Origin of the sequence: Micromonospora sp. CMU55-4 (assembly GCF_011602315.1) — a bacterium.
Lineage (GTDB): Bacteria > Actinomycetota > Actinomycetes > Mycobacteriales > Micromonosporaceae > Micromonospora > Micromonospora chalcea.
Map to the genome: position 1 here is coordinate 342,161 of NZ_JAAOLH010000001.1, position 227,772 is coordinate 569,932.

Here is a 227,772-nt window from a genome sequence, read left to right on the forward strand (position 1 = left end):
CGGACAGGCGGTCACTCAAGGTGTCAAACACGCGAACATCCCGTTTGTCGTTTTCGGCGGGCACATGCTGGCGGGCCGATGGTCCAGCCCACCGTTAGGGTAGCCCGCCGCCCGCACCCTCGCTCCGGCCCGGCCGTCCACGGGCCCACGCCGCTCGTCGGCCGGGTGTTAACAGGGGTCCCTTCCTCTACCGGAGGCGTTAACAAGGGGCCCTTCCTTACACGGCGGCGAGCACGGCGGCCTCGATGCGCGCTCGTTCCTCGTCCGAGGGCCAGCCGCCGACCAGGTAGAAGGCGTCCACCACGTCGCCGCCGAGCGTGGAGATCCGGGCCGCCCGCACCTGGGCGCCGGCCTCGTCGAGCGCGCAGGTGACCCGGTAGAGCAGCCCGGCCGCGTCCGCGGCGCGCAGTTCCAGCAGCACCGCGTCGGTGGCCGCCTCCCGGTGCCAGACCACCCGGGGCGCAGCGCCCTGGCTGCGGGCGGCGAGCGCCCGGCCACGCAGCCGCTGGATCACCGAGACGTCGCCGCCGACCGCGCGGCGCAGGTCGGCGCTGAGCGCGATCGGGTTCGGCGCCAGCCCGTAGCGCGGCTGCACCCGGCACTGCACCAGGGCGCGGCCGTCCACGGTGGCGGCGTCCGCGGAGATCACCTCGAGGCGGTGCAGGGCCAGGCAACCGGCGACCGTGGCGAGCAGTCCGCGCCGGTCCGCCGCGGCCACCGACACCCGGTCCTCCCCCAGGTGTACGACAGGCAGCGGCCCGGCCACGAGCGCCGGGTCGGGGGCCGGCGGAGCGGGCACCACGCCGGTGTCCAGGGTGGTGCGCACCCGGGCCACCAGCTCGGCGATCAGCCGGCCCTTCCAGGCGGACCAGGCGGCCGGGCCGGTGGCGGCGGCGTCGGCGCGTACCAGGGCGTGCAGCAGTTCCAGCGTGGCGGTGTCGCCGACCCGCTCGGCCACACCGGCGACTGTCTTCGGGTCGGACAGGTCCCGGCGGGTGGCTACGTCGGGCAACAGCAGATGCAGCCGGACCAGCGTGCCGATCAGCTCCGCCTCGGCTGGTGGCAGCCCGACCCGGGTGGCCACCGCCTCGGCCAGCGGCGCGCCGACCGTCGAGTGGTCTCCTTCCAGCCCTTTGCCGATGTCGTGCAGGAACGCGCCGAGCAGCAGCAGGTCGGGGCGTTCCACGTCGCGGGTGTGCCGGCTCGCCTCGTACGCGGTCTGCACCAGGTGCCGGTCGAGCGTGAACCGGTGCACCGGGTTGTGCTGGGGCAGGCTGCGCATCCGGGTCCACTCGGGCAGCCAGCGGTCGATCAGCCCGTACCGGTCGCAGGTCTCCCAGGCGGGCACCAGGCCGGGACCGGCGCCGAGCAGCGTGATCAGCGCGGCCCGTGCCGCCGGCGGCCAGGGCGCGGGCAGCGGCGGGCAGTACGCGGCCAGCCACTCGCAGGTGGCGCGCGCGATCGGCAGCCGGGTGGTGGCGGCCGCGGCGGCCACCCGCAGCGACAGGCTCGGGTCGGGGCGGGCCCCGATGGCGGTACGGGCGAGCACCAGTTCCCCGTCCTGCTCGACCACGTCCCGCGCGACCGGGCGGCGCAGCGGCCGGCCGGGGGCGGCCCGGTGGCGGCCGGAGCGGAGCCGGTCGGCGGCCCGCCAGGCGTCGTCCAGGGCGTGGCTGACGGTGCGGGCGTCGCCGGCCACGAGCCGCAGCAGCGCGTCGCCGTCCTCGGCGCCGAGCAGCCGCGCCACGCCGTCGCGTTCCTGGGCGACCAGGCGGTCGACCCGGCGGCCCACCTGCTGGTGCAGCGCGTCGCGGGTGTCCAGCAGCCGCCGGTGCGCCGCGTACACGGCCGGGCGGAGCGCGTCGGTGACCCCGGCGGTGGCGATGGCGCGCAGGATGCCCACGTCGCGCAGCCCGCCGGCCGCCTCCTTGAGGTCGCCTTCGAGCAGGAACGCCAGTTCGCCGTGCGCCTCCCAGCGCGCGGCGGTGATCTCGCGCAGGCCGGGGAGCTGGCGGATCGCGGTCCGCCGCCAGTGGTCGGTGGCGGTACGCGCGAGCTGGTCGGTCAGGGCCGGGTCGCCCGCGACGTGCCGGGCGTCGAGCAGGCCGAGGGCGACCTTGACGTCGTCCTGGGCCACCGACAGCGCCTCGGCGACGGTGCGTACCGAGTGGTCGAGCCGCAGTCCGGCGTCCCAGATCGGGTACCAGAGCGACGCGGCCAGCTCGTCGATGCCGGGCACCCCGGCGTGCAGCAGCACCAGGTCGAGGTCGCCGTAGGGGGCGCACTGGCGGCGGCCCAGCCCGCCCACCGCGACGAGCGCCACCCCGTCCCGGTCCGGGAAGGCCCGGCGCAGCCAGGCGTCGAGCGCCTCGGCCCGCGCGTTCCGGGCCGGCTCACCGATGCCCCCGGGTACGCCGACGACCTCGTTGACCACGGGCACGCCGTCCCCGGTGGGGGTGGCAGCCGTGGTCAACGAGGTCACGTCGGCAGGTCCGGCCGTCAGAGGGCGTCGAGCCCGCGCTCGCCGGTACGCACCCGGACGACCTCTTCGACGCCGGTCACCCAGACCTTGCCGTCGCCGATCTTGCCGGTCCGGGCGGCGCCGACGATCGCGTCCACGATCTTGTCGACGTCGATCTCGTCGGTGAGTACCTCGACCCGGATCTTGGGCAGGAACTCGACCGTGTACTCGGCACCCCGGTAGACCTCGGTGTGCCCCTTCTGCCGGCCGTAGCCCTGGACCTCGCTGACCGTCAGCCCCGCCACGCCGAGGGCGTGCAGAGCCTCCTTCACCGCGTCCAGCTGGTACGGCTTGATGACCGCGGTCACCAGCTTCATGTCCAACCCCTCCATCCCAGGAACGTTAACCGGCGACCTTCTCGCTGACCGGCGCGGACTCGTCCGACTCGGCGGCGGGCTCCGCGCCGGGCTTGCCGGCTCCGATCCCGGCCATCGCGAACGCGCCACCGCCGCTGCCCGTGGTGGGCGACAGGTCGTAGCCGCTCTCCGCGTGCTCGGCGATGTCGATGCCGTCGACCTCGGCCTCGGCGGAGACCCGGAGGCCGATCGTCTTGTCGATCACGAAGCCGAGAGCGTAGGCGACGACGAAGGAGTAGACGCTGACGATCAGCGCGCTGATCGCCTGCTTGCCGAGCAGGCTGGCGTCGCCGCCGACGAACAGGCCGTCGGTCTCCACCAGCGAGCTCACCGAGGCGGTGCCGAACAGGCCGATCCAGAGGCAGCCGATCCAGCCGCCGACGAAGTGCACGCCGACCACGTCGAGGGAGTCGTCGTAGCCGAGCCGGTACTTCAGACCGACCGCGAGGGCGCAGACCGCACCGGCCACCACGCCCAGCAGCACCGCTGCGGCCGGGGTGATGAACGCACAGGCCGGGGTGATGGCGACCAGACCGGCGATGGCGCCGGACGAGGCACCGACCAGGGTCGGCTTGCCGTCACGCACCCACTCCACCACGATCCAGCCGAGCAGCGCCGCGGCGGTGGCGACCTGGGTGTTGATGAACGCCAGCGCGGTGACCCCGTCGGCGGTCAGCTCGGAGCCGGCGTTGAAGCCGAACCAGCCGAACCACAGCAGCGCGGCGCCGAGGGCGACCATCGGGACGTTGTGCGGCTTCATGCTCTCGCGCGGCCAGCCCACCCGCTTGCCGAGCACGAGCACCAGCGCGAGCGCCGCGGCGCCGGCGTTGATGTGCACGGCGGTACCACCGGCGAAGTCCAGCGCGCCGATGTCGCCGCCGATCAGCCCGCCGCCCCAGACCATGTGGGCGACCGGGAAGTAGACCAGGGTCGCCCAGCCGAACGCGAACAGCAGCCAGCCGGCGAACTTCACCCGGTCGGAGAGCGCGCCGCTGATCAGCGCCACGGTGATGACCGCGAACATCATCTGGAAGGCGATGAAGACGTAGATCGGGATTCCGGTCTCGCCCCACAGGTCGTTCTCGCCGACGAACGTCTTGGTGCCCAGGTACTGACCGAGGTCACCCCAGAACTTGCCGCCCTCGCCGAAGGCGACGGTGAAGCCGTAGAAAAGCCACAGGATGCTGACGAGCCCGATGGACGAGAAGCTCATCATCATCATGTTCAGAACGCCCTTGGACCGGTTCAGGCCGCCGTAGAACAGCGCGAGACCGGGGGTCATGAGCAGCACGAGGGCAGTCGAGACAAGCAACCAGGCAGTGTTCCCGGTGTCGATCTCCACGCTGCCTCCTCTCGTTGTCGTATTCCTCCCTCCGACTGAAGACCTGGCAGCATCGCCCGTCAGCCGGTTGCGCGGAAGCTTTGTCGCCGGCTGTTTCCTTCAGCGACACCCCGCGATTTCCGACACGTGACGGGTTGTTTCCGGCGTGTGAAGAACGCCGATCTTGCTCAGCGGAGCGCGTACTCCAACTGGTGCCGCTCGTAGTCGAGCAGCCGCAGGTCGCGCATGGGGCGACGCAAATGGCCCTTGTGGACGATCCGGACGAAGGCCGGCTCACCGGCGGCGGCCATCCGCCGGATGCCCTCGACGTGGTCGACGATGCGCTTGCGGATGGTGCGGATGAGCCGGTGCCGGTCGCGCGGGATCAGCCCGTACGCGTCGGCGAACAGGCGCAGCCGGCGCGGCCGGTCGGGGCGCTTCCAGCCCAGCGTCACCGAGTCGCGGTCGGAGAAGATCGGCACCCAGGTCCAGGCCGCGTACGCCACGTCGTAGATGCGGGCGCCGGGCGAGGCGAGGTCGAAGTCGATCAGCCCGAGCGTGCCGTCCGGGCGCCAGATCACGTTGTGCGGCGCGGCGTCGTGGTGACAGATCACCTCGGTGTCCGGCGGGGGCGGCCCGAACGAGCGCCAGACCGCGCCGGGCGGCGGGGTGAAGCCGTACTGCGCGTCGTGGAACATCCGCAGCATGGTGGCCACCGTGACCAGGGCCTCGTCGGTGACCCAGTGCGGGGCCAGCGGGTACTCCCCGCACTCCCCCTCCAGGTACGACAGGACCTCGCGGTTGCGCTCGTCCATGCCGAGCGCGCGGGGCGCGCCGGTGAAGCCGACGTACTCCAGGTGGCGCAACAGCGCGTGCACGGAGGGCGTCCACGGGCCGGCGTTGCGCCGGACCGTGTCTCCGACACGGACCACTGTGCTCACGTTCCCGCCGTGCAGCGGGATCTCCTGCGAAGTCACGTACGGTCTCCCGAGGCGTGGCGACGGGTGGCTGGGGTCGCGCCACCCCGCGTAGGCGCGATCGTCAGTCGTCACGGGAGAGGTTACGCGTCCCGGGCGAGCGGCTCGGTGCCGAGCAGCGCGTCGACGAACTGGGCCGGGTCGAACGGGGCCAGGTCGTCCTTGCCCTCGCCGAGGCCGACCAGCTTGACCGGGATGCCGAGCTTGCGCTGCACGGAGATCACGATGCCCCCCTTGGCCGTCCCGTCGAGCTTGGTCAGCACCACGCCCGTCACGTTGACCACCTCGGTGAAGACCCGCGCCTGCTCCAGCCCGTTCTGGCCGGTGGTGGCGTCGAGGATCAGCAGCGTCTCGTCGATCGGGCCGTGCTTCTCCACGACGCGCTTGACCTTGCCCAGCTCGTCCATCAGGCCGATCTTGTTCTGCAGCCGGCCGGCGGTGTCGATGAGCACGGTGTCCACGCCGGTGTCGATGCCGCGCTTGACGGCGTCGAACGCGACGCTGGCCGGGTCGGCGGCCTCGGGCCCGCGGACCGTCTCGGCGCCCACCCGGCCGCCCCAGGTCTCCAGCTGGTCGGCGGCGGCGGCCCGGAACGTGTCGGCCGCGCCGAGCAGCACGCTGCGGCCGTCCGCGACCAGCACCCGGGCGATCTTGCCGCAGGTGGTGGTCTTGCCGGCGCCGTTCACGCCGACCACCAGCACGACCGCCGGGACGCCCTCCTTCGGGGCGGTCCGCAGCGAGCGGTCCAGGCTCGGGTCGAGCGCGTTCACCAGCTCGGCGGCGAGCAGCGCGCGCAGTTCCTCCCCGGTGCGGGTGCCGAGCACCCGGGTCCGCTCGCGCAGCCGGTCGACGATCTCCCGGGTGGAGTCGATGCCGACGTCCGCGGTGATCAGGCTGTCCTCGATCTCCTCCCAGGTGTCCTCGTCCAGCCGGTCGCGGCTGAGCAGGCCGAGCAGGCCCTTGCCGAAGACGTTCTGGGAACGGGACAGCCGGGAGCGCAGCCGGACCAGCCGGCCGGCGGTCGGCTCCGGCACCTCGACCGGGGGCGCCTCCACCGGGGGCGCCTCGACCACCACGCCGGTGGTGAGGTCCGCCTCCGGAGCCTCGACCGGCGGGCCGGCCAGATCCTCCTCGGCCCGGGTGTCGACCTCCGTGCGCGGCAGCGGAGGCTCCGGCCGCCGGCGCAGCCGGGGCACCACGAGGCTCAGGCCGCCGATGATCAGCACGCCGAGCAGGGCGAGAGCGACGAGGAGGTATTCCGTCATGCCCGAAATCCTGTCAGATGCCGGCGACGGCGTCCCACTCACCGCCTCGGCACGCGAACAACCTGCGGGTACGCTCACACCGGAAGGCGTACCGCAACCGCCGGCCGGGTAGGGAACAGCCGAAACGATCTTGTCGGAGGTGTATGTCGTGCCCGGTTCCCGCCTGCTCATCGGCCCGTTGCTGCGCCGGGTCGTCGACACGCGGGCGACCGTCTGGGTGGAGACCAGCTCGCCCGCCGTGGTCAACGTCCGCACGGCCGACGGCGCCACCGGCAGCGCGCCCACCTTCTCCGCGTACGACCACCACTACGCGATCGTGGTGGTGACCGGGCTCACCCCGGACAGCGCCACGACGTACGAGGTGCTGATCGACGACGAGGTGGCGTGGCCGCTGCCGGACTCGTCGTTCCCGCCCAGCGTGATCCGGACCCGCGCGCTCGACGACGCCGACCAGCCGGTGCGGCTGCTGTTCGGCTCCTGCCGGGAGACCACCCAGCACTCCACCGCGCGCAAGCTGCCGCCGGACGCGCTCGACGCGTACGCCCGGCGGGTGATGGCCGCGCCCGAGCAGGCCGTGCTGCCCGACCTGCTGGTGCTGCTCGGCGACCAGGTGTACGCGGACGAGACCTCGCCGACCGTGCGGCGGCTGCTCAAGCGCCGCCGCAAGCGGCCGAAGGACGCCCCGGCGACGCAGGTGGTGAGCTTCGACGAGTACACGAAGCTCTACCTGGAGTCGTGGCGTGACCCGGAGATCCGCTGGCTGCTCTCCACCGTGCCGAGCGTGATGATCTTCGACGACCACGAGGTGATCGACGACTGGAACACCTCGCAGTCGTGGCGCGCGGACATGCGCGAGCAGCCGTGGTGGGCCGAGCGGATCCGCAGCGGCCTCGCCTCCTACTGGGTCTACCAGCACCTGGGCAACCTGAGCCCGGACGAGATCGCCGCCGACCCGGTGTACGCGAAGGTCATCGCCGCCGAGGACGCCACCGGCGTGCTGCACGAGTTCGGCGAGCGGGTCGACAAGGAGGCCGACCTGGCGCACGACACCGAGCGCTGGCGGGCCGTGCAGTACCAGTGGAGCTACGCGCTGGACCTGGGCCGCACCCGCCTGGTGATGCTGGACAACCGGTCCAGCCGGGTGCTCCTGCCGGGCAGCCGGGCGATGCTGCCGCCGGGCGAGTGGTCGTGGTTCCTCGACCAGGCGCACGGCGAGTACGACCACCTGGTGGTGGGCAGCTCGCTGCCGTGGCTGCTGCCACCGGGTATCCACCACGTCGAGGCGTGGAACGAGCGCCTGGCCGACTCCGGCCGGCCCTGGGTGGCCCGGATCTCCGAGCAGATCCGCCGGGCCCTGGACCTGGAGCACTGGGCGGCGTTCCGGCGCTCGTTCGAGGCGCTGGGCGAGCTGTTCGCGCGGCTGGGCAGCGGCACCGCGCCGCGCACCGGGGCGCGGGTGGGCGCCGGGCCGGCGTACGCGCGACCGGCGTCGATCAGCGTGCTCTCCGGGGACGTGCACCACTCGTACGTGGCGCGGGCCCGGTTCGCCGACCGTGACGTCCGCACGCCGGTGCACCAGCTCACCTGTTCACCGATCCACAACCAGGTGCCCGCCGGCATGCGCCCGCTGATGACGCTGGGCTGGAATCCCGGCCCGGCCGGGGCGACCCGGGCGCTGGCCCGTTCGGCCGGGGTACGCCGCCCGCCGGTGCGCTGGCGGAAGCTGGCCGGGCCCTACTTCGGCAACGCGGTGGCCACGCTCACCCACCGGGGCCGTGAGGCCGCCGTGGTGATCGAGGGCACGACCAGCGACGGCGAGCTGCGCCCGGTGGCGCAACAGCAACTCAGCGACGGGGACTGAGTACCCTCTGAGCGTGGACGAGACGCTGCGCGCCGTGGAGCACGAGTTGACCGCGTTGCTGCGGCGCGGCCGGGCGCTGTCCTGGGAGATCGCCCGCGAGGTCCACCCGAACCTGGAGCCCAACGCGTACGGCCTGCTGCTCTGGCTGCGGCGGTCGGGGTCGATCCGGCTCACCGACCTGGCCGTCAAGCTGGGCATCGGCAAGGGCACGCTGAGCCGGCAGATCGGCGGGCTGGAGGCGCTGGGCCTGGTACGCCGCGACCCGGACCCCACCGACCGCCGGGCGGCCCAGCTGAGCCTGACCGAGGAGGGCACCCGGCGGTTCGACGCGGCCCGGGCCGCGCGACTCGGACAGATCAGGCGTTCGCTGGAGAGCTGGCCGAAAGAGGACGTGGCGGACCTCGCCCGGCTGATGCACCGCTTCAACGAGTCGTTCTGATCTTCCGGCGAGGGGGAACAAACCCGACCCGGCAAGAGTTGTTGCTCAAGGCAACGGCTTCTACGGTTGCCCAAGGCAACCTTTCTCCCCCGCTCCGGAGGCAATCCACGATGACCCAGGTGACTGCGCCCGCGCGGGCGACCGCCGTCGACATGTCCCACCGCCAGATCCTGGAGGCGCTCTCCGGCCTGCTGCTGGGCATGTTCGTCGCGATCCTCTCCTCCACGGTCGTCTCCAACGCGCTGCCGCGGATCATCACGGACCTGCGCGGCGGCCAGTCCGCGTACACCTGGGTGGTCACCTCGACGCTGCTGGCGACCACCGCGACCACGCCCATCTGGGGCAAGCTGTCCGACCTGTTCAGCAAGAAGCTGCTGGTCCAGATCTCCCTGGTGGTCTTCGTGCTGGGCTCGGTGCTCGCCGGGCAGGCCCAGACCACCGGCGAGCTGATCGCCTGCCGGGTGGTGCAGGGCGTCGGCGCGGGCGGCCTCACCGCCCTCGCCCAGGTGATCATGGCGACGATGATCGCCCCGCGCGAGCGCGGCCGGTACAGCGGTTACCTCGGCGCAGTGATGGCAGTCGGCACCATCGGCGGCCCGCTGATCGGCGGCGTGATCGTGGACACCTCCTGGCTCGGCTGGCGCTGGTGCTTCTACGTCGGCGTGCCGTTCGCCGTACTCGCCCTGATCGTGCTCCAGCGGACGCTGCGCCTGCCGGTGGTCAAGCGCGACGTGAAGATCGACTGGTGGGGCGCCACCCTCATCACCGCCGCCGTCTCGCTGCTGCTGGTCTGGATCACCCTGGCCGGCGACAAGTACGACTGGATCTCCTGGACCAGCGGCGCCATGGTGGCCGGCGCCGCGCTGCTCGGCGCGCTCGCCGCCCGGGTCGAGAAGCGCGCCGCAGACCCGATGATCCCGCCGCGGCTGTTCCGCAACCGCACCATCACGCTCGCCGTGATCGCCAGCATCGCCGTCGGCGTCGGCATGTTCGGCGCCTCGGTGTTCCTCGGGCAGTACTTCCAGATCAGCCGCGGCGCCAGCCCCACCATGTCCGGCCTGATGACGCTGCCCATGATCGGCGGCCTGCTGGTCTCCTCGACGGTGGTCGGCCGGATCATCACCAGCACCGGCCGCTGGAAGAGCTGGCTGGTCATCGGCTCGGTGCTGCTCACCGCCGGCTTCGCGCTGATGGGCACCATGCGGGCCGATACGCCCTACTGGCGCCTGGCCGTGTTCATGGCGCTGATCGGTCTCGGCGTCGGCATGAGCATGCAGAACCTGGTGCTCGCCGTGCAGAACACGGTCCGCCCGGACGAACTCGGCGCGGCCAGCTCGGTGGTGTCCTTCTTCCGCAGCCTCGGCGGCGCGATCGGCGTGAGCGCGCTCGGCGCGATCCTCGGGCACCGGGTCACCGGCTACCTGGCCGACGGCCTGAGCCGCCTCGGCGTCCCGGCCTCCGGCTCGGGTGGCGGCGGCCTGCCCGACGTGCACACGCTGCCCGGGCCGATCCGGGACGTGGTCGAGGCCGCGTACGGGCACGCCGCCGGTGACATCTTCCTGGCCGCCGCCCCGTTCGGGCTGCTCGCCCTGATCGCGGTGGTCCTCATCCGGGAGGTCCCGCTGCGCCGCTCCAACGCCGAGCCGGTCCCCGCCGGGCCCGAGAAGGCCGAGGCGATCCCGGCCGGAACGCGGGACTGACCATGGACGCCGCGGAACGTGAACGGTACGGCCCGCGGACCCGGCCGTCGCCCTACGAGCGGGGTACGGACGGGCCGCGGGTGGTGCTCGTCGGCGTGGACGGCAGCCGCACCTCGATGCGTGCCGCCGCGTACGCCGCCGGACTGGCCCGGCGACAGGGCGCCACGCTGGTGGCGGTGTTCGTCAGCTCGCCGGCCTCGTACAGCGCGATGCTCTCCGGCGTGGTGGCCGGCGCGGTCCAGCAGACCCACGACGAGCTGGCCGCCGAGCTGCGCGCGGAGTGCCGGCGCGGGGCCGAGGAACTGGACCTGCCGGTGACGTTCCTGTGCCGGCGCGGCGACGCCTACACCGAGCTGTGCCGGGCCGCCGACGAGCACCGCGCCGACATGGTGGTGGTCGGCTCGTCCGAGCAGGCCGGGCACAAGCTGGTCGGCTCGGTCGCCACCCGGCTGGTCCGTACCGGCCGGTGGCCCGTCGTCGTGGTGCCCTGAAAGGAAGGGCCCCCTGTTAACGCCTCGCGTTGTGCAGGGGGCCCCTCTTAACATCTGCGCCCATGACCTGGACCGTGCCTGAGATCGACCGCCGCCACGAGCCCTACGTCGCCGACGAGCGCACCATGCTCGAAGGCTGGCTCGACCACCATCGCGACACGCTGGTGCACAAGTGCGCCGGACTCACCGCCGAGCAACTGCGTACCCGCAGTGTCGAGCCCTCCGGGCTGACGCTGCTCGGCCTGGTCCGGCACATGGCCGACGTGGAGCGGTGGTGGTTCCGCATCCGCGCCGCCGGCCAGGACGTGCCGACGCTCTACGACTACAGCGCCGACCCGGACGCCGACCACAACGACGTCGCCGACGCCGACCCTGCCGAAGCGTTCGCCACGCTGCGCGCGGAGATCGAGGCGGCCCGGGAGGCGGTCGCCGGCCTGCCGCTGGAGCACACCTTCCGCCATCGCCGGGGCGACACCGTCAACGACGTCAGCCTCCGCTGGGTCTACGTCCACATGATCGAGGAGTACGCCCGGCACAACGGCCACGCCGACCTGATCCGGGAACGCATCGACGGCGTCACCGGCGCCTGAGCCGGATCAGTACGCCAGCGCCGCCCGCAGGTAGCGCAGGTCGGCCGGGCCGCTCCAGCGGTGGGCGGACAGCCCGGCCACCCGGGCACCGGCCACCGAACGGTCCTCGTCGTCGACGAACAGCACCCGCCCCGGTGGCGTCTCCAGCGCCTCGCAGGCGGCCTGGAAGTACTCCTTCGCCGGCTTGTGCACGCCGACGACAGAGGAGTTGACGATCACGTCCAGCTCGTCGGTCAGGTCGAGCGCGGCCAGGTCGGCGTCGAGCAGGTCGGTGGCGTTCGTGCCCAGACCCACCCGGATGCCCGCGGCCCGCACCTCGCGGACGAACGCCAGCACCTCCGGGTCCACCTCGCCGCGGTAGCTCTGCCACTCCTGGACCGCCGCGCGGGCCCGGTCCGCGCCGACCGCGGGGGTCAGCGCGTCGGCCACGCTCACCATCCACTGGGCGTGGCTGACCTGGCCGGTCAGCACCGGCTGGAGTAGACCCCAGGACATCGCGATCTCACCGAGGACGCCCTCGGTCAGCCCGTACTCCCGCTCGACGCCGGCGGCCACCGCCGGATCCCAGCGGCGCAGTACGCCGTCGAAGTCCACCAGGAGCGCCGTGGCGCGTTCCCGACTCACTCGCTCGTCACCTGTTCCTCGTCGTCGGCCCGGTTGAGCCGCTGGCTGATCACCTGGGTCACACCGGCGCGCATGGTCACGCCGTACAGCGCGTCGGCGATCTCCATGGTCCGCTTCTGGTGCGTGATCACGATCAGCTGGCTCTTCTCCCGCAACTGTGCCAGCAGCGTGATCAGGCGGCCCAGGTTCACGTCGTCGAGCGCCGCCTCCACCTCGTCCATGATGTAGAACGGGCTGGGCCGGGCGCGGAAGATCGCCACGAGCATCGCCACGGCGGTCAGCGACCGCTCCCCGCCGGAGAGCAGCGAGAGTCGCTTGATCTTCTTGCCCGGCGGCCGGGCCTCGACCTCGACACCTGTGGTGAGCAGGTCCTCCGGGTCGGTGAGAATCAGCCGGCCCTCGCCGCCGGGGAACAGCACCGTGAAGACCTGCTCGAACTCCCGCGCGGTGTCTTCGAACGCGCTGGCGAAGACCTCCAGGATCCGGTCGTCCACGTCCTTGACCACGGTGAGCAGGTCACGCCGGGTGGCCTTGAGGTCCTCCAGCTGCTCGGAGAGGAACTTGAAGCGCTCCTCCAGCGCGGCGAACTCCTCCAGCGCGAGCGGGTTCACCTTGCCCAGCAGGGCCAGTTCCCGTTCCGCCTTGGCGGCCCGCTTCTCCTGCACCGGCCGCTCGTAGCGGACCGGCTCCGGCACTGGCCGCCCGTCCTTCTCGGCCAGCGCCACGTCCGCGTCGGTGGGCGGCACCAGCCGGTCCGGACCGTACTCGGCGACGAGCGTGGCCACGTCCAGGCCGAAGTCCTCGGCCGCCTTGGCCTCCAGCTGCTCGATGCGCATCCGCTGCTCGGCGCGGGCCACCTCGTCGCGGTGAACCTGGCTGGTGAGCCGTTCCAGCTCGGCGGCGAGCCGCTTGGCCGCGCCGCGTACCTCGGACAGCTCGGCCTCGCGGGCGGCGCGTTCGCGGGCGACGGCGTCGCGGTGCTCCTCGGCCCGGGCGACCGAGACGGTGAGCCGGGTGAGCGCCTCGCGGGCGCCGCCGACCACGGCCCGGGCGATCTGGGCGCCGCGGGCGCGGGCCGCGCGCCGGGCGGCGGCGCGCTCCCGCGCCGCGCGTTCGGCGGTGGCCTGCCGGGCCAGCGAGTCGGCCCGCCCGGCGATCGAGGCCACCCGCTCCTCGGCGGTACGCACCGCGAGCCGGACCTCCATCTCGTTCTGCCGTGCCTGCGGCACCATGGCGGCGAGCTGGTCGCGTTCCTCGGTGGACGGTTCGGCGTCGATCGGGGTGGCCTCGGCCAGCCGCAGCCGTTCCTCCAGCTCGGCCAGCGCCGCGAGGTCCCGTTCCCGGGCCGCCTCGGCGCGTGCCCGGGACTCGCCGAGCCGGTCGGTCTCCGCCTTCGCCGATCGGGCGGCCGCGCCCAGTTCGGCGAGGCGGCGCGCGGCGGCGTTGCGGTGGCTCTCCGCCTCCCGCTTGGCGGCGGCGGCGTGCTGCACGGCCTCCTTGGCGGCGGCCACCTCGGCGCGCGCCTCGGCGAGCTGTTCGCGCAGCTCGGCGGCGGTCCGTTCGGCGGTGGCGCGGTTGGCCCGCGCCTCCTCGACGGCGGCCTGCACCTCGATGAAACTGGGCGCCTTTGCCGACCCGCCCGCCGCCGCGTACGCCCCGACCACGTCGCCGTCGGGGGTGACCGCGCGCAGCTCCGGGTTCGCAGCGACGAGCGCGGACGCGGCGGCCAGGTCGTCGACGAGCGCGACGTCGCGCAGCGCCCGGTGCACGGCCGGCCGGATCTCGGCCGAGCACTCCACCAGGTCGGGCGCCCAGCGGGCGCCCTCGGGCAGCTTCGGGCGCAGCGCGTCCGCGGAGCCGTCCATGCCCGGCCCGGCGGGGCTGCCGACCAGCAGCCCGGCCCGGCCGGCGTCGGAGATCTTGAGCAGCCGCATCGCCTCGACCGCTTCGTCCACGCCGCTGACCGCCACCGCGTCGGCGAGCCCGCCCAGCGCGGCGGCGAGCGCCGCCTCGTCACCGGGCGCGACGGTGAGCAGCCCGGCGAGGCTGCCGAGCAGGCCGGGCACCTGGTCGGCGCGGGCCAGCAGCTCACCGGCGCCGTCCTTGCGGCGCAGGCCCATCGCGAGCGCTTCCTCGCGGGCCTTCCAGGTGGCGGCGTCCTTCTCCGCGGCGCGCTCCCCGTCGGTCAGGCTGCGCACCGCCGCCTGGGCCCGCTCGTGTACGGCCACCGCCTCGTCGTGCCGGGCGTCCAGGTCGGCGTTGTCCCGGTCGGCCTCGGTCGACTGCTCGGCGACCGCGTCCAGGTCGGCCTGCGCCTTCTCGGCCCGGCCCATCGCGTCGGTGTGCGCGGCGGCGAGCCGTTCGATCTCCTCGCCGGCGCTCGTGGTCCGGGCCCGGGCGGAGTTCACCTGGCCGGTGAGGCGGGCCAGTCCCTCGCGCCGGTCGGCGATCGCCTTGGCGGCGGCGACCAGTTCCCGCTCGGCGGCGGCGAGCTGGCGTTCCAGCTCCTGGCGGTGCTCGACCGCCTCGGCCAGCCGGATCTGGTCCTCGGTGAGCGCGGCGCGCAGCTCCTCCTCCTGCTCGCGCACCCGCCGCGACTCCGCCTCCAGCTGTTCCGGGTCGCGGCCGGGGCGCTCGTCGTCACCGGCGGCGCTGAGGTGACGCAGCCGTTCCCGGGCCAGTTGCTCGATCGAGCGGAACCGTTCCTGGAGCGCGGAAAGGCGGTACCAGGTGTCCTGCGCCGCCGCGAGCAGCGGGGCGTCCTCGGCCAGCGCCGCCTCCAGCTCGCCGAGGCGGCCCTGCACCTCGCCGTGCTCGGCCTCGATCAGCTCGCGCCGCTCGCGCAGCGCGGTCTCGTCGGCGATCTCCTTGTCCAGTGTGGTCCGCAGCGTGTGCAGGTCGTCGGCGAGCAGCCGCAGCCGGGCGTCGCGCAGGTTGGCCTGGATCGCGGCGGCGCGGCGGGCCACCTCGGCCTGCCGGCCCAGCGGCTTGAGCTGGCGGCGCAGCTCGGCGGTGAGGTCGGTCAGGCGGTTGAGGTTGGTCTGCATCGCGTCGAGCTTCCGCAGCGCCTTCTCCTTGCGCTTGCGGTGCTTGAGGACGCCGGCCGCCTCCTCGATGAACGCCCGCCGGTCCTCCGGCTTGGCGTGCAGCATGCCGTCGAGCCGGCCCTGCCCGACGATGATGTGCATCTCGCGGCCGATGCCCGAGTCGGAGAGCAGCTCCTGGATGTCGAGCAGGCGGCAGGAGTCGCCGTTGATCTCGTACTCGCTCTCGCCGGAGCGGAACATCCGGCGGGTGATGGAGACCTCGGTGTACTCGATCGGCAGCGCGCCGTCGGTGTTGTCGATGGTGAGGGTGACCTCGGCCCGGCCCAGCGGCGCGCGTCCGGCGGTGCCGGCGAAGATGACGTCCTCCATCTTGCCGCCGCGCAGCGCCTTGGCGCCCTGCTCGCCGAGCACCCAGGCGATGGCGTCGACGACGTTGGACTTGCCGGAGCCGTTCGGGCCCACCACGCAGGTGATCCCGGGCTCCAGCTTCAACGTCGTGGCGGAGGCGAAGGACTTGAACCCCTTCACCGTCAGGCTCTTGAGATGCACCTTCTCGATCCTCGTCCGGTGGCCGCCGTACCGTCGCCGGCTGCGCGGACCTGGTGAACCCGCAGACTAACCCGGGACCGCGACGTCGCCGCCACGCGACCCACCCGGCACCTGCGGTGTCCGTTTTCCGCCCGGCCGTCGCGGTGGGAACGGAAATGCATGATCACAATTACCGGACGCAATTCCGGGCGGTTTCGCAAGATCGAGAATCACGGCGGGAACGGCGAAAAGGGGTACGCACATGGCTGCGCGCCGGCACTTGAGTGTCGGCGCGCTTTTCGGTGTGGTGCGATTCAGTTTTCCGGCGACTGGAGATCAGGTCAGCGCGGGCTCGGCCAGACGGAGGAGGTCGTCGGCCTCCGCCGCTGCCGCCGCGAGCCGATCGTTGTCGGCACGCAGACGCGTGATCTCGAACTCCAGTGCCTGAACCCTGGCACGCAGACGGGTGACCTCGTCGAGCAGACGCCGGTCGGGCGCTGCGCTTACGTGGCCGTAGAGGGCCTTCGCCATGCTGAACTCCTTGATGTGCGCTGCCGGAAAGGCCGGCCAACGCGCGCCCATGATGTTCGCGGCTACCATTCCCGCTGTATCGGGGCATGGCTGGGCGCGACTGGCGACACCACTATATTGAGCCGAAACCCCCTCCTTCGTCAAGTTGACCAAGGCCGTAGATCATCTCCACGTCGGCCGGGCCACTCGCCGGGGGGCTGCCACAAGGCGCGGACACGCTCTGTCCGGACGCCTTTACTGTACGCCGGAAATGTGTGAACGCCTCACCCTCGGCGGCTGCTTCGCCTTAACTCTTTCTTAGCCACGTTGCTGCAGCTCCGAGCGCGCCCGTAGCGTCACCCCGGCCCGTAACCAACCCGTGGAGGGGACAGGCGTGTACCGCTGGAACGACCCGATCGAACCGGAGGGCGCCCGCCGGCGTCCCGAGCCGCCGACCGACGAGGGTCCGGCGTGGCTCAGCGACCGGCCCGAGCCGCGGTCGTCGTACCTCTTCGGCGACGGAGGGCAGCAGCAGCCGCCCGCCGGCTACGGCCCCGCCGGTTACGGCGCCGAGCCGGCCGGCTCCTACCCGCCGCCCCGCGACCGGTGGAACGGCGAGGAACAGCCCACCGCCGCCTGGCACGGCCATGAGCAGCCCGCCAATGCCTGGCACGCCCAGGGGCCGGCCAGGACCGGCCACGAGCAGCCCACGGCCGCCTGGCACGGCCAGGAGCCCGCGTGGCACGGCCACGAGCAGCCGGCCGGCGGCTGGGAGCAGCCGGCCGCGACGTGGCAGCCGGCGGACGACATCCCGGCCGACGAGCCGCGACGCCGCAAGCGGCGCCTTTCCCGGCCCCTCGTGATCGGCGGGGCCGCCGCCGCGGCGACACTCGTGGTGAGCCTCGGCGTGGGCGCCGTCCTGCTACCCGGCGACGACCAGGGCACCAAGCGCACCTCCGCCGACGCTCCGGTGGCCGCCGCGCCGCAGGCGCCCGAGGACGACGGGGACACCCCGGCGGACACACTCGCTGCCGAGTCGGCCAGCCCGTCGGCCGTACCGACCACCGCCGCGCCGAGCCCGTCCAAGAAGGCCACCCCGAAGCCGAGCCGCAGCACCGCGCCGTCGCGGCAGCAGGAGCGCAGCAGCGCCCCGAGCGGCGGCGGCACCGCGGCCACCAAGGCCACCGCCACGACCGCGCTGAGCGCGGAACTCCAGAAGGTCGTCACGCTGGTGAACCAGGAGCGGGCGAAGGCCGGCTGCAAGGCGCTGACCGTGAACGCCAAGCTGAACCTGGCCGCCCAGCGGCACAGCCAGGACCAGGCGGACCACAAGAAGATGGACCACAACGGCAGCGACGGCAGCGAGCCCAAGGACCGGGTGGAGCGCGCCGGCTACAGCTGGAGCATGGTGGGCGAGAACGTCGCCTGGGGCTACCAGAGCGCGGCCGAGGTGATGGACGGATGGATGAAATCCGAGGGGCACCGGAAGAACATCCTCAACTGCGGGTACACCCAGATCGGAATGGGTCTGGCGCGCAGCAACGGGCCGTACTGGACGCAGGTCTTCGGCACGCCGCGCTGACCGCGCGTCGTGACGGGCCCGGCGCTCGTTGACCGGTCGGGGGCGGCGTCGGGCCGCCCGCGTCCGGGGAGTCGTCGATGCGGATCCGGCCGGGGTGGGCCGTGCCGCGCGCCCGGCCGGCCCGCGTCCGCCGACGTGGCCCGCGCCGGGGCGTGGCGCTCGCGCTGACCGCGGCGCTGCTCGTCCCGGCGCCGGCCTGCCGGCGGCCGATCACGCCGCCCGGCGCGCCCACGCCCTGGCCGGGCGCGCAGGCCGACAGGTGGCGGTGGCAGTGGCAGCTCACCACCCCGGTGGACGTCACCGTCGACGCCGACGTCTTCCTCCTCGACCCGGTGGCGACCACCTCGACCGAGACCGCCGCGCTGCGCGAGCGGGGCCGCCGGCTGGTCTGCCACGTCCGGGTCGGCACGTACGCCGCCGACGATCCGGACGCCACCCGCTTCCCCGCCGCCGTACGCGGCGCCGCCGTGCCCGGACGGCCGGGGAGCCGCTTCCTGGACGTACGGCGCTGGGACGCGCTGTCACCGGTGCTGGCCGACCGGTTCCGGCTGTGCCGGGGCAAGGGCTTCGGCGCGGTGGCGCTGGCCGACGCGGACGGCTACCGGTACCGCTCCGGTTTCCCGCTGGACTTCGACGACCAGTTGCTGTTCAACCGGCGGCTGGCCGGGCTGGCCCGCAAGCTCAACCTCTCCCCCGGCCTGGTCGACGACGTGGCGCAGGTGGCCGCGCTGGCGCCCGACTTCGACTTCGCGGTCAACCAGGAGTGCGTACGCCGCCGCGAGTGCGCGAAGCTGCTGCCGTTCGTCGACGCCGGCAAGCCGGTCTTCCACGTCGAGTACACGGGTGAGCCGGCGGATTTCTGCGTCACCTCGGTCGGCTACGGCTTCGCCTCGATCCGCAAGGACCGGCAACTCGACGCCTGGCGGGAGCCCTGCGTACTGCCGTGACGCCCCCGTCCCCGGCCACCTGGGCCGATACGGCCACGGAGGTGCCGACACTCTGCGTGACGCCATGGCTCAAGGGGTGTACGCAAAAGTGATATACCTGAGAGTCATAATTATGACTCTCAGGTATATCGCTCACTAGGGAATGCCGTCTCAGCCGCCAGCACGGTCCGGACCGGATGTCAAGCCGCGACGGACATGCCGCGCGGACCGGCGCCCGGACCCGGAATCAGCGGGCGCCGACCAGCTCCGGGGCCGGGGCGGGCGGCGGCTCCACCGCCGGGGCGACGACCGTACGGCGGCGCATGAAGCGTGGCGCCCACCAGTTCGCGTCACCCAGCAGCGTCATCACCGAGGGCAGCACGACCGCCCGGATGATCGTGGCGTCCAGCAGGATCGCCGCCGCCAGGCCGATGCCGAGCTGCTTGAAGTCGATCATGCTGAGCGTGGCGAAGATGGAGAACACCGCCACCATCACCACCGCCGCGCTGGTCACCACCCCGGCCGAGGAGGTGATGCCGTGCGCCACCGCCTCCCGGTTGGGCATGCCCCGGTCGATCGCCTCACGGATCCGGCTGACCACGAAGACGTGGTAGTCCATCGACAAGCCGAAGAGGACCACGAACAGGAACAGCGGCAGCCAGGTGACGATCGCGTCCATCGAGGTGAAGCCGAGGAGCCCTTCCGCCCAGGTGCTCTGGAAGACCAGCACCAGCAGCCCGTACGCGGCCCCGGCGGAGAGCAGGTTCAGCAGGATCGAGGTCAGCGCCACCACCACCGACCGGAACGTCCACGCCATCACCAGGAACGTCAGCGCCAGCACGAACGCGGCGACGATCGGCAGCTTCGCCCAGATGTGGGCGGCGTAGTCCTCGCTGGCGGCCACGCCGCCGCCGACCGCGTACTCCACGCCCGGGATGCCGCCGAGCGTGGCCGGCACCAGGTCCTCGCGCAGCTCGTGCAGCGACCGGGACGCCTCGTCGGAGCGGCTGGCGTGCGGCGTGGCCAACTCCAGCACCGACACCCGCCGGTCCGCCGACACCTGGATCTCCGGGCCGTCCCCCTCGGCCGGCGCGAAGAGCGGGTCCGTGGCGGTCCGGCCGGCCAGGTCGGTGAGCGCGGCCCGTACCCGGTCGGCCTGCTCGGCGGGCGCCCGCACGGCGACCGTGTGGCTGGTGCCGTTGCTCGGGAACGCCGCGGTGAGCCGGTCGTACGCCTGCATGGCGGCGGTGGTGCGCGGCACGTCCTCCGGGCCGGGGAACTTCAGCTTCATGCCGAGCGCGGGCGCGGCCAGCGCGAGCAGCAGCGCCACCGAGATCAGCAGCGTCGCCACCGGCGCGCGCAGCGCCGGCTTGAGCACCGCCGGCCAGAACCGGGGCCGGGCCGACTGACCGGTGCGCGGCGCGGTGAGGCGCCACAGCAGCGGCACCCGCGGCCGGTCCACCCAGCGGCCCAGCTTCGCCAGCAGCGCCGGCAGCACTGTGAGCGAGCCGATCACCGCGACCGCCACCACCAGGATCGAGCCGACGGCCAGCGAGGAGAAGATCGCGTCCTGGGCGAGCAGCAGACCGCCCATCGAGATGATCACGGCGGTGCCGGAGACCACCACGGCGTGCCCGGAGGTCTCCGCCGCGATCTCCACCGCGTCCAGACCGGAGCGGCCCTTCGCTCGTTCCTCCCGCTCCCGCCGCACGTAGAACAGCGAGTAGTCGACGCCGACCGCCATACCGATCAGCAGGATGACGCTGGCGGTGGTGTCGGTGGCCGGCACCAGGTGCGAGGCGAGCGTGGAGAGGCCCATCGCGGCGGCCACCGAGGAGAGTGCCAGCAGCACCGGCACACCGGCGGCGATCAGCGCGCCGAACGCGATGATCAGGATGGCCAGCGTCACCGGCAGGCTGAGCAGCTCGGCGCGCTTGAAGTCCTTGCCGAGCGTGTCGTCGAGCGCCTTGTCGATCGACGGGCCGCCGACCTGCTCCACCCGCAGCTGCGGGTGCGCGTCCTGCACCTTCGCGGTGGTGTCCCGCAGCGGCTGCACCCGGTCCCCGGCGGTGCCCGGGTCGCCCGACATGGTGATCGGCACCAGCAGCGCGCTGCCGTCGCGCGACGGCATCGGCGTACCGATCGACGCCACGCCGTCGACCTGCCGCAGCCGGTCGGCCGCGTCCTGCGCGGCGGCCTTCGCAGCGGCCTGGTCGAGCGAACCCGAGCGGGCGGTGATCAGCACGTTCTCGGTCGCCGGCCGGTCGAACCCGCCACTGTCGACGATCAGCTGTGCCCGTCCGAACTCGCCGATCGCCTGATCCTCGTCGGTCGCCTCGTTCAGCCCGGCGGCGCTGCCGCCCACGAAACACACCGCCACGAAGACCACCCACAACGCGATCGCGCGCCACGGATGCTCCGCACTCCACCGTGCCAGCCGCACGGTCACCGGTCGCCTGCCCATGTTCCGGGTTCCACCCTCCTGATGCCGGCCCTGCGCCGACCCCAGATGACGCTAGGCAGCAGGCGGGGCCCCGGCATCGGGGAACGGCCCCCGCTCGTCCCCGATCCGGCGGGCGCGGTCCGCGCGGCCGGAACCGGCCGCACGGACCGGGCGGAAAAGGGCATCTCCGGGTACGCTCCGGCGCGTCTCCGGGGACCGTCGGGCGATGCACACCGGCGCAACCCCGAATCGGCTCGGGGTCAACCCCGGAGGGTGCCCCGGGGCCGCGGCTGACATCGCGGGCAGCTGTAGGAGGACCGGTTCATGAACGCCTCCCGCCGGATCGGCGCGCCGCAGCGCGGGCAGGGTTCGCCCTCCCGGCCGTAGGCGTTCAGCGACCTGTCGAAGTAGCCGCTCTCACCGTTGACGTTCACGTACAGCTCGTCGAAGCTGGTGCCGCCCTGCTTGATCGCCTCGGCGAGCACGTCCCGGATGTGCCCGAGCAGCCGCAGCGCGGCCGGGCGGGTGAGCGCGTCGGCCGGGCGGGCGCCGTGCAGCTTCGCCCGCCACAGTGCCTCGTCGGCGTAGATGTTGCCCACCCCGGAGATCAGCGTCTGGTCGAGCAGCGCGCGTTTGATCTCCGTACGCTTGCGGCGCAGCGCCGCCACGAACGCCTCGTCGGAGAACTCCGGGTCCATCGGATCGCGGGCGATGTGCGCGATCTCGGCCGGCAGCTCCGCCCCGCCTTCGGAGACGGACAGCCCGCCGAACGTGCGCTGGTCGACGAAGCGCAGCTCCGGCCCGTCGTCGGCGAACCGGAACCGGACCCGCAGGTGCAGCTCGTCGGCCGCGCCGACCGGCTGCAACAGCAACTGGCCGGACATGCCGAGGTGGCCGATCACCGCGTCACCGCTGTCCAGCGGCAGCCAGAGGTACTTGCCGCGGCGGCGTACGCCGGTGATCGTCCGCCCGGCGAGCACGTCGGCGAAGTGCGCGCCGCCCGGCGCGTGCCGGCGTACCGCCCGGGGGTGGCGCACCTCGACGGCGGCGATCCGCCGGCCGATCACCCACTGGGCCAGCCCCACCCGGACGGTCTCGACCTCGGGCAGCTCAGGCACGGCCGGCGCCCGCCTCGACGTCCGCCGTCTCGTCCTGCCCCGCCGTCTCGTCCCCCGCCGCCTCGGCCTCGGCCCGCTCGGTGATCATCCGCCAGGCCGACTCGGCGGCGCGCTGCTCGGCTTCCTTCTTGCTGCGCCCCTCCGCGCCGCCATAGCGGTTGCCGGCGACCACCACCCAGGCGGTGAACGTCTTCAGGTGGTCCGGTCCGGTGCCCTCGATCCGGTACTCCGGCACGCCGAGCCCCAGCGCCGCGGTCAGCTCCTGGAGGCTGGTCTTCCAGTCCAGCGCCGCGCCCCGGCCCGCCGACTCGGCCATCAGCGGGTCGAAGAGCCGGTGGATCACGATGGCCGCGGTGTCCAGGCCGTACTGGAGGTAGATCGCGCCCAGCAGCGCCTCCAGCGTGTCGGCCAGGATGCTCGCCTTGTCCCGCCCGCCGGTGGCCTCCTCGCCCTTGCCCAGCAGCAGGTACGCGCCCAGCCCGTCCGGGCCCAGGCCACGCGCCACGTCGGCGAGCGCCCGCATGTTGACGACGCTGGCGCGCAGCTTCGCCAGCTGGCCCTCGGGCAGGTCTGGGTGGTTGTGGAACAGCGCAGTGGTGATCACCACGCCGAGGACCGAGTCGCCCAGGAACTCCAGCCGCTCGTTCGTGGGCAGGCCGCCGTTCTCGTACGCGAACGAGCGGTGGGTCAGCGCGCGTTCCAGCAGTTCCGGGTCGAGCGACACTCCGAAGGCCGCCTCCAGGTGGCCGACGGGAGCACGCCGCCGCTTGTCGTTGGTCATGGTGCTACCTCGGTGTCGTGTCGGTCAGGTGCGGGTTCGTGCGCAACGTCGGCGAGCAGGGCGCGGACCGTTCCGGCGGCGTCGCGGCGCCACAGGTGAGCGGCCAGGGCGATGCCCGAGGCGACGTCCTCGGAGCCGGCCGCGCCGTGGCACACGACCACGGTGCCGCCCACCCCCAGCAGGGCGGCGGCGCGGGGCGCGCCGCCGCCGGGCGGAGGGCCACCGGCCATCGCGTACGCGCCCTCGATGGCCTTCAGCAGGACGTTGCCGGTGAAGCCGTCGGTCACCACCACGTCGGCGCGGGCGCCGAGGGAGATGTCGTACCCCTCGACCAGGCCGACGTAACGCGCGTCACAGGGCAGCGCCAGGGCGGCGATCGCGGGATCGGTGTGGCGGCGCAGCCGGTCGCCCTTGCCGGTCTCGTGCCCGACGGAGAGCAACCCGACGCGGGGCGCGGTGACGGAGTGCGCCACTGCCGCGTAGGCGGCGCCCAGGACGGCGTGCCGGGTCAGCGTGGCGGGGCCGGGTTCGAGCGTGCCGCCCACGTCCAGCAGCACCACGGGCCCCTCGACGGCGGGCAGCGTGGCGACGAGCGCGGGGCGGCGTATCCCGGTCCAGCGGCCGAGGCCGAGCGCGGCGGCGGTGACTGTGGCGCCGGTCGAGCCGGCGGAGACCACGGCGTCGGCGAGGCCGTCGCGGACGGCCTGCACGGCCGTGCGTACCGTGCTCTCGCCGCGGGCGGCGGTGGGATGGTCGGCCATGCCGACGGCGGTCCGCACCGGGCGGACCGTGACCCGGGCTCGCTGCGCCGGGTCGAGCGCACCGATCAGCTCGCCGGCCACCTCGATCGGGCCGACGAGCATCAGGTGCAGGGCGGGATCAGTGCGTACCGCTCGCAGAGCGCCGTCAACCACGACGGCGGGAGCATCGTCCCCGCCGAGGAGGTCGACGGCGATCCGCGCGGTGCCCGGCTCCGCCGGCCCGCCGGCCGGAGGCCGGTCGGCGGTGGAGGGAGCCGGGGCACCGGGCGTGAGCCTTGGTGCGCGCGTCACCCGACCGGTGGTCGGGGACGTCACTCGGCGTCCGCGTCAGACCTCGAGGACCTGACGGCCGTTGTAGGTGCCGCAGACGGAGCAGGCGGCGTGCGGCAGCTTGGCCGACTTGCACTGCGGGCAGGCCACGGTCGCCACCGCCGAGGCCTTCCAGTTCGCCCGGCGGGCGCGGGTGTTGCTGCGCGACATCTTGCGCTTGGGGACGGCCACGGTTCTTACTCCTCTGTACGGGTCAGTTGCGTCAGGCTCGCCCAACGCGGGTCGACCTGCTGATGGCTGTGATCGGCCGGCAGATCGTCCCAGTGCACCCCGCAGTCGGGGCACAGGCCTGGGCAGTCCTCCCGGCAGAGCGGGTTCGTCGGCAGCGCCAGCACCACCGCGTCCCGCAACGCCGGCTCCAGGTCGATCAGATCGCCCTGCATCCGGCCCACCTCGTCCTCATCGGTCGTGTCGTCCGTGGTGCTGTTCTCGTACGCGTACAGCTCCTGGATCGTCACGGCCAACGATTCGTCGATCTCGCGCAGGCAGCGGCCGCACTCGCCCTTGACGGGACCGGTGACGGTCCCGGAGACGAGCACGCCCTCGGACACCGACTCCAACCTCAGGTCGAGGTCGAGGTCCGCGCCCTCCGGCACACTGATCAACTCCACGCCGAGGTCCGCCGGTGCCGGCACGACCCGCTTGTGCGTACGCAACGCGCCAGGTCGGCGCGGCAGTTCCCTCGTGTCGAGGACCAGCGGCGACCTGGGGTCGAGTGTGCTTGGCGAGTGTTTGGGCATAGTCAGACTCCGGCCGATGAGAGGCCGACAAAGAAGGTTACCTGCCTGGCGGCGGACCGTCGAACCGGGGGCGGACCTCCGGCTCGGCGGCAGCCGGCTGTCGGCGACCGGCCCGCGCGCCGCTCAGAAGGGTAGCGGGCGGTCCGGCTCGTCCCCGGCGAAGGTGCCGATCTCGCGCAGCGCGTGCATCTTGTCCCGGCCGCGCTCTATCGAGGCGAGCGCCCGGGTGAGGAACTGCTCGAAGTTCGCCAGCGCGGTGTCGACGTAGTCGTCCACCTCCTCGCGGAGGCGCTGTGCCTCGGCCCGCGCCTCGGCGATGATCCGCGCGCCCTCGTGCTCGGCCGAGACGGTGATCTCGTTGACCGAGACCAGCCGGGCGTGTTCCGCCTCACCCTCGCTGATGATCCGGTCGGCCTCGCGCTTGCCGGCCTCCATGATCTTGTCCCGCTCCTCCAGCAGCGCGGCGGCCCGGCGCAGGTCGGCGGGAAGCTCCGCGCGCAACTCGTCGAGCGCGGCGATCATCTCGCCCCGGTCGACCATGCAGTTGTTGCGCGACATCGGGACGGAGCGGGCCTGCTCCACCATGGCGATCAGTTCGTCGATGCGATCGAGCGGGTCCACCGGTACCTCACTCCTGTCTTCGTCGGCCGCCCTCCATGATGCGGCCTGCGCCCGGCTTCGGCGCTGCACACATCATGTCGCGCCCGAGCCACCCACGCCCCACCCGCCCCACCCGGCGCGTCGCCCACCCCCGGCGGAGGGTCAGGGGCGGAGGCGGGTGGCCAACTGCTCCCGGACCAGGTCGGGGACGTGGGCGGAGACGTCGCCGCCCCACTTCGCCACGTCCTTGATCAGGCTGGACGAGATGAACGAGTAGAGCGGGTTGGTCGGCATGAACAACGTCTCCACGCCGGCCAGGCCGATGTTCATCTGGGCCATCTGCAGCTCGTAGTCGAAGTCGCTCACCGCCCGCAGGCCCTTGATCAGCACACTCGCCTGCTGCGCCCGGCAGAAGTCGACGAGCAGACCGCGGAACGACTCGACCCGGACGTTGTCGTACGAGGCGGTGACCTCGTGGAGCATGTCGATCCGCTCCTCGACCGTGAACAGGCCCTGCTTCGACTGGTTGACCAGCACCCCGACGATCACCTCGTCGAACAGCCGGCTCGCCCGGCCGATGATGTCGAGGTGACCGTTGGTGACCGGGTCGAACGAGCCCGGGCAGACCGCACGTCTCATGATCGGCGACCGTACCAAAGAGTGGTCTCGCCGTAACGTCTGCTGCGCTCCGGAGTGACACCTTCCACCCACGTGACCGATCCGGAACGACTGGACCGCTCGACGATCACCAGGGCGTCCGGGGCGAGCCAGCCGCCGTCGACCAGCGCCGTCAGCATCGCGGTGATCTCGGCGTCCGGCACCGCGTACGGCGGATCGGCGAAGACCACGTCGTATGGGCCGTCGGCCGGACCAGCGGCCAGCACGGTGGCGACCTTGCCGGTGACCAGACGCGCGGCGGGAGCGGCCCGGAGCGCGGCGATGTTCTCCCGGATCACCCGGGCGGCACGCGCGTCGGACTCGACGAGCAGCACGTGCGCGGCGCCCCGGGACAGCGCCTCCAGGCCGACCGCGCCGGAACCGGCGTACAGGTCGGCGAAACGTGCCCCGTCCAGGTCGACGTGCGAGTGCACGGCGCTGAACAGCGCCTCCCGGACCCGGTCGGAGGTGGGCCGGGTGCCGGCGCCGGGCGGCGCGGCGATCCGCCGCCCGCCGAGCGTGCCGGCCACGATCCGGGTCACCGTCGCTCCCTGCGCATGCCCCGACGCTACGCGACCCGCGCGCCGGGGTGGATCGAGCACCCGAGGTGACGCCGGGTGACTCGACGTACATCAATGATCTCGGATTCATAACGGACCCTTTACGACCCGTCGATCTCGGTAACGCCCGCACTGTCGATCTCGCTAGGGTCTGGCCCGATTGCCGGACGGACGCGCGGCTCCGGCCCCTCCGCCCGGTCTCTCCCATCCTCCCCCTCGTCAGGAGCAGGCGTGAATCGTCTCCACCTCCGGCGTGCCGCCGCCCTCACCGCCGGCACGCTGCTCGGCCTCGCGGGCGTCGCCACCGTCGCCGGCCCGGCCGCCGCCCACCACCCCGAGCCGTCCGGCAGCTACTGCGCCACCCCGAACGGCGCGGTCACCGTCACCTGGTCCGTGACCAGCAGCGAGACCGACATCTCCGGCCGCATCACCAAGCTCGTGTCCACAGTGCCCGGCCCGGTCAGCGGGGACCTGGCGGTCGGCGCCGAGCTGAAGCCGGCCGGCAAGGGCACGCTCACCGGCACCCAGACCCACACGTTCGCCGGCGCGATTCCGGAGCTGAAGCTGACCGTCGGGGCGCACTGGGACCGGGGCCGCAAGTCGCACGAGGGCGAGCGGACCGTGATCGCCCGCCCGGCCCGCGACTGCGTCACGCCGAGCCCGTCGCCGTCGCCCAGCACGCCGCCGAGTCCCACGCCCACGCCGAGCACGCCGGCCTCGCCAACCCCGACGCCGTCGGCGTCCCTCCCGCCGAGCCCGTCCACCCCGCCGTCGCCGTCCGCCCCGCCGGCGGAGCCGATCTTCAAGCTGGACCAGGACTGCGACTCGATGACGTTCGTCGTGGAGAACCCGGCCCAGGGCGCGCCGTTCACCGCCACGCTGACCACCGAGAAGGGCGTCACCAGGACGCTCGCGTCCGAGCCGGGCAAGACCAGCTCGGTCGAGTTCGACGCCTACCCGGGTCTCAAGGTCACGGTGAAGTACGACGTGGTCGAGGACGCCGAGACCATCCCGTACACCCAGCCGGACGACTGCTCTGGCCAGGGCGGCGGCCTGCCCGTCACCGGCCCGGCCGCCGGCGCCATCGTCGGCGGCGCCGCGCTGCTGCTCACCGCCGGCGCGGTGCTGTTCGTGGTGGCCCGTCGCCGCCGGATCCGCTTCACCGCCTGATCCGCACCCGAGGGCGCGTCGACCACCCGGTCGGCGCGCCCTCGCCGTGCCTGCCGCGGGTCCGGTACAGGGCGCGCGGGCGGTCAGACCGCGTCGAGCACCGACGTGACCGCGACCGGGTCGACCTCGGCCTGGTTGGTCAGCAGGACGAGCCGCTCGTCGGAGTCGGGCAGCCAGGCGGCGAACGCCTTGTAGCCACCGTTGTCCCCGGAGTGGTGCAGCGCCCGCCGGCCGGCCAGCGGGCCGACGAAGAACCCGTAGCCGTACGCCTCGTCGGGCCGTCCGGTGGGCGCGTGCGGCGCGGTCATCGCCGCCACCGAGGCCCTGGCGAGCAGCCGCCCCCGGCGCGGTACGTCGAGCCAGGTGAGCAGGTCCGCCCCGGTGCACCAGACGTCACCCGCGCCCATGCTCACCGTCGCGAGGTCCCAGGACGGCACCGCCCGGCCGCCCTCGTGGCCGGTCGCCACGTCCGGCCGCCCCTCGCCGGAACCGGCGAAGCTGCCGGCCATGCCCAGCGGCGCGAAGACCTCCCCGGCGAGGAACTCGGCGTACGGCCGGTCGGCCACCTGCTCGACGGTCCGGGCCAGCAGCACGTAGCCGGGACTGCTGTAGTGCCACCCGGCGCCGGGCGGGAACAGTGGCGGCAGCGCGGCGAACCGGTCGAGCAGCTCGTCCGGCTCGGCCGGCCCGTGCAGGTCGATCGCCGGGTAGTCCTCCCAGTGCCCGAGCCCCGAGGTATGGGTGAGCAGGTGGTGCAGCGTGATGCCGGACCACTGCGGCGGCGGCGTGCCGGGCAGCCGGCGCACGACCGGGTCGGACAGGCTCAACGCGCCCCGCTCGGCGAGCAGCAGCACCGCCACTGCTGCCATCTGCTTGCTGATCGAGGCGATCTGGAATCGCGTCGCCGGAGTGCAGCGCCGGCTGGACGTCTCGTCGGCGACCCCGGCGACCCGGTCCACCAGGAGCTCGTCACCTCGGGCCAGAAGCAGCACGCCGCGTTCGGGTGATGGTGTCGACATCTGCGCGAGCCTAGGCACGCCACGGGCGTGCCGCTGCCCCGCGACCGCACCGGCCCGCCGTCAGCCCTTCTCCAGGTATTCGGCGCGTTCCTCGTCGACGAGCGCGGCCACCGAGGCCGCGAGCGCCGGGTGCCGGGTCAGGTCCGGGTCCTCCTCGACCAGTTCGATCGCCTCGGCCCGCGCGTCGCGGATCAGCTCGGCGTCGCGTCTGAGCGACAGCAGCCGCAGGTGCGAGCGCCGGCCGGACTGGGTCGCGCCGAGCACGTCGCCCTCGCGGCGCTGTTCCAGGTCGAGTTCGGCCAGCTTGAACCCGTCGGTGGTGGAGGCGACCGCGTCCAGCCGTTCCCGCGCCGACGAGCCCTCGACCGCCTCGGTGACCAGCAGGCACAGACCGGCGGCCGAGCCCCGGCCGACCCGGCCCCGCAACTGGTGCAGCTGGGAGACGCCGAAGCGGTCGGCGTCCAGCACGATCATCACCGTCGCATTCGGCACGTTCACGCCGACCTCGACCACTGTGGTCGCGACCAGCACATCCAGCTCGCCGTCGGCGAACGCGCGCATCACCGCGTCCTTCTCGTCGGCGGGCAGCCGCCCGTGCAGCACCCCGATCCGCAGCCCGTGCAGGGGCCCCTCGGCCAGCAGCGGGGCCACCTCGGTCACCGCCAGCGGCGGGCGCCGGCCGTTGTCGTCCTCCCGCGGCGCCTCCTCGTCCGACACCGGTCCCTCACCGATGCGCGGGCACACCACGTACGCCTGGTGGCCCTTCGCGACCTCCTCGCGCAGCCGGCGCCAGGCCCGGTCGAGGAACGCGGGCTTCTCGGCGGCCGGTACGACGTGCGAGGCGATCGGCGAGCGGCCCTGCGGAAGCTGGGACAGCGTGGAGGTCTCCAGATCGCCGTAGACGGTCATGGCCACCGTGCGCGGAATCGGGGTGGCCGTCATCACCAGCACGTGCGGCGGCTGGTCGGCCTTGGCGCGCAGCGCGTCGCGCTGCTCCACGCCGAAGCGGTGCTGCTCGTCCACCACCACCAGGCCCAGGTCGTGGAAGTCGACGCCCTCGTAGAGCAGCGCGTGCGTGCCGAGCACGATGCCGGCCCGCCCCTCGGCCACCTCGGCCAGCGCCCGGCGCCGGGCCGCCGCGCCAAGCGAGCCGGTGACCAGCTCCACCCGGGTGGCGTCCTCGGCGGCGCCCAGCTCACCGGCCCGGCCGAGCGGGCCGAGCAGGTCGAGGATGCCCCGGTGGTGCTGGGCGGCGAGCACCTCGGTCGGCGCGAGCAGCGCGGCCTGCCCACCGGCGTCGACGACCTGGAGCATGGCGCGCAGCGCCACCACGGTCTTGCCGGAGCCCACCTCGCCCTGCAGCAGCCGGTGCATCGGGTGCGCGGCGGCCAGGTCGGCGGCGATCTCCCGCCCGACGACCTGCTGGCCGGAGGTCAGCTCGTACGGCAGCCGGGCGTCGAACGCGTCGAGCAGGCCGCCCGCCTTCGCCGGCCGGGCCCGCGCCGGCCACGCCGCGGCCCGGTGCTTGCGCTGCACCAGGGTGAGCTGCACGGCGAACGCCTCGTCCCACTTGAGCCGCCGACGCGCCCGGTAGAGCGCCTCCTTGCTGGTCGGACGGTGGATCTCGCGCAGCGCGGTGCCGATGTCGGCCAGGTTGCGGGTGGCCCGCACGGTGGCCGGCAGCGGGTCGTCCGGCGGGGTGAACGTGTCCAGCACGACGCGCACGCAGCGGGCGATCACCCAGGTCGGCACCGCCGCCGCGGCCGGGTAGACCGGGATCAGGGCGCCGGCGAACTCCTCGACCTCCTCGTTCGCCGCCGCCTCGCCCTCGCCACCCTCGCCGAGCAGGACGTACTCCGGGCCGTTGAGCTGCCGCTTGCCCCGGAACTCGGTCACCTTGCCGGCGAACAACCCCCACCGGCCCGGCCGCAGCTCCCGCTCCCGCCACGCCTGGTTGCCGAAGAACGTGCAGGTGAGCACGCCGCCGGAGCCGTCGCCGACGGTGACCTCCAGCAGGTTGCCGCGCCGCTGGCGCATCGGGCGCACGGCGGTGCGCTGCACCTGGGCGAGCACTGTGACCTGCTCCCCCACGTCGAGCGAGCGGATGTCGGTGTGCTCGCCGCGCTCGTCGTACCGGCGCGGGAAGTGGTAGATCAGGTCGCCCGCGGTGTGCAGGTCGAGATGCCCGGCCAACGCCTTCGCGGTGCGCTCGCCGACCAGCTTCTTCAGCGGCGTGTCCACAGTGGCCGCCTCGCTCGTCATTCGACCCCCACCAGGAGCGGATAGTGCGGCTGCCCGCCCTCGTACGCCTGCACCTCGACGAACGGCCAGGCCCGCTCGACATGCTCACGGACCCGGTCGGCCAGCCCGGCCGGCGCATCCGCGCCGCACAGCAGCGTGACCAGCTCACCGCCACCGCCGAGCATCCGGTCCACCACCGCGATGCAGGTGTCGGTCAGATCCTGCCCGATCAGGTGCACCTCGCCCTCGACCAGCGCCAGCACGTCACCCGCGCGGGCCGGGCCGGCGACGGTGAGCGCCTCCCGGGCGGCGTGGCACACCTCGGCGTACCGGCAGGCGCCGGCCGCCTCGGCCATCGCGATCACGTCGTCCTCGAAGCGCCGCTTCGGATCGCGTACTGCGAGCGCCGCGAGCGCCTGCACCGGGGAACGGGTGGGCACCACGCTCACCTTGACGCCGAGGCCGTACGCCTCCTTCGCGGCCGCGCTCGCCACCGACTGCGTGTTCGGGTCGTTCGGCAGCACCACCACCCGGGCGGCGCCGGTGGCCCGGATCGCGTTCAGCAGCTCACCGGTGGACGGGTTGGCCGGCACCACCACGGCGCCCTCGGCGGCGAACAGCTCGGCGATGCCCGCGCCGGTGGCCACCACCACGGCGGCCCGGCCGTCCGGGCGCGCCACCTGCAGCGCGGGCGCCGGGGCGGTCTGGTCGGCGAAGCGGGTCACGCCGATGCGGTGCGGCCGGCCGGCGACCACGCCCGCCTCGATCGCCGCCCCGACGTCGTTGACGTGCACGTGCACGTTCCAGGTACCGGCGCCGTCGCCGACGATCGCCAGCGAGTCGCCGAGCACTGCCAGCTCGGCGCGCAGCCGGGCCACCGCCTCGTCGTCCGCGTCGAGCAGGTACTGCACCTCGTAGGCGTACACGTCGGAGCCGCTCTCCCGCACGGCCGTGGCCGGCGGACGGCGGGTGGGCGGCGCGGGCGCCGCCTGCGCCGGGCTCTCCCCCGTGACCACCTCGACCAGCGCGTCAAGCAGCAGACACAGGCCGCGCCCACCGGCGTCGACCACGCCCGCGCGGGCCAGCTCCGGCAACTGCTCGGGGGTACGCGCCAGCGCGTGCGCCGCCGCCTCGGCCGCGGCCCGGGCCACTGTGCGCAGGTCGTCGCTGTCCGCGAGACGGGCCGCGTGGGCCGCCGCGGCGACCACGCTGAGCAGGGTGCCCTCGACCGGCCGGGCGACCGCGGCGTAGGCGGCTGTGGTGGCGTCGGCCAGCGCGTCGGCGAGCTGCCGCCCGCCCACTGCGGGAGCGGCGGCGAGCGTGTCGGCGAGGCCGCGCAGGATCTGCGAGACGATCACCCCGGAGTTGCCGCGCGCCCCGAGCAGCGCGCCCCGGGCCATCAGCCGCAGCGCGTGCCCGTGCGGGGTGTGCCCGTCGTCGGGGAGGGTGCCGAGGTCCATGGCCAGGGCCTGCTGGGCCGAGGTCAGCGTGAGGACCAGGTTGGTGCCGGTGTCGCCGTCGGGCACCGGGTAGACGTTCAGCTCGTCGATCTCGCCCTGGTGCCGCCGGAGGGCGGCCAGCCCGCTCGCGCACCAGCGGCGCACCGCTGCGGCGTCGAGGGTCTCCAGCACGTCGGGAAGCCTACTGGCGCGCACCGACACGCGCCGGGGTCGTCCGCCGCGTGTCCGCCCCGCCCGCCGGCCCGGCCGGGTCGCCGGTACGCTGGGTGGGCTCGCGAAAGGGCCGGTTGGGCGTACCGACTGTCATCGGGTAACCTGACCAGGTTGCCCGGGCAGCGCCTGGCGGCGACCTCATGAACGTTTCAATCCCAGGAGTATCCCGTGGCTAGCGTGTGCGACGTCTGTGGCAAGGGGCCGGGCTTCGGCCACAACGTGTCCCACTCGCACCGGCGGACCAACCGCCGCTGGAACCCGAACATCCAGTCGGTGCGCACCCCGGCCGGTGGCGGCAACACCAAGAAGTTGAAGGTCTGCACCTCGTGCATCAAGGCCGGCAAGGTCACCCGCGCCTGACGCGGTAGCGCCACCGAACATCGTCGGTCGCCGGCGGATCCCTCGGGATCCGCCGGCTTCTGTCGTATCCACCGACCCGCGCCGCACACCTGACCGACCGTACGGCGACCGGCTGGTACGGGCCGGTTAGGGTGCTGCTGCGCCGGCCGTCCGGTTCCGGCGCGAGCCGTGGGGAGGGTGACCGGTGGATCTCGATCTGGGTCGCGAGCAACTGGTGGTGGTGGGCGCGTCGTTCGGCTCACTGAGCTGGTTCGACCAGCAACTGCCGGCCGGCACCGTGGTACTGGTCGAGGAGCCGGACGTGATCGCCCGCCGCGACCTGGCCCGGTTCGCCGAGCGGCTGCCGATGATCGGGCGACTGGTCGAGGCCGAGTACCAGACCGGCTTCGACGCCGACGCCCTGCTCGCCCGCGAGCCCGCCCTGGCCGACGCCCGGCTGGTCCTGCCCGGCCTGGAGTACGCGGTCGGCGCCGCCGCCCGGCTCGCCGAACGGCTCGGGTTGCCCGGCGCCGGGGCGGAGGCCGCTGACATCTTCTCCGACAAGCACCGGATGCGGCTGCTCGCCGACCGGATCGGGCTGGCCAACCCCGTCTACGAGCTGGTCGACGACCCGGCGCGGGCGGTGGAGTTCGCGCGGGCGCACGGCGGCCGGTGCGTGCTCAAGCCCACCCGCCGTTCCGGCAGCCTGGGCGTGCAGCTGATCACCGACCCGGCCGAGGTGCCCGCCCGCTGGGCGGCGAGCGCCGCGCCGCCGGACCCGGCCGAGGCCACCGAGCGCGGCCTGCCCACCGGCGTGCTGGTGGAGGAACTGCTGGTCGGCTCCGAGCACAGCGTCGAGCTGCTGGTCGCCGACGGCGAGGTGATCTTCGCTAACGTCACCGACAAGCGGATCGCCGGTGGCCGGTACCCGGTCGAGACCGGCCACACCGTGCCGTCCGCGCTGCCCGCCACCGAGCACGACGCGCTGCGCGCCGCCGCGGTACGCCTCGCCGAGGCGGCCGGCTTCCGCAGCGGCATGCTGCACAGCGAGTGGATCCTCGTCGACGGCGTGCCGACGCTGGTGGAGTGCGCGGCCCGGATGCCCGGCGACATGATCACCGCGCTGATCTCGATCGCCTACGAGCGCGACGTCATCGAGGCGTACCTGCGGGTGCTGCGCGGCGAACGGCCGGCGTTGCCGGCGCGGCCGACCGGCGCGGCGGCCATCGAGTTCCTGATCGCGCCGCCCGGACAGGTCACCGCCGTCGACGGCAAGCGCGACGCGCTGCGCGTGCCGGGCGTGCTCGACGTGCAGGTCGAGACGAAGGTCGGTCAGACCGTGCCGGAACTGCTCTCCTCGGCGCACCGCAGCGGGCACCTGATGGCCTGGGGCGCGACCCCGGACGAGGCGGCCAGTGCCGCGCGCCGCGCCGCGAACGAGATCCGTATCACCGTCGGCTAGAGCGTGCGGCCGTAGGACAGGCAGCCCGGGGCGTCCTTGTAGTAGCCGAAGTTCGGGATCCGCTCGTAGCCGGACGAGGTGTACATGGCGATCGCCTCGGGCTGCTTGTCGCCGCACTCCAGCACGATCCGTTTGCGGCCGTGGTCACGGGCGGAGCGCTCGACCGCGCCGAGCACCGCACGGGCCACGCCCCGGCCCCGGGCCGCCGGGTCGGTGTACATCCGCTTCAACTCGGCCGTGTCGCCGTCCGCGCCGTGGCTGCGCCAGCCGCCGCAGCCCACCGGACGCCCGTCGAGGTAGGCGACAAGGAACGCGCCGTCCGGCGGGGTGAACTCGGCCGCGTCGACAGGGGTGTCGTCGCCGCTGCCGCCGTAACGGGCGCCGAGGTCGGCCAGCGCCGCCCGGATCAGCGCCTGCGACTCGGGCGCGTCGAAGCGCCGCTCCCGGATCTCGATCTCGCTCACCGTGCCAGGTTACGACCGCCTCCGACCCCCGCCCGGCCCGGCGGCCGGGGGTCGGACGCAGATCACTCCGCCGTTCGGCGGAAGTGGTCCCAGCCGCGCGGGCCGTCGTACCCGGCGCCGTCGACGGTGACGCCGGCGCCGGCCGCCACCCGCCCGACCGGCCGCCAGCCGTCGGGCAGCGCGGCGTCGGGCGGGAACGTCGCCGCCAGGGCGTGGTCGTCGCCGCCGGCCAGGATCCAGGTGTACGGGTCGACGCCGAGCGCCGCCGCCGCGTCGCGCATCTGCCGGGGCACCTCGAATGCCTCCCGGCTCAGGTCGACGGCCACGCCGCTGGCGGCGGCCACGTGCCCGAGGTCGGCCAGCAGCCCGTCCGACACGTCGATCATGGCGGTGGCGCCGGCCGCGGCGGCGGCCGGTCCGGCCGCGTACGGCACCTCCGGGCGGCGGAACGCCTCGACCAGCAGCCGGGGCGTGCGGAAGCCCCGGGACAGCACGGTGTAGCCCGCCGCCGCCCAGCCGGTGCGCCCGGCCAGCGCCACCACGTCGCCGGGCCCGGCGCCGGAGCGGACCACCGGTGGTCGCCCGGCCAGGTCGCCGAGCGCGGTCACCGCGATGGTGAGCGTCGGGCTGGCCGACATGTCCCCGCCGACCACGCTCGCGCCGACGAGCGCCGCCTCCGCGCCCAGCCCGTCGGCCAGCTCCTCGGCCCAGGCCGGGTCCAGCTCGGCCGGCATGCAGAGCGCGACGAGCAGCGCGGTCGGGGTGGCGCCCATGGCCGCGATGTCGGCGAGGTTGGCCGCCGCCGCGCGGTGTCCCACGTCCCGCGCCGCCGACCAGTCGCGCCGGAAGTGCCGTCCCTCCACCAGCACGTCGGTCGATGCGACCACCCGCCGGTCCGGCGCCGCCACCACCGCGCCGTCGTCGCCCGGGCCGAGCAGGCAGCTCTGTCCCTGTGCCAGCCGGGCGGTCACCCGGTCGATCAGCCCGAACTCGCCGACATCCGTGACCGTCATGCCGTCCCCTCGATCCGCTGCGTCGTTGCGCACGTTCCACCCCTGTCCGCGCCGGCGTGTGCTCGCTCACCGCGTACGACCGGCAACCGATAGGGATCACTGCCGCTCAGTACGGTAGTTTCACCCTTCGGGTCGCCCGGAGGCGACGGACGGAGGTCGAGTCGTGGTACAGGCGTACATCCTCATCCAGACCGAGGTCGGCCGGGCGCGTGACGTGGCCGGTCTGATCGCGGACCTGGCCGGCGTGGTACGGGTCGACGCCGTCACCGGGCCGTACGACGTGGTGGTGCTCACCGAGGCGAACACCGTCGACGAGCTCGGCAAACTCATTGTCAGCAAGGTGCAGATGGTGCCCGGCATCACCCGCACCCTCACGTGTTCGGTGGTGCGGCTGTAAGTGGACGAGAAGACTTCCCCGCGCCCGGACCGCTCCACCCGCCGCGCCGCGCTCTGGGCGACTCTGGTCGCCGTGCCGGTGACGGTGGCGGTGGCCGGGTTCACGTTCGCCAAGCTGGCCCCGGAGTCGCCGGACGCCGGGCCGAGCGCGTCGGCGAGCCCCCGGGCACAGTCGAGCGCGCCGGTCGAGATGGCCGCCCCGGCGCTGGCCGAGCGCCCGACCGTACTCTGCCGTGCCCTGATGTCGCAGCTTCCGGACAGCGTGCGTGACCTGCCGCAGCGTCCGGTCACCGCGGGCCCGGAGCAGAACGCCGCGTACGGCGACCCGGCGCTGACGGTGGCCTGCGGCGGCAGCCCGGCGCAGTTCCCGCCCACCGACGAGGTGTGGACGGTGAACAAGGTCTGCTGGCACGCGGCCGAGGAGGCCGACGCCACGGTGCTGACCACCGTCGACCGGGAGACGCCGATCCGGGTGCGGGTGCCGAAGTCGTACGAGCCGCCGCTGCAGTGGGTGACGACGATCTCCGACACCATCGTCAGCTCCGTGCCCTCGGCGAAGCAGGCCCCCTCGGGCTGCTCCGCCTGACGCCCGGCCGGCCGGTTCAGCGGCCGGCGCGGCGGTGCAGGGCGGTACGGATCAGCCGGTTGACCAGCTTCGGGTACTCCAGCCCGCTGGCCGACCACATCCGCGGGAACATCGACGTCGGGGTGAAGCCCGGCATCGTGTTGATCTCGTTGAGGTAGACGTCCATCTGCGGGGTCACGAAGAAGTCGACCCGGGCCAGGCCGGAGCAGTCGAGCGCGGTGAAGGCCCGGGTGGCGTAGTCGCGCACCTGCCGCGCGACCGGCTCGGGCAGGTCGGCCGGTACGTCGTACTCGCAGACCTCGTCGGCGAAGATGTACTTGGCCTCGAAGTCGTACCAGTCGCGGTCGCCGATCATCCGCACCTCGGCGAGCACCGAGGCCTCCGGCGCGCCGCCGGCCTCGCCCTCCAGCACACCGCACTCGATCTCGCGGCCGACCACGGCGCCCTCGACGAGCACCTTGCTGTCGATCTCCCGGGCGGTGACGAGCGCGGCGTCCAGGTCCGCCCAGTCGTCGACCTTGGTGATGCCGAACGAGGAGCCGGCCCGGGACGGCTTGACGAAGACGGGCAGCCCGAGGCGCTCCTTGTCCTCCTCGCTCAGCGACATCCCGGCGCGCAGCACCGCGTACGGGCCGACCGGGATGCCCTCGGCGGCGCAGAGCTTCTTGGTGAACTCCTTGTCCATGGCCGCGGCGGAGGCGAACACGTTCGCGCCGACGTAGGGGATGTCGGCCATCTCCAGCATTCCCTGGATCGTGCCGTCCTCGCCGTACGCGCCGTGCAGCACCGGGAAGACCACGTCCACGTCGGCGAGCGCGACCGGCCCCTGGGCCGGGTCGAGCACCATCAGGCCGCCCGCGGCCGGGTCGGCGCGCAGCACCAGCTCGGCGCCGGACCCGGCGGTGATCTCCGGGAGTTTCCGGTCGGTGATGGCGAGCCGGCTCGGTTCGCCGTCGGCGAGTACCCACTGGCCCTGCCGGGTGATGCCGACCGGCACCACCTCGAACTCGTCCGGGTCGAGCGCGGCCAGCACGCTGCCGGCGCTGACGCAGGAGATGCCGTGCTCGGGGCTGCGGCCACCGAAGACGATCGCCACACGGGTCTTGCCTGGGGTGGTCATGGTCACCTCATCGTCGCGACTGCGGCTGGCCGTGCTCGCCGGTGGCGCTCACCCGATTGACCTTACTGTGCGTTGTCGGCGGGGGTGGTCGATACCCGGGGAGACGCGGAGCCGCGTGGCAAACGGTCAAGGTGACATATACAGGGAGTAACCATACGAGGGTGGCTCCGACTCAGAAGGCCGGGTGCCGGGGCCGGCGGCCGACCGCGATCACCTTGACGCGCTGCCGGCCGGCCCGCACCATGCCCAGCGCCATGAACGCGCCGGCGATCCGGTCGGCCGCCTCCCGGCTGCTCGCGCCGACGACCTGCCGTCGGCGTTCGGGGCTGGTCCGCTCGTCGCGCCCGGCGCCGTCCGGGGGTCGCACGTCGGTGAGGACCACGAGGAACCGGGTCATTCCCGGCCACCTCCGCTCCGCAGGCGGCAGGCCGTCACCGTCATCGCGGAACCCCTCCCCATCTCGTGGACCGGCAGGGGCACGCGGCGGCCGGATCGTGGGGGAGTAGAAATCCGACCACCGCGCGCCCCATCCCCTCCGGTCGCTCACCGCCACCGTCGCCACGACAACCGGCGGTGAGGACGCCGTCACAGGTTGACAGGTTCACGGGCGTGAATGCAACTCTCATCGACTTTCTCTCACGCACATTTTCCCACCAGATGTGCGACCATCGATGCATGGCGCCGAAGACCGCCCGGGCCCGACGGCTCGGCATCGCACTGCGGACCCACCGGGAGGCCGCCGGCCTCACCCTGGAGTCCGCGGCCGACGAGATCAACAGCACCCGGAGCACGCTGTCCCGCTACGAGAACGCGCAGACGCTGATCAGTCCCGCCACCGTGCGCGCGTTGCTGACCAGCTACGGCGTGGGCCCGGACGAGATCGCCGCGGCCGTGGAGCTCGCGAAGGACGCCCGCAAGCCCGGCTGGTGGGTGTCCTACTCGTACCTGCTGGACCGCCGCACCATCGACTTCATCGCGCTGGAGGCCGAGGCCACCGGCATCGCGAACTTCGAGCCGTCGGTGGTGCCCGGTCTGCTGCAGACCGCCGACTACATCCGCGGCGTGATGCGCGGCGGCCCGCACACCCTCAGCGACGAGCAGGTCGAGCAGCGGGTGCAGCTACGGCTGGACCGCCAGCAGCGGCTCTCCGGGGACGAGCCGCCGATCCTCGACGCCATCATCGACGAGGGCGCGCTGCTGCGCCCGGTCGGTGGGCCCTCGGTCATGTCCGCCCAGCTCCAGCACCTGGTGAAGATGGCCGAGCTGCCGAACATCACGGTGCAGGTGATCCCCCTGGCCGCCGGTTACCACCGCGGTACCCGGGGCTCGCTGCACATGCTGGAGTTCGCCGACCCGGAGGACCCGATCATCGCCTCGGTGGAGACCGTCGCCGGGCAGATGATCCTCGACCGGCCGGGCGACCTGCGTACCTGCACCAAGATCATGGAGCACCTGCGGACCGTGGCGCTGAGCCCGGCGGCCAGTCGGGACCAGTTGCTCCGCCTGCTGAACGAGAGGTGACCCAGATGAACGGCACGAACCGTCCGCACCCGACACCGGCCGGCTGGCGCAAGAGCAGTCACAGCGGCGACGAGGGCGCATGCGTGGAGATGGCGCCGCTGCCCGGCTCGGTGGCGGTCCGCGACTCCAAGGACCCGGCCGGCCCGGTGCTGGTGTTCCGGCCGCACGCCTGGGCCGCGTTCACCGCGGCGCCGCCGCGCCCCTGACCGCGGCTCCTCAGGCGGACGCGCCGCCCGGCCGCAACGGCGCGGCCACGGCGGCGGCGCGCACCGCCTCCAGCGCGGCGATGGCCACCCCGCGCGCCCCGGCCATGTCCCGGTCCGGCACCAGGGCGAAGGTGGCCACCGCCCGCTGCTCCGCACGGAGCACCGTGTGCTCGGCGACAGCGGCGAGGAACCAGTCCCGGAACTCCGGCGCCGCCTCCACCACGCCCCCGCCGACGAAGTACGCGTGCGGGTCGGTGAAGTTGGCCGCGATGGTGAACAGCCGCCCCAGCGCCCGCGCCTGCTGGCCGAACACCTGGCGGGCCAGCGGGTCGCCCCGCTCGCCGTAGCCGCGCAGCAGCTTCGCGGCCCGGTCCGGCTCCTCCGCGGCCAGCGGATGCTCCGGATGCCGGGCCAGCCAGTACGGCAGCAGGTTGCGCCGGATCGCGGTCAGCGAGGCGACGCTCTCCGCGTCACCGGTGAAGCCGCACGCGCAGACCGGCGCCGCCTGGTCCGGCTCGACCAGGCCGTCCAGCGGGATGTGCACGTGCCCGAACTCGCCGGCCATGCCGGCCGCGCCGCCGACCACCCGCCCGGACTCCACCACACCCCCGCCGAGCCCGGTGCCGACGATCGCGGCCACCGAGGACCGGGCCATCGCGTCCGCGCCGAAGTGCACATGGTGGGCGTAGAGCGCGGCGGCGTTGCCGTCGTTGGCGTACACCACCGGCAGGCCGAGCCGCCGCTCCAGCGCGGTACGCACGTCGAAGCCGCGCCAGGCCGGCTGGGAGAAGTTGGTGGAGCCCCGCGAGGAGATGACCCCGGTGGCGCTGGCCGGGCCGGGCGTGTCCAGCCCGACCGCGCGTACCAGGTCACGGGGCACGCCGGTGTGGGCGAGCACGCCGTCGAACGCCCGCGCCAGCGCCTCCACCGCCGCCTCCGGCCCGGCGCCCACGTCACTCGGGATCTCCAGCAGCCCGTCCACCAGGAACCGGCCGTCGACGGTCAGCACAGTGGCGTTGTCGCTCGTGCCCCCGTTGTCCAGCCCCACCACCACCGGCACACCTGCGCTGCCCACCGCCACCGCCTCCCGCCGCGCTTGACCCGAGGCTAGTTCCCGTCCGGCCCACCCGCCACGCCCCCGGCGGGACTCCCCCACCGCGGTCAGCCGGGACGGCGGGCGGTCACCGCTGTCGCCTCGCGTTCCTCGTCGCGGACCACCGCCGGCTCCAGCCCGGCGGCGGTGAACACGGCGCACAACTCTGGGGCCTGCGCGACGCTCACCTCGACCACCACATGCCCGCCCGGGGCGAGCCACTCGGCCGCGCCGGAGGCGACCCGGCGCAGCACGGCCAGGCCGTCCGTGCCGCCGTCCAGCGCCACCGGCGCCTCGTACAGGCGCGCCTCGGCCGGCAGCGAGGTCACCGCGGCGGTCGGCACGTACGGCGCGTTCGCCACCACCAGGTCCAGCGTCCCGCGCCGGCCGGCCGGCAGCGCGTCGAACAGGTCGCCCTCGTAGACCGGGACGCCCAGTGGTTCGAGGTTGCGCCGGGCGCAGGCCACCGCCACCGGGTCGATGTCGGCGGCGGCCAGCCAGCGCGGCGTCAGCCGCTCATGCAGCACCACGGCGGCGGCGCCGGAGCCGCAGCACAGGTCGAGCACCGCGGGGGCCGGCCCGGCCAGCGCCGTCGCGGCGTCGACGAGCAGGGCGGTCCGGCCGCGCGGCACGAACACACCCGGGTGGACGGCGATCCGCCGGCCGCAGAACTCGGCCCAGCCGAGCAGATGTTCCAGCGGCAGGCCGGCGACGCGACGGTCGACCAGCCGGGTCAACGTCTGCGCCGAGTCGGCGGCGGCGATCAGCAGTTCCGCCTCGTCCTCGGCGAAGACGCAACCGGCGGCGCGCAGCCGGCGGACGAGGGCCGGACGATCGGGAGTGAACACGGTGGATGCCATGGCAGGCCTTTCGGGAAGCGCTCGTCGGCGCTCCCGGCGTCGCCTCAGCTCCTGGGCGACGCGGACTCGGAGGGAACGCCGGTCCTCTGCTGGGGGATCGGACTCACCTCCTCGGGTCGGGGCCGCACGGGCCGTGGCTGCCCGTCACGATAGCCCAGCGGACGTCGCGCCGTCAGCCCGCCGCGTCCAGCGCAGCCGCCACGTCGGCGAGCAGATCGGCGGTGTCCTCGATGCCGCAGGAGAACCGCACGAAGCCGGGCGGCGTGGCGTCGCCCCACTGGGCGCGCCGGTCGGCGGTGCTGTGCAGCCCGCCGAACGAGGTGGCGGCGGCCACCAGCCGGGAGGCGCCGAGGAACCGGGCCACCCGGCCCTCGTCGCCCAGGTCGAACGAGACCACGCCCGGCACGCGCCGCATCTGTGCCGACGCGACCGGGTACGCCGGGTCGTCCGGCCGTCCGGGCCAGCGCACCCCGGTCACGTCCGGCCGGGCCGCGAGCAGGTCGGCCAGCGCCCGCGCGTTGGCGGTCTGCCGGGCCAGCCGCAGGTCCAGCGTGGCCAGCGAGCGGTGGGCCAGCCAGCAGTCGAACGCGCCGGGCACCCCACCGGTGGCGTTGCGCCAGGTGGTCGCCGCGTCCCGCAGCCCGGCGTCGCGGGTGGCCAGATAGCCCAGCAGCAGATCCGAGTGGCCGGTCAGCGCCTTGGTGCCGGAGGCGACCACCACGTCCGCGCCGAGGTCCAGCGGGCGCTGCCCGAGCGGCGTCGCGGTGGTGTTGTCCACCGCCACCAGCGCCCCGGCGGCGTGCGCGGCGGCGGCCACCGCCCGCACGTCGACGACGTCCAGGCCGGGGTTCGCCGGGGTCTCCAGCAGCACCAGCCGCACGCCGTCGAACGACGGGTACGGCCCGGCGGTCGGCACCAGCGTCACCCGTACGCCGAGCTGCTCCAGCGTGCCCGAGGCGAACGAGCGCACCGAGTAGTAGCCGTCGGCGGGCAGCAGCACGGTGTCGCCGGGTCGCAGCACCGTCAGCAGCAGCCCGGTGATGGCGGCCTGGCCGCTGGCGAAGACGCGGCAGTCGGCGCCCTCCAGCTCGCCGATCGCCGTCTCCAGCAGTCGCCGGGTCGGGTTGTCGGGCCGCCCGTACCCGTCCGCCGCCGCCGACGGGCCGCGCTCCGGGTCGAGGTGGTACGGCGCGGCGAAGACCGGGCCGGGCAGGAACGGCTGCCCGGGTACCGCCTCCGGCAGTCCGGCGTGGACGCTGCGCGTGCCGTCGCCCCAGTTCTCGCCACTCATCCCGGCTCCGCTCACTCGTACGACTCCGGCTTGGCGGTACGGCTCATCAGCGCGTCCACCGCGAGGCGCGGGTCCATCCCCTCGTGGCAGATCCGCTCGATCTGCTCGGTGATCGGCATCTCGACCCCGTGCGCGCGGGCCAGGTCGCGGATGGCCAGGCAGCTCTTGACGCCCTCGGCGGTCTGCCGGGTGGCCGCCTGGGCCTGCTCCAGCGACTCCCCCCGGCCGAGGTGCTCGCCGAAGGTGCGGTTACGGGCCATCGGGGACGAGCAGGAGGCGACCAGGTCGCCCATGCCGGCCAGCCCGGCGAACGTGATCGGGTCGGCGCCGAGCGCCACGCCCAGCCGGGCGGTCTCGGCCAGCCCCCGGGTCATCAGCATGGCCCGGGTGTTGTCGCCGAAGCCCATCGCGGTGGCGATGCCGTACGCCAGCGCGATCACGTTCTTCACCGCGCCGCCCAGCTCGCAGCCGATCACGTCGTCGTTCGTGTACGGGCGGAAGTACGGGGTCCGGATGGACGCCTGCACCAGCGCGGTACGCCGGCTGTCGGTGCCGGCGACCACCGTCGCGGCCGGCTGCTCGGCGGCGATCTCCGGGGCCAGGTTGGGCCCGGAGACGACCACCACCCGGTCGGCGGGCACCCCGGCGGTCTCCATGATCACCTGGCTCATCCGCTTGGTGGTGCCCAGCTCGATGCCCTTCATCAGCGACACGAGCGTGGCGTCCGGCGCCACGTAAGGCGTCCAGTCGGCGAGGTTGCCGCGCAGCGTCTGCGACGGCACCGAGAGCACCACCACCTCGGCGCCCTCGATCGCCTCGGCGGCGTCGCCGGTGGCGGTCACCCGCTCCGGCAGGCGCACGCCCGGCAGGTACTCCGGGTTCTCCCGGCCGGTCCGGATCGCCTCGGCCACGGCGGCGCGGCGGGCCAGCACTGTGACGTCCCGCCCGGCGTCGGCGAGGATCTTGGCGAACGCGGTCCCCCAGGACCCGGCGCCCAGCACCGCCACGTGCCCGCTCATTCGCCGGCCTCCCGGATGCCGGTGCGGGCGGGCCGCTGCCAGAGCGGCGGTGGTGTGCCGCCACGGATCTCCGCGACCAGATCCCGGATGCGCAGCATGATGGTGTCCGTCATCTCCTCCAGGATCGGCCGGGTCGGCGTGGCGCCGGCCCAGGGGCTCAGGTCCACCGGCGGGCCGGCGACCACCGTCACCGGGGTACGCGGGCGCAGCCCGAAGCGCGCCGTACGCGGGTCGAACATCCGCTCCGGGCCGACCATGGCGATCGGGACCACCGGGGCGCCGGTCGCGAGCGCCAGCCGGGCCGCGCCGGTCTTGCCCTTCATCGGCCACAGGTCCGGCTCCCGGGTGGTGGTGCCCTCCGGGTAGATCACCACGGCGCCCCCCTCGGCCAGCGCGGCGACCAGCTTGTCCAGCGACTTGACCGCCTCGACGGTGCCCCGTTCGACAGGGATCTGCTGGCAGCGGTGCAGGATCGCGCCGACCACCGGCACCCGGAACACGCTGGCCTTGCCGAGGAAACGCGGCCAGCGCCCGGCGTCGTAGATGTAGTGGGCGACTACGAGCGGGTCGGCGTGCGAGATGTGGTTCGGCACGAGGATCACGCCGCCGCCGCCGCGCAGGTGCTCCATGCCCCGCCAGGTGCGCCGGGTCCAGACCGTCATCAGCGGCTTCACCAGCACCACGGCGAGCCGTCGCCAGAACCCCAGCCTCCGCCGTGCCACAGTGCCTCCTCGATCCGCCCACGCGCCCCGGCACAGAATCATGCCTGTTCGCCCCCGCTGCGGCCAGTGCGGGTACCGGCGCTCCCGCTGGCAGGATGGTCGGCGTGTCTGAGGCCCGCTGGACCGTGGTGATGCCGGTGAAGCGCCTGGGAGCGGCGAAGAGCCGGCTGCGGGGCGCGCTGCCCGGCGTACCCCATGAGGAGCTGGCGCTGGCCCTGGCGGCCGACACGCTGCGCGCGGCGCGGGCGTGCCCGGCGGTCGCCGGGGTGCTCGTGGTGACCGACGACGCGCGGGTGCGCGCGGCGGCGGACGCGGCGGGCGCCCGGGTCGCCGCCGATCCGGGCGCCGGGCTGAACGCGGCGTTCCGGCACGGCGCGGCCGTCGCCGGGCCGCGCGCCGCGGTGGCCGGCCTGACCGCCGACCTGCCCGCGCTGCGACCGGCCGAGCTGGCCGCCGCGCTGCGTGCCACCCAGGGGGTACGCGGGTACGTCGCGGACGCACCCGGCGGTGGCACCGTGCTGCTGGCCGCGCCGGCCGGGGTGCCGCTGGCGCCGCGGTTCGGGCCCGGCTCGGCCGCCGCCCACGCGGCGAGCGGGGCGCTGCCGCTGGCCGGTGACTGGCCCAGCCTGCGCCGGGACGTGGACACCCCGGCGGACCTGGCCGCCGCCGCCGGGCTGGGTCTGGGGCCACGCACGGCGGCGCTGCTGGCCGGGGCCGAAGTCCGGTACGGTGCTGGCATGCAGGGCACGGTGGCCACCTACGACGCGTCGACCCGCAGCGGCGTGCTGCTGCTCGACGACGGCACCGAGCTGGCGTTCCCGGCCCGCGCGTTCGACGCCTCCGGGCTGCGGCTGCTCCGATTGGGGCAGCGTGTCCGGATCGAGCGGGACGCCGACGGCGAGGTCGTCCGGGTGACCTTGCCGACCATGGCGTGAACAACCTGGCCGGAGTTCATTTTCCGTTCACCCTTATCGGGGAATCATGAGGTGGTGAGCACCCCTCGCGAGCACCCCGACGGCCCGCCGCCGATCCTCGACCCCGGCCCGCCCCGCAACGGCCGCCCCAGCCGCGGCCCGGACGGGCGGTTCCGCCAGCCCCGGCCCCCGGAGGAGCGCCTCGGCGCCGACCCGGACGCGGCCGGCGCCACCGGGCTGGACGAGCCGCTCGACCCGGTCGAGGGCCCGGACGAGACCGGCCCGGACGCCGGGTCGCCACCGGCGCAGCCGCTGCCGGAGGACCGCTTCCTCAACCGGGAGCTGTCCTGGCTCGACTTCAACGCCCGGGTGCTGGCGCTCGCCGAGGACCCGCGCACCCCGCTGCTGGAACGGGCGAAGTTCCTGGCCATCTTCGCCAGCAACCTGGACGAGTTCTACATGGTCCGGGTGGCCGGGTTGAAGCGCCGCCTCTCCGCCGGCCTGCCGGTACGCGGTGGCGACCGGCTGCCGCTGCGCACCCAGCTCGAACTCGTCACCGAGAAGGCCGCCGGCCTGGTCGCCCGGCACGCCGCCTGCCTGGTCGACGACGTGCTGCCGAAGCTCGCCGCCGAGGACATCCGCATCCTGCGCTGGAGCGACCTGGACGACGCCGAGCGGGAGCGGCTGCGCACCTGGTTCCGGGAGCACATCTTCCCGGTGCTCACCCCGCTGGCGGTCGACCCGGCGCACCCGTTCCCGTACATCTCCGGCCGGTCGCTGAACCTGGCCGTCTCGGTACGCGACCCGGACGGCGGCTCGGAGCTGTTCGCCCGGGTCAAGGTGCCGAACAACGTGCCCCGGTTCGTCCGGGTCCACCGGGAGCAGCCGGGCGTGCGGTTCCTGCCGGTGGAGGACCTCATCTCGGTGCACCTCGGCCAGCTCTTCTCCGGCATGCAGGTGGTCGAGTGCCACCTGTTCCGGGTGACCCGCAACGCCGAGGTCGAGGTGGACGAGGACCGCGACGAGGACCTGCTCCAGGCGCTGGAACGGGAACTGGCCCGGCGCCGGTTCGGTCCGCCGGTACGCCTGGAGGTGGCCGCGTCCATCTCCGACCACATGCTGGAGCTGCTCGTCCGCGAGCTGGACATGGACGACCACGACGTGCTGCGGGTACGCGGGCTGCTCGACCTGTCCGCGCTGTGGCAGGTCTACGGCGAGGCGGACCGGCCCGACCTGAAGGACCCGTCGTTCGTGCCGGCCACCCATCCGCGCCTGGCCGAGGGCGAGGTGCCGCGCAGCGTCTTCGCCACGCTGCGCGACGGCGACGTGCTGGTGCACCACCCGTACCACTCGTTCGCCACCAGCGTGCAGCGCTTCGTCGAGCAGGCCGCGGCCGACCCGAACGTGCTCGCCATCAAGCAGACGCTCTACCGCACCAGCGGCGACTCCCCGATCGTGGACGCGCTGGTCGACGCGGCCGCCGCCGGCAAGCAGGTGGTGGTGCTGGTGGAGCTGAAGGCGCGCTTCGACGAGGTGGCGAACATCGGCTGGGCGCGCACGCTGGAACGGGCCGGCTGCCACGTGGTGTACGGCCTGGTGGGCCTCAAGACGCACTGCAAGACCGCGCTCGTCGTACGCCAGGAGGGCAACCAGATCCGCCGGTACTGCCACATCGGCACCGGCAACTACCACCCGAAGACGGCAAGGCTCTACGAGGACTTCGGCATGCTCACCGCCGACCCGGAGATCGGCGCCGACCTGACCGACCTGTTCAACGTGCTCACCGGCTACAGCCGGCAGACCGCGTACCGGCGGCTGCTGGTGGCGCCGCAGGGCATCCGCAGCGGCCTGATCGAGCGCATCGACAGGGAGATCGAGCACGTCCGGCTGGGCATGCCGGGGCTGGTGCAGTTCAAGGTGAACTCCCTGGTGGACGAGGAGATCAACGACGCGCTCTACCGGGCGTCGCGGGCCGGCGTGCACGTGGACCTGCTGATCCGGGGCATGTGCACGCTGCGGCCGGGCGTGCCGGGGCTGTCGGAGAACATCCGGGTCCGCTCGATTCTCGGCCGGTTCCTGGAGCACTCCCGGATCTTCCGGTTCGGCAACAACGGCGACGCCGAGTTCTGGATGGGCTCCGCCGACCTGATGCACCGCAACCTGGACCGCCGGGTCGAGGCGCTGGTGCAGGTGAGCGATCCGGTGGCCCGCGCCGAGCTGGACCACGTCCTCACCGCCGCGTTCGACCCCGACGTGGACGCGTTCGAGCTGGCCGCCGACGGCACCTGGCACCGGCGTACCGGCGACGGCGACACGCCGCTGACCCACCTGCAGGACCTGTTGCTGCGCCGGGTCGGCGGCCGGGCGGACTGAGCGGGCCGTGGCGCGTGCCGGGCGGGCATACGGTGAGCGGGTGAGCGACGACGAGCCGGTACGGATCCGGGCCGCGGGCGGCGTGGTGTGGCGCCCGGGCCCGGCCGGCGTCGAGGTCTGCCTCGTGCACCGCCCCCGGTACGGCGACTGGTCGTTGCCGAAGGGCAAGCTGGACCGCGGCGAGCATCCGCTGGTCGCCGCCGTCCGTGAGGTCGCCGAGGAGACCGACGTACGCGCGGTGCCGCAGGTGCGCCTGCCCACCGTCCGCTACCGCAGCGAGGGTCACGCCAAGGCGGTCGACTACTGGTCCATGCGGGCGGCCGGCGCCGGCGGCTTCCAGCCCGGCACCGAGGTCGACGACGTGGCCTGGTTCCCGGTCGACGACGCGGTACGCCGGGTCAGCTACCCGCACGACGCCGAGGTGATCGCCGCGTTCGCGGCGCTGCCGCCGGTCACCGCGACCGTGCTGCTGGTGCGGCACGCCAGCGCCGGCAAGCGCGGCACCTGGACCGGCCCGGACCACGGGCGCCCGCTGGACGACGACGGGCAGGCCCAGGCGCTGGCGCTGGTTCCGCTCGTGGCCCTGGTCCGCCCGGCCCGCCTGTGCTCCGCCTCGGCGCGCCGCTGCGTGCAGACGCTGAGTCCGGCCGCGGCCCGGCTGGACCTGCCGATCGAGGTGTGCGGCGACTTCGACGAGCCGGAGCCGGGCCAGCAGGCCGAGGAGTGCGCGCTCGCCGCCGCGGCCCGCCTGGTCGCGCTGGCGCAGACCGCCGGGACGGTGGCGGTGTGCAGCCAGGGCAAGGTGATCCCGGGCGCGCTGGAACGGCTCACCGGCCGCGTGGACGAGGACTTCACCACCGCCAAGGGCGGTGGCTGGCTGCTGCCGTTCGCCGGTGACCGGCTGGTCCTCCCGGACCGGCTGTGAGGCGGCTCAGGGCAGCGTGACGGTGAGCGTCACCGGGAGGTGGTCGCTGGCCTCGGTACGCGGCGCGCGTACCTCGGTGGCGGTCAGGCCCGGGGAGACGAAGACGTGGTCGATCTGGGTGCGCGGGTCGTCGGCCGGGCTGGTCCGCAACGGCCGGGCCAGGGCCAGCGCGTCCACCAGCCCGGCGCCGGTGAACTCGGCGAACGCCGGGTCGGCCGGCTCGGTGTTGAGGTCGCCACCGAGCACCAGCGGACGGCCGGCGGCGTACCGGCCGGCGAACTCGGCCACCTCGCGGGCCTGCTCCACCGGATCCCGGCCGGGCGGCGGTTGCAGGTGCGTGGCCACGACTGCCAGCTCGCGACCACCGAGGTCGAGCGTGACGCCGAGGGCCTGCGCACCGGTCGGCGCGCTGTGCGCGGTCAGCCGCCGCGTCTGCCCGGAACGGGCCGGGAACCGGCTGAGCACCGCGTCGCCCCAGACCGGGTCGGCGGCGGGCGCGAAGACGTACGGCATCTCCAGCCGCCGGGCCAGCAACGCCAGCGTGTCGTGGCCGCCGTTGAGCCACCAGCCCCGGTCCACCTCGCTGAGCAGCACGATGTCCGCGCCGCGCAGCTCCCGGGCCAGCGCGTCGAGGTCCAGCCGGCCGTCCAGGCCGAACCCCATCCGGATGTTGTACGCGGCCACCCGTACCGCCGCCGGCGCGGCCGTGGCCCGGGCCGGCGCGGGCGGTACGTGCAGCACGGCGGCGAGCCCGGCCAGCGCGGTGAGCGCGGCCAGGGCCGCGACCCGGACCGTGGTCGGCAGCACCGGGCCGGGTGCGGCTGCGCCGGGCGCCGTCGGGTCGGGTGCCGTCGGTGCGGGCCGGAGAGGCGCGGTAGCCGCCACCAGAGCCACCAGGACGGCCGTGGCGACCGGCGCCCAGCCGTTGGGGTACCCCAGGTCGTAGGCGGCGTAGTAGGCCACCGTGGCCACCGCGAACACCAGCATCCCGAGCGCCGCCGCCCGCCCGCGTCGCGCCCCCGCCCGTCCGTCGTCGCCCGGCCCGGCCGCGTCGTCGGCGGCTGCGGGCCCGTCGCCGGTCGTGTCGGTGAGGGCCAGGCAGCCGCCGAGACCGGCGGCGGTGAGCAGGTACGCCGGAACGAGATGCCCGGTCACGAACAGCACCGACCCGGCGAGCAACGCCAGTGGCCACAGCACCCGCGCCACGCGCGCCGGTGCCCGGAACAACGCCGCCGCGAGGAACAGCAGCACCGCGAGCGCGCCCGGCAGGGCACCGCTGCCGGGACGGGCGAGGCCGGGGAAGTCAGGCGATCCGGTGCCGGCGGCGGCGCTCCAGAGCGCCGGGGCGAGCGCCACCTGACCGGCCAGCAGCAGCGCCGGCCCGCACAGCAGCCAGGCCCGGCGTCCCGGAACGCGGATACGCCGCCCGGTTGTGCCGTGGCCCGCGCCCGTCGGGGACGGCCCCGCCGCCGACGTGTCCGCCCGCTCCCGCCGTACCGCCACCGAGGCGGCCAGGAACGCCGGCACCAGCAGGGCGCTCAGGCTCCAGGCAAGCACACCGCCGCGCCACACCAGGTCCTCGGTGCCGAGCAGGGCGTGCCCGACCGCGTTCCCGGCCATGCCCAGCGCCAGCCCGGCCACCGGCCGGGGCACGGACGCGGCGGTGGCGGCGAGCCAGACCAGGCCGGCGAGCAGCCCGGCGCAGGCCAGCCAGAGCTGGGCCGGACCACCGGGTTGCGCGGTGAGCGCCAGCCGCGCCGCCGCCAGCACAACGGCGGCGACGAGTCCGACCGGGGCGGCGCCGGTGCGGCGTACGAGCGCAGGCGCGGCGAGCGCGAGCAGGAACCAGCCGAGCGCGAACGCGCCGAGCAGCTCGGCCGGTGTCTCGGCGGCCCGCCCGAAGAGGGTGATGACCGACGGGAGCCAGACCCGCAGCACGTCCAGCAGGACCGCGATACCGAGCGCGAGCGTGAGGGTGGAGAGGTGACGGTGCCGCACGGGCGCCTCTTCTCGTGACCGACGGGGGTTTTCGGCACGGCGATTCTGCGGGGCGCGACGGCGGGCGGTCAACGGCGTACCCATGCGAAAGGGCGCCCACCGGCAACGGTGGGCGCCCTTTCGTGGGCCGTCCGGTCAGCGCCGGGTGGCGGCCTTCTTGGCCGGTGCCTTCTTCGCGGGCGCCTTCTTGGCCGCCGTGGTCTTCTTGGCCGTGGCGGACTTCGCCGCGGTCGTCTTCTTGGCGGTGGTGGTCTTCTTCGCCGCGGTGGACTTCGCCGCGGTCGTCTTCTTCGCCGCCGTGGTCTTGGTCGCGGCGGCCTTCTTCGCCGGCGCGGCCTTCTTGGTAGCGGTGGTCTTGGTGGCCTTCGCCGCCGTGGTCTTCTTCGCGGCGGCGGTGGTCTTCGCCGCTGTGGTCTTCTTCGCGGCGCCGGTGGTCTTCTTCGCGGCGGCGGTGTCCTTCGGCACCTTGCCGCTGGCCACCATCTCCTTGAAGCCCGCGCCCGCCCGGAACGTCGGGACGGAGGTCTTCTTGACCTTCACCGCCTCGCCGGTACGCGGATTGCGCGCTGTTCGGGCTCCCCGGACGCGCTTCTCGAACGCTCCGAAACCGGTGATCGCCACCTTCTCGCCCTTGGTGACCGCCGCCTGGACCTCAGCGAGAACCGCGTCGAGCGCGGCCGTCGCCGTCTTCCGGTCCCCCAGGCGAACGGCGAGCGCCTCGATGAGCTCGGCCTTGTTCACGACTTCCTCCCGATTGTGCAACTGACTCGACGCGAGCCATTCTGCGCGCACGTTATGCCCTGTGCTGCCTGGACACAAACATTCGGTGGAAAAAAGCCCTTGTGTCGTAACGGATTCGCCCCCACCGGGCGCACCGGTGGGGGCGAATTCGGGCCGGAGTCAGGCTACCGAGGGCAGGAACGACGGCCGGGACGCCTCGTACGAGGCGATCTCCGCCTCGTGCCGGAGGGTGAGTCCAATGTCGTCCAAGCCCTCCATCAGCCGCCAGCGGCTGTGGTCGTCCAGCGGGAACGCCCAGGTGGCGTCACCGGCGTGGACCTGGCGGGCGGCGAGGTCGACAGTGATCGGCGTGGTCGGCTCGGATTCCACGAGATCCCACAGTTCTTCCACGGCTTTCAATTCCAGCTCGACCGGAAGGAGGCCTTCCTTGAGCGCGTTGCCGCGGAAGATGTCGCCGAAGCGGGGCGAGATGACGGCCCGGAAGCCCCAGTCCCGCAGCGCCCAGACGGCGTGCTCCCGGGATGATCCGGTGCCGAACTCGGGGCCGGCGATCAGAATCGACGCACCCGAATGGACGGGATCGTTGAGGACGAATGACGGGTCCTCCCGCCACGCGTTGAACAGACCGTCGGCGAATCCGGTCCGGGTCACCCGCTTGAGGTACACGGCGGGGATGATCTGGTCGGTGTCCACGTTGGATCGGCGCAGCGGCACGGCGGTGCCGGTGTGGGTGGTGAACTTGTCCATCTCTCGGCTGCCCTTCTACAGGTCGGCGGGGGCGGCCAGCCGGCCGACCACGGCGGTGGCGGCGGCGACCGGCGGGGACACCAGGTGGGTACGCCCGCCCCGGCCCTGGCGGCCCTCGAAGTTGCGGTTGGAGGTCGAGGCGGAACGCTCACCCGGCTTCAGCGTGTCCGGGTTCATGCCCAGGCACATGGAGCAGCCGGCGAAACGCCACTCGGCGCCGGCCTCGGTGAAGACCTTGTCCAGCCCTTCGATCTCGGCCGCCTCGCGGACCGCGGCCGAGCCGGGGACCACCAGCATGCGTACGCCGTCGGCGACGCGGTGCCCGCGCAGCACGTCGGCGGCGGCACGCAGGTCCTCCAGGCGGCCGTTGGTGCAGGAGCCGACGAAGACCACGTCCACGGCCAGGTCACGCATCGGCGTGCCCGGGCTGAGGTCCATGTACTCCAGCGCGCGCCGGGCGGCGACCCGCTCCGGCTCGGTGACGAAGTCCTCCGGGGCCGGCACCGTCGCGCCCAGCGGCACACCCTGCCCGGGGTTGGTGCCCCAGGTGACGAACGGCGTGATCCGGCTCGCGTCGAGCGTGACCTCGGTGTCGAACGTCGCGCCGTCGTCGGTGGGCAGCGTCCGCCAGTACTCCAGCGCCGCGTCCCAGGCGTCGCCCTGGGGCGCGTTGGGCCGCCCCTTCAGGTACGCGAACGTGGTCTCGTCCGGCGCGATCATGCCGGCCTTGGCGCCCCACTCGATGGACATGTTGGCGATGGTCATCCGCCCCTCCATGGAGAGGTCGCGGATCGCCTCGCCCCGGTACTCGACGATGTGACCGCGACCGCCGCCGGTGCCGACCTGCGCGATCAGCGCGAGCACCAGGTCCTTGGCGGTGACGCCGGGCGCCAGCTCGCCGACCACGTTCACGGCCATGGTCTTCGGCCGGGCCTGCGGCAGCGTCTGCGTGGCCAGCACGTGTTCGACCTCACTGGTGCCGATGCCGAACGCGAGCGCGCCGAACGCGCCGTGGGTGGCGGTGTGCGAGTCGCCGCACACGATCGTCATGCCGGGCTGGGTGAGGCCGAGCTGCGGGCCGATGACATGCACGATGCCCTGGTTCTCGTCGCCCAGCGCGTGCAGGCGGACGCCGAACTCGGCACAGTTGCGACGCAGCGTCTCGATCTGGGTGCGGGAGGTGGGGTCCGCGATCGTGAGCAGGTCGCCGCGCCGGAGGCGGAACGCCGGGTCGTCGTACCCGGTCGGGGTGTTGTGGTCCTCCGTCGCGATCGTCAGGTCGGTACGGCGGACCCCGCGCCCGGCCAGACGCAGCCCGTCGAACGCCTGCGGGCTGGTCACCTCGTGCAGCAGGTGCAGGTCGATGAAGAGCAGGTCCGGCTCGCCGTCGGCGGAGCGGACCACGTGTGCGTCCCAGACCTTCTCGGCCAGGGTCCTCGGTTGAGTGACTCCCACCATCTGGACATCCTAAATTCTGGGAGGTAAATTTCGGCTTGTGGGACACAGTATGAGCGGTGTCGGCGTTCTCGACAAGGCGGTGGTCATCCTGGCCGCCTGTGTCGACGGCGCCAGCCTGGCCGAACTCGTTGAACGCACCAAGCTGCCCCGGGCCACCGCGCACCGGCTGGCACAGGCGCTGGAGATCCACCGGATGCTCGTCCGGGACACCCAGGGGCGCTGGCGCCCGGGTCCACGCCTGGGCGAGCTGGCGAACGCGGCCCCGGACGTGCTCCTGACCGCCGCCGAGCCGCTGCTCGCCGCGCTACGGGACGCCACCGGCGAAAGCGCCCAGCTCTACCTGCGGCGCGCCGACGAGCGGATCTGCGTGGCCGCCGCCGAGCGTGCCAGCGGCCTGCGGGACACCGTCCCGGTCGGCTCGGTGCTGCCGATGACCGCCGGGTCGGCGGCGCAGATCCTGCTCGCCTGGGAGCCGCCGGAGGCGGTCATGCCGCTGCTCCCCCGCTCCAAGTTCACCGGCCGCACGCTGGCCGAGGTGCGGCGGCGCGGCTGGGCGCAGAGCGTCGCGGAGCGGGAGGCGGGTGTGGCGAGCGTCTCGGCGCCGATCCGGGACCGCACCGGCCGGGTGATCGCCGCGATCAGCATCTCCGGCCCGATCGAGCGCCTCGGCCGCCGCCCCGGAGAACGCCACGCCATGGCCGTCGTCCGAGCCGGCCAGCGCCTCTCCGGCCTCTGACCCACCCACCCCCACCCCCTCTCGCGTTGATCATGAAGTTGGCGGCATTTTTGATCTCCCAGACTGCCGCTAACTTCATGATCAACGGGGTGGGGCGGGGAATGCGAACGGCCCGCCTCGCGTAGCGAGACGGGCCGTTCGGTGACGTAGCCCCGACCGGATTCGAACCGGCGCTACCGCCTTGAGAGGGCGGCGTCCTGGGCCGCTAGACGACGGGGCCAGGCACTTTTCCTGCTTCGCCGCCCTGCCGGGTGGCGTGGCAGTAGTCTAGCGGCATCGCGTCCGGCACCGCGCCGCGGGGGTCACCCCACCGCACGCGGAAAACGTTGCCCGGACAGCAGAAAGCCCGCCCCGGGGAAACGGGACGGGCTGTCGGTGCTGTAGCCCCGACCGGATTCGAACCGGCGCTACCGCCTTGAGAGGGCGGCGTCCTGGGCCGCTAGACGACGGGGCCAGAACCTTCATTGCACTCCGCCAGCGTGAGCTGCCGGAATCCAGCGTCCGCGAGCTCTTGCGAACCCGCGGCTGCGCTGGGGTACCAGGACTCGAACCTAGACTAACTGAACCAGAATCAGTCGGGCTGCCAATTACCCCATACCCCATTGGCCCCTTGCGGCGCCGGGAATGAACTTTACCCTCCCGGTGCCGACAGGCCAAATCCAACCCCTCGAAACCCACCTGACCAGCGGAAACGAGTCATCGGAGCGAATCAGGCGACAGGGACCACCGGGTTGCTGAGCTCCCCGATCCCCTGGATCCGCACGGTGACCGTATCCCCCTCGGTGAGCGGACTAACCCCCGCCGGCGTGCCGGTCAGGACCACGTCGCCGGGCAGCAGCGTCATCACGTGCGAGATGTACGACACCAGGCCCGGTACGTCGAACACCATGTCCTTGGTCCGGCCGAGCTGGCGTACCTCCATCTCCTCCGGGTTGCGGCCCACCTCACACCGGATCTCCAGGTCGCTCACGTCGAGCCCGGTGGTGATCCACGGCCCGATCGGGCAGAACGAGTCGAAGCCCTTGGCGCGGGTCCACTGGCCGTCGGAGCGCTGGAGGTCCCGCGCGGTGACGTCGTTGGCGCAGGTGTAGCCGAAGATGGCCCGCTCGGCGGCGGCCCGGTCGGCCCGGCGGGCGCCCGGAGCGCCGATCACCACGGCGAGTTCCGCCTCGTGCTCGACCTGCTTGGAGAAGATCGGCAGCCGGATCGCGTCGCGCGGACCGATGACCGACGTGGACGGCTTGAGGAAGAGCAGCGGCTCCTTCGGCACCTCGCTGCCGTGTTCGGCGGCGTGCTCGGCGTAGTTGCGGCCGACGCAGACCACCTTGCTGGGCAGGATCGGCGACAGCAGCCGGACGTCGGAGAGCGCCCAGCGGGCGCCGGAGAACTGGATCTGCCCGAACGGGTGGCCCTCGATCTCGGCGATGGTCAGGCCCTGCGGCCCGGCCTCCGGCTCGCCCTCGACGACCCCGAACGACATTCCCTTGGCATGAGCGAAACGAGCGATACGCACCCGGCCAATCTATCCCCGCCCGCGCGGCGCCCGTCGGACACCGGCAGGCAGCGCGCCCGGCGGCCCGCGCCGCACCCCTCGCCGCCCGCCGGCGCCGGGACCGGCGAGAGAGCGACAGGGTACGCCGGATCGCGCCGGACGGGGCGGGAATGGCGGCTTCGTACCCGCCCGGCGGGGCCCGGCCCATAGCTTCGGTTCCGGAGGTTCGTTGGTATGCCTGCATCGAGACGACACCACAGGGCCCTGGCAGTGTTCGTGAACTGCCTCGGCGTCATCGCCGCCGTACCGGCGCTGTCCCCGGCGACGCCCCGCGCGGCCGAAACCCCCGCCCGACCGGCTCCACCGCCGGCCGCCGTCCCGGTCGCCCTGCCCGGCGCGGGGGCGACCCCGATCCCGACCGGCGTGCCGGCGGTCCCGCCGGCGGTGCCGACCACCGGCCCGGCGCCGGTCCGCCCGTCGATGCCGCCGGTGAGCGTGGCGGTCGGCGCGGCGGGCACTCCGGCGCCGGGTTACCGGATCGAGGTCCGCAACGCCGGCACGGCGCCGGTCGACACGATGGTGCGGCAGGAGCTGCCGAGCGGGTCGCGGGCGACCACGGTGACCGGCGGCGGGCGGACCACCCGGCCCGCCGGGTCCAGCGCCGGGGAGGTGACGTGGCGGCTGCGCCTGCCGGCGAAGAGCACCACCACGTTGCACACCGCGCTGTCGGTTCCCGGCCCGGGCCGGTCGGTGACCGCCCCCACCTGCGTCTACGGCACCGACGGCACGCGCCCGTACGACTGCGCCACGGCGACCTGGGTGGGCGCCGCGACGGCCCCGGCGGCGCAGGTGACGGCCGCCCCGGCCTGGCGGCGGCCACCGGTGCTGCTTGCCGCGTTCACCGCGTTGCTGGTGGTGACCGCGGGCGTGCTGAGGTGGGCCCTGTGGCGCCGCCGCCGGCGCACGGCCGCGACGGCGGGCACCGGCCTGTCCGGAGGCGGGGCGATGTCCGCCGGTCCCGGCGCGCCGGGAAGCGGCGTCCCGGGGCAGGGCAGCCCGGCCGAACGGGGCACGGTCTATCCGCGTACTGCGGTGCCGGCGCCCGCGAGCCGCCGGCGCCGGCCGCCGGTCTGGCTGGTGGTGGGCGTGGCGGCGGCGGTGCTGGCCGGGGTGGTCGGCGCGGCGGCCTGGTCGGCCACGCAGCGGGTGGCGGCGATGGACACCACCAAGCAGCCGACGAGCGGCGCGTGGGTGGGCAGCAGCGTCACCGGCGCGTTGGGCCAGCCGCTGCGGGAGACCGCGTTCGAGTTCACCGTCTACCGGGTGAGCTGCGGCGCGGACGTCCTGCCGGCGGCGCCCGGCGGCGGACGCCCCTGTCTGGCCACGGTCGGGGTGCGCAACGTCACGAACGAGGACCAGACCTGGCACGGGCAGTTGCAGCGCGCGTACCTGCCGAGCGGGAACTGGGTGGCCGCCGACGAGGACGCGACCCGGGTGGCGAACCTGGGCCGGGACGTGTTCTCCCAGCCGGTGGCCGCCGGGCGGCGGGTGCTGCTGCCACTGGTGTTCACCATGCGCGGCGACGAGCCGCCGAAGCGGCTGGAGCTGCGCAGCGGCGTCTTCTCCGCGGGCGTGCGGGTGGACGTGCCGTGACCTGGCGACGGGCGGCGGTCGTACCCTGGGGTGCGTGACCGCCGCCCTCGCCCCCGCGCTCGACGTCGCCGACTGGCAGGCGCGCCGGGCCGCCCACGAGCAGCGGGTGGACGCCTGGCTGACGCCGCATCTCGGCCGCCGCCGGGCGGGCGTGAAGCATCCGGTGGAGGACTTCCTCTTCACCTACTACTCGCACCGGCCGGCCCAGCTGCGCCGCTGGCACCCGGGCGCGGGCGTAACGCTGCGCGACGCCGACCCGGCCGGTTTCGGCCCGGACTACACCGCCTGCGCCGCCGGGCTCACCCTCGACACCGATCGGGTACGCGCGCGGCGCGCCGAGTCGATCGCCTGGATCCGTACGCTGCTGGCGGCGACCGCCGGACGCCCGGCGCAGTTCGGCTGCTTCGGCATGCACGAGTGGGCGATGGTCTACCGGCAGACCCAGGAGCAGGTACGGCACAACTCCTGGCCGCTGCGGCTGAGCCCGGCGGCGACGGCGGCGGTGGTCGAGGAGCGCGGCGTGCGGTGCAGCCACTTCGACGCGTTCCGGTTCTTCACCGCGCCGGCCCGCCCGCTGAACGTGCTCCAGCCGACCCGGGACAGCCAGCACGCGCTGGAGCAGCCGGGTTGCCTGCACGCCAACATGGATCTCTACAAGTGGGCGTACAAGCTGTCGCCGCTGGTCTGCTCGGAACTCGTGGCGGACTGCTTCGAGCTGGCCCGGGAGATCCGGACGCTGGACATGCGCGCCAGCCCGTACGACCTGGCCGCCCTGGGCTACCCGCCGGTGCCGGTGGAGACGCCGGAGGGCCGGGCCGAGTACGCCGCCGCGCAGCGCGGGTTCGCCGAGCGTGCCGCCGGGTTGCGCGCCCGGCTGCTGGCCGCGCTGGACCGGGCGGTGCCGGCCGACCACCGCTGAGCGGGGCCGGCCGGCACGCGACGGTCAGCTCGGCGCGCAGGTCAGCGCCGGGCTCGGCGCGGTTCCCTCGGCCAGGAACCCGAACGTGGTCTGGGCGGCCGGGGCCAGCGCGCCGTTCCAGCTCGCGTTCCGGGCGGTCACAGTGGTTCCGCTCTGCGTCACGTCGGCGCTCCACGCCTGGCTGACCCGCTGTCCGCCGGCGAGCGGGAAGCGCACGGTCCAGCCGGCGATCGGCGCGACGCCGTCGTTGCGCACTGTCACCTCCCCCTGGAAGCCGCCCGGCCACTGACCGGCGAGGCGCCAGGTGGCGGTGCAGCCGCCGGGCGCCGACGTCGGGCTCGCGGTGGGCGACGGGCTGGTCGTCGGTGACGGGCTGGCCGTGGGCGACGGCGTGGGGCTGACGGTCGGGGACGTGGTCGGGCCGGGCGTGGCGCGGCCGAGCGCGGCGACCAGCGCCGGGTACCACCTGTCGGACATCTTCTGGTCCCCGGCCGCGTTCGGGTGCACCCCGTCGTAGGTGTCGGTGGCGGTGCTGAACCCGGTCCACTGGTCGACCACCACGATCGGGGAGGCGGCCGTGGTCTTCCCGGCCGCCCAGCCGTCGATGAGCGAGTTGAGCGCCACGGTCCGCTGGCCGCACTCCGGGCAGCTCGCCGGGTTCATCGGGATGATCTTCGCGACCAGCACGGTCGTGGCCGGGTTGGCGGCCCGCATCTGGTCCACCAGCTTCGAGTACGCGGCGAGGATCGTGGCGGGCGCGATGTTGCTCCACACGTCGTTGGTGCCGAAGTGCATGAGCACGACGTCCGGGCGGGTGGCGGCGAGCCAGCCGGGCAGCAGGTTCTGGTTGGCCACGTTCGTCGCGAGGTAGCCGCCGTGGCCCTCGTTGTCGCCGTCGTAGGGCACGCCGCAGCCCTGCGGCCCGAGCGTGCCGACGAAGTCGACGTCGGTGTGGCCGGTGGACTGGAGGCGGTTCCAGAGCAGGGCGCGCCAGCAGCCGGGCGACCCGGTGATGGAGTCGCCCAGTGGCATGACGCGGACCGGCGTGGCCGCCGCGGCGGCCGGGGGTGTGGTGGCGGTGAGGGCGAGGCCGAGGGCGAGGACCGGTAGCAGCGCGGCGAGCACGGTCAGCGCGGCGCGTACGGGGTTTCGGGACATGCGGAAGGGACTCCTGTCACTGTGACGTGGTGGTCGGTGACGGCCCTGAAGCTCCCGTACGCATTGAAGCGCTTCGACGCCTCCGGCTCAACCCTCCGGGTGCCCCCGGTGCCGGTTCCACTCCGGAGCGAGGATCGACATGACAGTGGCGTCCACCCAGCCGTCGCCGTCGCGCAGCACCTGCCGCAGTGTCCCCTCGACGACGAAGCCCACCTTCTCGTAGGCGCGCCGGGCACGCGGGTTGAACGCGAACACCTCCAGGCCGATGCGGTGCAGGCCGAGCTGCTCGAAGCCGTACCCGACGATCAGCCGCACCGCCTCGGTGCCGAGGCCGCGGTCGCGGCCGCCGGGGCCGATCAGCGTGCGGAAGTTGCAGCTCGCGTTGGCCCGGTCCCACTCGTTGAGGACCACCTCGCCGACGCAGGCGCCGCCGGCCCGGTCCACCACCGCGAGGTCGAGCCGGTCGTCCTGGCTGTTGCGGGTGCCGTACCAGGCGCGCAACCGGGCCGGTTCGAACGTCTCGCCGGCCGGGCTGCCGGTCAGCCGGACCACCTCCGGGTCGGCCAGGATCTCCGCGAGCGCCGGCAGGTCGTCGTCGTGGAACGGGCGCAGCGCCACACGCTCGCCGGTGAGCGTGGGCTTGACGGAGAAGTCGATCACGGGGCGGAATTCTCCGGTCGGCGCGCCGGGCGGTTCAACCGTTTTTCGGTCAGTCGCCGTCCACTCGGCGGTCGCGTTTGCGCTGGGACTGGCGCTTCTTCTCGGCCAGCCGGCGCTCCTTGGCGCCACGGGAGGGGCGGGTCGGGCGGCGCGCCTTCGGCGGCGGGGCGACGGCCTCGCGCAGCAGCGCGGCCATCCGTTCCCGGGCCGCTTCCCGGTTGGCCAGTTGCGCGCGGTGCTCACTGGCGGTCACGGTCAGCACGCCGTCGACCAGGCGTCCGGCGAGCCGGGTCAGCGCCCGTTCCCGCAGCGTCTCCGGCACGCTCGGCGAGCGGCCCAGGTCGAAGCTCAGTTCCACCCGCGAGTCGGTGGTGTTCACCCCCTGGCCGCCGGGCCCGGACGACCGGGAGAACCGTTCCCGCAGCTCGACTGCGGGCACCACGAGCCGGTCGGTCACCCGCAGTCCGTCGTCCACTCCCCGAGGCTAGCGCCCGGCGCGGTGACTCGGGGTGGGGGTGGCGCTCGGGGTGGGACCGGCCCGTTCCTCGCCGCCGCCGGAGGCCGCGTACGCGGCCGCGCCGACCAGCAGCAGGGCGATCACCGCGAGCTTGACGACCACGCCGCGAATCGCGAGCCAGGCGTTGCGGCGGGCGCCCGGCACGCTGGTCCGGATCGTCTGGTAGTCGGTCCAGCCGCGTTTCGCACGCGCGTAGGACGCGCCGACACCGGCGCCGATGATCAGGCCCATCACGAGGAGGGCCGCAATGACAGCTTGCTCCACCTCCGCCAGTATCCATACTCAGCGTAATATTTCTATGCCCCAATGATCCCACGCCGGATATCCGACAGTTCGCACCGATCTTGCAGTGCTTGTGCAGGTCAGCGCCGCGCGAAGCGCCGAGGCGACCCGCGCGGGAGACCGCGCCCGGTGACTCAGCCGCCCCGGCCGATGATGGTGTCGGCGGTCTGCTGGACCTGGTCGATCGGGATGGCGAAGCCGATGCCGATCGACCCGTTGCCGTCGATGGTGGCGATGGCGGTGTTCACGCCGACCACCTCACCGCGCGCGTTCACCAGCGGCCCGCCCGAGTTGCCCGGATTGATGGAGGCGTCGGTCTGCACCGCCGTGTGCCGGCCGTTGCCGATCCGCACCTGCCGGTTGAGCGCGCTGACGATACCGGCGGTGACGGTCCCGGCGAGCCCGAGCGGCGACCCGACCGCGAGCACCGGCTCCCCCACCCGGGTCGAGTTCGCCTTGGCCAGCGGCAGCGGCGGCAGCCCGGCGGACGCGGGCACCTTGAGCACGGCCAGGTCGCTGGCGGGTTCCCGGCCCACCACCTCGGCCGGGAAGCGACGCCCGTCCGAGGTCTCCACAGTCACCGCGCCCGAGCCGCCGCGGGCCAGGATGTGGTCGTTTGTGACGATGTGCTGCTCGTTGTCGATGGCGAATCCGGAGCCGGACGCGGACGCGCCGGATCGACCCCCGACCATCACCGAGACCACGCCGGGCACCGTCTTGCCGGCGGCGGTGACCAGTTCCGCGGGCACCGGCGCGGCGGATGCCGCGCTCGGTCCCGGCGAGCCCTGGTCGGCCGCCCAGGTGCCGGCCACCGCGCCGGAGACGGTGGAGAGCGCCACCACCGCCGCCACGCTCAGCAGCCGGTGCCGCAGGCTGCGCCGTCCGGCCTCCGGCCCGCCCCCGGGTACGTCCCGGTGGCCGCGCCCGTCCGGGTCCAGCTCCGGCGAGACGAACCACGGTCCGCGTGGCTCGCCGAGTCCGGTCTGCACTGCCATGCCTGGCTCCTCACATGTCGTGCGGTAGTGGTGTGCGGGTCAGGGCAGCCGGGAGAACCACCGCAGCGAGCCGGCGGCGGCGCCCATCGCCAGGACCAGCCCGAGGCCGATGAAGCGGGCCGAGATGTCCTGCCGTTCGGTGCGGTAGCCGACGGAGGTGCCGATGTCCTCGTAGACGTCCTTCAGCTCGGCGGTGGTGGACGCCTCGTGGAATCCGCCACCGGTCTGCTCGGCGACCGCCCGCAGCGTCTGCCCGTCCACCGGCACCTGGATCGCCCGGCCGCCCCGGTCGACCGATCCCCCGGGCGTGCCGAAGGAGATCGTGTGCACCGGGACCTTGGCGGCGACGGCCTGGTCGGCCGCCTCGATCGGGTCCATCCCGGAGGTGTTCGCGCCGTCGGAGAGGATGATGATCCGGGCCGGCGGCGGGTCCTTCGCGGCAGTCGCGTCAAGGCTCTTTACCGCGCCGAGCGAGGTGCTGATCGCCTCGCCGATCGCGGTGCCCTGCACGCCGGTGATGCCCTCGGCCAGCCGCCCGATGCCGTCGTGCAGCGCCTCCCGGTCGGTGCTCGGCGGCACCAGCACCGCGGCGCTGCCGGCGAACGCGACGAGGCCGACGTTGAACTCGTCGGGCAGCCCGTCGACGAACCGCCGGCCGGCGTCCTTGGCCGCTGTCAACCGGTCCGGGTCCACGTCACCGGCGAGCATCGAGGTGGAGACGTCGACAGCCACCATCACGGTGGCCCGTTCCCGGGGGACCCGCACCTCCGCCTCGGGGCGGGCGAACCCGACCACGAGCAGCGCCAGCATGGCCAGGAACAGGCCCGCCGGCACGTGCCGGCGCCAGGCCGGGCGGCGCGGGGCGACCCGGTCCAGCAGGCGCAGGTTGGTGAAACGCACCGCGTACCGGCTCTGCCGCCGTTGCAGCACCAGGTAGCCGGCGACCAGCGCGAGGACGGCGAGCAGCAGCCAGAGGCGGGCTGGTGACTGCCAGGTCATGCGACACCTCCGCGGGCGGCGGCCGGCACGGTGGCCAGCCGGCGCTGCTCGTGCACGTGCCGCACCACGTCCGCGCACCAGTCCCGGTCGGTGCGCAGTGCCATGTGGGTGGCGCCGGCCCGGCGCAGCGTGTGGCGTACCTGCTCGCGCTGCTCGGCGGCGGCGCGCGCGTACCGCTCGCGCAGGTCCGGGTCGCCGGTCCACACCTCGCGGTGCCGGCCGCTCTCCGGGTCGACGAGCGTGATCAGCCCGACGTCGGGCAGTTCCAGCTCGCGCGGGTCGGTCACCTCGACCGCGAGCACCTGATGACGGACCGCGAGGCGGCGCAGCGCCGCGGCCCACGGCGGGGGCGCGGCGTCCGGGTCGTCGGGCAGTTCGTCGAGGAAGTCGGAGACGATCACCACGAGCCCGCGCCGGGTGGCGACACGCTGCAGGCCGTCCAGGCCGTCGGCCAGGCCCGGCCCCGCGGCGGGCGGGCGTGCGCCGGCCGCGCCCGCGCCGTCCGGGTCCCGCCGGTCGTCGGTACGCGGGGCGCCGAGCAGCGCGCGGAGCAGCCCGAGCAGATGGGTACGCCCGCTGCGGGCCGGGAATCGGCGCAGCCCGTCGGGCGTGAGCACCTGCGCGCCGAGCCGGTTGCCGACTCCGGCGGTGAGGAAGCCGATCGCTGCGACAGCGGCCACCGCCAGCTCCCGTTTGTCCAGCGTGGAGGTGCCGTACTCCATGCTGGGGCTGGCGTCGACGAGCAGCCAGGTGGTCAGTTCCCGGTCCGCGTCGACCTGGCGGACGTGCGGCACCGTGGTCCGGGCGGTGACCGCCCAGTCCATCCGGCGTACCTCGTCCTCGCCGGGGCGGTACTCCCGGCTGCCGGCGGCCTCGCTGCCCGGCCCGGGCAGCAGGCCCCGGTACCGGCCGTGCAGCAGGCCGTCGAGCCGCCGGGTCACCGTCAGCTCCAGCCGGCGCAGCCGCTGGTCGGGCGCGAGGTCGGTCAGCCCGGGCTCGGCCGCGCCGGTCATGCCGCCGCCAGGTCCGGCGCCGCCTCGGTGGGCCCGTTCACCAGCCGGGGTGGTGGCACCGCCTCGATCACCCGGCGCACCACGTCCTCGCCGGAGATCCCGTCGGCGACCGCGTCGAAGGTGAGCACGAGCCGGTGCGCCAGCACGTCCACCGCCAGGTCCCGGATGTCCTCGGGGAGGACGTAGTCGCGGCCGTGGATGAGTGCCTGCGCGCGGGCGGCGGCCACCAGGCCGAGCGTGGCCCGGGGGCTGGCCCCGTACGCCAGCAGCGGCGCGATGTCGGGCAGGCCGAAGCGTTGCGGGTCGCGGGTGGCGAGGATGAGGCGGACCACGTACTCGGCGAGCGCGTGGTGGACGAAGACGTCGGTGGCGCGGCGCTGGAGTTCCCGCAGCCGGATCGGGTCGAGCACGGTGCTCGCGGTGGGGCGCTCGGTGCTCATCCGGTAGAGGATGGCCAGCTCGTCGGCGTCGCTCGGGTAGTCGACCACGACCTTCATGAGGAAGCGGTCGCGTTGCGCCTCGGGGAGCTGGTAGACGCCCTCGGACTCGATCGGGTTCTGGGTGGCCAGGACCAGGAACGGCTCCGGCACCGGCCAGCTCCGCCCGCCGATCGAGACCTGCCGCTCGGCCATCGCCTCCAGCAGGGCCGACTGCACCTTGGCCGGGGCCCGGTTGATCTCGTCGGCGAGCACGAGGTTCGCCATGATCGGTCCCAGCTCCACGTCGAACTGCTCGGTCGAGGCGCGGTAGATGCGGGTGCCGACGATGTCGGAGGGCACCAGGTCGGGCGTGAACTGGATCCGGGAGAAGGTGCCGCCGACCACTGTGGCGAGGGTCTGCGCCGCGAGCGTCTTGGCCACCCCCGGTACGCCCTCCAGCAGGCAGTGACCGTCGGCGATGAGGGCGGTGAGCAGGCGTTCGACGAGCCGATCCTGCCCGACGATCACGCGTTTGACCTCGGCGAGGGTCTGTTCCAGCTCGACGCCGCTCGCGTCGGCATCGACCGGGCTGGGCACGCTGGCCAGGGTGTCCGAGATGTCCGTCACGGTGCTTGCTTCCCGGGCCGGACCGGCGACAAACGTCGGATTATCGGACCCGGACCGGCAGTGGCCGAACCGGACGGGCAGCATCTCCCCGATCGGGCGGCAACGGCGCGAACCCCATCGGTCCGGGCGGGACCGGGACGGAACACGACACCGGCCCCCGCCGCAGCGGAGGCCGGTGCGCGGCCGGACGGGTCAGTTGGCGACCAGGATGTGGAACGGCCGGTCGGCGAAGCCGCCGGTGGAGTTGCGGGTCTGCACGAAGACCGCGTTGGGGGTCAGCGTGCGCGGCGCGGCCGAGATCTCGCCGCCCGGCGGCACGTTCGCCGAGTCGTTCGTGCCGATCGAGACGTGGTACGACTTCTGACTCACGTCGTAGTCGAACAGCACCTGGTACTGCCCGGCGGACACGCCCGGGCCGGGTACGAACCGGAGCGAGGACACCACGTTGCCGGAGTGCTGCAGCAGCGTCCCGTTCGCCGACACGACCGCCCAGGCGACCTGACCGGGGGCCGGCGGGGCCAGCGTGGCCCGCATGGCGGCGCGGGCGGCCTGCCGCTCGGCGGCGGTCACCGGCGGCTGTGCGGTGCTGTGCCGGGCGCCGGGCTGGGGTCGCGCCTCCGCCTGGGCGGCCGCGGCGATCCCTCCACCGGCCAGGGTGAGGGACAGCGCGGCAAGCGCCACCACCGTCGCCTTTCGCTTGAAGAATGTGGCCATGATTTCTCCCTTGGTTAAACCGTGGTGATACGGCGACTGCGCGCGTCAAATTGCGGATCATCGGGAATCCGCCCGGGGAGCGCACCGCTCGTGAGCTGGCCTTACTACAGAGAGTCGCGACGTCTCAACCAGGGGGAACGTAGCACCGGAAAACGCGGGCGGTCAATAGCTCATATTGCGTGTCCGACCGATCGAAAAAGTGCTCAGAAATTGCGGTCGAGCATTCACGAAATTGTTTCGCCGGGCATCGCGGCAGCGCGGACCCGGGTAGCCTGACGGCCATGATCACAGCGCCGGACCTGTCCCGGGGCGGCACCCGGGGCGGCCGCTGGGCCACCGCCGCGTGCTGGCTGGCAGCGGCGCCGGTCGCCGCCTGGGCGCTGGTACGCCTGGCCGGGCTGGAACGCGGTCCGCTGGTGCTGGCGATCGCCTTCACGCCGTACGTCGCCGCGCTGGCCCCGGTCGTGGCGGTGTCGGCGCTCGCCCTGCGGCGCCGGGCCCCGGCGGTGGTCGCGGCCCTCGCCGCGCTGTCGTTGATCGGCGTGGTGGCGCCCCGGGCGGTTCCCGACGCCCGTCCCCCGGCCCACGGGCCGACGCTGCGGCTGCTCACCGCCAACCTGCGCCTCGGCTCGGCCGACCCGGCGGGACTTGTCGACCTGGCCCGGGTCCGGCGGGTGGACGTGCTCACGGTGCAGGAGCTCACCCCGGCGCTCGCGGCCGAGCTGGACCGGCTCGGCCTGGCCACGCTGCTGCCCTACCGGTCGCTGAGCCCCGAGGTCGGCTCCACCGGCTCCGGCGTGTACGCCCGCCACCCGCTGCGCGACACCGGGCACCGCCGCAACCAGGGGTTCTTCTTCACCCAGGCGTACGCGACGGTGACGGTGCCGGGCGCGCCGCCGTTACGGGTGGAGTCGGCGCACCCGGCCGCGCCGTACGCGGTGGACGTGGTGCCGGACTGGTGGACCGACCAGCGCGCCCAGCCGCCGGCCACCCCGGACGGCGGGCTGAGCGTGCTGGCCGGGGACTTCAACGCGACGCTCGACCACGCGGCGCTGCGGGAGCTGATCGCCACCGGTTACACCGACGCGGCGGACGCGGCCGGTGCCGGGTTCGGCGGCACCTGGGGCCCGTACGACGGCGACCCGATCCCGCCGGTCACCATCGACCACGTCCTGGTGGACCGGCGCATCGCGGTGCGCGCCGCCGGCACCTTCCCGGTGCCGGGCAGCGACCACCGCGCGTTGCTGGCCGAGCTGCGCCTGCCGGCCGGGTGAGTCAGGCCGCGGTCCCGCCCGTCACGCGGGTCCGGTCCAGGCCGTAGGTGAGCGCGTCGACGAGCGCGTGCCAGCTGGCCTCGACCACGTTCGGGTGCACGCCCACGGTGGTCCAGTCGCGGCCCACCCCGGCGGTCTCCACGAGTACGCGCGTCACCGCGCCAGTGCCGTGGCTGCCCTCCAGGATGCGGACCTTGTAGTCGGCCAGCTGGAACTCGCGCAGCTCCGGGTAGTGCCGGGACAGCGCCACCCGCAACGCCTCGTCCAGCGCGTTGACCGGGCCGTTGCCCTCGGCGGTGGCGATCACCCGCTCGCCGCGTACCCGGATCTTCACCGTGGCCTCGGAGACCACCGCGCCGTCCTCGCGGTGCTCGACCAGCACCCGGTACGACTCCAGCGTGAACGGCCGGACCGGCGCCGCGCCCGGCAGTTCCGAGCGGACCAGCAGTTCGAACGAGGCGTCGGCGGCCTCGAACGACCAGCCGTCGGCCTCCAGCTCCTTGACCCGCCCGGTGACCTTGGACAGGGTGTCCGGATGGCCGGCCAGGTCCAGACCGAGCTCACGGCTCTTGAGCTCGATGCTGGCCCGGCCGGCCATCTCGGTCACCAGGATCCGCATGTCGTTGCCCACCACGGTGGGTTCCACGTGGTTGTAGAGCAACGGGTCGACCTTGATCGCGCTCGCGTGCAGCCCCGCCTTGTGAGCGAAGGCGGCGGCCCCGACGTAGGCCTGGTGGGTGTCGGGGGCGATGTTGGCGATCTCGGCGATGGCGTGCGAGACCCGCACCATCTGTTCCAGGCAGCCCTCCGGTAGGACGGGCATGCCCAGCTTGAGCTGAAGATTGGCGACGATCGCGAAGATGTCGGCGTTGCCGGGGCGCTCGCCGTACCCGTTGGCGGTGCCCTGCACGTGGCGGACGCCGGCCTCGACGGCGGCGATGGTGTTGGCGACCGCGCAGGCGGTGTCGTTCTGCGCGTGCATGCCGAGCCGTTCCGGCGCGATCCCGGTGCGCGCCACCAGCCCTTCGATCACGGCGGTGACCTGGGAGGGCAGCATGCCGCCGTTGGTGTCGCAGAGGACGAAGCGCTCGGCGCCGGCGGCCAGCGCGGTCTCCGCCACAGCGGTGGTGTAGCCCGGGTCGAAGCGGAACCCGTCGTAGCAGTGCTCTCCGTCGACGAAGACCCGCCGACCCTGCGCCACCAGGTACGACACGGTGTCGCGGATCATGGCGAGGTTCTCCTCGGCGGTGGTGCGCAGCGCGCGTTCCACGTGCCGCAGGTCCGCCTTGGCGACCAGGGCGACGGCCGGGGTCTGCGCGTCGAGCAGCCCGCGCACCTGCGGGTCGTCCTCGACCGCGAGGCCGGCCTTGCGGGTGGCGCCGAAGGCGACCAGGATCGCGTGCCGCAGTTCCAGCTCGGTGCGGGCCCGGCGGAAGAACTCGGTGTCCTTGGGCACCGCGCCCGGCCAGCCCCCCTCGATGAAGCCGACCCCGAGGTCGTCGAGCAGGCGGGCCACCGCCAGCTTGTCGACCACCGAGTACGTGAGTCCTTCGCGCTGGGCGCCGTCGCGCAGCGTCGTGTCGTACACCTGGAAGGTCATCGGAGTCCTCTTCTCGTGTCCGTCCTGGGGCGCAAACAAAAAGACCCCCCGCGGATGCGGGAGGTCTGCGCGCTCGGCGAGGGAAGGCCGGCGCGCTAGCTGCTAATGATCAGGACGAAGCTGGTCACGACCAGTACTCTGCCACCCCGCCCCCGCTTTTGGGAGGCGAAACCCATATTCCGGGACGATCGCGGGGCTGGTGACCGCCTTCACACCCGGCCACCGCCCGCCACGAGCGCAAACAGGGCTGCGGAAGAATCTTGAACAGATCCAGTTACTGGCCCGGCGGTGCTGCCGGGTCACGCTCAAGGAGGACCCGTGCTCACTGTCGGTGACCACTTCCCCGAGTACGAACTCACCGCCTGCGTATCGCTCGACGCCGACAAGGCGTTCGAGACGATCAACCACAAGTCCCACGAGGGCCAGTGGCGCGTCGTGTTCTTCTGGCCGAAGGACTTCACCTTCGTCTGCCCCACCGAGATCGCCGAGTTCGGCCGCCTCAACGGCGAGTTCGCCGACCGCGACGCCCAGGTGCTCGGCGTCTCCGTCGACAACGAGTTCGTCCACTACGCCTGGCGCAAGGACCACCCGGACCTGCGCGAGCTGCCCTTCCCGATGCTCAGCGACATCAAGCGTGAGCTGACCTCCGCCTGCGGCGTGCTCGGCGCCGACGGTGTCGCCCAGCGGGCCACCTTCATCGTGGACCCGAACAACGAGATCCAGTTCGTCATGGTGACCGCCGGCTCGGTCGGCCGCAACGTCTCCGAGGTGCTGCGGGTGCTCGACGCGCTCCAGACCGACGAGCTGTGCCCGTGCAACTGGAACAAGGGCGCGGCGACGCTCGACGCCAACGCGCTCCTCGCCGCCGCCGGGGCCTGACCATGGGCCTGGACGCGATCAAGGCGGGCCTGCCCGAGTACGCCAAGGACATCCGGCTCAACCTCGGCTCCACCATCACCACCTCGACGCTGAAGCCGGAGCAGGCGTGGGGCACCGCCCTGGCCTGCGCGGTCGCCGCTCGCAACCCGGTGGTGCTGCGGGAGATCGCCGCCGAGGCGGCCGGTCACCTCACGCCCGAGGCGGTCTCGGCGGCCAAGGGCGCGGCTGCGGTCATGGCGATGAACAACGTCTACTACCGGGCCAAGCACCTGATCGGCGACGAGCAGTACGCGTCGCTGCCGGCCCGGCTGCGGATGCAGATCATCGCCCGCCCCGGCGTGGAGAAGACCGACTTCGAGCTGTGGTGCCTCGCCGTCTCGGCGATCACCGGCTGCGGCGTCTGCCTGGAGTCGCACGAGAAGACGCTGCGCGCCGCCGGGTTCAGCCGGGAGCAGGTGCACGAGGGGCTGCGGATCGCCGCCGTCGTACACGCCGCCGCGGTGACCCTGGACGCGGAGGCCGCGCTGGCCTGATCCACCGGCCCGGACGCGCCCGACCGGCGCCGCGCGGGCCGACCTCCCGAGGGGCCGGCGTCACCACCGTGGCGCCGGCCCCTCGGCGTCGGCGGGCCGGCCGCCGGCGGGTTGGTGCCCGGACAGGGTGGGTAACCCTCCCGACTGATGACGGCGCCGCGACGGCCGCGGCCCTGGGGACGGGAGGCGGCACATGGACGGACTGGACCCGCGCGCCACGCACGGCGGCACCGAGCCGATCCTCGACGACGGCCGGGGCACCGTCGCCGGGGGCGCCCCGGCGGGCGCCTTCGACCCGTGGCGCTACCGCGACGAGGCGGGCGTGGCGAGCGCCGACCTGACCGGCTACAAGGTCGAGGCCACCGACGGCGCCATCGGCAAGATCGACCGGGCGAGCCACGAGGTGGACGACAGCTACCTGGTCGTGGACACCGGGCCGTGGATCTTCGGCAAGAAGGTGATGCTCCCGGCCGGGACCGTGAACCACGTCGACCACGACGCCCGCACCGTGCACGTCGACCGGGAGAAGGACCAGATCAAGGCCGCCCCGGAGTACGACGAGTCCAGCCACGCCGACCCGGGCTACCGGGACCGGCTCGGCGGCTACTACGGCGAGAGCCACTCGGCGCTGCCGCCGGACATGCCGCCGCGCATCTGACACCGCGGCGACGGCCGGCGGGGACGTGGGGACGCCCCGCCGGCCGTACCGTGTCGGATGTGGACGCCCCGCAGAGCCCCTTCCCCACCCTGTTCAACTTCCGCGACGTCGGCGGATACGCCGCTCAGGACGGGCGCACCGTGCGCCGCGGCCGGCTCTACCGTTCCGACTCGCTGCACCGCATCGACGAGACCGACCGGGCGGCGTTCACCGCGCTCGGCATCCGTACCGTGATCGACCTGCGCCGCCCCACCGAGGTGGAACGCGACGGGCGGGTGCCCGCCTACGACGGGCTCGCCTACCGGCACATCCACCCCGAGCACGCCGACTGGGGCGCGAACCGGTTCGACGCCTCCGGCGTCAGCCTGGCCCGCTACCTGGCCGACCGGTACGCCGACCTGGCGCGTACCGGGACCGCCGGGCTCGCCGAGGCGGTCGGGCTGATCGCGGACAGCGCCAACGCGCCGGTGGTGGTGCACTGCGTCGCCGGGAAGGACCGCACCGGCATCGTCTGCGCGCTCACGCTGTCCGTGCTCGGGGTGCCCGACGAGGACGTGGTCGCCGACTACGCGCTCAGCACCGCGGCGTCGCAGCGTTTCACCGAGTGGGTCCGCGCCACGCTGCCGGACGCGGAGGAACCGCCGCCGCCGTTCCTGGAGTCACCGGCCGAGACGATGGAGCTGTTCCTGGCCGAGCTGCGCGCCGGCCACGGCTCGGTCGAGGGTTACCTGACCCACGCGGGCGTCACCGAGACGCAGCTGGAGTCGCTGCGCACGCACCTGCTGGACTGACGCCGCGCGGTGAGCAGGGAGCGGACTCGCTGCTCACCGCGCGGTCGGGCGGTCAGATGACCCGGGTGACCCAGCCGTGCGGGTCCTCGGCGCGACCGCGCTGGATGTCCACCAGCTTCTGGCGCAGGGCCATGGTGACCTGGCCGGGCTCGCCGCCGCCGATGAGGAACTCGCCCTCCGGGAAGCGCACGCCGCCGATCGGGGTGACGACAGCGGCCGTGCCGCAGGCGAACACCTCGCGCAGCCGCCCGCTCGCCGCGTCGGCCTGCCAGTCGGCGAAGCTGACCGGCGCCTCCCGCACCTCGTGCCCGGCCTCGGCGGCCAGGGTGAGGATCGCGTCGCGGGTGATGCCGGGCAGGATCGTGCCGCCCAGCGGCGGAGTGACGATGCTGCCGTCGTCGTAGACGAAGAAGACGTTCATGCCGCCCAGCTCGTCCACGTAGCGCCGCTCGACCGCGTCCAGGAAGACCACCTGGTCGCAGCCCGCCTCGATCGCCTCGGCCTGCGCCGCGAGCGACGCGGCGTAGTTGCCGCCGCACTTCGCCGCGCCGGTGCCGCCGGGCGCGGCCCGGGTGTAGTCCGGCGAGACCCAGACCGTCACCGGCTTCACCCCGCCGGAGAAGTACGCCCCGGCCGGCGAGGCGATGACGCAGTACAGGTATTCGTTGGCCGGGCGCACGCCGAGGAAGACCTCGCTGGCGAACATGAACGGACGCAGGTAGAGGCTGGCGTCCTCGTGCTCCGGGATCCACGCCTGGTCGATCTCGACCAGGCGGCGCAGCGACTCCACGAACGTCGCCTCCGGCAGCTCCGGCATGGCGAGCCGGCGGGCGGACGCGCTGAACCGGGCCGCGTTGGCCTCCGGGCGGAACATCGTCACCGCGTCGCCGGTGCGGTACGCCTTCAGCCCTTCGAAGATCTCCTGCGCGTAGTGCAGGACCGCCGCGGCCGGGTCCATCGGGATCGGCGCGCGCGCCTCCAGGCGGGCGTCGTACCAGCCCTTGCCCTCGGCGTAGCGGATGGTGACCATGTGGTCGGTGAAGACCCGGCCGAAACCGGGGTTCGCCAGCAGGGCGGCCCGGTCGGCGGCGGATACCGGCGCGGGATTCGGACGGATCTCGAAATCGAGCTTGTCACCACCGCTCATCGCGCTGACCTCCCTGCGGGTTCACGGCATGCGGGATCGCACGCCGACGTCACTGGTGCCAGAAACTTACCCCGAACGGTCGTTCAGCGGATAGGTCCGCCCCTCGGACGGCTGCGCCGCACCGGACCGCCGAATCGGGCCCGGAGACGGGTCTGGCGGCCCGTTACCGGGCCGCCAGGTGAGGATCGGCCCGGTCAGGATACGGCGTACCCGGCGAGCCGGTCGCCGACCTCCTCGGTGCGCAGCGGCGCGCCGGGCGTACGCGCGGCCAGCTCGGCGCCGACCGCGGCGGTGACCCGGGCGGCGGCGTCGGCGTGGCCGAGCTGGTCCAGCAGCAGCGCGGCGGAGAGCACGGCGGCGACCGGGTCGGCGACGCCCTTGCCGGCGATGTCCGGCGCGGAGCCGTGCACCGGCTCGAACATCGACGGGTAGCGCCCCTCCGGGTTGATGCAGCCGCTGGCCGCCAGCCCGATGCCACCGGTCACCGCGGCGGCGATGTCGGTGAGGATGTCGCCGAAGAGGTTGTCGGTGACCACCACGTCGTACCGGGACGGGTTGGTCACCAGGAACATCGCGGCGGCGTCGATGTGCTGGTACTCGGTGGTGACGTCGGGGTGCTCGGCGGCCACCGCGGCGAAGGCGCGCGACCAGAGCGAACCGGCGTGGGTGAGCACGTTGGTCTTGTGCACGAGCGTGACCTTGCGCCGTTCGCGACGGCGGGCGCGGGCGAAGGCGTCGCGGATGACCCGCTCGACGCCGTGCCGGGTGTTCAGGCTCTCCTCGGTGGCCACCTCGGCCGGGGTGTCCCGGTGCAGCGCGCCTCCGGCGCCCGCGTACAGCCCCTCGGTGCCCTCGCGGACCACCACGAGGTCGACCTCGCCGGGCTTGACCGCGGCGAGCGGGCCGCCGACGCCGGGCCAGAGCCGGGACGGGCGCAGGTTGACGTACTGGTCGAAGGCGAACCGGAGCTTGAGCAGCAGGCCGCGCTCCAGCACGCCCGGCGGCACGGTCGGGTCGCCGACCGCGCCGAGCAGGATCGCGTCGTGACCGGCCAGCTCGTCGAGGACGGAGTCGGGCAGCGCCTCGCCGGTGCGGTGCCAGCGCGCCGCGCCCAGGTCGTACTCGGTGGCCTCGATGCCGGGCAGCACCGCGTCGAGGACCTTGCGGGCCTGCGCGACCACCTCGGGTCCGATGCCGTCGCCGGCCACCACCGCGATGCGTGCCACCTGATGCTCCTCGTCTCGACGTTCCCGGCAACGGTACGTCGGTGTCCCGTCCCCCGGTACGAATCTTCCACCATTCGGGAACGCGAGTCACAGGATCCTCCCAGCTGACACCCATGGCGCGGTCATCTCCACTGCTTAAGGTCGGGTTTCATCGGGTCGACGCAGGCCCGGAACCGGCCACCGCCGCGACACGGCGGCGACCACCGAGGGGCAGGTGTCATGCGGATCGAGCACCGGCGGACCCACTGGGCGGACGAGCAACCACGTACCCGCTGGGTCGACCAGTCCGAGTTCCGCCCGGTCCGTCCGGACCTGCACCTGGGCGCCAGCAGCCACCGCGTCGAGCGGCCCGGCGCCGGCGCGTCCGGCCGGATCACCGTCCGGCACACGGTGGCCACCTCGACCGCCGACTACACACTGCTGCTCAACGCGCCCGAGTGGCTGGGCCACCGGGTGGTGGGCGAGGCGCTGCGGGACGCCGTCGCCGAACTGCGCGCCATCGACCTCACCTACGGACCGAACCGGCCGGACAGCCTCGTCTCCCGGCTGCGCCGCGACGAGATCAGCCCCGACTCGTACCCCCCGCTGGCCGACCTGATCGACCTCTGCGCGTCGATGCGGGCGGCGACCGACGGCTGGTTCGACGCCTGGGCGGTGCCCGGCGGCTTCGACCCGGGCGGCCTGCTCGGCGGCTGGGCCGTGGAGCGGGCCGCGGCGCGGTTGCGCGCCGCCGGCATCCACGACTACGCCGTGCTCGGCGGCGCCGACCTGACGGTACGCGGGCGCGCGGCGCACGGCGGGCCGTGGCGCGTGGCCGTGCACCACCCCACCGACACCCGGCGCACGCCGCTCGTGCTGGAGATGACGACCGGCGCGGTGGGCACCTCCGGTGTCACCGGGCGGCGGGGGCACGTGATCGACCCGCACACCGGCGAGCCGACCGACCGCCTGGCGGCCGCCACCGTGATCGGCCCGGACCTCGCCGTCGCCGACGCCTACGCCACCGCCCTGTACGCCGCCGGACCGGCCGGACTGGCCTGGTTCCGCCAGGACTCGGACTACCGCCCGCTGTTCGCGCAGCACCGGCGCTGAGCCGCGATCGGCCCCCGCGGTCTCGGCAACGACCGTGGGGGCCGGTCAGCGACGAGTGCGCGTGGCTCGCGCAATCGAGGGGTGCGGGCCGACGGGGCGGACGCCCGACCGCGCCACCCGAAGACGGGCCGGGGAATCGACTCAGCCGGAAACCGCAACGGTACGCTAGCGAATCGACGCAACTCGACGCAAGAGTCTCCACAGCGGACGCCGGGGAATCGGTGTCGGCAATCAGCCGGTGAACGCACGGTGGGGCAGAGGTGACGGGCCGGGCCCGGGATGGCACGCTGTCCGCCGTGAGTTTCGATCTGAGCGTGTGGGCCCTGCCGAACGGGGCGACACCGGAGCAGGTGCGGGCGGCGGTGCAGCAGTGCCGCGAGGGCTGGCACGGCAAGCAGCAACCCGACCCGAGGCTGGTCGCCTTCTACCGGGCGATCACGGCGAGCTACCCCGACGGTCCGACCCGGCCGGGTACGCCCTGGGAGGCGCCGCTGCACACGGCCGCCGACCACATCGAGATGAACCTGAACCCGACCTGCCCGGACCAGGTCCTGCTGGACATCGAACGGCTGGCCGGCGAACACGACCTGATGCTCTTCGACGCGCAGGACGGCTCGGTCTACCCGCCACCGGCCCGCGTGCGTTCCTGACCGGCCGGAACGACGAAGGGCCCGGCCGCATCCGGCCGGGCCCCGATGTGTCCTGTCCGGACTACACGTCGCGCAGGTCGGCCGCGCTGGCCGCCACCGCGCCGATCGAGTCGGCGGCGGAGGTGAGCAGGTCGGCGCCGAGCGCCTGGTCGACGGTGAGCGTCATCAGCGTCTCGCCACCGGCCTCACGGCGGGCCACCTGCATGGCGGCGATGTTGACGCCGGCCTCGCCGAGCAGCGTGCCGACGGTGCCGACCACGCCGGGCCGGTCGGCGTAGCGCAGGAAGACCAGGATGCCCTCCGCGCCGATCTCGACGTCGAAGCCGTCCACCTCGGTCAGCTTGAACACGTCCCGGGCGCCGGTGTGCACCACGGTGCCGGACACCCGGACGGTACGGCCGTCCGGCAGCGCGCCGCGCACGGTCACCAGGTTCGGGTGGTCGACCGTCTCGCCCGGCGTGGCCAGCGTGACCTCGACACCCCGCTCGGCCGCCAGGTGCGGCGCGTTGACGTAGGTGACCTGCTCCTCCACCACGGAGCTGAACAGGCCCTTGGTCGCGGCCAGCTTGAGCACCGACACGTCGTGGGCGGCGATCTCGCCGCGCACCTCGACCGTGACGCTGGCGGCCACCCCGCCGGCCAGGGCGGTGAACGCCCGGCCCAGCCGCTCGGCCAGCGGCAGCAGCGGGCGTACGTCCTCGGCGACCACGCCGCCGGCCTGCACGTTCACCGCGTCCGGCACGAACTCGCCCTGCAGCGCCAGCTTGACGCTCTTGGCCACGGCCAGACCGGCCTTGTCCTGCGCCTCGTTCGTGGAGGCGCCCAGGTGCGGGGTGGCCACCACGTTGTCGAAGGCGAACAGCGGCGAGGAGGTGCAGGGCTCCTTGGCGTACACGTCGACGCCGGCGCCGGCGACCCGGCCCTCCGCGATCGCGTCGGCGAGCGCCTGCTCGTCGACCAGCCCGCCCCGGGCCGCGTTGACGATCCGGACGCCCGGCTTGACGATCGCCAGCTCCTTCTCGCCGATCAGGCCCACCGTCTCCGGCGTCTTCGGCAGGTGGATCGAGATGAAGTCGCTCTCCCGCAGCAGCTCCTCCAGCCCGACCAGGCGGACGCCGAGCTGCGCGGCGCGGGCCGGCTGGATGTACGGGTCGTACGCGATCAGCCGGGTGCCGAACGCGGCGATGCGCTGGGCGAACAGCACGCCGATGCGGCCGAGGCCGACCACGCCCACGGTCTTGCCCTGGATCTCCACGCCGGTGTACTTGGACCGCTTCCACTCGCCGGCCTTGAGCGCGGCGCTGGCGCTGGCGGTGTTGCGGGCCACCGCGAGCAGCAGCGCGACGGCCTGCTCGGCGGCGGAGACGATGTTCGAGGTGGGCGCGTTCACCACCATGACGCCCCGGGCGGTGGCGGCGGGCACCTCGACGTTGTCCAGACCGACGCCGGCCCGGGCGACCACCTTGAGCCGCGGCGCGGCCGCGATCGCCTCGGCGTCGATCTGGGTGGCGCTGCGTACGATCACCGCGTCGGCCTCGGAGAGGGCGGAGAGCAGGGCCGGGCGATCGGTGCCGTCCACGTGCCGCACGTCGAAGTCGTGGGCGAGCACCTCGATGGCGGCGGGGGCGAGTTCTTCGGCGATCAGTACGACAGGATTCATCGGTCCTCGTAGACGCTCGGTAATGGTGCGGCCTGGGACGCCGGGGCGCCGCGCTGCGCCCTACGCCGATCCGTGCCATGGCCGTCGGGTGCGCCGGGGCACCACACCAAGGATGGTAGGTGGCTGCCCGCCCGGCGTGTCCCGGAGTGCGGGGTGAGGGCCCTCACAAAGGCCCGTCGCACGCCCGTCATCCCCCGTTAACGGGTGCGGTACGGGACGAGGCGCTACTCACCGTGTCTCAACACGTGAACGCACGGCGGCCCGCGGCCGGACGCCGGGGAGAGCGTCGGGCCACGGGCCGCACGAGGGAAGAACTCAGGCGGTCTCGGTGATCGGCCGGTCGACCCAGCTCATCATGCCGCGCAGCTTCTGCCCGGTCTCCTCGATCGGGTGCGCCGCGCCCTCGGCCTGCCACTTGGCGAAGTTCGGCCGGCCGGCCTCGTCCTCGGCCACCCACTCGCGGGCGAACTCGCCGGACTGGATCTCGCCGAGGATCTTGCGCATCTCCTCCTTGACCCGCGAGTCGATCACGCGCGGGCCACGGGACAGGTCGCCGTACTCGGCGGTGTCGGAGATGCTGTAGCGCATCCGGGCGATGCCGCCCTCGTACATCAGGTCGACGATCAGCTTCAGCTCGTGCAGGCACTCGAAGTAGGCCACCTCGGGCGCGTAGCCGGCCTCGGTGAGCACCTCGAAACCGGTCTGCACCAGCGCCGCCGCGCCGCCGCAGAGCACCGCCTGCTCGCCGAACAGGTCGGTCTCGGTCTCCTCGGTGAACGTGGTCCGGATCGCGCCGGCGCGGGTGCCGCCGATCGCCTTGGCGTACGCCAGGGCGAGGCCGAACGCGTTGCCGCTGGCGTCCTGCTCGACGGCGACCAGGCAGGGCACGCCCTTGCCGTCGACGTACTGGCGGCGGACCAGGTGACCGGGGCCCTTCGGGGCGACCATCGCCACGTCCACGTCGGCCGGGGGCTTGATCAGGCCGTACCGGATGTTGAAGCCGTGCCCGAAGAACAGCGCCTTGCCCGCGGTCAGGTTCGGCGCGATGGCCTCGGCGTAGATGTGCCGCTGGGCCGTGTCCGGCGCCAGGATCATGATCACGTCGGCCTCGGCGGCCGCCTCGGCGGGCGTGAGCACCCGCAGGCCCTGCTCCTCGGCCTTCGGCCGGCTCTTCGACCCGGCGGGCAGGCCGATCACCACGTCGACGCCCGAGTCGCGCAGCGACAGCGCGTGCGCGTGGCCCTGGCTGCCGTACCCGATCACGGCGACCTTGCGGCCCTGGATCAGGCCCAGGTCGGCGTCGTCGTCGTAGAACACCTCAACGCTCATTGACTTCCCTTTCGTACGGCGGAGCCCGTCGGCCCGTCGAAAAAACTTGTGGGTACGGATCAGGCGGCGCGCAGGGCCGGGCCGGCGGTGATGGCCCGGGAACCCCGCCCGATGGCCACCGTGCCGGACTGGACCATCTCCTTGATGCCGAACGGCTCCAGGTCACGCAGCAGCGCGTCGAGCTTGTCCGGCGTGCCGGTGGCCTCGATCGTCAGCGTGTCCGGCGCGACGTCGACCACCCGGGCACGGAACAGGCCGACCGTCTCCAGCACCTGGGCGCGGGCCGTGCGGTCCGCGCGGACCTTGACCAGCAGCAGCTCCCGCGCCACCGACACCTGCGGGTCCAGCTCCACGATCTTGAGTACGTTGACCAGCTTGTTGAGCTGCTTGGTCACCTGCTCCAGCGGCGAGGACTCGGCGTTGACCACGATGGTGATGCGGGAGACGTCCGGGTTCTCGGTCTCGCCGACGGCGAGGCTGTCGATGTTGAACCCGCGCCGGGAGAACAGCCCGGAGACCCGGGCCAGGACGCCCGGCTTGTTCTCCACCAGCACGGAGAGCGTGTGCATCGTCATTTAGAGTTCGTCCTCGTCGAAAGCAGGGCGCACGCCCCGCGCGAACATGATCTCGTCGTTGCTGGTGCCGGCGGCGACCATCGGCCAGACCATCGCGTCCTTGCCGACCACGAAGTCGATGACCACCGGCGCGTCGTTGATCGCCATGGCCGCCTCGATGGTCTTGTCCACGTCGGCGGCGTTCTCGCAGCGCAGCCCGACGCAGCCGAGCGCCTCGGCGAGCTTGACGAAGTCCGGGATGCGGTGCTTGTGCGTGCCCAGCTCGGTGTTGGAGTAGCGCTCCCCGTAGAACAGGGTCTGCCACTGCCGCACCATGCCCAGGTTGCCGTTGTTGATCACGGCGACCTTGACCGGGATGCCCTCCAGCGCGCAGGTGGCCAGCTCCTGGTTGGTCATCTGGAAGCAGCCGTCGCCGTCGACTGCCCACACGGTGGTGTCCGGCTTGCCGACCTTGGCCCCCATCGCGGCCGGAACGGCGTAGCCCATGGTGCCCAGGCCACCGGAGTTGAGCCAGGTGTGCGGCTTCTCGTACGAGATGAACTGGCTGGCCCACATCTGGTGCTGGCCGACGCCCGCCACGTAGATCGCGTCCGGGCCGGCGATCTCGCCCAGCCGCTTGATCACGTACTGCGGGGAGAGCGTGCCGTCGGCCGGCTCCTCGAAACCGAGCGGGTACCGCTCGCGCAGGTCGTCGAGCTGCGCCCACCAGTCGGTCAGGTCCACCGACGGGTGCGCGGCCTGCTCGGCGGTGACCGCCGCGATCAGCTCGTCGATGACGTGCCGCGCGTCGCCCACGATCGGGACGTCGGCGTGCCGGTTCTTGCCGATCTCGGCCGGGTCGATGTCGGCGTGGACCACAGTCGCATCCGGCGCGAACGAGTCGAGCTTGCCGGTCACCCGGTCGTCGAAGCGGGCGCCCAGCGCCACGATCAGGTCGGCCTTCTGCAGGCCGTAGACCGCGGCCACGGTGCCGTGCATGCCCGGCATGCCCAGGTGCTGGCGGTGCGAGTCGGGGAACGCGCCGAGCGCCATCAGCGTGGTGACCACCGGGATGCCGGTCTGCTCGGCCAGCTTGCGCAGCCCCTCGGTGGCGCCGGCCTTGAGCACGCCGCCGCCGACGTAGAGCACCGGACGGCGGGCATTGGTCATCAGCCGGGCCGCCTCGCGGATCTGCTTGCCGTGCGGGTGCAGCGTGGGTCGGTAGCCGGGCAGGTCGAGCGCGGGCGGCCAGGAGAAGGTCGCCGGCGCCTGGAGCACGTCCTTCGGGATGTCGACCAGCACCGGGCCGGGCCGGCCGGTCGCGGCCAGGTGGAACGCCTCGGCCAGCACCCGCGGGATCTCGTCGGCCGTCTGCACCAGGAAGTTGTGCTTGGTGATCGGCAGCGTGATGCCCTGGATGTCCGCCTCCTGGAAGGCGTCCGTGCCGATCGACGGCCGGGCCACCTGGCCGGTGATCGCCACCATCGGCACCGAGTCCATGTAGGCGTCGGCGATCGGCGTCACCAGGTTCGTCGCGCCCGGGCCGGAGGTGGCGATGCAGACGCCCACCCGGCCGGTGGCCTGCGCGTAACCGGTGGCCGCGTGCCCGGCGCCCTGCTCGTGCCGGACCAGGATGTGGCGGACCGTGGAGTCGTAGAGCGGGTCGTACGCGGGCAGGATCGCACCGCCCGGAATGCCGAAGACCACGTCGACGCCGAGCGCCTCCAGCGACCGCACGAGCGAACCGGCGCCCGAGACCTGCGCGGTGGCGGGCTCCCGTACGGGCGTCTCGGTGGTGGCGGCCGCCGGGGCGGCACGGCCGGGGCGGGCGGCGGAGTCGGAGTCACCGGCCGCGCCGGTGCCGGAACGGGCACGGCGGGCGGAGTGGGCGAGGGTCTCGGGCGTGGGTCTCGTCATGGCGGTTCAAGCCTTCGGAAGTGAGTGGGTGACGCGCTTCTCAGGATGGGACGCGGAGGTCCCGCGATGGGTCCGACGGCAACAAAAAAGCCCACGTGCAGGATGCACGGGGCCAGCGCACTCTCGGTGGGAGAGTGCGCTCAGGTAAGTACTCGCGGCGACCGGTTCGACGACATGCGGCTAAGCCTGACGCATCTCACGCGATGAGTCAACTGATCCCACATTTTGGTTCACGGACGTGGGCGTTTCGGCACCCGGCATGCCCTCCACCCCCGGTGTCACCTGCGAAGATCCCTCCATCGGAGGACGCTGGGCGGGCACCGTGGCGGGCGGGTTGTTGCGCAGCCGGGGCAGCAACGGAGACGGGCTGTGCGCCGGCGGGGCCGGTGGTGTCTGCGGCATCGCGGTGTGCCGGTTCCCGGGCGCGGTCGCCGCCTCCAGCATCGCCTCCAGGTGCTCGGCCGGCACGCCCCAGCCGAACAGCGCCCCCTGACCGAACCGGCAGCCGGCGGCCACCACCGCGGCAAGCTCGGTCGGATTGGTCACGCCCTCGGCGATCACCTCCAGGCCGAGCTGATGCCCCAGGCGCATGACGATGTCGACCATCGGCGCAAACGCCGGACCGTCCCGCCCGACCGGCCGGACCGGCTCGTGCTCGGCGACCAGACTGTGGTCGATCTTGAGAATGTCGATCGGCAGCCGCCGGAGCTGGCCGAGCGACGAGTAGCCGGCGCCGAAGTCGTCCAGCGCGATCCGGACGCCGGTCAGCCGCAGCGCGGTGAGCCGCCGGATCAGCTCGTCCAGGTCGGTGGCGACCGCGTGCTCGGTCACCTCCAGCACCAGCCGCTGCGGCGGCACGTGGTGCGCGCGCAGCGCCTCGGCGACCTGGACCACGTACTCCGGCGCGTGCAGCTCGCGCGGTGAGACGTTCACCGACACCCACACGTCGTGCCCGTCGGCGAGCCAGCGGGAGAGCTGGTAGCAGGCCTGGTGCAGCACCCACGCGCCGAGCTTGGCGATCATCCCGCACTCCTCGGCGAGCGGGATGAACTCGTCCGGCCGGACGTTGCCCAGCTCCGGGTGCCGCCAGCGCAGCAGCGCCTCGGCGCCGACCGGACGCACCGACGGCAGCGAGGCCACCGGCTGGAAGACCAGCCGCAGCTCGTCGCGCTCGATCGCGCCGCGCAGCTCGTGCTCCAGCCGGGTACGCCGGCTCAGCAACTGGTCGTACGTGGCGTCGTAGCGCTCGATCCGGTTCTTGCCCCGCTGCTTGGCGTAGCGCAGCGCCAGGTCGGCGTTGCGCAGCAGCAGCTCCACGTCCGCGTCGCCGTGCCCGGCCGCCACGCCGATGCTCACCGACAGGAAGACCGGACCGTCCCCCTGCTCGTACGGGCGGCCGAGCACCCCGAGCAGCCGGTCGGCCACCGGGCCGGGATCGGCCGACCCGTGCATCAGCACCGCGAACTCGTCGCCGCCGAGCCGGGCCGCCAGGTCACCCGGCCGCAGGTTGCCCCGCAGCCGCCGCCCCACCTCGATCAGCACCGCGTCGCCGACGTCGTGGCCCCGCATGTCGTTGACGTTCTTGAACCCGTCCAGGTCGAGCCCGAGCAGGACGCAGGGCACGCCCGACTCGGCGCAGCGGTGCAGGGCCCGCAGCAGCCCGCGCCGGTTCGCCAGCCCGGTGAGCGGGTCGGTGTGCGCCAGCTCACGGAAGTGCGCCTCCCGCTCGGCCAGCCGGCCCGCGTAGCCGCGTACGTCGTTGAGCGCCAGGTACTGCCGGGTGACCAGGGCGAAGCCCTCGACCGTGCCGGCCACGATGGCGTACCCGTCGAACCCGCCACCCTGCACCAGGTGGTACATCGCGGAGGCGGCGATGGCGAACATCGGCACGAAGGCGTACTCGCCGTCGCGGCGGATGAGATCGACGTCGAGCTGCGTCAGGTCGGCCCGGCGTCCGGCCACGGCGGTGGCGAGCAGGCCGGCGGCGGTCAGCGCGGCGCCGGTCAGCGCCAGGCCGGGACCGGCCTGGCAGAGCCCGGCCGAGACGCCCAGACCGCCCGCGGTGACCGCTATCGCGCCGACGCCGAGCAGGGTCAGCCACCCGCGTGGCGGCGCGACCCGCAGCACCAGGATCACGGTCAGCCCGGTGGTCAGCGCCGCGATGATCGAGGCCAGCACGATCGGCAGGCAGGCGACCGGGGTGGCGTCACCGAGCAGCCGGGTCGGCTCGCTGAACGCCACCCAGCCGACGAACCAGAGCGCGCTGCCCATGATCAGGCCGTCCAGCAGCAGCCGGGCGGTGGCGGCGCGGGTCGCGGCGGCGCCGGGCAGCCGGAGCACGGCGGCGCCGAGGCCGAGCCCGGCGAGCGTGGTGCCCACCGCGACCACTGCCGCCCAGCCGGTCCGCTGGCCCTGCCGGTGCGCCCAGTGGTCCCCGGCCGCGAGCAGACCGCCGAGACCGACCAGCAGGCTGAGCAGGGCCGCCCCGGCGGCGACGGCCAGCAGCAGGTGGGCCTGCCGCCGAGGGCCGGTGCGACGCCGCGCGGACGCGGCGAGCAGCACCGTGGCGGCGGCCGCGGCGATCCCGCTCAGCGCCGCGACGGTGACCATCCCCGGGGACGACTGCACGCGTCAACTGTGCCGGATGAGCGCCCCCCGTGGGGCACCGGGTGTGCAACTGTTGGGACACAGGGTGCGCGGCGGGGGCGCGCCGCCGGGATGGTGTCAGACTGGTTGTCATGCCTGAGCTGCGGTCGAGGACCTCCACCCACGGTCGGACGATGGCCGGCGCCCGGGCCCTGTGGCGGGCCACCGGGATGACCGACGACGACTTCGGCAAGCCGATCGTCGCCATCGCCAACAGTTTCACCCAGTTCGTACCCGGTCACGTCCACCTCAAGGACCTCGGCGGCCTGGTCGCCGACGCGGTGGCCGAGGCCGGCGGCGTGGGGCGGGAGTTCAACACCATCGCCGTGGACGACGGCATCGCCATGGGCCACGGCGGCATGCTCTACTCCCTGCCCAGCCGGGAGCTGATCGCCGACGCGGTCGAGTACATGGTCAACGCGCACTGCGCGGACGCCCTGGTCTGCATCTCCAACTGCGACAAGATCACCCCGGGCATGCTGCTCGCCGCGCTGCGGCTCAACATCCCCACCGTCTTCGTCTCCGGCGGCCCGATGGAGGCCGGCAAGACGGTGGCGATCGAGGGCGTCGTGCACTCCAAGATCGACCTGATCGACGCCATGATCGCCTCCTCGAACGAGGCGGTCACCGACGACCAGCTCGGCGAGATCGAGCGCTCCGCCTGCCCGACCTGCGGGTCCTGCTCCGGCATGTTCACCGCCAACTCGATGAACTGCCTCACCGAGGCGATCGGCCTCGCGCTACCAGGCAACGGCTCGACGCTCGCCACCCACGCCGCGCGCCGGTCGCTGTTCGTCGAGGCCGGGCGCACGATCGTGGAGATCGCCAAGCAGTGGTACGAGAACGACGACGCCTCGGTGCTGCCGCGCTCGATCGCCGGCCGGGAGGCGTTCGAGAACGCGATCGCCCTCGACGTGGCCATGGGCGGCTCCACGAACACGGTGCTGCACCTGCTCGCCGCCGCCCGCGAGGCCGAGCTGGACTTCGGCGTCGCCGACATCGACGCGATCTCCCGCCGGGTGCCGTGCCTGGCCAAGGTCGCCCCAAACTCGCCGAACTACCACATGGAGGACGTGCACCGGGCCGGCGGCATCCCGGCCATCCTCGGTGAGCTGGACCGCGCCGGGCTGCTGCACCGAGACGTGCGCGCGGTGCACTCCCCCGGCCTCGACAAGTGGCTGGCCGACTGGGACGTGCGCGGCGGCGCGGCCACGCGAGAGGCGATCGAACTGTTCCACGCCGCCCCGGGCGGCGTGCGCACCACCGAGCCGTTCTCCACCACCAACCGCTGGTCGTCGCTGGACACCGACGCGGCCGGAGGCTGCATCCGGGACCGGGAGCACGCGTACAGCGCGGACGGCGGCCTGGCCATCCTGCACGGCAACCTCGCGCCGGCCGGCTGCGTGGTGAAGACCGCCGGCGTGCCCGAGGAGTGCCTGACGTTCCGCGGCCCGGCCAAGGTCTACGAGTCGCAGGACGACGCGGTGACCGCGATCCTCGCCAAGGAGATCGTCGCCGGGGACGTCGTGGTGATCCGGTACGAGGGCCCGAAGGGCGGCCCCGGCATGCAGGAAATGCTCTACCCGACCTCGTTCCTCAAGGGCCGGGGGCTGGGCCGCTCCTGCGCGCTGCTCACCGACGGCCGGTTCTCCGGCGGCACCTCCGGCCTGTCCATCGGGCACGTCTCCCCGGAGGCCGCCTCCGGTGGGCTGATCGCGCTGGTCCGCGACGGCGACGAGATCGTCATCGACATCCCGGGCCGGTCGATCGAGCTGAACGTGCCCGCCGACGAGCTGGAGGCGCGCCGGGTGGCCGAGGAGAAGCGGGACCGCCCGTACACCCCGGTCGACCGGCAGCGTCCGGTGTCGGCGGCGCTGCGCGCGTACGCCTCGATGGCGACCTCGGCCAGCGACGGCGCCTACCGCCGCGTCCCCGAGTGATGTAAGGAAGGGCCCCTTCTTAACGCCTCCGGTAGAGGAAGGGGCCCTTCTTAACACCCGCACGCCGGTAGGGTCCGGCGGCGTGGAGACGACGGTGAGTTACGCGCGACTGGTCCGGCCGGCGATCGACCGGGTCTACGTTGGTGCCCGGTGGGCAGCCCGCGCCCGGATGGAGGCGTTCTACGCCGAGCGGGGCTGCACACTCGGCGCGGAGAACAGCTTCTTCTCCGGTGTGCTGGCCCGGCCGATGCCCGCCGAGGCGCTGGCCGACGGCCTGATCTACACCTCCGGAAGCATGGACGAGGAACTGGCGCAGGGCGTCGTCGTCCGGGACGACGAGGGCGCGTGGCACCTCACCGACCTGGGCCGGGAACTGACGCTGTTCGCCCAGCGGGCCACCGGCGAGGCCGCCGAGGAACTGTGGGCCATGCTGCCCGGCGTGCTGCCCGGCCTGGGCGTCGTGCCCCGGCTCGCCGACCTGGTCGGCCGGGTGCTGACGCACGCGCAGGCCACCGGCGGGTCGGTGTTCCGGGCGATGTCCCCGCCGTACGAGCCGGAAGGGGCCTCCCCGGCGCTGCTGCTCGTGACCCGGCTGGGCTCGCTGCGGCACCACCGCGCGGACGCGCACCGGGCCGCGTGGCGGGCCGCCGGGCTGACCGCCGACGAGATCCGCGCGCTGCCGGACGGCCCGGAACGCGCGGCGATCGAGGCGGACACCGACCGCCGCGACGAGCCGGCGTACGCGGCGCTCACCGAGGCCGAGCGCTGGGAACTGCTGGCCGGCCTCGCCGCACTGCCCAACTAGCGCCCGCGGCCTCCTCGGCCATCGGGTGGAACGTCATGGGTGTCTCGGGACCCGTTTGACACCCATGACGTTTCACTCACCGCTGGGTGGGGTCCTCCTCGGCCGGGGCGGTGCCATCTATCGGCAGGCCGAACTCCGCCGGTGAGTTCTCGTCGGTGCCGTCCAGGTCCGCGTGCGGCTCGTCCGGGATGACGTCGTCGGGATCGGCGCCTCCGGCGTGCAGTTCGGACAGCTCAACCGGATCAGTCATGCCGTGCTGGTACCCGTCCGACGCTGTCCGAACCCGCCGGTCCGGTGGGACGTCCGCATCGGCGGGGCGTCGCACGGCGCTCCATGCAGAGGTGGGATCACTCGTCGGTGCGATCCGAGGAACCGGAGCCCCCGTGCGTTCCCTGGGTGTCGAACTCGGGGCTGTCCTGGGACGAGATGGCGGTGGAGACGAGGCTGGAAGCGACCGGCTGAACGGGGATCACATCCTCCGACGTACGCAACCGGGGTGCCGCGGGCATCCACGGCTTGAGGTTCTGGATAATCTGCTCGTAGAAGTCGTCGATGGCGTGCAGCACAGAGTCGATGAAGGCACCCCGACCACTGCCACGCTTGGTTCCCGCAGTTGCGCTCTGGGCGATCCGGAAAGCCCGAAGTTCACGCGAGGGATCGTTGATGAGTGTCGTCGGCTCGGCACGTACCTGACGGAGGAGATCGGTGGCGCCACCGCCCCGGGCGTGCATGGCGAACGCCTCGATCCGCACCGTGTCCGGTGCGTCCTTCAGTTGACGGACCAGCCAGTTCACCCGGGTGGTCGGACGGCCTGACCGCGGAGCGTCAACATCGACGTGGCAGACGATCTGCCCAGCCCGCAGATCGGCCGTCACGTGAAGATGCCCGACCGCGCCCGGGATCCGGATGCTGCCGCTCAGGGTGCCGGCGCTGGCGAGCTGGTTGGCGAGCGATTGGGTGCGTGCGGCCGGATCGGCGAGGTCGCGGCGGCTCAGCGCGGGGGTCACGTCGGTGCCCAACTGCCGGCCGAGTCGGAGGCATGCGTAACGAATCAAGGCGTCGAAGCGCCCGGCGACCTGCGCTGCCGCGTCGTCGCCGGCCCGCAATGTCCCGGCCGACACCCCGTCCCGGACCTGCACCCAGGCCGGCCCCATGTCGCTGAACTCGAGAGCGCCCGAACGCGGGTGTTCGAGGTATCGGATCAGTTCGCCCAGAACCCACGCCTGATCCGGGTCTGCGACGCCACGGTACTCCTTCTGGATCACGGCCTGGGTCAGGATCTCCGTCCACGGCAGGTGATACAGGGCGACCCTGCGCAGTTTCCGGCGATCGACGGTCGTCGGATGCTGGCCCGGGACGGGAGCGATCTCGTTCGAGATCGTGATGAGGGCGTCGAATCCCTGCTCCCGCGCAATGTCCAGGTAGGCCTCCAACTGCTCGGATCGCAGCGGGTTACTGCCGGTCTTCACCTCCACGAGCGCGGTCCACTGGCGCTGCCCCCTGGTGACGCGGATGAGGCCGTCCGGAAAGAGTTGCTGGTTTCCGAGTTTGAACGGAACCTCGATGAAGGTCTGCACGACTCCGGCCGGCGCGCCGACGGACTGGGTCAGGACACGCCCGAACTCCCGTACCGAGCTCATCACCGCCAGCAGGGCGGAGGTCGCCCGGCGTTCCTGCTCCTCGGCGCCATTGATACCCGAGGTGGGAATCAGACGCGCCGCGAGCCAGGTTTCCTCAGACATAAGTGACTCCTCGTGAAGGCGGTGGTACGAGAAGTTACTCGCGAGGCCAGCTGGAAAGCAGCGCGACAATTGGCGCGTACGAACGGAAAGAGTTGACCGGTCGGATGTCGAGCGATCCGTCCCGGCCGAAAGCGAATGCCGGACGGATACGCTGTCTCATCAGTTCGGCTTTCGTCGGCTTCTCAGTCCGATACCTGACTGCGAATAGCGCAGGCCGGGTCAATGGCTCGGCAGGTGTCGTTCGAGGCCGTCGAAGAGCAGGTCGAGGGTGAACTCGAACTCGGTCTGGGAGTCGCACCACCCCAGCGTCGGATCGGCCGCGTCGTGCGTCTCGGCGGCCACCATCGCGGCCAGGTGCGGCAGCCGTTCGGCCAGCGCCACCATCTCCGCTTCCGCGGCTGCGGCGTCGGCCGCCCCGCCCGCGTCCGGGCGGAACACCTCCTGGGCGAAGCCGAGCGCCATGCTGCCGAACGCGTGCAGCGCCCGGTGGGCGATCCGGTACGAGAAGCCGCCGTCGACGAGCGTGGCGAGGATGCCGTCGTAGTAGGCGTACACCCCGGCGGGGACTGTCGGGCGCGAGCTGAGCAGCGCGGGGGCCCACGGGTGCCGCAGCATGACCGCGCGCGCGGCGAGGAAGCGCAGCCGTAGCCGGGTACGCCAGTCGCCGCCGGGCGCGTCCGCTTCGGCACGCTCGGCGGCCGAGGTGATCTCCGTGGCGACCGCGTCCACGAGGCCGTCGAGCAGTCCGGCCTTGCCGGGTAGGTGGTGGTAGAGCGACATGGCCTCGACGCCGAGTTCGGCGGCGAGCCGGCGCATCGTGAGCGCCTCCATCCCTTCGGCGTCGACGAGGGCGATCGCGCTGGCCAGGGCCCGCTCGCGGCTCAGCGGCTCCCGAGGTTTCCGCGCTCCCATCCGGCTCCCCATCTCCCCTTGACCTTACAACGTATGGTTGGCCTTACGGCGTAAGGCAAGCCCCGCCACCGCGTCGTTCACCCCCGAAGGAGCCGCCATGCACCAGCTGATCCGTACCGCCCGGGTGACCGGGCTGTTCTACCTCGGGCTCGCCGTCACCGGCGCGCTGGGGTTCCTCACCGTCCGGCCGATGATCTTCAACCCGGACGACGCGGGCGCGACGTTCGCCAACCTGGTGGCCCACGAGTCGCTGGCCCGCGTCGGCGTCGCCCTCGAACTGCTCGTCGTCCTCACCCAGGCGCTCACCGCCGTCTGGTTCCACCGCCTGTTCCGGACTGTCGACAGCACCGCCTCGGGCAGCATCGCCGCCTTCGGGCTCGTCAACGCGGTCGCGATCCTGGGCAGCGCCGCAGTGCTCGCGACGGCCCTGGGGGTGGCGACCGGCGGGCCGGGCGACGCCGACACGGTCCAGCTGCTCTACCTGGTCAGCGGGAACCTGTGGGAGGTGGGCGGCCTCTTCTTCGGGCTCTGGCTGGTGCCGATGGGCTGGTGCGCGCTCCGGTCGGGCTGGCTGCCCCGGCCGCTGGGCCGGCTCCTCGTCGCCGGTGGCGTCGGCTACGTGCTCATGACGTTCGTCGCGTACCTCGCCCCCGGCGCCGGCATCGTCGGCGATCTGCTGGTGGTGCCCGCCACGGTGGGCGAGGTGTGGATCCTCGGCTACCTGATCATCTTCGGCGTGCGAAAGCGCGCGGAGACGGATGCCAGGGCAACCGCGGCCTAGGCGGGGCTCGCGGCCAGGGCGACACCCCGGGCGTACCGGATGGCGGCCGGGGTGTCCGCGAACACCAGGCCCTCGCGGCGCAGCTCCTCGGCGACGCCGAGCGTGCTGAGCACCTGGTCGTGGCCCGGGGTGATGCCGGAGAGCAGCACCGTGATCCCCCGGGCGCGCAGCCGGGCGATGGCGTCGCCGAGCACCTGCGCGCCGGTGGCGTCGATGGTGGAGACGCGGGACATCCGCAGGATCACCACCCGCACGTCGGCCACCTCGGCCAACTCCAGCAGGAACGTGTGCGCGGCGGCGAAGAAGAGCGGCCCGTCCAGCCGGTACGCGACGATGTGCTCGGCGAGCAGCGCGTGCTCCTCGGCGCTGTGCTCGCCGGTGTCCAGCGGCACCTGTTCCAGCTTGGCGCTGCGGGCCACCGCGCGCAGCGCCAGCACGACCGCGACGGCGAGCCCGACGACCACAGCTGTCACCAGGTCCCAGATGACGGTGACGGCGAATGTCAGCACCAGCACCACCGCGTCGGCGCGGGTGGCCCGCATCAGCGCCAGCAGGGAGGCGGCCTCCACCATCCGGACGGTGGTGGCGAGCAGCACCCCGGCCAGGGCGGCCAGCGGGATGCGCCCGACGAGCGGGGCGGCCGCGAGCACGATCGCGGCGAGGGCCACCGCGTGGGTGAGCGCGGCGAGCTTCGAGGACGCCCCGGCGCGGACGTTCACCGCGGTACGGGCGATGGCGGCGGTCGCCGGGATGCCGCCGAAGACCGGGGAGGCGAGGTTGGCCAGGCCCTGGCCGAACAGTTCGCGGTCCGGGTCGTGCCGCTCGCCGACTGTCATGCCGTCGGCCACGGTGGCGGAGAGCAGGCTCTCCAGCGCGGCGAGCGCGGCCACGGCGAGGGCGCTGGGCAGCAGTACGCCCAGCGCGCCGAGGTCGACGAAGTCCAGCGACGGCGCGGGCAGCCCCTGCGGCAGCTCGCCGATCCGGGCCAGGTCGATCGGGGCCAGCTCGGCGAGGAGCGTCGCGGCGGCCACCCCGACCAGGGAGAACGGCACGGCGGGCCGCCACCGGCCGCCGAGCAGCATCAGCGCCGCCACGCCGAGCGCGACAGCGATCGCGGCGGGCCGGGGATGCGCGGCGAACCGGGCGACCGCGTCGGAGGCCACCGCCCACACCTTTTCGCCGTGCGCGCCGGTGACGCCGAGCGCGGCCGGCACCTGTTGCAGCGCGATGACCACTGCGATGCCGGCGGTGAAGCCCTCGATCACCGGGGACGGCAGGTAGCGGACGTATCGGCCGAGGCGGGCCAGGGCGAGCGCGATCAGGATCAGCCCGGCCAGCGCGCCGACCATCAGCACGCCACCGGCGCCGAACTGCTGCACCACCGGCACCAGCACGACAGTCATCGCTCCGGTGGGGCCGGAGACCTGGAGGTTGGAGCCGCCGAAGACCGCCGCGACCGCCCCGGCGACGACGGCGGTGACGAGGCCGGCCTGCGCGCCGAGGCCGGAGGTGACGCCGAAGGCGAGCGCCAGGGGCAGCGCCACCACGGCGACGGTGAGCCCGGCGAGCAGGTCGCGCCGGGGCGAGCGGCGCGCTGCCGCCCAGTCGGCCCGGCCGGGCAGCAGCCCGCGGAACAGCCGGCCCGTCTGCCGTACGACGTCACCGGCGCGAAGGGCAGTCGCCGCGCTCACCGGTCCGTCCCCGAGGCCCGCAGCTCGTCCAGCAGGCCGTCCCGGTCGGTGAGGACCGCGCCGAGGATGCGCCGACCGGCGGCGAGCAGGTCCGCCACGTCGGGGGTGCTGAGCGCGTACATGACGAGGGGGCCGTCCCGGTACGAGGTGACCATGCCGGCGCGGCGCAGCACGGCGAGCTGCTGGGAGAGGTTGGACGCCTCCACGTCGATGGCGGCGAGCAGGTCGCGGACCGGTTTCGGCCCGTCCTGGAGCAGTTCGAGCACCCGGATGCGCACGGGGTGTCCGAGGGTGCGGAACAGCTCCGCCTTGGCCTGGTACAGCGGCACCGACACGACACACCCCTCCGACGACGACTCTGAAGACTTTAGCACTTGCATAAATCTTCACATCGACGGAGATGAAGGGCGTCCCGCTCAGGCCAGGTCGTTGACGCAGCGCAGCACCGGCCGGGAGGTGAGCGCCTCGGCATCCAGCGGGCACGTGGTGCTCACCGTGAAGACGACGCTCTCCCCCGGCAGCAGCGTCACCAGGGCCGCGTCGACCTGGGCGGACGGGTCCAGCCGGTCCGGGAACAGCGTCAGGTCGCGCAGCACCGTCCGCGCGGTCACCCGGACCCGCCGGCCGCCGTCCACCGGCTCGACCGCCGCGTCCCACTCCGCCGCCGGCCACCGCACGTCGCGGTCCTCGGCGAAGAACCACAGCGCGCGCTCCGCGGCGTCCCCGGCGTCCGCGACGAGCAGTTCCGCGCGGCCGTCGTCCGGCCGCGCCAGCTCCGCCGGCAGTTCCACCACGACCGAGGAGTACGCCGGGACGTCGAGGTCGACCGAGGTCTTCGCCCTCGGCTCCCCGGTGACTGTCAGCCGGGTGACGGTGGCCGGCCCGCGCCACGCCTGGGCGGTCTCGTTCACCGCCACCAGCGCCGGCCGGCCGTCGCGCGGCTGCACCGTGAGCAGCCGGTCGGCGTAGGCGCGGCGCAGCGCGTACCACAGGGGTTTGCGGCGCCCGTCGCCGTCGATCGCCGACCACGACGTGACCGGCCAGCAGTCGTTGAGCTGCCACACGACGGTGCCGGCGCAGACCGGCCGGTGCGAGCGGAAGTGCTCCACGCCGAGCTGGATGGCGCGGGCCTGGTTGAGCTGGGTGAGGTAGTGCCAGTCGTCGAAGTCGGCGGGCGGCGGCAGGTGGGCGTCGAGCCCGCGCCGCAGCTTGCCGTCCCCGTCGGTTGCCTTCTGGTGGTGCGTCATGCCCGGCGAGTCGTGCGCGAGCGGGTCGTCGGAGAGGGCCCGGCGCAGCGTCGCGTACGCGGGCGGCGCCTGGTAGCCGAACTCGGCCACGAAGCGCGGCACGTAGTCCCGGTAGCGCGTGTAGTCGTCGGTGTTCCACACGTCCCAGATGTGCGTGGTGCCGTGCGCCGGGTTGTTGGGGTGAAGTTCCTCGCTGCCGGACCAGGGACTGCCCGGCCAGTACAGGACGGTCGGGTCCAGCTCCCCGACGACGGCGGGGAGCAGCTCCAGGTAGTAGCCGCGCCCCCAGGTGCGCCCGGCCAGGGGTTCCTGCCAGTCCCAGTCGTGCCAGCCCCAGATGTTCTCGTTGTTGCCGGTCCAGAGCACCAGCGACGGGTGCCCGGCGAGCCGGGTCACCTGCTCGCGCGCCTCCGCCTCGACCTCGGTGCGGAACGGTTCCTCCTCCGGGTACGCGGCGCAGGCGAACAGGAAGTCCTGCTGCACCAGCAATCCCGTCTCGTCGGCCAGGTCGTAGAAGTCGTCCGACTCGTACCGGCCGCCGCCCCAGACGCGCAGCAGGTTGACGTGCGCGCCGGCCGCCTGGCCGAACCGCTGCGCGAGGCGCTCCCGGGTGACCCGGTTCGGGAACGCGTCGTCGGGGATCCAGTTCACGCCCCTGACGAACACCGGCACGTCGTTGACGTGCAGCGCGAACGGGGTGCCGTGCGCGTCGGGCGTGGTGTCCAGGCGTACCGAGCGGAACCCGATCCGGCGGGACGCGGCGTCCAACTCCCGGCCGTCGGCGCCGTGCAGGGTGGCGTCGAGGTCGTAGCGGGGCTGGTCGCCGTACCCGATCGGCCACCACAGCGCGGGGTCCGCGACGGCGAGCGTCACGACGGCGGTCCGCTCCCCCGCCGGTACGGCGATCTCGGCGGTGACCCCGGCGACGGTGGCGCGGACGGTCAGCGGCTCGTCGCCGGTCCGCTCGACCTCGGCGTGCAGCTCGACCCGGCCGACGCCGTCGACCACCGTCACGATCGGCCGCACCGACGCGAGCCGGGCGGTGGACCAGGCGTGCAGGCCGATGTCGCGCCAGATGCCGGCGGTGACGAGCGTCGGTCCCCAGTCCCAGCCGAAGTTGCAGGCGGTCTTACGGATGAAGTGGAACGGCTCCGGGTACGCGTTCGGCCGGTCACCGAGCCGGTCCCGGTGCGCCTCGGCATACCGGTACGGGGAGTCGAAGCGTACGGCCAGGGTGTTGCCGTCCGGGCGCAGCAGCGCGCGGACGTCGAAGCGGTACGAGCGGTGCTGGTTCTCGGTGCGGCCGACCTCGACGCCGTTGAGCGTGACGGTGGCGACCGTGTCCAGGCCGGCGCAGACCAGGTCGACCCGCTCTTCGTCGCCGGGCTGCCATCCGAACGTCGTCTCGTAGACCCAGTCGGTGCGCCCGATCCAGGTGAGGCGGTTCTCGTTGTCGTCCAGGTACGGGTCGGGGATGAGGCCGGCCGCGAGCAGGTCGGTGTGCACGCATCCGGGCACTGTCGCCGGCACCGCCGTCCCGGCGATCTGCGGCGGCACCGCCGGACCGGGCTCGGCCCGCAGCGTCCATCCCTCGTGCAGCAGAGTTCGACGGCTCACGACTTCACCGCGCCTTCCATGATTCCGCGGACGATCTGACGTCCACCGATGAACAGCATGACCAGCAGGGGCACGGTGGCGATGAACGCGCCAGCGAGCACCCGCCGGTAGATCACGTAGTTGCCGCTTGCGAGGTCGGAGACCGCCACCATCGACGTCGGGTAGTCGGTGCCGCTGAGCGTGATGAGCGGCCACTGGAAGTCGTTCCAGGTGGCCACGAACGTGAGCAGGCCGAGCACCGCCAGCGCCGGGCGGATCGCGGGGAGCACGATCGTCGCGTACACCCGCATGGTCGTGGCGCCGTCGACCCGGGCCGACTCGATCAGCTCGTCCGGGACGGTGTTCAGGATGAACTGCCGCATGTAGAACACGCCGAACGCGGTGACCAGGCCGGGCGCGATGACCGCGAGCAGCGTGCCGTTCCAGCCGAGCCTGCCCATCACGATGTAGAGCGCGACGATGCCGAGCTGGTTGGGCACGGTGAGCGTGAGCACCACGAACAGCATCAGCGCGCGGCTGCCCCGGAAGCGCAGCTTGGCGAACGCGAAGCCGGCCAGCGAGCAGAAGAACAGCACCGAAGCGGTCACCACCACGGAGACGATGACGCTGTTGACGAGCGACGCGGCGAAGTAGACGTCCTGGAGGGAGAAGACCTCCTCGACGTTCGTGAGGAACCGGTCGCCGGGGACCACCGCGGGTGGCAGCTTCGCCAGCGCCTCGTCGTCACTGGTGGCGATGACGAACATCCAGTAGAGCGGGAACGCGGCGAACAGCATGCTGACCGCGAGCAGCAGGTAGGTCCAGAGCCCGGCCGGGGTGTCCTGCGGGGCCCGGGCCACCACACGTCGGGTCGTCACCGGCGGCCTCCGGAGAGTCGGTTGGTCAGCAGGTAGTTGAGGCCGGCCACGATCAGGATGATCAGGAACAACGCCCAGGACATGGCGGCGGCGTAGCCGAGGTTGAGGTCCTTCCAGCCGACCTTGTAGATGAGCTGGGCGATGGTCTGCCATTCACCGTCCGGCCCGCCGGTGGCAGCCTGCGCGTTCGGGTCGAACAGCATCGGCTCGGTGAACAACTGCAACCCGCCGATGGTGGAGAGGATGACTGTGAACAGGACCACCGGCTGGATCATCGGCACGGTTATCCGCCAGAGCTGCTTCCACTGCCCGGCGCCGTCGATGGCGGCGGCCTCGTAGACGTCGCGCGGGATGGACTGCATGGCGGCCAGGTAGAGCAGCGCGTTGTAGCCGATCCACTTCCAGTTGACCATGGTGGCGATGGCGATCCAGGCCTGGAGCTTGCCGGCCCGCCAGTCGATCGGGTCGTCCGCGCCGCCGATGCCGAGCAGGCCGAGCACCCAGTTGGCCATGCCGAAGTCGCGGGAGAAGAAGACGCTGAACACCATCGTGGAGGCCACGATCGGTGTCACGTACGGCAGCAGGACACCCACCCGCCACCAGGTCTGCGCCCGCAGCTTCCGGTTGAGCAGCGACGCGACGAGCAGCGCGAGCAGCAGTTGCGGCACTGTGGAGAGCAGGAAGATGCCGAACGTGTTGTAAAGGGCGTTCCAGAAGTCCTCGTCGGCGGCCAGGCGGCTGAAGTTCTCCAGGCCCGCCCAGTACGGCAGCGTCGGGTCGTCCAGGCGGTAGTTGCGCAGCGACACGACCGCGTTGAACAGCAGCGGGAACAGCCCGAACACGAGGAAGAGCAGGAAGAACGGCGCGATCATCAGGTACGGCATGTAGCGCATGTCGAAGCGGTACAGCCGGTCGCGCCAGGTCATCCGCCGGTCGCCGGCACTGCCGCCCTGCGGCGCGGGTGGGCGGCGGGGCGGTGCGGCACGGGTGCTGGACATCTGTTCACTCCAGGGCCGGGAGATCGGACGGTGACGGGGCGGGCCGGGCCGCCCCGTCACCGCTGACACGTCAGGACTTCGCGGCCTTCTCGGCCTCCTTGACCGCCTCGTTCCAGGCGGCGTCGGACTTGAGCGACTTGTTCTCCACCCGCCGGATCACGTTCTCCACCGCCACCCGGGTCGGGCCGTTCTTGCGGCCCAGGTACTGCGGGGTGAGGCCCTGCGCCATCTTCGGGAAGATCTGGCCGACCGGGGCGTCGTTGAAGAACGGGTTCTTGAAGTCGGCGATGGCCGGGTCGGTGTAGAGCGCCGGCTGCGACGGCAGGTTGCCGACCTTCTTGAAGATCTCGATCTGCTGTTCCGGCGCGACCAGCCAGGTCAGCAGCTTGTACGCCTCGTCGACGTTCTTGCCCTGCTTCGGCAACGTCAGGAACGATCCGCCCCAGTTGCCGCCGCCACCCGGTACCGCGGCGATGTCCCACTTGCCCTCGGTGCCGGGCGCGGTGTCCTTGATGTGGCCGAGCATCCAGGCCGGGCAGGCGAGCACCGCGAACGCGCCGCTGGTGAAGCCCTTGTCCCAGTCGGCCTGGAAGCTGACCAGGTTCGCCGAGAGCCCGGCGCCGACGGCCTTGACCGTGTAGTCGAACGCGACTTTCGGGCCCTGCTCCATCCGGAGCTGGTCCTGCTCGTCGTAGAACCCGACCGGCTGCTGACCGAGGATCGGGTTGAACAGGTTGGTGCCGGCGTCGATGAACTTCTTCTTCGTCGTGGTGGTGTACTGCTGGCCGACCTCGATGAACCTGTCCCAGGTGGGCCAGAGCGCTGACACCTGGTCGCGTTCGGTGGGCAGGCCGGCGGCCTTGAACAGGTCGGTGCGGTAGCACATGGCCAGGCCGCCGACGTCGGTGCCGAGGCCGATCTGCGTCTTGCCGTCCGCCGACAGCGACTGCTTCCACTTCCAGGGCAGGTACTTGCTCTCGTACGAGCCGGCGCCCTTGTCGAGCAGGTTGACGAACTTGTCGGACTGGCTTCGGAACTGGACCATGAAGCCCTCGTCGATCGCCGCGATGTCCGGCGCGCCGTTGCCCGCGACGAGCTTCTTCTGCAGGTCCTCGTGCTGGGCGTTGTACTCGCCCGAGTTGAGCTGGATCTTGACGTTCGGGTGTTCGGCCTCGTACCTGGCCTTGAGGTCCTGGAGCCCGAAGTCGCCCCAGAAGTTGATTTTCAGCGTGACCTGACCACCGGCCGGGTCGGAGCCGCCGGTGGTGCTCCGGCCGCTGCAGGCGGCGATCATGACCAGGCTGACGGCACCGACGGCGGTCACCCGCGCCAGGTGCGTCCAGGACCGTCTCATCTCATCCTCCGCGCCGAAATGGGAACGCTCCCGAATATCGAGAGACGTTGACTGAACCGGATAAGTGACGCCACCGTACGGTTCCCATTCACGACTGTCAACGGCCGGTTACCGATGTGCCGATCCGGTAACCTCGCCCCCGCTCACGACCACGCTGCGGGCGGTCTCGTCGGGTCCGCGCTCTAGGCTGAACCGCACAAGCGACTGCCGCCGGATGCGGTCCACCGATGCCGCCCGCGGCACCCGGACCCGGCACCGCGTGCAGTAGCGTCACCAGACGCCGGTGATCCGGCGACCGGAAGCGCCCGCGAGGGCCGGACACAGTGGAGGAACGCTCCGGTGAAGCGGCCGACCATCGCCGACGTCGCCCGGCGCGCCGGGGTCTCCAAGGGCGCGGTGTCGTACGCGCTCAACGGCCAGCCCGGCGTCTCCGAGGCGACCCGCCAGCGCATCCTCGCGATCGCCGCCGAGATCGGGTTCCGGCCCAGCAGCGCCGCCCGCGCGTTGTCCGGGGCGACCGCCAAGGCGGTCGGGCTGGCGCTGTGCCGCCCCGCCCGGATACTCGGCATCGAGCCGTTCTTCATGGAGCTGATCAGCGGCGTCGAGGCCGAGCTGTCGGCCCGCTCGTACGCGCTCACGCTCCAGGTGGTCAGCGACCAGGACGCCGAGATCGCGGTCTACCGGCGGTGGTGGGCCGAACGCCGGGTCGACGGCGTGCTCGTCTGCGACCTGCGCACCGACGACCGGCGGGTGCCGGCGCTGGAGGAGCTGCAACTGCCGGCGGTGGTGATCGGCGGCCCCGGCCACACCGGCGGCCTCGCGAGCGTCTGGGCCGACGACGCGGCGGCGCTGGTCGAGACGGTGGAGTACCTGGTCGCGCTCGGCCACCGGCGCATCGCCCGGGTCGGCGGGCTGCCCTCGCTGCTGCACACCGAGATCCGCACCGAGGCGTTCACCGGCGTGTGCCGGCGGCTCGGGCTGGAGGAGGCGCAGACGGTCTGGTCCGACTACACCGGCGAGGAGGGCGCGCGGGCGACCCGCCGGCTGCTCAGCTCCGCCGCACGCCCCACCGCGGTGATCTACGACAACGACGTGATGGCGATCGCCGGGCTCTCGGTGGCCCAGGAGATGGGCCTCACCGTCCCCGGCGACCTGTCCATCGTGGCCTGGGACGACTCGCCGCTCTGCCGGCTGGTGCACCCGCCGCTGACCGCGCTGGGCCGGGACATCCCGGCGTACGGCGCGCACGCCGCCCGGCAGCTCCTCGCCGTGATCGCGGGTGAGCCGGCCGCCGTGGTCCAGGACGAGACCGCGCACCTCACGCCGCGCGGCAGCACGGCCCCACCTCGTACGACGGACCGCTGAACCGGTTCAGCTCACCGGGCTGCGGACGGGAACTCCTCGAACCACGCCTCGACCCGCTCGGCGGTCGCCGGACGGGCCAGCGCGAAGCCCTGCCCGTACCGGCAGCCGGCCCGGCGCGCGCCCGCCACCTGGCCCTCCGACTCCAGCTCCTCGACCACCAACTCGACCCCGAGCCGGTCGGCCAGGTTCGCCACCACGTCGATGAGCGGACGCTGCCCGTCCCCACCCGGCCGGACCAGATGCGGGCCCACCTTGAGCAGGTCGATCGGCAGGCGGCGGAGCTGGGCGAGCGAGGCGTGCTCGGCGCGGAAGTCGTCGAGCGCGGTCCGCACGCCGATCGAGCGGAGACCGGCGAGCCGGGCCACCACGGTGGACAACTCGGCGCCCACCCCCGGCTCGGCCACCTCCACCACCAGCCGCTCCGGCGACACGTCGTACGCGGCCAGCGCGGTCGCCGTACGCGCCACGAAGTCCGGCGCGGCCAGCTCACGCGGCGTCACGTTGACAGCCATCCACAGCTCCCGGCCGCCCCCCGACCACGCGGCGAGCTGGCGGCAGGCCCGGTCCACCACCCACCGCCCGATCTCGCCGACCAGATCGAGGTCGGCCGCCACCGGCAGCAACTCCGCCGGCAGCACGGTGCCCAGCGTGGGACTGCGCCAGCGCAGCAACGCCTCGGTGCCGACCGGTGTCCGCTCCGCGAGCGCCACCACCGGCTGGTAGACCAGGTCCAGCTCACCGCGCGCCACCGCGCCGGGCAGCTCCCGTTCCAGATCCAGGCACCGGACCAGTTGCTCCTCCAGGTAGGCGTCGTACCACTCGACCCGGTCCCGGCCGAGCTGCACCGCTCGGCGGCGGGCCAGGTCGGCCTGACGCAGCACGTCCTCCGGCTCGCCGCTTCCGGTCTCGGCCAGCCCGACGCTCACCCGCACCCGGGCCACCCCGCCCGGCCGCGGGTACGGCTCGGTCAGCGCCGCCAGCAGCCGGGTGCCGAGCGCGTACGCCAGCACCGGCCCGACATCGGTGAGGACCGCGTACTCGGTGTCGCCCAGCCGGGCGATCAGGTCGTGCGCCTCGACGCCGGTTCGGAGCCGGCGCGCGACCTCGGTGAGCACCGGCCCCTCCGGCACGGCCGCGCCCTCGCCGTGCAGGTCGACCACGAGCAGGGCGCCACCGCTGCGCTGCGCCAACGCCCGGACCAGATCCGCGCGCGTCAGCGGCGCGGGCTCGACGGCCCGGGCATCAGGCCCGAGCCGGCGCCGCAGCCACGCCTCCCGGGCCGCCAGTCGTTGCACGCGGCGACGCTGGTCCGCGGCGGCGAGCAGCTCACCCACCATGATCGGCGGAACGACCGTCAGGCCCAGGGCCATCGCGCCGGTGCTGAACTCCCCCACCACGCACAGATGGACACCGGCGGCCAGCGCGGCGATCCCGGCCGGCGCGGTGAGGCGGGGCCAGGCGGCCGGCGCCACGTCCCGGTCCGGCCGCTCCCCGGCCCAGGCACGCCGGAGGCCCGCGACGGTCAGCAGCGCCCCCGCCAGCAGCGGCGCCGCGACAACCGGCAGCGCCCGGTCCGGCGCGCCGTACGCCAGCAGCACCACAAGCAGCGTCAGCCCGCCGAGCGTCAGCGCGGCCCCGGCGTGACAGCGTGCGGCGCCCGGCCGGCGGTGACGTTCGGCGAGGGCCACCACCACGAGCACGGCCAGCACCACCGCGCCGCCCGACGCGGCGATCCCGGCGGCGGCCGGGACCGGGCCGCCCGGCAGCAGCATCCAGCCGGCGAAGACCAGGCTGACGCCGAGCGCGAGCACGTCGACGGTACGGCGTACCAGCTCGGGCCCGGACAGCCGGGACCGGCCGGGCAGGCGCAGCAGCGCCGTCACGTACAGCGGCGCGGTGAGGCACAGCCCGGTCAGCGCGATCGGCAGCCGGTAGGCGGGATCACTCAGCGGCAGCACCGCCACGGAGAGCCCGGCGACCAGGACGGCGGCGTCGAGGATCGCGGCGACCCGGCGGGACAACGCGACCCGGCGCGCCTGCCGCCCGGTCGTCACGCCCGCCGCGAGTGCGTCCCGGCGCTCGGGTGGGCCGGTTTCGGCGCTCCAGGCTGGTGATTCGGCGGTTCGGGCGTCGACGGTCGGCGGCGCGTTCGGGGCGAGGTCGCTCGGAGCGGGCAGCGCTCCGCCGGCCAGCCAGGCGAGCCGGACGCAGGCGAGCGCGGATCCACCGGCGACGGCGAGCGCGGTCGCGGCCGGACCGGGTAGGAGCCCGGCGACGCCCGCCAGGAGAAAGGCCGCGCCGGTGAGCGACACGGCGACATCGGGCAGGGGTGGCCGCCGACGGGGACCGGCGGGAGGAGGGACGGGCACGGCGGTCGCCTTCGTGAGGGGGCACGGGGGCGGTGCGGTTGCGGTTCGCGGTAACGACGTGCGGGGTCGGGGCGGGCGGGACGCATCGGCGGGGACCGCTGCGGCCACGCCTAGAAACGATCCCGGAAGCGCCCGGTGACGTCATCCCACCAGTGACATCCGTCACACCCCCGCCTCCCCGACGAGATCTCGGAAGCAAAGGGCCACCATGAGGACCGTTTCCTTCCAAGATCTCCATCGCACGACCCGCCCGCGCCAGATCTTGGTACGCAGTCGCCCTCGGGAGGGCGGAGACGTACCAAGATCTCCGGGGTTGGCGGGGTTGCCGGGGCTGCCGGGGCGCGGGGTGGCGGGAGTCGGCCGGGTGGGATCATCGGAGGGTGAGCCGTGCCGATACCGTCCGTTTCCGACACAACCAGGCCATCCTGGTCGCCGCGATCGTCGCCACCATCGGCGCGCTGCCGCTGGCCTCCGCCCGCTGGTGGCTGCTCTGGGTGCTGCTCGTCCCGCTCACCGTCGCGGTCTGGGCGTGGCGCGCCGGCACCGACGCCGACGCCTCGGAACTGCGGCTGCGGGCGATCGCCGGGCAACGCCGGGTGCCGTGGACGCGCGTCACCGAACTGGCCGGCGATGCCCGGGGCCGCGCGCTCGCCCGGCTCGACGACGGCGAGGTGGTGATGCTGCCGGCGGTACGCGCCACCGAGCTGCCCCACCTGATCGCCGTCACCGGGCAGGAGCTGCCCGGTGAGGCGAACGATCAGTAGCCGTCGACCACCCGGTTCGTCAGCTCCTCCCCGGCCACGTGCCGGCGTAGCTGCTCGGCCACCAGGCGGTACGCCCGGGGCAGCAGACCGCGTACCGAGCCGCCGATGTGCGGGGTGAGCAGCAGGTTCGGCAGCTCCCACAGGGGATGGTCGGCGGGCAGCGGCTCCGGGTCGGTGACGTCCACCGCCGCCCGCAGGCGCCCCGAGGTCAGCTCGGCGAGCAACGCGGGGGTGCTGACCACCGGCCCCCGTGCGGCGTTCACCAGCAACGCGCCGTCCGGCATTGCGGCCAGGAACTTCTCGTCGACCAGCCCCCGGGTCCGGTCGGTCAGCGGCACCAGCAGCACCACCACGTCCGCCTCCGGCAGCAGGGCGGGCAGCTCGTCCACCCCGTGCACACCCTGGTCCGGGCGCGGCGTACGGGCCACCAGCGTGAAGCTCACCTCGAACGGGGCGAGCCGGTCACGCACCGCCGTGCCGATCGAGCCGGCGCCCACGATCAGCACGCGCTTACCGGCAAGTTCGTCGGTCGGCGCCACCTCGTCGTACGCCCACTCGCGCCGCGCCTGCGCCCGGGCCAGCGGCGCGAACCCGCGCAGCGAGGCGAGGATCGCGGCCACCACCCACTCGGCGGTGGGCGAGTCGTGCACGCCCCGGGCGTCGCAGAGCGTCACACCGTCCGGGACGCGCCCCACCCAGGCGTCCGCGCCGGCGGAGAGCAGCTGCACCACCTCGACGTCCGGCAGGCGGGCCAGGAACGCGCCGGCGTCCGGGCCGGACAGGAACGGCGGCACCCAGAACCGCACCCCGGCCGGGGACGACGGGGGCCGTTCCGGGTCCTCCAGCAGCTCCACGGTGACGCCGGGCGGCAGCTCGCCGAGCAGCCGGAGGCCTTCGGGGTGCGGGATCCATGCCTTCACGACCGCCGACCATATCGGCAGCCCCGGGCCGGCATGGCGTGGGCCGTGACGAACGCCCCGCCCGGGGTCGATTGACAGTGCAGCGGGGTATAACCGAGGACGGGATGCCGGTCGGGTGTTCCGCTTGCTGAGGGCGGTGGCGATGAGCGAGGACGGCCGGGGCCGGGTGGCCGTGCCGATTGCCGCGCTCACCGATCCCGACCGGTTGCGTGCGCTCGACGAGACGCGGCTCGACGCCGTACCCGACGAGGCGTTCGACAGGTTCGCCCGCCTGGTCGGCGACCTGCTCGACGTGCCGGTCGCGCTGGTCTCCCTGGTCGACGCCGACCGGCAGTTCTTTCCCGGCGCGACCGGGCTGCCGGAACCCTGGGCCGCGCGCCGGCAGACACCGCTGAGCCACTCGTTCTGCCAGCACGTCGTCGACATCGAGATGCCGCTGGTGCTGCCCGACGCCCGCCTCTACCCCCGGGTACGCCTCAACCTGGCCATCGAGGACCTGGGCGTGGTGGCGTACGCCGGAATGCCGCTCACCGACCTGGACGGGCGGGTGCTCGGCTCGCTCTGCGCGATCGACAGCAAGCCCCGGGCCTGGACCCCCGAGCAGTTGCGTACGCTCGCCGACCTGGCCGCCGCGTGCTCCTCGGAGCTGCGGCTGCGCATCGCGGTCCGCGGCGCCGAGCAGGCCCGCCGCCGCGCCGAGGAGGCGCACGACCGGCTCGCCATGCTGGCCGGGATGAGCGAGATGCTCGGCGGCACGCTGGACGTGGCCACTGCCGTCGACCGGCTCGGGCACGCGATGGTGCCGCTGCTCGCCGACTGGTGCCTGATCACGCTCGTCGACCCGGCGGGTCGCCCGCGCACCGTCACCGGCGTACACCGGGAGGCCGAACGCGGGGCCGACCTGGCCCGCTTCGCCGAGTTGCTGACGACCGGCCTCAGCGCGGAGTCGCAGATCCGTTCGGTGCTGCGTACCGGGCGGCCGGCGGTGCGGGCCGTGGCCGGACTGGACGACGTTGCGCGCGGCACCACGCGCCCGGAGCTGGTGCCGCTCGCCGACCGGCTCGGCATCGGCTCCCACCTGACCGTGCCGATCACCGCCGCCGGGGACCGGGTGATCGGGGCGGTCACCCTCGTCAACCGCCAGGGGCGGCGCGGTTTCGACGACAGCGACCTGCGCACCGCGCAGGACATCGGAGTACGCGCCGGACAGGCGGTCGGCAACAGCCGCCTCTACGGTGAGCAGCGCCACGTCGCCGAGGTGCTCCAGCACAGCATGCTGCCCACCCTGCCGACGGTGCCGGGGATCGAGCTGGCCGCCCGCTACCTGCCGGTCGCGGACCGGGTCGAGGTGGGCGGTGACTGGTACGACGCGTTCGTCCAGCCCGACGGCGAGCTGGTGGCCGCGATCGGTGATGTCGCCGGTCACGACATCGAGGCGGCGGCCACCATGGGCCAGTTGCGCAACCTGGTGCGCGGCAACGCGTACGGGCGCGACGACCCGGTGGAGTTGCTGGTGGCGCAGCTCGACCGGGCGATGGGCGGGCTGCGGGTGCCCACCGTCGCCACCGCGGTGCTGGCCCGGATCCGCCCGGACGGGGACGGGCTGCGGGTCTCCTGGTGCAACGCCGGGCATCCCCCACCGGTGCTGGTCCGGGCGGACGGCACGGTCTCGGTCGCCGAGGGACGCGGGCCGCTGCTCGGCCTGGCCCGGGCGCCCCGGCGTACCGGCCGGACACTGGTCCTCGCCCCCGGCGACACGCTGCTGCTGCACACCGACGGGCTGATCGAGCGCCGGGACCGGTCGATCGACGAGGGACAGGCCGACCTGCTCGCCCATCTCCGCGCCGACGGGCCGGGCGTACCGCTGGACCTGCTCTGCGACCGGCTGCTCGCCGCCGCCCACCGCCGTGAGGACGACGTGGCCCTGCTCGCCCTGCGTGCCGGCTGAGCTGAGCGGCCCGGTTCGGCGCTTCGCCCGGCTAGGCTGGGCCGGGTGAGAGCGCGTCTTCCGTACCCCCGTGCCCGCCGGCTCCGCACGGCGCTGGCGGTGTCCTGCGCGGCGCTGCTGCTGGGCAGCGCCGGTTGCGCCCTCGGCGAGCCCGAGCCGGACCCGGCCGGCGCGCCACCCAACCTGCCGAGCCCGTCCAGCACCGCCAGCCCGGGTGGGGCCGGCCAGCAGGTGGTCGCCACCGTGCTGGCCAAGGGTCTGGAGGTGCCGTGGGGCATCGCGTTCCTGCCCGACGGCGCGGCGCTGGTGACCGAGCGGGACAAGGGGCGGATCCTTCAGGTCGGCCCCGAGTCCGGCCCGGACGGGCTGGCCGTCCGGCCGGTGCAGACCGTGCCGGACGTGGCCGCCGGCGGCGAGGGCGGTCTGCTCGGCATCGCGGTCTCGCCGGCGTACGAGCGGGACCGGACGATCTTCGTCTACTACACCGCCGAGAACGACAACCGGATCGCCAAGATGCGGCTCGGGCAGGCGCCGACGCCGATCCTGACCGGCATCCCGAAGGCCGGCACGCACAACGGCGGCGGGCTGGGCTTCGGCCCGGACGGTCTCCTCTACGCCAGCACCGGCGACGCCGGGCGCACCGAGAACGCCCAGGACGCGAAGAGCCTCGGCGGCAAGATCCTGCGGATCACCCCGGACGGCAAGCCGGCGCCGGGCAACCCGACCGCCGGGTCGCCGGTCTGGTCGACCGGGCACCGCAACGTGCAGGGCTTCGCCTGGACGCCGGACAAGAAGATGTACGCGGTGGAGTTCGGGCAGAACACCTGGGACGAGATCAACCCGATTAACAAGGGCGGCAACTACGGGTGGCCCCGGGTGGAGGGGCGCAGCGACGACAGGCGCTACGTCAACCCGATCACGCAGTGGCCCACCGGTGACGCCTCCTGCTCCGGCCTGGCCGCCATGGATCGGCTGCTGGTCGCCGCCTGCCTGCGCGGGCAACGGCTGTGGCTGGTGGAGCTGGCCGGCAACGGGACCGTCCTCGGTCAGCCGCGCGACCTGCTCAACGACAAGTACGGCCGGCTCCGGGCGGCGGCGGTGGCCCCGGACGGCTCGCTCTGGGTGAGCACCTCGAACCGGGACGGGCGGGGCCGGCCCGCCGCCGAGGACGACCGCCTCCTGCGGCTGGTCTTCGCCGACGGGGGCGCCGGCCGGAGCTGATCCGGGTCGGCAGGTTTGTCAAGATCGCTCAAGGGGCAGGTCAGGATCTCAGCATGGACGGCCACGACAACGAAGAGCACCGCGCGGGGGACGAGACGTCGCCCGGGCGCGGGCCTGCCCGCCGCTGGACGGCGTGGCGGCCGGGTCACCGGCTGCGCCGGCTGGGTGTCGTGCTGGCCCTGTTCGCGGTCACGCTCGGCGGCATCGTGGTCGGCACGTACGCGGGCGGCCACGTCGGCACCGACATCGGCCCGTTCCGGGCCGAGCTGAAGCTCAGCCCGTCACTGAGCGGCGGCACCACCGTCGACATCCCGCCGCTGGGCGCGTTGCTGCTGGACAGCCACGACGGGCCGGCGTACCTGACCGTCGAGGTGGGCGCGCTCGACCAGGGGCGCACCGAGGCGCTGATCGACGACCCGGCCAGCATCAGCCGGGCCAGCCAGTCGGCGGTGCAGGACGTCCGCGACGGCGTGATGCGGCTCGGGCTGCGTACGCTCGCCTCGGCGGTGCTGGCCACGCTGATCCTGGCCGCGCTGGTCTTCCGCGACGTGCGCCGTACCGCCTGGGCCGGCGGCCTGGCGCTCGTCATCACCGCCGGCAGCCTCGGAGTGGCCGCGACGACGCTGCGTCCGCAGGCGATCGAGGAGCCACGGTACGAGGGCCTGCTGGTGAACGCGCCCGCGATCGTCGGTGACGCGCGGCGCATCGCCAACGACTACACCAAGTACGCCGAGCAGTTGCAGCGGCTGGTCGGCAACGTCAGCAAGCTGTACACCACGGTCTCCGCGCTGCCGGTGGTGCAGCCGTCGCCGGGCACCACCCGGGTCCTGCACGTGTCGGACATGCACCTCAACCCGACCGGCTGGCAGTTGATCCGTACCGTGGTCGAGCAGTTCGGCATCGACGTGGTCATCGACACCGGCGACATGACCGACTGGGGCAGCGAGCCGGAGGCGTCCTTCGTCGGCTCGATCGGCCTGCTCAAGAAGCCGTACGTGTTCATCCGCGGCAACCACGACTCGCCGCGCACCGCCGCCGCGGTGGCCCAGCAGCCGAACGCGATTGTGCTGAACAACTCGATCACGACGGTGGGCGGGCTGACCATCGCCGGCATCGGCGACCCCCGCTTCACTCCGGACAAGGAGACCTCACCGGCCGGCAGCGGCCTCACCGCCGCCGTCGCCGACCAGGTGATCGGCGCCGGCGAACAGCTCGCCGCGACGGTCGAGAAGTCGCCGCGCAAGGTCGACATCGCGCTCGTGCACGATCCCGCCTCGGCCGGCCCGCTCTCCGGCACCTGCCCGCTGGTGCTCTCCGGGCACACCCACGCCCGGCAGGTGTCGAAGCTGCCGGAGGTGCCCGGCAAGCAGCCGACCACGCTGATGGTGGAGGGCTCGACCGGCGGGGCCGGGCTGCGCGGCCTGGAGGGCGAGAAGCCGACGCCGCTGACCATGACGGTGCTCTACTTCGACCAGCAGAAGCTGCTCCAGGCCTACGACGAGATCACCGTGGGCGGGACCGGGCAGTCACAGGTCAACCTGGAGCGGCACGTCATCCGCGACCCGGCCAAGGGCGACCAGGTGCCGGTCACCCCGACCCCGACCCGGGGACCCTCCGAGTCGCCGTCGCCGGGTACGACCACCCTGAGCCCCACCGCCACCCCCACCCGCTGACCGTCCGGGCCTTCTCCGGCCGCCTGCCGCGCGGACGCCCGGTCACCGCGTGTCACCGACCCGTCCGGCACTGGCATGTCCTGCCGCCGCCTTTGCTCTGCACCCATCGGCGCGGCAGGCACCGGGAGTGACCGCACGGACGGCCGCGCGCCGCGGGCACTCTTCGCCGCACCCCAGCTCAGGGCGATGCTGCGGGTGTGGCTGCAGAGCAAAGGCGGCGAGAGGCGATCGCCCGGTTCGCCGGAGACGGTCACTCTCAGCAATCAGGTCAACCTGTCACGTTCCGTGACCACCACGGCCTGCCGCGGTGCCGGGTCGAGCCGGACCAGCCCGGCGCGGTCAGCGCAGCGCGATCGCGGCCAGCGCGGCGTTGACGATGCTGCCCGGCAGCAGGTCGTGCAACTCGTACAGCTCCCGGACGTTGCCGGACTGGCCGAACTCGTCCACGCCGAGCGGCACCGCCGGGGCGCCGACCGCCGAGCCGAGCCAGGCCATCGCGTGCGAGGCCGCGTCGTGCACGGTGACCACCGGCACCCGGTCGGCGAACGCCGACCGCAGCGCGCCCGGCACGCTCGGCACTGTCGCGGTCCGCACACCTTGACGCAGCGTCCGCTGCCACGCCCGGTAGAGGCGGTCCAGGCTGGTCACGTCCACGACGTGCGCGGCCACGCCCTCCTCCGCCAGCTCCGCGGCGGCGGCGAGCACCTCCGGCAGCACCGCGCCGGAGGCCGCGAGCTGCACGACCGGGGCGTCAGCCAGATCGGGGTACGCCTGGTGCGCGTCGACGAGCCGGTACGCGCCGGCCACCACCTGCCGCCGCAGCACCGCGTCCCCGAGCCGGGTCCGGGCCGCCTCGAACGGGGCCTGGTCGATCGGCCGGGTGCTGAGCCGGAAGTAGTACGCCCCGTCCTCGGCCGGCGCGGCAGTGGCGGCGGGCGCGGCGCCACCGGCGATCTGCCCGAGCGCGTCGCAGAGCAGCCAGTCGAGGCTGCCGGCGTACGCGGGCTCCAGGAACGTCACGCCGGGCAGCTCCAGGCCGACCGAGGCGGTGATGGTGGACTGGTGCGCGCCGCCCTCGGGGGCCAGCGTGATGCCGGACGGGGTGCCGGCCACCACGAACCGGGAACCGGAGTACGTCCCGTAGAGGAACGCGTCGAGGCCGCGCAGCACGAACGGGTCGTAGACGGTGCCCACCGGCAGCAGCGGCTGGCCGGACAGGTCCCACGACAGGCCGAGCTGGCCCAGCAGCAGGAACAGGTTCATCTCGGAGATGCCCAGCTCGATGTGCTGCCCGGCGGGGCTCTCGGTCCAGCGCAGCATCCGGTCCTCGGTCCAGGAACGCTGCTCGGTCGGGGCGAACACGCCGGTCTTGTTGATGAACCCGGCCAGGTTGGTCGAGGTGGCCACGTCCGGCGCGGTGGTCACCAGGTAGGGCGCCACCTGCGGATCGCGGGCCAGGTCGACCAGCACCCGGCCGAAGACCTCCTGGGTGGAGACCGGCTTGTTCGCGCGTACCCGCGTGGTTTCCGGAACGGTGACGCCCAGCGCCCGCTCGCGCGGCGCGCGGGACAGCGCCTCCCGGCGCTCGCCGGCCCGGATGCCGGCCGGGGACGCCGGGTCGAGGCGGTCCCACTCGGTCTCCGGGGTCAGGCCCTGCGCGGCGCGCAGCGCGTCGACCTGCTCGGTGGTGAGCAGCGCCGAGTGGTTGCGCGGGTTGCCGGCGATCGGCAGACCCCAGCCCTTGACCGTGTACGCGAACACGACGCTGGGCCGGTCGGTCACCGCGTCGCACTGGGCGTACGCGTCGAGCATCGCCTGCGCGTCGTGCCCACCCAGGTCGGTGACGAGCGGGCCCAGCTCGTCGTCGCCGATGTCGGCCACGAACGCGGCCACCTCGGCCGGCGCGCCGTCCAGGAACTGCTTGCGCAGCGCCGGGCCGGCCAGCCCGAACAGCGACTGGTACTGCTCGTTGGGCATCCGGTCGATCCAGTCGCGCAGCGCCGCGCCACCCGGCCGGGCGTACGCCTCGGCGAGCTTGCGGCCGTACTTGACCTCCACGACGTGCCAGCCGGCCGCCTCGAACTGGCCGCGCCACTGGTTGATCCGGATGCCGGGGACGACCCGGTCCAGCGACTGCCGGTTGAAGTCGACGAGCCACATCACGTTGCCCAGGCCGGTGGTGGCCGGGTCGGCGACCGCCTCCCAGATGTTGCCCTCGTCCAGCTCGGCGTCGCCGATGATGGCGACGAACCGGGAGTGCGGGCGCGCGCCGAAGTGCGCGTCGACGTAGCGGCGGGTCACGGCGGCGAACAGCGGCGCGGCGGCGCCCAGGCCGACCGAGCCGGTGGAGAAGTCCACCTCGTCCGGGTCCTTGGTCCGCGACGGGTACGACTGGAGGCCGCCGCGCGCCCGCAGCTTCGGCAGGTACGACCGGTCGAGGTTGCCGAGCAGGTACTGGATCGCGTGGAACACCGGCGAGGCGTGCGGCTTCACCGCCACCCGGTCCTCGGCGTCCAGGTGCTGGAACCAGAGCGCGGTCATCGCGGTGACCAGCGAGGCGCTCGACGCCTGGTGGCCGCCGACCTTCACCCCGTCACCGGTGTCGCGGTCGTGGTTGGCCGCGTCGACGATGCGAGTGGCGAGCCAGAGCACCCGGCGCTGGATCTCGTCGAGGACGTCGAGGTCGTGCTGGTTCACGGTGACTCCATCCGGGCGTCGCCGTTGACGCCCACTGAGTGGGGGTGAGGCGTTAGGAAGGGCCCCTTCCCATGCACCAGGCGTTAAGAAGGGGCCCTTCCTTACAACACGTCAGGCGCCGAGGCGCGCCAGGATCAGCTCGCGGACCGTCTTCGCGTCCGCCTGGCCGCGGGTGGTCTTCATGACCGCGCCGACCAGCGCGCCGGCCGCCGCGACCTTGCCGCTGCGGATCTTGTCGGCCACGTCCGGGTTGGCGGCGATCGCCTCGTCCACGGCGGCGGTGAGCGCGCCGGTGTCCGAGACGACCTCCAGGTTGCGGTTGGTCATGATCTCGGTCGGCGAGCCCTCGCCGGCCACCACGCCCTCCAGCACGGTACGGGCCAGCTTGTCGTTGAGCTTGCCCGCGTCGACGAGGCCCTGCAGCTCGGCGACCTGGGCCGGGGTGGCGCCCACGTCGGCCAGCTCCACGCCGGTCTCGTTGGCGCGGCGGGACAGCTCACCCAGCCACCACTTCCGGGCCGCCGCGGGGGTCGTGCCGGCGGCCACTGTCGCCTCGATCAGCTCGACCGCGCCGGCGTTGACCACCGACTGCATGTCGAGGTCGGACAGGCCCCACTCCTGCTGGATCCGCTTGCGGCGCAGCCGCGGCAGCTCCGGCAGGGCGGCCTTCAGCTCGGCTACCCACGCGGTGTCCGGGGCGAGCGGCACGAGGTCCGGCTCCGGGAAGTACCGGTAGTCGGTGGCGGTCTCCTTGGACCGGCCCGACGTGGTGTCGCCGGTGTCCTCGTGGAAGTGCCGGGTCTCCTGGGTGATCCGGCCACCGGCCTCCAGCACGGACGCCTGGCGCAGCATCTCCGAGCGCACCGCCCGCTCGACCGAGCGCAGCGAGTTGACGTTCTTGGTCTCGGTGCGGGTGCCCCACTCCTCGCCCGGCCGGTTCAGCGACGTGTTGACGTCGCAGCGCAGCGAGCCCTCCTCCATCCGCACGTCGGAGACGCCGAGCGAGCGGATCACGTCGCGCAGCTCGGCGACGTACGCGCGGGCGACCTCGGGCGCGAGCGCGCCGGTGCCGGGGATCGGCTTGGTGACGATCTCGACCAGGGGGATGCCGGCCCGGTTGTAGTCGACGAGCGACTCGGTGGCGCCGTGGATGCGACCGGTGGCGCCGCCGACGTGCAGCGTCTTGCCGGTGTCCTCCTCCAGGTGCACCCGCTCGATGCCGATGCGCACCAGCTCGCCGTTGACCTCGACGTCCAGGTAGCCGTCGAAGCACAGCGGCTCGTCGTACTGGCTGATCTGGAAGTTCTTCGGCATGTCCGGGTAGAAGTAGTTCTTCCGGGCGAACCGGCACCATTCGGCGATCGAGCAGTTCAGCGCCAGCCCGATCCGGATGGTCGCCTCGATGGCGGCCTTGTTCGCCACCGGCAGCGATCCGGGCAGGCCGAGGCAGACCGGGCAGACCCGGGTGTTCGGCTCGCCGCCGAAGTCGGTCGGGCAGCCGCACCACATCTTGGTGTTCGTGCCCAGCTCGACGTGGGTCTCCAGGCCGATCACCGGTTCGAAGCGCGCGACGACCTCGTCGTACGCGGGCAGTGTCGTCGTCATCTGAGCTCCAGGCGCGATCCGGACAGAACCGTTCCAGCCTAATCGGCTGGCCCGGCCACCCCGCTGCCGGGCTTCGAGATCACCGCGCGGGGCCCGGCGTCACTCGGGTGTGGTGAAGGTGCGGCGACGGTTGTACGCCAGCACGAGCAGGATGCCGCCGATGGAGAAGGCCACGATGCTCAACACCAGCAGCACGAGCGGCGAACCCGGCCCGGTGATCGGCAGCCAAGCGCCGCTCACCTTCGACGGCGAAGCCGTCGGCAGCGGCGCCGAGGTGCTGCTCTCCGACGGTGTGGCGGCCGGGTCGTCGGGGGACGGCGTAACAGTCGGGTCGGCCGGGTCGGGCGTCGAGCCGGTCGGGGACGCCGTCGGGGTGCCCGGGTTGCGGGCGGCGACGGTCAGCGACACCTGCTTCGTGGCGCTGGTGCTGTAACCCTTCGCCGCGACGGTGAAGGCGAACGTGCCGGCGCTGCCCGGGGTGCCGCTGAGCTTGCCCTCCCCGTCGAGGGTGAGGCCGTCCGGCAGGGCCCCGGCCGCCAGGGAGAACACGATGTCCGAGTCACCGGCGGCGGTGAACCGGAAGGAGTAACGCTTGCCGACCGTGGCGGCGGGCGGGTCGCCGGAGGTGAACGCGGCCGCCGCCTCGGCGACCACGATGGTGGCGTCCTGCTCGTCGAAGCGGTCGTTCTTGTCGGTCATCCGCAGCGTGAACGTGTACGTCCCGGCAGTGGTCGGTGAACCCCCGAGCGACGTACCCACCACGAGCATCCCCGGCGGCAGACTGCCCGAGACCACCGACAACCGGTACGGCCCGGTGCCACCGGTCGCCTCGACCGTGTGGATCGCGTACACCCGGCCCAGGTACATGGGCGACCGGGGCTTGCCCGACGTAATGACGACCTTGGGTTCGCGCACCTCGATCGTCGCCGTCTGCTCGTCGAAGAGGTCGTTCTTGTCGGTCATCCGCAGCGTGAACGTGTACGTCCCGGCAGTGGTCGGTGAACCCCCGAGCGACGTACCCACCACGAGCATCCCCGGCGGCAGACTGCCCGAGGTCACCGACAGCCGGTACGGCGCGGTGCCACCGGTCGCCTCGACGGTGTGGATCGCGTAGACCTGCCCGATGACCATGACCGACCGGGGTTTGCCCGAGGTGATGGTGACGGCCTCGGTGGCGACGGTGGCCGGTTGCGCGGCGGCCGGCTGCCCGGCGCCCAGCAGCAACGCGACGACCATCGTCAGGGCCATGACCGGGCGAAGTGTCCCCATCGCACATCCAGCTCTCGGTCGGAACCGCTCGCGTCCGCCAGCGGGCCACAGTCCAGTCGATCCAGCAGACTCGCAGTTTATTCGACCAGTGCCAGTGACCCCCGGCAATCCCCTGATCGGTGATCACCGTGTCGGTACGGAGGCGGGCGGGCCGCCTCCGTACCGTCCGGTTCAGATCGTCGGCGGGGTGAGCGTGCCGACGGCGCTCTCCAGCGCGGCGGCGATCCGGTACATCCGGTCGTCCGCCATGGTCGGCGCCATGATCTGGAAGCCCACCGGGAGCCCGTCGGACAGGCCGCACGGCACCGAGATGGCCGGGCCGCCGTACAGGTTCGTCGGGATGGTGAACAGGTCCGCCAGGTACATCTGGTACGGGTCGGCGGTACGCGACCCGAGCGGGAACGCCACGAACGGCGTGGTCGGCGAGATCAGCGCGTCGACCTGCTCGAACGCGCTGGTGAAGTCCCGCGTGATCAGGGTGCGGACCTTCTGCGCCTGGCCGTAGTAGGCGTCGTAGTAGCCCGAGGAGAGCGCATACGTGCCGATCATGATGCGGCGCTTGACCTCGGGGCCGAAGCCGGCCTCGCGGGTCAGCGACATGACCTCCTCAAGCGACCGGTTGCCGTCGTCGCCGACCCGCAGGCCGAACCGGACGCCGTCGAACCGGGCCAGGTTGGAGGAGCACTCGCTCGGCGCGATCAGGTAGTAGGCCGGCAGCGCGTACTTGAAGTGCGGGCAGGAAACCTCGACGATCTCCGCGCCCAGCTTCGCCAGCGCCTCGGCCGCGTCGCGGAACGCGGCCATCACGCCCGGCTCCGCGCCCTCGCCGATGAACTCGGTGACCATGCCGAGCTTCACGCCGGTCAGGTCGCCGGTGGCGCCGAGGCGCGCGGCGGCCACCACGTCCGGCACCGGGGCCGGGATCGACGTGGAGTCGCGCGGGTCGTGACCGCCGATCACCTCGTGCAGCAACGCGGCGTCGAGCACGGTACGCGCGCACGGGCCAGGCGTGTCCAGCGACGAGGAGAACGCCACCAGGCCGTAGCGGGAGGTGCCGCCGTAGGTGGGCTTCGCGCCGACGGTGCCGGTGACCGCGCCGGGCTGGCGGATCGAGCCGCCGGTGTCCGAGCCGATCGACAGCGGCGCCTCGTACGCGGCCAGCGCCGCCGCGCTGCCACCGCCGGAGCCGCCCGGGATCCGGTCGGTGTCCCACGGGTTACGGGTCGGCCCGTACGCCGAGTATTCGGTGGAGGAGCCCATGGCGAACTCGTCCATGTTCGTCTTGCCGAGCATCACCGTGCCGGCGGCGCGCAGCCGCTCGACGATGGTCGAGTCGTACGGCGGGCGCCAGCCCTCCAGGATCTTCGACCCGACCGTGGTCGGTACGCCCTTGGTGGTGAGCACGTCCTTCACCGCGACCGGCACACCGGCCAGCGGGCCGAGTTCGTCACCGGCGGCGCGGCGCTCGTCCACGGCACGCGCGGCGGCCAGCGCCCCCTCGGTGTCGACGTGCAGGAACGCGTGCACCCGGTCGTCGACGGCGCCGATGCGGTCCAGGTGGGCCTGGGTGACCTCGACGGCGGAGGTCTCGCCGCTCGCCACCAGCCCGGCGATCTCAACAGCGCTCAGCTTGGTCAAGTCGCTCATGCCGGCACTCCGCTTCGCTCCGTGCCGTCATGAGCGACAGCCATGCTGGGCCCGATGATTCGCTCGCTGCGCTCGCTCATGAGGCCACATCCTCGTCCAGGATCCGCGGGACGCGGAACCGCTGCTCCTCGGCGTCGGGTGCGCCCGACAGCGCCTCCTGCGGGGTCAGGCCCGGCCGTACGACGTCCTCGCGGAGCACGTTCGTCAGCGGCACCGAGTGGGACGTCGGCGGGATGTCCGCCGCGGCGACCTCGCCGACCTGCGCGACCGACTGGAGGATCACATCCAGCTGGCCGGCGAAGGTGTCCAACTCCTCCTCCGTGACGGCGAGCCGCGACAGTCGCGCGAGGTGCGCGACCTCCTCGCGGGAGATGGCGGCCATCGGGTGCCCCCTTCGTGGCTGTCCTGAGACGTCTGCGGTGGGCCGGCCGCGCGTACGGGATGACGCGCGGTGACCGGAGCGAGTCTATTGTCCCGCCGTCACGACGACGCCTTCGCCTCCCCCTCCGGCGCCGCTCCGCTGCGGCTCCCGGCCTCCACCGGGCGCACCGGACGGTAGCGCGACAACCAGGCCACCAGGTCCTCGGCCGGCATCGGCCGGGCGTGGAACCAGCCCTGCGCCACGTCGCATCCGGCGGCGTGCAGCAGCCGCCAGGTGCGCTCGTCCTCCACGCCCTCGGCCACCACCCGCAGCCCGAGCGCGCCGGCCAGCTCGATCATCGAGCGGACGATCGCCGCGTCGTCCGGGTCGTCGGCCATCCCGAGGACGAACGAGCGGTCCACCTTCACCTCGGACAGCGGCAGCCGGCGCAGGTGTTGCAGCGACGAGTAGCCGGTGCCGAAGTCGTCCAGCGCGATGCCGACGCCGATGCGGTGCAACTGGGTGATGCTGGCGAGCACCCGCCGGGGGTCGGCCATCAGCGCGCCCTCGGTGATCTCCACCTGGAGCCGCTGCGGCGGCACCCCGTACCGGGCCAGCCGGTCGGCGATCTGGTCGGCGATCTCGCCGGTGTGCAGGTCACGGACGCTGACGTTGAGCGCGGCCCGCAGCGTGAGCCCGGCCGCCGACCACTTGGCCAGCTGCTCCACCACGTCGTCCACCACGCGGCGGGTGAGCAGTCGCATCACCGCGCTCTGCTCGGCGACCTGGATCAGCTCGCCCGGGTCGACCATGCCCCGGCGCGGGTGCCGCCACCGCAGCAGCGCCTCGACGCCCACCACCTCGCCGGTCGCGATCGCGATCTGCGGCTGGTAGTACATGGTGATCTCGCCCGGGTGCCCGGACTGGTCCTCCGGCTCGGCGCTCCCGTCGGCGGTCGGCCCGATGACGCCGGGCGCGCCGGTGCTCACCGCGGCCTGCGCGTCGTGCCCGGTGTCGGTCTCGTGCGCGGCCTCCGTGTCGCGCCCGGTGCCGGTCTCCGCCGCGTCGGCGTCCCCGCCACCGACCACTGGCGTCGCCACCACCGCTCCGGCCGCGCCGGCGCGCGCGGCCCGGCTGCGGATCGGGTCGGCGCCGGTGAGGATCCGCTCGATCAGGTCATCGTCGTGCCGCTCCGCGGCGCGGTCCCGACGACGCCGCAGCCACCGGTTCGGCCCGTCGCCGGAGCGTCCGCCGCCCCGGCCGTCGTCGCGCGCCGGGCGCTGGTTGCGCGACGGCCGCTCGGCCCGGGCCGGTCGCGGCGCCGACAGCGCCGGCGTCAGTGCCGCGCCGTCACCCCCGCGTACGCCCACCGTCTCCCCGCCCTGCGCGGACGGGCCCGACTCCAGCACCCGGCGCAGGTCGGCCAGGAGGCTCAGCCGCTCGGCCGAGTTGTGGTCGGACTCCGGCGCGTACACCGCCACCGTGTCGTTGCGGTGCTTCGCGTCGTACATGGCCACGTCGGCGTGGCGCATCAGCGTGGCGAAGTCCTCGCCGTGGTCCGGGTAGAGCGCGATGCCGATCGAACCGCCCACGTCCAGCGGCAACCCGTCCAGCGGCACCGGCTCGGCGAGCGCGGCGACCACCCGGTCGGCCCGCTCGCGGGCCTGGTCGATGTCGGTGAGCCGGGGTACGACGATGGCGAACTCGTCACCGCCCAGTCGCGCCACCATGTCACCGGCGCCGACCACGCCCATCAGCCGGGCGCTCACCTCGACCAGCAGACGGTCCCCCACCGCGTGCCCGAGCGCGTCGTTGACGTGCTTGAACCGGTCGAGGTCGAGCAGCAGCAGCGCCAGGTGCGCGTCCGGCGCGCCCCGGGCGGCCCGCTCGCCGTGCAGGTGCACCTGCTCGGCCACCTCGGTGAGCAGCGCCTTGCGGTTGGGCAGCCCGGTGAGCGGGTCCACGTCGGCGAGCTGTTCCCGTTCCTCGGACAGCCGGGCCATCCGGTAGACGGCGAACAGCGGCACCAGCACCAGCGGGATCAGCGCCGCGCTGGCCCGGGCGGCGGCCACCAGCACCGGCGCGAGCAGCAGCAGCGAACCGGTGGACAGCAGCTCGTACGCCAGCCCGCTGCGCACGCTGGGCCACCACCGGTCGCCGAACCGCAGCCGCACGGCCGAGCTGACCAGCCCGTAGTTGACCACGAACCAGGCGAGCGTCGCGCCGCCCACCGCCGCCACGTCGGTCCAGTGCAGCCGGCCGTCGCCGAACAGCTCGCCCGGACCGAGCCGGGTGACCGCGTACGCGGCGGCGAGCGCGCACGCGTACTGCGCGGCGTTGAAGCCGGTACGCCAGGGCGCGTACCCGAGCCGCCAGCCGCTCACCGCGACGGCCACTGCCTGCACGGCGACAGCCGGGCCGAAGCCCCAGCCGAGCAGGATGGCGAAGGTGAAGCAGGTCGACGGGAACACGGCCGAGGTCTGCCGCCGCCCGGGCGGCACGAACGGGCGGGCGTCGCAGGCGACGGCGAGCGCCGCCATGGTCCAGAACGCGGCCGGCAGCTCGGTCAACCGGTCGGCGAGCGCGATCAGCGGCCCGGCCGAGACAAGTGCGGCCACCACGCCGACCGCGCCGACGAAGCCGAAGAACGGCCCGCTCCGCCCGGGCGGGACGGAGTTACGCGGGTCGCCGGTCTCCATCGCACCTCCCGGGGGCAACGTCCTGGCGCGCGCCGTCACGCGCCGTACGCCAATGAAACGCCCTCCGAGGCGGTTTCCCCGACACGACAGTCACGAATCGGTCGGAGTCGTAATTAACTTGGTATCCGCGGACGATCGCCGTGACCAGCCCGTCAGTCCTCCACCCGGGCCACCTCGCGGGCCGCGTCCGGGCCGGAGTCCAGCAGCACCCGGAAGCCGTCCTCGTCGAGGATCGGCAGTTTCAGCGTGGCCGCCTTGTCGGCCTTGGAACCCGGGTTGTCGCCGACCACCACGAACCCCGTCTTCTTGGAGACCGAGCCGGTCACCTTGCCGCCCCTGACCTGGATCGCCTCGGCGGCCTGGTCACGGCTGAACCCGCTGAGCGTGCCGGTGACGACGACGGTGACGCCGTCGAGCGGTCGTGGCCCCTCGTCGGCGGCCTCCTCGGCCATCCGTACGCCCGCCTCGGCCCACTTGCGCACGATGTCGCGGTGCCAGTCGACGGCGAACCACTCCTTGACGCTGGCGGCGATGGTCGGGCCGACGCCGTCCACCGAGGACAGCTCCTCCTCGCCGGCGGCCTCGATGGCGTCGACCGACCGGAAGTGCCGGGCGAGCGCTTGGGCGGCGGTCGGGCCGACGTGCCGGATGGACAGTGCCACCAGCACGCGCCACAGGTCGCGTTCCTTGGCCTCGGCCAGGTTGTCGAGCAGCTTGACCGCGTTGCTGCCCAGGCTGCCGTCCTTGTTGACGAAGAACGGTGACCGGCTCAACTGCTCGGCGTCGAGCTGGAACAGGTCGCCCTCGTTGGTGATGATCTGCGCGTCCAGCAGCGCCGCCGCGCCCTTCTCGCCGAGCACCTCGATGTCGAGCACCTTCCGGCTGGCCAGGTAGAACACCCGTTCGCGGATCTGACCGGGGCAGGCGCGCCCGTTGGGGCAGCGGATGTCGACGTCGCTCTCCTTGGCCGGCGCGAGCGGCGTGCCGCAGGCCGGGCAGGTGGTCGGCATGACGAACGGACGGGCGTCGGCCGGGCGCAGCTCGACCACCGGGCCGAGCACCTCGGGGATCACGTCGCCGGCCTTGCGCAGCACCACCGTGTCGCCGATGAGCACGCCCTTGCGCTCGACCTCGCGGGCGTTGTGCAGAGTGGCCAGCGCGACCGTGGAGCCGGCGACCCGGACCGGTTCCAGGACGGCGAACGGGGTGACCCGGCCGGTGCGCCCGACGTTGACGTCGATGTCGAGCAGCTTCGTGTTCACCTCCTCCGGCGGGTATTTGAAGGCGATCGCCCAGCGGGGGGCCCGGCTGGTCGAGCCGAGGCGGCCCTGGATGGAGACCGGATCGACCTTGACCACCACGCCGTCGATCTCGTGCTCGACGTCGTGCCGGTGCTTGCCGTAGTAGGCGATGTAGTCAGCGACGCCGGCGAGGTCGTCCACCACCCGCCAGCGGTCGCTGGTGGGCAGCCCCCACGCCTTGAGCGCGGCGTACGACTCGGACTGCGCCGCCGGCCGGAAGCCGGTGCGGGCGCCGATGCCGTGCACCACCAGGCGCAGCGGGCGGGAGGCGGTGACCCGCGGGTCCTTCTGGCGCAGGCTGCCGGCGGCGGCGTTACGCGGGTTGGCGAACGGCGCCTTGCCCTGCTCGACCAGGCTCGCGTTGAGGTCGGCGAACGCGGCCACCGGGAAGTAGATCTCGCCGCGCACCTCGATCAGATCCGGCACGTCGGGGAAGTCGTCGGCCGGGGTCAGCCGGGCCGGCACGCCCTTGATGCTGCGCACGTTCGCGGTGACGTCCTCGCCGGTGCGGCCGTCGCCCCGGGTGGCGGCGCGCACCAGCCGGCCCTTGGAGTAGGTCAGGTTGATGGCCAGCCCGTCGACCTTCAGCTCGCACAGGTAGGGCACCGGGCCGCCGGCGTCGCGCTCGACCCGCTCGGCCCAGGCGGCCAGCTCCTCGTCGGCGAAGGCGTTGTCGAGCGAGAGCATCCGCTCGGCGTGGGCGACCGGCGTGAAGTCGGTGGAGAAGGTGCCGCCGACGCGCTGGGTGGGCGAATCGGGGGTGCGCAGCGCCGGGTATTCCGCCTCCAGCGCCTCCAGCTCCCGCAGCTGCGCGTCGAACTCCGCGTCGGTGATCGTCGGCGCGTCCAGCACGTAGTAGCGGTACTGGTGTTCGGTCAGCTCCTGACTGAGCGTGGCGTGCCGCTCCCGGGCCGCCGGGGTCGGCTCGGCCCCCGCCGCCGCCTCCTGGGCCGCGTCGGCCGCAGTGGGAACCGCTTCTTCGGACACGCCGCCGCCTTCGGACACCGCTGTCGCCTCCCGTGCTCGCGCTACCCGAGAACCGTAGCGGTCGGCTGTGACAACAGTCCGGCCACCCGCACGAGCAGGGCGAACCGGCGCGCGTCACGCCCCCGCGCGGTCCGGCCCCGGGCGTGCGACCATCGCCTCGGCGGCGCTGTGCGGGAACGGTCGGAAGGCGGGTACTGATGCGCGACGGGGTTCTCTGGGCGCTGGTGATCGTGGCCTGCGTCGCGGCCGGCTGGCTCTGGAACGAGTGGCGCCGCCGGTCGGCCGACCGTTCCGCCGGGGCGCGCGGCCGGGCCGACGCCGGTTCACGGCGTGACCGGGCCGGCGTCGGCGTCCGGGGGGACCGGGGCGGGGCGCCGCCACGGCCGCGCGGCGCCGGGCGGACGGACCGGGACGAGCCCCGGCCCGGGGAGATCTGGTGGGCGGACGTGCCCTACGCCGACGGGACCGGCTCCAAGGTGCGGCCCTGCCTGGTGCTGCGGGTCGACGACGGGGACGCCGAGGTCCTGAAGATCACCAGTCAGGACAAGTCGGACCGGGACGACCACCTGCCGATCCCGACCCGGAGCTGGGACCCGGACGCCGACCACGACAGCTACCTGGACATCAGCGAGCCCATCCCGGTGCCGCTCACCGCGTTCGCCGACCGGGCCGGCACGTGCGACCCGGACCTGTGGCGGGGCGTGCGCCGCCTGAACCACCTCACCGGCTGACGCCGGCGGCCTCCGGACCTCAGCGCTGCGACGCCCCTGCGTCGAGCGCGTCGGCGAGCGCGGCGAGCTGACCGGCGTACTCGATCCGGTCGGCCCACACGGCCGGCCAGGCGGCCATGCCGTACGCGGCACCGGCGAACGCGCCGGCCAGCGCGGCGATGGAGTCCGAGTCACCGGCCGTGGTGGCGCCCCGGGCCAGCGCGCCGACCGGGTCGTCCGCGTGACGCAACGCGCAGAGCAGCGCGGTGGCGAGCGCCTCCTCGGCGATCCAACCCTCGCCGGTGAACCGGCACGGGTCGCCGCCGTCGTCGGGACGGGCGAGTGCCGCCTCCAGCCGGTCGAGCACCCGCAGGCAGTCGTCCCAGCCGCGGGCGACGAACCCGGCCGCGTCGCTCTCGCCCGGCCGCTGCCACAGGTCGCCCAGCCAGTCCTCCCGGTAGACGGTGCGCTGCTCCCGCGCCCGCTCGGTGAGCAGGCCGGGCAGCTCGGGCAGCGCCGCGCCGTCGCGCAGCAGCCGGACCGCGTACGCGGTCAGCTCGCTCGCCGCCAGCCCGGTCGGGTGGCCGTGGGTGAGCCCGGCCTGGAGCTGGGCCAGCCCGGCCATGGTGTCGAGGTCGACGTCGAGCAGCCCGACCGGGGTGACGCGCATGTTCGCGCCGCAGCCCTTCGAGCCGGCGACTGTGGCCTCCTGCCAGCGGGCGCCCCGGGCCAGCTCGGCGCAGGCCCGCAGGCAGGTCATGCCGGGCGCGCGGTTGTTCTCCGGGCTGACCGACCAGTCGACGAAGCGCTGCCGCAGCAGCGGCTCCACCGCCTCGGCCGTGTACGCGGGCGCCTCGTGCAGCGCCCACGCCACTGCGAGCGCCATCTGCGTGTCGTCGGTGACCAGGGCCGGGTCGCCGGTCAGCTCGCGCGGACCGCCCGGGCCGTAGCGCCGGACGATCTCGGTGACGGTGAGGAACTCGGTCGGCTTGCCCAGGGCGTCGCCGTAGGCCAGGCCGAACAGCGAGCCGGCGACGCGGCCGGTGGCGGTGGAGGCGGTCACGGTGGCGATCATGCCTCCGCCGCGCAAGCCCGGGAAGATCAGTCCCAGCAGAGGCAGAACGGGTGGCCGACCGGGTCGGCGTAGACCCGGAAGCCCTCCCCCTCGCCGGGTAGCCGCCGTGCGCCCAGCGCCAGCGCCGCCTTCTCGGCCGCCTCGATGTCGTCGACGCTCACGTCGAGGTGGAACTGCTGCGGCCGGGCCGGGTCGGGCCAGTCGGGGGTGCGCAGGCCCGGCGCCCGCTGGAAGGCCACCCGCGGCTGGTGCCCGGGTGGCCCGCCGAGCACCACCCACTCGTCGCCGTCGGAGTTCTCCTCCACCACGGGCAGGCCGAGCAGCTCGGAGTAGAAGGCGGCGAGCGCGCGCGGATCGGGGCAGTCGATCACTGTGGAACGCAGTCGTCCAATCATGCCGGTCATCGTGCCCGGCGGGTACGACGGAAAAACGTCAGTCCTCGGCCAGCCGCCGGCCCGCGTCACGGCAGGCGGTGAGCACCGCGCGGGCGTACGCCGGGGTGGCGCCGGCCAGGCCGCACGCGGGGGTGACCACCACCTGCTCGGCCAGCCGGCGGCGGGGGAAGCCGAGCTGGTCCCAGACCCGGCGGACCCGGCCCGCGACCTCGGCCGACGTCGGCGCCCGGCCGGAGGCCGGTGGCAGCGTCGGCGCGGCACCGGCCAGCAGCCCGAGCCCGGCGTCGATCGCCTCGCCGAGCGGGTCGAGGTCGGTGACCAGCGACAGGTCGAGCGCGACGCCCACCGCACCGGCCGAGCGGATCAGCTCCAGCGGTACGTCCGGCGCGCAGCAGTGCACGAGCGCCGGTACGCCCGCCGCCTCGAACACGTCGCGCAGCAGTCCCCGCGCCACCTCGGTCTCCACCGGGCGGTGGGTGCCGAAGCCGCTCTCCGTGGGCACCCGCCCGGCCAGCACGGTCGGCAGGGACGGCTCGTCGAGCTGGAGCAGCACCGAGGCGCGGGGCAGCCGCCGGGCGACCGCCTCGACGTGCCCGCGCAACCCTTCGCCGAGCGAGCCGGCGAGGTCGCGTACCGCGCCCGGGTCGCGCAGCATCCGGCCGCCGATCGGCAGCTCCAGCGCGGCGGCCAGGGTGAACGGGCCGGCGGCCTGGACCTTGACCGGTCCGGCGTACTCCTCGGCCTGCTCGGCGAACTGGTCCAGGTCGCGTTCCATCAGGTCGCGGGCGCGGCGCAGGTCCCGGCCGGGGCGCGGGGCGATCCGCCAGCGCGCCGCGTACAGCTCGACCGGCAGTTCCACGAGCAGGCCGGCGCTGCGGCCGACGAGGTCCGCGCCCGGTCCCCGGGCGGGCAGCTCGGGCAGGTGCGGCAGGGTGGGCAGCTCGCCGAGCACGATCCGCTGCGCCTCGGCGATGTCGGTGCCGGGCAGCGACCCGATGCCGGTCGCCGCTCCGGTGGGCCAGGGCCACGCCTGCTCAGTCACGGCCGCAGCCTATCCGCTGCCGATGCGAGGTCAGGCGGCGGTGATGGTGGCGGAGCCGAGGACCACGTCTCCGGCCGGGTCCGGCCGGTAGGCCACGATCGCCTGGCCGGCGGCGACACCCCGGACCGGGCGGCGCAACGACGCGCGCAGGCCGTCGGCGTCGACCTCGACGGCGGCCGGCACCACGTCGCCGTGCGCCCGCAGCTGCACCTCGCACTCGACCGGCCCGTCCGGGCGCGGCCCGCCGGTCCACACCGGGCGGGTCGCGCGTACGTCGGAGACCTCCAGCGCCTCGGCCGGGCCGACCGTCACCGTGTTCGTGGTCGGGGTGATGGACAGCACGTAGCGGGGCCGGCCGTCCGGCGCCGGGCGGTCGAGGTGCAGGCCGCGCCGCTGCCCGACGGTGTACTGGTAGGCGCCGCTGTGGCTGCCCACCACCGCGCCGGTGAGCGCGTCCACCACCTGGCCGGGCGCCTCGCCGAGCCGCTCGGCGAGGAAGCCGCGGGTGTCGCCGTCGGCGATGAAGCAGATGTCGTGCGAGTCCGGCTTGTCGGCCACCGCGAGACCGCGCCGGGCGGCCTCCGCGCGCACCTCGGCCTTGGTCGAGTCGCCGAGCGGGAAGATCGACCGGTCGAGCTGCGCGCGGGTCAGCACCGCCAGCACGTACGACTGGTCCTTGGCCGCGTCGACGCTGCGCCGCAGCAGGCCGTCCGCGCCGAGCCGGGCGTGGTGGCCGGTCACCACGGCGTCGAAGCCCAGGGCCACGGCCCGGTCCAGCACCGCCGCGAACTTGATCTTCTCGTTGCAGCGCAGGCAGGGATTCGGGGTACGCCCGGCGGCGTACTCGGCCACGAAGTCGTCCACCACGTCGTCGTGGAACCGGTCGGCCATGTCCCACACGTAGAACGGGATGCCGAGCACGTCGGCGGCGCGCCGGGCGTCCCGGGAGTCCTCCAGCGTGCAGCAGCCCCGGGCCCCGGTGCGGTAGGTCTGCGGGTTGCGGGCCAGTGCCAGGTGCACGCCCGTCACGTCGTGCCCGGCCTCCACCGCCCGCGCCGCCGCGACGGCGGAGTCCACCCCGCCCGACATCGCCGCCAGAACCCTCACCGGCCCACTCCCCTCGTCCTCACCGAGCGTATCCGGGTCAGCGGGGCGTACGGAGGGCGGCCGCGCGGCGGGCCCGCTCCACAGCGGCGGGCAGCGCGGCGATCAGCGCGTCCACGTCCGCGCCGGTGCTGGTGTGCCCGAGCGTGAAGCGCAGCGAGGACCGGGCCCGGTCGTCGTCCGCGCCCATGGCCAGCAGCACGTGCGAGGGCTGGGCCACCCCGGCCGAGCAGGCCGACCCGGTGGAGCAGGCGATGCCCTGGGCGTCCAGGAGCAGCAGCAGCGCGTCCCCCTCGCAGCCGGGGAAGGAGAAGTGCGCGTTGCCGGGGAGCCGGTCGGCCGGGTCCCCGTTGAAGATCACCTCGGGGACCGCCTGCCGGACCCGCTCGACCAGTTCGTCGCGGAGCGCGGCGACGCGGGCCGCGTACTCCTGCTGGCCCTTCACCGCGGCCTCGACGGCGACCGCGAACGCGACGATGCCGGCGGTGTCCAGCGTGCCGGAGCGGACGTCGCGCTCCTGGCCGCCGCCGTGCAGCAGCGGGGTGGCGGCCACGTCGCGGGCCAGCAGCAGCGCGCCCACGCCGGTCGGCCCGCCGAGCTTGTGCCCGGTCACGGTGAGCGCGGACACGCCGCTGGCGGCGAAGTCGACAGGCACCTGCCCGACCGCCTGGATGGCGTCGGTGTGGAACGGCACCCCGTGCTCGGCGGCGACAGCGGCCAGCTCGGCGACCGGCTGGACGGTGCCCACCTCGTTGTTCGCCCACATGGCGGTGACCACCGCGACGCGCTCGCCGTGCTCGGCCAGCTCGGCGCGCAACCGCTCCGGGTCGAGCCGGCCGACCGCGTCGACCGGAAGGAGACCGGCCTGGGCGCCCTCGTGCTCGACCAGCCAGTCCACCGCGTCCAGTACGGCGTGGTGCTCGACCGAGCTGGAGACCACCCGGACCCGGTCGGCCCGGGCCGCACGGCGGGCCCAGAACACGCCCTTCACGGCGAGGTTGTCGCTCTCCGTCCCGCCACCGGTGAAGATCACCTCGGAGGGCCGGGCGCCGAGCGCGGCGGCCACCCGCTCGCGGGACTCCTCCACCCGCCGCCGGGCACGGCGGCCCGCCGCGTGCAGCGACGACGCGTTCCCCACCTCGCGGGCGGTCGCGACGTACGCCTCGAGTGCCTCGTCCAGCATCGGGGTCGTCGCCGCATGATCAAGGTATGCCATCACCGTTCAGCCTAACGGCCTGCGAACCCGCGGCCGGGGGCCGGACCGCCCCGTCCCACCCGGGGCGGTCCGGCCCGCTCACGACCGAACGGCCGCGATCACGCGGGAACCGCCGTGATCACGATGTTGTCCCGGTAGCTGCGGGTCTTGGCGTCGAACGGCCCGCCGCAGGTGATCAGCGTGAGCCGGGGCTTGCCGTCGCGCGCGAAGTACCGCTCGAGCGGGATCTTCGACTTCCGGTACTCCTCCCGGGCCACCACCCGGTAGGAGCGCTCGCGTCCGTCCGCGCCGGTGGCGGTGAGCTTGTCGCCCTGGCCCAGCTCGCGCAGCCGGAAGAACGCGCCCTTGCCCTGCTCGGCGCTGTCCACGTGCCCGGCGATCACCACCGAGCCGGCGTCGGCCTCCAGGCCCGGGCCGTAGCGGTACCAGCCGACCTGGTCCACGCTGGGCGGGACCTCGAACTCGTCGGTGCGCTCGTTGACGCCCACCGGGTTGACGGTGGCGGTGACCCGGATCGGCGGGATGCTCAGCTTCACCGGCGGCACGATCTCACTGCCGGCGGGCAGCGTGCCCGGGTTCACCGGAACCGAACCGCCGCCGGTCGCCGCCGGGGCCGGCGTGGGAGTGGCACTGGCCAGGGCCGTCACCTCGTCGCCGCCGACGTCCTCGGCGGGCTCGGATCCGCACGCCACCACGCCCGCCAGGGTGAGCGCGGCGGCGCCGGCGGCCATCGCCGCCAGCGCCCCGCGGTTGCGCACCGTCACCGGCGACCGGCCCGGGCGGTTGCCGCCACCCGCGCACCGCCGCCGACCAGGAGCAGCACGCCGGCCCCGGCCAGCACGTACCACCAGGTGTCCACGCCGGTGCCGGCCTGGCCGCCGGTGCCGCTGGGCACGCCGCCCGGAGCCGAGTGCAGGCCGGTGATGGTCTGGGCGACCACGCTCAGGTTCTTCGCCTCGGCCGAGCCGATCGCGTAGACGATGGTGGCGGTGCCCTCCTTGAGGTTCAGGTCGGCCGGGCCGATGGCGACGGTGTCGGTGCCGGCGAGCACCACGTCCGCCTTCACCGAGCCGGCGGCCACGTCCGCCTTGGCCTCCTTCGGGTTGGTCAGGTCCTCGAAGACCGGCTTGCCGCCGGCCCGCACGTCGACGGCCGGGGCGGCCGCGGTGTGCCGGACGATCAGCCGGGCCTTGCCGGCGCCCACCTTGGACACGTCGTTGACGAACGGCGTGATCTGCGGGTTGCCGTCGGCGCCCAGGTGCGCGGCGAGGCTGATGTTCGCCCCGCCCGGCACCGCGGCGTCGTCCACCTTCAGGATCGCCTTGTCGATCGCCTCGCCGGGCTTGGTCAGGGCGATGTCGTACTCCCCCTCGGGCAGGGTGAGCGGGCCGGCCACGTCGCCCGGCTTGAAGTTGTTCAGCGTCTTCTCGCCGTTGACGTACACGTCGACCGGGGTGTCCGGAATGCCGTGGACCACGGAGACCTTCGACGAGGCGGCGTAGGCCGGGCTCATGGTGGCGGCGCCGACGCCGGCGAAGGTGAGGGCGGCCACCGCGCCGCCCGCGGCGACCCGACGGAACATCGCGTACTGCATTGTCTGCCTCCTGGTAGTTCATGCTGATTCGTCAGGCCTGGCTTGCAGAACGGGTTACGCCGGCTCCGTGGCCCCCGGATGCGCCCGGATCCGATTTCTTTTTCCCGTCTCCGGGCGCATCCGCCGAAGCCTCCGGCGACGAAGGAGAGGTGACGAGGGTCGTGACGGACACACCGGGAGAGTGGGGCGGGGGCTGTGGGAGTTACAGTCGGGCATGCCCCACGGAAGGCGAGCCGCCCGGTGACGGCGGCCAGGCAGGGCCCCGAACCGCCGGGCGAGGACGACCTCGCCACCCGGTTCCGCGACGGCGACGAGGCGGCCCTGCGAGAGGCGTACGACAGGTACGGGCGGGCGGTGCTGCACCTGGCCACCACGACGCTCGTGAACCGCAGTGACGCCGAGGACGTGACCCAGGCGACGTTCGTCGCCGCCTGGCTCGGCCGGGAGACGTTCGACCCGGCGAAAGGCTCACTGGTCGGCTGGCTGCTCGGAATCGGGCGGCGCAAGGTGGTCGACCGGATCCGGGCCTCGGCCCGGGAGACCCGGGTGGTCGAGACGGTGAAGCAACTGCCGGAACCGGTCTCCACCGGCCCCGACCCGGACACGGTGGTCGACCGGCTGGTGGTCGCCGACGAGCTGGCCCGGCTCCCCGACGAGCAGCGCCGGATGCTGGAGCTGGCGTTCTACGACGACCTGACACATCAGCAGATCGCGGCGGTGACCGGAGTGCCGCTCGGCACCGTCAAGAGTCACATCAGACGCGGCATGCAGAGCCTGAAACGCAGATGGGAGGTGGACGGTGCAGCACCTGGACCACGACCGGCTGGTCTTTCTGGCGCTCGGTGAGAGCGAGGCGGCTGACGGCGAGGCCACCCATCTGGGCACCTGCGACCACTGCCGGGGCGAGATGGAGACGCTCCAGCACGTCGCCGGGCTCGGCGCGGGCACGCAGGGCCTGGCGGAGCTGCCCGACCCGCCGGAGCACATCTGGCAGGGCATCGTGGCCGAGATCCGGGCCGCCGAGGAGCTGCCGGCGTTGACCGAGCGGCGCCTGCCGCGCCCGGCCGACCCGGTGGAGCCGGCTGCCGTACCCGTGGTGGCACGTCGTCCGCGGCGGAGCCGGCGCTGGCCGGGGTGGGCGACCACGGCGGTCACCGCCACCGCCGCCGCGGTGATCGGCGTGGCCGGCACGGCCGCGGTGCTCGGCGGCGGCGGTGGCGAGCCGGCCGACCCCGACCCGCCGGTGGTGGCCAGCGCGCCGCTCGCCGCGTTCGGCTCGACGCCGAAGGACGCCTCCGGCGACGCCCGGGTGCTCGGTGACAATCGATTGCATCTGCACGTGGCGAATCTCCCGAGCGTTCCGGGGTACTACGAGGTCTGGCTGATCGATCCGAACACGATGAAAATGTTCTCCGTGGGTACGCTGAGCAACGGTTCGGGGGACGCGCTGCTGCCGATCCCCCCGAACGTCGACCTGCGCACCTACACCGTTGTCGACGTCAGCGCGGAGCAGTACGACAACAAGCCCGGCCACTCCGGCGACAGCCTGCTGAGGGGCACCCTGACGGGCTGATCGGCGGGCCGGCTCAGCTCCCCGGCCCGCCGATCAGCTCCCTACGAGAAAGGCCGCCGCCCGGTGCACCGGGCGGCGGCCTTTTCACGCGACGCTCACTTGCGCTTGCGGATCTCCTCGGCGGCCTGGGGGACGACCTTGAACAGGTCGCCGACCACGCCGTAGTCGGCGAGTTCGAAGATCGGCGCTTCGGCGTCCTTGTTGACCGCGACGATGGTCTTCGAGGTTTGCATGCCGGCCCGGTGCTGGATCGCCCCGGAGATACCCAGCGCGACATACAGCTGCGGAGACACGGTCTTGCCGGTCTGGCCGACCTGGAACTGGTGCGGGTAGTAGCCGGAGTCGACTGCCGCGCGGGACGCGCCGACCGCGCCGCCGAGCAGGTCGGCCATCTCCTCGACCAGCTTGAAGTTGTCCGCGTTACCGACACCACGCCCGCCGGACACCACCACAGAGGCTTCGGTCAGCTCCGGGCGGGAGCCCTTCTGCTCGGCGACCCGCTCCACGACCTTGGCGAGCTTGTCGGTGTCGGTGACCGACACGGTGAGCTGCTCCACCGCCGGGCTGGCCGCGGCCGGGACCGGGTTCAGCGAGTTCGGCCGAACGGTGACCAGCGGCAGGCCCTTGGTGACCTTCGCCTTGACGATGGTGGAGCCGGCGAACGCCACCTGGGTGGCGGTGCCGTCGGCGGCCAGGGCGACCACGTCGGTCAGGATGCCGTTGTCCAGCTTCACCGCCAGCCGCGCGGCGATCTCCTTGCCCTCCTGCGACGACGCCAGCAGCACCGCCGCCGGCTGCACCCGCGCGACGAGGTCGGCGACCACAGTCGCCTTCGGGGCGACCAGGTAGCCGTCGATCTCCTCACCCTCGGCCGCGTAGATCTTCTCCGCGCCGTACTCGCCCAGCTTGGCGCTCAGCGCCTGCGCGGCACCAGGACCGCCGAGGACGACCGCGCTCGGGGTGCCCAGCTCGCGGGCGAGGGTGAGCATCTCCAGGGTGACCTTCTTGACGCCGAACTCACGCGTGGCTTCGACGACGACGAGAACCTCAGACATGTCAGCGACCTCTCACACGAACTTCTCGGAGGCGAGGAACTCGACCAGCTTCACGCCGCCCTCGCCCTCGTCGGTGATCTTCTCCCCGCCGGAACGCGGCGGCCGCTTCGAGTGCTCCACCACAGCGCTGGTGGCGCCGTCGAAGCCCACCTCGGCCGCGGCCACGCCCAGGTCGCCCAGGGAGAGCGTCTGCACCGGCTTCTTCTTCGCGGCCATGATGCCCTTGAACGACGGGTACCGCGGCTCGTTGATCGTGTCCCACACCGACACCACGGCCGGGGTCGAGGCGGTCACCACCTCGTAGCCCTCCTCGGTCTGCCGCTCCACCGTCAGGGCCGACCCGTCCACGGTCAGCTTCCGCGCGCCGGTCAGCGCGGCCACACCCAGCCGCTCGGCGATCATGTGCGGCATCACCTGCACCCGGCCGTCGGTCGACTCCGCACCGCACAGGACCAGGTCGGCGTTCAACTGCCCGAGCGCGGCGGCGAGGACCTTCGAGGTGGCCACCGCGCAGGAACCGTGCAGCGCGTCATCCACCACATGCACGGCCTTGTCCGGGCCCATCGACAGCGCCTTACGGATCGACTCGGTCGCCCGGTCCGGACCCATCGTCAGGATGGTGACCTCACCACCATGCGCTTCCTTGATCTTCAACGCCTCTTCGATGGCGTACTCGTCCATCTCATTGATCACGTTGTTCGCCGAACCGCGGTCGACGGTGTTGTCGTCAGAACGCAGGCTGCGGTCCGCGCCCGAATCAGGCACCTGCTTGACGAGTACGACGATATTCATCGCGCTTCGACGACCCTCCTGTTTGGTGTAGCGATCACTCGCCCGGTCACGGGCGCAGCCTCCCGCGTGACGGAACGTGGGTCAACCGCGGGCAGCTGTGCACTTCCCCACGAGCGCAATGTTACCCGCAAGTAGCATGACGGCCCCGGCCGCCCGCAGTGACGCAGGTCACCGGCATCAGACCGATCCGGCCAGCGCCTGCGTGATCTTCTCGATCGCCGCCGCTTCGGCGGGCTCGATCCCCCGGTGCGCCTGCGCCACCCGCTCCGCGGCGGCCAGCACCACCGACCGGTACGTCTCGGCGTCGGCGGGCGACTTGGCCCGGAGGATCTCCATCGACCGGCCCAGCGCGGGCAGCACCACGGACTCGACCTCCAGGGCCGAGTCCCGGGGCAGCTGCGGCAGCGGGCCGGTGGTGAGCGCCTCCTTGACCACGCCCCCCACCTCGGCGAGCGCGCCGGAGGCGGCGAAGCTCTCCCGCACCATCGCCAGCACCCCGGGTACGGCGTTGGAGACCAGGAAGACCGCGCCGAACGCGCCGGTCTTCAGGGTGAGCCGCTCGTCCGCCGTCAACCGTTCCATGATCACGGAGTGTAGACGTACGGCGTGGAGGTGGTGACCGCAACGAGTCCGAGCCGCTCCAGGATGGGCCGGCTGTCCGGCGAGCAGTCCACCTGCAGCAGCGTCTTGCCGCGCTGCTGCGCCAGCCGCGCCCGGTACGCCACGAGCGCCCGGTAGATGCCCTTCTTGCGCCACTGCGGCAGCGTCGAGCCGCCCCAGAGGCTGGCGAAGCCGGTGCCGCGCTGGTAGCGGATCCAGCCGGCGCTGACCACCGTCTCCCCGGCCTCGGCCACCACGATCGTGATCGACTGCGGATCGGCCTCGATCTCCCGGGCCAGCCCGTACACCAGGTGGCTGCGGTCCTCCCGCCAGACCTCCTCCTCCATGGCGGCGATGCGCTCCAGGTCGGCCCGGCTGGTGACCTCGCGCAGGCGTACCCCCTCGGGGAGCACCGGAACGGCGGCGGCGAGCGGCGCGACCGGCCCGACCACCACGGTCTCCTGGTCCTCCGGTACGAAGCCGGCGGCGCGCAGCCGGTCGCCCAGGTCGGCCGGCTCGTCGTGACCGGCGAGCTTCCACTCGACCGACTCGCCCCGGGCCCGGAAGACCTCGACCTGCCGGGCGATCAGCGCGTCCAGCTCGGCGCCGGCCAGGCCGTCCAGCGTCCGGTAGGTGAGGAAGCCGCGGTGGTCGAGGCCGAGCACGCGGAACAGCGGGCCGTCGCGCTCCACCGTCACCCCGTCCGGCAGCGGGTCCGGCAGCTCCGGTCGGATCTGTGCGTCGTAGGCGGCGCGCAGCTCACGCGCGTCAAGATCGGTCATCCCCCCAGGCTAGGCGCGGGGCAAAGCGGATAATCGGCAGCGTGTGGGAGTCGATCAAGAACTGGTTCGACCCGCGTGAGCTGCGTTCGGTCGGCAACCCGCCGGACTACCGCTTCTCGCTGGCGAACGAACGGACGTTCCTGGCCTGGCTGCGTACCGGCCTGGCGCTGGTGGCGGGCGGGCTCGCCGCGGCGCAGTTCCTCCCGCCGCTGCGCCTGGCCCACCTGCGCGAGGCGCTCGCGATCGCGCTGCTGCTGCTCGGCGCGACCGTCTCGATCCGGGCGGTCGACCACTGGGCGCGCACCGAACGGGCCATGCGGCTGGACGAGGAACTGCCCGCGTCCCGCTTCCCGGCCGTGCTGGCGCTGATCGTCGCGATCGGCGCGCTGCTGCTGGTGGCCGCCGTGCTGCTGGGTGGCGCGGGATGACCCGCGACCCCGGCCTGCAACCCGAACGTACCCGGCTGGCCTGGCGGCGGACGCTGCTCACGCTGACCGCGGTGCTGCTGCTGCAGCTCCGGCTGGCGTTCACCGGCCGGGTCCTCGACGCGCTGCTGACCGGAGCAGCGCTCCTGGTCTGGCTCGCCGTGCTCGTGGTGACGTGGCACCGGGCCACCGGCGCAGGGCCGCGGCGGTTCGACAGCTGGTCGGTGCCGCTGACCGCGATCGGGGCGGCCGGACTTGCGGTGCTCGGCGTGGCGCACGTGCTGGGCGGGGTGCGCTGACGTGCGCGGGTGAGCCATCATGGGGCATGGCCCGCCTCTACGTGCTGCTCTTCCTGGTTCAGGTCGTCCTCGCGGTCGTCGCGCTGATCAGTTGCCTCTCCGCCGACGAGGAGAAGGTCAAGGCGCTGCCCCGGATGATCTGGGTGCTGATCATTCTGTTCTTCCCGCTGGTCGGCTCGATCGCCTGGTTCCTGGTGGGCCGCGAGCGCCCGGCCGGAACCACCGGCGTCACCGGCGCGGCCCGGCCCGCCGCCCCGGCCGGTCGCCCGCTCGCCCCGGACGACGACCCGGAGTTCCTCGCCTCGCTCGACGAGCGGTCCCGCCGCGAGGACCAGGAACGGCTGCGGCTGTGGGAGGAGGACCTGCGCCGCCGCGAGGAGGAGCTGCGCCGCCCGGACGACCGGGACCGCCCCGAGGTCTGACACGCGCCGCGGGCCGCCCGCCGGTCACCCGGCGGACGGCCCCGCACGCGCCGCGGTCAGGCCAGGTTCGACGACCGGGGGTACGCGTCAGCCGGGTCGGTCAGCACGTTCACCAGGTACGGCACGCCCGAGTCGAACGCGCGCCCCAGCGCGGGCCCGAGGTCGGCCGCCTTCTCCACCGTCTCGCCCCCGCCGCCGAGCGCCTCGACCACCTTGTCGTAGCGCAGCCCGGGCTGGAGGTCGGCGGCCACGTCGTAGCCGTACATCGCCCGCATCGGGTGCTTCTCCAGCCCCCAGATGCCGTTGTTGCCGACCACGATCACCACCGGCAGCTTCTGCCGGACCAGCGACTCCACGTCCATCAGCGAGAAGCCGGCCGCGCCGTCGCCCATCAGCACGCAGATCTGCCGGTCCGGGTGGCTGATCCGGGCGCCCATCGCGTAGCCCATGCCGGTGCCGAGGCACCCGTACGGGCCGGGGTCGAGCCAGGTGCCGGGCTGGGCCGGCTCCAGGTAACGCCCGGCGTACGACACGAAGTCGCCGCCGTCGCCGATGGTGACCGCGTCCGGGGCGAGCACCTTGCGCAGCTCGCCGTAGATCCGGGCCGGGCGGATCGGGTCGCTCTCGGCGGCCATCTCCTCGGCGTCGCGGGCCTTCGCCGCGTCCTCGGCGGTACGCAGCTCGGCGATCCAGTCGGCGTGGTCGGCCCGGTCACCGGTGTGGTCGGCGAACGCGCCGAGGATCAGCCGCAGGTCACCGGCGGGCGCGGCGGCCGGCTGCACGTGCCCGGCCCGCTGGCTGGGCGCGTCCACCACGTGCACGACCTGGGCGTCGCCGAAGTCGCCGAAGGAGAGCCGGAAGTCCAGCGGGGTGCCGATCACCACGACCACGTCGGCGCCCTTGAGCGCGACCCGGCGGGCCTTGGCGAACGCGAGCGGGTGCTCCGGCGGCAGCGCGCCCCGGCCCATCCCGTTCGTGAACACCGGCACCCGCAGCGACTCGGCGGCGGCACGCAGCGCCTCGACGGCGTCGCCCGCGTACACGTCGGAGCCGGCGATGATCACCGGCCGGGACGCGCCGGCGATCAGGCGGGCCGCCTTCGCGACCTCGTCCGGGTCCGGCTCGATCGGCGCCGGCGGCGTGACCGCCGGCAGGTCGGCGTCACCGACCGAGAAGACCGCCTCCAGCGGGAAGTCCAGGAACACCGGGCCGCGGTGCGGGGTGAGCGCGGTGGTCAGCGCCGCCGACACCGCGCGCGGGATGTCGTCGGCGCTGAACACCGTCTCGGCGTGCTTGGTCACCGGCGCGACCAGCGGCAGGTGGTCCATCTCCTGGAGGCTGCCCGAGCCCCAGCGGAACTGCGGGGCCCGCCCGCCGAGCACCAGCACCGGCGAGGCGTTGAAGAACGCGCTGGTCAGGCCGGAGACGCCGTTGGTGACGCCGGGGCCGGCGGTGAGCACGGCCAGGCCGGGGCGGCGCTGGAGCTTGGCCACCGCCTCGGCGGCGAACACGGCGGACTGCTCGTGCCGCACGTCGTAGAGGGGGAAGCCCGCCTTGTGGGCGGCGTCGTAGAGCGGGAAGACGTGCCCGCCGGAGAGCGTGAACATCTCCCGTACGCCGTGCGCGCGCAGTGCCGCGAGCGCCAGATCGCCGCCGTGGCCCTCGACCCGTTCCGTCATGCCATTCCCCTTCATCGACCGACCGGGGTCACGTTACTGGCCGGTACAGCAGATGTGAACAGCTCTCGCGTCAACGGCCGGTGAAGCCCGGCTTGCGCTTCTCCACGAACGCGGTCATGCCCTCGCGCCGGTCGTCGGTGGCGAACAGCGCCGCGAAGAGCTGACTCTCCCAGGCCAGGCCCGAGGTGAGGTCCATGTCCAGACCCGCGTCGACGGCCGCCTTCGCCGCCCGCAGCGCCTGCGCCGGCCCGGTCAGGAACGGCTTCACGTACGCCACCGCGGCGTCGTAGACCTCCGCGGCCGGCACCACCTGGTCGGCCAGGCCGATCCGCAGCGCCTCGGCGGCGTCGACCATCCGACCCGTCATGATCAGGTCCTTGGCGCGGGCCGGGCCGACCAGGCGGGCCAGCCGCTGCGTGCCGCCCGCGCCCGGGATGATGCCGAGCTTGATCTCCGGCTGGCCGAGCTTGGCGTCCTCGGCCACGATCCGCCAGTCGCAGGCCAGCGCCAGCTCGCAGCCGCCACCGAGCGCGTACCCGGTGATCGCGGCCACGACCGGCTTGGGGATACGGGAGATCGCGCCGAGCGCGCTGGACAGGTCGGCCGCGCGCTCCGCCATGTCCACGTAGGACATGTCGGCCATCTCCTTGATGTCCGCGCCGGCCGCGAAGACCTTCTCGCCGCCGTACACGATGACGGCGCGGACCTCGGCGTCGGCGGTGGCCGCCGCAGCGGCGGCGCGCAACTCCTCCTGCACCTGGGTGTTGAGCGCGTTCATCGGCGGCCGCTCCAGCCGGATGGTGCCGATGCCGTCCTTGGATTCCAGCTTGACGAACTCGCCCACGCTGCCCTCACTTCCTCGTCGAAGTCGCGTGCCAACCTTACGGCTCGCCTCGTTGGGGTAGACAGTGTGGTGTCGGCGACTCCCCAGGTAGCCGCCGGAGTCGCCGCCGCCCCGCCACCGGGAGTGAGCCATGATCACCTACTTCGACGACCGGTCCGTCCAGGTCACCTCCACCACGGTACGGGTGGACGGGCGCACCTACCCGCTCGCCGAACTCACCACCGTGTGGCACCGGCGGGGCGAACGCTCGTGGCGGGTGCTCGCCGGGCGCGGCGCGATCGGGGCCGCGATCGCCGGGCCGCTGGTCACCGCCGTGCTGGGCATCGGGCTGGCCGTGTGGCTGCAACGCTCGGCGGTGGTCACCATCGCCATCGTCGGGATCTCGGTGCTGATCGGCCTGGCCGTCGGGCCGGTGGCCGACTTCCTCTTCGAGTACCTGGACCGCTCCTACGCCCGGGGCAGCCGGGAGATGGAGATGTGGGCCGACTGGCGGGGTCGTCCGGTGCGGCTGCTGCACACCCGGGACGCGATGCGCTTCGGCCAGATCTACCGGGCGGTGCAGCGGGCCATGGAGAGCCTGCCGGCCGCGCCCGGTCGTCCCGCGGCCGACCCTGCCGCGACCGGTCCTGCCGCGACGGGTCAGAACGTGATCGGCTCGTCCGGCAGCAGGCCCAGCCCGCGCAACAGGCCGTAGGTGTCCTGCTCGCCCGGCCCCGCCCGCCATACCGTCACCCTACCGACGCTCGACCGTCCGGTGTCGACACACGCGGTTAGGCTGATTTATGGCCCTCTATTACCGGGACGACGCGGTGCAGGTCACCTCGGACGCGATCCACGCGGGTGGTCGGGTCGTCGCGCTCGCCGACGTCACGTACGTCTGGCACGAGCGCGGCGCCACCACCCTCGCGGTCCGGGGGCGGGTGCTGGGACGCGGGGTGCTTGTCCTGCTGCTGTCGCTGCCACCCCTCGTCGCCGTGGTCTGCGTGCTCTCCCTCGCCTGGTCGGCGCAGGACCGCGGCGAGTGGAAACTGGCCCTGATCATCCTGGCCGCGTTCGTGGTGATCGGCCTGGCGCTCACTCCGTTCCTGGAGGTGCCGCTCGGCTGGCTGGACCGCTCCTACGAGCGCGGCAACCGGGTGCACGAACTGTGGGTGCAGCACCACGGCCGGGAGACGATGCTGGTCCGCACGCCCGACGCGCTGCGGTTCGGACAGATCTACCGGGCCGTGCAACGTGCCGTGGAACAGCAGACCGACCGGCGCTGAGCCGACCGGCGCCGGTCAGGCCAGCGGCAGCGTGGTAGCGATCGGCCAGGCCAGCAGCACCGCCCCGAGCAGCGGCGCCAGCCACCACGGCGCGGCCCGGCGGCGCAACACCGCGGCCCAGGCCGCCTGCCAGGCCACCAGCGCGGCGAACAGCGGCACCACCAGCAGCACGAACCCGGGCGCCAGGCCGAGCACCGCCGCGGCGGCCAGCAACAGCACGGCGATGCCGCCGGTGGCCGCGTAGCGGAGGCCGTCGCCGCCCGCGAGCCGCTCGGCGCCGAGCAGGAACACCAGACAGCAGAACGCCACCAGGGGCAGCAGCCACCACCGGGCCCCGACCGGCACGGTCGAGGTGAGCCCGAGATGAAGCGGCAGCGCGACGGCGAGCACCGCGTACCCGAGGAACGCGACAGCGACCACCGCGGACCGGACGCCGCTCGCGGTCGGCGGTGTCCCACCGGGGCGCGCGTAGCGTGCCGCGGCGGCCAGCAGCACGCCGGTGAGCAGCAGGAACACCGCGACGTATCCGCCCACGGCGAGCGGCAGGCGGGTGGTCGGCAGCAGCGCGGCGAACACCGCGCCCAGCCCGGCCGCCGGCACCGTCGCGGCCAGCCACCAGCCGGTACGCGGACCGCCCGCGCCCGGCCGCGTCCGGCGCGGCAGCAGGGCCGCAAGCGGCACGAAACCCAGCGCGAGCCCGGCCAGCAGCAGCCCGGCGCCGCCCGGCCGGGTCAGCGGGGACGGCTCCGGCCCGCCGGTACGGCCCGGGAGCGCGTCGAGCACCGCGGCGTGGGTACGCGGCGCGAACAGCACCGACACGTGCTCGACGCCGGGCGCCACCACCCGCGTCCGGGAACCCGGTGGCGCGTCCCGGGTCGCCTCGTCGACGGCCTGGCGGAAGCCGGCGAACTCCAGCCCGCCCACCACCAGCGTCAGGTTCCCCGGCCAGCCGGCCGGCACGTCACCGCCGTCGGGCAGCGAGATCGCCACCGTCCGGTCGATCTCCGGATGCGCCACCGCGTACCGGACGACAGCGCCGGCGCCCATCGAGTGCCCGACCAGGACGATCCGGTCCCTGTCGACGCCGGGACGCCCGCGCAGCCACCCGACCGCCACGTCCAGGTCGTGCCGCAGCCGCGCCCGGGCACGTTCCTCGTCCCGCCCGGCCCCGGGCAGCCGGGACCCGCTGGCGCCGTGCCCGGCGAAGTCCAGCAGCACCGCGACGCCGCCCTGGCGGGCCACCGAGTCGGCCAGCGGCCGCATCAGCCGGGCCGACCCGGCGAAGCCGTGCGCGATCACCACCCCGGGCCGCAGGTCACCGGCCCCGCCGTCGGCACGTACCTCGGTCAGCGGCACCCCGGCCACCGTCGCCCGCGCGGTGCTCAGCCCGGCGTCGGCGCGGACCAGGAGCAGGACGCCGAGGACGACGGCGAGCAGCGCGACCACGCCGCAGGCGAGCGTTCGCCGCGACGCCGGGCCGGGGGTGGGCATGCCGGCACCCTACGCCGCGTCGGCGGCCCGGCGTGACCTTCGCCGCCCGGCTGCCGCCGGGCGGCACTGGCCGCGACGCCGCACACTGGATGCCATGGCGATCCCTCTTCCCCGGCCCGGCGCCCTGCTCGGCCTCACCCGTACCGCAGTGGACCAGGCGCTCGGCTCCGCCGCCACGATGGCCTCGGTACCCGCTCGCGCCTTCGCCGTCCTCGACCAGGTGGAGGCGCTGGTCCGGCGGATCGACGGAGTGGTGGACCGGATCGAGGGCACGCTCGACCGCACCGACCGGGTGCTGGCCGACGCCGAGACGGCGGTCCGCGAGGTGGCGGTGATCAGTGCCGCCGCGACCGCGGCGATCGACACGGCGACCGAGGTGGCCGCCGCCGCGACGGTGGTGGTCGGCGAGGCGCAGCGGGTCTCCGCGGCGGCGGCCACCGTGGTCGGCGAGGCGGACCGGGTGGCCCGCAGCGCGGCCGGTGTGGTCACCGAGGCGGAGACGGTGACCGCGCGGGCGGCGGGCACCCTCGCCACCGCCGAGAAGGCCACCGGCGTCGCGAACGAGCTGCTGGCCGCGTACGAGTCGACGCTGCGCCGGGCCGCACCGATGGCGGCGCGTTTCGTGGAGCAGCTCAGCCCGGAGGAGGTGACCGCAGCGATCCGTCTCGTGGACGAGTTGCCGAAGCTCAAGGACCACCTCACCTCGGACGTGCTGCCGATCCTGGCCACGCTGGACCGGGTCGGCCCGGACCTGCACGACCTGCTGGACGTCACCCGCGACCTCAAGCTCGCGGTCGCCGGCATCCCCGGGCTCGGCATGCTGCGCCGCCGCGGCGAACGCCTCACCGACGAGGTGTAAGGAAGGGCCCCTTGTTAACGCCTCCGGTAGTGAAAGGGGCCCTTCTTAACAGTCGGCGAACAGCTCGTCGATCTCCGCGCGATGGGGCAGCGCCACCGAGGCGCCGAGCTTGCGTACGCACGCCGCACCGGCGGCCGCCGCCCAGCGCACCGCGTCGGCCAGGTCCCGCCCCTCACCCCAGGCCACGGCGAGCGCCGCGGTGAACGCGTCGCCGGCGGCGGTCGAGTCGACCACGTCCACCGGCACCGCCGGCACGTGCGTCGCCGGTCGCTCCCGGTCGACGTACCAGGCGCCGTCGCCGCCGAGCGTGAGCACCGCCCGGGGCACCAGATCCAGCAGCGCCGCCGGCTCGTCCCGGCCGCGACCGGTCAACGCCTGCGCCTCCGGCTCGTTCACCACGAGCAGGTCGGTGGCCGCCAGCAGCTCGGCCGGCACCGGCCGGGCCGGCGCGGCGTTGAGCACCACCCGGGTGCCCGCCGAACGGGCCGCGAGCGCCGCCTCGGTCACCGTCTCGACCGGCACCTCCAGCTGCGCGACCAGCACGTCCGCATCGCGTACGGCGGAAAGCTCGTCGGCGGTCGGCGACGTGAACGCGGCGTTCGCGCCCGGCGTGACCAGGATGGCGTTCTCCCCCGCGCCACCGACCATGACCAGGGCGACGCCGGACGGGCCGTAGACCACCCGCAGGTGGCCGGTGTCCACGCCGGCCGCTGTCATCCGGGCCCGCAGCGTCACGCCGAACGAGTCCGAGCCGATCGCGCCGAGGAAGACGCAGGAGGCGCCGGCGCGTACCGCGGCGACCGCCTGGTTGGCGCCCTTGCCGCCGGGCAGCATGACGAAGTCGCTGCCCAGCACCGTCTCACCCGGCCGGGGCAGCGCGGCGCCGATGCCGACCAGGTCCATGTTGGCGCTGCCGACGACGGCGATCCGGGTCTGCGGCACGGTGTCCGTCCCGTCGCTCAGGCGGCGCGGGCGGCCCAGCGGTCGCCGGACCGCGTGACCACCAGCGGCAGGCCGAACGTCTTCGACAGGTTGTCGGCGGTGAGCACGTCGCCGAGCAGGCCCTGCGCCACCACGCCGCCCTCGCGCAGCAGCAGCGCGTGCGTGAAGCCCGGCGGGATCTCCTCGACGTGGTGGGTGACCAGCACCATGGCGGGCGCGTCCGGGTCGTACGCCAGCTCGGCCAGCCGGGCCACCAGGTCCTCGCGCGCGCCCAGATCGAGCCCGGCGGCCGGCTCGTCGAGCAGCAGCAGCTCCGGGTCGGTCATCAGGGCGCGGGCGATCTGCACCCGCTTGCGCTCGCCCTCGGACAGCGTGCCGTACGCGCGGTCGGCGAGGTGCCCGACACCGAGCTGGCGCAGCAGCGCGGCGGCGCGCGCCTCGTCGGTGCGGTCGTAGCTCTCCCGCCAGCGGCCCACCACCGACCAGGCGGCGGTCACCACCACGTCGGTGACGCGCTCGTCGGCGGGGATCCGCTCGGCGAGCGTCGCGGTGGACAGGCCGATGCGGGTACGCAGCTCGTTGACGTCGGTGCGGCCGATGCGCTCGCCGAGCACGTGGGCGACGCCGTTGGTCGGGTACAGCCGGCCGGAGGCCAGGTTGAGCAGTGTCGTCTTGCCCGCGCCGTTCGGCCCGAGCACCACCCACCGTTCGTCCAGCTCGACCCGCCAGTCGACGTCGTGCACCAGCGCCGTGCCGGAACGCTTGACGCCGACCCCGTCGAGGCTGACCACCAGATCCGCGTCCACGGTCGAGGGGGCGGGGGCGCCCGGGGCGCCGGGGATCAGGTCACCAGTCACCGCACCATCCAATCACGCATCCGGCACGGTGCCCCCCACGGGAGGCGTCGCCACCATAGGGTGGGGCGCCGTGTCGTTGGTCACCGCTTCCGGAAGGACACCCATGCCCGACCGCTGCCGGAAGGCGCGCTGATGAGCGCGGTCATCGAGATCGCCGGCCTCCGCAAGACGTTCCACTCGCTGCGCCAGGGGCGGCGGGTCGCCGTCGACGGCTTCGACATGCTGGTCGAGGCGGGTCAGGTGCACGGTTTCCTGGGGCCGAACGGGTCCGGCAAGACCACCACGCTGCGTGCGCTGCTCGGGCTGGTCCGGCCGGACGCCGGGCGGATGCGCGTGCTGGGCGCCGATTCACCCGAGCGCCTGCCGGACGTGGCCGGCCGGGTCGGCGCGATCGTGGAGAGCCCGCAGTTCTTCGCCAACTTCACCGCGCACCGGACGCTGCGGCTGCTGGCCGTGGCCGGTGGCGTGCCGACCGTCCGGGTGGACGAGGTGCTGGAGCAGGTCGGGCTGCGGGACCGGGGCCACGAGCGGGTCAAGGGCTACTCGCTGGGCATGAAGCAGCGGCTGGCGGTCGCCTCGGCCCTGCTGAAGAACCCGGAGCTGCTGATCCTGGACGAGCCGGCGAACGGGCTGGACCCGGCCGGCATCCGGGAGATGCGCGACCTGACCCGGTCGCTCGCCGAGGCCGGGGTGACGGTGCTGCTCTCCAGCCACATCCTGGCCGAGATCCAGTTGATCTGCGACCACGTGACGATCGTCAGCCGGGGGCGGCGGGTCGCGTACGGGCCGGTGGAGGAGGTGCTGGCCGGCTTCGACCAGCACCAGTGGCGGGTGCGGGTGGCCGACCCGGAGCAGGCCGGTGACCTGCTGGGCCGGGCCGGTCTGTCGGTGACGGCCGGGCCGGACCACCTGGTGGTGACCGGTGTGGAGGATCCGGAGACGATCAGCCGGACGCTCGGCGAGCAGGGCGTGTGGGTACGCGAGCTGGTCCCGCTGCGGCCGGACCTGGAAAGCGTCTTCCTGGAACTGACCGGCGACCACGAGCACATGGGCGTGGAGGTGCCGCGGCAGGTCGACGGCGCGCCGCCGAGCGACGGAGTGATCGACCTCGACGTCCGGGAGAGCCGGGAGGTGGACGCGTGAACCTGGTCCGTGCCGAGCTGGAGCGGCTGGCCGCCCGGCGCTTCGTGCAGCTCATGGTGGTGCTGCTGGCTGCCGCCTTCGCGGTGACGGTGGTGACCACGCTCGCCGGTTCGCACCGGCCCAGCCCGGCGGAGCTGAGCCGCGCGCAGGCGCAGGCGGCGGAGAGCGTCCGCGAGATGGAGATGACGTACGACCGCTGCCTGCGGATCCGGGAGGGCTCGCTCCCGCCGGCCGAGAACGACTACCTGCCGCGCGACTGCGCCCAGATCGACCCGGCCCAGCTCGACGAGCTGCCGACCGCGGCCGACTACCTCAGCGGTGTCTTCGTCTTCGCCAAGGAGGCCGAGCCGCTGCTCTACTTCCTGATCGCGTTCCTGACGCTGTTCGGGTTCCTGGTCGGCGCCTCGTACATCGGGGCCGACCTGAACTCGGGCGGGGTGGTCAACCTGCTGCTGTGGCGGCCCCGGCGGTCGACGGTGCTCGCCGCGAAGCTGGGCACCCTGCTGGGCGGGCTGGTCGGCCTGTCGGTGCTGGCCTCGGTGGCGTACCTCGGGGCGTTCTGGTTGATCGGCCAGGCGTCCGGCCTGGTGGGGCGGACCGGTGGCGACTTCTGGCCGTCGCTCGCCGCGATCTGGGGGCGCGGCCTGGTGCTGGTGCTGCTCGCCGCGGCGCTCGGCTTCGCCGTCGCCACGCTGGGCCGGCTGACGTCGGCGGCGCTCGGCGCGGTGGCCGCGTACGTGGTGGTGTGGGAGCTGGGGGCACGGCTGGTGTTCCAGATCCTCCAGGTGGGCCGGCCGGACCGGTACATGCTGTCCAGCTATCTGGCGGCCTGGCTCTCCGGTGAGGTGCGGCTCTGGGACGGCAACGCCTGCGGCCCCGGGATCTCCGGCTACTGCGACGGCTCGTACACGGTGACCTGGCCGTCGGGTCTGGTGGTGCTGCTCGGGCTCACCGGCGCGCTGGTGGCCGCGGCGTTCACGGTGTTCCGCCGCCGCGACCTGATGTGACGGAAGGGCAGGCCCGGCAACTCCTTGCGAACCCTGACGCCATGATGAAGGATTCCTTCACATGGCGTCAGGGCGCACGACGCGGTCAGCCGACCGTCGAGCCGAACACCTCGTCGCGCACCGCGTCCAGCGCGGTACGCAGCGCGCCGCGCAGGATCGGCTCCTCGGTCAGCCCGGTGGTCACCACCCGGGGCCGGACGAGCGTGATCGCGGCGACCTCGTGCTGCACCCGCTCGGCCAGCGCCGCCCCGCCCGCCTGCCCGACCGCGCCGGCGAGCACCACCAGCGGCGGGTCCAGCACCACGCAGGTGCTCGCCACGCCGAGCGCCAGCCGGCGGGCCAGCTCGTCCAGCATCGGCCCACCGGCGGTGCCGGCCGCGATCGCCGCGCGTACCACCTCGGCCGCCCGGGCCGCCGCGACGCCCTGCTCCGCCGCCTTCGGGGTGGCGAAGCCGTGCTCGGCGGCCACCGCGCGTACCGCGTCGGCGCCGACGAGCTGCTGGAATGCCGGCTTGGCCCGCTTGGACACGTCGCGCGGGATGGGCGCGCCGGGCACCGGCAGGTAGCCGATCTCGCCGGCCGCGCCGCTGCTGCCGTGGTGCAGCCGCCCGCCCAGCATGATCGCCAGGCCGACGCCGGCGTCCACCCAGACCAGCACGAAGTCGGAAGTGCCCTGGGCCGCGCCGGACTGCGCCTCGGCCACCGCGGCGAGGTTCACGTCGTTCTCGAACACGACCGGGGTGTCCAGGTCCTCGCGCAGCGCGGCGAGCAGGCCGCTGTGCCAGCGCGGCAGGTTGAACGCGAAGGTGATGTCGCCGGTCTGCGGGTCCACCAGGCCGGGGGTGCCGAGCACGACGCGCCGGACGGCGGACAGCTCCGCCCCGGCGCTGCTGGCCGCCTGGACCACCGCGTTGTGCACCACCCCGACCGGGTCGTCGGTGTCCTTCGTGGACTGCTCGACCCGGCCGGCCACCGTGCCGGTGATGTCGGCGCAGGCCGCCACCACCCGCTCCGCGCCGACGTCCACGCCCACCACGTACGCGCTGCTCGGCCGGACGGCGTAGAGCTGGGCGTTCGGGCCCCGCCCGCCGGCCTGCTCGCCGACCCGGGCGACCAGGCCGCGCTCCTCCAGCCGTTCGACGAGCTGGGACGCGGTGACCTTGGACAGCCCGGTCAGCTCACCGATCCGGGCCCGGGTCAGCGGGCCGCGTTCGAGCAGCAGCTCCAGCGCCGCACGATCGTTGAGCGCCCGCAGGAGTCGGGGGGTACCGGGCAGCCGGGTCGCACTCATGCCGTCGTCCTCAATTTTCAGTAAAGTTTTCTAACCACAAAACGCCTGCCGAGGGGCGTCCGTTAGCGTATCGGCCGCCCCGATCCGCGAAGGTCGGACGACCCGGCAGGGAAAGGGGATACTCGTGGGTCAGGATCCAGGACTCCGGCGGCTCGCGCTGGGCACGCTGCTGGCCGCGTACCCGGGTCCGGTCCCGCCGGACTGGGCGGTCGACCTGCTCGCCGACGGGCTCGCCGGGCACACCCTGTTCGGCACCAACATCCACGACCCGGCCCAGGTCGGGGCGTCCACGGCGGCACTGCGCGCCGGCCGCCCCGACGTGATCGTCGCGATCGACGAGGAGGGCGGCGACGTCACCCGGCTGGCCCACGCCACCGGCAGCCCGTACCCGGGCAACGCCGCGCTCGGCACCGTCGACGACCCCGCGCTGACCCGCGAGGTGTACGCGGCGATCGGCGCCGAGCTGGCCGCGCTCGGCGTCACGCTCGACCTGGCGCCCACCGTCGACGTGAACACCGCCGACGAGAACCCGGTCATCGGCACCCGCTCGTTCGGCGCCGACCCGAAGCGGGTGGCGGTCCACTCGGCCGCCGCCGTCGCCGGCCTCCAGTCGACGGGCGTGGCCGCCTGCGCCAAGCACTTCCCCGGGCACGGCGCCACAGTCGCCGACTCCCACCACGAACTGCCCACAGTCGACGTGCCGCCGGCCGTCCTGCGGGAACGGGACCTGCCGCCGTTCGCCGCGGTGGTCGACGCGGGCGTCCGCGCGGTGATGACCGCGCACATCCGGGTGCCGGCGCTGACCGGCGACGGCCCGGCCACGTTCAGCCGCGCGGTCCTGCACGACCTGCTGCGCGTCGAGTACGGCTTCACCGGCGCGGTAGTCACCGACGCGCTGGAGATGAAGGGCGCGGTGCTCGCCGCCGGCGGGGTCGGCACGGGCGCGGTCCGGGCGCTGGCGGCCGGCGCGGACCTGCTCTGCATCGGCGCCCGGGTCGACGCCGAGCTGGTCGAGTCGGTCGCCGCCGAGATCGTCGCGGCGATCGGCGACGGGCGGCTGGCGCGCGAGCGGGTCGAGGAGGCGGCCGGCCGGACCGCCGCGCTCGCCGCCACCGGCCCCGCCGACGCCCCGCCGCCCGCCACCGACGGCCTCGGCTACGCCGCCGCGCTGCGGGCGGTACGGGTCGAGGGCGACCTCACCCGCGCCGCCGCACCCCTGGTGGTGCAGGTGCACGCCACCTCCACCGTCGCCGAGGGGCGGGTGCCGTGGGGGCTCGGCCCGCACCTGGCCGCCGGGATCGAGCAGGCCCGCGCGGTGGCGGGCGAGACCGACCCGGAGAAGCTGCGGCGGCTCGCCGGGGACCGGCCGGTCGTGCTGGTCGGGCGGCACCTGCACCGGCTGCCCGGCGCGCGGGAGCTGGTCGAGGCGCTGGCCGCCACGCATCAGGTGACAGTGGTCGAGATGGGCTGGCCGGGCGCGTGGCGGCCGGCTGGCGCGCGCGCGTTCGTCGCCACCCATGGCGCCAGCCACGCCAACGGCCGCGCCGCCGCGCAGACGCTGGGCCTGACCGGCTGACCGCATCACTCTTGAACACGTTCAAAATCTGTCGTACGCTCAGGGCGTCCTTGATTTGAACACGTTCAAGAGAGGCGACGGGGATGGACGTGAAGGTCTGGATGTACCTGGCCTACCTGGCGGTCAGCATCGGTCTGACCATCTGGGTGGCCCGGGCACTGTCCCGCAACGGGCTGGTGTTCCTGCAGGACGTGTTCGCCGACAGCCGGCTGGCCGAGGCGGTCAACAGCCTGCTCGTGGTCGGCTTCTACCTGCTCAACCTCGGCTACGTCACGGTGGCGATGAAGGAGTCCGGCCCGGTCGGCGACACCAGCCAGGCGCTGGAGCAGCTCTCCATGAAGGTGGGCCTGGTCCTGCTGGTACTGGGCGCGCTGCATTTCTTCAACGTCTTCGCGCTCGGCCGCTACCGGCGCGGCCGCCTGCGGCAGCAGGCCACCCACCCGCCGCTGCCGCCGGTCCGTATCCTCCCGCCGCAGGGTGGGCCCGTACCGGCAGGCGGCCCGAACCCGCCGGCCCGGTGACGTCCGCCCCGGGCGGGCGCCCGTCGGATCCCACCGGGCACGGGGCCGGTGGGATCCGCGGGTTCACCGTCCTGTTCGACGCGGGCTGCCCGATGTGCCGGGGCGCCCGGCGGTGGCTCGCCTCGCGGCCCCAGCTCGTACCCCTGGAGTTCGTGCCGGCCGGGTCCGCCGAGGCCCGGCGGCGCTTCCCCGGCCTCGACCACGACGCGACGTTGCGGGACCTGACGGTGGTGGCCGACACGGGCGCGGTCTACAGCGGCGACGGCGCCTGGTTCGCCTGCCTCTGGGCGCTCGCCGAGCATCGGGGTACGGCCGAGCGGCTGGCCCGCCCGCACCTGCTGCCGCTGGCCCGGCGGGTGGTGGCGGCGGCCTCCGCGGTCCGCGAACGGATCCGGGAACCGGGATACGGTGACGACGATGACCGAGCAGAGTGCGCCGACGACCGCTGCGGGTGGGCAGGGGTCGACGGCCCGGGGTGAGCAGACCCGCCAGTTGATCCTGGACACCGCGATGCGGCTGTTCCGCGAGCGCGGGTACGCGCGCACCACCATGCGGGCGGTCGCCCAGGAGGCCGGCGTGGCGGTGGGTAACGCCTACTACTACTTCGGCTCCAAGGAGCACCTGGTCCAGGAGTTCTACGCGGGCACCCAGCGCGATCACCGGGAGGCGGCCGGCCCGGTGCTCGCCCGGGAGCGGGAGTTCGCCGCGCGGCTGGCCGGGGTGCTGCACGCGGGCATCGACGTGCTGAGCCCGTACCACGCGTTCGCGGGCGCCTTCTTCAAGACGGCGGCCGAGCCGACCTCGCCGCTCAGCCCGTTCTCCGCCGAGTCGTCGGAGCCGCGGGACATGTCGATAGCGCTGTTCCGCGAGGCCCTCACCGGGTCCACCGTCAAGCTCGACGACGAGCTGCGCGAGGCGCTGCCCGAGCTGCTCTGGCTCGGCTACATGGGTGTGGTGCTCTACTGGGTGCACGACCGCTCGGACGGGCAGGTCAAGACCCGCCAGCTCATCGACGGCGTGGTGCCGCTCGTGGACCGGCTGGTGGGGCTGTCCCGGCTGCGCGTGCTGCGGCCGGCCACCCGGCAGGCGCTCGCCCTCATCCATACGCTGCGTCACTGACCTCGCCCGCGCACCTGCCAGCGATTTCGCAGGTGAGAGTCCGCAACCGGACAGCAACACACCCCTTGTTCACGGTCGGTAATACACATAGCGTTACCGGTGTCGGGGCCTGGGGGGAGAGCTGCGGACCGTGGATCCGGCCCGGGATCCACGGTCCGCGCCGAGCCGGGCCGGCTCAGCGGGGGAACACGCCGAACGCGGTGAAGCCGCGATCCGGGAACCCGGCCGCCTCGGCCACCCGGCCGGACGCCGCGTTGCCCGGGTCGTGCAGGTAGGTGGGGATCGCTCCCTCGTCGAGCACCCGGCGCGCCGCCTGCGCGACCAGCCGCCGGGCCAGGCCGCGCCCGCGCGCGGCCGGCACCGTGCCCACCGCCAGCTCGTGCCCGTACGAGTCGTGCCGCTTGATCCCCACCCCGGCCCGGTACGCGCCGTCGGCGCCCCGGACCACGAGCACCTCCCGGTCGAACAGCCGCAGCCACGGCGGTAGCCCGGCCAGCGTGGGCGGCACCCACTCCCCCACCTCGGGCAGCGGCGCCGGGTCGGCGCACCAGCGGAAGACGGACGTGTGCGAGTTGAAGTCGGGCGTGCCGACCGCCGCCGGGAGGGCGGGCAGCCACTCGCCGGGCGGCCGTCCCCGGACCAGCGCCCGGACCGCCTCCACCCGATCGACGGCGACCGAGAGGACGGTGCTGCCGTGGGCGGTCACCGCGAGGGCCGGGCGCAGGCGGCCGTCCCAGGCCGGACGGGCGCGGCGGTGGGACCGCACCACGTGCAGTCCCGGGCCCGCCGGCCACTGTCCCAGCCAGGTCGCCAGATGGAGGAAGACCCGCCGGTCGAGCACGTGATCATGGTACGCCGGGCCGGACCGCCCGTGCTCGCGTAATCAACTGATCCCACCGGGGTTGAGACCCGCGGCGGATGGGTAGTGGGGCGGCACGCCAGCGACGGATGACGATGTGTGGTCCGGCGGAGGGCCGCAGGAATTTGACGCTTCACGGGAACCCGAGGCATCGACCCTGCGTCATATTCATTTCCATACATGGACAAGTTTTTCTGGGACGGTAGTGGTCATGCCTCACGAACCGAATGACCGATTCCAGCAGGACCCGGAGCGGAGCTGGCGGGCCGCCGACGACGCCGGACGCTTCCCGGCGCAGCGGGCGTACCGCGAAGCCCGCAACCGGGGGCTCTCCTGGGCCGAGCTGAACACGCAACCATCGGGCGCCGCCGCCTGGCGCGGGTCGGCGGCCGCCTGACGCACCAATTTCAAGCGCAGCTTGGTGCGCAGATCCAGCACTTCCTGGTGTACGGTCGAACGCATGACCCGCATCACGGTGGACGTCAACGATGAGTGGCTGGAGTCCGCCCGCGAGGTGCTGGGCACCGACACCAAGGTCGCCACCATCAACGCCGCGTTGCACGCCTTCGCCGTCCGGCGGCAGGCGAAGGAGATCGTCGCCGCGTTCGATCAGGTCGAGATGGACTTCGCCGAGTCGGACGAGGGCTGGCGTTACGGCGGTGGGCGCGACTTGAGCCGGCTCGCCGAGGACGCCCGCGACGGCGAGGCCGCGGCCTGATGGCCGGCCAGGTCTACCTGGCGGACACGTCGGTGTACGTGCTTCAGGCTCGGCACCAGGCCGTCCGGAAGCGCTTCGAGACGCTGCTGGCAGAAGGGCGCCTCGCCGCGTGCCAGATGACCTCGCTGGAATATCTGAACAACGCCCCCACACCGAAGGGATACGAGATCCTGTGGCAGGCGCTCCGGGGACACCGCTGGCTGGATGTCACCGCCGAGGCGATGGACCGCGCCATGGCGGTGCACCGCCTACTGGCCGCCGAGAGCCAGCACCGCAACTTTCGGCTGCCTGATCTGATCATCGCGGCGACCGCCGAGCTGCACGGTGCCACGGTGCTGCACTACGACGCCGACTACGACCGGATCGCCGCGCTCACCCACCAGCCCACCGAGTGGGTCGCCCCGAAAGGCAGCCTCTAGGAACGCGGGCGGCGACACACCGGCCGGGCGTGCGTACCGGTCTTCGCACACCTGTGCGGTAGCGTCTTGTGGTCCGATTTCCGGCCTACGACAGGAGAAGCTCCGCGCATGGGCAAGAAGACGATCCACGTCTCCGACTTCACCGGCCAGGTGCTGAGCGCCGACGACGAGGTGGTCAAGGTCGTCGTACTGGAGCACCCGGACCTGGTCGCCGGGCCCGTGCAACTGGACGCCACCCCGGTCGACGTGGAGAGCATCGACGACGCGGCACTGGACGTCGCGGTGGTGGAGATCCACGACCGGCACGGCCACGGCGAGCCGCGCCGGGTGGTGCTGACCGCCAGCGAGTTCGACGCGATGGCCACCGACGTGCCGATGGCGCAACTGCTGCGTACCGCCGAGCGGGTCAAGCCGCCCAAGGCACGCCGCGCCACCGAAAAGATCGACTACGGCACCATCGAGCACGCCGGGCGCCCGCACCGCGGCCGCGTCACCGAGGAGGAGGCCCGGCTGGTCCGGGAACGCCTGGACGAGGTGAACAAGCGCCTCGCCGACGCCGGCATCCGCCAGGTCGACCCGGCCGACCCGGAGCACGCGGCCCGCTACGGGTTCCCCACCGCCGAATGACACACGCGGGCCGGGCACGCGCCCCCGTGGCGCGTGCCCGGCCCGGTGTCAGGCCCCTTTTCGGGTGATCTCGGCCAGCGCCGCCTCGAACGCCGACTCCAGCGCGTCCTTGCGCAGCCCGAGTCCGGTCAGCACACCGTCGCCGCCCTCCTCCTCCAGCAGGGCGAGCAGGATGTGCTCCGTACCGATGTAGTTGTGTCCCATCCGCAGCGCCTCCCGGAACGTCAGCTCCAGGACCTTCTTGGCCCGCGCGTCGTAGGGGATCAGGTCCGGGACCTGGCCGGCCTTCGCCGGCAGCGTCGCGGTGACGACCTCCCGCAGCCGCTCCAGGGGTACGCCCTGCGCCACGATCGCGGCGGCGGCCAGCCCTTCCGGCTCGGCGAGCAACCCGAGCGCGACGTGTCCCGGGGTGATCTCGGCGTTGCCGGCCGCCCGCGCCTCCTCCTGCGAGGCCAGCACGACGTTGCGGGCGCGCGGGGTGAACCGGCCGAACCCGGAGTTCGGGTCGAGCGCGGCGGCGGTCTCCGCCTTGGCCGCGGAACGCTTCTGGGCGGCCTGCTTGCTCACGCCCATACTGCGGCCGATCTCCGTCCACGACGCGCCGGAGCGGCGCGCCTGGTCGACGAAGTGCCCGATCAGGTGATCGGCGACGTCGCCCAGGTGGTCGGCGACGAGGACGGCGTCGGCCAGTTGGTCGAGCGCGTCGGTGTGTGCCTTCTTGATGCCGTCGATGAGGTCGTCGAGGCGTACCGGGTGGGTCATCTTGTGCGGTTCCGTCTCCTCCATGCGTCAACCATAGGTTGACGATACGGATGCGTCAACCCTCGGTTGACGACCCCTTTCCCATCGCGCGATGATCTCGATCCCGGTAGTGTCGACCGGGGTGAGCACCCATTCGACACTGCTGTTCGTGCTCGCCGCCGTCGCGGTCGTCATCGCCGTACGGTGGGTGGCCTCCCGCACCGGCCTGCCCGCCGCCGCGCTCCTGCCGCTCATCGGCATCGCGTACGCGCTGCTCCCCGGCCCCAACATCGGCCTCGATCCCGACCTCGTGCTCATGGTCGTGCTGCCGCCGCTGCTCTACAGCGCCGCGCTCGACTCGTCCCTGCTGGACATCCGGCGCAACCTGCGGATCGTGGTCAGCCTCTCGGTGCTGCTGGTGCTCCTCACCGGACTGCTCGTCGGCGTCGGGTTCCACCTGTTCGTCGCCGGCGCGACCCTGGCCGCCGGCATCGCGGTCGGCGCCGCCGTCGCCCCGCCCGACCCGGTCGCCGCCCTGGCCGTGGGCCGCCGGGTCAACCTGCCGCCGAAGATGGTCACGATCATCCAGGGCGAAGGGCTGCTGAACGACGCCACCGCGCTGACCATGCTCAGCGTCGCGGTGGCCGCCGCCGTGGGCGGCGAGTTCTCGTTCCACGCAGCGGTCGGGCAGTTCGTGCTCGCGGCGGCCGGCGGAATCGCCGTAGGTGTCGTCGTCGCCCGGGCCAAACGGCTGGTCCGGCCGCTCACCGCGGACCCGCTGCTGTCCAACGCCATCTCGCTCGCGACACCGTTCGTGGCGTACCTGCTCGGCGAGGCGCTGCACGTCTCCGGCGTACTCGCAGTGGTGGTCGCCGGCCTGATCGTCGGCCACCAGACGCCGCAGTTCGGGTCCGGGGCGGCCCGCCTCCAGACCAACGCCGTGTGGCGGCTCGTCGACTTCCTGCTCGAAGGCTTCGTCTTCCTGCTCATCGGCCAGCAACTCCCCGCCGTCGTGCGGGGCCTGCGCCAGTACGAGACCTCCACCATCGCCGTCGCCGTCGCCGTGTCCGTCGGCGTGGTCCTGCTCCTGCGCCCGGCCTGGCTGATCCTGACCCAGTGGCTCCCCCGGTCGCTGCACACCCGGCTGGGCGGCGTCGCCGAACAGGACGACACCGACCCACCCGGCGCGGCGCGGCGAACCGGGCGAGCAGACCGCAACGCCCGCGGACTGACCGCACGCGAGGTGGTGGCGCTGAGCTGGTCCGGCACCCGGGGCGTGATCAGTCTGGCCGCCATCTTCACGCTGCCGCTCACCACCAACAGCGGAGACCCGTTCCCCGACCGCGACCTGCTGCTGTTCTGCACCTTCGTGGTGGTCCTGGTGACGCTGGTCGGGCAGGGCCTGACGTTCGCGCCGCTCGTGCGGATGCTCGGCCTGCGCGCCGACGAGGCAGACCAGGCCCGGGTACGCAACGAGGCCCGCTCCGCCGCCGTCGAGGCCGCCCTGGCCCGCCTCGACACCGTCGCCGCCGAGGAACCGGACACGCGGGTGGCGGTCGACACCACACGCGCCCAGTTGCTGACCCGGCTGGCCCGCTACCGGGGGCGGCTCGACCTGCTCCAGCAGAGCGGATCGTCGGAGCTGCCCACCTCACCCGAGTACGAGACGGCGCTGCGGGTCCACCGGACCGCGCTGGAGGCACAGCGCGAGGAGTTGCTGCGGTGGCGCGACTCCGGCCGGCTGCCGGACGAGGGACTGCGCGTGCTGGAACGCGAACTCGACCACGAGGAGCTGCTGCTGCCGAAGCGGGCGCCGAGCTGACTACGGGCCCGGCGCCCGTCGGCCGCCTCACAGCTGGCGCAGGATCACCGGATCCTTGATCTTCTTGTCGGCGGCCAGCAGCAACGCCTTGCTGATGATCTCGCCGAGCCGGCTGTCACCCTCGAACGGCAGGAACATCTCCGGCTCCTTCGCCTTCGCCGAGTCCGGGATGACGCACAGGTACCGCTCGTCCGGGGCGATCAGGATGTTGCCCGAGCCGCAGTGGATGCGGTACGTGTGCAGGTCGCCGCGTACCTCCAGGAACCTGTCGGTGAGCGTGCAGCGACCGGCGATCGCCAGCCGGGGGATCAGCTCCGCCAGCACGTCCCGGCGCGTCCGGCCGGTCGGGGTCAGCTCGCCGAAGCTGTTCTGCGCCCAGTAGTCGCGATACCGGCCCTCCGGCCCACCGTCGTACCAGTTCGGGTCGGCGCCCACCCCGGCCGCGGCCACGAACAGGTCGACGTCGCGCATCACCTCGCTCAGCACGACCGGCGGAACCTGCGCCAGCGGAACCGGCAGGCGCTCGCCCCGGATGAAGAACAGCTGGTCGGTTCCCATCGTGTCGAACACGAGGTCGTCGTCCCGGTGCTCGATCCCGGCGACACCCAGTTCGGCGCGCAGCCCCCAGTCCGGGAGGGCCAGCCAGGGCAGGTTGTAGGACGCCCCGTCGTTGCGGTGCTGGACGTACGACCAGCCGCGCCGGGACAGCAGCGCGTTGAGCCGGTGCTGACGCACGATGTGCGCGGCGAACCGGTTGGAGTACACGCCAGTGGCTCGCTCCGCGTCGGTGAGCAGATACTGCTCCCGGTGCGCCTGCTTGAACGGCTGGGTGATCGCGTGCCGGGTCAGGAACTCCCGCCACGGCCCCACCGCGTCGGGGTCGAGCACCGGATGCCACAACCGGACCGTCGCGTCGTCGGCCGGCTCGAACACGGTGTCGTCCACTGTGCGCAACGCCTCACCGGCCCAGCAGCAGGCGACGCCGTCGACCGTCCAGACGAGCCGCCGGGCCAGCGTACGGGCCAGCGGATGGTCCAGGAGCCGTTCGCGCCACTGCTCGACGGTCCACGAACGGTCGCGCCGCAGCAGCCCTTCCAGCCGGTCGCGGGTGGCGACGAGCGTCGCGGCGACGTCGGCGACAGTCGCCTTCAGCTCCTTCACCTCCTCGCCGTGCTCCCTGCGCACCTGCGCCGGAGGTGTCCTGACCACCTTGCCGTCCGCGTTGCGCCACATCACTACGGCGTCGACACCGCGCACCTCCAGCTCGTACGAGCAGTCGCCCAGCTTGTCCGCGAGCGGCAGCCCGAAGCCGGGCAGGGCCATCTCCTCGACGTCCTCCCGGCTGACACCGAGCGCCTCGGCGTGCCGGGTCAACCCCTTCTCCACCAGGCGCAGGGTGCTCTTGTAGGTCAGCCGCGAGGACAGTCGCGCCAGTTGGGCGAGCGCGGCCGGGTGATCGGTGTCGACGAGCGCCGCGACCGCGGCGTTCGCCAGCTTCGGGCTCGCCGGGCCGTGGCCGGAGATCTTGCGGGCGGCCCGTTCCGCGATCTGGCCGAGGCTGCGCAGGGTCTCTTCGGACGGCGGGCACATCGTCCGCATCCAGAGCAGGCCCCACAGCAGCCTGACGTTGTAGCGGTCGATCATCCGTGGTGGCATGTCCTTGATGTGGCCGGCGCAGCACGTGGTCATGCGCAGTGGCAGGCTGCGGGACTGCCCGACGAGCGGGAGCCAGTCGTCGAGCCGGGCGGTGAACTCGTCGACGCCCACCGCGTCGAGCAGCGACCGGGCCTGCTTGCGCCAGGCGGCCGTCGGCTTCGCCTTGTCCGCCTCGACCGGGCAGTGCGCCAGCAGCGCCTCCCACGCGGACCGGCGATCCGCCGGCATCGCCTCGATGTCCGCGACGGCGCGGTCGGCCCACTGCTCACCGACGTTGGGGATCGGCCACATCCGGTCGGCCTCGTCGCTGATGTAGCTCAGCGAGCGCTCGATCCCGGTCCGACGCCAGGTCGCCAGCGCCGCCGGGTTCACCCGCCCGGCCGCGGCCTCCGCCTGGATGGCCTCCCAGGTGAACCGCTCGAGATGGGAGCTCCAGTAGTTGAATCCCAGCCAGGCCTGAGTGCTCAGCCGGCCGAGCCAGGCCGAGCCGTCGAGGCCGCCGCCGGAACACACGGCACGGATCAGCTTGGCCCACCCGTCCTTGCCCGAGCCCGGCACGGCCAGCGCGTCGAACACCACCTGCCGTACCGGCGCCGGTTGTGCGGCCAGGAGTTCCTTCGTGCGGCGCCACGCCACGCCCCGGGCCCGGTCCCACGGCTCCTCGTGCTGGTACGGCAGGTTCGGCAGGCTGTCGATCAGGGTGGAGGCGGCGACGACACGCCTGTCGTGATCCGCGTCGTCGCCGGTCAGGTCGGCCACGGCGGCGGCGACCGACTCGACCTTCCGGGTGGCCTCCGGCAGCAGCTCGACCAACGGCGCAGCGAGATAGTAGGGCCCGTGCGAATCTTTGAGCGCGGCGAGCAGCGACGGAACCGCTCCCGCCGGTGCCCAGCCGCACACCGTCACCACCCGGTCGACGAATTCCTGCTTGCCGGTCTCGTTGAGGTTCTGGGCGCTCGGGCCCCACCACCTCTTGACGGTGGCGGCCACATCGCGCAGGGCCGACTCGGGGTCGTACGTGTCCACTCAGCCACCCACCAGCGGGACGAGCTTGAGGAAGGTGACGCGCGATCCCGCGTGCAGGCGGACCTTCTCGTCCAGGTCGGTGACCTGGTGGTCGTCCACGAGCACCACGAAGGCGTTGCGGCCGAACGCGTCGAGTGTCATCCGCGTCCGCTCCTCGGGATCGGCGTCCGCGCCGGACTCGGCGATCTCGAGGGAAACCCGACGGCGGATCAACTCGGCGAGGGGCAGCGTCTCCTCGAAGACCTCAATGGTCCACGCGGGCCCGCCCGGAGCTCCGACCACCTCGTCGGTGACTGTGATCAATGGCATGGCGGAGAAGGTAACGCTTCCCTCCGACACCTCAGCATTTTGTGTGACCTGACCGCGTACCGGACAGTCTCCACGGTGTACGAGATCATTCCGTGAAGGCGAGGTTGTGAGCGTGTCCTATCCCGCGTACCCGAACAGGGCCGACATGTCGGCGGTGGTGGACGCGGCTCGCCGCGGCGACCGGGCGGCGACGGACGAGGTGGTCTCGCACTGTCTGCCGCTGGTCTACAACATCGTGGGCCGGGCGCTGAACCGGTCGGCCGACGTCGACGACGTGGTGCAGAACACGATGCTGAGCGTCGTACGCGGCCTGCCGGGCGTCCGCGAGCCGCGGCTGTTCCGGTCGTGGCTGGTCGCCGTCACCATGAACGAGATCCGCACCCACACGCAGCGCCGGCCCACCACACCGGCGCCGCCGGAGGACATCGACAACGTGATCGACCCACGCGCGGACTTCGAGGACCTGACCCTGACCCAGCTCCGCCTCGCCGACCAGCGCCGCGAGGTCGTGCTGGCCACGCGCTGGCTGGACGACGACCACCGCCACCTGCTGTCCCTGTGGTGGCTGGTCGAGGCCGGTCACCTCACCCGCGCCGACCTGGTCGACGCCCTGCGCCTGGAGCCACATCACGTGACCGTGCGGGTGTCCCGGATGAAGGCGCAACTGGACACCGCCCGGCTGGTGGTGCGAGCCCTCACCGCGCGGCCCGGCTGCGCCGGCCTGCGCGACACCGCGTCGGGCTGGAACGGTCAGCCGGCACCGCTGTGGCGCAAGCGGTTCGCGCGGCATCTCCGGGACTGCGCGCACTGCCCGGACGCGACGAACGACCTGGTGCCCGCCGAACGGCTGCTCGCCGGCCTGGCGCTCACGCCGCCCCCGGCCGCACTCGCCTCGGACGTCACGCAGAAGCTGCACGCCGTCGCCTCCGTGTCGCCCGTCGCCCCGGCCGGTACGCACGCCGTGGCGGCCGGAGCGCGGTCCGGGCTCTCGTTGTCCAAGACCCTGGTCGGCGTCGCCGCGGCCGTCGCCGTGCTCGGCGGGGGTGGTCTGATCCTTGCCAACTACCCGGACGGGCCCGACCGGCGGCCCGCGGCCGCGACTGCTGTTCAGCCCGCGCCCGAGACGACCGCACCCGCACTCACACCCTCCCCGACCGCCGCCCTCCCGAGCCCCACCCCGAGCAGGGCGGCGAAGCCCAGCAAGTCGCCAAAGCCGACCCCGTCGCCGGTCAAGTCCACCGCCACGTCGAACGGCTTGTCAGCAGCGGAACGGCGGCTGCTGGTGCTGCTCAACGAGCGGCGTCGCGCGCTCGGGCTGACCGAGGTCAAGCTGGGCGCGGCGCAACACCGGGAGGCAGAGTCCTGCGTACGGCGGAACCTGAACGCGAGCGGGTTGCAGCACTGCGGGCACGAGGTGCTGTTCGCCTCGTCGGGCAACTCCTCGCCGGAGCAGATGATCGAGGCGTGGTTCAACAGTCCGGGCCACAAGACGGCGTTGACGTACGCCAGCTCCCGCTTCGCCGGACCGGCGATCGTGTTCAACGGCAGCCGCCAGGTCGCCGCCATCAACATCGACTACTGAGGCGGTCGCTACGCTCCCCCGATGACGCACGAGAAGGAGATCGTCGAGCCGGTCGACCTGTGCCTTCCGGACGGGCGGCTCAACCCCGCCGCGGTCGGCTGGACCCGCCGGCCGCTGCACCGGGCGAACCTGCGCGGCTGGGGTAGAGCCAAGCGCTGGGAGTACTGGGGGATCGTGACGCCGACCCACATCGTCGGCCTCGTCGCGTCGTCGCTGGACTACGCCGGGGTGCACGGCGTCTACGTGCTCGACCGCGCCACGAAGGTCGAGACCGGCAAGGACGTCGTGGTCCCGTTCGCCCGTGGCGTCGTCATGCCGCCGGTCAGCGGCGCGGGCGCCGTGTGCGCACGCGGAGGCGGCCTGTCGATCGACATCGACCAGACCACCGAGGGCAGCACGATCCGTGCCACCGCGCCGGGCATCCAGATCGACCTCGTGGTGCCGCTCCCGCCCGGCCACGAGTCGCTCGGTGTCGTGGTCCCGTGGAGCAAACGCCGGTTCCAGTACACGGTCAAGGACGTCGGCCGTCCGGTACGCGGCTCGCTACGGGTCGACGGCACGACGCACGTCGTGGACGAGCGGGACTCGTTCGCCGTGCTCGACCACGGCCGGGGCAAGTGGCCGTACGCGATCACGTGGAACTGGGCGGCGGGCAGCGGACCGGACGTGTCGATCCAGCTCGGCGGCAAGTGGACCGACGGCACCGGCTCGACCGAGAACGCTCTGTTCACCGGCGGTCGGCTGCACAAGCTCGGCGCCGAACTGCGCTGGAGCTACGACCGCCGCGACTGGCTGCGGCCGTGGCGGATCAGCGGTGATCGCGTCGAGGTGGAGTTCCACCCGTTCCACGAGAAGGTCTCCCGCACCAACCTCGGCGTCGTGGCCAGCGAGACCCACCAGTGCTTCGGGCACTTCTCCGGCTGGGCCCAGGCGGACGACGGCGAACGGGTGGCTCTGGACGGCCTGGTCGGCTGGGCGGAGGAAGCTCAGAACCGCTGGTGACGCAGCCGCTCGTTGACCTGCCGGACCACGTCCTCGGGAAGCTTGACCACGCGCCGGTCGTACGTGAGCAGACCGTTCAGCTCGTCCTCCACGTCGGACAGCTGGGTGTAGACGGTCGCGCTCAGACCGGCCCGGATCGCGGGCACGATCTGCTCGGTGTGCAGCCGCGTGAACGCCTCCGCCAGGTCCTCGGCGCTCCGGTAGCGCCGGTAACCGAAATCCTTGCGGCTGAAGGCGTGCCCGTCGACGCGCAGGTTGTAGCCGCCGTACTCGGACAGCACCAGCGCCCGGCGGTCGCCGCGTCGCCGCGGCACCCGGAAGCGGCGGAAGTAGACGTGCAGGCTGCGCAGGTCGCCGCCGCCCTGGTCGTGCCAGCCGCTGGCGTGGTCGACAGTACGGGAGGGATCGAGTTCGGCGACCTCGCGGGCGATCCGGGCCGCGTCGAACTGCCCCCAGCCCTCGTTGAAGGGCACCCACACGGCGAGGCTCACCACGTTGCGCAGGTGCTCGACGGTGTCGCGCAGCTCGGCCCGGAACCGGTCCCGTCCGCCGGTGTCGGCACGGCCGAACCAGCGCCGCCACCGGCCCCGGTCGGGCAGCCGCAGCGGCGTCACCGCCGGCGCGGTGACGACCAGCGGGTGGTAACTGCTGCCGCCGTTGACCATGTCCTGCCAGACCAGCATCCCCAGCCGGTCGCAGTGGTGATACCAGCGCAGCGGCTCGATCTTGATGTGCTTGCGCAGCATGGTGAACCCGAGCCGCTTCATGGTGGCGATGTCGGCGATCATCGCCTCGTCGGAGGGCGCCGTGTACATGCCGTCCGACCAGTAGCCCTGATCGAGGATGCCGGCGTGGAAGTACGGCCGCCCGTTGAGCAGCAGCCGGGGCACGCCGTCCCCGTCCGGTCCGACACCGAACGAGCGCATGCCGAAGTAGCTGCGTACCCGGTCCGCGCCCAACTCGGCGGTCACGTCGTAGAGGAACGGATCCTCGGGGCTCCACTGCCGTACCTCGGGGATCGGGATGCGAACGGCCACGCCGACGGGTGCGGTGGCCTCGGCCACCGCGACCCCGTCGGCCAGGATCCGGATGCCGGCGTCGCCGGCATCCGCCGTCGCGTGCACCGTCACCTCGACGCACCGCTCGTCGAGGAGCGGGGTCAGGGTGAGGTGCCGCAGGTGTACGGCGGGCACGCTCTCGGCCCACACCGTCTGCCAGATCCCGGACTGGGCGGTGTACCAGATGCCGCCGCGGCGCAGCCGCTGCTTGCCCCGGGAGTGGTGGCCGATGTCGCTGTCGTCCTGGACCGCCACGACCAGGACGTTGGCGTCCTCGCGGAGCGCGTCGGTGATGTCGCAGGTGAACGGAAGATACCCGCCGGTATGGCCGCCGACAGCAACGCCGTTCAGGTAGACCTGGCAGGTCTGGTCGACCGCGCCGAAGTGCAGCAGCAGGCGCGAGCCGGCCGCGTGGAAGCCCACCGGGAGGGTCAGCGGTCGGCGGTACCAGAGCGTCTCGCCCGGCTGGAGCTGCCGCCCGACGCCGGAGAGCGTGGACTCCGGGGAGAACGGCACGAGGATTTCGCCGTCGTAGCGTTCCGGCTCGGTGGACGAACCGGTGATCGCGTACTCCCACCGGCCGTTGAGGTTGAGATAGCTGTCCCGGGCGAACTGCGGGCGGGGGTATTCGGGCAGGACACGCTCCGGGTCGAGCGTGGAGCCCCACGGGGTCAGCAGCGTCATGCCCGGGCCTCCCGCTCCCGCCGCCGCAGCGCCACGGCCGGCACCGCGATGAGGACCAGCACTGCGAGCGCCATGAGGAAGATGCCCGGCGTCGGAACCTGCTTCACCACGCCGAGATCCTCGTAGACCTCGCCGGCGCCGGTGATCACGGCGGCGCCGAGGTAGGGACCGACGAGCATCGGAACGAGGATGGCGAAGACCATCCGCAGCCCCTGGACATGGCCGGCCCGATCCGGTGGCGAGTAGTCGCGCACGATGGCGCCGATCGGGGCGAGGACGAGCATGAAGCCCGACATCATCACGACCCCGGCGGCGATCACGGGAACCATGCCGCGGGCGAAGAACATCAGCGCCAGGCCGGCGCCGTACACCACTACTGCCGGCAGGAGGAAGCGCACCTTGCCGACGCGGTCGATGAGCCGCCCGCCGACCACGCTGACCGCCGACGCCGTGACGAGGACGACGGCCAGGACTATCGCGTACCCCTCGATCCGCAGGTACCGCTGCAGGTAGATGATCAGATACGGCAGGAACACCTGCGTGGAGATCCCCCAGATCGACCAGGCCGCCAGGGCGAGGTAGAGCCCAGGGTTGGCGCGGACGGCGGCCGGGCGCAGACCGTGGACGACGGCGCGCAGGTAGCCGCCCTCGTGCCGGACGAGTGACGGGCTGTCCTCGACCAGGAACCAGGCCAGCACCCCGGCCACGGCCATGATCGCGCCGATGACCACGAAGAACAGCCGCCAGTTCCCGGCGCGGGCCAGCCCGTCGAACCCGCCGAAGATCACCAGCATCGAGACCAGCGGCATGATGGCGAGCACCGACTCGACCCGGCCGCGGTTCGCCGGCTCGGTCACGTCGGTGACCCACGCCTGGAACGCCGCGTCGTTGGCCCCGGAGCCGAGGAAGGACATCAGGCAGTCGAGGGTGATGACCGCGATCGCCGTGACCAGCACGACGTTCGCGACGGGCGCGATGTCCTCCACGAAACCCACTGTCAAGAAGCCGAAGGCGGCGGTGGAGACGCCCCACAGCAGGTAGCCGCCCGCGATGAACGACCGGCGCCGCCCGGTCCGGTCGGAGAGGGCCCCGAGCAGCAGGGTGGCGACAGTGGCGGTCACTGCGCTGGCGGCGACCATCGTGGCGATCGCGTTGGGATCGTCGGTGATCGTGTCGTACACGAACAGGTTCAGGTAGATGTTCTCGATGGTCCAGGCCATCTGCCCGACGAGCCCGAGCACGATCAGCGCGGTCCAGGTGCGGGGGCGCAGGCCGGCTGGACCGGCCGAGGTAGCCGGGGTGAGCACGCTCCGGGTGGCGGACACGACGGCCTCCTTCGACGGGTCAGAATATGATCCGTCCCGCCCGGCCGTCGATGGGTCCGGGGTCGGCCAGGCAGCTGCGTCCGAGCGGGCACGACGAAAAGACCCCGGTACGGAGTCGCCGGACCATGGCCTTCGTCATCAGTCTTTGCGGACGGCGAGGTTGAGGGCGGCGACGGTCAGCTGAGTGAGGTCAGGAAGTTGATCCTCGCCGAGCGTGACACCGCGCAGGTTGTCCAGCGCCGTCTTCAGCCCGTGAAGGCGACTGCCCCGCAGATCGGCACCGTCGAGGTGACAGGAATCCAGTTCCAGGCCTGCAAGGTCACATGACCGCAGTGCGGTGCGCGGTAGACGGCAGGACGACCACGCGCCGTTCGTGAGAGTGCAGTCGGTGAAGGCGACCGAGCCGGCGGCGGCGACGCGCTGGAGGGTGGCGTAGTCGAAGCGGCAGCCGTCGAACAGGACGTCCTTGAGGCGTACGTCGGTGAGTCTGGTGCCGGTGAACCGGGAGCCGGTGATCGCGCAGCGTTCGATGGTGATGCCGGTCAGGGTCGCTCCGGAGAAGTCGGTGCGGGTGATCTCGCAGCCGTAGAGGCTGCCGGCTTCCCAGGTGCTCTCGCTCAGGTCCACACCGGTGATCAGGCTGCTGCGGATACTGGCGTCCTCAAGGTGCGAGCCGCGCCACGCCGCGCCGGTGACGAGGGCCTCGGTGAGGCCGCCGTCCAGGTTCGTCGTGGTGTCGAGGTCATCCGGTTCGAGGTCCGGCAGCAGAACCTTCACGTCGCCGATCGTGGTGGTGCGCATGTGTCCTCAACCTGTGCGGGCGCGGGGTGGGCACGTCACCCCGCGCGCCCCGTGGCGGGGCTACTTCTTCTTGGTCCAGTTGTCCCAGCCGGGTCGACTGTCGAACTTACCCTTGTTGGCCCAGGTGGGGCGGTTGTCGAACTTCCCCGCGTCGATCGACGTTACCGACCGCTGCGGGTCGACGCCGAGGCGGGCGAGTTGCTCGGGTGCGGCGTTGACGAGGACCGCGAGAGCGTCGGTCATGGTGCTCCTCCTGCTCTTCGATGTTGAAGCCGACCGACTCGCAGCCGGGCAGGCCGGTGAAGAAGCCGACGAGAGCTTCCGCGTGGTCGATGGTTTCCGGGGTGACCACACAGATCACCGAGCACGGGAGCCCCGCTTCGGCCAAGGTCTGCATGCCCCGCAGGGTTCGGGCGTCCGTCGGGTTGCCGGCCCGGTCGAGGCGGTTACGGTTCAACGCGCCCGGTCCGTCGATGCTGACCCCGACCTCGAACCCGTAGGTGGTGAACAGCTCGCACCACTGGCGGTTGATCAGAGTGCCGTTGGTCTAGATCTCGTGACGCACCATTCCCGCGCGCCGGAGCTTCTCGAAGGGGCCAGCAGGCTCCGGAAGAGCCCTATGGGTGTGTAGCAGTAGGTGCAGTCGAGGTTGTAGAAGCTCGTCGGCTGCACGACCAGGGTGTGGAAGCTGCCGGAGACCGCCGGTTGGCCGGTGGCGTTGATGAGGCCGAGGCCGTTCACGAGGTGGCCTCCTCGTCGATGCTGGCCGTGGTGGTGCTGACCCGATAGGCGGGAGCGTGGCGGGCCGGCCAGCCGAGGAACCGGTCGAACATGTCGGCGGCGCTGCCCGTGACGCTCGGGTTGAGCCGGTGCAGGTCGTCGATCGCGTCGTGCAGGCAGCCGGCCAGGTAGAGGAACAGGCTCACCGGCACTTCTCGGTACTCGGCCAGGAGCGCGAGCTTCGCTGCGCCGCAGGGCCACGGCTGCCCGCATCGGCGGCACAGCCACAGCGGGCGCATCGGCAGATGTTCCACCTCGGCGGGTACGAGCCGGTTCACCGCGGGACGACGCTGCGGCCCGGTCACCGGCGACCGCCCTCGCGGGCCTGCTGCTCGAACAGCCGACGCCACACGAAGGTGAGCAGCGGCGGATCAGCCGGCCGCACCCGTCCCGGCGAGGCCGTCCACCTGGGCTCGGGGTGCCGGGGCTGGCTGGCCATGGCGTTACGCGAGACATACACCGTCATGCCGCCACCCCCGTCAGGGACGATGAGCGGCGGGCTCGCCGGGGGAAGGGCGAGCCCGCCGCCACATCACGGCGGCTGGAAGCAGACCGCCGATCACCCACCCACGCAGCCCTCATGGCGGTACGCAGGCGGGGAAAGCGCCGAGACAGTTCGCTCCCGGACGGGCCGAGCCAGCGGCCCAAGCCGTGGTGTGGTGCGCCGCTCATCGATCCCTCCATCTGCAGCTCCCTGTCAGTCATCCCTGACATCGGCATCGACACGCGCCGGTGATCTGGGGTGAACTGAACGTAGGGGCGGTCCGTCCGGAGGACCGGGAAAATCCGTACCGGGTCCGGCGGCCTTCAGCAGGCAGGGTGACGGTGTGCGAGGAATGACGGACGACATGACGATCGGCCAGCGCGTCGCCTTCTACCGGCGTCGACGCGGGCTCTCCCAGGAGGTGCTGGCCGGTCTGGTCGGCAAGACGCAGGAGTGGTTACGCAAGGTCGAGACCAACCGGGCCGACCTCGACCGGCTGTCGGTCATCCGCGCGATCGCCAAGGCCCTCGACGTGTCCCTCGGCGACCTGATCGGTGCGCCGAGCCTGTTCGGGTGGTCGGATGACTCCGGGCGCGAGACGATCCCGGCCTTGCGGGCCGCGCTCCACGACTACCGTCACCTCGCGCCGGCGCTTGCCAGCACGGTGGACGTCGAGGCACCCGCCCTGCGCGAGATCGAGAACGACGTCGCCGAGATCTGGACCGCCTACCAGCACTCGCGGTACGGCACCCTCGCCCGCCGACTGCCCTACCTCATCCACGACTGCCTCACCGCCACCGAGGCGTACGACGGCGACGACGGCCAGCGCGCGCATGCGATGACCGCCTACGCGCACCAGCTCGCCGCGTTGTTCCTTACCAAGCTCGGCGAGGGCGACCTCGCGTGGACCGCTGCCAGCCGAGGGCTGGCCGCCGCCAACGTTAGCCAGGATCACGTCGTCATCGGCTCACTCAGCCGCTCCGCCGCACACTCGCTGGCATCCATCGGGGAGTACGCCCAAGCCCTGGGCCTCGCCGCCACGGCGGCGCGGTTCCTGGAACCCCGGCTCGCCAAGCCGACTCCGCAGCTGCTGTCGGTCTACGGCAGCCTGCACCTCGTCTGCGCGCTGGCCGCCGCCCGAGACGACGATCGCGCCTCGGCCGACACCCACATCACCGAGGCCGACGCCGCCGCGAGACGGCTCGGCGCCGACGGCAACCACGTGTGGACCGCGTTCGGCCCGACCAACGTGTCGATCCACAAAACGACCGTGGCGATGGAACTCGGCGACGTGCAACGCGCCATCGCCATCGGCGCCCCACTCGACACCAGCACCGTGCCCGTCGAGCGACAGGTTCGGCACGCCATCGAAACCGCCCGAGCCCTTGCCCGGTGGAACCGCATCGACGACGCGCTCGCCGCGCTCCTGGACGCCGAGGTCATCGGCCCCGACCAGGTGCGCTACCACTCGCTCTCCCGCGACCTTGTCCGGGACATCCTCACCCGCCCCCGGCCACCTCGACTGGCCGTCGAACTCAGCGACCGGATGGGCGTCCGGTCGGGAGGACCGCGCTGGTAGCTGGGCTCAGATCAGCCGGCTCGTGTAGCCAGCCGCTACCAGGCGCTCGAAGGCCTCCCGTACCTCGTCCGGCATCTCCTGGGGGATCGCGAACCCGCGCTCGGCGTACACCTCGATCCGCTGCGTGTCGCCGACCAGCATGTCCACCACCCGCCGCGGGTCGCCGATGCTGCGCACGTAGTCGTCCAGGTCGAGCGGGTTCGACGCGCACACCACATCGACCTCGGGCCACATCAGCCTGCAGGTGGCGTAGGCCCGACGCTGCTGGTACGGCCGAGACATGATCAGCACCGACTTCACCGGGATCCGGTGTTCGGTCAGGAGCCGACGCGAGTACTCCAGGTTCTGCGCGGTGTTCGTGGCACGTGGCTCCACGAGAATCGCTTCCCCGGGTACACCCTGCTCGATGGCGTACTCGCGGTAGTGCACTGCTTCTCCACGCGGAAAACGCTCGACGGTCGTCGGGGCGTTCGCGCCCGTGAACACGATCCTTGGGAACAGTCCCTCGTGAAACAAGCGCGTCGCGATGACAGCCACGCCGAGGTCATGACTCCCCAACCCGATTCCCACGTCGCACGGGCGCAACTCGTGACGCATGTCGTGGTAGCGCCACAGCGTCTCCACGTCCGCTCGGATCGCGTCACGGATCGCCTCGGAAGGTGCCGCCGCATGCCGGTTCATCAGCACCTACCAGTCCGGTCCGCGCTGGGTTCCCTCATGCCGCCAGCGTAGGGGTAGCAGGGCAGCGGCGACGAAGCGCCACACACTGAGAAAATGGTTACCGAAAGTGACGGATTCACGCGAGCCCTCCGCGTCAGCGTTCAGCTGATCAGCCACCCCTCGCCCCGGCCGCCTAGCGCCAGCCCTCCAGATGTGAGACTGTCTATGTAACTGAATGTGCCTGTGCAGCTGCATTTAGCGATGTGGGTGGTTCCGTTGGAACAGCTTCCATTGTGGGGACCGAGCACCGACGAAGAGCCGAGACCGAAACCAGTCCTGGCACGACCAACGAAACTCCGCCTTCTGATCACAGTGAAAGCGGCACCCAACCCCTCCGCGCAGTACGGGGAGACTGTCTGCGTCGGGGCACTCGGCATAGACCCACCCTGGACGGGCTGGATTCGCCTCTACCCAATCCACTACCGGCACCTCGATGACGACGGCAAGTTCCACAAGTACGACATCATCCACGTCGAGGCACTCCCAGCCAGGCAGGACCAGCGGCGCGAGAGCTGGAAGCCGATCGTGGACACCATCACCACCGAACGGCATATCGCCAATCGGCAGTCGCGTCGGAACCTTCTCGATCCACTCGTCGAAGACTCCATGTGCCGACTCAACAGACAGGCCCGCGACGACCCGAGCGCACGATCGATCGCTCTCATTCGCGCGGCCGACATCTCGGCGCTTAAGGTCAAGCGACACCCCGGCTGGTCGGCGGAGGATCGCAGGAAGATCACTGGCTACCTCAACCAGCTCGACCTACTGGAACCGGCCAAGCGCAGCCCGCTTCAAGCACCGCGCTTCACCGGCGCCTACCGCTACCGCTGCGCGGACCGTCATTGCCGCGGTCACCAGCAGACACTCTGGGACTGGGAGTTCGTCGCCCTACAGCGTCGCCTGAGCAAGCTCACCGACGCGGAGGCCGAGGAGCAGCTGAGAGACAAGTTCCTCACCCAGCTCTGCGCCGCCGACCGCGACGTCGCCTTCTACGTAGGCAACCAAGCGGCACGACCGCAGTCCTTCAGCATCGGCGGCGTCTACGCACCAAGACGGCCCACCGCCCGGTACCGGCTGCACGTCAACTAATGAGGTCGGCCAGCACGTCGGCATGGCACGCATCCTCGACCCGACACCAGCACGCCAACTGCTTCCCCGCGAGTTCCCGACGCGCCCGCTCAACAAGGGCTGGCTGCCCCACAAGCCACTGCCGATAGAGGCGTAACGCCTCCGCCCGATCATGCTTCCGCAGGCTAAACGGATTGGCCCAAGGAGAACGCCGCAACCCGAACCCCTGCCGCCCCACGTACACGGCACCCGGTGGTACCACCGGGTGATAGAGATCCCCCTGCACACGAACCCGAGGCTGTCCCCCCACGCCGCCAGCGTAATCGGCGACGACCGGCCCCGCGTGGATGCTCGAAGGAAGCGCGTCGACGCCCGGACTGGCGAATGCCCCAATGACCACGAAGGCCCGATGCAGGCTGGCCACCTCAGAGATGACCATGAGGGCAGTCGTCCACGGAACAACCACATGTCCCAGCAACCCCGGCCCGGTCCAACGGCTCCCGAGCACCCACCGAGCGACCACCCACGCACACGAAAAAGGCCCCGACCCGGCGTGAACCACCAGGTCAGGGCCTTGATCGTTGGTGCGCCGCCAGGGACTCGAACCCCGAACCCGCGGATTAAGAGTCCGCTGCTCTGCCAGTTGAGCTAGCGGCGCTCGCTGACAACGGGACGAGACGTTAGCACGCCCGCCCACCACCCCCGAAATCCAGGGTCGGCCTCACCGCAACGCCAGCGTGACCTGCCCGGTCGCGGCCCCCGACGGGTCCACCACCAGGGTGTACGCCCCGGAGGCCGGCAACACGGTCGGCCCGAGTTCACCGGCCCCGTTGATCACGCAGCCGCTGCCGACGGTGCTGCCGTCGGGCGCGCGCAGCGCCAGCACGCCGCACTGGTCCGGCAGGTCGGAGGCGGTCGCGCTCACCGTCACCGACGTGCCGGCGACGGCGGTGAACCGGTAGCCGATGACCGCGCCGGGCCGTTCCACGACGGCGACGACAGGTGGCCCACCGGGCGTGATCGCCGCCTCCCGGTCCCGGCTGGTGACCAGCCGCAGCGTGGTCGTGCCGGTGCCGCGTTCGGTCGGGTCGACCACCACCGTGTACGTCCCGTCGGCGGGCAGCACCGTGCCGTCGACCTCGCCGGTCCCGTTGATCACGCAGCCGCTGCGCAGCAGCCGCCCCTCGGCGTCCCGCAGCTCCAGCGGCGAGCACTGGTCGGTGAGCGTGCTCGTCGGCACCTCCACGTAGACGCGCTCGCCGGCGCGCCCGGTGAACCGGTAGCGTGCCCGCGCGCCGGGTTGCTCGACGGTGGCGGTGACCGCCGGGCCGTTCGGCTGCAGCGTCCCGTCGCTGTCCCGCGCCGCGTACACCCGCACGACAGCGCGGCCGGTGTCACCGGGCGCCGCGACGACCCGCAGCGCGTACGTGCCGGTGGCGGTGAGGTCGACGCGGTCGACGTACCCGTTGCCCTTGATGTTGCAGCCACTGGCGATCTCCCGGCCGCCCGGCTCGGTGAGCACGTACGGCGAGCAGCGGTCGCCGATCCCGGGCGCGGTGGCGTCGACGAAGACGGCGTCCCCGGCTCGCGCGGTGAACGTCAGCGGCGCGCCGCCGGGGGTGAGCGTGGCGGCGGCGACGGGTACGGCGGTGATCGGGGTGGCCGCCGGTGGGGTGACCCGTTCGGTGCTCGCGCCGGCGACGGCGAACTCGGGGCGCCCGCTGACCGCGACGTCGAAGACGCACTCGGCGAGCTGGGCGGGCGCGGTGACGCCGGCCCAGCGGCACACCTGTTCGGCCGCCGCGCGCCGGGCCGGGTCGAGGTCGGCGACGGTGACCTCTCGTTCCGGGAACGCGCGGTCGGTGAACGTGCCGGTGTCCTGCCCGTCGTCGTAGTGCAGCAGCGAGCGGTCCGCGGCGATCCGCCAGCTGTCCGCGTACGCGGGATAGAGCTTGCCGAAAGGCACCGGCTGGGCCAACGGCGCCCCGGAGGCGGGCGCGATGTCGTCGGCCGGGTCGCCGTCGAAGTCGCCGAGCAGTCCGCGTACCTTCCCGGCCCGGGAGTCGGCCAGCCGCACCAGGATCCGGTAGCCGTACCGGCCGATCTGGTCCACCGCCGCCGCGGACCCGTCCGGCCACGTCACGTCGTACCCGTCGGTGGGGCCGGTGTCCGACGGGCGGCGGGTGAGCGTGCCGCCGCCGGCCAGGTCGGTGCGGTCCGGGGGTACGGCGAGCGGCGCGCCGTCGACGTGTACCCGCGTGCCGCCGTCGGTGAGGGTCAGCGCGACGCGGTGCGCGCCGACCCGGAACGCGACAGCCGAGTTGACCGAGGCGGTCCGCGTGCCCGCCATCGGGGCCTGCCGCACCTGCACCTCCAGCGGGTCGCCACCGGTGGAGGCGACCAGCGTGAACTCGCCGACTGCCTGGAAGTCGTAGGCGACCCGGTCGAACGTGACCAGGTGCGGGTCGCCGTTGCTGCCGCCGCAGTCGGCGCCGTCCTCGCAGAGCTTCACCGGCCCCTTCGGCGGCGGCGTCTTCTTGGCCGGCTTCTTGCACTCGTCGAGGCTCTTCGGCAGCGTCTTCCCGTCGTACTCGGTGCGCGGCGGCAACCCCTTCGCCGCCCGGTAGCGGTTCTCCGCGAGCGTCGCCTTCACCTCGGCGGTACGGATGCCGGTGCCGCCGCACTCGCCCTGCGGCACCGCGTTCCGGGAGATGTCGTCGGCGTGGTTCAGCTCGTGGTACAGCGCGGCGCAGGGGTCACGGGCCACCCCGTCGCCGTACGGGTCGGTGGAGGTCGGGTTCCACGTGACGGTCGAGGAGCCCTTGCCGTCGGCGCTGTCCGGCGTCTCGAACGCGCCGGAGCCACCAGTGGTCGGGATGATCCGCACCCGGGGACTCTTCTTGTCGCGCAGCCTCGGCAGCAGGCCGGACGGATCGCCGCCGGGAACCGCGAACCCGGCCAGGCAGCCGTCGACAGCCGCCTGGAAGTCGACGCCGCTGACCGGCACCCCGGCGGTCGGGTCGACGCCGTAGTCGGCCCGCGCCGCCCGGGCACCGCCGACGACGTACGCGCCGACGGCGACCAGCAGCAGCGCCACGACGGCGGCGGTCGGCCGGCGTCGTCGGCGTACCAGCAGCACGACCAGCGCGACGACGAGCAGCGCGAGGACTCCCCCACCGACGAGCCAGAGCCAGCGTCGGCCGGGACCGCCGTCGTCGGACACGGTGAACGTGCTGGTCCGCAGCACCGTCGCGCCCGCGCACAGGTCCGCCGCGCCGGCCACCGGCAGCGTCACGTAGCCCGCTGTCACCTCGTACCGGCCGGGTGCGCCGACCGGCCAGAGCGTGTCCAGCCCGCCGCCGTCCGGCGTGGCGGCCACCGAGCGGAGGACCACCTCGCCGTCACGCAGCCGTACCCCGGTCGAGGTCACTGTGGCGGTCGCGCCCGGCTCCACCGTGGTCAGTCCGGCGGTGGCGGCGGCGCCGATCCCGTCGTCGTGGAAGCTGCGGGCGAGCGTCGGCGCGACGTCGCGCCCGTCCCGGCGTACCCCGGTGATCTGCACGGTGCCGACGGCGCTGGTGGCGAGCGCGCAGGCCGCGCCGGTGGTGTTCGTGACGGTGAGGTCGAGGCGGACCTGGTCCCCGGCGCGGTAGTCGGCCTGACCGGGCCGCAGCGCCAGGCCGAGGCCGCCGTCGGCGGGCGCCGCGGCGGCGCTCGCCACCCCGGTCGCCAGAGCGGTCACGAGTACGCCGAGCGCCGCAGCCAGCCGCAGGGTCCACCTCATGGTGCGGACTGTAGAAGCGGGTGGGCCGGTTTCCGCGCGGTCTGTCGGGGACCGGTCGGAGCCGTATCCTGCTGGTGATGAAGCTCTTCGGTACGGTCGCCGACCTGTACGAGCGCGCGCGGCCCGGTTATCCGCCGGAGATCGCCGAGTCGATCCTCGCCTACCACGGCGGTACCCCGGCCTCAGTGGTCGAGGTCGGCGCGGGCACCGGGAAGGGCACCGACGTGCTGGCCCGCCTCGGCGCGCCGCTGACCTGTGTGGAGCCCGACGCGCGGATGGCGGCCCGGCTGGCCGAGCGGTTCCCGGACGCCCGCGTCGAGGCAACGACGTTCGAGCGGTGGTCGCCGCCCACCGGCGGGGTGGACGTGCTCGCCTGCGCGATGGCCTGGCACTGGCTGGACGCCGCCACCCGCAACGCCCTGGCCCGGCGCGCCCTGGCACCCGGCGGCACGCTCGCCGTCTTCGGGCACCGCTACGACTACGCCGACGCCGGCCAGCAGGCCGCCGTCCGGGCCGCACTGCGATCCGTCGACCCCACGGTCCGGAAGCGGCCCGTCGACTGGTTCCACCAGGACATCCTCGACAGCGGGCAGTTCGGCGACGTACGCCGCGAGGTGTTCCGGCGGGAACTGCCGCTGGACAAGGAGCGGTACCTGGCGCTGATGCGCACGTTCGGGCCGTACCTGTCCCGGACCCCCGAGCAGCAGCAGCGCGGGATCGCCGCCCTGGACCGGCTGGTGGACGACTTCGGCGGCACCGTCGTGCTCGACCTGCGGACCACGCTGGTGCTGGGCCGGACCGATGCTCGGTGACCGGTGGGGCGTGTCGGACGACGAGACGCTGGGCCGCTACCCGTGCGACGACTTCGTGCCCGCGCCCACGTTGCAGGCGTGGCGCGGGGTGAGCGTGGACGCACCACCGGCGGCCGTGTGGCAGTGGGTCGGCCAGATCCGGCTCGCGCCCTACTCGTACGACTGGATCGACAACCTCGGCCGCCGCTCACCGCAACAGTTGGTGGACCTTCCCGAGCCGGTGGCCGGCGAGCCGTTCACCACCGCGGGCGGACGGCGACGGGGCCGGATCCTCGCGGTCGACCCGGGCCGTCACCTCACCGCCTCGATCATGGACGCGGTCCTGTCGTACGTCCTGGTGCCGGATGGCGGGAACACGACCCGCCTGCTGCTCAAGGTCGTGATGCGGACGAACCCGGTGATCGCCCTCGGCGGATGCCTCGGTGACCTGGTGATGGCCCGCCGGCAGTTGCTGAACCTCAAGCGGCTCGCCGAGGAGGGCGCGGTTCCGGGGCGCTGATCCGTCACTCCGGGCGTCGCTCGACCGGCGCGCTGCTGAGCACGCCTTCGGGGCGGACCTCCTGACGCAGACGCGCCAGGTTGACGAACCGGTCGCCGTCGACCGGGGCGGCGTCGAGCAGGCGCAGGACCACAGTGCAGTACTTGGCCATGGTGTTGCGGCCCGGCATGAAGATGGACAGCTCGTCGTGGGCGTCCGGCGTCTGCACGAACAGGTCGGCAGGCAGGGACGGCAGCGTCTCCGGGGTGTCCGCCACAGCGACCTTGACCGTCCAGAACGGCCCGGTGCCGTCGAGTACGCGCCGGTCCTGTTCCGGCGTCTCCAGCGCCAGCGTCCGCCACGGCTCGCCCAGGCAGGTGAGGCCCGCCTGCCGCACGGCGGTGACCAGTTCGGCCGCCGCCGCCTGGATGATCTCCTCGGCCCGGTCCCACTCCTGCGCGTCCCGGCCCAGCGGCGTGCCCGGCACGAGCCGCGCCACCACAGTCGTGGCCGGCACGTGCCGCAGCCGCGGCTCCGGCTGCGCCTCGAAGACGGCGCGGGCGGCAGCGATCGCGTCCGCCTGCGCCTGGCGTTCCCGGCTGACCTCGTCGCTGTGCCGATCGAGCAGGGCGAGCGCCTGGTCCGGTTCGTCGAGGGCACGCCGGACGAGCTTCACGCTCATCCCAGTGTCCCGCAGCAGCGTGATCAGCATGGCGCGTTCCACCTGCTCGAAGGCGTACGAGCGGTGGCCGGTCCGGTCGTCGACCTCGGCGGGCACGAGCAGCCCTTCGGCGTGGTAGAAGCGCAGCGCCTGCGGCGACAGGTGACACATCTGGCTGAACTCGCTGATCGACAACATGATCCCAGCCTGCCCCCTTCAGTAACCGCAAGGGCAAGCGCCGCCGCCTAATGCTGGGGCAGCCCGGCGGCGGCCGCGATCGTCTCGACCGCCTGCTCCAAGCCGGTGCTCTCCGGGAGGACGAGTTCGCCGGGCCAGCCCAGGATGTCGTGCGCGGTGTACCAGCCGCTCATCTGCTCGGCGGTGAACTCACCGGCCTGCGGGCGGGTCAGATGCCGGCGCAGCGTCTCGGCCAGCGACACGTCGAGGTAGCAGAACAGCGACCGCCCCCGGTGGCCGTCCCGCAGCGAGGTCAGCATGTCGCGGTAGCGGCCGGTGTACAGGATGCCCTCCAGGACCACGTGGTAGCCGTGGTCGAGCGCGAACCGGACGGTCTGCTCGATCAGGGCGGGCGCGACGCCGCCGGGCTTGTCCCGTTCGCGCAGGACGATGCGGCGCAGGTAGTCCTGTTCGACGAGGGCGCATCCCCGGCCGTGCCGGTGTCGTAGCTCGCGGGCGATGCTGCTCTTGCCCGAGCCGGAGTTGCCCCTGATGCAGACGAGGACCGTGTCCGGGCTCCCGGTGGTCTCAGCGGGCACGGCGCCTCCCTGGCTTCGGCTGCCGCGGTCGGATGCCGACGGCGGCGGTCGCCCGCCGGCGCTGCCCCTGGCAGTCCGACGGGCGACCCGGCCCGGGCGCTCCGGGCTACTAGGCCCGGGTGATCACCAGGAACGCGTACCCGATCACCTTCGTGCCGTCCCAGTTGTACATGGGGCGGCACGCCTGCGGCTTCGTCCACGACGACTGGTACTTGGGCCGGGCTTCGTTGCAGGCCTTCAGGGTCGGGTAGGTCGGGCTCGAGTAGTCCGCGTACGCGGGCACGCCCAGACCGAGCACCAGGGCGCCCGCGACCGAGGTGGCGGCGACGAGGCTGCGGATCCGCGGCCGTCGGAAGGCTTTCACGTCTTCTCCCATTCTCATCATCGTCGCCCGACCGTCCATCGTGGTCGCACGACCATGATCAGCTTAGGTCGGCGGCACAAGGCGCCCCGACGGGCCGGTTCCACCCCGCCACCAGGCTGGCCGCGCTCGGTGGAACGTCATGGGTGCCTCCCGGCCCGTTTGACACCGATGGTGTTCCACCCACGGACGATCGCCCCGCGGCCCCGGCGGGCGGCGTACGCGAAAAAGGCCCCGAGCGGCGTGGAACGCCTGCTCAGGGCCTTGCTCGTTGGTGCGCCGCCAGGGACTCGAACCCCGAACCCGCGGATTAAGAGTCCGCTGCTCTGCCAGTTGAGCTAGCGGCGCTCGCTGACAACGGGAAGAAGATTAGCACGCCCGCGGAGCCGGGTTCCAATCCGATACCGGGGTCCACCCTTCGGTCGAGCTTAACCGGCGAAAGCGGTCAAAACGGTCACAAGATTTGGTACGGGGGCGGGTCAGATGGCGTCGATACGGCACGATGTCCGCCAGGCATGTGAGGACAGGGGTGGGCATGGGCAGGTTCTCGCGGGCCGGGGCGACGGTGGGCGCCCTGGTCCTCACGGCGTCGCTGGCACTGACCGGGTGCGGCGGCGGCGACGAGGGGAAGAAGCCGGCCTTCGAGCCCGGCCAGCAGCAGGTCGGCGGCGTCTCGGCCTCGGCGCCCGCCGACCCGAGCGCCGCCCCGACCGGCGGCGCCCCCGCGGCGGCGCTGACTGTCAGCCCGGCCGACGGCGCGGCGAGCCGGCCGGTCAGCACCGAGATCAGCGCCCGCATCCCGGGCGGCGGCACCGTGTCGAAGGTGGTGCTCGCCACCGCCGACGGCACCGCCGTCGCCGGACGGATGCGACGGGACGGGTCCAGCTGGGTGCCGTCGGCCGCGCTGAAGTACGGCACGAAGTACACCGTCACCGTCACCGGCGCCGGCAAGGACGGCCAGACGTACGAGGGCACCAGCACGTTCACCACGATGGCCAAGCCGAAGTCGATGATCGGCTCCGGGCTCTACCTGTTCAGCGACAAGACGTACGGCGTGGCCATGCCGGTGGTCGCCGAGTTCTCCCCGGGCATCCCGAAGAAGGACCGGGCCGCCGTGCAGAAGCGGATGTTCGTGCAGACGGACCCGCCGCAGCCCGGCGCCTGGCACTGGGTCGACAACGGCACCCAGGCGTACTACCGCGCCCCGGAGTACTGGAAGACCGGCACCACGATCACCGTACGGCTGGCGCTGGCCGGGATCCCGCTGAGCAACGGCCGCTACGGCAACATCGACCGGAGCGCCACCGCGAAGATCGGCCGCGCGTTCGAGATGACCGTCGACAACGCGACGAAGCGGATGACGGTCTCCGAGAACGGCACGGTGATCCGTACGCTGCCGGTGAGCCTGGGCAAGAAGAGCACCCCCTCCTCCAGCGGCACGATGGTGGTGATGGAGAAGAAGGAGTCCACCGTCTTCGACACCCGCAGCGAGCCGGACCCGGCCAACCGGTACGTCACCGAGATCGACTTCGCCCAGCGGATCACCTGGGGCGGCGAGTACATCCACGCCGCGCCCTGGTCCGAGGGCGTGCAGGGGCGCCGGAACGTCTCGCACGGCTGCGTCAACGTGTCGATGGCCGACGGGCGGTGGCTGTTCGGCAAGACGCTCGTCGGTGATCCGATCACGGTGAAGGGCACCGAGCGGCGCCTCGCGCCGGGCAACGGCTGGACTGCCTGGAGCTTGAGTTGGTCGGAGTTCGTCGCCGGCAGCGCGCTGCCGGTGCCGGAGGGCGGGCAGCCCGCCCCGTTCTGACCGGCGTACCGTGGTCGGACACGCCACCTCCGACGAAGCGCCGGGCGGCCGTGGAATCGTTACATCCCGGCGGGGTGTTCCGGTTCACGCCCGGCAACGCGTAAGCGCTCCGGCGCGTCTGACCTGAGACGACGCCGAACGGCATCACTTGTGAGGGAATCATGCGAGCTGGCCAGGACGAACCGATCAGGGGCGGGAGCGCCCCGCGCGTCGGCCGCCGCCGCGCGCTGGCGGCCGGGGTGCTCGCCGCCGCGTTGGCCCTGACCTCCGCCTGCACCGGCGGCGGTGGCGGCAAGCCGTCGAGCTGGCAGGGCGGCGGCGACGGTGGCGAGAAGGCCCCGAAGGCCGCCGCCACGATCAGCGAGCCCGCCGCCGACGCCAAGGACGTGCCCGCCTCCACCGCCATCGTCTTCACCACGACCGAGGCGCAGGAGACGACAGTCGAGGTGAAGGACTCCGCCGGCAAGGCCGTTGACGGCGCGGTCGCCGCGGACGGCAAGAGCTGGCTGCCGGCCGGCGCCCTGGAGTACGGGCAGACGTACACCGCGACCGTGACGGCGACCGGCGACGACGGCAAGCCCGCGACCGCCACCAGCACGTTCACCACCATGGCGAAGCCGGCCAAGCAGGTCCGGGTCACCAGCTTCCTCGGCGACAACCAGGTCGTCGGCGTGGCCATGCCGCTGATCGTGAAGTTCGGCCGGGCCATCCCGGAGGACTACCGCGACGACGTCCAGCGCCGGATGATCGTCACCGCCAAGCCGGCCCAGGAGGGCATCTGGCACTGGGTGAGCCCGACCGAGGTGCGCTACCGGCCCAAGACGTTCTGGAAGCCGAACAGCACCGTCAGCTACAAGGTGCAGGCGGGCGGGCTGCCGCTCGGCGGCGGCTGGTACGGCCGGTCCGACCTCACCGTCGACGTCAAGATCGGTCCGTCGTTCGTGATGACGGTCGACAACCGCACCAAGCGGATGACAGTCACCCGCGACGGCAAGGTGGTCAAGACCATCCCGGTGAGCCTCGGCAAGAAGAGCACCCCCTCGTCCAGCGGCACGATGGTGGTGATGGAGAAGCTCCGGCACACGGTCTTCGACACCATGGAGGAGCTGGGCCCGGAGGAGGGCTACCGCACCGAGATCGACTACGCCCAGCGGCTCACCTGGGGCGGCGAGTTCATCCACGCCGCGCCCTGGTCCGAGGGCGTGCAGGGCCGGTCGAACGTGTCGCACGGCTGCGTCAACGTCTCGATGAAGGAAGGCAACTGGCTGTTCGCCAACACCCGCATCGGTGACCCGATCACGGTGAAGGGCACCGAGCGCAAGCTCCAGAACGGCAACGGCTGGACCGACTGGAACATGAGCTGGGAGGAGTACGTCAAGGGCAGCGCCCTGCCGTACGAGCCGCCGGCCGCCGACACCCCGGACCCCGACACCACGCCGGACGCCGGTACGCCGAGCGTCGAGCCGACCCCCTGACCTCGCGCACACGACGAAGGCCCCTCCGGAAGGAGGGGGCTTCGTCGTGAGGAGACACACAGGCCATGTCTTGTCGGGACCGCGCTCGTTCCCCTCATGGCCGGGCGCGCCATGGACCTTCCGTCAGCCGGTCGTTGAGGTGGTCAGATGAGCAGCGCGGCCTGGCTCGACGAGTCGATGCGTCAGCGGCCCGACCGCAGCGGCATCTACGTGCTCGCAGCGGCGGTGATACAGACCGGCGAGGTCGAGATGGTCAGGTTCGACGCTGCCAGGCTGGCTCCGACGCCCCGGGCCCGCGTTCACTACCGGGACGCGACCGACGGCGAACGGCGCAAGATGGTCCAGGCCGTGGCGTCCATGACTGCAGCGGTCCAGCTGCTCGCTCCGCTGACGCCCACACTGAGAGTGTCCGAGATCGAGCTGCACTGACTGTGAACATGCGCGGGGCCGAGGTCCCGGTCTGCCCCGGGAGTCCTCGGCCCGACTTCCGACCACATCCGCGGACTGATCGGCTCTATGTACCACCCCAGTGTAGGCGTGCTTCTCCGGGCAGGAAGCACATCGCGTCGATTTCCAGCCGGAGTTCGAACGCCTTCCGCAGGGGAGACGCGCACTGGCGGGGCCACGACTCCCCTGCGGTGCCCCTGAAACGACTCACGCCCCCTCGAAGGAGGGGGCGTGATCAGGCAGTGGAGCAGATCCACTATCGGGGTGACTGATGGGAATTGAACCCACGACAACCGGGACCACAACCCGGTGCTCTGCCAACTGAGCTACAGCCACCATGCTCGCCGCTTGCGGTTGCCCGGGCGGTGCGCGGACTAATAATAGCCACACTCCGGCCGACCCCGTCCACCGGGTTCGGCGCGGGCGTCAGAGCTGGGCGGCGATCGCCTTCGCGGCCTCGACGTCCGGGCCCGGCAGCGGCACGAACACGGTCCGCCGGTAGTACTCCAGCTCGCGGATGCTCTCCCGGATGTCGGCGAGCGCCCGGTGGGCCAGGCCCTTCTGCGGCTGCCCGAAGTACACCCGCGGGTACCAGCGCCGGCACAGCTCCTTGATCGACGACACGTCGATCATCCGGTAGTGCAGGTGGGCGTCGAGCCGGGTCATGTCGCGGGCCAGGAAGCCCCGGTCGGTGGCGATCGAGTTGCCGCACAGCGGCGCGGTACGTGGGTCCTTCACGTAGCTGGTCACGTAGTCGAGCACCATGTCCTCGGCCTCGGCCAGGGTGACCGTGGAGCGGCGCACCTCCTCGGTGAGCCCGGACTTGGCGTGCATGCTGCGCACGATCTCCGGCATGCCGTCGAGCACCTCGTCGTCGGCGTGGATCACCACGTCGACGCCGTCACCGAGCACGTTGAGATCGGGATCGGTGACCAGCGCCGCGACCTCGATCAGCGCGTCCCGCCGCAGGTCCAGCCCGGTCATCTCACAGTCGATCCAGACGAGAAGATCAGCCACCGGAACAGACTACGCGCCGCCGACCCGCCCGCGCCTCGGCACGGTGGCCGACGTGGACCGCTAGGGTTTCCTGCGTGCCAGCCGAACCCGCCGCCCCACCCGCCGTCGCCCGCGGCGACGTGGGCGCGCGTACGGTCCGGCGGGTCGTAACGGTGCTGGCGCTGGTCGCGATCCTGCCGGCGCTCTACCTGCCCAACCTGCGCCACGACTACTACGACCAGAAGATCTACATGTCGGCGATGGACTGGTGGGCGGCCGGGCATCCGCTCTACGACTACGTCCAGCCGGACCGGGTGCAGGGCGCGCTCTACTTCACCTATCCGCCGTTCGCGGCGCTGCTGCTGCTGCCGTTCGGCTATCTGCGGCTCGGCGTCGCGGTCGCCACGTTCGTGGTGCTGACAGTGGCCGCCGTGGTGGTGACGACCCGCTGGCTGGTGCTGCCGGTGCTGCGGCGGCACGACCTGCCGCGCGGGTTCGGGCTGACGGTCGCCGTGCTGCTGGTGCTGGCGGTGGAGAGCACCCGGGAGACGCTCACGCTCGGGCAGATCAACATGCTGCTGGTGGTGCTGATCCTGGCCGACCTGCTGTTCGCCGTACCCCAGGGGCGACGCTGGGCCGGCGTGGGCGTGGGACTGGCCGCGGCGCTCAAGCTCTTCCCCGGCATCTTCGTCCTCTACCTGCTGGTCGCCCGCAAGTGGCGGGCGGCGGCGGTGGCGGCGGCGACCGCGGCGGCGGCCACGTTGCTGGCGGCGGCGGTCGCGCCCGGTGACTCGTGGCGGTTCTGGACCCACGAGCTGTGGGCCACCGACCGGGTGGGCCGCACCGACTACACCGGCAACCAGTCGCTGTTCGGGCTGCTCAGCCGCCTGTCCGCGTCGGCCGAGGCGGACCGGCTGCTGTGGCTGCTGCTCGCGCTGGCGGTGGCCGCGTTCGGCCTGTGGCGCGCGGCGCGGGCGGCGCGCGCCGGGGACGCGCTGGTGGGGCTCACAGTGACCGGCCTGGTGGGCGGCCTGGTCAGCCCGATCACCTGGATCCACCACCTCTACTGGTTCATCCCCGCCGTGGTGGTGCTCGTCGACGCGGCGCTGGATGCCGATCCGGCGACGCCGGCCGGGGCGCGCCGCCGGGGCGGGCTGTTCGCGCTGGCCGCCGTGGTCGGCCTGCCGATCGTGTACGGCCTGGTGACGTTCCAGGACTGGGGCACCGCCATCGTGCACACGGACGATCCGGTCGACTTCGTCGTGCGCAACGTGTACGTGCTGCTCAGCCTGCTGTTGCTGGTGGCGCTCCCGATCCGCCACCACCGGGACGAACCTCAGATAACACGGACTGAACGGACACACCTCGCAACAAACGGCGATCAGCGCTAATCTGGTCTCAACTACCTCAGATTTCTCCCAGGTAGCACCGATCCCCCGGTGAGGACGGCCCTCCGCGTCGGCAGCGCGGAGGGCCGTTCGGTTCTTCCGGTCAGTCCTGGTCGTCCGGGCACCGGCCGGGCGGCGGGGCGATCGCCGCGCGGGTCCGCCCGTGGGCGCCCGAGCCCACCGCCACCAGATGCCGTTCGGGCCGCGACGCCGGACCCGGCTGCCGGCCCAGCCCGCTCAGCGAGGTGACGCCGAGGCGCCCGGCCAGCACCGGCACCTGGTCCGGCTCGACCACGAAGACCACCTCACGCGGCCGCAGCGGCCGCAGCAGCACCACGGCGAGGACCACCAGCAGCGTCCCGCCGGTCAGCAGCGCCCACGCCAGCCCGGGGAACCAGCCGGCCCGCAGCTCGCCCCGCATCCGCAGGTCGAGCCCGTCGGCGCCGTCCACGCGCATCACGACCAGGCTCAGCGACCGGCCACCCAGCTCGGCCGGGCTCCACTCCAGCGAGCCGATGCCCTCGCGTACCCAGAAGGGCTGGGCCAGCGGCACGGCGACGCCGTCGCCGGCGGTGGCCGGGTCGAGATCGACCGGAAGCGGGCCCCGGGTGACGGCGACGCGGCGCACGGTGCTGTGCGGGACGTCGGCCAGCCACCGCCGCACCTCGTCGGCCGGGGCGAGGCCGAGGAAGACCGGGCCGTGGTCGTCCCGCGCGGTGAGGTGCAGCCGGGCCTGCCCGGTGCGCGCCACCGGCAGGTCGGTGCGCAGCAGCGCGTCCACGTCGGTCACCAGCACCACGCGGGCGGGCGTGCGGACCGGCTCGAACCGGGCGCCGAAACCGCCGTCCGGGTCGGCATGCCCGGCCGCGAGCCAGAGGCCGGCGCCGGCCAGCAGGGCCGGAACCCCCAGCGCCAGCAGCACCATGCCGGCGATCGTGCGTGCGAAACGCATTCGCGTCGTCCCTCTCGGTAGCCAACTACCCGCCAGACCTTACCGACGCGGGTCGGCCGATCGCCGGATATCGGCGGCACCCGGCCGGGACGGCGACCGGCCCGGCGGATCGTTCCGCCGGGCCGGTGCGTCGCTCGCGTTCAGGACTTCGCCGCGGGCTCCCGCCGGGTACGCGCGAACGCCAGACCGCCGAGGACCAGGCCGGCCAGTCCGGCGACCAGACCGGCCACCCCGAGGGCGGTCGCCGCGCCGGAGCCGGCGTCGTCGTCATCGTCGTCGGCCGCCGCGGCGGCCGGCGCGCTCGCGCCCGGCGAGGCGGGCGCGTTCTCGGCGGCGGCCAGCTTGAGCACCGGCGCCGGGTTCTCCGGCTCCTCCGCGCCCGGCGTCGGCTCCTCGATCCACCGGGAGACGTTGCCGTCGGAGTACGTCTGGAGCACCTTGAACACCATCGTGTCGACCTGCGGCAGCGGGCCCATCGACACCGGGAACTCCTGGAACTCGCCCGGCTTCACGCCGCCGTTCGGCGCCGCGGTGAAGGTGAGCTTCGACACCGCCTCGGTGAGCTGGCTGCCGTGCACCTCGATCGGCGGGTCGACCTTGCGCTTCTCCACCGCCACCGTCCAGCCCGGCACCGGCATCGTGGACACCGAACCGACGGGTGCGTTCTCCGGCAGGTTCACCTCGACCTTGACCGTCGACGCCGTGTCGCTCTCATTCGGCACCCGGAAGGCGAACCGGCCGTAGCCGCCCTGCTTGCCCTCGGCCGGGTTGATCGTGACGTGCGCCGAGGCCGGCCCGGCCAGGCCGAGCACGGTCGTGGCGACGGCGGTCAGGGTCAGCGCGGCGACGGTCGCGGAGCGCCGGAGACGGATCATCAGTGGGACCTTCCCGTTACTTGATCGGCACGGTGGCGGTCACCGTGGCCTGGTCGATGTCGGACGTGCGGACGGTGATGCGCAACTGCCAGTCACCACGGGCCGGCAGGTTGACCTCCCCGGTGGCGTGGTTGTCGCTCAACGGCAGCAGCGGAACCGTGATCGGCTCGATCCCGGCCGACGGCAGGGCGGCGGTCACCTTCCACTCCTGCACCGGCTGCGGCCGGTTGTCCGGGGTGTAGGCGTACAGGTGCATCGAGTTGTTGCCGGTCTCGGCCGGGTCCAGCTCGACCTGCAGCGAGTAGATCGGGCTGCTCAGCGTGGTGGAGAAGTAGCCGGGCGAGGCGCCCGGCGCGTCCGCGACGGCGGTCCGCGCCGGTGTGGTCTGCACGAGCGTCGCCGACACGCCCAGCACCACCGCCGTGATCACCAGCTCGGCCACCACCGCCCGCCGCATCGAGCCCGGCCGTCCGGCGGCGACGCGCCGCCGCACCAGCGCCCGGGAGTACGCGGCCACGCCGATCACCAGCGCGAACAGCGCGATCTTGGCGAGCAGCAGCTGCCCGTACGTGGTGTCGATCAGGGCCTGGAGGCTGGCCACCTCGATCAGCCCCTGCACGGTGCCGGCCAGCAGCAGCGCGGCCACCGCGAGCGCCGCCCAGCGGGACCAGATCGGCAGGATCGCGTCCAGCTCGCGCTCGTCGGCCCGGCGCAGCAGGAACACCGCGAGCATCACCAGGCCGCCGAGCCAGACCGCCATGGCGCCCAGGTGCACCGCGTCCACCACCACCGACACGGCCGGGGCCGGCGAGGCCGCCGCGTGCCCGGCGAGCGGCCAGGTGAACAGCGCGGCGCCGCCGAGAACGGCGAGGATGATCCCGTCGGTGCGGCCGACCGGGCCGGCGAACAGCGGCCGGAGCAGGAACGCCGCCGCGGCGAGCAGGCCCAGCCGGACCAGGTGGGTCGTGCCGTACGCGCTGCCGAGCACGTCGCCGAGCCCGGAGCCGGTCACGTCGAACAGGCCGCCGCCGTTGACGTAGGGCACCTGGAGCCAGATCTCGGCCAGCGTCGCCACCGCCAGCACGCCCAGCCCGGTCCAGGCCAGCCGGGCCGGGCCGCGGCGGGACAGCCGGCGCGGCCAGAGCGCGGCCAGCACCAGCGCCGGGCCGACGAGCAGCAGCAACCCGGCGTAGCCGGCGTACTTCGCCACCTTCACCGCGGTCTCGGTCACCGGGTTCGCCCGGTTGTCGGTGCCGCTGTCCGTCGGCGGCTCGGACGGCGCGCCGACGGAGTAGGTGAAGGCGCCGGAGACCGGGTGACTGTCCGCCGAGATGACCCGGTAACTCACCAGATAGGTGCCGCGCCCCGCGCCGGGGTCCACCGGGATGGTGACCTCGGCGCCCTGGAACGTCGGCTCGCCCCGGTCGGCCCGCGAGCCGTCGGGGGCGATCACGCGGACCTTCCCGGGCACCTTGCGGACGCTCTCGCTGAAGGTGATCACCACCTGCGCGGGCGCGTCGGGCACCACGGCGGAGGCGGCCGGGCTGCTGCTCACCAGCACCGCGTGGGCGCTGGCCGGGGTGGCCGGGACGAGCAGCAGGGCGACCAGCAGGAGCAGCAGCCCGGCGACGGCCCCGGATCGGGCGGCGACGGCCCGGGACGGGCGGCGTACGGCAGCAGTCATGACCGCCATGGTTCCCGAACCGGAGCCGATCCGGCGAGCCGGTCCCGGGCGGGCGTGACCGAGCGCCCACCCGGCGCGGCGGCGCGCGCCACGCCGGGCCTGCTCGGAGGTCATGGGAGGGTAGTCGGACGGCGGCGGGAAAAAGTTCCCGGCGTGTGCGGGACCACGGAATGGGCCGAAGGACCCTGTCCCCTCCAGGTACGCCGCGTAACCTCGGGTGACGTGATCCCCGGCTCGCGTGACACCGCCGACGACCGCCCCGAGGCGGCCGCCGAGGCTGTCCGGGACACGGCCACCGGCTGGGCGCTCGCCGCCCGCGACGGGGACCGCGACGCGCAGGCCGCCCTCGTCCGGGCCACCCAGGCCGAGGTGTGGCGCTTCGCCGCCGCGCTCGTCGACCCGGACAGCGCGGACGACCTGACCCAGGAGACGTACCTGCGGGCGTTCCGGGCGCTGCCCGGCTTCGAGGGGCGCTCCAGCGTGCGTACCTGGTTGCTCGGCATCGCCCGCCGGGCCTGCGCCGACCACCTGCGCACGGTGGTACGCCGCCGGCGGCTCGACGCGCGGCTCGCCGCCCAGGCCGCCACCGACCGCCCCTACCCGGACCCGGCCGGTCAGCTCGGCGCCACCGACCTGGTCCGCCGGCTACCGGCCGAGCGGCGCTCCGCGTTCGTGCTCACCCAGTTGCTCGGCCTGTCCTACGCCGAGGCCGCCGACGTGGAGGGGGTGCCGGTGGGCACCATCCGCTCCCGGGTGGCCCGCGCCCGGGACGAACTGGTCGGCGCCGTCGGCGACACGATGACCGGATAGCGGGAACCTTTCGTGACGCTCGGACGACGAATGACTGTGACCCCCTCCCCCTCCCCGGCCGGCCGCTGGCAGAGCCTGCGCCCCTGGCTCGGCGTCGCCGCCCGCCTCGGACTGGCCGCCGTCTGGCTGATCGCCGGCGGCACCAAGGTCGGCGATCTCGCCGCCTCCGGCCGGGCCGTCAACGCCTACCAGGTGATGCCGTACGAGCTGGCCACCGTGATCGGCGCGGCGCTGCCCTTCGTCGAGCTGGCCCTGGGTCTGCTGCTTCTCGCCGGGCTGGCCACCCGGGTCAGCGCCGGGATCTCGGCGGTGCTGCTCGTGGTCTTCATCGCCGGCATCGCCTCGGCCTGGGCGCGCGGCCTGGCCATCGACTGCGGGTGCTTCGGCAGCGGCGGCCAGCTCGCCGCCGGCGAGACACCCAGTTACCTCCCGGAGATCCTCCGGGACCTGGGGTTCCTGGCGCTCGCCGGGTTCCTGCTGATCTGGCCCCGCTCGCCGTTCTCGGTGGACGGCTGGCTGGCCGGCGACGACACCGTGGAGGACACTGATGAGTAGCCGCAAGGGCCGCAGGGACGCGGCGCGGGTGGTACGCGAGCAGATCGCCCGGGAGAAGCGCCGCAAGCGCACGCTCTGGACCACGATCGCCGCCGTGCTGGTGCTGGTCATCGCCGGTGGCATCGGCTGGGCCGTCTACTCCAGCCAGAAGTCGGACGACTTCACCGCGCCGCCCGGCGCGAACGACGCCGGCACCGGCATCGTCCAGGGCACCGGGCCGGTCACCATCGACCTGTACGAGGACTACCTCTGCCCGGCCTGCAAGCAGTTCCAGCAGATCAACGGCGAGACGCTCAACCAGCTCGTCACCGAGGGCAAGGCCAAGCTGGTGTTCCACCCGGTCGCCTTCCTCAACCGCTTCTCCACCACCGAGTACTCCACCCGCTCCTCGGCCGCCTCCGGCTGCGCCGCGCAGGGCGGCAAGTTCCGCGAGTTCACCGACCAGCTCTTCGCCAAGCAGCCGCCGGAGGGCGGCGCCGGGCTCAGCAACGACGAGCTGGTCGACATCGGCGCGGGCGTCGGGCTGAACCGGGACGAGTTCGCGTCCTGCGTCTCCGACGGCACGTACCGGTCGTGGACCGAGCACGTCACCGACGAGGCGAGCAAGGCCGGCGTGACCGGGACCCCGACCATCAAGATCAACGGAAGTGAGCTGCGGGACCGCAGCCCCGAGGGGATCAGGGCAGCGGTGGAGGCGGCCGGGAAGTGATCCCCGCACCCCTGCGCCGGGCCGCGCTGGTGTTCACCGGCGCGGCCGTCGCCCTACTCACGTTCGCCGCGCCGGCCGCCGCGCACGGCGCGGACGCGCCCGACGGCACCGACTACCGCGCCACGATCACCGGCGTCGAGCCCGACCGCCCCGGGCTCACCGCCCGCATGGTGGAGGCCGGCGCACGGCTGGAGCTGACGAACGACACCGGCCCCGACGTCACGGTGATGGGCTACTCCGGCGAGCCGTACCTGCGCGTCGGCCCGGACGGCGTGTACGAGAACGTCCACTCCCCCGCCACGTACCTGAACCGGACGCTGGCCGGCGAGACCCGGCTGCCGGCCGAGGCGAACCCGGCCGCCGCGCCGGACTGGCGGCGGATCGACGACGGGCCCACCGCCCGCTGGCACGACCAGCGCACGCTGTGGCGGGAGGACGCGCCGCCGGCCGCCGTCGCCGCCGCCCCGGAGCGGGAACACCGGGTACGCGACTGGACGGTGCCGCTGCGCGCCGGTGACACCACCGGAGCCGTACGCGGCACACTGGACTGGGTGCCGCCGCCCGACCCGTACCCCTGGTGGGTGGCCACCACGCTCGGCTTCCTGGTGATCGGCGCGGCCGGGCTCGCGCCGGGCGGCACGACCGCCGGGGTACGCGCGCTACGCGGAGTGGGCGCACTGCTCGCCCTGGGCGGCGCGGCGACAGTGGCGCTCACCGTCGCCCGGGCGTTCGACACCGGCACCCCGGGCCTCGGCGGAATGCTCGCCGAACTGTTCACCGGGCAGGTGTGGACGCTGCTCACCGGCCTCGGCGCGCTCGCCGCGGGCGGGTACGCGCTGGCCCGCCGCCCGGCCGCCGACTTCGTGCTGGCGCTGGCCGGCGCATGCCTGACGGTGTTCGCCGGGGTGACGAACCTCGCCGCGCTGTCCCGCGCGATCCCCCCGGCCGCCGGCCCGCCGGTCCTGGTGCGGGTGCTGGTGGTGGTCGGCCTGGCGACGGGAGCCGGCGCGGTCGCGGCGGGCCTGTTGCGCCTGCGCACCGCAGCAAGAGCAGCCCGCCCCACCCCCCACCCAACCCCCACGCCCTGACCATCTGCGAGCGCCGGGCAGCCCGAGTGGAACACCACGGGTGTCAAACCCCCCTCGACACACCCATCACGTTCCACTCCCGCCGCACTCACCCCCCCCGGGCGGCGCGATCTTGCAGTTGCCGCCCCGGGCGCGCGGCTTTTGCCCGGAATGCCCGGGAGGAAAGTGCAAGATCGCGGCGGAGGGGGACGGGCGGGAGGGAGGGGCTAGGGCGGGGTCAGGACGGGCGGGGGGCGAAGCCGTAGGGGAGTTCCAGGCGGTGGGCCGTCAGCAGCGCCTCGTCGGACAGGAGGTCCGCGGTCGGGGCGTCGGCGACGATGCGGCCGCCGTCCAGGATCACCGAGCGGGGGCACAGCTCGGCCGCGTACGGCAGGTCGTGCGTGACCATGAGCAGCGTCACCGGCAGGGCGCGCAGGATCTCCGCCAGCTCCCGGCGGGCGGCCGGGTCGAGGTTCGACGACGGCTCGTCCAGCACCAGGATCTCCGGGCGCATGGCCAGCACAGTGGCCACCGCCACCCGGCGTCGCTGCCCGAACGACAGGTGGTGCGGGGCGCGGTCCCGGTGCTCGCTCATCCCGACCGCCGCGAGCGCCTCGTCGACCCGGGCGGCCAGCTCGGCGCCGCGCAGGCCCAGGTTGGCCGGGCCGAACGCCACGTCCTCGGCGACCGTGGGCAGGAACAGCTGGTCGTCCGGGTCCTGGAAGACGATGCCGACGCGGCGGCGTACCTCGGCCAGCGTGTCCCGGTCCCGGGTGACGGTGAGGCCGCCGACGCTCACCGTGCCCTCGGTCGGGGTGAGGATGCCGTTGAGGTGCAGCACGAGCGTGGTCTTGCCGGCGCCGTTTGGTCCGAGCAGCGCCACCCGATCGCCGCGCGGCACGGTCAGGTCCACGCCGTGCAGGGCGACGTGACCGTCCGGGTACGCGTACCGGACGCCGCTGACGTCGAGGGAGGGCGGCTGCTGCACGTACCCGATCATTGCAGGACGAGCGCGACGGCGGCGATGGTGGCCGCGATCGCCGGCACCGTCGCGGCGACCGCCCACTGGCCGGCGGTGGCCGCGCCGGCCCCCTGCCACACCGCCGGCATCCGGCCGGTGTAGCCCCGGGAGAGCATCGCCAGGTAGACCCGCTCGCCGCGCTCGAACGCGCGCAGGAACAGCGCGCCGACCCCGGCCGCGAAGCCGCGCAGCTGCCACAGGAACCGCGGGTCGTCGCCGCGCGACACCCGCGCCACCCGCATCCGGCGGGCCTCGCCGACCAGCACCTCCAGGTAGCGCAGCATGAACGTGGCGATCTGGGTGAGGATCTGCGGGCACCGCAGCCGGTCCAGGCCGAGCAGCAGGTCCCGCGTCGTCGTGGTCGCCGCCAGCAGAAGCGACGCGAGTACGCCGAGCGTGCCCTTGGCGAGGATGTTGAACGCGCCGTGCAGCCCGTCCACGGACAGGGCGAGCCCCGCCACCTCGACCCGCTCCCCCGCCCCGAGGAACGGCAGCGCGAACGCGAACAGCACGAACGGCAGCTCGATCAGCGCCCGGCTGAGCAGCCAGCGCGGGCCGACCCGGGCCAGCGCGGCCACCACGGCGACCAGGAGCGCGTACCCGCCGAAGGCCCAGTACGCCTCCCGGGGCGTGGCCACCACCGCGACGGTGAACAGCACCATCGCGGCGATCTTCACCTCCGGCGGGAGGCGGTGCACCGGCGAGCCGGACTCGCGGTAGAGGACGTGCGCGTGCCCGGCGCCCATGGTCAGCGGCTGCCGGTGGACGGGGTCGCTGCGTCGTCCGCCGGGTCGGCGCTCGCGGTGTCCGGGGCGGGCGTGGCGGGGCCGGCGGACGTGGCGGGCGTGGCGGGGCCGCGGCGGCGGGCCAGCCAGAACAGGCCGGCGCCGAACGCGAAGGTGAGCAGCACGCCGAGCACGCCGGACAGGCCGGTGGAGACGAAGTCGTTGCCGATTCCGCGTACGCCGTAGTCGGCCAGCGGGCTGTCCGCCAGCTCGTGGTCCTTCGCCTCCTGGGCCGGGCAGCTGCCGCCGGTGATCTCGTCGTCGGCGTTCACCGTGCAGCCCTTGAGCAGCGAAGAGTCGAGCCCGTCCGGGTGCGAGGAGGCGTAGTTGCTGACCACGCCCGCCAGCAGCAGCGCCACCAGCAGGCCGCCGAGAAGGAACGGCCACTGACGCTTGCTCATCGGGCACCTCCGGCGACCGGGACGGCGGGAGCCGGCGTGACCGGCTTGAGGGCGCGCAGCGCGTACACCAGGTCGGGCCGGACCTTCGCCACGGTGACCACGGTGGTCGCGGTGATCAGGCCCTCGCCGATGCCGATCAGCAGGTGGGCGAAGGCCATGGTGCCGGCCAGGCCGGTCAGGTTGCCGCCGAGGTCGGTGGTGCCGCCCAGCCAGTACTGCAGGACGAAGCCCTGGGACGCGACCACCACGCTGACCAGCGCGGAGACGAACGCGGTCACCGCCAGGCCGGCCGGGGTACGCGGCAGCACACGCAGCAGGAGCGCGATCAGCAGGTACGCGGCGGCGGTGCCGAGCAGCGCCATGTTGGTGATGTTGAGGCCGAGCATCGCCACGCCGCCGTCGCCGAAGACCAGCGCCTGCACGATGAGCACCACGGCCACGCAGAGCGCGCCGACCCAGGGGCCGACGAGCATCGCCGCGAGCGCGCCCCCGAGCAGGTGGCCGCTGACCCCGGCGGTGAAGATCGGGAAGTTGAGCATCTGCACGGCGAAGATGAACGCCGCCACCAGCCCGGCCATCGGGGCCAGCCGGTCGTCGAGGTCGGCTCGGCCCCGCATCACGCAGAACGCGAGCGCGGCGAGGGCGAGAGCCGCGAAGATCGCGGCGACCGGACCGTTGATGATCCCGTTGGAGATGTGCATCGCCAGGGTGTCCACGCGCTCAGCGTATTTCCAGGAAGGCACTGTTGCCAATATCTGGCAACAACCTCATGATGGCCGTCACCGTGTCCGCGCGTCGCCGTCCGCCGAGCGCACCGGCCCGGCGGTATCGTCACCGCCATGACCGACCGCCTCAAGCCCGGCGACCCCGCCCCCGAATTCACCCTTCCCACCGACGACGGCGGGACACTCTCCCTGGCCGACCTGCGCGGCCGCAAGGTCATCCTGTACGCGTACCCGGCCGCCATGACGCCCGGCTGCACCAAGCAGGCATGTGACTTCCGGGACTCCCTCGCCTCCCTGCAGGCCGCCGGCTACGAGGTGGTGGGCATCTCGCCGGACAAGCCGGCCAAGCTGGCAAAGTTCCGCGAGCGCGACGCGATCACGTTCCCGCTGGTCTCCGACGCGGACAAGGCGGTGCTGACCGCGTACGGCGCGTTCGGCGAGAAGCAGATGTACGGCCGCACGGTCACCGGCGTGATCCGCTCGACGTTCGTCGTGGACGAGGACGGCAAGATCGAGCAGGCGTTCTACAACGTGCGGGCCACCGGCCACGTCGCCAAGCTGCGCCGGGATCTCGGGCTCGACTGAGGTCGGCGCGCGGTGCGGCTCGTGGCGGCCGCGCCGCAGTGGTGACCCCGAATGTGGTCTACGATCCGGAGGCTGTGACACCGGTCCGCGGGCGGTGGTCACGATGAAGGGGCCGTAGCCCAACGGCAGAGGCATGCGGTTTAGGTCCGCACCAGTGCGGGTTCGAATCCCGCCGGCCCTACCAGTCGCCGGTGCCACGCGCACCGGCGACTGTCGGGAAGGTCACGAACGCGGGTCCGCACCGCGTCGCCACGAGCAGGATTACGGCGTGGACCTGCGTTTCTCCCTCGACCCCGACCTGACCCCCGAGCTGCGCGAACAGATCATCGCGCTCTGGGTGGACGTGACTAACGCCGGCGGCGCCGTCGGCTTCGTCGCCCCCGTGACCGCCGACGAGGTACGCCCGCTCGCCACCTCCACGCTCGACGAGGTCGCGGACGGGCCGGACCGGCTGCTCGTCGGCCACGAGGGCGAGAAGCTGGTCGCGGTGCTGGTCATCGCCGACAACCGGTTCCACCTCAAGACGCACTGGCGGGTGCTCAAGCGCGTCATGGTGCACCCCGACACGCAGGGGCGCGGCCACGGCGCGGCGCTGATGCGCGAGGCCGAGCGGATCGCCCGAGGGCTGGGCCTGGCGGCGCTGCACGTGACGGTCCGCGACGGGCTGGGGCTGGACCGCTTCTACAAGCGCCTCGGCTACCGCGAGATCGGCCGCCTCCCCGCCGCGCTGCGCCTGTCCGCCACCGACGCCCGCGACGAGATCCTCATGTGGCTGGACCTCCCCACCCCAACCTGACCCCTCGCCCCGCCCCCCGCCGCGCTGATCTTGCACTCATGGCCCCGGCAGATCGGGCATTCACGACACGCGCGGGTCCCCAAGTGCAAGATCAGCGAGGGCGGGGGCGGGGGCGGGCTAGGCGCAGCTTGTGGGGGTGGGTGGGGTGGCGGCTGCCTGCACCAGGGGGGCCGCGGGGGTGGACGCGGTGGGGGTGGATGCGGTCGGGGTCGGGGTGGACGGGGGCGGGGAGGTGGGGCGGGGCTTCTTCGGGGTGGGCGTGGTGGCGGCGGGCTTCGCGCCGTACATCCGGACCGCGCTGCGCTGCACCTGGCCCGGGAGCATCCGGACGCCGGTGGCGGTCGCGCGGTTGCCGTACACGTCGGTGACCCGGATCGTGTACGGGCCGGGGCCGGCGCCGGAATCGATCAGCCAGTAGTTGTAGTCCTGCCGCTGGGCCGCCCGCCACGATCCGTTCTGCCGGACCTCGACCGAGCGCAGCGGGTTGCCGTGGTCACCGACCAGGACGGCGAACCACCACTGCGACGAGCCCTCCTTCATGCGGAAGGTGAGCGGCCCGGGCAGCGGCGGGTTCACCACGGCCCGGTAGCTGACCTTCACCACGCCCTGCACCGGGTCGGCGATCCGGCCGAACGCTTCCGCGGACAGGTCGAGGTGGCCGGGGGCGCACTCCGGGCACTGGTCCATGACGAGCACCCGGACCGTGCCGCGCGGACCGGTGACGTCGAGGAACCCGCCGCAGGAGGCGCCGGCCGCGTACTCGCCCGGGCCGAGCGCGACGTACATCCGGTTGGCCGGGGCGGCGGGGCGGGAGCAGTTGCCGCCGGCGCCCGCGGAGTCGTAGAAGGTGGCCTTGCCGCTGCGGGTCGTCCCACCGACGGGCGGAGCGGCGCCGAGTGGACCCGCCGCCAGGACCGGGACGCCGGCGGGTGGAGGCGGGGCCGCGCAGGCGGGGGCGGCGCCGCCGCGTACCGCGAGGGCGACAGCGACCGCCGCCGCGACGGTGACCAGACCGGCGGCGGCGAGCCGGCGACGGCGCGTGGCCGCACGGCTGGCGGGCGCGTGGTCGTCGGTCGGCGGGTGGGGTACGGTGCCGTCGGTCACGCCGGTCGATGCTGCCGGACCGGCGTGCCGCCGGACAAGCGAGCTAAGCGAAAGCTAAACCGGCGCGGCGGCTAGTACGGCCGGACCGCGCGGGCGGTGGCGACGATGCCGGCCAGCTCGTCGGCGAGGTCGGGGCGTCCGCGCAGCGAGTCCTCCAGGCGGACGCGCCACACTCCGGTCTCGACCGGGATCCGTTCGTCGCCGGACCAACGGACCCGGTCGCGGGTCTCGTCGAGGGCCGCCCATGTGGCGGGGCCGAGCAGGTCGCCGAGTACACGGTAGAGCCAGCGGAACAGTTCCTCGTCGTGGATCGACGCGCCGATGACGCGGGCCGCGTCCCACGCCACCCGGGGCTGGTGGATAACCTGCATCTCGACTCCTCGGTCGACCTGGCTGCCTCACCATCATCGATCCGTGACGCTCCTCACGGCAAGGCCCGGCACGCCGGTCGTGCGGCTCGCCGACCGGTGCCGAGGCCCACCGCCTGCCGTCCGAGGGTCCCCCCGCGGCGCAGCGCGAATCAGTAGCATCGCAGCATGTCAGATCGCCATCAGCTCGCCGATTCCGACGCCCGCTCCGGGGTCTCCGATGTGGAGGCGGGCGAGCCGGTGCGGGAGAAGGCGCCGCGCCGTCGCCGGGGCCGCCGGATCGCCCTGATCGTGCTGCTCGTGATGGTGCTGCTCGCCGGCGGGGGCGCGCTGGCCGGCGGCCTGTACTACCGCTCCGTCGACAAGTCGATCGAACGGGTCGACGCCTTCGAGGGCGTACCGGAGGAGTCGCGCCCGCAGGTCGAGGTCAAGGGCGCCATGAACATCATGATCCTGGGCAGCGACTCCCGCGACCCGGAGAGCACCGGCGGTTCGCGCAGCGACACGATCATCCTGGCCCACCTGCCGAAGGACCGGTCGAGCGCCCAGCTCATCTCGATCCCGCGGGACACCTGGACGGCCGTCCCGAAGTCGAAGGAGGGTCGCGGCGGTCGCGACGCGAAGATCAATGCCGCGTACGCCTGGGGCGGTGTGCCGCTGATGGTGCAGACGGTGGAGAAGTTCAGCGGCGTACGGGTGGACAACGTGGCGATGGTGGACTTCGCCGGCTTCAAGGAGATCATCGACGCGCTGGGCGGTGTCGAGATCGACGTGGAGAAGGGGTTCACCACGAACTACTCGCTGATCGGCACGCGGACGTTCAAGAAGGGCCGCCAGACCATGGACGGCGCCGCCGCGCTCGACTACGCGCGGGAACGGCACGCCTTCCCCGACGGCGACTTCGCCCGCATCCGGCACCAGCAGCAGGTGATCAAGGCCATTCTGGACAAGGCCGCCTCGGGCGGGGTGATGACCAACCCGGCGAAGCTCAACTCGTTCGTCCGCGCCACGTCGAACTCGGTGGCCGTCGACAAATCACTGTCTCTGGTGGACCTCGCGATGGAGATGCGTGGCCTGCGCAGCGGCAATCTGACGTTCTTCACCTGCCCGGTGAAGGGGACCGGCCGGGTCGGCAGCGAGAGCGTCGTGTTCCCGGATCCGGCGCGCGCGAAGACGCTGTTCGACGCGGTCCGCCGCGACTCGGTCCCGGAGATTCTCGCCGTCAGCGGAAAGTAGGACGTCGATCTGCCATGCCGGTGGTGGCGGCGCGGCGGGGCCGCTCGTATCCTGCGATCGTCGTCGGTCTCCGCATCCGGGCCGGCGGCGTCACGGGGGAGGATCGACAATGCCACGCCTTCCGGCGTTCGAGCATCCGGCCGCGCCGTCGAACGATCCGCCGATGAACAGCGGCCTGGACACGACAACGGTCCTGCCCTACGCCGGGTCGCGGGCGTCGACGCGTACCCGATGGGTGCGCGCGTGGATGGTGACCGCGCCCATCGACGTGGCGGCGCTGCTTGCGCCGCTGCTGCTGACCCAGAACTACTGGCGCGGCACGCTGGCCAACGCGGCCCTGACGGTGGGCTTCTTCGCGGCGGGCGGACTGTACCGGCCGCGCCGGCACATCAGCATCCTGGACGAGCTGCCGAGCCTCGGCGGGCGGCTGCTGGCCTCCGGCGCGGTGGTGGCGATCATCGCGGCGCTGCGGCACGACTCGGTGCCGCACGTGAGCGGCTTCGTCCAGGGCGTCGCGTTCTCCGCCGGCCTGGTGATCGTCGGGCGCGCGCTGAACAGCCGGCTCGTCCTGCTGGCCCGTAAGCGCCGGTGGGTGGAGCGCAACACCATCGTCATCGGCGGCGGTCCGATCGGCGGGGAGCTGGCCCGGCTGCTGCGCCGCCACCCGCAGTACGGGCTGCGGTTCGTCGGCGCGGTGGACGCCCCGTCGAGGCCCCGCATGGGGGCGTTGCCGCTGATCGGCACGATCGACGACCTGGAGAAGCTCACCGACATGCTGGAGTGCGAGGTCCTGGTCATCGCCGACCCGGACTGCTCCGAGTCGGAGCTGATGGAGTCGCTGCTGCGTCCGGCCAGCTCGCGGTGTGACCTGTGGGCGGTGCCCCGGCTGTGGGGCTCGCGGTCGCAGGGCGGCTACCCCGACCACATCGGCGCCATTCCGATCGTCAAGATCGGCGACACCACGCTCACCGGCCCCCGGTGGCGGCTCAAGCGGGCCTCGGACGTGGTCTTCGCGGTGACCGCGCTGGTGGTGCTGAGCCCGCTGCTGCTGCTCTGCGCCCTCGCCACGTTCCTCGACGGCGGCCGGGGCGTGTTCTTCCGGCAGGAGCGCATCGGCCGGTTCGGCAAGCCGTTCCACGTCATCAAGTTCCGGTCGATGCGCCCGGAGGACGAGCACGAGTCGCAGACGACCTGGTCCATCGCCCACGATCAGCGGGTCGGCCCGATCGGGCGGTTCATGCGGCGCACCTCGCTGGACGAGCTGCCGCAACTGTGGAACATCCTGCGCGGTGAGATGAGCGTGGTGGGGCCCCGCCCGGAGCGGCCGTACTTCGTGGAGAAGTTCTCGGTGGAGTACCCGACCTACGCGATGCGGCACCGCGTACCGGTCGGGCTCACCGGGCTGGCGCAGGTCAGCGGCCTGCGCGGGGACACGCCGATCTCGGACCGGGCGCGGTTCGACAACTACTACGTCGAGAACTGGTCGCTCTGGCTCGACATCAAGATCGTGCTGCGTACCGTCAGCGAGGTGTTCCGGGGCGGTGGAGGCTGAGCGCCTCGGCCAGGTCGGCGTACCAGTCCCCCGGCGGCGGCAGCTTCGCCGCGGCCCACCGGCCGTGCGCGAGCACGCTGTAGCGGGGACGCCGCGCCGGGCGCGGGAAACTGTCGCTGGTGGTGGGCCGGATCCGGTCCGGGTCCAGGCCGCGCAGGGCGAACACGGCGCGGGCCAGGCCGTACCAGGTGGTCTCGCCGGCGGCGGTGCCGTGGTACGTCCCGGGCGCCGCGTCGCCGGCCAGCGCCGCGTCGGCGAGCGCCACGAGCCGCTCCGCGAGACGGTACGACCAGCTGGGCTGCCCGCGTTGGTCGTCCACCACGTCGAGCCGGTCGCGTTCGGCGGCCAGCCGCAGCATCGTGGTGACGAAGTTGCGGCCGTGGGTGGCGTAGAGCCAGGCGGTACGCACCACGTACCCGGTCTCGGGCAGCAGCCGGGCCACCGCAAGCTCCCCGGCGAGCTTGCCGCGCCCGTACGCGTTGACCGGGCCGGTCGGGGCGTCCTCCGGGTACGGCTCGACCGCGTCCCCGGCGAACACGTAGTCGGTGGAGACGTGCACCAGGCGCGCGCCGGACCCGGCGCAGGCGTGGGCCAGGTGGGCGACCGCGTCGCCGTTGACAGCCGTGGCGTCCGCCTCGCGGGTCTCCGCGCCGTCCACGTCGGTCCACGCTGCGGCGTTGAGCACCACGTCGTGCCCGCTCACCGCGTCCCGGACGGCGTGGGCGTCGGTGACGTCGAGGCCGGCGCGGGTGGCGGCGGTGACCGACAGGTCCGGCCGGGTCCGCAGCACGGCGAGCAGGTCCCGCCCCAGCATGCCGCCCGCGCCGGTGACGAGCACCCGGGTCACCGGTGGCCGGCCGTCTTCAGCGGTTCCCACCAGGCCCGGTTGTCCCGGTACCAGCGCACGGTCTCGGCCAGCCCCCGGTCGAGGTCGATGGTCGGGGCGTACCCCAGCTCGTCGCTGATCTTGCTGATGTCCAGCGAGTAGCGGCGGTCGTGGCCCTTGCGGTCGGTGACCGGGACGACCCGGTCCCAGCCGGCGTCGCAGGCGGCCAGGAGCCGCTCGGTGAGCTGCCTGTTGGTCAGCTCGGTGCCGCCGCCGATGTGGTAGACCTCGCCGGCCCGCCCCTTCTCCTGGACCATCGCCACGCCCCGGCAGTGGTCGTGCACGTGCAGCCAGTCCCGCACGTTGCCGCCGTCGCCGTAGAGCGGCACGGTGCCGCCGTCGAGCAGGTTCGTCACGAACAGCGGGACGACCTTCTCCGGGTACTGGTACGGCCCGTAGTTGTTGGAGCAGCGCGTCACCACCACGTCCAGGCCGTGGGTGCGGTGGTAGGCCAGCGCCAGCAGGTCGGACCCGGCCTTCGAGGCGGAGTACGGCGAGTTCGGTGACAGCGGCCAGTCCTCCGTCCAGGAGCCGGAGTCGATCGAGCCGTACACCTCGTCGGTGGAGACGTGCACGAACCGGCCGGCGCCGTGACGCAGCGCGGCGTCCAGCAGCGTCTGGGTGCCGAGCACGTTCGTGGTGACGAACGGCGCCGCGCCGGTGATCGAGCGGTCCACGTGCGACTCGGCGGCGAAGTGGACGATCACGTCGTGGCCGGGCACCACCTCGTCGACGAGCGCCGCGTCGCAGATGTCGCCGTGCACGAAGCGCAGGCGCGGGTCGTCGCGTACCGGGGCCAGGTTCGCCAGGTTGCCGGAGTAGGTGAGCTTGTCCAGCACGGTGAGCGCCGTGGGCGCCGTCGCGGGCACCCCGGCCGCGTCGCCGCCGGGCACGCCCAGCAGCATCCGCACGTACTCCGACCCGATGAAGCCGGCGCCGCCGGTGACGAGGATCCTCACGGGTGGAGGAGTCTACGCCGTACCCGCAGCGCAGGCGGGACGTCGACGGGCCACGGTGGTGACGGCGTCACGGGTAGTCTCCGCGAGTGCGTGGAATCCTTCTCGCCGGCGGCACCGGGTCCCGGTTGTGGCCGATCACCCGGGCCGTCTCCAAGCAGCTGATGCCGGTGTTCGACAAGCCGATGGTCTACTACCCGCTCTCCACTCTGGTGATGGCCGGCGTGCGGGAGATCCTGGTGGTGACCACTCCGGAGGACCGCGCCCAGTTCGAGCGGCTGCTCGGCGACGGCAGCCAGTGGGGGCTGCGGCTGGCGTACGCCGAACAGCCCCGTCCGGAGGGCATCGCGCAGGCGCTGGTGCTCGGCGCGGACTTCATCGGCGACGAGTCGGTGGCGCTGATCCTCGGCGACAACATCTTCCACGGCGTCGGGCTCGGCCGGCAGCTCGCCCAGCACGGCGAACCGGCGGGCGGCCGGGTCTTCGCGTACCCGGTGGCGAACCCGCAGGCGTACGGCGTGGTCGAGTTCGACGCCGACGGCCGGGTGCTCTCGATCGAGGAGAAGCCGGCCCGTCCCCGGTCCCGGTACGCGGTGCCCGGCCTCTACTTCTACGACAACCGGGCGGTCGACATCGCCCGCAAGCTGACGCCGAGCGCGCGCGGCGAGCTGGAGATCACGGCGGTCAACGAGACGTACCGGGCGTGGGGCGAGCTGACCGTGACGGTCCTCGACCGGGGCACGGCGTGGCTGGACACCGGCACGTTCACCTCGATGATGCAGGCCGCGGAGTTCGTCCGGGTGATCGAGGAGCGCCAGGGCATGAAGATCGGCTGCGTCGAGGAGGTGGTCTGGCGGTCCGGGCTGATCGACGACGAGCGGCTGCGCGTGCTCGCCCATCCGCTGACCCGCAGCGGCTACGGCGAATACCTGCTGGGCCTGCTGGCCGAGCGGAGCGGGACCGAAGGATGAAGATCCGGCCGCTGAGTATCGAGGGGGCGTGGGAGATCACGCCCCGGCAGCACGGCGACTCCCGCGGGTTGTTCATGGAGTGGTACCGGTTCGACCGGCTCGCCGAGGTGGTCGGGCGTCCGCTGCGGCTCGCCCAGGGCAACCTGTCCGTCTCCGCGCGGGGCGTGGTCCGCGGCATCCACTTCGCCGACGTCCCGCCCGGCCAGGCCAAGTACGTGACCTGCGTACGCGGGGCCGTGGTCGACCTGGTGGTGGACATCCGGGTGGGCTCGCCGACGTTCGGCCGGTGGGAGGCGGTGCGGCTGGACGACGTCGACCGGCGAGCCGTCTATCTCAGCGAGGGCCTGGGGCACGGTTTCTGCGCGCTGACCGACGACGCCACACTCAGCTATCTCTGCTCCACCACCTACAACCCGGGCGCCGAGCACACGGTGCACCCTCTCGACCCGGACCTGGCGATCGACTGGCCGGCCGAGGCGCCGGTGCTGTCGGCCCGCGACGCCGCCGCGCCGAGCCTGGCCCACGCGCGTACGGCCGGGCTCCTGCCCGACTACCGCCGTACCCGCACCTGTGCCGCACCGTTCGGGGGCGACGAGTGACAGGCGGTTCGCTGGTCGACGCCGCGCAGTCCTCGTCGGACCCCGGCACGACGCCTCCGTCCGGGCACCGGGCGGCCGGTCTGCTGCGGCGGCTCGTCGCGCCCGAGCGCCTCTATCTCGGCGCGCTGGGACTGACCGGCCTGGCGGCGGTCATGTCGGTGGCGCTGCCCGCGGCGGAGCGCGGCGAACTGTCGGCAAACATGGTGAGCGCGACGCTCGGCGCGGCCGTCGGCGGGCTGTCGCTCGACACCTTCCTCATCTCGCGTCCGGCCGGCTGGGTGCAGTCCCGGGGACGGACGTACGTGATCGCGATCCTCGGCGTCGCCGTACTCCTCTCCGGTGTCGCCGCCGCGCTGCTCACCGCGGCGGCGGGCGTCGGCGCCTATCTGGTCGGCGTCGGGTCCGCGGTGGGTCTGACCGTGTTCAACACGGTCTCGTCGCTCGCCCTGCGGCAGCGCAGCTTCCGGCTGGTCTACGCGATGCGCGCGGCGAGCGGCGCGGTCCTGGTCGCCGGGTACGCCGCCCTCTACGCCGCCGGCCGGCTCGACGGCGGCGTGTGGAGCATGGTGTGGCTCGCGGTGCAGTGGCTCAGCGCCTTCGCCGTGTGCGGCCTGGTCCTGGTCCGGCTGCGGCGGGCCGGGGCGGCCCCGGCGCCCACCTCGACCGGCGCGGACCTCCGGGCCGACCTGCTCGCGGCCGGGAGCCTGCACCTGGGCATCTTCGCGCAGATGATGACGCTGCGGTTCAACCAGGTCCTGGTGGCCCGGTTCGCCGGGGCCGGTCCGCTCGGCGTCTACGCGCTGGCGGTCGCGGCCCTGGAGTTCGCGCAGGCCGGCGCCGTGGTGCGGGCACAGCGCATCCTCGCCGACCGGGACGGCGGGAACGGCCCGGACCCGACGCGGGCGGTGGTGACGGCGGCCCTGCCGATCGCCCTGGCCGCGATCGTCGGGCTCGGCGTGCTGGGCTTCCTGGCGCCGGAGTACCGGCACGCCTGGCTCCTCGGGCTGCTGCTCCTGCCGGGCTCGCTGGCCACGGCGGCCGGAAAGAGCTGGAGCGCCCTGCTGCTGAAGCGGCGGGGTGAGAGGGCGACCACTGTGGTCGCCGTGGTCACGTCGGCGGTCGCGGTTCCGGCATACCTCGGCGTCATCCCGTGGGCCGGTGTGGTCGGGGCGGCGGTCGCCTCCTCGCTCGCCTACGCCGTACACGCGTTCGCGTCGAGAGCGAGCCTGCGCCGGGCGCAGCCGCCGAATCCTGGGATGGTGTGAGATGGACGTCTCGATCGTGGTTCTCGCCTGGGAGGACTTCCACCGCACCCGCGACTGCGTGCTGTCCCTGCCCGCCGAGGCCGAGATCGTCGTGGTGGACAACGGCAGCTCGGCGGAGATCCGCGAGGCGCTGAGCGGGTTCTGCGCCCAGCAGGGCGTCACCTACGTCCAGTCCGGCTCGAACCTGGGGTACGCCCGCGGCATGAACCTCGGCGTACGGCACACCAGCAGGGCGCACGTCATCCTCTCCAACAACGACATCGTCGTGCACGGTGACGCGGTGGCCCGGCTGCTGACAGCTCTGGAGGACCCGGAGGTGGGCGCCGCCTTCCCCGCTGTGGTGACGCCGGAGGGCGTGCCGCAGACCGAGGGCGGCCGGTTCCTGACCATGGGGGTCGGGCTGGGCCACGCCACCGGGCTGAGCCTCGTGGTGCCGCGCCTGCGGATCGTCGCGCCCCCGGAGCAGGCGGACTGGCTGACCGGGCCGTTCGTCGCGTTGCGGCGCAGCACCTTCGACGCCATCGGCGGAGTCGACGAGACGTCGTTCTTCTACTCCGAGGACATGCGGCTGTGCTGGGCGGTACGCCGGCAGGGCAAACGGCTGGCGTACGTCGCCGACGCCGTGATCATGCACGAGGACGACGCGACGGCCAAGCGGCGCTGGTCGGCGGAGGAGATCTCCGAGCGGCGTACCCGGGAGTTCATCCGGGCCAGCCGGGACCTGGGCGGCCGCCGTGGTCGCGTGGCGGCCACCGCGTACGTCTGCGGCATCCTGCTGCGGGCGGCGGTGGGCCGCGACTCCGTGCGCCGCGCGATAGCGCGCGGGGCCGTCGCGGGGCTGCGTGCGTCGTGAAGGTGCTCTTCGTCTGCACGACGGGTGGCTCCGGGCGGCGGCAGCTGGGCGGCGCGGAACGGATGCTCGCCGAGCTGGTGCCGGCGCACGCCCGTACCGGTGTCGACGTGGTGGCCGCCACCTCCGACGACGAGGTGGGCCGGTCGCTGCGCGAGGCCGGGGTGCCGTGGGTCGGGCTGGGCGCGACCAGCCGGATCGACCTCGGTTACGCGCGTCAGATCCGCCGTCTCGTCCGCGAGGTGAAGCCGGACGTGGTCTGCGCCCACCTGCTGTCCGCCGCGATGCACGCGCGGGCCGCGCTCAGCCTGGACCGCACCCCGCTCGTGGTCACCCTGCACAACAGCCTCTGGCAGTACCGGGACACCGCCGGGTCGTGGCAGCAGAAGGCCGCCACCCAGTCCAACATCGCGCTGGACCTGGCGATGCGCCGCCTCCGGCCGCACGCGACGGTGGCGGTGTCCGAGTTCGAGGCCACCGAGCTGCGTGAGCGGGGCCGCGTCCGGAACGTCCACCTGATCCCCAACCCGCTGCCGGCCGACTGGCCCGCCCCGAAACCCGCCGACGCGCCGGCGTCCGGCCGGCGTCCAGTGGTCGGCTACCTGGGCCGGCTGGAACGGGAGAAGGGCGCGGACCTGCTGGCCGAGACCGCCGCGCACCTGCCGGAGATGGACGTCCGGGTCGCCGGGGCCGGCTCGCTGCCGATCGCGGCCCGGCCGAACCTGGAACTCGTCGGCCGGGTCGTCGCGGCGGACTTCCTCCGCGGGATCGACTGCCTCCTGGTGCCGTCGCGGGTCGAGTCGTTCGGGCTCAGCGCGTTGGAGGCGCTGTCCCTGGGCGTACCGGTGGTGCACACCGGGGCCGGCGGGCTGGCCGAGGTCACCCGGCACGCCACCGGCACGCTCGCCGTCCGGGCCGACCCCAGCCCCGCCGCGCTGGCCGGCGCCGTCCGCCGGGCGCTGGCCCAGGCCGGGCCCGCCGAGGAGCGGCGGGGCGTGGCCGAGTGGTACGCCCAGGAGTACGCCTTCGACCGGTGCGTGACGCGCTGGCAGAGCCTGTACCGGTCGCTGCGGTGACCGCCGTGGAACTGACTGTCGTCACGGTGCTGTACCGGTCCGCCGGCATGCTCGCCGAAACGCTGCCCACCTGGGTACGCAGCGCCGAAGGGCTGCCGGTGCGGTTCGTCTTCGCCGACAACTGGCCCGAGGACGGCTGCGCGGAGATCATCGCCGGATGCCTCGACCAGGACCGGTACCGGTACCTTCCCGACTCGTCCAACCCGGGCTTCGCGGCCGGCTGCAACCGGGCCGTCGCGGCCACCACCACCGGCCACGTGCTGCTGCTGAATCCGGACGTCTGGCTGCCCGACGGCGCGCTGGCCCGCATCTGCGCCGCCGTCGCGGAGGACCCCGGCACCCCGGTCGCGGTCGGCCTGGCCATGCACGGCGGCGAGTACGTGGGCATCGACCTGAACCCGGTCTCGCTGTTCATCGACCGGTCCGCCACGACGGCACGGGCGCCACTGGGCCCGTCCGGCGGCGCGGCGGTCTTCCCCACCGAGCTGTACCGCAGGTTCGGCGGATTCTACGAGCACCTGTTCGCCTGGGGTGAAGACGCCGACCTCGCCCTGCGGCTCCACGCCTCGGGGGTTCGTACCCGGGCGCTGGATCTGATGCTCCCGCACGCCGGTGGGCACAGCGTCGACGGCGACGACCGGCTCCAGGGCTTCCGGGCGTTCCTCCTGGCCCGCAACCGGCTCCTGGTCGCGGCGCGCACCCTCACCTGGCCGCTGCTGCTCGTCGCGCTGCCAGTCCTCGCGCTGGCGCACGTCGCACTCGCCGCCCGGCGGGTCCGCCAGGGCCTGCTGCGGCCGTTCCTGCGCGGCGTGGGACACGGCCTGCGGCAGGGGCCGGCCGCCCGCCGGCAGTGGACCGGCAAGCGGTTCGGCTTCGCGACCCTGCTCAGCTATCTGACAGTTCGGAGAGCGTGATGACGGGACACCCGTGGAGTGTCGTGACTGTCACCTACAACTCGGCGGACACGCTGCGCCGCTGCTGGCGCGGCGAGAAGCCGTACGAGTGGATCGTGGTGGACAACGCGTCGTCCGACGACTCGGCGGCGGTGGCCCGGGAGCTGGGCGCGCGGGTCGTCCGGCTGCCGGAGAACGTGGGCTTCTCCCGGGCCAACAACGTCGCGCTGCACGAGGCCGCCGGCAGGTACGTCCTCTTCGCGAACCCGGACCTGGAGGTCCGCCCGGACGGGCTGGAGGTGCTCGCGCGGCACCTGGACGTGCACGGCGGACTGGTGGCGCCCCAACTGCTCTCCACCGACGGGACCCCGCAACCAAACGGGCGTGGCTTCCCGTACGCCACCGCGAAGCTCGGCAACCGGAAGCTGTGGCCGCTGTCCCGCCTGCACGAGTCGTACCGGATGGTGGCCGAGCCGGGCGAGGTCCGCTACGTCGCCTGGCTGATGGGGGCGGCGGTCGCCGGACGCACCGGGGACCTCGTCGAGCTGGGCGGATGGAACGAGCGTTTCTTCCTCTACTACGAGGACCACGAGCTGGGCCTGCGGGCGTGGCAGCGCGGTTTCCCGGTCGCCCTGCTCGGTGACGTGCGGTGGACCCACCACTGGGCGCGGGCGACGAACTCGGTGCGGTGGTCACCGGCGCACACGCTGGAGTTGCGCAGCGCCCGGATCTTCTTCGGCATGTTCCCCGAGTTCCTGGTCGGCCTGCCGCCCGCTGCCCGCCGGCACCACCGGGCGGCCGGGCTGATCGGTTCACGGGTGCCCGCGCCCCGCCCGCCGGTGGCCGGCTGAGCCGGGACGGTCCGCGTGTCTCCTCTCCTGAAGGCCGCCGTCCGGCGTGCGCTCGTGTCGCAGCCGCTGGCGAGCGCGTACCACGGGCGGGCCAACGGTTTCGGCGCGCTGCGGCTCGTCTTCGCGCTGGCCGTCGTGCTGTCCCACACCGCCGCCCTCGGGTTCGGGCGTCCGCTGCTGCACCGGGTCGACCTGGGCGCCCTGGCGGTGGCGGGCTTCTTCACGATCTCCGGTTTCCTCGTCGTCGGCTCGGCGCGACGCAACTCGGTGCCCCGCTTCCTGCGGCACCGGGCGCTGCGGATCTGGCCCGGGCTGTGGGTCTGCCTGCTGTTCACCGGCCTGGTCGTGGCGCCCCTGCTGTACCTCGACCGGCACGGCACGCTCGACGGGCTGTGGCGCAGCCCGGGCGGCGTGCTCGACTACCTGCGGCTGAACTGGTGGGGCGGGCTGCGGCAGTTCGGCATCGCCGACCTGCTGCGCGGTGACACGCCGTACTGGCACTGGCAGGGCGGGAACACCGTCAACGGGTCGTTGTGGACGCTCGCCTACGAGATCTACTGCTATCTGGCGGTGGCCGTCCTGGCCGCGCTGACCGTGCTGCGCCGGCAGCTCCGCTGGGTCACGCTGCTCGCCGTGGTCGCGGTGTTCGGCGTCCTCTGCTGGAACCACCTCCAGCCCGGTGCGGCGCTCTGGACCAGCGGGGCGGTCGGTCCGCTGCCGATGCTCGGCGCGCTGCAGAAGACCTACCTGCTCTGGTTCGGGTTCATGTTCCTGGCCGGCGGGGCCGCCGAGCTGTACCGCGACCGGCTGCCGATGAACGACGTGCTCGGCGTGCTCGCGCTCGGGACGGTCGGCTGGCTCGCCGTGCGGGGCGACTTCGTCGGCCCGGGGGTGTACGCCGTCGACGGGGCGTTCTTCGCACCGGCGCTGCTCGCCTACGCGTACGCCGTCCTCTGGCTCGCCGTACGGCTGCCGCGCGTGCTGCACCGCGTCGGCCGCGACAACGACTACTCGTACGGGGTCTACATCTACTCGTTCGTGGTGCAGCAGGTGCTCGCCAAGTTCGGCCTGCCGGCTCTCGGCGTGGCCGGGTTCTTCCTGGTCAGCGCCGTGCTCAGCCTCGGGCTGGCGATGCTCTCCTGGCATCTGGTGGAGAAGCCGGCGCTGCGGGGAAAGGACTGGACGCCGCCCGCGCTGCGCGAGCCGCCGGATCGGCCGGGTCAGGACGGTCCCGACGCGCCTGCGCTGCCCGGGCGCGCGGCGGGCGCCGAGCCGGATCCGGCCGCCGCGCCGGCCGCTGGCTGACGGGGGCCGGCGGCGGCCGGGGCGGCGGCTTGCGCGCCAGGTTGCCGGCGACGGGGCACCGGTAGCGCCCGCGCCGACAGGGAGGGGTTGTCGGCGGCGCCCAGCGCGACCGCCAGGAGCAGCACGGCCACGGCGCCCAGCCACAGCCACACGTCGAAGAAGAAGATCTGGGCCGCGAACCCGACCAGCAGGAGGCGGGCCGGCAGCGACCGGAGGTGCCGGTAGAGCAGCACCAGGAGCGCCAGCAGGCAGGCCAGTCCGATCAGGCCGAAGTTGTACCAGAACGTCAGGTAGGTGTTGTCGAAGACCTGGGCCTGGCCGTCGCCGATGCCGACGTTCTCCAGGAACCGCACGTTTGCCTCCGGCCCGTTGCCGAAGACGACTGTGGACCAGTCGCGGGTGATGCCGTCCCAGACGACGCTCATGCGCGTGAAGCGGGCGTCGGCGCTGGCCGGGTCGGAGATCCGTGATCCCGCCACGTCGACGGAGTCCACGGCGCTGGCGGTGGGCGCGGCCGGGGTCGGCGCGACGGGCTCCGGCGGCAGGGAACTCGCCGCCGGAGGCGCCGGAGCGGCCGGACTCGGCGCGGCCGGACTCGGCGCGGCCGGGCTCAGCGTGGCCGGGCTCAGCGTGGCAGCGGGCGATTCGGGGGCCGGCGCCGCCGAACTCGCTGCCGGAGCGGCCGGGCTCGGCGTGGGTGCGGCGGTGGTGGTGTCGGGCCGCAGGGCCGGCGGGTTGACCGCCACGAGCGTGAAGGTGACCGCGGCGACGGCGGCAGTGGCGCCCAGGCCGCGCCAGCTGACCTTCCGCCACTGGAGGAACAGCCAGACCCCGAGCGCGAGAACCGTGCCCACCCAGGCGCTGCGGGTGCCGGAGAGCACCAGGCCGACGAGGTTGGCGGTGACCGGCACGTACCAGAACCGGCCCCGGAGCGTCAGCGCGACGAGCACCATGGCCATGGCGAACGTGCCGTAGATGATGGGGTGCCCGGACAGGCCCACCGCCCGGGTCGCGTCGAACGCCGAGGTGTAGGTCCAGTCGTAAGCGAACTGGTCGAAGATCGGCCAGCTCCGGGAAGCGGTCTGGTACTTGGCGAACACGGCCACGGCGACGCTGAACCAGGTGAGCGCCTCCGCGATCCGCCGGACGGTCCGCCGGTCGTGCCGTGCCTCCTCGGCGAGGTGCCAGGCCAGCACGCCGAAGCACAGCAGGGGCGCGACGCCGACCGCGATCGGCTTCACCCCGTGCCAGTGGACGAGCCCCGCGAGCACCGCGCACGCCGGGAGCAGGAGCGCCGCCGCGAGCGCCTTCGGCGGCCACCCGTCGCGTTCGGCGCGCAGCACCCGCCCCCAGGCGGCGAGGAGGAACAGGACCAGCAGCAGCGCGTACGAGGGATTCGTCGGATAGCCGACGTCGATGGTCACCGGGACGGCGAACGCGATGACGAAGACCGCCCAGGTGATCCGGACCGGGTCCGTCAGCACCCAGCCGAGCAGGGCGCCGACGGCGACCCCGAGCGCGAGCTGCCACCTGCCCGTCAGCAGGAACCCGGCCGCCAGAACGACGAGGCCGAGGCCGAGGTAGCGGACCCTGCGCTCCACGCCCCTGATCCGGTCAGCCAACACGCGCACCGCACGATCGTACGGATCAGCAGTGGCCGATCGGCACCAGCCCCGGGGACGGGGACGCGGACCCGCAGTTCCGGGCCTGTCGACGCACCTGAGTGGTGGGTTAGGGTGACGGCCGGTCGGCAGGCGGGGATAGGGATCTACGTGGTGACACGGGTGGAACCAGCCGATGTGGACAGAACCGGCGCGGCGGCGGGCCGACCGCCGGGGCCCCGCCCGATCCTGTGGGACAGCACCGCCGTCCTCGCGCTGCTGTGCCTGCTGCCGATCCTGCACGACGTCAAGACCATGCTCGGCGCGCCGTACTGGCTCGACGAGGCGTGGGTCGCGCTGTCCGTCCGGTTCCCGCTGGGCGACCTGCCGGTCACCACATCGTCCAGCCCGCTCGGCTGGAGCTTCCTGCTGCGGCTGGTGCCCGACCCGGACGACCTGCGGCTGGTCACGCTGGCGTTCCAGGGGCTCGCGGTCGTGGCGGCGTACGGGCTCGGCAGGTCGCTGCGGTGGTCGACGCCCGGCCGGGGCGTGGTGGCCGGCGCGGCCTGCGCGGCGGCGGTCCTGCTGCTCCCCGCCCAGCAGGTGCGCCACGACCTCAAGCAGTACACCGCCGACGCCGCCGTGGCCGTGGGCGTGCTCGCCCTGGTCGCCTGGGTCGAGCAACGGTGGTCGCGGCGGCGGCTCAACGTGCTGACCGCCGCCGTCGCCGCGGGCATGCTGGTCAGCCACGTCACCGCGATCGTGGCGCCGTGCGCGTTCGGCGGGCTGCTGCTGGTCACCACGGTCCGGCGGCAGTGGCTACGCCTGGTCGAGGTGGCGGTGGCCGGGCTCAACGCCGGGCTGGTCCTCACCGGCGTCTACTTCGGCATCTCGATGCAGGGCCGCAACGTACCGATGCAGCAGTTCTGGGCCGGCAACTTCCCCGGGGTGACCGAGCTGCCCGGCTACCTGGCGCGGCAGGTCGACACGTTGATGCCGGTGGTCGGCGCGCCCGGGCTGGTGGTGGTCGCCCTGCTCGTGGCCGGCACGCTGACGCTCCGCCGGCACGGCCGGCCCGCCGCCGCGGTCGCCGTGATGCTCCTGCCCGTGGTGGCGACGATCGTCGGCGTCGCGAAGGTCTATCCGCTGCTGGAACTGCGTACCTCGCACTTCCTGCTCGTCACCGCCGCCGCGGTGGCCGGGCTCGGGGTCGCCGGGTCGGCGAGCCGCGCGGCCGACCTGGCCTGCCGCCGGCTCCCCCGGGTGCGGCCCGCCGTCCTGACCGCGGCCGTCTGCGCGGTAGTGCTCGGGGGGTACGCGGCCGGCAACAGCCACTGGTACCGGTTCGACGGGAACGAGCCGGGGCTCTACTACACGGCGATCGCCGTCACCGACGTGCGTTCGGCGACCGAGTACGTGGCCCGGCACCGGCTCCCGAACGACGTCGTGGTCATGAACAACGCGGCCTGGTACGGGTTCGCGTTCTACTCCCGGCACGAGCGGCTGAGACTGGTGGTGCCGCACGGCAACACGGTGGGCTGGTGGGTCGACATGCCCGACCGGCCCGACGTCGTGGTGGTGCCCGGCCACGACACGACTGCCGTGCAGGCCGGTCTCCGGCACGCGGTCGAGCTGGCGGCCGAACGCGGCGACGGGGCGCGCGTCTGGCTGATCCGCTCGCACGTCGTCGGCGACGAGGTGGACGCCTGGCGGCAGGCGCTCGCCGCCTACCGCGTCGAGCAGGTCACCGGCGGGGTCGAGCCGGTCGCGCGGATCAGCGCCGCATGACGCGGCGCGGCGGTCAGCTGCCGCGCTGCCACAGGTCGCGCAGGGCGTCCCAGTCGCCGTCCACACCGTCCTTGCAGAGCGTCTCGATGTAGAAGGCCCCCTGCATGTCGTCGGGGTCCCACCAGACGCCGCAGATCGCCCGGCCGTCCTCGCCCTCGAAGGCGTACTCGACGTAGCTGCCGGGCTTGCCGGTCACCCCGCCCTTCGTGGTGCTCGCCTCGCGCAGCCCCGGCGCCAGCGAGCCGCCGGCCAGGTTGAGCTGCTGGCGGTACGCCCGCGCGGTGTCCTTCTGCTTTTGTCCCGGGTAGAGCGTGAAGTGCAGCCACGCGCCGCCGTAGTGGCAGAACACGTGCCCCTTCTCGTCCGCCGGCAGCTTCGGGGCGCCCGGCTGGTCGTAGACGGTGCAGCCGCCGATCCGGGTCAGCCAGGGCTCGACCAGCGGGGCCAGCTCACCCTCGAACTTGGCCTTGTTGATGGCGAGCTGCGTGGCCTCGTAGGGCGGCAGCGACGGGCTGGCCGACGGCGTGGGCGTCGCGGCCTCCTTCTCGCGTCCTGCGCCCAGGAAGAACCCGGCGGTGCCGGCGACCAGGGTGAGCACCAGGGCGCCGACGATCGAGATCCAGTCGCGCCGCTTCGGCGCCGGCTGCACCGGGGCGATCCGGCGTCCGCCGGACGGGTCCAGCGGGTCGGTGGCCACCGGCGCCGAGCCGACGGCGGGTGGCGCGGAGACGGCGGACTGCGCGGGGACCCCGGAGGTCGCGGAGACGGCGGCCGGGGACATCGGCGCGCCGGAGATCGGCTGGGCCGCCATCGCCCAGGGCTGCGGAACCCACGGCAACTGGGACGGCGGGGAGACCGGGGCGGCGGCCGGGGGCGGTGGGAGCATCTCGGCCGTCGGGGTGCGCTGGTAGTCCATGCCGAGGCTGCGGAACAGCCGCTCGGCCGCACCTTCCTCTTCGGACGGGTACGCGATCCAGGGCTCGGCGGCGGCGAAGTCGGCGTTGACGTACCGGTGGCCGCCGGGGGTCTGGGCCAGCACGTTCGCCGCGTTGGCGAACGCCTCCCGCCAGCGCTGGTCACCGGCGGCGGCGCCTTCGAGGACGGCGACGGTGACCGGGCGGTCCTGCCCGTCGAGAGCCGCCCACGCCCGGCCGACCTGGCACTCGCCCAACGTCTCGGTGAACCTGTACGGCCCCTCCGGCTGCATGCCCCACTCCTCTGTTCACCCGCCGTGCGGATAGTACAGAGAGCACGCTCATCGGACCTCCCTGCGGTCGCGCGACGCTTGCGCTCTGAAAGTTTTCATGCATAGAGTCGGCTCGTGAATGAAAGCGGTGCGGCCTCCCCTGACCGCCTGCTCGACCTCTTCCACGGCGTACGGCTCACCCCGACGCAGCGCCGCATCGCGCACTGCCTGGTGCGGCACGCGGGCGCGGCGGCGTACCTGTCCGCCGCCGAGGTGGCCGAGCTCGCAGGCGTCAGCCAGCCGTCGGTGACCCGGTTCGCCATGGCGCTCGGCCACGACGGCTACCCCGCGCTGCGCCGCCGCCTGCGCGAGCTGGGCGCGCGCGACGCCGCCGACCAGGACCGCGCCGGGAACGCCCTGCAACGGGCGGTGCACGCCGAACGGGACAACCTCGACCGGCTCGCCGCGCAGCTCGCCGACGCCGACCGGGTCGCCGAGGTGGGCCGCCTGCTCGCCGCCAGCCGCCCGCTGCCGGTGCTCGGGCTGCGGGCCGCCGCGCCGCTGGCCGCCTACTTCGCCTACTTCGCGGCGAAGGTGCACCCGGACGTACGGGTGTTCGACGACGGCGGCAGCATGCTCGTGGACCGCCTGGACCAGGCGGTGGCGGCCGGCGCGACGGCGATGCTCGCGTTCGTGCTGCCCCGCTACCCCCGGGAGACCCTGGAGGCGCTGCGCGAGGCCCGGGACGCCGGCCTGACCGTCGTGGCGATCACCGACTCGCCGGTGAGCCCGGCCACCGAGCACGCCCAGGTGGTGCTGCCCGCCGCCGTCGGCGCCGACCTCGTCTTCGACCTGCACACCGCACCGATGACCCTGGCCATGGTGGTGCTCCAGGCGATCTGCGACGCCGCACCGGCCGAGACCCAGGACCGGCTCGAGGCGTTCGAGTCGTCCGCCGCCCGCCGCCAGTTGTTCCTCGGCTGAGAGGAGTACGAGATGCACCAGCCCGTCCGCGCCGCCCGCGGCGTCACCCGCACCGCGAAGGGGTGGCCGCAGGAGGCCGCCCTGCGGATGCTGATGAACAATCTCGACCCGGAGGTGGCCGAGCGCCCCGACGACCTGGTGGTCTACGGCGGCACCGGCAAGGCGGCCCGGGACTGGCCGTCGTACCACGCGCTCGTGCGCACGCTCACCGAGCTGCGCGAAGACGAGACGATGCTGGTGCAGTCCGGCCGGCCGGTCGGTGTGATGCGGACCCACGAGTGGGCGCCGCGCGTGCTGCTGGCCAACTCCAACCTGGTCGGCGACTGGGCCACCTGGCCGGAGTTCCGCCGCCTGGAGTCGCTGGGCCTGACCATGTACGGGCAGATGACCGCCGGTTCGTGGATCTACATCGGCACCCAGGGCATCCTCCAGGGCACGTACGAGACGTTCGCCGCCGTCGCCGCCAAGCGCTTCGGGGGCACGCTCGCCGGCACGCTGACGCTCACCGCCGGCTGCGGCGGGATGGGCGGGGCGCAGCCGCTCGCCGTCACCATGAACGGCGGCGTCTGCCTGATCGTGGACGTGGACCGGTCGCGGCTGGACCGCCGGGTGCACGACCGCTACCTCGATGAGGTGGCCGACTCGCTGGACGACGCCATCGAGCGGGCGCTCGCGGCCAGGCGGGACCGGCGGGCGCTCAGCGTCGGCGTGGTCGGCAACGCCGCCGCCGTCTTCCCCGAGCTGCTGCGCCGGGGCGTAGCCATCGACATCGTGACCGACCAGACCAGCGCGCACGACCCGCTGTCGTACGTGCCGGAGGGCGTGGACCCGGGCGACGCGCGGGACTACGCGGCGGCCAAGCCGGCCGAGTTCACCGACCGGGCCCGCGCGTCGATGGCGAAGCACGTGGAGGCGATGGTCGGCTTCCTGGACGCGGGCGCGGAGGTCTTCGACTACGGCAACTCGATCCGGGGCGAGGCCAAGCTCGGCGGATACGAGCGGGCGTTCGACTTCCCCGGGTTCGTGCCCGCGTACATCAGGCCGTTGTTCTGCGAGGGCAAGGGCCCGTTCCGCTGGGCCGCGCTCTCCGGCGACCCGAAGGACATCGCCGCCACCGACCGGGCGATCCTCGACCTGTTCCCGGAGAACGAGTCCCTCGCCCGGTGGATCCGGATGGCCGGCGAGCGGGTCGCGTTCCAGGGTCTGCCGGCGCGGATCTGCTGGCTCGGCTACGGCGAGCGGGACCGGGCCGGGGTGCGGTTCAACGAGATGGTCGCGTCCGGCGAGCTGAGCGCGCCGGTGGTGATCGGCCGGGACCACCTGGACTGCGGCAGCGTGGCCAGCCCTTACCGGGAGACCGAGGCGATGGCCGACGGCTCCGACGCGATCGCCGACTGGCCGCTGCTGAACGCGCTCGTGAACACCGCCAGCGGCGCGTCCTGGGTGTCGATCCACCACGGCGGCGGCGTCGGCATCGGCCGGTCCATCCACGCCGGGCAGGTCTGCGTGGCCGACGGCAGCGCCCTCGCGGGGCAGAAGATCGAGCGGGTGCTGACGAACGACCCGGCGATGGGCGTCATCCGGCACGTCGACGCCGGCTACGACGACGCCCGCGCGGTGGCCGAGCGCACCGGCGTCCGCATCCCGATGGCCGAGTAAGGAAGGGCCCCTTGTTAACGCATTCTGCATGGGAAGGGTCCCTTCCTAACCGGTTCCGGGAGCTGTGGGACGAGATCGCGCCGATCGGGCGCGACGAGGGCAGCGGCGGCTACCTGCGCTACGCGCTGACCGAACCGGAGCTGCGGCTGCGGGAGTGGTTCCACAACCAGGCCGACGCCCGCGGGATGCCGGTTCAGCAGGACGGCAACGGCAACCTGTTCGCCTGGTGGGGCGACCCGGAGGCCGGCGACGCGGTGCTCACCGGCAGCCACTTCGACTCGGTGCCGCACGGCGGCGCGTACGACGGTCCGCTCGGCATCGTCAGCGCGTTCCTCGCCGTGGACGAGCTGCGGGCCGCGGGCATCACCCCGGAACGGCCGGTGGTGGTGGCCGCGTTCGTGGAGGAGGAGGGCGCGCGGTTCGGCGTACCCTGCCTGGGGTCGAGGCTGCTCACCGGCGAGATCGACGTCGACCGCGCGGCCGGGCTGCGCGACCAGGCCGGGACGACCTTCGCCCAGGCGCTGGGCGAGCGGCCGGCGGGCGCCGACCCGGCGCTGCTCGGCCGCTTCGCGGCCTTCGTGGAGCTGCACGTCGAGCAGGGCCGCGCGCTGGTCGACCAGGACGCGCCGGTCGCTGTCGCGTCAGCGATCTGGCCGCACGGCCGGTGGCGGTTCGACTTCACCGGCGAGGGCAACCACGCGGGTACGACCCGGATGGCCGACCGCCGCGACCCGATGCTCACCTACGCGTTCACCGTGCTGGCGGCGAACAAGGAGGCCCGGCTGCGCGACGCGCACGCCACTGTGGGGCGGGTGTCGGTCGAGCCGAACGCGACGAACGCGATTCCGTCCCGGGTCACCGGCTGGCTGGACGCGCGGGCGGCCGAGGCGGAGACGCTGTACGGTCTGGTCGAGGCGGTACGCGCCAAGGCCACCGACCGGGCCGGCCGCGACGGGACCGCGCTGACCTGCACCCAGGAGTCGGCGACCCCGCTCGTCACGTTCGACGGCGGGCTGGCCGACCGGCTGGCCACGCTACTCGGCGCGCCGGTGCTGCCCACCGGCGCCGGGCACGACGCGGGGGTGCTGGCGGCGCACCTGCCCACCGCGATGCTGTTCGTGCGCAACCCGACCGGGGTGTCGCACTCCCCCGCCGAGGCGGCCACCGACGCCGACTGCGCCGCCGGGGTGACCGCCCTGGCCCGGGTCCTGGAGGAGCTGGCATGCCGCTGACCCGCTGGCTGGCCGAGTACGCCTGGCTGCCCGACCGCGCCGAGCCCACCCGGGACGTGCTGATCGAGGCGACCGACGGGCGGCTCACCGCTGTCACCCCGCTGACCGTCGACCGTCCGCCGACGGCCGGGGTGGAGGTGCTCGGCGACGCGGTCCGGCTGCCCGGCCTGACGGTGCCCGGACTCGCCAACGCCCACTCGCACGCCTTCCACCGGGCGCTGCGCGGGCGCACCCACGACGGGCGCGGCGACTTCTGGTCCTGGCGCAGCCTGATGTACGCGGTGGCGACCCGGCTCGACCCGGACACCTACCTGGCGCTGGCCCGCGCCGTGTACGCGGAGATGGCGCTGGCCGGGATCACCTGCGTGGGCGAGTTCCACTACCTGCACCACGGTCCCGGCGGCACCCCGTACGACGACCCGAACGCCATGTCCGCCGCGCTCGTGGAGGCCGCCGCGCACGCCGGGATCCGGCTCACGCTGCTGGACACCGCGTACCTGGCCGGGGGCGTGGACGGCGCGCCGCTGACCGGGCCGCAACGCCGGTTCGGTGACGGCGACGCGCTGCGCTGGGCGGCGCGGGTGGACGCGTTCGGGCCGGCCGACGACCACGTCCGGCTCGGCGCGGCCATCCACTCGGTGCGCGCGGTCCCGGCCGAGCAGCTCGCCACCGTGGCCGGCTGGGCCGACCGCAACGGGCTGCCGCTGCACGTGCACCTGTCCGAGCAGCCGGCCGAGAACGACGCCTGCCGGGCCGTGCACGGCTGCACCCCGACGCGGCTGCTGGCCGACCACGGCGTGCTCGGCCCGCACACCACAGCGGTGCACGCCACCCACCCGACCGCCGCCGACGTGGCGCTGCTCGGCGACAGCCGTACCCGGGTCTGCGTCTGCCCCACCACCGAGCGCGACCTGGCCGACGGGGTCGGCCCGGTGCGGCGGATGGCCGACGCGGGCAGCCCGCTGAGCCTGGGCAGCGACAGTCACGCGGTGGTGGACCTGTTCGAGGAGGCCCGCGCGCTGGAGATGGACGAGCGGCTGCGTACCCGCCGGCGGGGGCACTTCACGCCGGCCGAGCTGCTCGGCGCCGCCACCTTCGGCGGGCACGCCGCGCTGGGCTGGGGCGACGCCGGCCGGTTCGCCGTCGGGCAGCGGGCCGACCTGGTCACGGTACGGCTGGACAGCGCCCGCACCGCCGGGGTGCCGCCGGCCGGCGCGTTCTTCGCCGCCACCGCCGCCGACGTGACGAGCGTGATCGTGGACGGGAGGCCGGTGGTGGACGGCGGCCGGCACCTGACCGTGGACGTGCCCACCGAGCTGCGGGACGCGATCGCGGCGGTGACCGCGAAGGAGGACTCGTGACGCGCGGCAGCCTGCTCGTCGACCACATCGGCGAGCTGGTCACGAACGACGGCCGCGACGGCGACCCGCTGGGCATCAGGCGCGACGCCGCGCTACTGGTCGAGGACGGCCAGGTGGCCTGGATCGGGTCGGCCCGCTACGCGCCCGCCGCCGACCGGCGGATCGACGCCGGTGGCGCGGCGGTACTGCCCGGCTTCGTGGACAGCCACGCCCACCTGGTCTTCGCCGGGGACCGGGCCGCCGAGTTCGCCGCCCGGATGGCCGGCGAGCCCTACACCGGCGGCGGCATCCGCACCACAGTCGGCGCCACCCGCGCGGCCTCCGACGGCGACCTGCGCGCCACTGTGGGCCGGCTACGCGCGGAGATGCTGCGGCAGGGCACCACCACCGTCGAGATCAAGAGCGGGTACGGCCTCACCGTCGCCGACGAGGCCCGCTCGCTGCGCATCGCCGCCGAGTTCACCGAGGACACCACGTTCCTCGGCGCGCACGTGGTCCCCGCCGAGTACGCCGACCGCCCGGACGACTACGTGGGCATGGTCTGCGGGCCGATGCTCGCCGCCGCCGCGCCGTACGCCCGCTGGATCGACGTGTTCTGCGAGCGGGGCGCGTTCGACGCCGACCACGCGCGGGCGATCCTCGCCTGCGGGCAGGCCGCCGGTCTGGGCGTACGGCTGCACGCCAACCAGCTCGGCCCCGGGCCGGGCGTACGGCTCGGCGTTGAGCTGGGCGCGGCCAGCGTCGACCACTGCACCCACCTGACCGACGCCGACGTCGACGCGCTGGCCGGCTCGGAGACGGTCGCCACGCTGCTGCCGGGCGCCGAGTTCTCCACCCGGTCGCCGTACCCGGACGCCCGGCGGCTGCTCGACGCGGGCGTGACGGTCGCGCTCGCCACCGACTGCAACCCCGGTTCGTCGTACACGTCGTCGATGCCGTTCTGCGTCGCGCTCGCCGTACGCGAGATGCGGATGACCCCGGCGGAGGCGGTGTGGGCCGCTACCGCCGGCGGGGCGGCGGCGCTGCGCCGCACCGACGTGGGGCGGCTGACCCCCGGGGCGCGGGCCGACCTGATCATCCTCGACGCCCCGTCCCACCTGCACCTGGCCTACCGGCCGGGGGTGCCACTGATCCGCCAGGTTCTGCACAACGGAGTGCCGCGATGACCACAGTGACCATCCTGTCCACCGGGGTCACCCCCGCCGACGTGCTCGCGGTGGCCCGCGGCACCGCCAAGGTCGTGCTCGACCCGGCCGCCACCGAGGCGATGGCCACCTCCCGGTCCATCGTGGACCGGATCGAGGCGGCCGGGCGGCCGGTGTACGGCGTCTCCACCGGGTTCGGCGCGCTCGCCAACACGTTCGTCGCACCGGAGCGCCGGGCCGAGCTGCAGCACGCGCTGATCCGCTCGCACGCCGCCGGGGTGGGCGCGCCGATGCCGCGCGAGGTGGTACGCGCCATGATGCTGCTGCGGGTCCGCTCGCTGGCGCTCGGCCGCTCCGGGGTACGCCCGTTGGTCGCCGAGGCGCTCGTGGACCTGCTCAACCACGACGTCACCCCGTGGGTGCCGGAGCACGGCTCGCTCGGCGCGTCCGGCGACCTGGCGCCGCTGGCGCACTGCGCGCTGGTGCTGCTCGGTGAGGGCTGGGTGCTCGGCCCGTCCGGGGAGCGCGTCCCGGCCGCCGACGCGCTGCACCAGGTCGGGCTGAAGCCGGTGTCGCTGGCCGCCAAGGAGGGGCTGGCGCTGATCAACGGCACCGACGGCATGCTCGGCATGCTGCTGCTGGCCGTCTCCGACGCCCGGCACCTGTTCGCCATGGCGGACGTGACAGCGGCGCTCGCCATCGAGGCGATGCTCGGCTCGGAGCGGCCCTTCCTGCCCGAGCTGCACGCGATCCGCCCGCATCCCGGCCAGGCCGCCTCGGCGGCGAACATCCACCGGCTGCTGCAGGGCTCGGCGGTGATGGACTCGCACCGCGACGACCTGGCGCACGCGGTGCAGGACGCGTACTCCATGCGCTGCGCCCCGCAGGTCGCCGGCGCGGCCCGGGACACGCTCGACTTCGTCGAGGTGGTCGCGGGCCGGGAACTGCTGTCCGTGGTGGACAACCCGGTGGTGCTGCCGGACGGGCGGGTCGAGTCGACCGGCAACTTCCACGGCGCGCCGCTCGGCTTCGCCGCCGACTACCTGGCCATCGCCGCCGCCGAGGTGGGCGCGATCGCCGAACGCCGGGTGGACCGGCTGCTGGACGTCACCCGCTCCCGGGAGCTGCCCGCGTTCCTGTCCCCCGACGCCGGGGTGAACTCCGGGCTGATGATCGCCCAGTACACCGCCGCCGGGATCGTGGCGGAGAACCGCCGGCTCGCCGCGCCCGCCTCGGTCGACTCGCTGCCCACCAGCGGCATGCAGGAGGACCACGTCTCGATGGGCTGGGCGGCCACCAAGAAGCTGCGCACCGTGCTGGACAACCTGACCAGCCTGCTCGCGGTGGAGCTGCTGGCGGCCGTACGCGGGCTCCAGCTCCGCGCCCCGCTGACGCCGTCACCGGCCGGGCGGGCGGCGCTCGACGTGCTCGGCCGCACGATCGGCGAGCCGGGACCGGACGTGTTCCTCGCGCCGCTGATGGAGGCGGCGCGCGACGTGGTACGCGGCCCGGAGCTGCGCGCGGCGATCGAACGGGAGATCGGCCCGCTGGGCTGATCTCAGGTGGCGGGCGGGAGCACCTTCGCGACCAGCTTGGCCAGCTCCCGCAGCGCCTTGCCGCGGTGGCTGACCGCGTCCTTCTCCTCGGGCGTCAGCTCCGCGTTGGTGCGCTCCTGCCCGTCGCCCAGGAAGATCGGGTCGTAGCCGAAGCCGCCCTCGCCACGCGGCGCGCGCAGCAGCCGGCCGGACTGGCGGCCGTCGACCAGGTGCTCCTTGCCGCCCGGCAGCACCAGCGCGACGGTGCAGACGAACGCCGCGCCCCGGTGCTCGTCCGGCACGTCGCCGACCTGGTCCAGCACGAGCTGGAGGTTGGCGTGGTCGTCGCCGTGCCGGCCGGACCAGCGGGCGCTGAACACGCCCGGCATGCCGTTGAGCGCGTCCACCGCCAGCCCCGAGTCGTCGGCGATCGTCGGCAGGCCGGTACGCCGGCAGCCCTCCCGCGCCTTGATCAGCGCGTTCTCGCCGAACGTGAGGCCGGTCTCCGGCAGCTCCGGGTACTCCTCGACGTCGTCGAGGCCGAGCAGCGCGATCCGGTGCGCGCCGAGCGCGCCGTCCAGGATCCGCTGCAGCTCGACGAGCTTCTTCCGGTTCCGGGTGGCCAGCAGGACCTTGTTCATGACGAGAGCGCCTTCCGCTGCGCGTCGGCCAGTTCCAGGCAGCCCGCCACGCCCAGGTCGAGCAGCGCGTCGAGCTGATCGCGGGCGAAGACACCCGCCTCGCCGGTGCCCTGCACCTCGACGAAGTCGCCGGCGCCGGTGCACACCACGTTCATGTCGACCTCGGCGGTGACGTCCTCGGCGTAGCAGAGGTCGAGCATCGGCTCGCCGCCGATCACCCCGACGCTCACCGCCGCCACCGAACGGTGCATCACCTTCTCCACCTTGCCGGCCAGCGCCTTGCGCTCGGCCAGCCAGGTCACCGCGTCGTGCAGCGCGACGTACGCGCCGGTGATCGCCGCGGTCCGGGTGCCGCCGTCGGCCTGGAGCACGTCGCAGTCGAGCACGATCGAGTTCTCGCCGAGCGCCTTGAGGTCCACGCAGGCACGCAGGCTGCGGCCGATCAGACGGGAGATCTCATGGGTACGCCCGCCGACCTTGCCGCGCACGCTCTCCCGGTCCGAGCGCGTGTTGGTGGCCCGGGGCAGCATCGCGTACTCGGCTGTCACCCAGCCCAGCCCGGAACCCTTGCGCCAGCGCGGCACGCCCTCGGTGACGCTCGCCGTGCAGAGCACCCGGGTCGCGCCGAACTCGACGAGCACCGAACCCTCCGGGTGGGTGCTCCAGCCCCGGGTCAGGGTCACCGGTCGGAGTTGGTCGGGCTCCCGCCCGTCAGGTCGCGCCATGCCTGCACCCTATGCGGTGCGGTGATCGGATCGTCCGCGGGTGTCCGCCGACACGGCCCGGCCGCCGCCGGGGTCACACGTCGTAGCAGGCGCCGGGCCGCACCACGTCCAGCGGCCCGGCGTACGCCCCGGCCGCCGCCTCCACCGTCTGCGACTCGCTGCCCCAGGCCGGTACGAGATGGGTGAGCAGCAGCCGCCCCACGCCCGCCTTGGTGGCCGCCTCGCCCGCCTCCCGGCCGGTCAGGTGCAGATCCGGCGGGTTCTCCACGCCGTCCATGTAGCTCGCCTCGCAGAGGAACACGTCGGCGTCCTGGGCCAGGCGCAGCAACGCCTCGCAGGGCGCGGTGTCGGCGGAGTAGCAGAACACCCGCCCGCCGTGCTCCAGCCGCACCCCGTACGTCTCGACCGGGTGGTTCATCCGGTCGACGGTGACGCTGAACGGGCCGATCGGGAACGTGCCCGGCTGGAGACCGTAGAACTGGTAGACGTCCTCCACCGAGCCCTCCTCCTGCCCGTACGCGGCGGCGAGCCGGTCGGGCGCGCCGGAGGGGGCGTACATCGGCAGGGGCGGGTACGGACCGTCCGGCGCGTACCGGCGCACCACCACGTAGGACACCGCGTCGAACATGTGGTCGCAGTGCAGGTGGGTGAGGAGGACCGCGTCGGGGGCGTGCAGCCCGACGTAGCGCTGGAGCGTGGAGAGCGAACCCACGCCGAAGTCGATCAGGAGCCGGAAGCCCTCGGCTTCCATGAGATAGGCCGAGCAGGGCGATTCGGGGCCCGGGAAGCTGCCCGCGCAGCCGAGGACGGTCAGTCTCATCCGGTGGCCTCGATCTCACCATGAGTAGTCGATGCGCCGGCGGCGACGCCGCCGATGATCTCTACCGACGCGCTCGCCACGCTGCGCAGCCTACGCGCCGCCCCGGTCGGGCAAGAATCATCTGCCGGAAGTTGTCATCAACGTGACACCCATACACGTCCGCTCCGGGCAGGTGCGGCGGTCCGGCCGGCGGGGACACCACCGGCCGGACCGTCGCCGGACCGTCAGGCCCAGAGCTGCCCCTCCAGCGACTCCTCGGCGTCGGCGAGCGTGCCGCCGTACGCGCCGGTCGACAGGTATTTCCAGCCGCCGTCGCAGACCACGAACGCCACGTCGGCGCGGCGGCCGTCGCGGACCGCCTCGTGCGCCACCGCGAGCGCGGCGTGCAGGATGGCGCCGGTGGAGAACCCGGCGAAGATGCCCTCCACCTCGACGAGCTGCCGGGTCCGCAGCACGGCGTCCCGGGTGCCCACGGAGAAACGGCGAGACAGCACACCCGCGTCGTACAGCTCGGGCACGTAGCCCTCGTCGATGTTGCGCAGACCGTAGACCAGCTCGCCGTACCGCGGCTCGGCCGCCACGATCTGGATCCCGTCGACCTTCTCCCGCAGGAAGCGGCCGGTGCCCATGAGCGTGCCGGTGGTGCCCAGCCCGGCCACGAAGTGGGTGATGCCCGGCAGGTCCTGCAGCAGCTCCGGTCCGGTCGTCTCGTAGTGCGCCCGGGCGTTCGCCTCGTTGCCGTACTGGTAGAGCATCACCCAGTCCGGGTGCTCGGCGGAGATCTGCTTCGCGGTCGCGACGGCCTGGTTCGAACCACCGGCGGCCGGCGAGAAGATGATCTCCGCGCCGTACATCCGGAGCAGCTGCACCCGCTCGGTGGAGACGTTCTCCGGCATCACGCAGACCAGCCGGTAGCCCCGCAGCTTCGCCACCATGGCCAGCGAGATGCCGGTGTTGCCGCTGGTCGGCTCCAGGATCGTGTCACCGGGACGGAGCCGGCCGGCCTCCTCGGCCGCGCGCACCATGTACAGCGCCGCGCGGTCCTTGATGCTGCCGGTCGGGTTCCGGTCCTCCAGCTTGGCCCAGAGCCGCACCGGCGGCGCCCCGGCGGGAACCGTCGGCGAGAGGCGGGGCAACCCGACCAGCGGGGTGCCACCGCACGCGTCGAGCAGGCTGTCGTACCGCGCCATCGCGGGCCCCCTCAGCGGGCGGCGCGCGTGGAGACCGCGTGCGAGGCGATCGCCGCGGCGGCCGCGAAGCCGAACGCGCCACCGGCCACGGCCGGCAGGATGGTCACGCTGTCGCCGTCGTTGAGCTTGGCGTCGAGCGCGCCCAGGAAACGGACGTCCTCGTCGTTGACGTAGACGTTGACGAACCGGTGCAGCACGCCCGCGTCGGTGACCAGGCGGGCCTTCAGGCCGCCGTGCCGCGAATCCAGGTCGGCGATCAGGTCGGCGAGCGTGTCGCCGCTGCCCTCGACGACCTTCGCGCCGCCGGTGTAGCTGCGCAGGATGGTGGGGATGCGAACCTCGATGGCCATGATGTCTCGTGCTCCTCGTTCGGGATGGTGCCAGGTGACGGGAAAAGGAAGGTGCCGGCGCTGAAGGTCAGCGGTCGGAACACTCGTAGTCGACCGTCGCCGGGCTCTGCCCGAACATGTAGGACTGGACGGCGTTCGGGTCCACGGCGGCATCCACGATCTTCACCGGTTCCTCGGTGATCACGCCGTCGACGATCCGGAAGGAGCGGATCTCCTCGGTGTCGGGCTCGCGGGTCGAGACGAGCAGGTAGTGCGCGCCCGGCTCGCCGGCGAAGGAGACGTCCGTGCGGGACGGGTAGGCCTCGGTCGCGGTGTGCGAGTGGTAGATCACCACCGGCTCCTCGTCGCGGTCGTCCATCTCCCGCCACACCCGCAACTGCTCCATCGAGTCGAACTCGTAGAAGGTCATGGAGCGGGCCGCGTTGTCCATCGGGATGTGCCGGGTCGGGGTGTCGCTGCCGACGGGGCCGGCGACCACGCCGCACGCCTCGTCCGGGTGGTCCCGACGCGCGTGGGCGACGATCGCGTCGATGATCGACCGGTCGATGCTCAGCACGCCACCAGCCTAGCCCCTGGCCGGGCCGGGCGGCGAGGTGGCAACCGTCACCACTCAGTCGATGAGCGCGTTGAGCAGGGACTCCTGCAGATAACCGAGGTAGGCGTAGACCGACAGTTGGAACACCCGGGACGAACCGGGGTCCTCGGCGACCGCGTCGTCGAGCTCCTCACCCAGGTCGGTGCCGTCCTTGATCTCCAGGCGTACGCCCATCGCCAGCCGGGCGTCGTTGAGCGCACGCAGCCACGCCTCGGCCGCCTCCGCGTCGAGTCGCACCTCGCCGCCGGAGTCGCCGTCGGGCAGGGCGGCGAGGATCGCGCCCGCCTGGTCGATCTTCCCGGTCTTCAGATCGCCCTCGGTGTAGCGGCGGAACTCGGCGGTGCCGGCGTCGTCGTCCGGGTAGACGTCGGGGAAGAGCCGGCCGACCACCGGGTCACCGTGGTCGAAGCCGTCGGTCAGCAGCCCGACCACCTCGGCGGCGACCTTGCGCAGCACCCGGACCTCGTCGACGGCGAACGTCGCCACGTAGTGGTCGCCCCGGCGGCGGAACATGCTCATGACCTCTCCACCGTCGCCCAGAGACCGTACGCGTGCAGCTGCGCCGCGTCGTGCTCCATCCGTTCCCGGGCACCGGTGGACACCACGGCCTTGCCCTTGTGGTGCACGTCCAGCATGAGCCGCTCCGCCTTCTCCCGGCTGTATCCGAAGAGCTTCTGGAACACCCAGGTCACATACGTCATCAGGTTGACCGGATCGTCCCAGACGATGGTCACCCACGGCCGGTCGGAGACCGGCACCTCTTCGGTGTCCGGCGTCTCGACCGGCGCAACCTGTGGAGCCGCCATGCCCCCCATCGTGCCACCGGATCCGGGGAACCGATGAACCGGAACACCGCGGCGGCCGTCGTCACCCGCCCGGGCCGCGTACGCGAGCCCGGGTCGCGGTGTGCCCGCGCCGTGGTCAGGCAAGCAGGATGCCGTGGTCGACAGCATCGGCGAGCACCCCGGTCAGCGAGAGACGGATCACCTCGAAGCGGCGGGACACCTCGCGGGACAGTTCGAGTTCGACCTCGCGCAGCGCGCGCTGGGCCCAGGACCGGGCGGCGTTCGGGTCGTTGTTGTCGGTCGCCCGCCAGTGCTGCCAGCAGCCGCCGTTGAGGGCGACGCCCACGGGCGGGAGCATCTCGTCCCGCTGCCCGCCGGGCAGCCCGGCCAGGGCGTCGAGAGCGCCTTCGCCGGTCAGCGCGGCGACCCCGGCCGTGCTGGTGACCAGGAGGACCCGGTCCAGCTCCCGGCCGTCCGGATGGTCGGCCAGGCTACAGCGCACCGCGTGCGCGATCCGCCCGCGTACGCCCTCTGCCAGCGGCGCGCCGAAGACCCGGGCGGCGGCGGCGTCGACGAGACCGCGGACGGCCTCGTCGCACTGCGCGGTGGCGAGCAGCGACAGCGCCTCCAGTTCGCGGTCGAGCATCTGCGGCAGGCCGGCGCAGCCGACCCCGAAGACGATCTCCTGCACCACCCGCAGGTGGATGTTCGCCAACTCCAGGGCGAGGTGCTGACGGATCCGGCGGGCGCAGGCTCGTGACCCCCTGTCGATCCGGTCGGCCAGCTCGCCGGGCTCGACGCCGGCCAGCACCGGCACCCGGCCGTGCGCGCCGGGCGGCACCGGCGGGCTTGCGCTGCCGCGGCGCAGTCCCTCGTCGGCGGCCCAGCCGACCAGCGCACGCCGCAGGTGCGGCAGCTCGGCCCGGCGGGCCGGGAACCACCGGGCCGGGGTGAGCGCCGGCACCGCGGCCAGCAGCGCCGCGCGGTGCGCCTCGATGGAGACCGACACCGGGTCGAGCCGGCGGGCGGACGGACCGGTGGCCTCCGCCGCCGGGCCGTCGGCCGACGCGGTCCAGCCGGTCGTGCCGGGGGTGACCGCGAAGAACACCTCGACCCGGGCGCGCGCCATCTCGGCGAGCAGGTGCAGCTCGGCCGCGCTGAACGCCTGGTCGGCGGAGATCACGAAGAGCAGCGCGCCGGCCCGGCCGACGGCGTCGCGCAGCACCCGGCCGCCGGCCACGCCGAGCGTGCCGGTGTCCGGCGTGTCGACCACGGCGAAGTGCCGCAGCAGCGGGTCGGGCAGGCTCAGCTCGACCCGGCGTGGCGGCCGGGCCAGCGCCGGGCCGGTCGCCATCGGGTCGGCGCCGTAGGCGTGCGGCTGGCGGTAGCCCGGGACGTACGCGGCGCGGGTCGCCTTCTCGGCGTGCTGGACCAGCAGGTTGCTTCCCGCGGGCACGGCGAGCGTCGCGGAGTCGATCCCGAGCAGGCCGGCGATCACCTCGCGCCGGCCGGCGCCGGCCGGGCCGGCGACGACCACGGCCATCGGATCGTCCGGTCCGGGCGTGGCCGCCCCGAGCCGGGTCGGCAGCGGGGCGCACCCGGGCGGGCCGGCCTGACGGCGCGGGTCGGGCACGTCGACCGAGGGGAGTGGACCCGGCGTCATCAGGTGGCCTCCCGGTCAGGCGACCGGGGTGCCGGTCGCGGCTTTTCCCTGGTTGCAGGGGCTGTCGGAAGAGTACGGCTGTCGGCCATCCGACAACGAACACCTCCGATACTCATGGGTAACGGCCAGATTACTCAACTTCACTGCGTAACGGCCCGCACGCGGACGGAACACGGTCGATATGCTGCTCCGATGAGTAGGTGGGAGTTCGTCGGCCGTAGGGATGAACTCAACCGTCTGTTGTCGACGATCGGCCGACCCGGGGGGCGCGGGTTGCTCTTCAGCGGCGACGCCGGGGTCGGCAAGAGCCGGCTGCTGCGCGAGGGCGTCTCCGAGCTCTCCCCCGAGCGGTACGCGATCTGGTCCATCGCGGCCAGCGCCACCACCGCCGCGCTCCCCTTCGGCGGGCTCGTCCAGGTGCTGCCCGCCACCCAGCCGCAGGGGCTCTCCCCCGCCGGAATCCTGCGCTGGGCCGTCGACGTGCTGCAGGAACAGGCCGCCGGCCGGCCCATCGTCCTCGCCATCGACGACGCGCACCTGCTCGACCCACCCTCGGCCGCGCTTGTGCACCTGGTCGCCCGCTCCGAGAACGCCACAGTCATCGGGACGCTGCGCAACGGCGAGCAGATCCCGCTGCCGATCCGCGCGCTCTGGACCGACGACCTGGTCGAACTGGTCGAACTGGGCCCGCTCGGCCGCAGCGAGACCACCGGTCTGCTCGCCGCCATCCTGGGTGGACCGGTCGACGCCGGCTCCTCCGACCGGCTCTTCCAGCTCTGCGCCGGCAACCCGCTGCTGCTGCGCGAGCTGGTCCTGGCCGCCGACGACGAGCTGCGCCGCACGTACGGGATCTGGACCTGGACCGGGCGGCTGGAGCTGGCGCCCAGCCTCACCGACCTGATCGACACCCGGATCGGGCAGCTCACCCCCGGCGTCCGGGCGGTGGTCGAGCTGGTCGCCTTCGGCGAGCCGCTGGGCCTGCAACTGCTGGAACGGGCGGTCGACCCGGCGGACGTGGAGACGGCCGAGGAGCGCGGGCTCATCACCCTGATCCACGACGACCGGCGGCTCAACGTCCGCCTGGCGCACCCGCTCTACGGCGAGGTGATGCGCCGGCACTGCCCGGTCAGCCGCACCCGCCGACTCCAGGCCACCCTCGCCGGGCTGCTGGAGCAGGTCGGCACGCGCCGCCGCGACGACCTGCTGCGGGTCGCGGTGTGGCGGCTCGACTCGGGCACGGCGCAGGACGTCGCCCTGCTGCTCGACGCGGCGGTCCAGGCGTTCGGCCGGTACGACGTGCCGCTGGCCACCCGGCTGGCCCGCGCCGCGCTGGAGGCCGGCGGCGGCACCGACGCGGCCGAGCTGCTGGCCACCATCCTGATGTTCGGCGACCGGCCGGACGAGGCGATCAGCGTGCTCGACCAGGTCGCCGGGGAGATCCACGACGACCGCCGGCGCAGCCGGTGGCTGACGGTCCGGGGCATGGTCAGCTACTGGGGACTCAACCGGGAGTCCACGGTGGAGGAGATCGCCGCGCGCGGCGAGGAGCTGCGCGACCCCGCCGACCGGACTCGCGTACGCGCGTTCGAGGCCATCATGCGACTGCACCGGCTCGACGTCGACGTCGCGGTACGGCTGGCGCAGGAGGTGCTCGACCGCCCGGCCGCCCCGATGGCCGCCCGGGAGCTGGCCCGCTGCACGCTGGCCCACCTCCAGGCCGCGCAGGGGCAGTATCAGCGCAGCGCCACCGCGATCGCCCGGGTCCAGGCCGAGGCGGCGTGCTGGCGGGCCGACATGCCCTACCTCCAGCTCGCCATGGAGCTGGCCCGGGGCACCCGGCTGACGCTCTCCGGCGACCTGCCCGGCATCGACGCGATAGTCGCCGACGAGTTCGCCGACCTGGCCGGGGCCGGTGACTTCCGGCTCGGCACCGGCTACCTGGCCATCCTCCAGGCGTACGCGGCGCGGCTGCGCGGGCGCGGCGACGAGGCGCTGCGGACCAGCCTGGAGGCGTGCGCGGTGCTCGCCACCAGCCGCGTGTACGCCGGGCTGGCGCACGCCGAGCGCGCCCAGGCCGCCGCGCTGCGCGGGGACGTGACGCACGCGGCCGACGCGATGGCCGAGGCGGACCGGACGCACGCCCCCGGCATGGCCGTGCTCTATCCCTGGCTGGAGCAGGCCCGGGGCGCGGTCCAGGCCGCGACGGGTGACCTGCCGGCGGCCACCAAGCACCTGTGCGCGCTCGCCGACCGGCTGCGCGAGGACGGCCTGGCCGGGCACGAGCTGCTCGTCCTGCTCGACCTGGTCCGGTTCGACCAGGCCGCCGCGCCGGTCGGCCCGACCTGCACCGACGGCGGCCGGCGCACCGTGGCGCAACGCCTGGCCGAGCTCTCCGAGCGGGTCGACGGCGTGCTGCCGCCGCTCGTCGCCCGGTTCGGCCGGGCCGCCGCCGACGGCGCCCCGGACGCCCTGCTGGCCGTCGCCGACGGTTTCGCCGACCGCGAGCTGACCGTGTACGCCGCCGAGGCGACCGCCATGGCGCTGCACCGGACGCGGAACGCCCGCGCCGGCGCCACCGGGCCGGTCCGGGAACGCCTCGCCGACCTGCTGCGCCGCTGCGACGAGATCTCCACCCCGGCGCTGCGGCGGCTCCGCCCGACGCTCAGCGACCGGGAGTGGGAGGTCGCCCGCCTGGCCGCCGACGGGGTGACCAGCCG

215 protein-coding genes, 7 tRNA genes and 2 pseudogenes (2 of these 224 only partly in view) are annotated in these 227,772 nt (G+C 73.3%); 91 read left to right on the forward strand and 133 right to left on the reverse strand.

Features of this window, described 5'->3' with window-relative positions; all coding sequences use genetic code 11:
• The 6 genes from ffh to ftsY all read right to left on the reverse strand — a co-directional run.
• Positions 1-31, reverse strand: the beginning of a protein-coding gene (gene ffh / locus HA073_RS01550; protein WP_043325921.1) for a signal recognition particle protein. It extends 1,523 nt beyond the left edge of the window; 31 of the gene's 1,554 nt are visible here — the first part of the coding sequence; its start codon is at positions 29-31; the stop codon falls past the left edge of the window.
• Between the two features lie 186 nt (positions 32-217).
• Complete coding sequence (locus HA073_RS01555; RefSeq protein WP_069088754.1) at positions 218-2,482, reverse strand: [protein-PII] uridylyltransferase; 2,265 nt, start codon at positions 2,480-2,482, stop codon at positions 218-220.
• A gap of 17 nt (positions 2,483-2,499) precedes the next feature.
• On the reverse strand, positions 2,500-2,838 hold the full coding sequence (locus tag HA073_RS01560) for a P-II family nitrogen regulator (protein WP_174537509.1): 339 nt from the start codon (positions 2,836-2,838) through the stop codon (positions 2,500-2,502).
• A gap of 25 nt (positions 2,839-2,863) precedes the next feature.
• Positions 2,864-4,159 carry an ammonium transporter gene (locus tag HA073_RS01565; protein ID WP_231915538.1) on the reverse strand — a complete coding sequence of 432 codons (1,296 nt, stop codon included), beginning with the start codon at positions 4,157-4,159 and terminating at the stop codon, positions 2,864-2,866.
• A 227-nt stretch (positions 4,160-4,386) separates the two neighbouring features.
• Positions 4,387-5,250: an aminoglycoside phosphotransferase family protein gene (locus tag HA073_RS01570; protein ID WP_174537508.1), complete on the reverse strand. Its 864-nt coding sequence runs from the start codon at positions 5,248-5,250 to the stop codon at positions 4,387-4,389.
• Positions 5,251-5,258: 8 nt separating this feature from the next.
• Complete coding sequence (gene ftsY, locus HA073_RS01575; RefSeq protein WP_043325927.1) at positions 5,259-6,440, reverse strand: signal recognition particle-docking protein FtsY; 1,182 nt, start codon at positions 6,438-6,440, stop codon at positions 5,259-5,261.
• A 148-nt stretch (positions 6,441-6,588) separates the two neighbouring features.
• Here ftsY and HA073_RS01580 point away from each other — a divergent pair, with 148 nt between their 5' ends.
• The 5 genes from HA073_RS01580 (at position 6,589) to HA073_RS01600 (ending at position 11,521) form a co-directional block, all read left to right on the forward strand.
• On the forward strand, positions 6,589-8,301 hold the full coding sequence (locus tag HA073_RS01580) for an alkaline phosphatase D family protein (RefSeq protein WP_166455536.1): 1,713 nt from the start codon (positions 6,589-6,591) through the stop codon (positions 8,299-8,301).
• 13 nt (positions 8,302-8,314) lie between these two features.
• Positions 8,315-8,740: a MarR family winged helix-turn-helix transcriptional regulator gene (locus tag HA073_RS01585; protein WP_043325928.1), complete on the forward strand. Its 426-nt coding sequence runs from the start codon at positions 8,315-8,317 to the stop codon at positions 8,738-8,740.
• Positions 8,741-8,850: 110 nt separating this feature from the next.
• Positions 8,851-10,440, forward strand: a complete 1,590-nt coding sequence (locus HA073_RS01590; protein WP_166455537.1) for an MDR family MFS transporter — start codon at positions 8,851-8,853, stop codon at positions 10,438-10,440.
• Between the two features lie 2 nt (positions 10,441-10,442).
• Positions 10,443-10,931, forward strand: a complete 489-nt coding sequence (locus HA073_RS01595; RefSeq protein ID WP_043325931.1) for a universal stress protein — start codon at positions 10,443-10,445, stop codon at positions 10,929-10,931.
• 62 nt (positions 10,932-10,993) lie between these two features.
• On the forward strand, positions 10,994-11,521 hold the full coding sequence (locus tag HA073_RS01600) for a DinB family protein (protein ID WP_043325933.1): 528 nt from the start codon (positions 10,994-10,996) through the stop codon (positions 11,519-11,521).
• Between the two features lie 6 nt (positions 11,522-11,527).
• Here HA073_RS01600 and HA073_RS01605 read toward each other — a convergent pair whose 3' ends face one another.
• From HA073_RS01605 to HA073_RS01615, 3 genes are all read right to left on the reverse strand, one after another.
• The gene (locus tag HA073_RS01605; RefSeq protein WP_043325934.1) at positions 11,528-12,145 is read right to left on the reverse strand and encodes an HAD-IA family hydrolase; all 618 of its coding nucleotides are present in this window, start codon (positions 12,143-12,145) and stop codon (positions 11,528-11,530) included.
• Complete coding sequence (smc, locus tag HA073_RS01610) at positions 12,142-15,741, reverse strand: chromosome segregation protein SMC (protein ID WP_166455538.1); 3,600 nt, start codon at positions 15,739-15,741, stop codon at positions 12,142-12,144. The genes HA073_RS01605 and smc overlap by 4 nt, the downstream gene beginning before the upstream one ends.
• Before the next feature lie 315 nt (positions 15,742-16,056).
• On the reverse strand, positions 16,057-16,251 hold the full coding sequence (locus tag HA073_RS01615) for a hypothetical protein (RefSeq protein ID WP_013284566.1): 195 nt from the start codon (positions 16,249-16,251) through the stop codon (positions 16,057-16,059).
• A 373-nt stretch (positions 16,252-16,624) separates the two neighbouring features.
• Here HA073_RS01615 and HA073_RS01620 point away from each other — a divergent pair, with 373 nt between their 5' ends.
• The gene (locus HA073_RS01620; RefSeq protein ID WP_166455539.1) at positions 16,625-17,812 is read left to right on the forward strand and encodes a CAP domain-containing protein; all 1,188 of its coding nucleotides are present in this window, start codon (positions 16,625-16,627) and stop codon (positions 17,810-17,812) included.
• 77 nt (positions 17,813-17,889) lie between these two features.
• On the forward strand, positions 17,890-18,759 hold the full coding sequence (locus HA073_RS01625) for an endo alpha-1,4 polygalactosaminidase (RefSeq protein WP_166455540.1): 870 nt from the start codon (positions 17,890-17,892) through the stop codon (positions 18,757-18,759).
• 226 nt (positions 18,760-18,985) lie between these two features.
• On the opposite strand, the gene HA073_RS01630 is transcribed toward HA073_RS01625, so the two are convergent.
• The 9 genes from HA073_RS01630 to rsmD form a co-directional block, all read right to left on the reverse strand.
• Positions 18,986-21,202, reverse strand: coding sequence for an MMPL family transporter (locus tag HA073_RS01630; RefSeq protein WP_166455541.1), 2,217 nt, complete (start codon positions 21,200-21,202; stop codon positions 18,986-18,988).
• Positions 21,203-21,441: 239 nt separating this feature from the next.
• Positions 21,442-22,299 (reverse strand): bifunctional DNA-formamidopyrimidine glycosylase/DNA-(apurinic or apyrimidinic site) lyase, encoded by an 858-nt coding sequence (gene mutM / locus HA073_RS01635; protein ID WP_113971825.1) that lies wholly within the window; start codon positions 22,297-22,299, stop codon positions 21,442-21,444.
• Complete coding sequence (rnc, locus tag HA073_RS01640) at positions 22,292-23,080, reverse strand: ribonuclease III (RefSeq protein ID WP_166455542.1); 789 nt, start codon at positions 23,078-23,080, stop codon at positions 22,292-22,294. Before rnc ends, mutM begins: the two co-directional genes overlap by 8 nt.
• Positions 23,077-24,036, reverse strand: a complete 960-nt coding sequence (locus HA073_RS01645) for a phosphate acyltransferase PlsX (protein ID WP_176722757.1) — start codon at positions 24,034-24,036, stop codon at positions 23,077-23,079. Before HA073_RS01645 ends, rnc begins: the two co-directional genes overlap by 4 nt.
• A gap of 132 nt (positions 24,037-24,168) precedes the next feature.
• Positions 24,169-24,342 (reverse strand): 50S ribosomal protein L32, encoded by a 174-nt coding sequence (gene rpmF / locus HA073_RS01650; RefSeq protein WP_030500827.1) that lies wholly within the window; start codon positions 24,340-24,342, stop codon positions 24,169-24,171.
• A 5-nt stretch (positions 24,343-24,347) separates the two neighbouring features.
• A complete protein-coding gene (locus tag HA073_RS01655) occupies positions 24,348-24,911 on the reverse strand; it encodes a DUF177 domain-containing protein (protein ID WP_043325942.1) in 564 nt (187 codons plus the stop codon).
• A gap of 123 nt (positions 24,912-25,034) precedes the next feature.
• Complete coding sequence (locus HA073_RS01660; protein ID WP_043325943.1) at positions 25,035-25,532, reverse strand: hypothetical protein; 498 nt, start codon at positions 25,530-25,532, stop codon at positions 25,035-25,037.
• A gap of 141 nt (positions 25,533-25,673) precedes the next feature.
• Positions 25,674-26,150: a pantetheine-phosphate adenylyltransferase gene (gene coaD / locus HA073_RS01665; RefSeq protein ID WP_043325944.1), complete on the reverse strand. Its 477-nt coding sequence runs from the start codon at positions 26,148-26,150 to the stop codon at positions 25,674-25,676.
• Positions 26,147-26,710, reverse strand: coding sequence for a 16S rRNA (guanine(966)-N(2))-methyltransferase RsmD (rsmD, locus tag HA073_RS01670; protein WP_069087646.1), 564 nt, complete (start codon positions 26,708-26,710; stop codon positions 26,147-26,149). The genes coaD and rsmD overlap by 4 nt, the downstream gene beginning before the upstream one ends.
• Positions 26,711-26,959: 249 nt before the next feature.
• On the opposite strand from rsmD, the gene HA073_RS01675 reads away from it, so the two are divergent.
• On the forward strand, positions 26,960-27,898 hold the full coding sequence (locus tag HA073_RS01675) for a cell wall anchor protein (RefSeq protein ID WP_166455543.1): 939 nt from the start codon (positions 26,960-26,962) through the stop codon (positions 27,896-27,898).
• An 83-nt stretch (positions 27,899-27,981) separates the two neighbouring features.
• Here the strand turns inward: HA073_RS01675 and HA073_RS01680 are convergent, their stop codons facing one another.
• Genes HA073_RS01680 through HA073_RS01690 form a run of 3 tightly spaced genes read right to left on the reverse strand, consistent with a single transcriptional unit; the run spans position 27,982 to position 32,789 of the window.
• Positions 27,982-28,917: a serine hydrolase gene (locus HA073_RS01680; protein ID WP_166455544.1), complete on the reverse strand. Its 936-nt coding sequence runs from the start codon at positions 28,915-28,917 to the stop codon at positions 27,982-27,984.
• Between the two features lie 60 nt (positions 28,918-28,977).
• Positions 28,978-31,179, reverse strand: a complete 2,202-nt coding sequence (gene recG, locus HA073_RS01685) for an ATP-dependent DNA helicase RecG (protein WP_166455545.1) — start codon at positions 31,177-31,179, stop codon at positions 28,978-28,980.
• Positions 31,176-32,789, reverse strand: coding sequence for a DAK2 domain-containing protein (locus tag HA073_RS01690; protein WP_166455546.1), 1,614 nt, complete (start codon positions 32,787-32,789; stop codon positions 31,176-31,178). Before HA073_RS01690 ends, recG begins: the two co-directional genes overlap by 4 nt.
• Positions 32,790-32,999: 210 nt before the next feature.
• Here HA073_RS01690 and rpmB point away from each other — a divergent pair, with 210 nt between their 5' ends.
• Together rpmB and HA073_RS01700 are read left to right on the forward strand one after the other, a co-directional pair.
• Positions 33,000-33,191, forward strand: a complete 192-nt coding sequence (gene rpmB / locus HA073_RS01695) for a 50S ribosomal protein L28 (RefSeq protein ID WP_011905179.1) — start codon at positions 33,000-33,002, stop codon at positions 33,189-33,191.
• 184 nt (positions 33,192-33,375) lie between these two features.
• Positions 33,376-34,632, forward strand: coding sequence for an ATP-grasp domain-containing protein (locus HA073_RS01700; RefSeq protein ID WP_043325949.1), 1,257 nt, complete (start codon positions 33,376-33,378; stop codon positions 34,630-34,632).
• Here the strand turns inward: HA073_RS01700 and HA073_RS01705 are convergent.
• Both HA073_RS01705 and HA073_RS01710 read right to left on the reverse strand, forming a co-directional pair.
• Complete coding sequence (locus HA073_RS01705; protein WP_064447021.1) at positions 34,629-35,096, reverse strand: GNAT family N-acetyltransferase; 468 nt, start codon at positions 35,094-35,096, stop codon at positions 34,629-34,631. The two genes, HA073_RS01700 and HA073_RS01705, sit on opposite strands and share 4 nt — an antisense overlap.
• Before the next feature lie 62 nt (positions 35,097-35,158).
• Positions 35,159-36,109, reverse strand: coding sequence for a thiamine-phosphate kinase (locus HA073_RS01710; RefSeq protein ID WP_166455547.1), 951 nt, complete (start codon positions 36,107-36,109; stop codon positions 35,159-35,161).
• Positions 36,110-36,272: 163 nt separating this feature from the next.
• Between HA073_RS01710 and HA073_RS01715 the strand changes: the two genes are divergently transcribed.
• Both HA073_RS01715 and HA073_RS01720 read left to right on the forward strand, forming a co-directional pair.
• Positions 36,273-36,506, forward strand: a complete 234-nt coding sequence (locus HA073_RS01715) for an Lrp/AsnC ligand binding domain-containing protein (protein WP_013284547.1) — start codon at positions 36,273-36,275, stop codon at positions 36,504-36,506.
• Positions 36,507-37,091 carry a DUF3515 family protein gene (locus HA073_RS01720; RefSeq protein WP_043325952.1) on the forward strand — a complete coding sequence of 195 codons (585 nt, stop codon included), beginning with the start codon at positions 36,507-36,509 and terminating at the stop codon, positions 37,089-37,091.
• Between the two features lie 16 nt (positions 37,092-37,107).
• On the opposite strand, the gene HA073_RS01725 is transcribed toward HA073_RS01720, so the two are convergent.
• Entirely contained in the window at positions 37,108-38,211 is a 1,104-nt protein-coding gene (locus tag HA073_RS01725) for a D-alanine--D-alanine ligase family protein (RefSeq protein WP_043325953.1), read from the reverse strand.
• 172 nt (positions 38,212-38,383) lie between these two features.
• Positions 38,384-38,608 carry a hypothetical protein gene (locus HA073_RS01730; protein ID WP_166455548.1) on the reverse strand — a complete coding sequence of 75 codons (225 nt, stop codon included), beginning with the start codon at positions 38,606-38,608 and terminating at the stop codon, positions 38,384-38,386.
• A gap of 278 nt (positions 38,609-38,886) precedes the next feature.
• Between HA073_RS01730 and HA073_RS01735 the strand changes: the two genes are divergently transcribed.
• Together HA073_RS01735 and HA073_RS01740 are read left to right on the forward strand one after the other, a co-directional pair.
• A complete protein-coding gene (locus tag HA073_RS01735) occupies positions 38,887-39,732 on the forward strand; it encodes a helix-turn-helix transcriptional regulator (RefSeq protein WP_043325956.1) in 846 nt (281 codons plus the stop codon).
• A 5-nt stretch (positions 39,733-39,737) separates the two neighbouring features.
• On the forward strand, positions 39,738-39,938 hold the full coding sequence (locus HA073_RS01740; RefSeq protein WP_064447251.1) for a DUF397 domain-containing protein: 201 nt from the start codon (positions 39,738-39,740) through the stop codon (positions 39,936-39,938).
• A 10-nt stretch (positions 39,939-39,948) separates the two neighbouring features.
• Here the strand turns inward: HA073_RS01740 and HA073_RS01745 are convergent, their stop codons facing one another.
• The 5 genes from HA073_RS01745 to HA073_RS01765 form a co-directional block, all read right to left on the reverse strand.
• Positions 39,949-41,013: an ROK family protein gene (locus tag HA073_RS01745; RefSeq protein WP_043330564.1), complete on the reverse strand. Its 1,065-nt coding sequence runs from the start codon at positions 41,011-41,013 to the stop codon at positions 39,949-39,951.
• 86 nt (positions 41,014-41,099) lie between these two features.
• Positions 41,100-41,891, reverse strand: a complete 792-nt coding sequence (locus tag HA073_RS01750; RefSeq protein ID WP_166455549.1) for a putative protein N(5)-glutamine methyltransferase — start codon at positions 41,889-41,891, stop codon at positions 41,100-41,102.
• A gap of 172 nt (positions 41,892-42,063) precedes the next feature.
• Positions 42,064-43,182 carry a cystathionine gamma-lyase gene (locus HA073_RS01755; RefSeq protein WP_043325958.1) on the reverse strand — a complete coding sequence of 373 codons (1,119 nt, stop codon included), beginning with the start codon at positions 43,180-43,182 and terminating at the stop codon, positions 42,064-42,066.
• A gap of 11 nt (positions 43,183-43,193) precedes the next feature.
• On the reverse strand, positions 43,194-44,201 hold the full coding sequence (locus HA073_RS01760; RefSeq protein WP_030500847.1) for an NAD(P)H-dependent glycerol-3-phosphate dehydrogenase: 1,008 nt from the start codon (positions 44,199-44,201) through the stop codon (positions 43,194-43,196).
• Positions 44,198-44,923, reverse strand: coding sequence for a 1-acyl-sn-glycerol-3-phosphate acyltransferase (locus HA073_RS01765; protein ID WP_166455550.1), 726 nt, complete (start codon positions 44,921-44,923; stop codon positions 44,198-44,200). Before HA073_RS01765 ends, HA073_RS01760 begins: the two co-directional genes overlap by 4 nt.
• Before the next feature lie 95 nt (positions 44,924-45,018).
• Between HA073_RS01765 and cofC the strand changes: the two are divergent.
• From cofC to HA073_RS01780, 4 genes and pseudogenes are all read left to right on the forward strand, one after another.
• A pseudogene (gene cofC, locus HA073_RS30410) lies at positions 45,019-45,639 on the forward strand (2-phospho-L-lactate guanylyltransferase); the annotation flags it as partial.
• A gap of 21 nt (positions 45,640-45,660) precedes the next feature.
• Positions 45,661-45,858 carry a cold-shock protein gene (locus HA073_RS30415; RefSeq protein WP_043330566.1) on the forward strand — a complete coding sequence of 66 codons (198 nt, stop codon included), beginning with the start codon at positions 45,661-45,663 and terminating at the stop codon, positions 45,856-45,858.
• 54 nt (positions 45,859-45,912) lie between these two features.
• Entirely contained in the window at positions 45,913-48,210 is a 2,298-nt protein-coding gene (locus HA073_RS01775) for an RNA degradosome polyphosphate kinase (protein ID WP_375336216.1), read from the forward strand.
• A gap of 7 nt (positions 48,211-48,217) precedes the next feature.
• On the forward strand, positions 48,218-49,135 hold the full coding sequence (locus HA073_RS01780) for an NUDIX hydrolase (protein ID WP_051611205.1): 918 nt from the start codon (positions 48,218-48,220) through the stop codon (positions 49,133-49,135).
• Between the two features lie 6 nt (positions 49,136-49,141).
• Here HA073_RS01780 and HA073_RS01785 read toward each other — a convergent pair whose 3' ends face one another.
• From HA073_RS01785 to leuC, 4 genes are all read right to left on the reverse strand, one after another.
• Positions 49,142-51,133, reverse strand: a complete 1,992-nt coding sequence (locus HA073_RS01785; RefSeq protein ID WP_166455552.1) for an endonuclease/exonuclease/phosphatase family protein — start codon at positions 51,131-51,133, stop codon at positions 49,142-49,144.
• 135 nt (positions 51,134-51,268) lie between these two features.
• The gene (locus HA073_RS01790; protein ID WP_030270029.1) at positions 51,269-51,874 is read right to left on the reverse strand and encodes an HU family DNA-binding protein; all 606 of its coding nucleotides are present in this window, start codon (positions 51,872-51,874) and stop codon (positions 51,269-51,271) included.
• A gap of 159 nt (positions 51,875-52,033) precedes the next feature.
• Positions 52,034-52,621, reverse strand: coding sequence for a 3-isopropylmalate dehydratase small subunit (gene leuD / locus HA073_RS01795; protein WP_043325965.1), 588 nt, complete (start codon positions 52,619-52,621; stop codon positions 52,034-52,036).
• 15 nt (positions 52,622-52,636) lie between these two features.
• Positions 52,637-54,079, reverse strand: a complete 1,443-nt coding sequence (gene leuC, locus HA073_RS01800) for a 3-isopropylmalate dehydratase large subunit (protein WP_166455553.1) — start codon at positions 54,077-54,079, stop codon at positions 52,637-52,639.
• A 49-nt stretch (positions 54,080-54,128) separates the two neighbouring features.
• Between leuC and HA073_RS01805 the strand changes: the two genes are divergently transcribed.
• Positions 54,129-54,815: an IclR family transcriptional regulator gene (locus HA073_RS01805; RefSeq protein WP_013284529.1), complete on the forward strand. Its 687-nt coding sequence runs from the start codon at positions 54,129-54,131 to the stop codon at positions 54,813-54,815.
• A gap of 147 nt (positions 54,816-54,962) precedes the next feature.
• On the opposite strand, the gene HA073_RS01810 is transcribed toward HA073_RS01805, so the two are convergent.
• The 4 genes from HA073_RS01810 to HA073_RS01825 form a co-directional block, all read right to left on the reverse strand.
• A tRNA-Glu gene (locus tag HA073_RS01810) sits at positions 54,963-55,035 on the reverse strand.
• 161 nt (positions 55,036-55,196) lie between these two features.
• A tRNA-Glu gene (locus HA073_RS01815) sits at positions 55,197-55,269 on the reverse strand.
• A 76-nt stretch (positions 55,270-55,345) separates the two neighbouring features.
• Positions 55,346-55,417: transfer RNA gene (locus HA073_RS01820), tRNA-Gln, on the reverse strand.
• 107 nt (positions 55,418-55,524) lie between these two features.
• Positions 55,525-56,328 carry a fumarylacetoacetate hydrolase family protein gene (locus tag HA073_RS01825; protein ID WP_013284528.1) on the reverse strand — a complete coding sequence of 268 codons (804 nt, stop codon included), beginning with the start codon at positions 56,326-56,328 and terminating at the stop codon, positions 55,525-55,527.
• A 213-nt stretch (positions 56,329-56,541) separates the two neighbouring features.
• Here HA073_RS01825 and HA073_RS01830 point away from each other — a divergent pair, with 213 nt between their 5' ends.
• Both HA073_RS01830 and HA073_RS01835 read left to right on the forward strand, forming a co-directional pair.
• Positions 56,542-57,960 (forward strand): hypothetical protein, encoded by a 1,419-nt coding sequence (locus tag HA073_RS01830; protein WP_166455554.1) that lies wholly within the window; start codon positions 56,542-56,544, stop codon positions 57,958-57,960.
• 34 nt (positions 57,961-57,994) lie between these two features.
• Entirely contained in the window at positions 57,995-58,879 is an 885-nt protein-coding gene (locus HA073_RS01835; RefSeq protein ID WP_043325971.1) for a hypothetical protein, read from the forward strand.
• A gap of 24 nt (positions 58,880-58,903) precedes the next feature.
• On the opposite strand, the gene HA073_RS01840 is transcribed toward HA073_RS01835, so the two are convergent.
• From HA073_RS01840 to HA073_RS01880, 9 genes are all read right to left on the reverse strand, one after another.
• Entirely contained in the window at positions 58,904-60,037 is a 1,134-nt protein-coding gene (locus HA073_RS01840; protein ID WP_166455555.1) for a cellulose binding domain-containing protein, read from the reverse strand.
• Positions 60,038-60,124: 87 nt separating this feature from the next.
• Positions 60,125-60,697 (reverse strand): GNAT family N-acetyltransferase, encoded by a 573-nt coding sequence (locus HA073_RS01845; protein ID WP_166455556.1) that lies wholly within the window; start codon positions 60,695-60,697, stop codon positions 60,125-60,127.
• A 49-nt stretch (positions 60,698-60,746) separates the two neighbouring features.
• A complete protein-coding gene (gene arfB, locus HA073_RS01850) occupies positions 60,747-61,172 on the reverse strand; it encodes an alternative ribosome rescue aminoacyl-tRNA hydrolase ArfB (protein WP_043325975.1) in 426 nt (141 codons plus the stop codon).
• Positions 61,173-61,181: 9 nt separating this feature from the next.
• Positions 61,182-61,478, reverse strand: a complete 297-nt coding sequence (locus HA073_RS01855; RefSeq protein ID WP_043325976.1) for a hypothetical protein — start codon at positions 61,476-61,478, stop codon at positions 61,182-61,184.
• A 152-nt stretch (positions 61,479-61,630) separates the two neighbouring features.
• On the reverse strand, positions 61,631-62,491 hold the full coding sequence (locus HA073_RS01860) for a S1C family serine protease (RefSeq protein WP_064447007.1): 861 nt from the start codon (positions 62,489-62,491) through the stop codon (positions 61,631-61,633).
• 39 nt (positions 62,492-62,530) lie between these two features.
• Positions 62,531-63,490 carry a VWA domain-containing protein gene (locus HA073_RS01865; protein WP_064447006.1) on the reverse strand — a complete coding sequence of 320 codons (960 nt, stop codon included), beginning with the start codon at positions 63,488-63,490 and terminating at the stop codon, positions 62,531-62,533.
• Entirely contained in the window at positions 63,487-64,503 is a 1,017-nt protein-coding gene (locus HA073_RS01870) for a DUF58 domain-containing protein (RefSeq protein WP_064447005.1), read from the reverse strand. Before HA073_RS01870 ends, HA073_RS01865 begins: the two co-directional genes overlap by 4 nt.
• Positions 64,500-65,549, reverse strand: coding sequence for a MoxR family ATPase (locus tag HA073_RS01875; RefSeq protein ID WP_043325980.1), 1,050 nt, complete (start codon positions 65,547-65,549; stop codon positions 64,500-64,502). The genes HA073_RS01870 and HA073_RS01875 overlap by 4 nt, the downstream gene beginning before the upstream one ends.
• Positions 65,550-65,741: 192 nt before the next feature.
• Positions 65,742-66,263, reverse strand: a complete 522-nt coding sequence (locus HA073_RS01880; RefSeq protein WP_166455557.1) for a hypothetical protein — start codon at positions 66,261-66,263, stop codon at positions 65,742-65,744.
• A gap of 281 nt (positions 66,264-66,544) precedes the next feature.
• Here HA073_RS01880 and HA073_RS01885 point away from each other — a divergent pair, with 281 nt between their 5' ends.
• Positions 66,545-67,537 (forward strand): endonuclease/exonuclease/phosphatase family protein, encoded by a 993-nt coding sequence (locus HA073_RS01885; RefSeq protein ID WP_166455558.1) that lies wholly within the window; start codon positions 66,545-66,547, stop codon positions 67,535-67,537.
• A gap of 1 nt (position 67,538) precedes the next feature.
• Here HA073_RS01885 and cimA read toward each other — a convergent pair whose 3' ends face one another.
• Complete coding sequence (gene cimA, locus HA073_RS01890; protein WP_064447002.1) at positions 67,539-69,137, reverse strand: citramalate synthase; 1,599 nt, start codon at positions 69,135-69,137, stop codon at positions 67,539-67,541.
• A gap of 318 nt (positions 69,138-69,455) precedes the next feature.
• On the opposite strand from cimA, the gene HA073_RS01895 reads away from it, so the two are divergent.
• The 4 genes from HA073_RS01895 (at position 69,456) to HA073_RS01910 (ending at position 71,998) form a co-directional block, all read left to right on the forward strand.
• Positions 69,456-70,016, forward strand: coding sequence for a peroxiredoxin (locus tag HA073_RS01895; protein ID WP_043325987.1), 561 nt, complete (start codon positions 69,456-69,458; stop codon positions 70,014-70,016).
• A gap of 2 nt (positions 70,017-70,018) precedes the next feature.
• Positions 70,019-70,549, forward strand: coding sequence for a carboxymuconolactone decarboxylase family protein (locus HA073_RS01900; RefSeq protein ID WP_064447001.1), 531 nt, complete (start codon positions 70,019-70,021; stop codon positions 70,547-70,549).
• Positions 70,550-70,742: 193 nt separating this feature from the next.
• Positions 70,743-71,207, forward strand: a complete 465-nt coding sequence (locus HA073_RS01905) for a PRC-barrel domain containing protein (RefSeq protein ID WP_166455559.1) — start codon at positions 70,743-70,745, stop codon at positions 71,205-71,207.
• 50 nt (positions 71,208-71,257) lie between these two features.
• The gene (locus HA073_RS01910; protein WP_069087634.1) at positions 71,258-71,998 is read left to right on the forward strand and encodes a tyrosine-protein phosphatase; all 741 of its coding nucleotides are present in this window, start codon (positions 71,258-71,260) and stop codon (positions 71,996-71,998) included.
• 52 nt (positions 71,999-72,050) lie between these two features.
• On the opposite strand, the gene HA073_RS01915 is transcribed toward HA073_RS01910, so the two are convergent.
• Together HA073_RS01915 and HA073_RS01920 are read right to left on the reverse strand one after the other, a co-directional pair.
• Positions 72,051-73,145 carry a branched-chain amino acid aminotransferase gene (locus HA073_RS01915; protein WP_043325988.1) on the reverse strand — a complete coding sequence of 365 codons (1,095 nt, stop codon included), beginning with the start codon at positions 73,143-73,145 and terminating at the stop codon, positions 72,051-72,053.
• A 194-nt stretch (positions 73,146-73,339) separates the two neighbouring features.
• Entirely contained in the window at positions 73,340-74,371 is a 1,032-nt protein-coding gene (locus HA073_RS01920) for a 3-isopropylmalate dehydrogenase (protein ID WP_030500874.1), read from the reverse strand.
• Positions 74,372-74,590: 219 nt separating this feature from the next.
• On the opposite strand from HA073_RS01920, the gene HA073_RS01925 reads away from it, so the two are divergent.
• Positions 74,591-75,463: an FAD:protein FMN transferase gene (locus tag HA073_RS01925; RefSeq protein WP_166455560.1), complete on the forward strand. Its 873-nt coding sequence runs from the start codon at positions 74,591-74,593 to the stop codon at positions 75,461-75,463.
• A gap of 296 nt (positions 75,464-75,759) precedes the next feature.
• The gene (locus HA073_RS01930) at positions 75,760-76,113 is read left to right on the forward strand and encodes a hypothetical protein (protein ID WP_030500876.1); all 354 of its coding nucleotides are present in this window, start codon (positions 75,760-75,762) and stop codon (positions 76,111-76,113) included.
• 61 nt (positions 76,114-76,174) lie between these two features.
• Here HA073_RS01930 and serA read toward each other — a convergent pair whose 3' ends face one another.
• The 5 genes from serA to HA073_RS01955 form a co-directional block, all read right to left on the reverse strand.
• On the reverse strand, positions 76,175-77,773 hold the full coding sequence (gene serA, locus HA073_RS01935) for a phosphoglycerate dehydrogenase (RefSeq protein WP_043325995.1): 1,599 nt from the start codon (positions 77,771-77,773) through the stop codon (positions 76,175-76,177).
• A gap of 315 nt (positions 77,774-78,088) precedes the next feature.
• On the reverse strand, positions 78,089-79,102 hold the full coding sequence (gene ilvC / locus HA073_RS01940) for a ketol-acid reductoisomerase (RefSeq protein ID WP_043325996.1): 1,014 nt from the start codon (positions 79,100-79,102) through the stop codon (positions 78,089-78,091).
• A 59-nt stretch (positions 79,103-79,161) separates the two neighbouring features.
• Positions 79,162-79,677, reverse strand: a complete 516-nt coding sequence (gene ilvN / locus HA073_RS01945; RefSeq protein ID WP_018786257.1) for an acetolactate synthase small subunit — start codon at positions 79,675-79,677, stop codon at positions 79,162-79,164.
• Entirely contained in the window at positions 79,678-81,573 is a 1,896-nt protein-coding gene (locus tag HA073_RS01950; protein WP_166455561.1) for an acetolactate synthase large subunit, read from the reverse strand.
• Positions 81,574-81,753: 180 nt separating this feature from the next.
• Positions 81,754-84,201 carry a bifunctional diguanylate cyclase/phosphodiesterase gene (locus HA073_RS01955; RefSeq protein WP_166455562.1) on the reverse strand — a complete coding sequence of 816 codons (2,448 nt, stop codon included), beginning with the start codon at positions 84,199-84,201 and terminating at the stop codon, positions 81,754-81,756.
• Between the two features lie 110 nt (positions 84,202-84,311).
• Between HA073_RS01955 and ilvD the strand changes: the two genes are divergently transcribed.
• A complete protein-coding gene (gene ilvD, locus HA073_RS01960; protein WP_083296934.1) occupies positions 84,312-86,159 on the forward strand; it encodes a dihydroxy-acid dehydratase in 1,848 nt (615 codons plus the stop codon).
• A 94-nt stretch (positions 86,160-86,253) separates the two neighbouring features.
• Positions 86,254-86,964 (forward strand): hypothetical protein, encoded by a 711-nt coding sequence (locus tag HA073_RS01965; protein WP_166455654.1) that lies wholly within the window; start codon positions 86,254-86,256, stop codon positions 86,962-86,964.
• 76 nt (positions 86,965-87,040) lie between these two features.
• Here HA073_RS01965 and HA073_RS01970 read toward each other — a convergent pair whose 3' ends face one another.
• From HA073_RS01970 to HA073_RS01980, 3 genes are all read right to left on the reverse strand, one after another.
• Positions 87,041-87,214, reverse strand: coding sequence for a hypothetical protein (locus tag HA073_RS01970; protein ID WP_166455563.1), 174 nt, complete (start codon positions 87,212-87,214; stop codon positions 87,041-87,043).
• A gap of 97 nt (positions 87,215-87,311) precedes the next feature.
• Entirely contained in the window at positions 87,312-88,706 is a 1,395-nt protein-coding gene (locus tag HA073_RS01975) for a stress response protein (RefSeq protein WP_069087631.1), read from the reverse strand.
• Positions 88,707-88,925: 219 nt separating this feature from the next.
• Complete coding sequence (locus HA073_RS01980) at positions 88,926-89,630, reverse strand: TetR/AcrR family transcriptional regulator C-terminal domain-containing protein (RefSeq protein ID WP_083296933.1); 705 nt, start codon at positions 89,628-89,630, stop codon at positions 88,926-88,928.
• Between the two features lie 85 nt (positions 89,631-89,715).
• On the opposite strand from HA073_RS01980, the gene HA073_RS01985 reads away from it, so the two are divergent.
• A complete protein-coding gene (locus HA073_RS01985) occupies positions 89,716-90,399 on the forward strand; it encodes a DUF4386 domain-containing protein (RefSeq protein WP_069087629.1) in 684 nt (227 codons plus the stop codon).
• Here HA073_RS01985 and HA073_RS01990 read toward each other — a convergent pair.
• From HA073_RS01990 to HA073_RS02015, 6 genes are all read right to left on the reverse strand, one after another.
• Positions 90,396-92,090 carry a SulP family inorganic anion transporter gene (locus tag HA073_RS01990; RefSeq protein WP_166455564.1) on the reverse strand — a complete coding sequence of 565 codons (1,695 nt, stop codon included), beginning with the start codon at positions 92,088-92,090 and terminating at the stop codon, positions 90,396-90,398. The two genes, HA073_RS01985 and HA073_RS01990, sit on opposite strands and share 4 nt — an antisense overlap.
• Entirely contained in the window at positions 92,087-92,425 is a 339-nt protein-coding gene (locus tag HA073_RS01995) for a helix-turn-helix transcriptional regulator (protein WP_043326024.1), read from the reverse strand. The genes HA073_RS01990 and HA073_RS01995 overlap by 4 nt, the downstream gene beginning before the upstream one ends.
• A gap of 81 nt (positions 92,426-92,506) precedes the next feature.
• Positions 92,507-94,954: a glycoside hydrolase family 2 protein gene (locus HA073_RS02000; RefSeq protein ID WP_166455565.1), complete on the reverse strand. Its 2,448-nt coding sequence runs from the start codon at positions 94,952-94,954 to the stop codon at positions 92,507-92,509.
• Entirely contained in the window at positions 94,951-95,811 is an 861-nt protein-coding gene (locus tag HA073_RS02005) for a carbohydrate ABC transporter permease (RefSeq protein WP_166455566.1), read from the reverse strand. The genes HA073_RS02000 and HA073_RS02005 overlap by 4 nt, the downstream gene beginning before the upstream one ends.
• Positions 95,808-96,809, reverse strand: coding sequence for a carbohydrate ABC transporter permease (locus HA073_RS02010; RefSeq protein WP_069087624.1), 1,002 nt, complete (start codon positions 96,807-96,809; stop codon positions 95,808-95,810). The genes HA073_RS02005 and HA073_RS02010 overlap by 4 nt, the downstream gene beginning before the upstream one ends.
• A gap of 70 nt (positions 96,810-96,879) precedes the next feature.
• Positions 96,880-98,163 carry an ABC transporter substrate-binding protein gene (locus HA073_RS02015; protein ID WP_069087623.1) on the reverse strand — a complete coding sequence of 428 codons (1,284 nt, stop codon included), beginning with the start codon at positions 98,161-98,163 and terminating at the stop codon, positions 96,880-96,882.
• Between the two features lie 339 nt (positions 98,164-98,502).
• Between HA073_RS02015 and HA073_RS02020 the strand changes: the two genes are divergently transcribed.
• On the forward strand, positions 98,503-99,528 hold the full coding sequence (locus tag HA073_RS02020; protein WP_064446989.1) for a LacI family DNA-binding transcriptional regulator: 1,026 nt from the start codon (positions 98,503-98,505) through the stop codon (positions 99,526-99,528).
• Positions 99,529-99,539: 11 nt separating this feature from the next.
• Here the strand turns inward: HA073_RS02020 and HA073_RS02025 are convergent, their stop codons facing one another.
• Positions 99,540-101,897: a GGDEF domain-containing protein gene (locus HA073_RS02025; RefSeq protein ID WP_309227974.1), complete on the reverse strand. Its 2,358-nt coding sequence runs from the start codon at positions 101,895-101,897 to the stop codon at positions 99,540-99,542.
• 380 nt (positions 101,898-102,277) lie between these two features.
• Here HA073_RS02025 and HA073_RS02030 point away from each other — a divergent pair, with 380 nt between their 5' ends.
• The gene (locus HA073_RS02030; RefSeq protein WP_064446987.1) at positions 102,278-102,661 is read left to right on the forward strand and encodes a PH domain-containing protein; all 384 of its coding nucleotides are present in this window, start codon (positions 102,278-102,280) and stop codon (positions 102,659-102,661) included.
• Here the strand turns inward: HA073_RS02030 and HA073_RS02035 are convergent.
• The gene (locus tag HA073_RS02035) at positions 102,655-103,581 is read right to left on the reverse strand and encodes a 2-hydroxyacid dehydrogenase (RefSeq protein ID WP_064446986.1); all 927 of its coding nucleotides are present in this window, start codon (positions 103,579-103,581) and stop codon (positions 102,655-102,657) included. The genes HA073_RS02030 and HA073_RS02035 overlap by 7 nt on opposite strands.
• A gap of 142 nt (positions 103,582-103,723) precedes the next feature.
• Between HA073_RS02035 and HA073_RS02040 the strand changes: the two genes are divergently transcribed.
• Genes HA073_RS02040 through HA073_RS02050 form a run of 3 tightly spaced genes read left to right on the forward strand, consistent with a single transcriptional unit; the run spans position 103,724 to position 108,423 of the window.
• On the forward strand, positions 103,724-105,529 hold the full coding sequence (locus HA073_RS02040) for a SpoIIE family protein phosphatase (protein ID WP_069087648.1): 1,806 nt from the start codon (positions 103,724-103,726) through the stop codon (positions 105,527-105,529).
• A gap of 45 nt (positions 105,530-105,574) precedes the next feature.
• Positions 105,575-106,750, forward strand: coding sequence for a sorbosone dehydrogenase family protein (locus tag HA073_RS02045; protein WP_166455567.1), 1,176 nt, complete (start codon positions 105,575-105,577; stop codon positions 106,748-106,750).
• A gap of 53 nt (positions 106,751-106,803) precedes the next feature.
• Positions 106,804-108,423, forward strand: coding sequence for a metallophosphoesterase (locus HA073_RS02050; protein WP_104113640.1), 1,620 nt, complete (start codon positions 106,804-106,806; stop codon positions 108,421-108,423).
• A gap of 339 nt (positions 108,424-108,762) precedes the next feature.
• Here the strand turns inward: HA073_RS02050 and HA073_RS02055 are convergent, their stop codons facing one another.
• From HA073_RS02055 to ligA, 7 genes are all read right to left on the reverse strand, one after another.
• Complete coding sequence (locus HA073_RS02055; RefSeq protein ID WP_140946258.1) at positions 108,763-111,120, reverse strand: pyruvate dehydrogenase; 2,358 nt, start codon at positions 111,118-111,120, stop codon at positions 108,763-108,765.
• A gap of 111 nt (positions 111,121-111,231) precedes the next feature.
• The gene (gene gatB, locus HA073_RS02060; protein WP_043326041.1) at positions 111,232-112,725 is read right to left on the reverse strand and encodes an Asp-tRNA(Asn)/Glu-tRNA(Gln) amidotransferase subunit GatB; all 1,494 of its coding nucleotides are present in this window, start codon (positions 112,723-112,725) and stop codon (positions 111,232-111,234) included.
• A gap of 99 nt (positions 112,726-112,824) precedes the next feature.
• Positions 112,825-113,973 (reverse strand): putative Ig domain-containing protein, encoded by a 1,149-nt coding sequence (locus tag HA073_RS02065; protein ID WP_240925453.1) that lies wholly within the window; start codon positions 113,971-113,973, stop codon positions 112,825-112,827.
• A gap of 192 nt (positions 113,974-114,165) precedes the next feature.
• Positions 114,166-115,641: an Asp-tRNA(Asn)/Glu-tRNA(Gln) amidotransferase subunit GatA gene (gatA, locus tag HA073_RS02070; RefSeq protein ID WP_043326045.1), complete on the reverse strand. Its 1,476-nt coding sequence runs from the start codon at positions 115,639-115,641 to the stop codon at positions 114,166-114,168.
• A gap of 76 nt (positions 115,642-115,717) precedes the next feature.
• Positions 115,718-116,023: an Asp-tRNA(Asn)/Glu-tRNA(Gln) amidotransferase subunit GatC gene (gene gatC, locus HA073_RS02075; RefSeq protein ID WP_013284468.1), complete on the reverse strand. Its 306-nt coding sequence runs from the start codon at positions 116,021-116,023 to the stop codon at positions 115,718-115,720.
• Positions 116,024-116,121: 98 nt separating this feature from the next.
• Positions 116,122-118,701: a bifunctional diguanylate cyclase/phosphodiesterase gene (locus HA073_RS02080; protein ID WP_166455569.1), complete on the reverse strand. Its 2,580-nt coding sequence runs from the start codon at positions 118,699-118,701 to the stop codon at positions 116,122-116,124.
• A gap of 152 nt (positions 118,702-118,853) precedes the next feature.
• The gene (gene ligA, locus HA073_RS02085) at positions 118,854-121,007 is read right to left on the reverse strand and encodes an NAD-dependent DNA ligase LigA (RefSeq protein ID WP_083296931.1); all 2,154 of its coding nucleotides are present in this window, start codon (positions 121,005-121,007) and stop codon (positions 118,854-118,856) included.
• Between the two features lie 179 nt (positions 121,008-121,186).
• Between ligA and HA073_RS02090 the strand changes: the two genes are divergently transcribed.
• Positions 121,187-121,720 (forward strand): type II toxin-antitoxin system PemK/MazF family toxin, encoded by a 534-nt coding sequence (locus HA073_RS02090; protein WP_166455570.1) that lies wholly within the window; start codon positions 121,187-121,189, stop codon positions 121,718-121,720.
• Between the two features lie 19 nt (positions 121,721-121,739).
• Here HA073_RS02090 and HA073_RS02095 read toward each other — a convergent pair whose 3' ends face one another.
• The 7 genes from HA073_RS02095 to HA073_RS02125 all read right to left on the reverse strand — a co-directional run bounded on the left by HA073_RS02095 (position 121,740) and on the right by HA073_RS02125 (position 128,125).
• Positions 121,740-122,774, reverse strand: coding sequence for an ADP-ribosylglycohydrolase family protein (locus HA073_RS02095; protein WP_166455571.1), 1,035 nt, complete (start codon positions 122,772-122,774; stop codon positions 121,740-121,742).
• Positions 122,775-122,800: 26 nt separating this feature from the next.
• Positions 122,801-123,169, reverse strand: a complete 369-nt coding sequence (locus HA073_RS02100; RefSeq protein ID WP_176722754.1) for a VOC family protein — start codon at positions 123,167-123,169, stop codon at positions 122,801-122,803.
• 37 nt (positions 123,170-123,206) lie between these two features.
• Complete coding sequence (locus HA073_RS02105; RefSeq protein WP_166455572.1) at positions 123,207-124,211, reverse strand: methionine synthase; 1,005 nt, start codon at positions 124,209-124,211, stop codon at positions 123,207-123,209.
• A 30-nt stretch (positions 124,212-124,241) separates the two neighbouring features.
• The gene (gene mnmA / locus HA073_RS02110) at positions 124,242-125,318 is read right to left on the reverse strand and encodes a tRNA 2-thiouridine(34) synthase MnmA (RefSeq protein WP_013284461.1); all 1,077 of its coding nucleotides are present in this window, start codon (positions 125,316-125,318) and stop codon (positions 124,242-124,244) included.
• Between the two features lie 37 nt (positions 125,319-125,355).
• Positions 125,356-126,531 (reverse strand): cysteine desulfurase family protein, encoded by a 1,176-nt coding sequence (locus HA073_RS02115; protein WP_064446977.1) that lies wholly within the window; start codon positions 126,529-126,531, stop codon positions 125,356-125,358.
• A 98-nt stretch (positions 126,532-126,629) separates the two neighbouring features.
• A complete protein-coding gene (locus HA073_RS02120; RefSeq protein ID WP_166455573.1) occupies positions 126,630-127,295 on the reverse strand; it encodes a class F sortase in 666 nt (221 codons plus the stop codon).
• On the reverse strand, positions 127,292-128,125 hold the full coding sequence (locus HA073_RS02125; protein WP_166455574.1) for a DUF4397 domain-containing protein: 834 nt from the start codon (positions 128,123-128,125) through the stop codon (positions 127,292-127,294). The genes HA073_RS02120 and HA073_RS02125 overlap by 4 nt, the downstream gene beginning before the upstream one ends.
• A gap of 240 nt (positions 128,126-128,365) precedes the next feature.
• Here HA073_RS02125 and HA073_RS02130 point away from each other — a divergent pair, with 240 nt between their 5' ends.
• Complete coding sequence (locus HA073_RS02130) at positions 128,366-128,971, forward strand: RNA polymerase sigma factor (protein ID WP_013284457.1); 606 nt, start codon at positions 128,366-128,368, stop codon at positions 128,969-128,971.
• The gene (locus tag HA073_RS02135) at positions 128,925-129,698 is read left to right on the forward strand and encodes an anti-sigma factor (RefSeq protein WP_064446974.1); all 774 of its coding nucleotides are present in this window, start codon (positions 128,925-128,927) and stop codon (positions 129,696-129,698) included. The genes HA073_RS02130 and HA073_RS02135 overlap by 47 nt, the downstream gene beginning before the upstream one ends.
• 95 nt (positions 129,699-129,793) lie before the next feature.
• Here HA073_RS02135 and HA073_RS02140 read toward each other — a convergent pair whose 3' ends face one another.
• The 4 genes from HA073_RS02140 to HA073_RS02155 all read right to left on the reverse strand — a co-directional run bounded on the left by HA073_RS02140 (position 129,794) and on the right by HA073_RS02155 (position 132,927).
• A complete protein-coding gene (locus HA073_RS02140) occupies positions 129,794-130,753 on the reverse strand; it encodes an electron transfer flavoprotein subunit alpha/FixB family protein (RefSeq protein WP_166455575.1) in 960 nt (319 codons plus the stop codon).
• Positions 130,754-130,765: 12 nt separating this feature from the next.
• Complete coding sequence (locus tag HA073_RS02145) at positions 130,766-131,545, reverse strand: electron transfer flavoprotein subunit beta/FixA family protein (RefSeq protein WP_166455576.1); 780 nt, start codon at positions 131,543-131,545, stop codon at positions 130,766-130,768.
• A 177-nt stretch (positions 131,546-131,722) separates the two neighbouring features.
• Positions 131,723-132,127, reverse strand: coding sequence for a hypothetical protein (locus HA073_RS02150; RefSeq protein ID WP_030500918.1), 405 nt, complete (start codon positions 132,125-132,127; stop codon positions 131,723-131,725).
• A 2-nt stretch (positions 132,128-132,129) separates the two neighbouring features.
• Positions 132,130-132,927 (reverse strand): GNAT family N-acetyltransferase, encoded by a 798-nt coding sequence (locus HA073_RS02155; protein ID WP_030500919.1) that lies wholly within the window; start codon positions 132,925-132,927, stop codon positions 132,130-132,132.
• Positions 132,928-132,968: 41 nt separating this feature from the next.
• Here HA073_RS02155 and HA073_RS02160 point away from each other — a divergent pair, with 41 nt between their 5' ends.
• The 3 genes from HA073_RS02160 to HA073_RS02170 are packed head-to-tail and all read left to right on the forward strand — an operon-like array spanning position 132,969 to position 134,073.
• Positions 132,969-133,355 (forward strand): YidH family protein, encoded by a 387-nt coding sequence (locus tag HA073_RS02160; RefSeq protein ID WP_030500920.1) that lies wholly within the window; start codon positions 132,969-132,971, stop codon positions 133,353-133,355.
• Positions 133,352-133,651, forward strand: coding sequence for a DUF202 domain-containing protein (locus tag HA073_RS02165; RefSeq protein WP_030500921.1), 300 nt, complete (start codon positions 133,352-133,354; stop codon positions 133,649-133,651). Before HA073_RS02160 ends, HA073_RS02165 begins: the two co-directional genes overlap by 4 nt.
• A 26-nt stretch (positions 133,652-133,677) precedes the next feature.
• Entirely contained in the window at positions 133,678-134,073 is a 396-nt protein-coding gene (locus HA073_RS02170) for a PLD nuclease N-terminal domain-containing protein (RefSeq protein WP_043326070.1), read from the forward strand.
• Between the two features lie 56 nt (positions 134,074-134,129).
• On the opposite strand, the gene HA073_RS02175 is transcribed toward HA073_RS02170, so the two are convergent.
• Together HA073_RS02175 and HA073_RS02180 are read right to left on the reverse strand one after the other, a co-directional pair.
• Positions 134,130-135,752, reverse strand: a complete 1,623-nt coding sequence (locus HA073_RS02175) for an acetolactate synthase (protein WP_043326072.1) — start codon at positions 135,750-135,752, stop codon at positions 134,130-134,132.
• A 70-nt stretch (positions 135,753-135,822) separates the two neighbouring features.
• Entirely contained in the window at positions 135,823-136,596 is a 774-nt protein-coding gene (locus HA073_RS02180; protein ID WP_043326074.1) for an enoyl-CoA hydratase-related protein, read from the reverse strand.
• Positions 136,597-136,726: 130 nt separating this feature from the next.
• Here HA073_RS02180 and HA073_RS02185 point away from each other — a divergent pair, with 130 nt between their 5' ends.
• Both HA073_RS02185 and HA073_RS02190 read left to right on the forward strand, forming a co-directional pair.
• Positions 136,727-137,290 (forward strand): DUF6232 family protein, encoded by a 564-nt coding sequence (locus HA073_RS02185; protein ID WP_043326076.1) that lies wholly within the window; start codon positions 136,727-136,729, stop codon positions 137,288-137,290.
• Between the two features lie 88 nt (positions 137,291-137,378).
• A complete protein-coding gene (locus HA073_RS02190) occupies positions 137,379-137,861 on the forward strand; it encodes a DUF6232 family protein (RefSeq protein WP_064446971.1) in 483 nt (160 codons plus the stop codon).
• Between the two features lie 15 nt (positions 137,862-137,876).
• On the opposite strand, the gene HA073_RS02195 is transcribed toward HA073_RS02190, so the two are convergent.
• A complete protein-coding gene (locus tag HA073_RS02195) occupies positions 137,877-139,352 on the reverse strand; it encodes an alpha/beta fold hydrolase (RefSeq protein ID WP_166455577.1) in 1,476 nt (491 codons plus the stop codon).
• A 94-nt stretch (positions 139,353-139,446) separates the two neighbouring features.
• Here HA073_RS02195 and HA073_RS02200 point away from each other — a divergent pair, with 94 nt between their 5' ends.
• Entirely contained in the window at positions 139,447-140,211 is a 765-nt protein-coding gene (locus HA073_RS02200; RefSeq protein ID WP_064446969.1) for a hypothetical protein, read from the forward strand.
• Between the two features lie 45 nt (positions 140,212-140,256).
• On the opposite strand, the gene HA073_RS02205 is transcribed toward HA073_RS02200, so the two are convergent.
• Together HA073_RS02205 and HA073_RS02210 are read right to left on the reverse strand one after the other, a co-directional pair.
• A complete protein-coding gene (locus HA073_RS02205; protein ID WP_069087606.1) occupies positions 140,257-141,153 on the reverse strand; it encodes a ribokinase in 897 nt (298 codons plus the stop codon).
• A 17-nt stretch (positions 141,154-141,170) separates the two neighbouring features.
• A complete protein-coding gene (locus tag HA073_RS02210) occupies positions 141,171-142,010 on the reverse strand; it encodes an ABC transporter ATP-binding protein (RefSeq protein ID WP_064446967.1) in 840 nt (279 codons plus the stop codon).
• Between the two features lie 132 nt (positions 142,011-142,142).
• Here HA073_RS02210 and HA073_RS02215 point away from each other — a divergent pair, with 132 nt between their 5' ends.
• Both HA073_RS02215 and HA073_RS02220 read left to right on the forward strand, forming a co-directional pair.
• Positions 142,143-143,153, forward strand: coding sequence for an ABC transporter ATP-binding protein (locus HA073_RS02215; protein ID WP_043326083.1), 1,011 nt, complete (start codon positions 142,143-142,145; stop codon positions 143,151-143,153).
• Positions 143,150-144,160, forward strand: a complete 1,011-nt coding sequence (locus tag HA073_RS02220) for an ABC transporter permease subunit (protein WP_043326085.1) — start codon at positions 143,150-143,152, stop codon at positions 144,158-144,160. Before HA073_RS02215 ends, HA073_RS02220 begins: the two co-directional genes overlap by 4 nt.
• 85 nt (positions 144,161-144,245) lie before the next feature.
• Here the strand turns inward: HA073_RS02220 and HA073_RS02225 are convergent, their stop codons facing one another.
• Positions 144,246-145,451 (reverse strand): ROK family transcriptional regulator, encoded by a 1,206-nt coding sequence (locus HA073_RS02225; RefSeq protein ID WP_030500934.1) that lies wholly within the window; start codon positions 145,449-145,451, stop codon positions 144,246-144,248.
• A 124-nt stretch (positions 145,452-145,575) separates the two neighbouring features.
• Between HA073_RS02225 and HA073_RS02230 the strand changes: the two genes are divergently transcribed.
• From HA073_RS02230 to HA073_RS02245, 4 genes are all read left to right on the forward strand, one after another.
• Entirely contained in the window at positions 145,576-147,027 is a 1,452-nt protein-coding gene (locus tag HA073_RS02230; RefSeq protein ID WP_166455578.1) for a glycoside hydrolase family 3 protein, read from the forward strand.
• Positions 147,028-147,110: 83 nt separating this feature from the next.
• Complete coding sequence (locus HA073_RS02235; protein ID WP_043326089.1) at positions 147,111-147,548, forward strand: hypothetical protein; 438 nt, start codon at positions 147,111-147,113, stop codon at positions 147,546-147,548.
• A complete protein-coding gene (locus HA073_RS02240; RefSeq protein WP_043326091.1) occupies positions 147,545-148,027 on the forward strand; it encodes a thiol-disulfide oxidoreductase DCC family protein in 483 nt (160 codons plus the stop codon). The genes HA073_RS02235 and HA073_RS02240 overlap by 4 nt, the downstream gene beginning before the upstream one ends.
• The gene (locus tag HA073_RS02245) at positions 147,966-148,667 is read left to right on the forward strand and encodes a TetR family transcriptional regulator (RefSeq protein ID WP_043326093.1); all 702 of its coding nucleotides are present in this window, start codon (positions 147,966-147,968) and stop codon (positions 148,665-148,667) included. The genes HA073_RS02240 and HA073_RS02245 overlap by 62 nt, the downstream gene beginning before the upstream one ends.
• Before the next feature lie 175 nt (positions 148,668-148,842).
• On the opposite strand, the gene HA073_RS02250 is transcribed toward HA073_RS02245, so the two are convergent.
• On the reverse strand, positions 148,843-149,508 hold the full coding sequence (locus tag HA073_RS02250; RefSeq protein ID WP_166455579.1) for a GNAT family N-acetyltransferase: 666 nt from the start codon (positions 149,506-149,508) through the stop codon (positions 148,843-148,845).
• A gap of 229 nt (positions 149,509-149,737) precedes the next feature.
• On the opposite strand from HA073_RS02250, the gene HA073_RS02255 reads away from it, so the two are divergent.
• From HA073_RS02255 to HA073_RS02270, 4 genes are all read left to right on the forward strand, one after another.
• Positions 149,738-149,923, forward strand: a complete 186-nt coding sequence (locus tag HA073_RS02255) for a DNA repair protein (RefSeq protein WP_166455580.1) — start codon at positions 149,738-149,740, stop codon at positions 149,921-149,923.
• A gap of 63 nt (positions 149,924-149,986) precedes the next feature.
• Positions 149,987-150,244, forward strand: coding sequence for a type II toxin-antitoxin system VapB family antitoxin (locus tag HA073_RS02260; protein ID WP_043326097.1), 258 nt, complete (start codon positions 149,987-149,989; stop codon positions 150,242-150,244).
• Positions 150,244-150,663, forward strand: a complete 420-nt coding sequence (locus HA073_RS02265; protein WP_043326099.1) for a PIN domain nuclease — start codon at positions 150,244-150,246, stop codon at positions 150,661-150,663. The genes HA073_RS02260 and HA073_RS02265 overlap by 1 nt, the downstream gene beginning before the upstream one ends.
• A 108-nt stretch (positions 150,664-150,771) precedes the next feature.
• Positions 150,772-151,290: a hypothetical protein gene (locus tag HA073_RS02270; RefSeq protein WP_166455581.1), complete on the forward strand. Its 519-nt coding sequence runs from the start codon at positions 150,772-150,774 to the stop codon at positions 151,288-151,290.
• 48 nt (positions 151,291-151,338) lie between these two features.
• Here the strand turns inward: HA073_RS02270 and HA073_RS02275 are convergent, their stop codons facing one another.
• Complete coding sequence (locus HA073_RS02275; RefSeq protein ID WP_043326103.1) at positions 151,339-152,076, reverse strand: Clp protease N-terminal domain-containing protein; 738 nt, start codon at positions 152,074-152,076, stop codon at positions 151,339-151,341.
• 67 nt (positions 152,077-152,143) lie between these two features.
• On the opposite strand from HA073_RS02275, the gene HA073_RS02280 reads away from it, so the two are divergent.
• Positions 152,144-153,853 carry a Na+/H+ antiporter gene (locus HA073_RS02280; RefSeq protein ID WP_166455582.1) on the forward strand — a complete coding sequence of 570 codons (1,710 nt, stop codon included), beginning with the start codon at positions 152,144-152,146 and terminating at the stop codon, positions 153,851-153,853.
• 27 nt (positions 153,854-153,880) lie between these two features.
• Here the strand turns inward: HA073_RS02280 and HA073_RS02285 are convergent, their stop codons facing one another.
• Positions 153,881-156,535, reverse strand: a complete 2,655-nt coding sequence (locus tag HA073_RS02285) for a DUF4132 domain-containing protein (protein ID WP_309227975.1) — start codon at positions 156,533-156,535, stop codon at positions 153,881-153,883.
• Positions 156,536-156,844, reverse strand: a complete 309-nt coding sequence (locus HA073_RS02290) for a hypothetical protein (RefSeq protein ID WP_051611207.1) — start codon at positions 156,842-156,844, stop codon at positions 156,536-156,538.
• A 112-nt stretch (positions 156,845-156,956) separates the two neighbouring features.
• On the opposite strand from HA073_RS02290, the gene HA073_RS02295 reads away from it, so the two are divergent.
• Positions 156,957-158,426 (forward strand): sigma-70 family RNA polymerase sigma factor, encoded by a 1,470-nt coding sequence (locus tag HA073_RS02295; protein ID WP_309227976.1) that lies wholly within the window; start codon positions 156,957-156,959, stop codon positions 158,424-158,426.
• Between the two features lie 21 nt (positions 158,427-158,447).
• Positions 158,448-159,428: a DUF2804 domain-containing protein gene (locus HA073_RS02300; protein ID WP_166455584.1), complete on the forward strand. Its 981-nt coding sequence runs from the start codon at positions 158,448-158,450 to the stop codon at positions 159,426-159,428.
• On the opposite strand, the gene HA073_RS02305 is transcribed toward HA073_RS02300, so the two are convergent.
• The 7 genes and pseudogenes from HA073_RS02305 to amcA (HA073_RS02335) all read right to left on the reverse strand — a co-directional run bounded on the left by HA073_RS02305 (position 159,413) and on the right by amcA (HA073_RS02335) (position 164,542).
• Positions 159,413-161,170 carry a glycoside hydrolase family 2 protein gene (locus tag HA073_RS02305; protein ID WP_166455585.1) on the reverse strand — a complete coding sequence of 586 codons (1,758 nt, stop codon included), beginning with the start codon at positions 161,168-161,170 and terminating at the stop codon, positions 159,413-159,415. The genes HA073_RS02300 and HA073_RS02305 overlap by 16 nt on opposite strands.
• Entirely contained in the window at positions 161,167-162,495 is a 1,329-nt protein-coding gene (locus HA073_RS02310) for an MFS transporter (RefSeq protein ID WP_166455586.1), read from the reverse strand. The genes HA073_RS02305 and HA073_RS02310 overlap by 4 nt, the downstream gene beginning before the upstream one ends.
• A gap of 138 nt (positions 162,496-162,633) precedes the next feature.
• Positions 162,634-163,296 (reverse strand): pentapeptide repeat-containing protein, encoded by a 663-nt coding sequence (locus tag HA073_RS02315; RefSeq protein WP_166455587.1) that lies wholly within the window; start codon positions 163,294-163,296, stop codon positions 162,634-162,636.
• Between the two features lie 60 nt (positions 163,297-163,356).
• Positions 163,357-163,539, reverse strand: a complete 183-nt coding sequence (gene amcA, locus HA073_RS02320) for a multiple cyclophane-containing RiPP AmcA (protein ID WP_166455588.1) — start codon at positions 163,537-163,539, stop codon at positions 163,357-163,359.
• 7 nt (positions 163,540-163,546) lie between these two features.
• Positions 163,547-164,037: pseudogene (locus tag HA073_RS30285) on the reverse strand (radical SAM protein); the annotation flags it as partial.
• Positions 164,034-164,381: a hypothetical protein gene (locus HA073_RS02330; protein WP_064446953.1), complete on the reverse strand. Its 348-nt coding sequence runs from the start codon at positions 164,379-164,381 to the stop codon at positions 164,034-164,036. The pseudogene HA073_RS30285 and the gene HA073_RS02330, both read right to left, overlap by 4 nt.
• Positions 164,378-164,542 carry a multiple cyclophane-containing RiPP AmcA gene (amcA, locus tag HA073_RS02335; RefSeq protein ID WP_166455589.1) on the reverse strand — a complete coding sequence of 55 codons (165 nt, stop codon included), beginning with the start codon at positions 164,540-164,542 and terminating at the stop codon, positions 164,378-164,380. Before amcA (HA073_RS02335) ends, HA073_RS02330 begins: the two co-directional genes overlap by 4 nt.
• Before the next feature lie 370 nt (positions 164,543-164,912).
• Here amcA (HA073_RS02335) and HA073_RS02340 point away from each other — a divergent pair, with 370 nt between their 5' ends.
• Positions 164,913-166,139, forward strand: coding sequence for a helix-turn-helix domain-containing protein (locus HA073_RS02340; RefSeq protein ID WP_205795775.1), 1,227 nt, complete (start codon positions 164,913-164,915; stop codon positions 166,137-166,139).
• A gap of 6 nt (positions 166,140-166,145) precedes the next feature.
• Here HA073_RS02340 and HA073_RS02345 read toward each other — a convergent pair whose 3' ends face one another.
• Entirely contained in the window at positions 166,146-166,826 is a 681-nt protein-coding gene (locus HA073_RS02345; RefSeq protein ID WP_181373748.1) for a YdcF family protein, read from the reverse strand.
• Positions 166,827-167,060: 234 nt separating this feature from the next.
• On the opposite strand from HA073_RS02345, the gene HA073_RS02350 reads away from it, so the two are divergent.
• Complete coding sequence (locus HA073_RS02350) at positions 167,061-167,948, forward strand: hypothetical protein (RefSeq protein ID WP_043330585.1); 888 nt, start codon at positions 167,061-167,063, stop codon at positions 167,946-167,948.
• Here the strand turns inward: HA073_RS02350 and HA073_RS31235 are convergent.
• From HA073_RS31235 to HA073_RS02365, 3 genes are all read right to left on the reverse strand, one after another.
• Positions 167,941-168,366 (reverse strand): DUF4326 domain-containing protein, encoded by a 426-nt coding sequence (locus HA073_RS31235; RefSeq protein WP_084789521.1) that lies wholly within the window; start codon positions 168,364-168,366, stop codon positions 167,941-167,943. The two genes, HA073_RS02350 and HA073_RS31235, sit on opposite strands and share 8 nt — an antisense overlap.
• Before the next feature lie 143 nt (positions 168,367-168,509).
• Positions 168,510-168,585: transfer RNA gene (locus HA073_RS02360), tRNA-Lys, on the reverse strand.
• 63 nt (positions 168,586-168,648) lie between these two features.
• Positions 168,649-171,711 carry a VWD domain-containing protein gene (locus HA073_RS02365; RefSeq protein WP_166455590.1) on the reverse strand — a complete coding sequence of 1,021 codons (3,063 nt, stop codon included), beginning with the start codon at positions 171,709-171,711 and terminating at the stop codon, positions 168,649-168,651.
• A gap of 77 nt (positions 171,712-171,788) precedes the next feature.
• Here HA073_RS02365 and HA073_RS02370 point away from each other — a divergent pair, with 77 nt between their 5' ends.
• Both HA073_RS02370 and HA073_RS02375 read left to right on the forward strand, forming a co-directional pair.
• Positions 171,789-172,523: a trans-aconitate 2-methyltransferase gene (locus tag HA073_RS02370; protein WP_166455591.1), complete on the forward strand. Its 735-nt coding sequence runs from the start codon at positions 171,789-171,791 to the stop codon at positions 172,521-172,523.
• A complete protein-coding gene (locus HA073_RS02375; protein WP_166455592.1) occupies positions 172,513-173,022 on the forward strand; it encodes an SRPBCC family protein in 510 nt (169 codons plus the stop codon). Before HA073_RS02370 ends, HA073_RS02375 begins: the two co-directional genes overlap by 11 nt.
• A 4-nt stretch (positions 173,023-173,026) precedes the next feature.
• Here the strand turns inward: HA073_RS02375 and HA073_RS02380 are convergent, their stop codons facing one another.
• The 4 genes from HA073_RS02380 to HA073_RS02395 all read right to left on the reverse strand — a co-directional run bounded on the left by HA073_RS02380 (position 173,027) and on the right by HA073_RS02395 (position 175,147).
• Entirely contained in the window at positions 173,027-173,860 is an 834-nt protein-coding gene (locus tag HA073_RS02380; protein ID WP_166455593.1) for a MerR family transcriptional regulator, read from the reverse strand.
• Between the two features lie 47 nt (positions 173,861-173,907).
• The gene (locus HA073_RS02385) at positions 173,908-174,438 is read right to left on the reverse strand and encodes a kinase (RefSeq protein WP_166455594.1); all 531 of its coding nucleotides are present in this window, start codon (positions 174,436-174,438) and stop codon (positions 173,908-173,910) included.
• Between the two features lie 109 nt (positions 174,439-174,547).
• Positions 174,548-174,802, reverse strand: coding sequence for a hypothetical protein (locus HA073_RS02390; RefSeq protein ID WP_043326130.1), 255 nt, complete (start codon positions 174,800-174,802; stop codon positions 174,548-174,550).
• Between the two features lie 269 nt (positions 174,803-175,071).
• Positions 175,072-175,147 (reverse strand) — tRNA-Lys (locus HA073_RS02395).
• 187 nt (positions 175,148-175,334) lie between these two features.
• Between HA073_RS02395 and HA073_RS02400 the strand changes: the two genes are divergently transcribed.
• The 3 genes from HA073_RS02400 to HA073_RS02410 all read left to right on the forward strand — a co-directional run bounded on the left by HA073_RS02400 (position 175,335) and on the right by HA073_RS02410 (position 178,516).
• A complete protein-coding gene (locus HA073_RS02400) occupies positions 175,335-176,612 on the forward strand; it encodes an Ig-like domain-containing protein (protein ID WP_069087503.1) in 1,278 nt (425 codons plus the stop codon).
• 161 nt (positions 176,613-176,773) lie between these two features.
• The gene (locus HA073_RS02405; RefSeq protein ID WP_113971879.1) at positions 176,774-178,087 is read left to right on the forward strand and encodes an Ig-like domain-containing protein; all 1,314 of its coding nucleotides are present in this window, start codon (positions 176,774-176,776) and stop codon (positions 178,085-178,087) included.
• A gap of 147 nt (positions 178,088-178,234) precedes the next feature.
• Entirely contained in the window at positions 178,235-178,516 is a 282-nt protein-coding gene (locus tag HA073_RS02410) for a hypothetical protein (RefSeq protein WP_166455595.1), read from the forward strand.
• 281 nt (positions 178,517-178,797) lie between these two features.
• Here the strand turns inward: HA073_RS02410 and HA073_RS02415 are convergent.
• Both HA073_RS02415 and orn read right to left on the reverse strand, forming a co-directional pair.
• Positions 178,798-178,870, reverse strand: a tRNA-His gene (locus HA073_RS02415).
• Positions 178,871-178,960: 90 nt separating this feature from the next.
• Positions 178,961-179,551 (reverse strand): oligoribonuclease, encoded by a 591-nt coding sequence (gene orn, locus HA073_RS02420; RefSeq protein ID WP_082931010.1) that lies wholly within the window; start codon positions 179,549-179,551, stop codon positions 178,961-178,963.
• 74 nt (positions 179,552-179,625) lie between these two features.
• Between orn and HA073_RS02425 the strand changes: the two genes are divergently transcribed.
• Positions 179,626-180,921, forward strand: a complete 1,296-nt coding sequence (locus HA073_RS02425) for a glycosyltransferase 87 family protein (RefSeq protein ID WP_166455596.1) — start codon at positions 179,626-179,628, stop codon at positions 180,919-180,921.
• A gap of 100 nt (positions 180,922-181,021) precedes the next feature.
• Here HA073_RS02425 and HA073_RS02430 read toward each other — a convergent pair whose 3' ends face one another.
• From HA073_RS02430 to HA073_RS02440, 3 genes are all read right to left on the reverse strand, one after another.
• Positions 181,022-181,870 (reverse strand): hypothetical protein, encoded by an 849-nt coding sequence (locus HA073_RS02430; RefSeq protein ID WP_166455597.1) that lies wholly within the window; start codon positions 181,868-181,870, stop codon positions 181,022-181,024.
• A 140-nt stretch (positions 181,871-182,010) separates the two neighbouring features.
• Complete coding sequence (locus tag HA073_RS02435) at positions 182,011-182,745, reverse strand: YcnI family protein (RefSeq protein WP_043326141.1); 735 nt, start codon at positions 182,743-182,745, stop codon at positions 182,011-182,013.
• A 16-nt stretch (positions 182,746-182,761) separates the two neighbouring features.
• Positions 182,762-184,429, reverse strand: coding sequence for a copper resistance CopC/CopD family protein (locus tag HA073_RS02440; RefSeq protein WP_043330589.1), 1,668 nt, complete (start codon positions 184,427-184,429; stop codon positions 182,762-182,764).
• A gap of 222 nt (positions 184,430-184,651) precedes the next feature.
• Here HA073_RS02440 and HA073_RS02445 point away from each other — a divergent pair, with 222 nt between their 5' ends.
• From HA073_RS02445 to HA073_RS02460, 4 genes are read left to right on the forward strand one after another with little or no spacing between them, the layout of a single operon-like run.
• Positions 184,652-185,239: a sigma-70 family RNA polymerase sigma factor gene (locus HA073_RS02445; RefSeq protein WP_064446940.1), complete on the forward strand. Its 588-nt coding sequence runs from the start codon at positions 184,652-184,654 to the stop codon at positions 185,237-185,239.
• 30 nt (positions 185,240-185,269) lie between these two features.
• On the forward strand, positions 185,270-185,794 hold the full coding sequence (locus HA073_RS02450; RefSeq protein WP_166455598.1) for a MauE/DoxX family redox-associated membrane protein: 525 nt from the start codon (positions 185,270-185,272) through the stop codon (positions 185,792-185,794).
• Positions 185,787-186,503, forward strand: a complete 717-nt coding sequence (locus HA073_RS02455; protein WP_043326145.1) for a thioredoxin domain-containing protein — start codon at positions 185,787-185,789, stop codon at positions 186,501-186,503. Before HA073_RS02450 ends, HA073_RS02455 begins: the two co-directional genes overlap by 8 nt.
• On the forward strand, positions 186,500-187,591 hold the full coding sequence (locus HA073_RS02460; RefSeq protein ID WP_309227977.1) for a hypothetical protein: 1,092 nt from the start codon (positions 186,500-186,502) through the stop codon (positions 187,589-187,591). Before HA073_RS02455 ends, HA073_RS02460 begins: the two co-directional genes overlap by 4 nt.
• 217 nt (positions 187,592-187,808) lie before the next feature.
• Here the strand turns inward: HA073_RS02460 and HA073_RS02465 are convergent, their stop codons facing one another.
• The 4 genes from HA073_RS02465 to HA073_RS02480 are packed head-to-tail and all read right to left on the reverse strand — an operon-like array spanning position 187,809 to position 190,493.
• Complete coding sequence (locus tag HA073_RS02465; RefSeq protein WP_064446939.1) at positions 187,809-188,570, reverse strand: energy-coupling factor ABC transporter ATP-binding protein; 762 nt, start codon at positions 188,568-188,570, stop codon at positions 187,809-187,811.
• Positions 188,567-189,337, reverse strand: a complete 771-nt coding sequence (gene cbiQ, locus HA073_RS02470; protein WP_043326150.1) for a cobalt ECF transporter T component CbiQ — start codon at positions 189,335-189,337, stop codon at positions 188,567-188,569. The genes HA073_RS02465 and cbiQ overlap by 4 nt, the downstream gene beginning before the upstream one ends.
• 2 nt (positions 189,338-189,339) lie before the next feature.
• A complete protein-coding gene (locus tag HA073_RS02475; RefSeq protein WP_166455599.1) occupies positions 189,340-189,777 on the reverse strand; it encodes a PDGLE domain-containing protein in 438 nt (145 codons plus the stop codon).
• Entirely contained in the window at positions 189,774-190,493 is a 720-nt protein-coding gene (locus HA073_RS02480) for an energy-coupling factor ABC transporter permease (RefSeq protein ID WP_043326154.1), read from the reverse strand. The genes HA073_RS02475 and HA073_RS02480 overlap by 4 nt, the downstream gene beginning before the upstream one ends.
• Before the next feature lie 123 nt (positions 190,494-190,616).
• Here HA073_RS02480 and bcp point away from each other — a divergent pair, with 123 nt between their 5' ends.
• The 3 genes from bcp to HA073_RS02495 all read left to right on the forward strand — a co-directional run bounded on the left by bcp (position 190,617) and on the right by HA073_RS02495 (position 191,883).
• Positions 190,617-191,087, forward strand: coding sequence for a thioredoxin-dependent thiol peroxidase (bcp, locus tag HA073_RS02485; protein WP_043326156.1), 471 nt, complete (start codon positions 190,617-190,619; stop codon positions 191,085-191,087).
• A gap of 108 nt (positions 191,088-191,195) precedes the next feature.
• Positions 191,196-191,271: transfer RNA gene (locus HA073_RS02490), tRNA-Leu, on the forward strand.
• 84 nt (positions 191,272-191,355) lie between these two features.
• Positions 191,356-191,883, forward strand: coding sequence for a GNAT family N-acetyltransferase (locus HA073_RS02495; protein ID WP_064446937.1), 528 nt, complete (start codon positions 191,356-191,358; stop codon positions 191,881-191,883).
• A 117-nt stretch (positions 191,884-192,000) separates the two neighbouring features.
• Here HA073_RS02495 and HA073_RS30995 read toward each other — a convergent pair whose 3' ends face one another.
• Both HA073_RS30995 and HA073_RS02505 read right to left on the reverse strand, forming a co-directional pair.
• Positions 192,001-192,987, reverse strand: a complete 987-nt coding sequence (locus HA073_RS30995) for an expansin EXLX1 family cellulose-binding protein (protein WP_166455600.1) — start codon at positions 192,985-192,987, stop codon at positions 192,001-192,003.
• A 71-nt stretch (positions 192,988-193,058) separates the two neighbouring features.
• The gene (locus HA073_RS02505) at positions 193,059-193,358 is read right to left on the reverse strand and encodes a hypothetical protein (protein WP_043326160.1); all 300 of its coding nucleotides are present in this window, start codon (positions 193,356-193,358) and stop codon (positions 193,059-193,061) included.
• A 165-nt stretch (positions 193,359-193,523) separates the two neighbouring features.
• On the opposite strand from HA073_RS02505, the gene HA073_RS02510 reads away from it, so the two are divergent.
• Entirely contained in the window at positions 193,524-194,591 is a 1,068-nt protein-coding gene (locus HA073_RS02510) for an LCP family protein (RefSeq protein ID WP_043326162.1), read from the forward strand.
• 109 nt (positions 194,592-194,700) lie between these two features.
• Complete coding sequence (locus tag HA073_RS02515) at positions 194,701-196,143, forward strand: sugar transferase (RefSeq protein WP_043326163.1); 1,443 nt, start codon at positions 194,701-194,703, stop codon at positions 196,141-196,143.
• Here HA073_RS02515 and rfbD read toward each other — a convergent pair.
• Both rfbD and rfbB read right to left on the reverse strand, forming a co-directional pair.
• The gene (gene rfbD / locus HA073_RS02520; RefSeq protein ID WP_069087513.1) at positions 196,112-196,990 is read right to left on the reverse strand and encodes a dTDP-4-dehydrorhamnose reductase; all 879 of its coding nucleotides are present in this window, start codon (positions 196,988-196,990) and stop codon (positions 196,112-196,114) included. The two genes, HA073_RS02515 and rfbD, sit on opposite strands and share 32 nt — an antisense overlap.
• A complete protein-coding gene (rfbB, locus tag HA073_RS02525; RefSeq protein WP_064446935.1) occupies positions 196,987-197,988 on the reverse strand; it encodes a dTDP-glucose 4,6-dehydratase in 1,002 nt (333 codons plus the stop codon). The genes rfbD and rfbB overlap by 4 nt, the downstream gene beginning before the upstream one ends.
• A gap of 86 nt (positions 197,989-198,074) precedes the next feature.
• On the opposite strand from rfbB, the gene rfbA reads away from it, so the two are divergent.
• The 8 genes from rfbA to HA073_RS02565 are packed head-to-tail and all read left to right on the forward strand — an operon-like array spanning position 198,075 to position 205,795.
• Complete coding sequence (rfbA, locus tag HA073_RS02530) at positions 198,075-198,956, forward strand: glucose-1-phosphate thymidylyltransferase RfbA (RefSeq protein WP_043326169.1); 882 nt, start codon at positions 198,075-198,077, stop codon at positions 198,954-198,956.
• On the forward strand, positions 198,953-199,555 hold the full coding sequence (locus HA073_RS02535; protein WP_043326171.1) for a dTDP-4-dehydrorhamnose 3,5-epimerase family protein: 603 nt from the start codon (positions 198,953-198,955) through the stop codon (positions 199,553-199,555). The genes rfbA and HA073_RS02535 overlap by 4 nt, the downstream gene beginning before the upstream one ends.
• Entirely contained in the window at positions 199,552-200,820 is a 1,269-nt protein-coding gene (locus HA073_RS02540; RefSeq protein ID WP_274477528.1) for a hypothetical protein, read from the forward strand. Before HA073_RS02535 ends, HA073_RS02540 begins: the two co-directional genes overlap by 4 nt.
• Position 200,821: 1 nt before the next feature.
• Positions 200,822-201,673, forward strand: a complete 852-nt coding sequence (locus HA073_RS02545) for a glycosyltransferase (protein ID WP_166455601.1) — start codon at positions 200,822-200,824, stop codon at positions 201,671-201,673.
• A complete protein-coding gene (locus tag HA073_RS02550) occupies positions 201,670-202,746 on the forward strand; it encodes a glycosyltransferase family 4 protein (protein WP_064446932.1) in 1,077 nt (358 codons plus the stop codon). The genes HA073_RS02545 and HA073_RS02550 overlap by 4 nt, the downstream gene beginning before the upstream one ends.
• Positions 202,747-202,751: 5 nt before the next feature.
• Positions 202,752-203,660, forward strand: coding sequence for a glycosyltransferase family 2 protein (locus HA073_RS02555; protein WP_233514569.1), 909 nt, complete (start codon positions 202,752-202,754; stop codon positions 203,658-203,660).
• A gap of 23 nt (positions 203,661-203,683) precedes the next feature.
• Complete coding sequence (locus HA073_RS02560; RefSeq protein WP_309227978.1) at positions 203,684-204,490, forward strand: glycosyltransferase family 2 protein; 807 nt, start codon at positions 203,684-203,686, stop codon at positions 204,488-204,490.
• A gap of 15 nt (positions 204,491-204,505) precedes the next feature.
• A complete protein-coding gene (locus HA073_RS02565) occupies positions 204,506-205,795 on the forward strand; it encodes an acyltransferase (protein WP_166455603.1) in 1,290 nt (429 codons plus the stop codon).
• On the opposite strand, the gene HA073_RS02570 is transcribed toward HA073_RS02565, so the two are convergent.
• The gene (locus HA073_RS02570; protein WP_166455604.1) at positions 205,711-207,426 is read right to left on the reverse strand and encodes an O-antigen ligase family protein; all 1,716 of its coding nucleotides are present in this window, start codon (positions 207,424-207,426) and stop codon (positions 205,711-205,713) included. The two genes, HA073_RS02565 and HA073_RS02570, sit on opposite strands and share 85 nt — an antisense overlap.
• 153 nt (positions 207,427-207,579) lie before the next feature.
• On the opposite strand from HA073_RS02570, the gene HA073_RS02575 reads away from it, so the two are divergent.
• Positions 207,580-209,184 (forward strand): hypothetical protein, encoded by a 1,605-nt coding sequence (locus tag HA073_RS02575; protein WP_166455605.1) that lies wholly within the window; start codon positions 207,580-207,582, stop codon positions 209,182-209,184.
• Positions 209,185-209,197: 13 nt separating this feature from the next.
• Here HA073_RS02575 and HA073_RS02580 read toward each other — a convergent pair whose 3' ends face one another.
• The gene (locus tag HA073_RS02580; RefSeq protein ID WP_113971893.1) at positions 209,198-210,391 is read right to left on the reverse strand and encodes a hypothetical protein; all 1,194 of its coding nucleotides are present in this window, start codon (positions 210,389-210,391) and stop codon (positions 209,198-209,200) included.
• Between the two features lie 114 nt (positions 210,392-210,505).
• Here HA073_RS02580 and HA073_RS02585 point away from each other — a divergent pair, with 114 nt between their 5' ends.
• Genes HA073_RS02585 through hutH form a run of 6 tightly spaced genes read left to right on the forward strand, consistent with a single transcriptional unit; the run spans position 210,506 to position 218,307 of the window.
• Positions 210,506-211,354 (forward strand): MurR/RpiR family transcriptional regulator, encoded by an 849-nt coding sequence (locus tag HA073_RS02585; RefSeq protein WP_104114461.1) that lies wholly within the window; start codon positions 210,506-210,508, stop codon positions 211,352-211,354.
• Positions 211,355-211,366: 12 nt separating this feature from the next.
• Positions 211,367-213,013: a urocanate hydratase gene (gene hutU / locus HA073_RS02590; protein WP_166455606.1), complete on the forward strand. Its 1,647-nt coding sequence runs from the start codon at positions 211,367-211,369 to the stop codon at positions 213,011-213,013.
• Positions 213,014-213,024: 11 nt separating this feature from the next.
• Positions 213,025-214,245: an allantoate amidohydrolase gene (locus HA073_RS02595; RefSeq protein WP_166455607.1), complete on the forward strand. Its 1,221-nt coding sequence runs from the start codon at positions 213,025-213,027 to the stop codon at positions 214,243-214,245.
• Positions 214,242-215,606, forward strand: a complete 1,365-nt coding sequence (locus HA073_RS02600; protein WP_166455659.1) for a formimidoylglutamate deiminase — start codon at positions 214,242-214,244, stop codon at positions 215,604-215,606. Before HA073_RS02595 ends, HA073_RS02600 begins: the two co-directional genes overlap by 4 nt.
• Complete coding sequence (gene hutI / locus HA073_RS02605) at positions 215,603-216,772, forward strand: imidazolonepropionase (protein ID WP_064446923.1); 1,170 nt, start codon at positions 215,603-215,605, stop codon at positions 216,770-216,772. Before HA073_RS02600 ends, hutI begins: the two co-directional genes overlap by 4 nt.
• Positions 216,769-218,307, forward strand: coding sequence for a histidine ammonia-lyase (hutH, locus tag HA073_RS02610; protein ID WP_069087525.1), 1,539 nt, complete (start codon positions 216,769-216,771; stop codon positions 218,305-218,307). Before hutI ends, hutH begins: the two co-directional genes overlap by 4 nt.
• A 2-nt stretch (positions 218,308-218,309) precedes the next feature.
• Here the strand turns inward: hutH and rdgB are convergent, their stop codons facing one another.
• The 9 genes from rdgB to HA073_RS02655 form a co-directional block, all read right to left on the reverse strand.
• On the reverse strand, positions 218,310-218,927 hold the full coding sequence (gene rdgB / locus HA073_RS02615; protein ID WP_043326198.1) for an RdgB/HAM1 family non-canonical purine NTP pyrophosphatase: 618 nt from the start codon (positions 218,925-218,927) through the stop codon (positions 218,310-218,312).
• On the reverse strand, positions 218,924-219,652 hold the full coding sequence (rph, locus tag HA073_RS02620) for a ribonuclease PH (RefSeq protein WP_043326200.1): 729 nt from the start codon (positions 219,650-219,652) through the stop codon (positions 218,924-218,926). The genes rdgB and rph overlap by 4 nt, the downstream gene beginning before the upstream one ends.
• Positions 219,653-219,725: 73 nt before the next feature.
• On the reverse strand, positions 219,726-220,472 hold the full coding sequence (locus HA073_RS02625; protein WP_043326202.1) for an MBL fold metallo-hydrolase: 747 nt from the start codon (positions 220,470-220,472) through the stop codon (positions 219,726-219,728).
• 224 nt (positions 220,473-220,696) lie between these two features.
• Positions 220,697-221,662 carry a PLP-dependent cysteine synthase family protein gene (locus tag HA073_RS02630; protein ID WP_043326204.1) on the reverse strand — a complete coding sequence of 322 codons (966 nt, stop codon included), beginning with the start codon at positions 221,660-221,662 and terminating at the stop codon, positions 220,697-220,699.
• 11 nt (positions 221,663-221,673) lie between these two features.
• Positions 221,674-222,012, reverse strand: a complete 339-nt coding sequence (locus tag HA073_RS02635; protein ID WP_030501846.1) for a MoaD family protein — start codon at positions 222,010-222,012, stop codon at positions 221,674-221,676.
• Positions 222,013-222,079: 67 nt separating this feature from the next.
• The gene (locus HA073_RS02640) at positions 222,080-222,568 is read right to left on the reverse strand and encodes a Mov34/MPN/PAD-1 family protein (RefSeq protein WP_030501847.1); all 489 of its coding nucleotides are present in this window, start codon (positions 222,566-222,568) and stop codon (positions 222,080-222,082) included.
• A 54-nt stretch (positions 222,569-222,622) separates the two neighbouring features.
• A complete protein-coding gene (locus HA073_RS02645; RefSeq protein ID WP_030501848.1) occupies positions 222,623-223,126 on the reverse strand; it encodes a DUF2017 domain-containing protein in 504 nt (167 codons plus the stop codon).
• The gene (clpS, locus tag HA073_RS02650; protein WP_030501849.1) at positions 223,123-223,413 is read right to left on the reverse strand and encodes an ATP-dependent Clp protease adapter ClpS; all 291 of its coding nucleotides are present in this window, start codon (positions 223,411-223,413) and stop codon (positions 223,123-223,125) included. Before clpS ends, HA073_RS02645 begins: the two co-directional genes overlap by 4 nt.
• 115 nt (positions 223,414-223,528) lie before the next feature.
• Entirely contained in the window at positions 223,529-225,055 is a 1,527-nt protein-coding gene (locus HA073_RS02655; protein ID WP_064446922.1) for a hypothetical protein, read from the reverse strand.
• Between the two features lie 192 nt (positions 225,056-225,247).
• Here HA073_RS02655 and HA073_RS02660 point away from each other — a divergent pair, with 192 nt between their 5' ends.
• A protein-coding gene (locus HA073_RS02660) for a LuxR C-terminal-related transcriptional regulator (protein ID WP_113971899.1) crosses the window boundary here: on the forward strand, positions 225,248-227,772 show its 5' portion. Its footprint extends 148 nt past the window's final position; only the first 2,525 of its 2,673 coding nucleotides appear in the window; the start codon lies at positions 225,248-225,250; the stop codon falls past the right edge of the window.

Bases quoted from the DNA above. Each gene is read 5' to 3' on its own strand.
- HA073_RS02315 (WP_166455587.1), bottom strand. From the start codon at position 163,296: ATGCGCACCACCACGATCGGCGACGTGAAGGTTCTGCTGCCGGACCTC.
- HA073_RS02545 (WP_166455601.1), top strand. From the start codon at position 200,822: ATGGACGTCTCGATCGTGGTTCTCGCCTGGGAGGACTTCCACCGCACC.
- HA073_RS02115 (WP_064446977.1), bottom strand. From the start codon at position 126,531: ATGGCATACCTTGATCATGCGGCGACGACCCCGATGCTGGACGAGGCA.
- HA073_RS02235 (WP_043326089.1), top strand. From the start codon at position 147,111: ATGGACGTGAAGGTCTGGATGTACCTGGCCTACCTGGCGGTCAGCATC.
- HA073_RS01760 (WP_030500847.1), bottom strand. From the start codon at position 44,201: ATGAGCGGGCACGTGGCGGTGCTGGGCGCCGGGTCCTGGGGGACCGCG.
- HA073_RS02535 (WP_043326171.1), top strand. From the start codon at position 198,953: ATGAAGATCCGGCCGCTGAGTATCGAGGGGGCGTGGGAGATCACGCCC.
- rnc (WP_166455542.1), bottom strand. From the start codon at position 23,080: ATGACCAACGACAAGCGGCGGCGTGCTCCCGTCGGCCACCTGGAGGCG.
- rph (WP_043326200.1), bottom strand. From the start codon at position 219,652: ATGGCGCGACCTGACGGGCGGGAGCCCGACCAACTCCGACCGGTGACC.
- HA073_RS01730 (WP_166455548.1), bottom strand. From the start codon at position 38,608: ATGACCCGGTTCCTCGTGGTCCTCACCGACGTGCGACCCCCGGACGGC.
- gatC (WP_013284468.1), bottom strand. From the start codon at position 116,023: ATGGCCGCCATCTCCCGCGAGGAGGTCGCGCACCTCGCGCGACTGTCG.
- HA073_RS02050 (WP_104113640.1), top strand. From the start codon at position 106,804: ATGGACGGCCACGACAACGAAGAGCACCGCGCGGGGGACGAGACGTCG.
- HA073_RS01655 (WP_043325942.1), bottom strand. From the start codon at position 24,911: ATGCCCAAACACTCGCCAAGCACACTCGACCCCAGGTCGCCGCTGGTC.
- HA073_RS02580 (WP_113971893.1), bottom strand. From the start codon at position 210,391: ATGCAGCCGGAGGGGCCGTACAGGTTCACCGAGACGTTGGGCGAGTGC.
- HA073_RS01905 (WP_166455559.1), top strand. From the start codon at position 70,743: ATGGACGGACTGGACCCGCGCGCCACGCACGGCGGCACCGAGCCGATC.
- HA073_RS02150 (WP_030500918.1), bottom strand. From the start codon at position 132,127: ATGGAACGGTTGACGGCGGACGAGCGGCTCACCCTGAAGACCGGCGCG.
- HA073_RS01630 (WP_166455541.1), bottom strand. From the start codon at position 21,202: ATGGGCAGGCGACCGGTGACCGTGCGGCTGGCACGGTGGAGTGCGGAG.
- HA073_RS02450 (WP_166455598.1), top strand. From the start codon at position 185,270: ATGACTGTGACCCCCTCCCCCTCCCCGGCCGGCCGCTGGCAGAGCCTG.
- HA073_RS01625 (WP_166455540.1), top strand. From the start codon at position 17,890: ATGCGGATCCGGCCGGGGTGGGCCGTGCCGCGCGCCCGGCCGGCCCGC.
- HA073_RS01985 (WP_069087629.1), top strand. From the start codon at position 89,716: ATGCACCAGCTGATCCGTACCGCCCGGGTGACCGGGCTGTTCTACCTC.
- HA073_RS01860 (WP_064447007.1), bottom strand. From the start codon at position 62,491: ATGGCAGTGCAGACCGGACTCGGCGAGCCACGCGGACCGTGGTTCGTC.
- ilvD (WP_083296934.1), top strand. From the start codon at position 84,312: ATGCCTGAGCTGCGGTCGAGGACCTCCACCCACGGTCGGACGATGGCC.
- ftsY (WP_043325927.1), bottom strand. From the start codon at position 6,440: ATGACGGAATACCTCCTCGTCGCTCTCGCCCTGCTCGGCGTGCTGATC.
- HA073_RS02215 (WP_043326083.1), top strand. From the start codon at position 142,143: ATGAGCGCGGTCATCGAGATCGCCGGCCTCCGCAAGACGTTCCACTCG.
- HA073_RS02655 (WP_064446922.1), bottom strand. From the start codon at position 225,055: ATGACGCCGGGTCCACTCCCCTCGGTCGACGTGCCCGACCCGCGCCGT.
- HA073_RS02290 (WP_051611207.1), bottom strand. From the start codon at position 156,844: ATGCCATTGATCACAGTCACCGACGAGGTGGTCGGAGCTCCGGGCGGG.
- HA073_RS02280 (WP_166455582.1), top strand. From the start codon at position 152,144: ATGATCTCGATCCCGGTAGTGTCGACCGGGGTGAGCACCCATTCGACA.
- HA073_RS02375 (WP_166455592.1), top strand. From the start codon at position 172,513: ATGCTCGGTGACCGGTGGGGCGTGTCGGACGACGAGACGCTGGGCCGC.
- HA073_RS02170 (WP_043326070.1), top strand. From the start codon at position 133,678: ATGGCCCGCCTCTACGTGCTGCTCTTCCTGGTTCAGGTCGTCCTCGCG.
- HA073_RS02405 (WP_113971879.1), top strand. From the start codon at position 176,774: ATGCGAGCTGGCCAGGACGAACCGATCAGGGGCGGGAGCGCCCCGCGC.
- HA073_RS02260 (WP_043326097.1), top strand. From the start codon at position 149,987: ATGACCCGCATCACGGTGGACGTCAACGATGAGTGGCTGGAGTCCGCC.
- HA073_RS02125 (WP_166455574.1), bottom strand. From the start codon at position 128,125: ATGCAGTACGCGATGTTCCGTCGGGTCGCCGCGGGCGGCGCGGTGGCC.
- HA073_RS01740 (WP_064447251.1), top strand. From the start codon at position 39,738: ATGAACGGCACGAACCGTCCGCACCCGACACCGGCCGGCTGGCGCAAG.
- HA073_RS01755 (WP_043325958.1), bottom strand. From the start codon at position 43,182: ATGAGTGGCGAGAACTGGGGCGACGGCACGCGCAGCGTCCACGCCGGA.
- HA073_RS01680 (WP_166455544.1), bottom strand. From the start codon at position 28,917: ATGTCGACACCATCACCCGAACGCGGCGTGCTGCTTCTGGCCCGAGGT.
- HA073_RS02625 (WP_043326202.1), bottom strand. From the start codon at position 220,472: ATGAGACTGACCGTCCTCGGCTGCGCGGGCAGCTTCCCGGGCCCCGAA.
- HA073_RS02010 (WP_069087624.1), bottom strand. From the start codon at position 96,809: ATGTCCAGCACCCGTGCCGCACCGCCCCGCCGCCCACCCGCGCCGCAG.
- HA073_RS02175 (WP_043326072.1), bottom strand. From the start codon at position 135,752: ATGACGGAACGGGTCGAGGGCCACGGCGGCGATCTGGCGCTCGCGGCA.
- HA073_RS01830 (WP_166455554.1), top strand. From the start codon at position 56,542: ATGCCTGCATCGAGACGACACCACAGGGCCCTGGCAGTGTTCGTGAAC.
- HA073_RS02200 (WP_064446969.1), top strand. From the start codon at position 139,447: ATGGCGATCCCTCTTCCCCGGCCCGGCGCCCTGCTCGGCCTCACCCGT.
- HA073_RS02475 (WP_166455599.1), bottom strand. From the start codon at position 189,777: ATGAGCAAGCGTCAGTGGCCGTTCCTTCTCGGCGGCCTGCTGGTGGCG.
- HA073_RS01975 (WP_069087631.1), bottom strand. From the start codon at position 88,706: ATGTCTGAGGAAACCTGGCTCGCGGCGCGTCTGATTCCCACCTCGGGT.
- ilvN (WP_018786257.1), bottom strand. From the start codon at position 79,677: ATGACGATGCACACGCTCTCCGTGCTGGTGGAGAACAAGCCGGGCGTC.
- HA073_RS02095 (WP_166455571.1), bottom strand. From the start codon at position 122,774: ATGATCGCCACCGTGACCGCCTCCACCGCCACCGGCCGCGTCGCCGGC.
- HA073_RS30415 (WP_043330566.1), top strand. From the start codon at position 45,661: ATGCAGGGCACGGTGGCCACCTACGACGCGTCGACCCGCAGCGGCGTG.
- HA073_RS02400 (WP_069087503.1), top strand. From the start codon at position 175,335: ATGGGCAGGTTCTCGCGGGCCGGGGCGACGGTGGGCGCCCTGGTCCTC.
- gatB (WP_043326041.1), bottom strand. From the start codon at position 112,725: ATGACGACGACACTGCCCGCGTACGACGAGGTCGTCGCGCGCTTCGAA.
- HA073_RS02080 (WP_166455569.1), bottom strand. From the start codon at position 118,701: ATGGAGACCGGCGACCCGCGTAACTCCGTCCCGCCCGGGCGGAGCGGG.
- HA073_RS02380 (WP_166455593.1), bottom strand. From the start codon at position 173,860: ATGTTGTCGATCAGCGAGTTCAGCCAGATGTGTCACCTGTCGCCGCAG.
- HA073_RS02275 (WP_043326103.1), bottom strand. From the start codon at position 152,076: ATGGAGGAGACGGAACCGCACAAGATGACCCACCCGGTACGCCTCGAC.
- HA073_RS01600 (WP_043325933.1), top strand. From the start codon at position 10,994: ATGACCTGGACCGTGCCTGAGATCGACCGCCGCCACGAGCCCTACGTC.
- HA073_RS02190 (WP_064446971.1), top strand. From the start codon at position 137,379: ATGGCCCTCTATTACCGGGACGACGCGGTGCAGGTCACCTCGGACGCG.
- HA073_RS02505 (WP_043326160.1), bottom strand. From the start codon at position 193,358: ATGCAGGTTATCCACCAGCCCCGGGTGGCGTGGGACGCGGCCCGCGTC.
- HA073_RS01840 (WP_166455555.1), bottom strand. From the start codon at position 60,037: ATGTCCCGAAACCCCGTACGCGCCGCGCTGACCGTGCTCGCCGCGCTG.
- hutU (WP_166455606.1), top strand. From the start codon at position 211,367: ATGCACCAGCCCGTCCGCGCCGCCCGCGGCGTCACCCGCACCGCGAAG.
- HA073_RS02265 (WP_043326099.1), top strand. From the start codon at position 150,244: ATGGCCGGCCAGGTCTACCTGGCGGACACGTCGGTGTACGTGCTTCAG.
- HA073_RS02270 (WP_166455581.1), top strand. From the start codon at position 150,772: ATGGGCAAGAAGACGATCCACGTCTCCGACTTCACCGGCCAGGTGCTG.
- HA073_RS02510 (WP_043326162.1), top strand. From the start codon at position 193,524: ATGTCAGATCGCCATCAGCTCGCCGATTCCGACGCCCGCTCCGGGGTC.
- HA073_RS02435 (WP_043326141.1), bottom strand. From the start codon at position 182,745: ATGATCCGTCTCCGGCGCTCCGCGACCGTCGCCGCGCTGACCCTGACC.
- leuD (WP_043325965.1), bottom strand. From the start codon at position 52,621: ATGGACAAGTTCACCACCCACACCGGCACCGCCGTGCCGCTGCGCCGA.
- HA073_RS01805 (WP_013284529.1), top strand. From the start codon at position 54,129: ATGAGCGGTGTCGGCGTTCTCGACAAGGCGGTGGTCATCCTGGCCGCC.
- HA073_RS01590 (WP_166455537.1), top strand. From the start codon at position 8,851: ATGACCCAGGTGACTGCGCCCGCGCGGGCGACCGCCGTCGACATGTCC.
- HA073_RS01725 (WP_043325953.1), bottom strand. From the start codon at position 38,211: ATGACCACCCCAGGCAAGACCCGTGTGGCGATCGTCTTCGGTGGCCGC.
- HA073_RS02145 (WP_166455576.1), bottom strand. From the start codon at position 131,545: ATGAATATCGTCGTACTCGTCAAGCAGGTGCCTGATTCGGGCGCGGAC.
- rdgB (WP_043326198.1), bottom strand. From the start codon at position 218,927: ATGAACAAGGTCCTGCTGGCCACCCGGAACCGGAAGAAGCTCGTCGAG.
- HA073_RS02165 (WP_030500921.1), top strand. From the start codon at position 133,352: ATGACCCGCGACCCCGGCCTGCAACCCGAACGTACCCGGCTGGCCTGG.
- HA073_RS01565 (WP_231915538.1), bottom strand. From the start codon at position 4,159: ATGACCCCCGGTCTCGCGCTGTTCTACGGCGGCCTGAACCGGTCCAAG.
- HA073_RS01915 (WP_043325988.1), bottom strand. From the start codon at position 73,145: ATGAGCGGTGGTGACAAGCTCGATTTCGAGATCCGTCCGAATCCCGCG.
- HA073_RS02015 (WP_069087623.1), bottom strand. From the start codon at position 98,163: ATGAGACGGTCCTGGACGCACCTGGCGCGGGTGACCGCCGTCGGTGCC.
- cbiQ (WP_043326150.1), bottom strand. From the start codon at position 189,337: ATGGGCGCCGGGCACGCGCACGTCCTCTACCGCGAGTCCGGCTCGCCG.
- HA073_RS02340 (WP_205795775.1), top strand. From the start codon at position 164,913: ATGACGGACGACATGACGATCGGCCAGCGCGTCGCCTTCTACCGGCGT.
- HA073_RS02365 (WP_166455590.1), bottom strand. From the start codon at position 171,711: ATGAGGTGGACCCTGCGGCTGGCTGCGGCGCTCGGCGTACTCGTGACC.
- HA073_RS01885 (WP_166455558.1), top strand. From the start codon at position 66,545: ATGATCACAGCGCCGGACCTGTCCCGGGGCGGCACCCGGGGCGGCCGC.
- HA073_RS02370 (WP_166455591.1), top strand. From the start codon at position 171,789: ATGAAGCTCTTCGGTACGGTCGCCGACCTGTACGAGCGCGCGCGGCCC.
- HA073_RS01735 (WP_043325956.1), top strand. From the start codon at position 38,887: ATGGCGCCGAAGACCGCCCGGGCCCGACGGCTCGGCATCGCACTGCGG.
- HA073_RS02065 (WP_240925453.1), bottom strand. From the start codon at position 113,973: ATGGCCCTGACGATGGTCGTCGCGTTGCTGCTGGGCGCCGGGCAGCCG.
- HA073_RS02350 (WP_043330585.1), top strand. From the start codon at position 167,061: ATGTGGGTGGTTCCGTTGGAACAGCTTCCATTGTGGGGACCGAGCACC.
- clpS (WP_030501849.1), bottom strand. From the start codon at position 223,413: ATGGCGGCTCCACAGGTTGCGCCGGTCGAGACGCCGGACACCGAAGAG.
- HA073_RS02100 (WP_176722754.1), bottom strand. From the start codon at position 123,169: ATGATTGGACGACTGCGTTCCACAGTGATCGACTGCCCCGATCCGCGC.
- HA073_RS01970 (WP_166455563.1), bottom strand. From the start codon at position 87,214: ATGACTGATCCGGTTGAGCTGTCCGAACTGCACGCCGGAGGCGCCGAT.
- HA073_RS02455 (WP_043326145.1), top strand. From the start codon at position 185,787: ATGAGTAGCCGCAAGGGCCGCAGGGACGCGGCGCGGGTGGTACGCGAG.
- HA073_RS01925 (WP_166455560.1), top strand. From the start codon at position 74,591: ATGCGGATCGAGCACCGGCGGACCCACTGGGCGGACGAGCAACCACGT.
- HA073_RS02040 (WP_069087648.1), top strand. From the start codon at position 103,724: ATGAGCGAGGACGGCCGGGGCCGGGTGGCCGTGCCGATTGCCGCGCTC.
- HA073_RS01750 (WP_166455549.1), bottom strand. From the start codon at position 41,891: ATGGCATCCACCGTGTTCACTCCCGATCGTCCGGCCCTCGTCCGCCGG.
- HA073_RS01560 (WP_174537509.1), bottom strand. From the start codon at position 2,838: ATGAAGCTGGTGACCGCGGTCATCAAGCCGTACCAGCTGGACGCGGTG.
- HA073_RS02300 (WP_166455584.1), top strand. From the start codon at position 158,448: ATGACGCACGAGAAGGAGATCGTCGAGCCGGTCGACCTGTGCCTTCCG.
- HA073_RS02645 (WP_030501848.1), bottom strand. From the start codon at position 223,126: ATGAGCATGTTCCGCCGCCGGGGCGACCACTACGTGGCGACGTTCGCC.
- leuC (WP_166455553.1), bottom strand. From the start codon at position 54,079: ATGGTGGGAGTCACTCAACCGAGGACCCTGGCCGAGAAGGTCTGGGAC.
- HA073_RS02515 (WP_043326163.1), top strand. From the start codon at position 194,701: ATGCCACGCCTTCCGGCGTTCGAGCATCCGGCCGCGCCGTCGAACGAT.
- HA073_RS02245 (WP_043326093.1), top strand. From the start codon at position 147,966: ATGACCGAGCAGAGTGCGCCGACGACCGCTGCGGGTGGGCAGGGGTCG.
- HA073_RS01980 (WP_083296933.1), bottom strand. From the start codon at position 89,630: ATGGGGAGCCGGATGGGAGCGCGGAAACCTCGGGAGCCGCTGAGCCGC.
- recG (WP_166455545.1), bottom strand. From the start codon at position 31,179: ATGACGAGCGAGGCGGCCACTGTGGACACGCCGCTGAAGAAGCTGGTC.
- HA073_RS01865 (WP_064447006.1), bottom strand. From the start codon at position 63,490: ATGACCTGGCAGTCACCAGCCCGCCTCTGGCTGCTGCTCGCCGTCCTC.
- HA073_RS01950 (WP_166455561.1), bottom strand. From the start codon at position 81,573: ATGACGAGACCCACGCCCGAGACCCTCGCCCACTCCGCCCGCCGTGCC.
- HA073_RS02185 (WP_043326076.1), top strand. From the start codon at position 136,727: ATGATCACCTACTTCGACGACCGGTCCGTCCAGGTCACCTCCACCACG.
- HA073_RS01900 (WP_064447001.1), top strand. From the start codon at position 70,019: ATGGGCCTGGACGCGATCAAGGCGGGCCTGCCCGAGTACGCCAAGGAC.
- HA073_RS02630 (WP_043326204.1), bottom strand. From the start codon at position 221,662: ATGGCGCGGTACGACAGCCTGCTCGACGCGTGCGGTGGCACCCCGCTG.
- amcA (WP_166455588.1), bottom strand. From the start codon at position 163,539: ATGACCGACGCTCTCGCGGTCCTCGTCAACGCCGCACCCGAGCAACTC.
- coaD (WP_043325944.1), bottom strand. From the start codon at position 26,150: ATGAGACGTGCGGTCTGCCCGGGCTCGTTCGACCCGGTCACCAACGGT.
- HA073_RS31235 (WP_084789521.1), bottom strand. From the start codon at position 168,366: ATGGTCATCTCTGAGGTGGCCAGCCTGCATCGGGCCTTCGTGGTCATT.
- HA073_RS02410 (WP_166455595.1), top strand. From the start codon at position 178,235: ATGAGCAGCGCGGCCTGGCTCGACGAGTCGATGCGTCAGCGGCCCGAC.
- serA (WP_043325995.1), bottom strand. From the start codon at position 77,773: ATGAATCCTGTCGTACTGATCGCCGAAGAACTCGCCCCCGCCGCCATC.
- HA073_RS02090 (WP_166455570.1), top strand. From the start codon at position 121,187: ATGCGCGACGGGGTTCTCTGGGCGCTGGTGATCGTGGCCTGCGTCGCG.
- HA073_RS01880 (WP_166455557.1), bottom strand. From the start codon at position 66,263: ATGGCCACATTCTTCAAGCGAAAGGCGACGGTGGTGGCGCTTGCCGCG.
- cimA (WP_064447002.1), bottom strand. From the start codon at position 69,137: ATGACCTTCCAGGTGTACGACACGACGCTGCGCGACGGCGCCCAGCGC.
- amcA (WP_166455589.1), bottom strand. From the start codon at position 164,542: ATGACGGTGTATGTCTCGCGTAACGCCATGGCCAGCCAGCCCCGGCAC.
- HA073_RS01870 (WP_064447005.1), bottom strand. From the start codon at position 64,503: ATGACCGGCGCGGCCGAGCCCGGGCTGACCGACCTCGCGCCCGACCAG.
- HA073_RS02430 (WP_166455597.1), bottom strand. From the start codon at position 181,870: ATGCGTTTCGCACGCACGATCGCCGGCATGGTGCTGCTGGCGCTGGGG.
- HA073_RS02155 (WP_030500919.1), bottom strand. From the start codon at position 132,927: ATGACCGATCTTGACGCGCGTGAGCTGCGCGCCGCCTACGACGCACAG.
- HA073_RS02635 (WP_030501846.1), bottom strand. From the start codon at position 222,012: ATGGCCATCGAGGTTCGCATCCCCACCATCCTGCGCAGCTACACCGGC.
- HA073_RS01615 (WP_013284566.1), bottom strand. From the start codon at position 16,251: ATGGCGAAGGCCCTCTACGGCCACGTAAGCGCAGCGCCCGACCGGCGT.
- HA073_RS01710 (WP_166455547.1), bottom strand. From the start codon at position 36,109: ATGACGGTCACGGATGTCGGCGAGTTCGGGCTGATCGACCGGGTGACC.
- HA073_RS02225 (WP_030500934.1), bottom strand. From the start codon at position 145,451: ATGAGTGCGACCCGGCTGCCCGGTACCCCCCGACTCCTGCGGGCGCTC.
- HA073_RS01595 (WP_043325931.1), top strand. From the start codon at position 10,443: ATGGACGCCGCGGAACGTGAACGGTACGGCCCGCGGACCCGGCCGTCG.
- bcp (WP_043326156.1), top strand. From the start codon at position 190,617: ATGACCGACCGCCTCAAGCCCGGCGACCCCGCCCCCGAATTCACCCTT.
- ilvC (WP_043325996.1), bottom strand. From the start codon at position 79,102: ATGAGCGTTGAGGTGTTCTACGACGACGACGCCGACCTGGGCCTGATC.
- HA073_RS02465 (WP_064446939.1), bottom strand. From the start codon at position 188,570: ATGATCGGGTACGTGCAGCAGCCGCCCTCCCTCGACGTCAGCGGCGTC.
- HA073_RS02305 (WP_166455585.1), bottom strand. From the start codon at position 161,170: ATGACGCTGCTGACCCCGTGGGGCTCCACGCTCGACCCGGAGCGTGTC.
- gatA (WP_043326045.1), bottom strand. From the start codon at position 115,641: ATGAGCGACTTGACCAAGCTGAGCGCTGTTGAGATCGCCGGGCTGGTG.
- HA073_RS02440 (WP_043330589.1), bottom strand. From the start codon at position 184,429: ATGACTGCTGCCGTACGCCGCCCGTCCCGGGCCGTCGCCGCCCGATCC.
- HA073_RS02255 (WP_166455580.1), top strand. From the start codon at position 149,738: ATGCCTCACGAACCGAATGACCGATTCCAGCAGGACCCGGAGCGGAGC.
- hutH (WP_069087525.1), top strand. From the start codon at position 216,769: ATGACCACAGTGACCATCCTGTCCACCGGGGTCACCCCCGCCGACGTG.
- HA073_RS02140 (WP_166455575.1), bottom strand. From the start codon at position 130,753: ATGTCTGAGGTTCTCGTCGTCGTCGAAGCCACGCGTGAGTTCGGCGTC.
- HA073_RS02195 (WP_166455577.1), bottom strand. From the start codon at position 139,352: ATGCCCACCCCCGGCCCGGCGTCGCGGCGAACGCTCGCCTGCGGCGTG.